This window comes from Geotalea uraniireducens, assembly GCF_027943965.1.
Lineage (GTDB): Bacteria > Desulfobacterota > Desulfuromonadia > Geobacterales > Geobacteraceae > Geobacter > Geobacter uraniireducens.
Window position 1 is genome coordinate 3,465,142 of sequence record NZ_AP027151.1, and the last position, 230,686, is coordinate 3,695,827.

Annotated in this window: 193 protein-coding genes, 5 tRNA genes, 1 pseudogene and 4 riboswitches (1 of these 203 cut by a window edge); of the genes and pseudogenes, 32 read left to right on the plus strand and 167 right to left on the minus strand. The window is 62.5% G+C overall.

Features of this window, described 5'->3' with window-relative positions; translation table 11 throughout:
- Positions 1-72: 72 nt before the first annotated feature.
- From rplL to QMN23_RS16485, 46 genes are all read right to left on the minus strand, one after another.
- A complete protein-coding gene (gene rplL, locus QMN23_RS16260; RefSeq protein ID WP_282000381.1) occupies positions 73-459 on the minus strand; it encodes a 50S ribosomal protein L7/L12 in 387 nt (128 codons plus the stop codon).
- A 51-nt stretch (positions 460-510) separates the two neighbouring features.
- A complete protein-coding gene (gene rplJ / locus QMN23_RS16265; RefSeq protein ID WP_282000382.1) occupies positions 511-1,032 on the minus strand; it encodes a 50S ribosomal protein L10 in 522 nt (173 codons plus the stop codon).
- A 181-nt stretch (positions 1,033-1,213) separates the two neighbouring features.
- A complete protein-coding gene (gene rplA, locus QMN23_RS16270) occupies positions 1,214-1,918 on the minus strand; it encodes a 50S ribosomal protein L1 (protein ID WP_282000383.1) in 705 nt (234 codons plus the stop codon).
- 16 nt (positions 1,919-1,934) lie between these two features.
- A complete protein-coding gene (rplK, locus tag QMN23_RS16275) occupies positions 1,935-2,360 on the minus strand; it encodes a 50S ribosomal protein L11 (protein WP_282000384.1) in 426 nt (141 codons plus the stop codon).
- A gap of 64 nt (positions 2,361-2,424) precedes the next feature.
- Entirely contained in the window at positions 2,425-2,952 is a 528-nt protein-coding gene (gene nusG, locus QMN23_RS16280) for a transcription termination/antitermination protein NusG (protein ID WP_282000385.1), read from the minus strand.
- A gap of 14 nt (positions 2,953-2,966) precedes the next feature.
- The gene (gene secE / locus QMN23_RS16285) at positions 2,967-3,152 is read right to left on the minus strand and encodes a preprotein translocase subunit SecE (protein ID WP_282000386.1); all 186 of its coding nucleotides are present in this window, start codon (positions 3,150-3,152) and stop codon (positions 2,967-2,969) included.
- A gap of 33 nt (positions 3,153-3,185) precedes the next feature.
- Positions 3,186-3,262: transfer RNA gene (locus QMN23_RS16290), tRNA-Trp, on the minus strand.
- Between the two features lie 47 nt (positions 3,263-3,309).
- Entirely contained in the window at positions 3,310-3,459 is a 150-nt protein-coding gene (rpmG, locus tag QMN23_RS16295; protein WP_282000387.1) for a 50S ribosomal protein L33, read from the minus strand.
- Positions 3,460-3,505: 46 nt separating this feature from the next.
- Entirely contained in the window at positions 3,506-4,696 is a 1,191-nt protein-coding gene (gene tuf / locus QMN23_RS16300) for an elongation factor Tu (RefSeq protein WP_282000375.1), read from the minus strand.
- Between the two features lie 61 nt (positions 4,697-4,757).
- Positions 4,758-4,833: transfer RNA gene (locus QMN23_RS16305), tRNA-Thr, on the minus strand.
- A gap of 11 nt (positions 4,834-4,844) precedes the next feature.
- Positions 4,845-4,921: transfer RNA gene (locus tag QMN23_RS16310), tRNA-Gly, on the minus strand.
- A gap of 109 nt (positions 4,922-5,030) precedes the next feature.
- A tRNA-Tyr gene (locus QMN23_RS16315) sits at positions 5,031-5,116 on the minus strand.
- Between the two features lie 22 nt (positions 5,117-5,138).
- Positions 5,139-5,214: transfer RNA gene (locus QMN23_RS16320), tRNA-Thr, on the minus strand.
- 151 nt (positions 5,215-5,365) lie between these two features.
- Positions 5,366-6,178 (minus strand): electron transfer flavoprotein subunit beta/FixA family protein, encoded by an 813-nt coding sequence (locus tag QMN23_RS16325; protein WP_282000388.1) that lies wholly within the window; start codon positions 6,176-6,178, stop codon positions 5,366-5,368.
- A 91-nt stretch (positions 6,179-6,269) separates the two neighbouring features.
- Entirely contained in the window at positions 6,270-8,069 is a 1,800-nt protein-coding gene (locus QMN23_RS16330; RefSeq protein ID WP_282000389.1) for a YgiQ family radical SAM protein, read from the minus strand.
- A gap of 27 nt (positions 8,070-8,096) precedes the next feature.
- Positions 8,097-9,137 carry an N-acetyl-gamma-glutamyl-phosphate reductase gene (gene argC / locus QMN23_RS16335; RefSeq protein ID WP_282000390.1) on the minus strand — a complete coding sequence of 347 codons (1,041 nt, stop codon included), beginning with the start codon at positions 9,135-9,137 and terminating at the stop codon, positions 8,097-8,099.
- 156 nt (positions 9,138-9,293) lie between these two features.
- Positions 9,294-9,686, minus strand: a complete 393-nt coding sequence (gene rpsI / locus QMN23_RS16340; RefSeq protein WP_282000391.1) for a 30S ribosomal protein S9 — start codon at positions 9,684-9,686, stop codon at positions 9,294-9,296.
- Positions 9,687-9,718: 32 nt separating this feature from the next.
- Entirely contained in the window at positions 9,719-10,150 is a 432-nt protein-coding gene (gene rplM, locus QMN23_RS16345) for a 50S ribosomal protein L13 (RefSeq protein ID WP_282000392.1), read from the minus strand.
- Between the two features lie 95 nt (positions 10,151-10,245).
- Positions 10,246-10,980: a tRNA pseudouridine(38-40) synthase TruA gene (truA, locus tag QMN23_RS16350; RefSeq protein ID WP_282000393.1), complete on the minus strand. Its 735-nt coding sequence runs from the start codon at positions 10,978-10,980 to the stop codon at positions 10,246-10,248.
- A 69-nt stretch (positions 10,981-11,049) separates the two neighbouring features.
- A complete protein-coding gene (asd, locus tag QMN23_RS16355) occupies positions 11,050-12,147 on the minus strand; it encodes an aspartate-semialdehyde dehydrogenase (RefSeq protein ID WP_282000394.1) in 1,098 nt (365 codons plus the stop codon).
- 119 nt (positions 12,148-12,266) lie between these two features.
- The gene (leuB, locus tag QMN23_RS16360; protein WP_282000395.1) at positions 12,267-13,355 is read right to left on the minus strand and encodes a 3-isopropylmalate dehydrogenase; all 1,089 of its coding nucleotides are present in this window, start codon (positions 13,353-13,355) and stop codon (positions 12,267-12,269) included.
- A gap of 155 nt (positions 13,356-13,510) precedes the next feature.
- Positions 13,511-14,587 carry a radical SAM protein gene (locus tag QMN23_RS16365; RefSeq protein WP_282000396.1) on the minus strand — a complete coding sequence of 359 codons (1,077 nt, stop codon included), beginning with the start codon at positions 14,585-14,587 and terminating at the stop codon, positions 13,511-13,513.
- Positions 14,568-15,395, minus strand: a complete 828-nt coding sequence (locus tag QMN23_RS16370; protein WP_282000397.1) for a cytochrome c biogenesis protein — start codon at positions 15,393-15,395, stop codon at positions 14,568-14,570. The genes QMN23_RS16365 and QMN23_RS16370 overlap by 20 nt, the downstream gene beginning before the upstream one ends.
- Before the next feature lie 150 nt (positions 15,396-15,545).
- Positions 15,546-18,737: a CxxxxCH/CxxCH domain c-type cytochrome gene (locus QMN23_RS16375; RefSeq protein WP_282000398.1), complete on the minus strand. Its 3,192-nt coding sequence runs from the start codon at positions 18,735-18,737 to the stop codon at positions 15,546-15,548.
- Positions 18,738-18,887: 150 nt separating this feature from the next.
- A complete protein-coding gene (locus QMN23_RS16380; RefSeq protein ID WP_282000399.1) occupies positions 18,888-21,590 on the minus strand; it encodes a CxxxxCH/CxxCH domain c-type cytochrome in 2,703 nt (900 codons plus the stop codon).
- A 50-nt stretch (positions 21,591-21,640) separates the two neighbouring features.
- A complete protein-coding gene (locus QMN23_RS16385; protein ID WP_282000400.1) occupies positions 21,641-24,709 on the minus strand; it encodes a cytochrome c3 family protein in 3,069 nt (1,022 codons plus the stop codon).
- 76 nt (positions 24,710-24,785) lie between these two features.
- Positions 24,786-27,443: a 6-bladed beta-propeller gene (locus tag QMN23_RS16390; protein WP_282000401.1), complete on the minus strand. Its 2,658-nt coding sequence runs from the start codon at positions 27,441-27,443 to the stop codon at positions 24,786-24,788.
- Positions 27,444-27,537: 94 nt separating this feature from the next.
- Positions 27,538-27,612: riboswitch (cyclic di-GMP riboswitch) on the minus strand.
- Positions 27,613-27,727: 115 nt separating this feature from the next.
- Positions 27,728-27,802: riboswitch (cyclic di-GMP riboswitch) on the minus strand.
- 231 nt (positions 27,803-28,033) lie between these two features.
- A complete protein-coding gene (locus QMN23_RS16395) occupies positions 28,034-29,542 on the minus strand; it encodes a B12-binding domain-containing radical SAM protein (protein ID WP_282000402.1) in 1,509 nt (502 codons plus the stop codon).
- 223 nt (positions 29,543-29,765) lie between these two features.
- On the minus strand, positions 29,766-34,121 hold the full coding sequence (locus tag QMN23_RS16400) for a CxxxxCH/CxxCH domain c-type cytochrome (RefSeq protein ID WP_282000403.1): 4,356 nt from the start codon (positions 34,119-34,121) through the stop codon (positions 29,766-29,768).
- A 191-nt stretch (positions 34,122-34,312) separates the two neighbouring features.
- Positions 34,313-34,654: a hypothetical protein gene (locus QMN23_RS16405; RefSeq protein ID WP_282000404.1), complete on the minus strand. Its 342-nt coding sequence runs from the start codon at positions 34,652-34,654 to the stop codon at positions 34,313-34,315.
- 246 nt (positions 34,655-34,900) lie between these two features.
- Entirely contained in the window at positions 34,901-35,254 is a 354-nt protein-coding gene (locus tag QMN23_RS16410; RefSeq protein ID WP_282000405.1) for a hypothetical protein, read from the minus strand.
- A gap of 40 nt (positions 35,255-35,294) precedes the next feature.
- Entirely contained in the window at positions 35,295-36,122 is an 828-nt protein-coding gene (locus QMN23_RS16415) for a cytochrome c biogenesis protein (protein ID WP_282000406.1), read from the minus strand.
- Positions 36,123-36,170: 48 nt separating this feature from the next.
- On the minus strand, positions 36,171-37,571 hold the full coding sequence (locus tag QMN23_RS16420; RefSeq protein ID WP_282000407.1) for a cytochrome c biogenesis protein ResB: 1,401 nt from the start codon (positions 37,569-37,571) through the stop codon (positions 36,171-36,173).
- A gap of 98 nt (positions 37,572-37,669) precedes the next feature.
- On the minus strand, positions 37,670-38,731 hold the full coding sequence (yedE, locus tag QMN23_RS16425; protein WP_282000408.1) for a YedE family putative selenium transporter: 1,062 nt from the start codon (positions 38,729-38,731) through the stop codon (positions 37,670-37,672).
- 1 nt (position 38,732) lies between these two features.
- Positions 38,733-39,272, minus strand: a complete 540-nt coding sequence (locus QMN23_RS16430; protein ID WP_282000409.1) for a tetratricopeptide repeat protein — start codon at positions 39,270-39,272, stop codon at positions 38,733-38,735.
- A 6-nt stretch (positions 39,273-39,278) separates the two neighbouring features.
- A complete protein-coding gene (locus tag QMN23_RS16435) occupies positions 39,279-40,184 on the minus strand; it encodes a phosphate/phosphite/phosphonate ABC transporter substrate-binding protein (RefSeq protein WP_282000410.1) in 906 nt (301 codons plus the stop codon).
- Between the two features lie 37 nt (positions 40,185-40,221).
- Entirely contained in the window at positions 40,222-41,088 is an 867-nt protein-coding gene (locus tag QMN23_RS16440) for a GeoRSP system SPASM domain protein (protein WP_282000411.1), read from the minus strand.
- A 3-nt stretch (positions 41,089-41,091) separates the two neighbouring features.
- Positions 41,092-42,126 carry a GeoRSP system radical SAM/SPASM protein gene (locus QMN23_RS16445; protein ID WP_282000412.1) on the minus strand — a complete coding sequence of 345 codons (1,035 nt, stop codon included), beginning with the start codon at positions 42,124-42,126 and terminating at the stop codon, positions 41,092-41,094.
- Positions 42,116-42,439, minus strand: coding sequence for a GeoRSP system PqqD family peptide chaperone (locus tag QMN23_RS16450; protein WP_282000413.1), 324 nt, complete (start codon positions 42,437-42,439; stop codon positions 42,116-42,118). The genes QMN23_RS16445 and QMN23_RS16450 overlap by 11 nt, the downstream gene beginning before the upstream one ends.
- 25 nt (positions 42,440-42,464) lie before the next feature.
- Entirely contained in the window at positions 42,465-42,785 is a 321-nt protein-coding gene (locus QMN23_RS16455) for a cupin domain-containing protein (RefSeq protein ID WP_282000414.1), read from the minus strand.
- Positions 42,786-42,826: 41 nt separating this feature from the next.
- The gene (locus QMN23_RS16460) at positions 42,827-44,740 is read right to left on the minus strand and encodes a permease (protein WP_282000415.1); all 1,914 of its coding nucleotides are present in this window, start codon (positions 44,738-44,740) and stop codon (positions 42,827-42,829) included.
- A 70-nt stretch (positions 44,741-44,810) separates the two neighbouring features.
- Positions 44,811-45,716 (minus strand): ResB-like family cytochrome C biogenesis protein, encoded by a 906-nt coding sequence (locus tag QMN23_RS16465; protein WP_282003932.1) that lies wholly within the window; start codon positions 45,714-45,716, stop codon positions 44,811-44,813.
- A gap of 26 nt (positions 45,717-45,742) precedes the next feature.
- Positions 45,743-46,291, minus strand: a complete 549-nt coding sequence (locus tag QMN23_RS16470; protein ID WP_282000416.1) for a glycine betaine ABC transporter substrate-binding protein — start codon at positions 46,289-46,291, stop codon at positions 45,743-45,745.
- Between the two features lie 65 nt (positions 46,292-46,356).
- On the minus strand, positions 46,357-47,049 hold the full coding sequence (locus QMN23_RS16475) for a carboxypeptidase-like regulatory domain-containing protein (RefSeq protein ID WP_282000417.1): 693 nt from the start codon (positions 47,047-47,049) through the stop codon (positions 46,357-46,359).
- The gene (locus QMN23_RS16480; protein WP_282000418.1) at positions 47,046-49,508 is read right to left on the minus strand and encodes a NosD domain-containing protein; all 2,463 of its coding nucleotides are present in this window, start codon (positions 49,506-49,508) and stop codon (positions 47,046-47,048) included. Before QMN23_RS16480 ends, QMN23_RS16475 begins: the two co-directional genes overlap by 4 nt.
- Before the next feature lie 71 nt (positions 49,509-49,579).
- Entirely contained in the window at positions 49,580-50,383 is an 804-nt protein-coding gene (locus QMN23_RS16485; protein ID WP_282000419.1) for a carboxypeptidase-like regulatory domain-containing protein, read from the minus strand.
- Between the two features lie 508 nt (positions 50,384-50,891).
- Here QMN23_RS16485 and QMN23_RS16490 point away from each other — a divergent pair.
- Both QMN23_RS16490 and QMN23_RS16495 read left to right on the plus strand, forming a co-directional pair.
- The gene (locus QMN23_RS16490; protein ID WP_282000420.1) at positions 50,892-52,085 is read left to right on the plus strand and encodes an NHL repeat-containing protein; all 1,194 of its coding nucleotides are present in this window, start codon (positions 50,892-50,894) and stop codon (positions 52,083-52,085) included.
- A gap of 88 nt (positions 52,086-52,173) precedes the next feature.
- A complete protein-coding gene (locus tag QMN23_RS16495; RefSeq protein ID WP_282000421.1) occupies positions 52,174-56,721 on the plus strand; it encodes a CxxxxCH/CxxCH domain c-type cytochrome in 4,548 nt (1,515 codons plus the stop codon).
- Here QMN23_RS16495 and QMN23_RS16500 read toward each other — a convergent pair.
- Positions 56,718-56,936, minus strand: a complete 219-nt coding sequence (locus tag QMN23_RS16500; protein ID WP_282000422.1) for a hypothetical protein — start codon at positions 56,934-56,936, stop codon at positions 56,718-56,720. The genes QMN23_RS16495 and QMN23_RS16500 overlap by 4 nt on opposite strands.
- A gap of 103 nt (positions 56,937-57,039) precedes the next feature.
- Between QMN23_RS16500 and QMN23_RS16505 the strand changes: the two genes are divergently transcribed.
- Positions 57,040-58,185 carry a carboxypeptidase regulatory-like domain-containing protein gene (locus tag QMN23_RS16505; RefSeq protein ID WP_282000423.1) on the plus strand — a complete coding sequence of 382 codons (1,146 nt, stop codon included), beginning with the start codon at positions 57,040-57,042 and terminating at the stop codon, positions 58,183-58,185.
- Positions 58,186-58,209: 24 nt separating this feature from the next.
- On the opposite strand, the gene QMN23_RS16510 is transcribed toward QMN23_RS16505, so the two are convergent.
- From QMN23_RS16510 to QMN23_RS16520, 3 genes are read right to left on the minus strand one after another with little or no spacing between them, the layout of a single operon-like run.
- The gene (locus QMN23_RS16510) at positions 58,210-59,682 is read right to left on the minus strand and encodes a tetratricopeptide repeat protein (protein WP_282000424.1); all 1,473 of its coding nucleotides are present in this window, start codon (positions 59,680-59,682) and stop codon (positions 58,210-58,212) included.
- Positions 59,683-59,733: 51 nt separating this feature from the next.
- On the minus strand, positions 59,734-60,417 hold the full coding sequence (locus tag QMN23_RS16515; protein WP_282000425.1) for a glycosyltransferase family 2 protein: 684 nt from the start codon (positions 60,415-60,417) through the stop codon (positions 59,734-59,736).
- Positions 60,418-60,470: 53 nt separating this feature from the next.
- Positions 60,471-61,766 carry a B12-binding domain-containing radical SAM protein gene (locus QMN23_RS16520; RefSeq protein WP_282000426.1) on the minus strand — a complete coding sequence of 432 codons (1,296 nt, stop codon included), beginning with the start codon at positions 61,764-61,766 and terminating at the stop codon, positions 60,471-60,473.
- A 170-nt stretch (positions 61,767-61,936) separates the two neighbouring features.
- Between QMN23_RS16520 and QMN23_RS16525 the strand changes: the two genes are divergently transcribed.
- Positions 61,937-63,823 (plus strand): tetratricopeptide repeat protein, encoded by a 1,887-nt coding sequence (locus QMN23_RS16525; RefSeq protein ID WP_282000427.1) that lies wholly within the window; start codon positions 61,937-61,939, stop codon positions 63,821-63,823.
- Between the two features lie 55 nt (positions 63,824-63,878).
- On the opposite strand, the gene QMN23_RS16530 is transcribed toward QMN23_RS16525, so the two are convergent.
- The 22 genes from QMN23_RS16530 to murI form a co-directional block, all read right to left on the minus strand.
- On the minus strand, positions 63,879-64,697 hold the full coding sequence (locus tag QMN23_RS16530; protein ID WP_282000428.1) for a substrate-binding domain-containing protein: 819 nt from the start codon (positions 64,695-64,697) through the stop codon (positions 63,879-63,881).
- Between the two features lie 41 nt (positions 64,698-64,738).
- The gene (locus QMN23_RS16535) at positions 64,739-66,400 is read right to left on the minus strand and encodes a tetratricopeptide repeat protein (protein ID WP_282000429.1); all 1,662 of its coding nucleotides are present in this window, start codon (positions 66,398-66,400) and stop codon (positions 64,739-64,741) included.
- Between the two features lie 335 nt (positions 66,401-66,735).
- Entirely contained in the window at positions 66,736-72,693 is a 5,958-nt protein-coding gene (locus tag QMN23_RS16540; RefSeq protein ID WP_282000430.1) for a CxxxxCH/CxxCH domain c-type cytochrome, read from the minus strand.
- Positions 72,694-72,759: 66 nt separating this feature from the next.
- Positions 72,760-75,690 (minus strand): CxxxxCH/CxxCH domain c-type cytochrome, encoded by a 2,931-nt coding sequence (locus QMN23_RS16545; RefSeq protein ID WP_282000431.1) that lies wholly within the window; start codon positions 75,688-75,690, stop codon positions 72,760-72,762.
- A gap of 878 nt (positions 75,691-76,568) precedes the next feature.
- A complete protein-coding gene (locus QMN23_RS16550; RefSeq protein ID WP_282000432.1) occupies positions 76,569-80,621 on the minus strand; it encodes a CxxxxCH/CxxCH domain c-type cytochrome in 4,053 nt (1,350 codons plus the stop codon).
- Between the two features lie 419 nt (positions 80,622-81,040).
- Complete coding sequence (locus tag QMN23_RS16555; RefSeq protein WP_282000433.1) at positions 81,041-82,483, minus strand: NAD(P)/FAD-dependent oxidoreductase; 1,443 nt, start codon at positions 82,481-82,483, stop codon at positions 81,041-81,043.
- A 1-nt stretch (position 82,484) separates the two neighbouring features.
- Complete coding sequence (locus QMN23_RS16560) at positions 82,485-83,774, minus strand: phospholipid carrier-dependent glycosyltransferase (RefSeq protein WP_282000434.1); 1,290 nt, start codon at positions 83,772-83,774, stop codon at positions 82,485-82,487.
- Positions 83,771-84,505, minus strand: a complete 735-nt coding sequence (locus QMN23_RS16565) for a hypothetical protein (protein ID WP_282000435.1) — start codon at positions 84,503-84,505, stop codon at positions 83,771-83,773. The genes QMN23_RS16560 and QMN23_RS16565 overlap by 4 nt, the downstream gene beginning before the upstream one ends.
- Positions 84,502-85,095 carry a hypothetical protein gene (locus tag QMN23_RS16570; protein WP_282000436.1) on the minus strand — a complete coding sequence of 198 codons (594 nt, stop codon included), beginning with the start codon at positions 85,093-85,095 and terminating at the stop codon, positions 84,502-84,504. The genes QMN23_RS16565 and QMN23_RS16570 overlap by 4 nt, the downstream gene beginning before the upstream one ends.
- A 193-nt stretch (positions 85,096-85,288) precedes the next feature.
- Complete coding sequence (locus tag QMN23_RS16575) at positions 85,289-86,575, minus strand: cytochrome c biogenesis protein ResB (RefSeq protein ID WP_282000437.1); 1,287 nt, start codon at positions 86,573-86,575, stop codon at positions 85,289-85,291.
- A gap of 270 nt (positions 86,576-86,845) precedes the next feature.
- Positions 86,846-89,923 carry a cytochrome c3 family protein gene (locus QMN23_RS16580; RefSeq protein WP_282000438.1) on the minus strand — a complete coding sequence of 1,026 codons (3,078 nt, stop codon included), beginning with the start codon at positions 89,921-89,923 and terminating at the stop codon, positions 86,846-86,848.
- A gap of 36 nt (positions 89,924-89,959) precedes the next feature.
- Positions 89,960-90,799: a cytochrome C gene (locus QMN23_RS16585; RefSeq protein WP_282000439.1), complete on the minus strand. Its 840-nt coding sequence runs from the start codon at positions 90,797-90,799 to the stop codon at positions 89,960-89,962.
- 68 nt (positions 90,800-90,867) lie between these two features.
- A complete protein-coding gene (locus tag QMN23_RS16590) occupies positions 90,868-93,564 on the minus strand; it encodes an Ig-like domain-containing protein (protein WP_282000440.1) in 2,697 nt (898 codons plus the stop codon).
- 361 nt (positions 93,565-93,925) lie between these two features.
- Complete coding sequence (locus tag QMN23_RS16595; RefSeq protein ID WP_282000441.1) at positions 93,926-95,299, minus strand: sigma-54-dependent transcriptional regulator; 1,374 nt, start codon at positions 95,297-95,299, stop codon at positions 93,926-93,928.
- A 73-nt stretch (positions 95,300-95,372) separates the two neighbouring features.
- Complete coding sequence (locus tag QMN23_RS16600; RefSeq protein ID WP_282000442.1) at positions 95,373-96,860, minus strand: two-component system sensor histidine kinase NtrB; 1,488 nt, start codon at positions 96,858-96,860, stop codon at positions 95,373-95,375.
- A gap of 71 nt (positions 96,861-96,931) precedes the next feature.
- The gene (locus QMN23_RS16605; RefSeq protein ID WP_282000443.1) at positions 96,932-97,540 is read right to left on the minus strand and encodes a type II secretion system protein; all 609 of its coding nucleotides are present in this window, start codon (positions 97,538-97,540) and stop codon (positions 96,932-96,934) included.
- A gap of 3 nt (positions 97,541-97,543) precedes the next feature.
- A complete protein-coding gene (locus QMN23_RS16610; protein ID WP_282000444.1) occupies positions 97,544-98,482 on the minus strand; it encodes a transketolase family protein in 939 nt (312 codons plus the stop codon).
- A 70-nt stretch (positions 98,483-98,552) separates the two neighbouring features.
- Entirely contained in the window at positions 98,553-99,410 is an 858-nt protein-coding gene (locus QMN23_RS16615; RefSeq protein WP_282000445.1) for a transketolase, read from the minus strand.
- 52 nt (positions 99,411-99,462) lie between these two features.
- Positions 99,463-99,891, minus strand: a complete 429-nt coding sequence (locus QMN23_RS16620; protein ID WP_282000446.1) for a hypothetical protein — start codon at positions 99,889-99,891, stop codon at positions 99,463-99,465.
- A gap of 99 nt (positions 99,892-99,990) precedes the next feature.
- The gene (locus tag QMN23_RS16625; protein WP_282000447.1) at positions 99,991-102,417 is read right to left on the minus strand and encodes a homocysteine S-methyltransferase family protein; all 2,427 of its coding nucleotides are present in this window, start codon (positions 102,415-102,417) and stop codon (positions 99,991-99,993) included.
- Between the two features lie 65 nt (positions 102,418-102,482).
- Complete coding sequence (locus QMN23_RS16630) at positions 102,483-103,103, minus strand: GerMN domain-containing protein (protein ID WP_282000448.1); 621 nt, start codon at positions 103,101-103,103, stop codon at positions 102,483-102,485.
- Positions 103,104-103,106: 3 nt separating this feature from the next.
- Positions 103,107-103,919, minus strand: coding sequence for a glutamate racemase (murI, locus tag QMN23_RS16635; RefSeq protein ID WP_282000449.1), 813 nt, complete (start codon positions 103,917-103,919; stop codon positions 103,107-103,109).
- Positions 103,920-104,161: 242 nt separating this feature from the next.
- Between murI and QMN23_RS16640 the strand changes: the two genes are divergently transcribed.
- From QMN23_RS16640 to QMN23_RS16665, 6 genes are all read left to right on the plus strand, one after another.
- Positions 104,162-104,503, plus strand: a complete 342-nt coding sequence (locus QMN23_RS16640; RefSeq protein ID WP_282000450.1) for a hypothetical protein — start codon at positions 104,162-104,164, stop codon at positions 104,501-104,503.
- A gap of 6 nt (positions 104,504-104,509) precedes the next feature.
- On the plus strand, positions 104,510-105,493 hold the full coding sequence (locus QMN23_RS16645; RefSeq protein WP_282000451.1) for a 2-hydroxyacyl-CoA dehydratase family protein: 984 nt from the start codon (positions 104,510-104,512) through the stop codon (positions 105,491-105,493).
- A complete protein-coding gene (locus QMN23_RS16650; RefSeq protein ID WP_282000452.1) occupies positions 105,490-106,257 on the plus strand; it encodes an acyl-CoA dehydratase activase in 768 nt (255 codons plus the stop codon). Before QMN23_RS16645 ends, QMN23_RS16650 begins: the two co-directional genes overlap by 4 nt.
- A 42-nt stretch (positions 106,258-106,299) precedes the next feature.
- Positions 106,300-106,596, plus strand: coding sequence for a cytochrome C (locus tag QMN23_RS16655; protein ID WP_282000453.1), 297 nt, complete (start codon positions 106,300-106,302; stop codon positions 106,594-106,596).
- 24 nt (positions 106,597-106,620) lie between these two features.
- Positions 106,621-107,205, plus strand: coding sequence for a putative metallopeptidase (locus tag QMN23_RS16660; protein ID WP_282000454.1), 585 nt, complete (start codon positions 106,621-106,623; stop codon positions 107,203-107,205).
- Positions 107,206-107,288: 83 nt separating this feature from the next.
- On the plus strand, positions 107,289-107,687 hold the full coding sequence (locus tag QMN23_RS16665; RefSeq protein WP_282000455.1) for a bacteriohemerythrin: 399 nt from the start codon (positions 107,289-107,291) through the stop codon (positions 107,685-107,687).
- A 45-nt stretch (positions 107,688-107,732) separates the two neighbouring features.
- Here the strand turns inward: QMN23_RS16665 and extS are convergent, their stop codons facing one another.
- The 10 genes from extS to extH all read right to left on the minus strand — a co-directional run bounded on the left by extS (position 107,733) and on the right by extH (position 117,849).
- On the minus strand, positions 107,733-108,542 hold the full coding sequence (gene extS, locus QMN23_RS16670) for a selenite/tellurite reduction operon c-type cytochrome lipoprotein ExtS (protein ID WP_282000456.1): 810 nt from the start codon (positions 108,540-108,542) through the stop codon (positions 107,733-107,735).
- Entirely contained in the window at positions 108,518-109,003 is a 486-nt protein-coding gene (gene extQ / locus QMN23_RS16675) for a selenite/tellurite reduction operon b-type cytochrome membrane protein ExtQ (RefSeq protein WP_282000457.1), read from the minus strand. Before extQ ends, extS begins: the two co-directional genes overlap by 25 nt.
- 14 nt (positions 109,004-109,017) lie before the next feature.
- Positions 109,018-109,638 (minus strand): cytochrome b N-terminal domain-containing protein, encoded by a 621-nt coding sequence (locus tag QMN23_RS16680; protein WP_282000458.1) that lies wholly within the window; start codon positions 109,636-109,638, stop codon positions 109,018-109,020.
- Between the two features lie 13 nt (positions 109,639-109,651).
- The gene (locus QMN23_RS16685) at positions 109,652-110,041 is read right to left on the minus strand and encodes a ubiquinol-cytochrome c reductase iron-sulfur subunit (protein ID WP_282000459.1); all 390 of its coding nucleotides are present in this window, start codon (positions 110,039-110,041) and stop codon (positions 109,652-109,654) included.
- Positions 109,996-111,249 (minus strand): selenite/tellurite reduction operon b-type cytochrome iron-sulfur cluster-binding subunit ExtO, encoded by a 1,254-nt coding sequence (gene extO, locus QMN23_RS16690; protein WP_282000460.1) that lies wholly within the window; start codon positions 111,247-111,249, stop codon positions 109,996-109,998. The genes QMN23_RS16685 and extO overlap by 46 nt, the downstream gene beginning before the upstream one ends.
- Positions 111,185-113,023 (minus strand): selenite/tellurite reduction operon c-type cytochrome ExtM, encoded by a 1,839-nt coding sequence (gene extM, locus QMN23_RS16695; RefSeq protein WP_282000461.1) that lies wholly within the window; start codon positions 113,021-113,023, stop codon positions 111,185-111,187. The genes extO and extM overlap by 65 nt, the downstream gene beginning before the upstream one ends.
- 290 nt (positions 113,024-113,313) lie before the next feature.
- Entirely contained in the window at positions 113,314-114,663 is a 1,350-nt protein-coding gene (extKL, locus tag QMN23_RS16700) for a multiheme c-type cytochrome (seleno)protein ExtKL (protein ID WP_432613082.1), read from the minus strand.
- A 102-nt stretch (positions 114,664-114,765) separates the two neighbouring features.
- Entirely contained in the window at positions 114,766-115,080 is a 315-nt protein-coding gene (gene extJ, locus QMN23_RS16705; protein WP_282000462.1) for a selenite/tellurite reduction operon protein ExtJ, read from the minus strand.
- A 105-nt stretch (positions 115,081-115,185) separates the two neighbouring features.
- A complete protein-coding gene (gene extI / locus QMN23_RS16710; RefSeq protein ID WP_282000463.1) occupies positions 115,186-116,409 on the minus strand; it encodes a selenite/tellurite reduction operon porin ExtI in 1,224 nt (407 codons plus the stop codon).
- Positions 116,410-116,472: 63 nt separating this feature from the next.
- Positions 116,473-117,849 (minus strand): selenite/tellurite reduction operon rhodanese-like protein ExtH, encoded by a 1,377-nt coding sequence (extH, locus tag QMN23_RS16715; RefSeq protein ID WP_282000464.1) that lies wholly within the window; start codon positions 117,847-117,849, stop codon positions 116,473-116,475.
- Between the two features lie 285 nt (positions 117,850-118,134).
- Between extH and QMN23_RS16720 the strand changes: the two genes are divergently transcribed.
- The 3 genes from QMN23_RS16720 (at position 118,135) to QMN23_RS16730 (ending at position 123,047) form a co-directional block, all read left to right on the plus strand.
- Entirely contained in the window at positions 118,135-119,082 is a 948-nt protein-coding gene (locus QMN23_RS16720) for a LysR family transcriptional regulator (RefSeq protein ID WP_282000465.1), read from the plus strand.
- Positions 119,083-119,246: 164 nt separating this feature from the next.
- Positions 119,247-120,881: a methyl-accepting chemotaxis protein gene (locus tag QMN23_RS16725; RefSeq protein WP_282000466.1), complete on the plus strand. Its 1,635-nt coding sequence runs from the start codon at positions 119,247-119,249 to the stop codon at positions 120,879-120,881.
- A gap of 255 nt (positions 120,882-121,136) precedes the next feature.
- Positions 121,137-123,047, plus strand: a complete 1,911-nt coding sequence (locus QMN23_RS16730) for an LTA synthase family protein (RefSeq protein ID WP_282000467.1) — start codon at positions 121,137-121,139, stop codon at positions 123,045-123,047.
- Positions 123,048-123,055: 8 nt separating this feature from the next.
- On the opposite strand, the gene modC is transcribed toward QMN23_RS16730, so the two are convergent.
- From modC to QMN23_RS16760, 6 genes are all read right to left on the minus strand, one after another.
- Positions 123,056-124,111, minus strand: coding sequence for a molybdenum ABC transporter ATP-binding protein (gene modC, locus QMN23_RS16735; RefSeq protein WP_282000468.1), 1,056 nt, complete (start codon positions 124,109-124,111; stop codon positions 123,056-123,058).
- Positions 124,112-124,795, minus strand: coding sequence for a molybdate ABC transporter permease subunit (gene modB, locus QMN23_RS16740; protein WP_282000469.1), 684 nt, complete (start codon positions 124,793-124,795; stop codon positions 124,112-124,114).
- Positions 124,796-124,798: 3 nt separating this feature from the next.
- Entirely contained in the window at positions 124,799-125,557 is a 759-nt protein-coding gene (gene modA / locus QMN23_RS16745) for a molybdate ABC transporter substrate-binding protein (protein WP_282000470.1), read from the minus strand.
- A gap of 46 nt (positions 125,558-125,603) precedes the next feature.
- A complete protein-coding gene (modD, locus tag QMN23_RS16750) occupies positions 125,604-126,458 on the minus strand; it encodes a ModD protein (protein WP_282000471.1) in 855 nt (284 codons plus the stop codon).
- 106 nt (positions 126,459-126,564) lie between these two features.
- Positions 126,565-127,374, minus strand: a complete 810-nt coding sequence (locus QMN23_RS16755; protein WP_282000472.1) for a TOBE domain-containing protein — start codon at positions 127,372-127,374, stop codon at positions 126,565-126,567.
- A 248-nt stretch (positions 127,375-127,622) separates the two neighbouring features.
- Positions 127,623-128,888, minus strand: a complete 1,266-nt coding sequence (locus tag QMN23_RS16760; protein ID WP_282000473.1) for an OprO/OprP family phosphate-selective porin — start codon at positions 128,886-128,888, stop codon at positions 127,623-127,625.
- A 367-nt stretch (positions 128,889-129,255) separates the two neighbouring features.
- Here QMN23_RS16760 and QMN23_RS16765 point away from each other — a divergent pair, with 367 nt between their 5' ends.
- The 4 genes from QMN23_RS16765 to QMN23_RS16780 all read left to right on the plus strand — a co-directional run bounded on the left by QMN23_RS16765 (position 129,256) and on the right by QMN23_RS16780 (position 130,866).
- Positions 129,256-129,747: a ferritin-like domain-containing protein gene (locus QMN23_RS16765; protein ID WP_282000474.1), complete on the plus strand. Its 492-nt coding sequence runs from the start codon at positions 129,256-129,258 to the stop codon at positions 129,745-129,747.
- A 47-nt stretch (positions 129,748-129,794) separates the two neighbouring features.
- Positions 129,795-130,055 carry a hypothetical protein gene (locus tag QMN23_RS16770; protein ID WP_282000475.1) on the plus strand — a complete coding sequence of 87 codons (261 nt, stop codon included), beginning with the start codon at positions 129,795-129,797 and terminating at the stop codon, positions 130,053-130,055.
- Positions 130,056-130,219: 164 nt separating this feature from the next.
- A complete protein-coding gene (locus QMN23_RS16775; RefSeq protein ID WP_282000476.1) occupies positions 130,220-130,480 on the plus strand; it encodes a hypothetical protein in 261 nt (86 codons plus the stop codon).
- 92 nt (positions 130,481-130,572) lie between these two features.
- Positions 130,573-130,866 carry a Dabb family protein gene (locus tag QMN23_RS16780; RefSeq protein WP_282000477.1) on the plus strand — a complete coding sequence of 98 codons (294 nt, stop codon included), beginning with the start codon at positions 130,573-130,575 and terminating at the stop codon, positions 130,864-130,866.
- Between the two features lie 41 nt (positions 130,867-130,907).
- Here QMN23_RS16780 and QMN23_RS16785 read toward each other — a convergent pair whose 3' ends face one another.
- The 5 genes from QMN23_RS16785 to QMN23_RS16805 form a co-directional block, all read right to left on the minus strand.
- Entirely contained in the window at positions 130,908-131,510 is a 603-nt protein-coding gene (locus QMN23_RS16785; RefSeq protein WP_282000478.1) for a flavodoxin family protein, read from the minus strand.
- A complete protein-coding gene (locus tag QMN23_RS16790) occupies positions 131,498-131,743 on the minus strand; it encodes a YtxH domain-containing protein (RefSeq protein WP_282000479.1) in 246 nt (81 codons plus the stop codon). Before QMN23_RS16790 ends, QMN23_RS16785 begins: the two co-directional genes overlap by 13 nt.
- Positions 131,744-131,885: 142 nt before the next feature.
- Positions 131,886-132,296 carry a hypothetical protein gene (locus QMN23_RS16795; RefSeq protein WP_282000480.1) on the minus strand — a complete coding sequence of 137 codons (411 nt, stop codon included), beginning with the start codon at positions 132,294-132,296 and terminating at the stop codon, positions 131,886-131,888.
- 50 nt (positions 132,297-132,346) lie between these two features.
- Entirely contained in the window at positions 132,347-134,161 is a 1,815-nt protein-coding gene (locus QMN23_RS16800; RefSeq protein ID WP_282000481.1) for a bifunctional homocysteine S-methyltransferase/methylenetetrahydrofolate reductase, read from the minus strand.
- 25 nt (positions 134,162-134,186) lie between these two features.
- Positions 134,187-135,836: a putative manganese-dependent inorganic diphosphatase gene (locus tag QMN23_RS16805; protein WP_282000482.1), complete on the minus strand. Its 1,650-nt coding sequence runs from the start codon at positions 135,834-135,836 to the stop codon at positions 134,187-134,189.
- An 86-nt stretch (positions 135,837-135,922) separates the two neighbouring features.
- Here QMN23_RS16805 and QMN23_RS16810 point away from each other — a divergent pair, with 86 nt between their 5' ends.
- Complete coding sequence (locus QMN23_RS16810) at positions 135,923-136,528, plus strand: DedA family protein (RefSeq protein WP_282000483.1); 606 nt, start codon at positions 135,923-135,925, stop codon at positions 136,526-136,528.
- Here QMN23_RS16810 and pepN read toward each other — a convergent pair.
- From pepN to QMN23_RS16855, 9 genes are all read right to left on the minus strand, one after another.
- On the minus strand, positions 136,525-139,167 hold the full coding sequence (gene pepN / locus QMN23_RS16815) for an aminopeptidase N (protein WP_282000484.1): 2,643 nt from the start codon (positions 139,165-139,167) through the stop codon (positions 136,525-136,527). The two genes, QMN23_RS16810 and pepN, sit on opposite strands and share 4 nt — an antisense overlap.
- A 155-nt stretch (positions 139,168-139,322) precedes the next feature.
- Complete coding sequence (gene fsa, locus QMN23_RS16820) at positions 139,323-139,967, minus strand: fructose-6-phosphate aldolase (protein ID WP_282000485.1); 645 nt, start codon at positions 139,965-139,967, stop codon at positions 139,323-139,325.
- A gap of 76 nt (positions 139,968-140,043) precedes the next feature.
- A complete protein-coding gene (locus QMN23_RS16825; RefSeq protein ID WP_282000486.1) occupies positions 140,044-140,289 on the minus strand; it encodes a transcriptional regulator in 246 nt (81 codons plus the stop codon).
- A 9-nt stretch (positions 140,290-140,298) separates the two neighbouring features.
- Positions 140,299-140,787: a 2-amino-4-hydroxy-6-hydroxymethyldihydropteridine diphosphokinase gene (folK, locus tag QMN23_RS16830; protein ID WP_282000487.1), complete on the minus strand. Its 489-nt coding sequence runs from the start codon at positions 140,785-140,787 to the stop codon at positions 140,299-140,301.
- A 54-nt stretch (positions 140,788-140,841) separates the two neighbouring features.
- Positions 140,842-141,261 (minus strand): nickel-responsive transcriptional regulator NikR, encoded by a 420-nt coding sequence (gene nikR / locus QMN23_RS16835; protein ID WP_282000488.1) that lies wholly within the window; start codon positions 141,259-141,261, stop codon positions 140,842-140,844.
- A 120-nt stretch (positions 141,262-141,381) separates the two neighbouring features.
- Positions 141,382-142,212, minus strand: coding sequence for a metal ABC transporter permease (locus QMN23_RS16840; protein ID WP_282000489.1), 831 nt, complete (start codon positions 142,210-142,212; stop codon positions 141,382-141,384).
- A gap of 47 nt (positions 142,213-142,259) precedes the next feature.
- On the minus strand, positions 142,260-143,012 hold the full coding sequence (locus tag QMN23_RS16845; RefSeq protein WP_282000490.1) for a metal ABC transporter ATP-binding protein: 753 nt from the start codon (positions 143,010-143,012) through the stop codon (positions 142,260-142,262).
- Entirely contained in the window at positions 143,003-143,947 is a 945-nt protein-coding gene (locus QMN23_RS16850; protein ID WP_282000491.1) for a metal ABC transporter substrate-binding protein, read from the minus strand. Before QMN23_RS16850 ends, QMN23_RS16845 begins: the two co-directional genes overlap by 10 nt.
- Positions 143,932-144,369: a Fur family transcriptional regulator gene (locus QMN23_RS16855; RefSeq protein WP_282000492.1), complete on the minus strand. Its 438-nt coding sequence runs from the start codon at positions 144,367-144,369 to the stop codon at positions 143,932-143,934. The genes QMN23_RS16850 and QMN23_RS16855 overlap by 16 nt, the downstream gene beginning before the upstream one ends.
- A 366-nt stretch (positions 144,370-144,735) precedes the next feature.
- Here QMN23_RS16855 and QMN23_RS16860 point away from each other — a divergent pair, with 366 nt between their 5' ends.
- Positions 144,736-146,061, plus strand: a complete 1,326-nt coding sequence (locus QMN23_RS16860) for a hypothetical protein (RefSeq protein WP_282000493.1) — start codon at positions 144,736-144,738, stop codon at positions 146,059-146,061.
- On the opposite strand, the gene cobD is transcribed toward QMN23_RS16860, so the two are convergent.
- The 24 genes and pseudogenes from cobD to yihA all read right to left on the minus strand — a co-directional run bounded on the left by cobD (position 146,058) and on the right by yihA (position 169,765).
- A complete protein-coding gene (gene cobD, locus QMN23_RS16865) occupies positions 146,058-147,146 on the minus strand; it encodes a threonine-phosphate decarboxylase CobD (RefSeq protein WP_282000494.1) in 1,089 nt (362 codons plus the stop codon). The two genes, QMN23_RS16860 and cobD, sit on opposite strands and share 4 nt — an antisense overlap.
- 34 nt (positions 147,147-147,180) lie before the next feature.
- Complete coding sequence (gene cbiB, locus QMN23_RS16870; protein ID WP_282000495.1) at positions 147,181-148,158, minus strand: adenosylcobinamide-phosphate synthase CbiB; 978 nt, start codon at positions 148,156-148,158, stop codon at positions 147,181-147,183.
- A complete protein-coding gene (locus QMN23_RS16875) occupies positions 148,155-150,176 on the minus strand; it encodes a sensor histidine kinase (RefSeq protein ID WP_282000496.1) in 2,022 nt (673 codons plus the stop codon). Before QMN23_RS16875 ends, cbiB begins: the two co-directional genes overlap by 4 nt.
- Position 150,177: 1 nt before the next feature.
- Entirely contained in the window at positions 150,178-152,502 is a 2,325-nt protein-coding gene (locus tag QMN23_RS16880; RefSeq protein ID WP_282000497.1) for a cobyric acid synthase, read from the minus strand.
- A 100-nt stretch (positions 152,503-152,602) separates the two neighbouring features.
- Positions 152,603-153,667 (minus strand): cobalt-precorrin 5A hydrolase, encoded by a 1,065-nt coding sequence (locus QMN23_RS16885; protein WP_282000498.1) that lies wholly within the window; start codon positions 153,665-153,667, stop codon positions 152,603-152,605.
- 34 nt (positions 153,668-153,701) lie between these two features.
- The gene (gene cobM / locus QMN23_RS16890; RefSeq protein ID WP_282000499.1) at positions 153,702-154,478 is read right to left on the minus strand and encodes a precorrin-4 C(11)-methyltransferase; all 777 of its coding nucleotides are present in this window, start codon (positions 154,476-154,478) and stop codon (positions 153,702-153,704) included.
- A gap of 59 nt (positions 154,479-154,537) precedes the next feature.
- The gene (gene cobI, locus QMN23_RS16895; protein WP_282000500.1) at positions 154,538-155,281 is read right to left on the minus strand and encodes a precorrin-2 C(20)-methyltransferase; all 744 of its coding nucleotides are present in this window, start codon (positions 155,279-155,281) and stop codon (positions 154,538-154,540) included.
- 111 nt (positions 155,282-155,392) lie between these two features.
- Complete coding sequence (cbiE, locus tag QMN23_RS16900; RefSeq protein WP_282000501.1) at positions 155,393-156,610, minus strand: precorrin-6y C5,15-methyltransferase (decarboxylating) subunit CbiE; 1,218 nt, start codon at positions 156,608-156,610, stop codon at positions 155,393-155,395.
- A 49-nt stretch (positions 156,611-156,659) separates the two neighbouring features.
- A complete protein-coding gene (locus QMN23_RS16905) occupies positions 156,660-157,748 on the minus strand; it encodes a cobalt-precorrin-5B (C(1))-methyltransferase (RefSeq protein WP_282000502.1) in 1,089 nt (362 codons plus the stop codon).
- 7 nt (positions 157,749-157,755) lie between these two features.
- Positions 157,756-158,298, minus strand: coding sequence for a pyridoxamine 5'-phosphate oxidase family protein (locus tag QMN23_RS16910; RefSeq protein WP_282000503.1), 543 nt, complete (start codon positions 158,296-158,298; stop codon positions 157,756-157,758).
- A gap of 4 nt (positions 158,299-158,302) precedes the next feature.
- On the minus strand, positions 158,303-158,962 hold the full coding sequence (locus QMN23_RS16915) for a precorrin-8X methylmutase (protein WP_282000504.1): 660 nt from the start codon (positions 158,960-158,962) through the stop codon (positions 158,303-158,305).
- A complete protein-coding gene (locus tag QMN23_RS16920; RefSeq protein WP_282000505.1) occupies positions 158,962-159,345 on the minus strand; it encodes a sirohydrochlorin chelatase in 384 nt (127 codons plus the stop codon). The genes QMN23_RS16915 and QMN23_RS16920 overlap by 1 nt, the downstream gene beginning before the upstream one ends.
- On the minus strand, positions 159,342-160,208 hold the full coding sequence (locus QMN23_RS16925; protein ID WP_282000506.1) for an energy-coupling factor ABC transporter ATP-binding protein: 867 nt from the start codon (positions 160,206-160,208) through the stop codon (positions 159,342-159,344). Before QMN23_RS16925 ends, QMN23_RS16920 begins: the two co-directional genes overlap by 4 nt.
- A gap of 34 nt (positions 160,209-160,242) precedes the next feature.
- Positions 160,243-160,998, minus strand: a complete 756-nt coding sequence (gene cbiQ, locus QMN23_RS16930; protein ID WP_282000507.1) for a cobalt ECF transporter T component CbiQ — start codon at positions 160,996-160,998, stop codon at positions 160,243-160,245.
- Positions 160,995-161,543 carry a hypothetical protein gene (locus QMN23_RS16935; protein ID WP_282000508.1) on the minus strand — a complete coding sequence of 183 codons (549 nt, stop codon included), beginning with the start codon at positions 161,541-161,543 and terminating at the stop codon, positions 160,995-160,997. The genes cbiQ and QMN23_RS16935 overlap by 4 nt, the downstream gene beginning before the upstream one ends.
- Before the next feature lie 39 nt (positions 161,544-161,582).
- A pseudogene (locus tag QMN23_RS16940) lies at positions 161,583-161,789 on the minus strand (energy-coupling factor ABC transporter permease); the annotation flags it as partial.
- A gap of 53 nt (positions 161,790-161,842) precedes the next feature.
- The gene (locus QMN23_RS16945; protein WP_282003935.1) at positions 161,843-162,592 is read right to left on the minus strand and encodes an energy-coupling factor ABC transporter permease; all 750 of its coding nucleotides are present in this window, start codon (positions 162,590-162,592) and stop codon (positions 161,843-161,845) included.
- A 152-nt stretch (positions 162,593-162,744) separates the two neighbouring features.
- Positions 162,745-162,912, minus strand: a riboswitch (cobalamin riboswitch).
- Positions 162,913-162,932: 20 nt separating this feature from the next.
- Positions 162,933-164,240 carry a phosphomethylpyrimidine synthase ThiC gene (thiC, locus tag QMN23_RS16950; RefSeq protein ID WP_282000510.1) on the minus strand — a complete coding sequence of 436 codons (1,308 nt, stop codon included), beginning with the start codon at positions 164,238-164,240 and terminating at the stop codon, positions 162,933-162,935.
- 11 nt (positions 164,241-164,251) lie between these two features.
- A complete protein-coding gene (locus QMN23_RS16955) occupies positions 164,252-165,643 on the minus strand; it encodes a cobyrinate a,c-diamide synthase (protein WP_282000511.1) in 1,392 nt (463 codons plus the stop codon).
- Positions 165,644-165,655: 12 nt separating this feature from the next.
- Complete coding sequence (gene cobC / locus QMN23_RS16960; RefSeq protein WP_282000512.1) at positions 165,656-166,264, minus strand: alpha-ribazole phosphatase; 609 nt, start codon at positions 166,262-166,264, stop codon at positions 165,656-165,658.
- 34 nt (positions 166,265-166,298) lie between these two features.
- Positions 166,299-167,039 (minus strand): adenosylcobinamide-GDP ribazoletransferase, encoded by a 741-nt coding sequence (gene cobS / locus QMN23_RS16965; RefSeq protein WP_282000513.1) that lies wholly within the window; start codon positions 167,037-167,039, stop codon positions 166,299-166,301.
- Between the two features lie 69 nt (positions 167,040-167,108).
- The gene (gene cobT / locus QMN23_RS16970) at positions 167,109-168,167 is read right to left on the minus strand and encodes a nicotinate-nucleotide--dimethylbenzimidazole phosphoribosyltransferase (RefSeq protein ID WP_282000514.1); all 1,059 of its coding nucleotides are present in this window, start codon (positions 168,165-168,167) and stop codon (positions 167,109-167,111) included.
- A 59-nt stretch (positions 168,168-168,226) separates the two neighbouring features.
- The gene (cobU, locus tag QMN23_RS16975; protein WP_282000515.1) at positions 168,227-168,745 is read right to left on the minus strand and encodes a bifunctional adenosylcobinamide kinase/adenosylcobinamide-phosphate guanylyltransferase; all 519 of its coding nucleotides are present in this window, start codon (positions 168,743-168,745) and stop codon (positions 168,227-168,229) included.
- Between the two features lie 147 nt (positions 168,746-168,892).
- A riboswitch (cobalamin riboswitch) is annotated at positions 168,893-169,094 on the minus strand.
- Positions 169,095-169,138: 44 nt separating this feature from the next.
- Positions 169,139-169,765, minus strand: coding sequence for a ribosome biogenesis GTP-binding protein YihA/YsxC (yihA, locus tag QMN23_RS16980; RefSeq protein ID WP_282000516.1), 627 nt, complete (start codon positions 169,763-169,765; stop codon positions 169,139-169,141).
- 195 nt (positions 169,766-169,960) lie between these two features.
- On the opposite strand from yihA, the gene QMN23_RS16985 reads away from it, so the two are divergent.
- Positions 169,961-170,815: an HDOD domain-containing protein gene (locus QMN23_RS16985; protein ID WP_282000517.1), complete on the plus strand. Its 855-nt coding sequence runs from the start codon at positions 169,961-169,963 to the stop codon at positions 170,813-170,815.
- A gap of 84 nt (positions 170,816-170,899) precedes the next feature.
- Here QMN23_RS16985 and QMN23_RS16990 read toward each other — a convergent pair whose 3' ends face one another.
- Both QMN23_RS16990 and QMN23_RS16995 read right to left on the minus strand, forming a co-directional pair.
- Positions 170,900-176,365 (minus strand): chitobiase/beta-hexosaminidase C-terminal domain-containing protein, encoded by a 5,466-nt coding sequence (locus QMN23_RS16990; protein WP_282000518.1) that lies wholly within the window; start codon positions 176,363-176,365, stop codon positions 170,900-170,902.
- Between the two features lie 451 nt (positions 176,366-176,816).
- The gene (locus QMN23_RS16995; protein WP_282000519.1) at positions 176,817-177,188 is read right to left on the minus strand and encodes a flagellar protein FlaG; all 372 of its coding nucleotides are present in this window, start codon (positions 177,186-177,188) and stop codon (positions 176,817-176,819) included.
- Positions 177,189-177,434: 246 nt separating this feature from the next.
- Here QMN23_RS16995 and QMN23_RS17000 point away from each other — a divergent pair, with 246 nt between their 5' ends.
- The 3 genes from QMN23_RS17000 to QMN23_RS17010 are packed head-to-tail and all read left to right on the plus strand — an operon-like array spanning position 177,435 to position 179,321.
- Positions 177,435-177,707 (plus strand): flagellar FlbD family protein, encoded by a 273-nt coding sequence (locus tag QMN23_RS17000; RefSeq protein WP_282000520.1) that lies wholly within the window; start codon positions 177,435-177,437, stop codon positions 177,705-177,707.
- Between the two features lie 54 nt (positions 177,708-177,761).
- Positions 177,762-178,517, plus strand: coding sequence for a flagellar motor protein (locus QMN23_RS17005; protein WP_282000521.1), 756 nt, complete (start codon positions 177,762-177,764; stop codon positions 178,515-178,517).
- Between the two features lie 12 nt (positions 178,518-178,529).
- Complete coding sequence (locus tag QMN23_RS17010) at positions 178,530-179,321, plus strand: flagellar motor protein MotB (RefSeq protein WP_282000522.1); 792 nt, start codon at positions 178,530-178,532, stop codon at positions 179,319-179,321.
- Between the two features lie 99 nt (positions 179,322-179,420).
- Here QMN23_RS17010 and QMN23_RS17015 read toward each other — a convergent pair whose 3' ends face one another.
- Positions 179,421-180,215 carry a PilZ-like domain-containing protein gene (locus QMN23_RS17015; protein WP_282000523.1) on the minus strand — a complete coding sequence of 265 codons (795 nt, stop codon included), beginning with the start codon at positions 180,213-180,215 and terminating at the stop codon, positions 179,421-179,423.
- 384 nt (positions 180,216-180,599) lie between these two features.
- Between QMN23_RS17015 and pseB the strand changes: the two genes are divergently transcribed.
- The 9 genes from pseB (at position 180,600) to QMN23_RS17060 (ending at position 191,345) form a co-directional block, all read left to right on the plus strand.
- Positions 180,600-181,628 (plus strand): UDP-N-acetylglucosamine 4,6-dehydratase (inverting), encoded by a 1,029-nt coding sequence (gene pseB, locus QMN23_RS17020; protein ID WP_282000524.1) that lies wholly within the window; start codon positions 180,600-180,602, stop codon positions 181,626-181,628.
- A complete protein-coding gene (pseC, locus tag QMN23_RS17025; RefSeq protein WP_282000525.1) occupies positions 181,625-182,794 on the plus strand; it encodes a UDP-4-amino-4,6-dideoxy-N-acetyl-beta-L-altrosamine transaminase in 1,170 nt (389 codons plus the stop codon). Before pseB ends, pseC begins: the two co-directional genes overlap by 4 nt.
- Positions 182,791-183,477 (plus strand): pseudaminic acid cytidylyltransferase, encoded by a 687-nt coding sequence (gene pseF / locus QMN23_RS17030; protein ID WP_281999566.1) that lies wholly within the window; start codon positions 182,791-182,793, stop codon positions 183,475-183,477. The genes pseC and pseF overlap by 4 nt, the downstream gene beginning before the upstream one ends.
- A 10-nt stretch (positions 183,478-183,487) precedes the next feature.
- On the plus strand, positions 183,488-184,585 hold the full coding sequence (pseG, locus tag QMN23_RS17035) for a UDP-2,4-diacetamido-2,4,6-trideoxy-beta-L-altropyranose hydrolase (RefSeq protein ID WP_281999564.1): 1,098 nt from the start codon (positions 183,488-183,490) through the stop codon (positions 184,583-184,585).
- Between the two features lie 10 nt (positions 184,586-184,595).
- Positions 184,596-185,156, plus strand: a complete 561-nt coding sequence (gene pseH / locus QMN23_RS17040; RefSeq protein ID WP_281999563.1) for a UDP-4-amino-4,6-dideoxy-N-acetyl-beta-L-altrosamine N-acetyltransferase — start codon at positions 184,596-184,598, stop codon at positions 185,154-185,156.
- On the plus strand, positions 185,153-186,214 hold the full coding sequence (gene pseI, locus QMN23_RS17045) for a pseudaminic acid synthase (protein ID WP_282000526.1): 1,062 nt from the start codon (positions 185,153-185,155) through the stop codon (positions 186,212-186,214). The genes pseH and pseI overlap by 4 nt, the downstream gene beginning before the upstream one ends.
- Positions 186,215-186,232: 18 nt before the next feature.
- Positions 186,233-188,746 (plus strand): 6-hydroxymethylpterin diphosphokinase MptE-like protein, encoded by a 2,514-nt coding sequence (locus QMN23_RS17050; protein WP_282000527.1) that lies wholly within the window; start codon positions 186,233-186,235, stop codon positions 188,744-188,746.
- Between the two features lie 187 nt (positions 188,747-188,933).
- Positions 188,934-189,989, plus strand: a complete 1,056-nt coding sequence (locus QMN23_RS17055) for an FkbM family methyltransferase (RefSeq protein WP_282000528.1) — start codon at positions 188,934-188,936, stop codon at positions 189,987-189,989.
- A 159-nt stretch (positions 189,990-190,148) separates the two neighbouring features.
- Entirely contained in the window at positions 190,149-191,345 is a 1,197-nt protein-coding gene (locus tag QMN23_RS17060) for a glycosyltransferase (RefSeq protein ID WP_282000529.1), read from the plus strand.
- Between the two features lie 80 nt (positions 191,346-191,425).
- Here QMN23_RS17060 and QMN23_RS17065 read toward each other — a convergent pair whose 3' ends face one another.
- From QMN23_RS17065 to rsmH, 38 genes are all read right to left on the minus strand, one after another.
- On the minus strand, positions 191,426-191,854 hold the full coding sequence (locus QMN23_RS17065) for a hypothetical protein (RefSeq protein ID WP_282000530.1): 429 nt from the start codon (positions 191,852-191,854) through the stop codon (positions 191,426-191,428).
- 4 nt (positions 191,855-191,858) lie between these two features.
- Entirely contained in the window at positions 191,859-192,281 is a 423-nt protein-coding gene (gene fliS / locus QMN23_RS17070; protein ID WP_282000531.1) for a flagellar export chaperone FliS, read from the minus strand.
- 13 nt (positions 192,282-192,294) lie between these two features.
- Positions 192,295-193,707: a flagellar filament capping protein FliD gene (fliD, locus tag QMN23_RS17075; protein ID WP_282000532.1), complete on the minus strand. Its 1,413-nt coding sequence runs from the start codon at positions 193,705-193,707 to the stop codon at positions 192,295-192,297.
- A gap of 187 nt (positions 193,708-193,894) precedes the next feature.
- Complete coding sequence (locus QMN23_RS17080) at positions 193,895-194,716, minus strand: flagellin (RefSeq protein WP_282000533.1); 822 nt, start codon at positions 194,714-194,716, stop codon at positions 193,895-193,897.
- Positions 194,717-195,008: 292 nt separating this feature from the next.
- Positions 195,009-195,464: a flagellar assembly protein FliW gene (locus QMN23_RS17085; protein WP_282000534.1), complete on the minus strand. Its 456-nt coding sequence runs from the start codon at positions 195,462-195,464 to the stop codon at positions 195,009-195,011.
- A 5-nt stretch (positions 195,465-195,469) separates the two neighbouring features.
- A complete protein-coding gene (gene csrA, locus QMN23_RS17090; RefSeq protein ID WP_282000535.1) occupies positions 195,470-195,709 on the minus strand; it encodes a carbon storage regulator CsrA in 240 nt (79 codons plus the stop codon).
- A gap of 33 nt (positions 195,710-195,742) precedes the next feature.
- The gene (flgL, locus tag QMN23_RS17095) at positions 195,743-196,639 is read right to left on the minus strand and encodes a flagellar hook-associated protein FlgL (protein ID WP_282000536.1); all 897 of its coding nucleotides are present in this window, start codon (positions 196,637-196,639) and stop codon (positions 195,743-195,745) included.
- A gap of 16 nt (positions 196,640-196,655) precedes the next feature.
- The gene (gene flgK / locus QMN23_RS17100) at positions 196,656-198,089 is read right to left on the minus strand and encodes a flagellar hook-associated protein FlgK (protein ID WP_282000537.1); all 1,434 of its coding nucleotides are present in this window, start codon (positions 198,087-198,089) and stop codon (positions 196,656-196,658) included.
- A gap of 1 nt (position 198,090) precedes the next feature.
- Positions 198,091-198,588 carry a flagellar protein FlgN gene (locus QMN23_RS17105; RefSeq protein ID WP_282000538.1) on the minus strand — a complete coding sequence of 166 codons (498 nt, stop codon included), beginning with the start codon at positions 198,586-198,588 and terminating at the stop codon, positions 198,091-198,093.
- A gap of 16 nt (positions 198,589-198,604) precedes the next feature.
- Positions 198,605-198,898, minus strand: a complete 294-nt coding sequence (gene flgM / locus QMN23_RS17110) for a flagellar biosynthesis anti-sigma factor FlgM (RefSeq protein WP_282000539.1) — start codon at positions 198,896-198,898, stop codon at positions 198,605-198,607.
- A gap of 9 nt (positions 198,899-198,907) precedes the next feature.
- Positions 198,908-199,291 (minus strand): rod-binding protein, encoded by a 384-nt coding sequence (locus QMN23_RS17115; RefSeq protein ID WP_282000540.1) that lies wholly within the window; start codon positions 199,289-199,291, stop codon positions 198,908-198,910.
- A gap of 193 nt (positions 199,292-199,484) precedes the next feature.
- Positions 199,485-200,594, minus strand: coding sequence for a flagellar basal body P-ring protein FlgI (locus tag QMN23_RS17120; RefSeq protein WP_282000541.1), 1,110 nt, complete (start codon positions 200,592-200,594; stop codon positions 199,485-199,487).
- Between the two features lie 131 nt (positions 200,595-200,725).
- Positions 200,726-201,400 carry a flagellar basal body L-ring protein FlgH gene (locus QMN23_RS17125; RefSeq protein WP_282003937.1) on the minus strand — a complete coding sequence of 225 codons (675 nt, stop codon included), beginning with the start codon at positions 201,398-201,400 and terminating at the stop codon, positions 200,726-200,728.
- A gap of 18 nt (positions 201,401-201,418) precedes the next feature.
- A complete protein-coding gene (gene flgA, locus QMN23_RS17130) occupies positions 201,419-202,135 on the minus strand; it encodes a flagellar basal body P-ring formation chaperone FlgA (protein ID WP_282000542.1) in 717 nt (238 codons plus the stop codon).
- 57 nt (positions 202,136-202,192) lie between these two features.
- Positions 202,193-202,981, minus strand: coding sequence for a flagellar basal-body rod protein FlgG (gene flgG, locus QMN23_RS17135; protein ID WP_282000543.1), 789 nt, complete (start codon positions 202,979-202,981; stop codon positions 202,193-202,195).
- A gap of 114 nt (positions 202,982-203,095) precedes the next feature.
- A complete protein-coding gene (flgF, locus tag QMN23_RS17140) occupies positions 203,096-203,827 on the minus strand; it encodes a flagellar basal-body rod protein FlgF (protein ID WP_282000544.1) in 732 nt (243 codons plus the stop codon).
- Between the two features lie 15 nt (positions 203,828-203,842).
- The gene (locus tag QMN23_RS17145; RefSeq protein WP_282000545.1) at positions 203,843-204,595 is read right to left on the minus strand and encodes a FliA/WhiG family RNA polymerase sigma factor; all 753 of its coding nucleotides are present in this window, start codon (positions 204,593-204,595) and stop codon (positions 203,843-203,845) included.
- Positions 204,592-205,518: a MinD/ParA family protein gene (locus QMN23_RS17150; RefSeq protein ID WP_282000546.1), complete on the minus strand. Its 927-nt coding sequence runs from the start codon at positions 205,516-205,518 to the stop codon at positions 204,592-204,594. The genes QMN23_RS17145 and QMN23_RS17150 overlap by 4 nt, the downstream gene beginning before the upstream one ends.
- Complete coding sequence (gene flhF / locus QMN23_RS17155) at positions 205,515-206,900, minus strand: flagellar biosynthesis protein FlhF (protein ID WP_282000547.1); 1,386 nt, start codon at positions 206,898-206,900, stop codon at positions 205,515-205,517. Before flhF ends, QMN23_RS17150 begins: the two co-directional genes overlap by 4 nt.
- Entirely contained in the window at positions 206,890-208,977 is a 2,088-nt protein-coding gene (flhA, locus tag QMN23_RS17160; RefSeq protein ID WP_282000548.1) for a flagellar biosynthesis protein FlhA, read from the minus strand. Before flhA ends, flhF begins: the two co-directional genes overlap by 11 nt.
- A gap of 325 nt (positions 208,978-209,302) precedes the next feature.
- Positions 209,303-210,715 carry an NADPH-dependent glutamate synthase gene (gene gltA / locus QMN23_RS17165; RefSeq protein WP_282000549.1) on the minus strand — a complete coding sequence of 471 codons (1,413 nt, stop codon included), beginning with the start codon at positions 210,713-210,715 and terminating at the stop codon, positions 209,303-209,305.
- Positions 210,712-211,548 (minus strand): sulfide/dihydroorotate dehydrogenase-like FAD/NAD-binding protein, encoded by an 837-nt coding sequence (locus QMN23_RS17170; protein ID WP_282000550.1) that lies wholly within the window; start codon positions 211,546-211,548, stop codon positions 210,712-210,714. The genes gltA and QMN23_RS17170 overlap by 4 nt, the downstream gene beginning before the upstream one ends.
- Before the next feature lie 163 nt (positions 211,549-211,711).
- Positions 211,712-213,394 carry a radical SAM protein gene (locus QMN23_RS17175; protein WP_282000551.1) on the minus strand — a complete coding sequence of 561 codons (1,683 nt, stop codon included), beginning with the start codon at positions 213,392-213,394 and terminating at the stop codon, positions 211,712-211,714.
- A 190-nt stretch (positions 213,395-213,584) separates the two neighbouring features.
- Positions 213,585-214,739 carry a cell division protein FtsZ gene (gene ftsZ / locus QMN23_RS17180; protein WP_282000552.1) on the minus strand — a complete coding sequence of 385 codons (1,155 nt, stop codon included), beginning with the start codon at positions 214,737-214,739 and terminating at the stop codon, positions 213,585-213,587.
- Positions 214,740-214,781: 42 nt separating this feature from the next.
- Entirely contained in the window at positions 214,782-216,017 is a 1,236-nt protein-coding gene (gene ftsA, locus QMN23_RS17185) for a cell division protein FtsA (RefSeq protein WP_282000553.1), read from the minus strand.
- Between the two features lie 14 nt (positions 216,018-216,031).
- A complete protein-coding gene (locus QMN23_RS17190; protein ID WP_282000554.1) occupies positions 216,032-216,862 on the minus strand; it encodes a cell division protein FtsQ/DivIB in 831 nt (276 codons plus the stop codon).
- 42 nt (positions 216,863-216,904) lie between these two features.
- Positions 216,905-217,831 carry a D-alanine--D-alanine ligase gene (locus tag QMN23_RS17195; protein ID WP_282000555.1) on the minus strand — a complete coding sequence of 309 codons (927 nt, stop codon included), beginning with the start codon at positions 217,829-217,831 and terminating at the stop codon, positions 216,905-216,907.
- A gap of 40 nt (positions 217,832-217,871) precedes the next feature.
- A complete protein-coding gene (gene murB / locus QMN23_RS17200; protein WP_282000556.1) occupies positions 217,872-218,774 on the minus strand; it encodes a UDP-N-acetylmuramate dehydrogenase in 903 nt (300 codons plus the stop codon).
- Positions 218,771-220,153 (minus strand): UDP-N-acetylmuramate--L-alanine ligase, encoded by a 1,383-nt coding sequence (murC, locus tag QMN23_RS17205; protein ID WP_282000557.1) that lies wholly within the window; start codon positions 220,151-220,153, stop codon positions 218,771-218,773. The genes murB and murC overlap by 4 nt, the downstream gene beginning before the upstream one ends.
- A gap of 72 nt (positions 220,154-220,225) precedes the next feature.
- Positions 220,226-221,314 carry an undecaprenyldiphospho-muramoylpentapeptide beta-N-acetylglucosaminyltransferase gene (gene murG / locus QMN23_RS17210; protein ID WP_282000558.1) on the minus strand — a complete coding sequence of 363 codons (1,089 nt, stop codon included), beginning with the start codon at positions 221,312-221,314 and terminating at the stop codon, positions 220,226-220,228.
- Positions 221,311-222,420: a putative lipid II flippase FtsW gene (gene ftsW, locus QMN23_RS17215; protein ID WP_282000559.1), complete on the minus strand. Its 1,110-nt coding sequence runs from the start codon at positions 222,418-222,420 to the stop codon at positions 221,311-221,313. Before ftsW ends, murG begins: the two co-directional genes overlap by 4 nt.
- Positions 222,417-223,775 (minus strand): UDP-N-acetylmuramoyl-L-alanine--D-glutamate ligase, encoded by a 1,359-nt coding sequence (gene murD, locus QMN23_RS17220; RefSeq protein WP_282000560.1) that lies wholly within the window; start codon positions 223,773-223,775, stop codon positions 222,417-222,419. Before murD ends, ftsW begins: the two co-directional genes overlap by 4 nt.
- Before the next feature lie 4 nt (positions 223,776-223,779).
- Positions 223,780-224,856 (minus strand): phospho-N-acetylmuramoyl-pentapeptide-transferase, encoded by a 1,077-nt coding sequence (gene mraY / locus QMN23_RS17225; protein WP_282000561.1) that lies wholly within the window; start codon positions 224,854-224,856, stop codon positions 223,780-223,782.
- Complete coding sequence (locus QMN23_RS17230) at positions 224,856-226,265, minus strand: UDP-N-acetylmuramoyl-tripeptide--D-alanyl-D-alanine ligase (RefSeq protein ID WP_282000562.1); 1,410 nt, start codon at positions 226,263-226,265, stop codon at positions 224,856-224,858. Before QMN23_RS17230 ends, mraY begins: the two co-directional genes overlap by 1 nt.
- A gap of 30 nt (positions 226,266-226,295) precedes the next feature.
- Positions 226,296-227,816, minus strand: a complete 1,521-nt coding sequence (locus tag QMN23_RS17235) for a UDP-N-acetylmuramoyl-L-alanyl-D-glutamate--2,6-diaminopimelate ligase (protein WP_282000563.1) — start codon at positions 227,814-227,816, stop codon at positions 226,296-226,298.
- A 50-nt stretch (positions 227,817-227,866) separates the two neighbouring features.
- Positions 227,867-229,846: a penicillin-binding protein gene (locus tag QMN23_RS17240; RefSeq protein WP_282000564.1), complete on the minus strand. Its 1,980-nt coding sequence runs from the start codon at positions 229,844-229,846 to the stop codon at positions 227,867-227,869.
- Entirely contained in the window at positions 229,843-230,178 is a 336-nt protein-coding gene (gene ftsL, locus QMN23_RS17245) for a cell division protein FtsL (protein WP_282000565.1), read from the minus strand. The genes QMN23_RS17240 and ftsL overlap by 4 nt, the downstream gene beginning before the upstream one ends.
- Positions 230,179-230,193: 15 nt before the next feature.
- Positions 230,194-230,686, minus strand: partial view of a 16S rRNA (cytosine(1402)-N(4))-methyltransferase RsmH gene (gene rsmH, locus QMN23_RS17250; RefSeq protein ID WP_282000566.1) — the 3' portion only. 446 nt of this gene lie beyond the right edge of the window; only the last 493 of its 939 coding nucleotides appear in the window; its start codon lies off the right edge, out of view; its stop codon occupies positions 230,194-230,196.

Consider the following 230,686-nt stretch of genomic DNA (forward strand, 5'->3'; position numbering starts at 1 on the left):
CACAACTAAAATAGAAGAGCCAAGGCCGCACGAGGCGACCTTGGCTGATATGCTGAACCAATAGTCTGCAGCTTACTTGATCTCGACTTCGGCGCCAGATTCGACAAGCTGTTTCTTGGCTTCTTCGGCCTCGTCTTTCGACACGCCAGTTTTGACCGGCTTCGGAGCGCCATCGACCAGGTCTTTAGCTTCTTTGAGGCCCAGGCCGGTCAGCGCACGAACAACTTTGATCACGGCGATCTTATTGGCCCCGGCACTCTTCAGGATCACGTCAAACTCGGTCTTCTCTTCAGCAGCCTCAGCACCGCCAGCAGCAGGGGCGGCCGCAGCAGCAACCGCAACCGGTGCAGCAGCGGAAACACCGAACTTCTCTTCGAGCTCTTTCACCAGCTCGGCGAGTTCAAGAACAGACATATTCTCGATGAAACTAATCACATCAGCTTTGGTAATTTCAGCCATCGTATATTCCTCCGTAACGTTGTGGTCGATAATTTCTAACGACAGGGTTTGTTAGTTTTCCTTGCTTGTCTGAATTGCAGCAAGCACCCGAACCAAGCTGCCCGGAACGGCAGCCAGCACGCCAACAAAATTGCTGACCGGGGCATTAAGGGTGCCAAGCAGTTTAGCGATCAGGACTTCTCTGCTCGGCAGGTCAGCAAGAGCCTGGATATCCGCAACAGTGATCGCTTTGCCGGTCAACACGCCAGCTTTGAGTTTGAACGCATTCGGCTTGTCTTTGGCAAACTTCGAAAGAACCTTGGCTGCCGCGACCGGATCGTCGTAGCTGATGGCAATCGCCGTCGGCCCGGCAAAATGAGGGGCCAGCGACTCCTTGTCGGTATCCTTCGACGCCAGTTCAAGCAGGGTGTTCTTTACGACTTTGTACTCGACAGCGGCTTTCCGCAATTCATTCCGCAGGTCCGTGGCAAGTTCCACGCTCATTCCCCGGAAATCCGCCAGAAACACGGCTTTTGCACGACTGAGCTTATCGTGCATCTCCGTAACGAGTTGCTGCTTGTTCTCTCTATTCAAGCGCCTTCCTCCTTTCTTTGAAATTGACGGGTCGTGGACCCTTAGCCAAAGTCGGGAAGCGCGGGAATAAACAACACATCCGTGCGACTACCACAAGTCTCGGCAGGCTCGCGCCAATTTAAGTCTGGAACCATTTCCAGACACCTGCTGTCTTTGACTTTGGCCCTCTATGAAAAAAGCTTTATACAAGCTTGGACTGGACGTCCGAAATGTCGAGATTGAGTCCGGGGCCCATTGTCGAGGAGACGCTGATTTTCTTGATATAGGTACCTTTGGCGGCCGAAGGCTTCGCTTTAACGAGCGCCTCTACCAAGGCCAGCAGGTTTTCCTTGATCTTATCAGCGGCAAAGGAAACTTTCCCGACCGGGGCGTGAACGATACCGGCTTTTTCCACACGGAACTCAACCTTACCGGCTTTCGATTCCTTTACTGCCCGGCCGATATCGAAGGTGACCGTACCCACTTTCGGGTTCGGCATCAGGCCGCGCGGTCCGAGCAGTTTACCGATTTTGCCGACAAGCCCCATCATGTCCGGGGTGGCGATGGCAGTGTCGAAATCAAACCAGCCCTCCTGGATCTTGGTCACGAGGTCTTCCGCGCCAACAAAGTCGGCACCCGCCTCACGGGCTTCTTTTTCCTTTTCGCCTTTGGCAAAGACCAGGACCCGGACATCCTTGCCGAGACCGTTCGGCAGGACAACCGCTCCACGAACCATCTGATCGGCATGGCGGGGGTCAACGCCCAGACGCACCGCGATTTCGACGGTCTCGTCAAACTTCGCATAGGCAGCAGCCTTGACGTTCTCTATACCTTCGACGAGGCCGTAAGTCCGGCTCCTGTCAATTTTGCTCAGGGCCTCTTTATGCTTTTTCGCAGTCTTCGGCATCTGTTCTACCCTTTCTCTATTGAACTATTTCAACACCCATGCTACGGGCGGTGCCTTCGACGGTTCTCATGGCTGCCTCAATCGAGGCCGCATTGAGGTCCGGCATCTTCTTCTCGGCAATCTCGCGGACCTGGTCCTTGGTAAGTTTGCCAACCTTGTTCTTGTTCGGTACACTGGAACCGCTTTCGATGCCAACGGCTTTCTTGATCAGCACCGGGACCGGCGGAGTTTTGGTAATGAAGCTGAACGAACGGTCAGCGTACACGGTGATCACGACGGGAATGATGGTCCCCTCATCCGCCTGGGTCTTGGCATTGAACGCCTTGCAGAACTCCATGATATTTACGCCATGCTGACCCAGCGCCGGGCCAATCGGCGGCGACGGATTCGCCTTGCCGGCCGGAATCTGCAGTTTAATGTAACCGGTGATTTTCTTGGCCATCGTTTAACTCCTTACGTCTCTTGACTGTGAACAGACACTATATGTCGGAGCAGCAAGAATTGCCTTACTGCTTTTCTACCTGCATAAATTCAAGCTCAACAGGCGTGGCCCGGCCGAAGATGCTGACCATGACGCGCAACTTGCCTTTGTCGGGCTTGACATCCTCAACAACCCCGGAAAAATTAAGAAACGGGCCATCAACCACCCGCACGGTCTCCCCGACTTCAAACTGGACCTTGGGACGTGGTTTCTCCGCTCCCTCCTCCATGCGCCGAGTGATCTTTGCCACTTCTTCATCGGGAATCGCAAAGGGGTTGTTGCCGCCGACAAAGCCAGTAACTTTCGACGTTTCCTTGACGACGTGCCAGGTATCGTCGTTCAGCTCCATATTGACCAGGATATAGCCGGGAAAGAACTTCCGCGACGAGGTCTTCTTTTCGCCCTTCTTGAGCTCGACAACTGTCTCCGAAGGAATGAGGACATCACCGAAGCACTCTTCCAGGCCGAGGTTCTTGATCCGCTCGAGGAGCGAGAGTCGAACTTTATTTTCAAATCCGGAGTACGTATGCACTCCGTACCACTTTTTAGTCATATTGCTTGTGTCCTTTAACCGAGAATCAAACGCATGACCTTGGCCAGCACCACATCACAGGCACCGAGATAGACCGCTATCAGGAGAACGATCGCCAACACAACCCAGGTTGTCGACACGGTCTCCTTGCGCGTAGGCCAGGTAACCTTGCCCAGTTCGATCTTTACTTCGGAGAGAAAGTCTTTGACTTTGCTGATCACGCCTTGGACCCCGCAATACTGTTATGAATAAAATGGCAGGCCAGGAGGGACTCGAACCCCCAACACCCGGTTTTGGAGACCGGTGCTCTAGCCATTAGAGCTACTGGCCTGCAGCCGGGGTGCCGCCATTCGACGACACCCCCAAACGTGACAACGTCTACTTGGTTTCCCGATGGATCGTGTGAGTACGGCAGAAGCGGCAGTATTTCTTGAACTCGAGCTTCTGGGGAGTGTTCTTCTTGTTCTTGGTGGTCGTATAGTTTCTCTGCTTGCACTCGGTGCAGCCGAGGGTGACTATGTCTCTCATATTCTTTCCTTTTCAGATACCCGAAGCGCCATGGCGCTCCCGACGATTATTCAATAATGGAGCTAACGACGCCGGCGCCAACGGTACGGCCACCTTCACGGATCGCGAACCGCAGACCTTCGTCCATCGCGATCGGCGTGATCAGGTTGATCGTCATCGCCACGTTGTCACCAGGCATTACCATCTCAGTCCCCGCTGGCAGGTCCACAACACCCGTCACGTCCGTCGTCCGGAAGTAGAACTGCGGACGATAGCCGTTGAAGAACGGCGTATGACGACCACCTTCTTCCTTGGTCAGGATGTATGCTTCCGCCTTGAACTTGGTGTGCGGAGTGATCGAACCCGGCTTGGCCAATACCTGCCCACGCTCGATGTCTTCACGCTTGATTCCGCGCAGCAGGGCGCCGATGTTGTCACCAGCGCGACCTTCGTCGAGCAGCTTCCGGAACATCTCGACCCCGGTTACCGTCGTCTTGCTCGTCGCACGCATCCCGACGATCTCGACTTCTTCACCGACCTTGACAATCCCGCGCTCAACGCGCCCCGTCGCCACGGTACCGCGACCCGAAATCGAGAATACGTCTTCCACCGGCATCAGGAACGGCTTGTCGATGGCCCGCTCCGGCTCCGGAATATAGCTGTCGACCGCTTCCATCAGCTTGAAGATCGCCTGCTCGCCCAGCTCGCCCTTGTCGCCTTCCAGCGCCTTCAGCGCCGAACCTTTGATGATCGGAATATCATCGCCAGGGAAGTCATAGGACGACAGCAGCTCGCGGATCTCCAGCTCGACCAGCTCCAGCAGCTCGGCATCGTCAACCACGTCCGCCTTGTTCAGGAACACGACGATGTACGGAACCCCAACCTGACGCGCAAGCAGGATGTGCTCACGGGTCTGCGGCATCGGCCCGTCGGCGGCCGAGACAACCAGAATGGCGCCGTCCATCTGCGCCGCACCGGTGATCATGTTCTTAACATAGTCGGCATGACCCGGGCAGTCTACGTGTGCATAGTGTCGCTTGTCCGTCTCGTATTCCACGTGGGCGGTCGCAATGGTGATACCACGCTCACGCTCTTCGGGAGCATTGTCAATCTGATCAAACGCACGAAACTCTGCCTTCCCCTGTTCCGCAAGAACCTTCGTGATCGCAGCGGTCAGCGTCGTCTTCCCGTGGTCTACGTGACCGATCGTGCCAATATTGACGTGCGGTTTTGTCCTCTCGAATTTAGCCTTTGCCATTTAGGATTCCTCCCAGATGCTCTTTTTTGAGAATTACTTCTCGCTTACACGTAAAAAAAGATGGAGCCCACATCCGGACTCGAACCGGAGACCTCTTCCTTACCAAGGAAGTGCTCTACCTCCTGAGCTATGTGGGCAAATTGAAGTTTGGAGCGGGAAACGGGACTCGAACCCGCGACCCTCAGCTTGGAAGGCTGATGCTCTAGCCAACTGAGCTACTCCCGCCAATCCTCTATGAAGCGTTTTGAAACCTCACCAGCCAACCAGACCCAGTACTTTCGGCGCGAGCGCCTCCTGGATGTTGATTTGCAGCTGCGGCTTCCGAAGGTTGTTATGGTGGAGGGAGGAGGATTCGAACCTCCGAAGTCATCCGACGACAGATTTACAGTCTGTTCCCTTTGGCCGCTCGGGAATCCCTCCAGATGCAGATATTCAGTTTTCTTGGAGCTGGCGACAGGACTTGAACCCGCAACCTGCTGATTACAAGTCAGCTGCTCTACCAGTTGAGCTACGCCAGCGCGAAAAAGTTCTATACCTCTTTTTACCGACGGGGTCAAGAGAGATTTTCACATAGCGAAGAAAACCCTTATAGTCGAGCGGCTCTTTTCTGTCAAGACAAATTTGCCAAAGCTGCACATCAAATGGCAGTCCGCATATCGGCGACCGAGCCTAGAACGGCAACAGATCCTTGTCCTGCAAGGTTTTTACGAGCAGGTGCGCCGTCCCCACCGGGTCAAGCTCCCCGTCCCCGAGAACCTGCCCCTTGGCCCGATCAGGGGAGAAGATCCTGTTTACCCACGTCGGTGAACCTTTCAGACCGACCGAGTCCCCATGCAGACCGAGCAGTCCGTTATCCCAGACGGTTATCGGCGCTTCCGCCGCCGCCAGCCGGTTCGGCACGGTCGGGTAACGGGGACGGTTGATTTCGCGCACCACCGTCACCAAGGCCGGCAGCGGCCCCTCGACGACCTCATAGCGCCCTTCGAGTTTGCGCCGCACCCGGAGCCGTTTTGCCGCAAAGTCACACTCCTCGATCCGATCGACCAGGGTGAGCTGGGTATAACCAAGCCGGGTTGCTATACCGGGGCCCACTTGGGCGGTATCGCCGTCGATCGTCTGCTTGCCGCAGATGACAAGCCCGATTTCATCATTTGCGCCGAGCCGGTCGATTGCCGCCGCCAGTACCCTGCTGGTTGCCAGGGTATCGGCACCGCCGAACGTCCGGTCCGAAAGGAGAATCGCCTCATCGACTCCAAGAGCCATCGCCTTGCGGATTGTGGCTTCAGCGTTGGGCGGCCCCATCGAGAGCGCAGCCACCCGCACCCCGTATCGTGCTTTCAGTCGCAGGCATTCCTCGAGGGCGTGGGTGTCGTAAGGATTCATGATGAACGGAATCCCTTCGCGCACCAGCGTATTGGTCACCGGGTCGATCTGTACCTGCGTCGTATCGGGAACCTGCTTGATACAGCAGACAACAAGCATAGGAAATCCTTCCCTCGGGAATCAGTGCCGGCCGGATCGGCCATTTCTGACCATTAAAATCCATCGGACGACGTCGGTCAAGGGCTTTGCGCTATTTCTTCCTTCCACGGGCCGGCCCGCTCGGCTTCCCGCCGGTGCCGGCAGCGAGCAGCTGGCGGGCGACATCTTCCCGGCCACAGGCCTTGAGCGCTTCGCGCACTGCCTTCGCCTCACCGGGAATGTGCCAGAGCAGCAGAGCTTTCTGCAAGCGCTTTTCCCGGTCGGTGCGCGGAACATGAACCGGGTTGCCGGTGCGCGGGTCAATCCCGGTATGGAACATACAGGTGGCCAGCGTACCCGGGGTCGGGGTGAAATCCTGGACCTGTTCAACACGCAAACCTTTTTCCTTGAGAAAAAGGGCCAGTTCTACCATATCGGCCAGCGTGCAGCCCGGATGCCCCGACATCAGATACGGGACCAGAGCCTGCCGCTTTCCCAGCCGCCGCGATTCCTGGCGGAACTGTTCGAGAAACCGCTCGAAGGCTTCTTTGCCCGGCTTGCGCATCAGCGCGGTAACCGCAGGAGACACATGTTCGGGAGCCACTTTGAGCAACCCGCCGACATGATCGGCGAGAAGGGCCGCAAAATAGTCGGGTTGCCGTTGCAACAGATCGAAACGGACGCCGGAGGAAACCGCCACATGGCGCACCCCGCGCAGAGCGCGAAGCTTCCGCAGCAGCGCCACCGCCCGCCCGGCAGCCGTGACCAGGTGGCCACAGGGCTGCGGAAACAGGCAGCTCTCCCGCCGGCAACGCTCCCCTTCCTCGGGACGGCCGCAGCGCAGACCATACATGTTGGCAGTCGGCCCGCCGACATCGCTGATACTGCCGCGAAACCACGGCTGACGTACCATCGTTGCGACTTCGGCAACAACCGACGCCTCGCTGCGGGACTGGATGAATTTCCCCTGATGATGGGTAATCGCACAGAACGAGCAACCGCCGAAGCAGCCGCGGTGAGTCGTGACCGACAGCCGGATCTGTTCGGCGGCAGGAATCGCTGCCGTATAGGAGGGATGGGGGAGCCGGGTGAATGGCAGGGCGTACACTGCGTCCAGCACGGTTTCGGTCAGCGGAAGCGCCGGCGGGTTGACGACAAGCAGGCGGTCGCCATAGCGTTGGACGAGCGGTTTCGCCCGGTACGGATTCAGCTCGGCCGAACCCAGGCGAAACGCCTCGGCGTACGCCACCCGATCCGCCGCTACACGCTCCCAGGAAGGAAGCTCGACAGCGCCTGCCGGCCCGGTCCCTTTCGCCACATAGGCGGTTCCCCGAAGATCCGTGATGCCGGCAAGCGGCTCGCCTTGCCGCATGCGCCGGGCAAGCTCCAGCAGGGGGCTCTCCCCCATGCCGTAGATCAGCAGGTCGGCTTTGGCATCGAGGATAATCGAGCGGCGGACCTTGTCTTCCCAGTAATCGTAGTGGGCGAAACGGCGAAGCGACGCCTCGATGCCGCCGATCACCACCGGAACGTCCCGGTAAGCTTCTTTCAGGCGCGAGGTATAGACGATCGTCGCCCGGTTGGGGCGGGCACCATGCCGGTTCCCCGGCGTATAGGCATCGTCGTGGCGGAGCTTGCGGGCAGGAGTGTAGTGGGCAACCATCGAATCCATGGCTCCGGCTGACACGGCAAAAAAGAGCCGCGGCCGGCCGAGGACCATGAAGGACTCCTTGGTTCGCCAGTCGGGCTGGGGGATGATTCCGACCCGAAAACCGCGGGACTCCAGCCAGCGGGCCAGGAGCGGGACCCCGAAGGAGGGATGGTCTACATAGGCATCACCGCTGACGAAAATGACGTCCAGTTCGTCCCAGCCCCGGCTCAAGGCTTCTGCGCGCGTTATCGGGATGTACATGGCCAACTCAGATCACTGCACTGGCGGCTAGGGAAAGAGAGCCAGACCATCCAGCCCCATCGTTTCAGGGAAGCCGCACATCAGGTTCATATTCTGAACCGCCTGTCCCGCTGCCCCCTTGACGAGATTGTCGATGGCGGAGACAACGATCACCCGGCCGGTCCTGGTGTCGACGGTGACGCCGATATCGCAGAAGTTGGCGCCACGCACATGGGCGGTGGAGGGGAAGCTCCCCTGCGGCAACACGCGGACGAACGGTTCACCGGCGTAAAACTCTCCGAACAGCCGAACGAGATCGGCGGGGGAGAGATCGGCCGCCAGCCGGGCATAGCTCGTCGCCAGAATGCCGCGATCCATCGGCACCAGGTGAGGGGTAAAGGAAATCATCACCTGTTCGCCGGCCAGCAGTGACAGCTCTTGCTCGATCTCCGGCAGGTGCCGATGCACCCCGCCGACGCCGTAAGGCTTGAATCCTTCGTTCACCTCGCAATAGAGGTTATCCACCTTGGCGCCGCGGCCGGCGCCGCTGACGCCCGATTTGGCATCGACAATAACGGTCGTCGGATCGATCACCCCCTGGCGCACCAGCGGCTGGAGTCCGAGAATGGTGCAGGTCGGATAACAGCCGGGATTACCGACCAGTTGTGCCGGAACGATCTCGGCACGGCGCACCTCCGGCAGGCCATAAACGGCCTGACCCAACAGCTCGGGATTGAGGTGGGGCTCGTACCACGACTCATAGACCGCCGCATCATTGAACCGGTAGTCGGCGGAGAGATCAACCACCCGTTTGCCCAGCTTGAGGAAGGTCGGCACCACTTCCATGGCCGCCTTGTGCGGCAGGGCCGTAAAAATCAGGTCGGCCTTCTCGGCAACCCGGACCGGCTCCAGGTTTTCCAGTTGCTGGGCATACCGGCCGCGAAGCGTCGGGAAAATCTCCGCGACCGGCCGGCCGGCATTCTGCTCCGAGGTAACACAGCTAACCGTCACCTCGGGATGACCGTGGAGAAGCCGCAGCAACTCGACTCCCGTATAACCGCTTGCACCGACAACCGCAACTTTCAGCATGGGCAGACTCCGTTCAACCGATGACCGACCGGGAAAGCGCCCCCCCCCGGGGCGCCCCCGCGCAGCACCAATGGCGCCCGATCCGGGGGCCGATACGCAAAAAGGGGAAAATCCATCCGGACTTTCCCCTCCTGCAGACCAACGATAAACGACCGATTAACGCTTGGAGAACTGGAAGCTCCGGCGGGCAGCAGCCTTGCCGTATTTCTTACGTTCCTTGATGCGCGAATCGCGGGTGATGAACCCGGCTTTCTTCAGGGTGCCCCGCAGCGCCACATCGGCCTCGAGCAGCGCCTTGGTGATGCCGTGCTTGATCGCCCCGGCCTGCCCGGAGTCGCCGCCACCGCGGACGTTGACAACGATGTCGAACTTGCCGGCGTTTTCGGTGAGCTCAAGAGGCTGCTTGACCACCATCTTCGAGGTTTCCCGGCCGAAATACTCATCGATCGACTTGTTGTTGATGGTGATGTTACCGCTCCCCGGCCGCAGCCAAACCCTGGCGACCGACGATTTCCTCTTGCCTGTTCCGTAATAGCTGATTCCTGCCATTCGTTATCTCCTGATCGATTTGTCGAACCTGATTAAATATCGAGAGCCTTGGGCTGCTGCGCCTTGTGCGGATGCTCGGCCCCGGCGTAAATTTTCAGCTTCTTCAGCATGTGCCGAGCAAGTTTGTTCTTCGGCAGCATCCCTTTGACCGCTTTGCGGATCAGTTCTTCCGGCTTTTTGTCGATAAGTTTGCCGGCAGTGATCGACTTGATCCCGCCGGGAAAACCGGAGTGGCTGTAATAGGTTTTGTCGGCAAGCTTGTTGCCGGTGAGGGCAATCTTCTCGGCATTGACAACGATGACGAAATCACCGGTATCGACGCTCGGCGTATAGATTGCCTTTTTCTTGCCCCGCAGGATATTGGCAATCTCGGTGGCCATCCGGCCGAGAACCTTGCTATCAGCATCAACCAGGTACCACTCCCTGGTTACTTCCGCGCATTTTGCAACCTTCGTCGTTTTCATCGAATCCTCGCAGCCTGTATGGAATAAACTCTATTATTACCGAAGGGGTGAATAGTAATTCCCTTGCGAATGGTTGTCAAGAAAAAATTGTCCGGTCAGTAATACACTTCCACAAGACAGAGCCCGTGGGAAGGTGCGGTAACCCCCTTTGCCGCCGGCACGGGGGTCTCGAAGAACCGCCGGACGTCATCGGGCGCCAACCGCCCCGTACCGACCTCCACCAGGGTGCCGACCATCATCCGCACCATCTGCTTGAGAAAGCCGTTGCCGCGCACATCGAGCTGCAGGAACTCGCCTGCCGCCGCAATATCGACCGCCTCGACGCGACGGACGGTGGTTTTTGCCGCACACCCCGCCCCCCGGAAGGCGGCGAAATCCTTTTCGCCGACAAAATGACCGGCAGCCCGCCGCATTGCCGCAACATCAAGGGAGCGCCGGCAGTGCCAGGCATAGAGGCGCTGCAAGGGAGAACGATAGCGCCCGGTAAAGATCGTGTACCGGTAATGCTTCCCCACCGCATCGAAACGGGGATGAAAGGTTGCCGGCATCTCCTCGGCCCCCCGGACGGCGATATCGCGGGGGAGAAGGGAGTTGAGGCCATCGGAAAACGCCCGCAGCGGCAGGTTTTTCTCGGTTTTAAAAGCCGCCACCATGCCCATGGCATGGACGCCGGCATCAGTCCGCCCCGAGGAATGGAGCCGGACCGGGCCGCCGAGCATTTGCGCCAGCGAGCGCTCCAGTGTCTCCTGAACCGTTACCCCGTTCGGCTGGACCTGCCAACCGGCATAGGCGGTACCGTCGTATTCGATTATCAGCTTGATGTTCCGCATCGGCCGGGAAAATACCGGGGCAGCCTTGCAAGGCCGTCCCGGCAGAGAGAAAAAGCGGGAAACCCGCCCCTAGCGCTCCAGCAGGATGCGCAGCATCCGCCGCAACGGCTCGGCCGCGCCCCATAGCAACTGGTCGCCGCAGGTGAAGGCCGAAAGGTACTGCGGCCCCATCTTCATCTTCCGCAACCGCCCGACCGGGACCGTCAGGGTGCCGGAAACCGCCGTCGGAGTCAGCTCGGCCAGGGTATCGGCCTTGGTGTTCGGAACAAACTTGACCCACTGGTTGTCGTTCTTGATCAGCTCTTCGATGTCGGCCAGCGGCAGATCGCGGTTCAGCTTGATGGTCAGGGCCTGGCTATGGCAGCGCATGGCGCCGACCCGGACGCAGATACCGTCCACGGGGATCGGCGTGGTGGTGCCGAGGATCTTGTTGGTTTCGGCATACCCTTTCCACTCCTCGCGGCTCTGGCCGTCCTCCACCTCGCGATCGATCCAGGGAAGAACGCTCCCGGCCAGCGGGAAACCGAATTCCTTCTTCGGCAGTTCATCGCCCCGCAAGGTGGCGGTCACCTTCCGGTCAATCTCCAGAATGGCCGACGACGGATTCTTGAGCAGCTCGGCCACCGAGCCGTGCAGCACCCCCATCTGGGCAAGCAGCTCGCGCATATTGGGCGCGCCGGCTCCGGACGCCGCCTGGTAGGTCATGGAGGTCAGCCATTCCACCAGACCGGCGCGGAACAGACCGCCCAGCCCCATCAGCATCAGGCTGACAGTGCAATTGCCGCCGATAAAGTCCTTCTGGCCATTGGCCAGGGCGGCATCGATCACGTTGCGGTTGACCGGATCGAGAATGATGACCGCCCCGGATTCCATCCGCAAAGTGCTGGCGGCATCGATCCAGTACCCCTGCCAGCCGCTCCGACGCAGCGCCGGATGGATCGCCTTGGTGTAGTCGCCCCCCTGACAGGTGATGATCACGTCGAGTTTCTGCAACTCCGCCAGATCTTCGGCATTTTTGAGGGTTCCGGCATTCATCGGCGCCGGCTGCCCCGCCTGGGAAGTAGAGAAGAATACCGGCTCAATGCCGGCGAAGTCGTTTTCCTCCTGCATCCGCTGCAGGAGAACCGAGCCTACCATGCCACGCCAACCGATCAGACCGACTTTCATAGATACGTTCCTTTTCCGGATATAAAGTTAAGGATCAGCCGTTGCCCCACCGGCGGAAGACAAAGCGGGCCGACAGTTGCAGTCCCGGGATCGGCGCCGCGCCGTTGCGGTGTGCGATCCTAGAGATTGCCGACGATCGCCGCCCCCATCTCCCGGGTATTGACCAGCTTCTCGCCGGCCTTCTCCTGGTAGATATCGCGGGTCCGGTACCCCTGATCGAGCACCTTGGCCACGGCGTTGTCGATGGCATCGGCCGCCTCGACCATCCCGAAGGAATAGCGGAGCATCATCCCGGCGGAGAGGATCTGGGCAATCGGGTTGGCGATCCCCTGGCCGGCGATATCCGGGGCGCTGCCGCCGGACGGCTCGTACATGCCGAAGCTCCCTTCGGCGAGGGACGCCGAGGGCAGCATCCCCAGCGAGCCGGTCAACATCGCCGCCTCGTCGGAGAGGATATCGCCGAACATGTTTTCGCAGAGGATGACGTCGAACTGCTTCGGCCAGCGCACCAGCTGCATGGCGGCATTGTCAACGTACATATGGGAAAGTTCCACGTCCGGATATTCCTTGGCGATACCGGTGACCACCTCGCGCCAGAGGACCGACGAGGAGAGGACGTTAGCCTTGTCGATGGAGCAGACCCGCTTACCGCGTTTCCTTGCCGCCTGGAAGGCAACGTGGGTGATTCGCTCGATCTCCGGCACGCTGTAGCGCATGGTATCGTAGCCGACCCGGTCGCGGCCGGCGCCGTCGATCCCCTTCGGCTGGGCGAAGTAGATGCCGCCGGTCAGTTCGCGGATCACCAGGACGTTGAAACCGCCGGCGATAACTTCCTCTTTCAGCGACGAGGCACCGGTCAGCGACGGGAAGATGATGGCCGGCCGGAGATTGGCGTAAAGGCCGAAGATCTTGCGCAGCGGCAACAGCGCCCCGCGCTCCGGCTGCTCGTCCGGCGGCAGCGATTCCCATTTGGGACCGCCGACGGAACCGAACAGGATGGCGTCGGCCGCCTTGCAGATCGCCACCGTCGTGTCGGGAAGCGCCTTTCCTTCGTTATCGATACCGGCGCCGCCGACATTGGCCGGGGTCCGCTCGAATTTCACGTCGTACTTTTGCTCCACCGCATCCAGCACCCGCAATGCCTCGGCCATCACCTCGGGACCGATGCCGTCGCCGGGAAGAACCGCCACCTTGAAGACCTTGCCCATCAAAATATCCTCCAATCGATAATATGCACAAGTTCTTAATCCTATTGTTGAATACGTGATCTTGTCAACAGAAAAGAGCCCCGCCGGCGCCGGCGCAAATTGCATCGCAGGCAGTGGATTCCGGCAACGCAAGGGCCTGTGGGTGGCAGAAGCGGTCAGCGGCGCCGGTAATGGCGCCGCCGCATCCGGAAGGTTTCCAGCAGGAAGGGGAGCTGGTGGCGGGCGGTCAGCGAGACGTTGGCGGTGCAGGTGTAACAGCAGGGGGTGTCGCCGGCGCAGCGATCAAGCCGCTCCCGTTGCCCGGCAAGCCGCGGCCAGGCGGCAGCGACGCTCTCCCGGCTAAGATCGGCAAAGGCCGGCTGATCGACGCAGGCCGCCAACTTGCCGTCCGCCCGCAGATCCAGGTAGAGCTGGCCGGCATCACAGGGAGCGTTCCCCCGGCCGAGGACGTAATCGGCAGCCAGGTCGTAAAAGCCGCTGTATTCCCAGAGCGGTTCGCCGGCGCGGCGCCGGCGGGCCAGCTCGCGGAAGAGCGCCGCCATCTCTTCCCGCTCGGCGGCCGTCGCTTCATAGAGGGGATCGGCGGCGCGATGAGCAAAACCGTCGCCGGTATTGACGGGAAAGGCCGACAGGTACCAGCCGCGCTCCCCGGCAAAGCGGAGCAGCGCCAGCGTCTCGCGGAAGTTGTGCCGGCTGACGGTCTGGTTGAGCTTCACCGGCCGGGGGAGCCGGGCCGCAGCCAGCGTGTCGAGATTGACCAGCACCTGCGGCAGCAGGTCCTTCCCCCGCAACCGGGCGTAGCATTGCCGGTCGAGGGAATCGAGGCTGACGGCCAGCTGCAGGAGCCCCCGCGCCTGCCGGAGCCCCTGCAGGATCTCCCCGGTGACGATAGTGCCGTTGGTCGTGGTGGTGTAGAGATAGCCGAGCCGGTCCAGCAGGGCAAAAATGGCGAAGATGTCGGGACGGAGAAACGGCTCGCCGCCGGACACCTCGACCACCAGCAGTCCGAACCGGCGGAGGTCGGCGAAGATCCGCTCCAGCTCCGGCAGCGGCAGCTCCGGGCCCGGCTCGCGCCAGACCGCGCACATCGGGCAGGCCTCGTTGCAGCGGTTGGCGACGTTAAAGCTGACAAAGGTCGGCACCTTCCGGCGCATCTGCCGGAACACCCGGAGCAGTTTCCAGAAGGGGACCGTCATCGCGGAGAACGCCGGCTCATTTGAAATACTCCGCATGGATCGACGACTCGAGCAGCGGCGTGAAATAGAGCGAGATCAGGGCGAGCAGGAAACAGCCGATGAACAGCCAGGCGGCCCGCTCGCCGTGCCAGTTGAAAAACCGCCGCAGGTGGAGATAGAGGCCGAACAGTACCCAGGTGATCAGCGACCAGGTCTGGACCGGGTCCCAGTTCCAGAAGACGTTCCACGACTGGTAAGCCCAGATCGAGCCGGCCAGCATGCCGATGGCCCAGAAGGCGAAGCCGAAGCCGGTAAACCGGTAGGCAATCAGGTCGATGGCCGGCAACTCCGGCAGGCGGGAGAGCTTTTGCAGCCGATTGCGCTGCTTCAGCAGGTAGAAGAAAGAAAAGGCGAAGGCGATCAGGAACGAGGCGAAGGAGATCTTGTAGAAGAGGATATGGAGGATCAGCCAAATACTGCGGAAAGTCGGCGGCAGCTTCTTGATCTCCGGACGGAAGAAGAGCCCGGCGGCAATCATCGAGAAAGCGGCCGGATAGACCACCATCCCGGCGTACTTCAGCCGGGGATAGAAGCGGCCGGCGATGAGCAGGGTGGCGACGGCGATCCAGGCGTTTGCCGACAGCACCTCGAACCGGTCCATGTACGGCCCGTGGCCCACGATCCGCCACCAGACGAGCAGCCCGGCGCCATGGATCAGCAGCCCGGGGACGGCAAACCGGGTAGCGAGCCGGTCCAGCCGGTCCTTTTTGAAGACCGTCCCGGCGATGGCACAGATGGCCGCCGCGACATAAAAGAGCACGCCTCCCCAGTGGAGGCCGGTTACCAGGGCAAAGGAGCGGTTCATGGCTGGGTCCTGTAGTTGAGCAGAATACCGGGAAGCATCAGGAACTCCCGGCGAGAACAAAGCCGGCAGTAACGCCGGCGCCGCGCCAGTTGCGCGAAGAAAAACGGCCGGGCATGGCGCCCGGCCGAAAGTCGACAGAACGGTGAGCGGCTACCAGGTTTCGGTGCCGCCGGAGTGCTCGCTGCAACCGACGGCTGAGAACGAGCCGCGACGGTTGGAGGTCTGGGTCCCTTTGGTGTACTTGCTCATCACCTGCTGAGTGCTCGTGCCGACCTCGCTGCCGTTGCCGTCCGGCGCATAGCGGCCGAGAACGGCGGCAGTGCCGAGCCGGAGCAGCCGGCTGGTCTTGGCACCATGCGGAATCCGGATGTGGCAGGAGATGCAGGCGCCGCGGGCGGTGCTCTTCCAGCTTGAATGCTGGCCGCTCTGCAGGGCGTCGTGGATGCCGTTGGTGGCGTTGACCACATGGCAGTTGAGACAGAACAGCTTGTTCGGCGCCGTACCGGTGGTAAGGTTGCCGAGCGACCAGGGGGTGCCGGAGGCGGTGCCGTTGCCGGCGGTGGTGGTAAACGGCCACGCTTGGTTGGTCCCGGTCAGCATCCAGCGGACGCTGGAGCCGTGGGGCCCCTTGGCCCCGGTGCCGGTGGCGCCGTGGCAGTCGGAACAGGTCATGGTCTGGGTACCGATGACAGTCCAGGGGGCGACCATGTCGGAGGCGAGAAGCGCCTTCGGCGTCGCGCTGCCGCCGTAGTTGTTCAGGCTGGCGACCACCGGGTGCCCGGACTTGTTGTTCGGGTTGAACTCGAGGCCGAGATCGGTCATCCGCAGGGCGCCGGCGGTGTAGCCGGTCGGGGCCGGAACGGTGCCGGCGTGACACTTGAAGCAGATTTCGTATTCGTTGGTCGCCGCCGGCTTGGTGGTATAGGTGACGGCCAGAGTGCCGGTGCCGGTCCAGGTGGTCGCCATCGCAGGACTGGTGGCCGGCCACCCCCCCTTGCCGGCAACGCCGTTCAGCACCGGAGCCATGGCCGCATTGGGGCCGGCCGTATGCACACCGGGCTGGGCGGTATGGGGATCGTGGCAGTCGGAGCACTTGGCGCTCTTGTGGCCAATGGAGGACGACAGGTTGACGGCGGCCTGGATCGAGGGGGAGGTGACGCCGTTGGCGATCGTCGTGCCGTGGCAATTGTAGCAGAAGTTGCCGGCAGTGGTCATGGTATCGGTGGCGCTGTACGCGTACTGGAGCATCTTGGCGGTGGCCGAACCGTGGGCGTTATACTTCGGATTGAGGGTGTTGCCTGCCACGCCGGCGGAATTGCCATGGCAGTTGAAACAGGCCATGTTCGCACTGTGAGCCATCGCCCCCGGCGCCCAGCCGATGTTGGGCGGCACGGTAGCGTCGCCGGAGTCGGCAAAGGGTTTCAGGGCATTGGCGCCGAGCCGGCTGGCGCCGTTGGCGTCGTGGCAGCTGCTGCAGGAGGTTTCCACGTTGCCGGCGGTCGCTGTCGTCCCGTCATAGGTAAGAGCCGCGCCGGTATCCTGGTTGAACATCCCGACCGCCACGTCGCCGGCCACCTTGTGGCCGAAGACGGTCTGCTCGTGGCAGACGGCACAGGATTTCTGGTCGATCGTCGTAGCGACGATATGGTGCGAAGCCAGCGTCGTGTCGGTGCCGACCACCTGGCGGGTACCGGTCCCTTGCTGGGTGCTGTGGCAGCTGACGCAGTCCCCTCCTTCGACGATACCGTCAATATGCAGCGCCGGGTTGGTGAAGCCGGTGCCGGTGGCATTGACGTGACTGTGGCAATTGATGCACTGGGTGGTCGTCACCCCGGCATGGGTGGTCGTTGCCGGCGGATCGCCGTGGCAGGTGCCGCAACCGCTGAGCGTCGTTCCCCAGACCGGCGACTTGGTGGTCCCGCCGCCGGCGAGCGTCGCGCCATGGCAATAGACGTTGGTACAGGTCTTGGTGGTGGCAGTCCAGGTAGCACCCGTCCCAACCTTCACGCTGGCGGTATCGAAAGTGATATCGATCGCGCCGTTGGTGTGAAGGGCGGAGCCGCTCTTGATCGCCGTACCGGTCACGGTGGTGCCAGCATGGCAGTAATCGCAGTCGGCGGCCGCAGCGACATGTTTGGCATGGCTGTTGGCCAGCGCCGTCCCCGCGCCGCCGTTGGCGTAATCGGGCGTACCGAGTGCGTTGGAGGTGCCGTGGCAGCCGTTGCAGCTGAGCGCTCCACCGGTCCAGGCCGGAGCTGCCGGCTGGGGGGCGGTGCTCTTGCCGGCGGAGTGACAGGTAGTCGCGGTACAGGTCTTGGTGCTGGCGTTGTAAGTGCCGCCGCCGAGGAAAGAAACCGTCTTGCTCCCCGCCACATGGTTCGTCAGGGTGGCGATCGCCCGGTCGTTGCCGGCGCTCACCGTGCCGCTGTGGCAGCGGGCACAGTCGTAGTTGGTGCCGATGACCGCCGCGGCATTGATGTGCTGGGCATGGACGCCGCTACTGATGGCACTGGCCGAAGCAGCATTGCCGCCGTGGCAGCCGGTGCAGTCCGTGGGAAGGGTGCCGCCCCAGGTCGGGGTGGTCCTGGCGGCGCCGCCGTTGCCGTCGCTGTGGCAGTACATGCTGGTGCAGGTGCCGTTGCGGTTGGCGGCCGGCGTTTGGCTGGGAAGATAGGCCGGATAGGCGAGATCGGCGGTTTTCGAGTAGGTTCCGCCCGTGTTGGGAGCAGCGGTGAACCGAAGGATGAGCCCCCGCTTGCTGGCACTGGACGCATGGGCGAAGGGGTTCGCCTCGACGGTATGGTCCACATGGCACTTGATGCAGGAGGTCGTGCCGGTGCCGTAGTAATCGCCATGCTTTTTGCCGGAACCGCTCAACGAGGGGTGGCTGCCGTCGGCAGGCGGATTGTCGTGGCAGGTACTGCAGCCGCCCGGAACCGCCAGCGGCCCGCTCGCCCAGACCGGGGTGGTCCGCTCGAAATGGCAGTTGACGTTGGAGCAGGTCCCCATTACCGGGTTGGAGGTCTGGTTGAAAAAGACCCCCTTGCTGTAGAGGGCGGCCACCGGCGAATTGTTCAGATTGCTCGACATGTCGACCCGGCCGTTCATATGGTCGGTGGCATAACTGGCGCTGCCGGTGTGGCAGCCGGCACAGGTGGCCGCCGTGGCTATCGCCGGCTGGTGGGTCTGGTGGCTTCCCTTGAACCCGCCGGTGGTAATGTTCCGGTAGGGGGCGTCGATCGGCGGCATGCCATGGCAGTCGCTACAGGTAGCCGCACCGGCGGGCGATGCCAGGGACAGCAGCGCCGCCGCCAGAAACCAAGGGGCGTATCTCGTCGTCATCCTTGTCATACCTGTTTCCCTTTCAGACGCTCCCCCGGGGGAAGACCGGCAGGATTCGCTCGTATGCCTCTAAGTTGACCAGAAATCGGCAAAAAATCAATTGAGCGGGCAAGCTGCCGGCCGAAGACTTCCCTCCGGCCGGCAACCGTGTTACCGGGTCGTGCTCCATCGTTTCGACGCCTTGAAGTGGCAGCTGACGTTGGAGCAGCTGCCGGTGGCGTTGGCGCCGTTGTCGAGCAGCTGGCCGCTGTACTGCTGCGGGCCAAGCGGCAGGGTTGAATTGAATTTATACCTGTCGTTGACGTCAATGGTGATCTTGCTCGGAGCCACCGGCAGCACCATGGTGTGGGTCGCCGGATTGAGCGAGCCGTTACCGTGGCAGGTGGTACAGTTGGCCCAGCCGTCGGCCGGGACCGCCCCCTGGAGCACATGTTTGGCGATCACGTGGGCACCGCCGCCGCCCGGGTAATCTTCGGGCTTGCCGGCCGCGTAATTCCCCGTGCCGTTGGCATAGCCGGCCGGGAGCGGCGGATAGCCGTGGCAGGAGTCACAGGCGGTCACCGGCTGGAAGGCGAAGGCGCCACCCTTGTGCCCGTGGCAGGAGAGACAGTTTTTGGTCGGGTGACCATCGGGTGCCTGACCGGACTTGTAGTGGGTGGTCTGGGTATGGCAGACCTGGCAGAGGCCGTTGTACGGCGCGACGGTCTTGACAAAGCCGGACGACAGGTTGGCGAAGGTGATCGCCGTACCATTGATCGTCGTCTTGATCATCGACAGGTTGGTGGTCCCGTGGGGATCGTGGCACGACTTGCAGTCGCTGGTAGCCGCACCGCCGAGGGTGGTGACGTGGGAGACCATGTTCTGCCTGGTCGCCGTCGGCACCTTGGTTGGATCGTTGTGGCACGAGGCGCACTGGGTGTTGTCGTCGGGCAGCAGCAGCCGCATGTTGTCGCCGAGGACGCCGGAGATATGGGCGCTGTTGGCGTCATGGCAGCTTTCGCAGGCCCGGCTGGCATTGTAGTTGGTAGCCGCCTGGCCATGACCGGTGGTGGCGATGTTCGCCTTGTAGGGGGCAGCAACGCCGTTCGGCAATACCGCTGGGGCAGCGGCGTGACACGAAGCACAGGCCAGCCGGGTGGTAGCGGTCCAGGTCGGCAGGGTGCCGGGGTGACAACTGACGCAGGCCGAACCGGCGCCGTTCAGCACCTCGACGACCCCGTCGGCATGTTTCGGGTTGGGCTGGACGCTGCTGTAATCGTGACAGGTCTGGCACGAGGAGACGGTGCTCCCCAGATAGCTGCCGGGGCCGTAGCTCTTGGTCAGGTGACCGGCATGGCCGTTGGTGGCGATCGGCGCGGCGCTGCTGCTGGTGCCGCCGTGACAGCCGGTGCAGTCGGTCGGCAAAGTGCCGCCCCAGACCGGTTTGCCGGTGCCGTGACAGGAGACGTTGGCGCAGGTCTTGGTCGCCGCGGTCCAGGTAGCGGTACTCCCTGCCTTGGCGGTATCGAAGGTAACATCGATCGTGCCGTTGGTGTGGAGGGTGGAACCGGCTTTGATCGCCGTACCGGTAGTAGTGGTATTGGCGTGGCACTTGTCGCAGTCGACAGCTACGCTGGCATGCTTGGCATGGCTGTTGGCGAGCGCCGCCGCCGCGCCGCCGTTGGCGTAGTCCGGCATGCCGAGCGCATTCGAGGTGCCGTGGCAGCCGTTGCAGCCGAGCGTCCCGCCGGTCCACGACGGGGCGGCCGGCTGGGGCGCCGCGCTCTTGCCGGCGGAATGACAGACGGTGGTGGAACAGGTCTTGGCCGTGGCATTGTAGGTACCGCCGCCAACGAAGGCGACGGTCTTGGTCCCGTCGACATGACTGGTCAGGGTGGTGATCGCCCGGTCGTTGCCTACGCTCACCGTGCTGTTGTGGCAGCGGGCGCAGTCGAAGTTCGTGCCGAGCAGCGCCGCCTGGTTGATATGCTTGGCATGAAGCCCAGTGGCGATAGAGCTCGCCGACGCGGCATTGCCGCCGTGGCAGCCGGTACAGTCGGTCGGCAGCGTCCCGCCCCAGGTCGGGGTCGTTTTTGCCGCACCGCCGGCGCCATCGCTGTGGCAGTACATGCTGGTGCAGGAACCGTCGCGGACCGGGTTCTGGCTCGGCAGATAGTTCGGATAATTGAGGTTGGCGGTCTTTGAGTAGCTGCCGCCGCTGTTGGGGGCGGCAGTGAAGCCGAGGGCCAGCGGACGCTTGCCGGCGCTCGAGGCGTGGGCAAACGGCGCCGCCTCGACGGTGTGGTCCGGATGGCACTTCACGCAGGAGGTGGCACCGGTGCCGTAGTAGTCGCCGTGCTTCTTGCCGGGGCCGGTAATCGATGGATGGTTGCCGTCGGAAGGGGGGAGGCTGTGGCAGGTGCTGCAGTTGGCGGGCGAGGTCAGCTTGGCGCTCGCCCAGAGGGGAGTGGTCTTCTCGAAGTGGCAGTTGACGTTGGAGCAGCTCCCCATTACCGGATTCGAGGTCTGGTTGAAAAAGACCCCCTTGCTGTAAACTGCAGTCAGTGGCGACGAATTGATGTTGGCGGAGAGCTGGATCACCCCATCCGAATGGCCGGAGACGTAACTGCCGCTGCCGGTATGGCAGACGGCGCAGTTCGACGCCACCGCCGACGCCGGCTGGTGGGTCTGGTGGCTTCCTTTGAAGCCGCCGCTGGTGATATTGCGATACGCCGCGTCGATCGGCGGCATCCCGTGACAGTCGCTACAGGTGGAAGCCGCCCTGGCCAGCCCGGATGCGACCACGACCAGCGCCAGGGCACCGAGCCCCGCCACGGCGGCGCGCACGGCACATGTTCTGCGTTTTCCTTTCATGACCTCTCCTTGCTGCGTTCCTTGCTACTCCAATATTGAACAACCAATCACTACCGGGTCGTGCTCCACCGCTTCGACGGCTTGTAATGACAGCTGACGTTCGAGCAGCTGCCGGTGGCATTGGCGCCGCCGTCAAGCAGCTTGCCGCTGTACTGCTGCGGGCCGAGCGGCAGGGTGGAATTGAACTTGTAGCGATCCTGCACGTCGATGGTGACCTTGCTCGGGGTGACCGGCAGCACCATGGTATGGGTCGCCGGATTGAGCGAACCGTTGCCGTGGCAGGGGGTGCAGTTGCTCCACCCCTGGGATGGCACCGCCGCTTTCGGCACATGCTTGCCGATCACGTGGGCGCCGCCGCCACCGGGATAATCCTCCGTCTTGGCAGCACCGTAATCGCCGGTAGTCGGAACGAAGCCGACCGGAGCCGGCGGATAGCCGTGGCACGAGTCGCACGCCCCGCCCCCCACCGGCTGGAAGGCAAAGGTCCCCTTGTGACTGTGGCAGGAGAGGCAGTACTTGGTCGGATGACCGTCCGGCGCCTGTCCCGCCTTGTAGTGGGCGGTTTGGGAATGGCAGACCTGGCAGAGGCCGTTGTATGGCGCAGCGGTCTTGACGAAGCCGCTGGAAAGGTTGGTGAAGGCGATGGCCACGCCATTGATGGTAGTCCGGACCATCGCCAGGTTGGTGGTACCGTGGGGATCGTGACACACCTTGCAGAGCATCGTCGACTGCCCCCCCTTGACGGTAACGTGGGAGGCGACATTCTGTTTGGCCGCCGTCGACACCTTGGTCGAATCGTTATGGCACGAGGCGCACTGGGTGTTGTCGTCGGGGAGAAGCAGTCGGGTGGCGTCGCCAAGCACGCCGGAGATGTGGGCGCTGTTCGCATCGTGGCAGCTCTCGCAGGCCCGGCTGGCATTGTAGGCACTTCCCGACTGGCCGTGGCCGCTGAGCGCGAAGCTGGCCTTGTAGGGGGCGGCAACGCCCTTGACCACCGAAGGCACCGCCGCGTGGCAACTGGTGCAGGCGAGACGCGTTGTCGACGTCCAGACCGCTCCCTGGGGATGACAGCCGTTGCAGGCGGCCGGAAGCAGATCGACCACCCCGTTGACGTGCTTGGCGGTCGAATAGTCGTGACAGGTCTGGCAGGCGGTGAGGGTGGTGCCGAGCTGGACGCCGTAAACCGTCGTCAGGTGGCTGGTATGGCGGCCGGTGGCGATGGTCTGGGTAGTGGTGGCGGCGATGGCCGGCGAGGTGGCGTGGCACGAACCGCAGGCACCGGTAGCCGGATTGGTCCAGACGGGGGTGGTATTCGGCGCGCCGGTGCTGCCGGCGACGCCGTTCGAATGGCAACGGCTGGCGCTGCAACTGGCGGTCGTCGCGTTCCAGAGAGTGCCGGCGGCCAGCGGATTGGTACTGCTGAACACCACCGTCTTCTGCCCGTCGGCATGCTTGCTCCGGTCGGCAATGGTCGTATTGTCGCTTACTGTATCGGCATGACAGACGACGCAGCCATACCCCTTGGCAAGGTGGGCGGTATGGGCGTTAGTGGCCGGCTGGGCGGCATGGCAGGCGGAGCAGCCGGTGATCGTCCCGGCGCCGTTGGGCCAGGCCGGAACCGTCTTGGTGGTCAGCACCGGCACCAGGGCGCTGTTCCGCGGCGCGCCGTCACTGTGGCAGTAGACATTGGCGCAGCTGCGGGTCGCGGCGTTATAGGTCGGGGTCGCGCCGGCGGTGGCCGCAATACTCCCGGCGGTCGACTTGAAGACGTCCTGGAAGGTACCGGTATTGTGACTGTTCCCTTTGTGGCACTGGTCGCAGGCGTAGTTGTAATCGCTGCCGCCGCCGGCGTGGCGCCGGTGCGGGGTGGTCGCCTCGCTTACTCCCGCCACGGCATAGCCGGCGGCCATGCCGTCGGGACCGCCGCTGGTGGCGGTGCGGGGCGGATAACCGTGGCAGGTGCTGCAGGCCGCCCCCGAGGCGGAGAAGGACCAGGTCGAGCTGACGTGCATGTGGCAGCCGGAACAGACCGCAGCGGTGCCGGTGGCCAGGGAGTGCTCGGCGGGGTAACTGCTGCCGGTCGGCACCACGTGGCAGGCCTGGCAGATACCGGTGCCGTCCGGATTCTTGTAGACCCGTTTCGCCGCCGCCGTATAGAGCATGAAGACCTGCTTGTTGCGCACGACGCCAAAACTCGACGAAGCATTGATGAAACGGTTGATCAGAAACACGTTCGGCGCGCTGCCGTCGCCGGCATCGACATGGCCGCCGTGGCAGTCGGCACACTGGATGTTCTGTCCTTTGCCGTTATGATAGGTTTTCTTGTGGCAGTTGTTGCAGATCGACAGGGCTGACGAGGTCGCCCCCCGCAGGTCGGTGCGCAGCAGGTACCCCGCCGAGGGCTTCAGGGTGGCATAGCTGGAGTGATTGTCGAAGGTGGCGCTGTTGGAGTCGGTATAGTGAACGCCGTGACAGGTGGAGCAGAGGACGGTTCCGCCGATCAACCGCATGGCCGAGGTCGGGTTGGCAGGATTGCTGTTCAGCGGCACGGCATTGTAGCCGGCCGGATTCCGTTTGACGGCGCTCGAATAGGCAATGTTGACCGGGTGGGTCCCCCGCCCCTGGTCGGTGGTATTGCGTGCCCGGTGGCAGTCGAGGCAAAGCTGGTCACGGTCGTTGGCCAGCCGGAGATAGGGGGGATAGGTATTGTTGTGGGGATCGTGGCAGCGGCTGCAGGCCAGCGTGCCGTCGGTGCTCAGTCCGTTGAGTACCGCATTCTGCGGCGGGGCGGCGCCGGCCCGCGGCACGTTGTCGGAGCCGGTCCAGGCATGGGAGGTCTGATAGGGGGTGCCGAGCCGGAGACCGGTATAGGTGCCGAAGGGGTTGGCCATGTCCGCCGGAGCGAAAGGAAGCGTCCCGCCGCGGGGGACCCCCGGGCGATGGCAGGTGAGGCAGATATTGTTATAGCCGACACTGCCAAGGGTAACGTGTGCCGTATGGCAGGTCGAGCAGGTGAACCCGCTCACCGACGCATGGGGCGGATCGATGGCCAAGGCTGGCGTGGCGAGCGCCAGGCCGAACAGCACCACTGCGACACAACACCGGATCCTGTTGCTCATGAAAGGCTCCTTGGGCAACTACGGTAATGACTGATGGTGAAAAGAGTATAACAGTACATTTTTTGGGAACAATCACCTACCAGGTCGCCACACCGACCACCTTGCGCAGGATCTCCACCGCATCCTGGATGTCGATCTTCCCGTCGGGCTGCACCTTGCCGTTGACCACTGGCGCGACATCGCCGTTGGTGTAATCGTCGGCCGTGGGACTGACCGCCCCGACGGCGATCCGCAATACCTGCAGCACGTCGCTGACCGTCACCTTGCCGTCACCGTTGACATCGCCGGTGGGGACCGGTGCCGCCAGGGTCCTGGCCAGCAGGTTGCCGGCGGCGTCGGCGGCCGTCACCCGGAGGGTGGCGGTGTCATAGGCCAGCCCGGAGAGCGTCAGGCTCCAGCTTCCGCCGGCCGGCGTCAGCACGGCCAGGGTGCCGTTCCGGTCTTCCACGGTCACCGTGGCGTCCGCATCCGCCGTCCCCAGGAGAATGGCGGGCGCCGGCACGGTCTGGCCGGTGAGCAGCAGCCGTGGCGGGGTCCGGTCGGCAACAACGTTGCGGAAGGCGGTCGCTTTCGCCCCGGTGGCATCGGTCGCCGTCACCGCCACCGCGTAAGTTCCTTCACCGGTCAGCGGCAACGAGATGCTGAACGAGCTGCCGCTCTTGGTTACCGGGACGGCACTGCCGTTAACGGTAGCGGCCAGGGTGACGCCATCCTCGGTGGTACCATAGAGCATGGCACTGCCGGCCGACAGGGCCGTATCATCCGGCGGCGTAGCGATCATCACTGCCGGCGCGTTATCATAGTAAACGGTCCGTTTCAGCGTTGCCGTACCACCGCTGCCGGTCGTCGCTGTCACCGCGATGGTATTCAGGCCGGGAGTCAGGGTCACCCGCTGGCTCCAACCGGTATTGCTGATCGTCGCCGGCTGGCCGTTGACGGTAACCGTGGCGCTAGCCGCGGCGCTCCCGGAGAGCTCCACCACCGAGGTCCGGGTCCGGATCACGTCGGCCGGCGCGGTGATCGCCAGGTCGGGCACCTGGGGATCGAAGACAAGGCTCCGGGTATCGGTCGCCGTATTGCCCACCTGGTCGACGGCAGTAACGGAGATAGCTGTCGAGCCGTTGACAAGGATCACCGGCGTGCTGGCAACGCCGTTGACCACCGGCACCGCCACGCCGTTCACCTTCAGCGACTGCAGGTGAGGTTCGTTGACCGCCACGGTGACGTTCTGTACCCGCTCGGCGGTATGGCTGCCGGTGGCCAGCGCGGAAACCGTCAGTTGCGGCGCCCGGGTATCGACGGTCACCGTAACGTTCTCGAAGGCACCGCCGGAGGCGACGGTAAGCTGGTTGCCCCCCTCGGCCAGGCCGGTGACGCTGGCCTGCCAGGTGCTAGCGGTCGGGTAGCTGACGGTGGCTACCGCTCCCGCGGTCGTCGAGGTAACCGTCAGGGTCACGCCACTGCCGCGGGTGCCGGTGATGGTGGTACCGGTCGACCCGATCAGCGCCGGAACCGGATTGATGGTAAAGGTCGTGGCCGGGATCACCAGCGCCACCGTGGCATTGAGCGTCGTCAGGTTGCCGGCGCCGTCGGCGGCGGTAACCGTAATCGCGTTGCTGCCGGCAGCCAGGCCAACCGACGCACTCCAGGCCGTGCCGCTTACCGTAGCGCCGACCGCTATGCCGCCGTTGACCGAAACCTTCACCGTGGCCCCCGCCTCCACCGTCCCGCTCAGGGCCAGATTCGCCGCGGACGTACTGGCCGGCGGCGCATTGAGGGTCAAGGCCGGCGGAGTCGTATCGACCGGCACGTAGCCGGTGCCGATCCCGAACAGCGCCACGCTGCCGGCACCATTGGCCACCACCAGCCGGCTGCCGACGGCGTCGTAAATGGCATCCAGCGGCGCAATCAACTGGCCGGGGCCGGCACCGTACTCGCCGATGTAGCTGAGGAACGTGCCGCTCCCCGTCGGATCGATGACCTGCACGGAACTCTGGAAGGAGTCGGCCACATACATCCGCGACAGTTTTGGTACGGCATCGGTGGTATATTCGAAGGAAACCCCCTGGGGGAGGGTCAGCTTGAGGGGGCCGGAACCAAAGGAAAAAAGGGTCTTCTGATAGACGCCGTTGGTATCGAAAAACTCGACCCGGCCATTCAGGGAATCGACCACGGCCAGTTGTCTGGCCTCTTTTTCGAAGGCGATACCGGTGGGGGTACTGAACTGGCCGAGGCCAATACCGGTGCTGCCGAACCGGCTCAGGTAGTCGCCCGCGGCGGAAAACACCTGAACGCAGTTGTCGACGCTGTCGGTTACGTAGATGCGGCCGGTATCGTCGAGCGCGATGCCGTTAGCCATCTGGAACTGCCCCGCGCCGGCGCCGAGCCGACGCAATTCCTTGCCGGTCTGGTCCAGCAAGGCGACATAGTCCCCCTGCCCCACCAGCAGCGAACCGGCTGACGTGACGACGACCCCCTGCGGTGGACGGGGCGTCGGGATCAGTTGGAGCAGCTTGCCGCTGCCGTTATATTTGAGAATGCCGCCGCGGGGATCGGTGACGAAGAAATTGCCCGTTGCGTCCTCCGCCAGCCGGACCGGTGTCTTCACTCCGTCGACGATCGACGGCAGGACCGTCACTTGCGGCGCGGTCGCCGCGCTGCCGCCGGTGGCCCAGCCGACCATCGCCACAACCGCCATCAGGATCGTCATCACACGGTGCTTCAACTCTCTCATTCCCAACGCCTCCCGCGACCGTTAGGCCGTTGCCCGGAAACTCCGCCGGCCGGCGGAGACAAAAAAAGCCGGGGCCGTTATATCCTCTGGATATTTCGGCATCCCGGCTGTCTCGGAGAGACCCTAGGCTTTCCGCCCCATCCTCGCGGATGGTTTAGTCTTGTCGTGTATCCCTGCAACAAGCTGTTACTTAACCGTTACACTAGTGCAATTAGTACGCCAAACCAGAGCAGCCGGGTAAAGAACAATAAAAAAGCCGGGAGCCATCATATCCGGTGGATATATTCGGCATCCCGGCCATCTCGGAGAGACCCTGGGCTTTCCGCCCCATCCTCGCGGATGGTTTAGTCTTGTCGTGTATCGCTGCTGCACCTATTTGGCTGTAGCATCCTTGATATCATACTGATAACATTTTAGCAACAGCCTTTTCATATTAAGCACAGCTAAGCTATCTGACCGGTTTTGTTACGGAAAACCACTGAATAGCCCGCCATAACGCGGCCATTTCCCCAGCGTAGAAGCTTAGCGACGGGAACCGTGCCGCCGGAACAGTTGACTCATGAACTGGCACGGGAAAGAGCAGGAGATGATCAGGGGATGGGCGCAAGGGGATGCGGCGCGGAATCGCTCCGGCGCCGGTTGAGGCGTTGCAGCAGCGCCTTCACTTCGGCGGGCATTTCTTTGCCCTCCTTGAGCATGGCGCGCATCTGGCCCGCAAGATAGGAGTGATTGACGAGCAAGTCGAGCACGGCGAGCATGAATTCCTGCTTCCATGCCGACAGTTTGTCCAGGTTCCGGAACTTGTGCAGGTAGAACTGCTGGGAGGCCTTGCCGAGTAGCCGCTCCAGCTCCTCGACGGACATCTGCTTCGGCTTGATCACCGGCTCGACCAGGTTGTACTTGCGGTAATCGGCGGTCGCCACATACGGTTCCAGCTCCGGATAGAGTTCGGCGTAGGGCCAGGGGGCGATGGCAAGGAAAAAGGCCATGTCGGGATTGTAGTGCTTGGCCAGCTCGACGGTCCGGGCAATCGACTCCGGCGTATCGTCCGGCATGCCGAGGACGAAGGAGGTTTCGGAGACGATATCGGCCCCGTTGATCAGGTCGATCGCCTGTTTGGACTGCTCGACCAGGGTCTCTTTCCTGAAGAGATCGAGGGTTTCCTGGGAACCGGCCTCGACGCCAACGTAAATGTGCTCCACTCCGGCCAGGCGATACTTGTCCAGCAGATCCGCATCGCGGAGGATATCGTCGACCCGGGTCTCCATCAAAAGCTTCACCCCGACCCGCCGCTCGATCAAAAGATCGAGAATCCTGTTCCACCGCTCGCGGTCAAAGGTGGGAATTTCGTCGGAGAGCATCGCCACTTCAACGCCGTAGGTCGCGTGCAGCAGCTCCAGCTCGGCGACGAAATTCTCGGCGCTGCGGGCCCGCCACGACTGGGACCAGAACAGTTGCTGGGAACAGAAGGAACACTGCTGTTTGCAGCCGCGCGACGACGAGACGATCGCCAGCCGGGCGTCGTGTTTGGCCCGGTAGGTGTAGATCGGCCAGTCGACCAGGTCCCACGCCGTCGGGAGGGCATCGAGATCGTGGATGTACGCTGCACGCGGGGTAACAACCACGCCGCCGCCCCGCCAGAAGGCCAGCCCCTCCACCTTGCGCGGGTCATCGCCGGCGTTGAGGCAGGTGAGCAGCTGCGGCATGGTCACTTCGCCTTCGCCCCGGACGATGTAATCGACGGCGGCATGGTCCGCCCGGAGGATTTCCTCGTAGCAGAAGGTCGCATGGACGTTGCCGAGGACGGTAATGGTGCGCGGAGCGATCTCCTTGGCAAAGGCGAGCAACCTGACTGCGTCGACGATCGAAGCGGTAAAGGCGGTGGTCGCCACCACGTCGGGGCGGAACGCCTCAAGCCGGCGCTTGATGTCGGGCCACTTGTGCCAGAGGGACATGGCATCGTAATAGTCCACCTCGTACCCCGCCGCCCGCAACGCCCCGGCAATATAGACGAAACCGACATTCAGCCATGTGCCGGCCGACTCGACGACGCCGGAATGATACGGAGGGGTAACGAGTGCAACTCGTTTAATGCTCATGCCCGATCCCTTGACACAGCTCACTGGCTGTGTGACTGCCGACAACTATTGTTTCCTGTTTTAATGATACCTTGAAACCACCGCGAATTCCTCCAAATAATTGAGGGCGATCATCGAACAGCCTGCGAGCGCCGTTCGGCACCGGCAGCGCCGAACCTTCGCCGCGCTTCCCCTGTGGCGGGAAGCGCCTGCCGGAAGGTATTTCCCGACCGGCCCCCGCCAACTACCAGTTTTCTCCCGAAACGGAAGTACTGTGGGTACCGCAGTTGGCACCGCAGTTCGCCTTGACGTAGCTCCCAGGCGAAGCAGCCTTGTTGAAGGCGTTGAGGCCACTGAACGAACCGCCGTTGCCGTCCGGTTTGTAGCGCGCCGGCAGGTTCGCCGAATCGCCGTCGGTGATCAATCGGGAAACCTTGCCACCGTGGGGGACCCGAATGTGACAGTAAACACAGGCGCCAACAGCGACGCTCCCCCGATGCTTGGCCCGGATATGGACCGCATTGGTATCGGTGCTCGAGGTCGAATTGAGGGTCGGATGGCAGTTGATGCAGAAGAGACCGGTAGTACTCCCACCAAGGTAGTAAAGTGTCCCCGTAGAAGTGCCGTTGTTGACGGCATCATTGTAGGGCCAGTTCTGGTTCGGGCCTTTGAGCATCCATTTGACCGCCGAGCCGTGGGGCCCCTTGGTGGTCGCCGAGTCCGAAGCATGGCAGTCACTGCAGGTCATGGTCTGGCCGTAGCCGGCGGTCCATTCGCCTCCCAGGTCGAGAGACAGCCCCACCGCCAGCGACTGGCCAACCGGATGCCGCGCCTTGTTGTTCGGGTTGAATTCGAGCATCAGGTCGGTCCAGGCGGCCGCCCCGCTCCCCCCCCAGCTGGTGACGTTGCTATTGGCCTTGGAGTGGCATTTGAAGCAGATCTGGTATTCGGCCGTCGTGGTTGAGACCAGGGTGGCGGTGGAATTGGTCCCCCAGTTGGTCGTCGACCAGCTGACACTGACCCCGGGGACATCCCGCAGCACGTTGGCGAGGGAAGTGCTTCCCTGGGCATGGAGCCCCTTCTTGGCGGCATGGGGATTGTGACAGTCGACGCATTCGACGTGCTTGTTGGCACTGATGTATGCCAGTGTTTCGTCGGCCGGCGACGGCCGGTGAATGCCGGCATAATGGGCGACGTTATGTCCGGTGCCGACCTGCCCCAAATCGGCATACGAGAAGGTGGCGGCTCCCGGCATGGTGAGATTGCTCGGTGCCCCGTTACCAAAGTAATAGGAAGCGGTCCTGGTCACCGAACCGTAGCTGCTCGTCTGCAGCGTCAGGTCGACGACCAGTTTCTCACCGGCGTTGAGGGTCACCGCGCCAAGGGTTACCGCAATCTGGCGAATGGTCCCGGGCGCCGAGGTGGTCGAAAGTTCCGTCGGGTAAGTGGTTCGATCGATCAGGGTGGTGCCGTAGCTGTCCGCCGCGGTCCAGGTGTAAACCTTGTAGCGGACCCGGGCGTTCTGGTAGTTGTGGCTCTCCCGGGCATACAGATTGATGACCCAGGATCCTGCCGGCACGGTCACCGTCGAAGCAACTGCCGGCGAAACGAATTTCACCATTTTCCAATAGACCAGGTCATCGAGCGAGGTATTCTGGCTCTTGGTCTCGTAGCCGGTCGTTGTCGCCCAGGGAGACATGGCCCGGATGATATAGCTGCCGCCGGTGAACGAATCGCCGAAATCGCCGTCGTTGGTCGGCGTATCCGGCTGGGGGGCCGCCGGCGTTTCGGCCGCCGCCGGCTTGAAGAAGAGACGGTTGCTGGTGCTGGTTGCCCCCGCCGGCCGGAAATCCCGGCTGGCGGCAAAGATCCCCTGCGAGGCGGCATCCATCGGCGCCACGCCGTAGAAATCCCGATCGGCCACCGTCTTGGCCGGTCCGCCACCGGGGTCGCTGTCGCTGACGGTGCTGTGACAGCGGTAGCAAATCTGCTCTTCGGCGGTTTCCCCGCCCGCCGCGTCGAGGGAGCCCTGGAGCCGGCGAATCCCGCTGTTGTGATTGCCGAACTGGAAGGTCGAGGTGGCATTGAGAAAGACCGACGTCTCCCCGGAAAGGGCGTTGTGGCATTTTGAGCAATTGCCGTAGACGACACTGCCGTCACTCATGAACCTGGCGGAGACGTTGTACTGGTGACCGGAGCTGGAGTAGTTCGCCAGGGGGATCTGCGGCGTCGTGGTGCCGTTGGGCTCGGTCCGGCGGCGCTTCGTATCCTTGACCTTGGCGCTGTTGTGGCAGCTGATGCAGATTCCGCCGCCGCTCTTCAGAAAATCGGTATTGGTGTAGCCTCCGGCGGTAGTGGGGACGGTACCGATGGCGGTCCGCAGGTTGGCCCCCCGACCGGCGCTATTGCCGTTATTGAGATCGCCGCTGAAGATATCGTGATCGACATGGCACATGGTGCAGCGGCGACTGACGGCATTAGCGCCGACGGAAACGCTGTCGTAATCGCCCGAGGGCGCGGCGGTCGGATAACCGGTCGAGTAGTTGCGCATCGCATGGTGGAAAGTATCGGTCTCCTCCATGTCGATATTGTGGCAGTCGACACACCGGTACGCCGTTCCCCAGGTCACCGAACTCGTGCTCCGGGTTTTCCCCACCCCCACCGGATGGCAGGAAACATTGGCGCAACTGCTGCCGGAGGCGGCATAGGCGTAAGCGACCGTCACCTTGGTGGAGTTCATGGTATTGTCGCCGTCCCGGTAGCTGCTGCTGAACAGGCCAAGGCGGACGGAGGCGACATCGTAGCCCTTGTTGACATGCCTGGCCGTGTCGGCAATGGTGGTACTGTCAGTGGTCGTGGTGGCATGACAATGAAAGCACTGCATGTATGTCCCGCCCAGAGAGCCAGTCCTGGTGTGCTTGTCGTGGGCATTGCCCTTTGGCGCGCCCGCGGCATAGAGCGGCGTCCCCCGGCGGAAATCGGCAGCATAGGTGGTATTGCCGTGGCAGGCGTTGCAGGCCAGCGCGCTTCCCCCCCAGGCTATGGCGGTCGAAGTCGGTACCGCACCGGTCGCCACGGCGGTACCGGCGGAATGACAGTAGATATTGGTGCATTCGCCATAGCCGTCCCCCGGCTTCGGCGTTCCGGAATAGGCGGCCGCAGCGCCGAAATAAGCCGGGATGATGATATCGACCTTCTGGTTGGCATGCTTGGTCGCCGCCCCCGTATGACACTGGGTGGCACATGACGGGTTGAACGCCTCGCCGGTCCAGTTGTGGCAGACCGTACAGCGCACCGCGCCCGAACTGGTTCCCAGCGCATAGGCAAGATGCCTGGCATGGCTGCCGGTGGCAATTTCCGCACCGCTGAAATTGTGCGAGGCGTTGACGTCATGACACGAACCGCAGCCACCCGAGGCAGCGCTCCCCCAGGAGGGAGTCCGGTAGGTCGGCGCGCCGACGCCGCCGTCCGGCTGGCCGTTGCTGTGGCAGTAAACGTTCTGGCAACTGCCGTAGGCGCTTCCCGGCGTTTTCGCGACCGGGGTTGCAGTGCCGGCGTAACGTCCTGCCGCGGCGGTTGTCGAGTTGTTGAAGGCGACATTCACCTGGCCGTTGACGTGGGTCGCGTAACTCTTGACAGTCATGTTGCAGTTAACGGTGGCCGCGTGGCATTTCACGCAGTCGATGTTGTTGATCCCGTAGACGTGGCGGTTGTGGCTGCCGGTGGCCATGACCGCCCCGGAGGCGGCATTGCTCCGGTGGCAGCCAGCGCAGTCGCTACCGAGCGAACCGCCCCAGGTCGCGCTCTTGTTCGGCGCATCGCAGCTGCTCGCCTTGGTGCCGGGACTATGGCAGTACAGGCCGCTACAGGAACCGAAGCTGTTGCCCTGGCTCGGCAGGTAGTCGTTCAGCGGTCCGGAATAACTGCCACTGCCGTCATTGGGGGCCGTCGTAAAGACCACGGCAAGATTGCGGGCCCCGGCACTGCTGGCATGGGCAAAAGGGGCCGCTTCGGCGGAATGGTCGGGGTGACAGCGGCGGCAGGAATCCTGATCCGTGCCATAGTAAAGGGCGTGCTTGCCGCCGGCAGTCGGGTGAGTGCCGGTGGCTGGTGCCATCCCGTGGCAGCGACTGCAATCGCCGGGAGCGGTGAAGGCGGTCGAACCCCAGGTCGGCGTAGCCGCTTCGAAATGGCAGTTGACGCCGGCACAGCTCCCCATCACCGGGAGCGAACGCTGGGAAAAGGCACTCGTCGTATTGTTATAGGTGGTCACCAGCGACGAGCCGTTCATCCGGGAGGAAATCTTGATGCTGCCGTCCCGGTGGGACGGAGTGTAGCCGAGGCAGCCGGGGTGACATTTGGCACAGACCGCCGCCGAAGTGACCGGTGACAGGTGAGTCCGGTGATTGCCGACGAACCCGCCGCTCGAAATATCGCGAAACGCCGCATCCCGGGGTCGATAATCGGGGGGGGAAGCACTGCCATGGCACTGGTAGCACTGGATCGCCGCCCCGGCATCCGCCTCTGCCAGCAGCAGTACCGCCATGGCCCAATAAAGCAGCCTTGGCACAAAACCAAAGGAGAGACGACAAGCCCCCATGGGAAACCTCCTTGAACCCGTCACATGCCCCACACCGGGTGATGCTGCCCCCCGGTCCGCGGCCAGCGGCATGCTGCTGTCAAAAAACGGTCAGCAGTAATTGCAGCGCCCGGACAGCTCACAACCAGTCAACTTATCGAAAGTTTTAACCAGTCTGGCGACACCGCGCGTCAATGAACCGTCACAGATTTTTAGAGCGGCAAGGTTGTCCCGGCTGGAGGAGGCCCGCGGGAAACCGCAGGTGCGGCGAAGAGGTCGGCGATTATGCCGACCGGCCGGACTGGCGACATGGCGAAGAGACAGGGCGCTGCCGGCAGATTCGGCGAAGGGCGTGGCAGGGCCACCGTAACCCCGGATTCCCGGTCGCGAGGCTTGTGCAACGAGGCGGTTACCGCCGGACGCGACAGCCGCTTGGCCTTGAACTGCAGTGCTCGTTGCAGCCCAAGCTGGCAACAGAACACCAGGCCGACTCCGGCAAGGCTCAACGCCAGCAGGGAAACCCCACTCTTTTTACTCAACAATGTCGTACACATAACTAAACAACTCCAGTGCGCTGCGCTATTAAATTAACAGCAAAAAATGGGCCAATTCTAATTTTTACCAAGCAGGAAGTAAGCGCACTTTAACCGACTACGGAAGGAGAATGACAGAAAAGATGGCGACAGGGACAGCTGGAGTGCCTGCAGGCATCCGGCTACCGCAAGGATCGACAGGCGGTATGCCACCTTGCCCGGAAAAGAGGAGAGCAGGAACGGCGGCCCCGGCGGGCCGTCGCGAACTCAATGGAAGAGGCGGGGGTAGACGAAGAGATACCCGGCAGCAAAAGCGGCAAAAAGGATCAGATGTTTGACGAGGAGCATCCGTCGGCGGACCCGCTCGGCGTCGGGCCCGTAATAATTTTCCACATAGGTGAAGGTCCGGCCGGCGCCGGTGGCCAGGATGACCACCATCGCCACGATACTCACCCAGAAGAAAACATGCTCCAGGTGATTGAGCACCGCCACCACTTCAGCCGGTTTCCCGAGATGCTGCCGATGGATGAACACAATGGCGGCAATGGCGGCCAGCCAGATGCCGGCGGCAAAGTCATGCATGAAGCCATTGAGAATGACGGCGGTTTTCTTCAGATTCATCGACGCTTCCCCTCCGTACCGGAAGTGTGCTCCGGCACGGCTAGTTGAAATATTCCGAATGGATCGACGAATTGAGCAGCGGGGTGAAATAGAGCGAGACCACCGACAGCAGGAAGCAGATCAGGTAGAAGTAAGCGGCCCGCGCCCCTTTCCAGCCGAAAAAGCGGCGCAGATGGAGGTACAGGCCGAAGGCGCCCCAGGTAATCAGCGACCAGGTTTCGATCGGATCCCACCCCCAGAACCGGCCCCACGACTGGTAGGCCCAGATGCTCCCCGCCAGCATGGCAATCGACCAGAAGGTGAAGCTGAAGCCGGCAAACCGGAACGCGAGCAGATCCATCGTTTCCGGGTCGGGAAGCCGCGTGAGCCAGCGACCGCCACCGCGCTCCCGAAGGAGGAAGAAGACCGAGAAGGCCAGCGCCACCAAGAGCGTGCAGACCGAGATCTTGTAGAAGGTAACGTGAAGGACCAGCCAGACGCTGCGGAGGGTCGGCGGCAGCATCCTGGCCTGCGGGGCAAAAAAGAGGCCGACAGCGATCATCAGGAAGGTGGCGGGATAGACAAGCAGACTGGCGACGGCGATCCGCGGCAGGAAGTGCCGGAAAACGAGAAAAAGAGCCAGCGCCAGCCAGGCCTGGGAGGAGAGGACCTCGAACCGGCCGATGTAGGGACCATGGCCGACGATCCGCCACCAGAAGAGCAGGCCGGCGCCGTGGATCGCCAGCCCCCCCAGCACCAGCCCGAAGCCGATCCTGATCGCCCGTTCCTTGCGGAAAAGAATCCCGGCCGTATTGCAGCCGGTGGCCAGGGCATAGATGGCCACGGCACTCCAGTGGATGATGGTGACCGTTACGAATGAATCGGGCATCGGCGACGGCTCCTTGCCGTATCCCGGTCAACGGGGATACCTGGTGGTTTACTGCCGGTGGTTTGCTGCCGGTGGTTCCGGCGGGGCGGCCGCAGCATCACCGGACGCCTCTCCGGCCGGGCAAACGGGGTTCCCTCCCGTGGCAGCGGCGGCACTGCCGGCGGCCTGGGCGAGCACCGCGGCGAACTCGTCGCGGTACATGGCGGCAAAGCGGCCGGCCCGCCAGCAGAGCCGACAGCCGGCACCGTCCCGCCGGAGCAGGATCTCCCGCGGCGGGAACCAGTAACTGAGCCCGCCACCCAGGCAAATGATGAAGAACCCGAAAAAGATCCCCGCCATCCCCCGCGAGCGGATGAAAATGATCCCCCCCCAGCGGGCCGTTCTCGTGAGCGAGACCGCATAGGGGCCGAGACGCCCCGTCCCGCCGACGGTCAGGGGCAGTTCGCTAACCACCCGCGCGCCGTCGACCAGCCGCAGCACCAGCAGGGGCTGGTCGCTCTCCGGTCCCCGCCGCGCCGCATCGGCATAATATTTCGCCTTCAGCCGGAACGGCGCCCAGCCGAGGAGAAAGGTGCCGTAGGACGCCTGCGCCCGGTTGGCCGGCTGATCGAGCTGCAGGATCTCACCGTGCCATTCGCCGCGGGCATCGCGAAACTCCACGTAAAACGCCCGGCCATAGCTTTTCCCCTGGAAGAGGCGCACGCCCCGGAACCAGGCCGGGCGGTTGATCCCCATCGAGACGGCCGTGACACCACCCTGGCCGATGAAGGAGAAGTCGGTGGTCAGCTGCCGGAGATCGTCATTGGGCCAATACGCGGCCGCGACCCGGTCGAGGCGGACCGCGGCGGGAAGGAGCAGCGTGCCGGCGAGCAGGCCGCGCTCCTCCTGGTACCAGGGAGCGCCGGGCGGCGCCGTCTCTCCCTCGACGAGATGAAGCACGCCACGCTGCTCGAAGAGGAGGATGACCAGGGCGGCGCCGATCGAGACGGCGATTCCCAGGTGGAGGAGAAACGGTCCCCAGTAGCCGCCGGGATGCTTGACGAAACGACTCCCGCCGGCAACGGTGCCGAGCCGCCGAAACCCCTTTGCGCGAAGGATGGCGGCCACCGCCTCTTCCCCCCGGGCAACGAAAACGGGATCGCCGGCAACGTCCCCCTTGAGGGTCTTTTGCAGTGCCCGCTGGAACTGCTCGACGGTGGAAACGGCCAGTACCGCCAGAAAACAGCCGAGCAGCAGGGCAAACCAGGGCGAGGTATAGACGTGATCGAGGGCGCCGAGCCGGGACAGTGCTGCCAGCTGCGGATGGGCGAGTTGCCACCGCGCCAGCTCGGCCGGGGTGACCAGGAATCGCTGGGGAAACAGATAGCCGACGACCACCGCGCCAAGCATCAGTGCAATCAGGGTCAGGACGGTGGTGCGCGAGAGGAGGAAACGCTTCAGCACATGCATGGGAACCCGGAATCCAAGGAGATACGCCTGCTGTTATGCGCCGTCTCCCGTTATAGGTGATCGTTCCGGATATTTCAACGAAAGTTTGTCCGAACGGCTCAGGCGCTCCGTTCCCGGGCGAGAAGCGAGCCGGCCAGCAGGAAAAGGAACCCCGCCAGCACCGCCACCTTGCCGGCCAGCGGCACTCCGGCGGCCGTGGCGGCAAGCCCCCACGACTGGGCAAGGGCGCCGCCGATGAACATCCCGACCACCACCAGGCCGGCATCGGCATCACCCTCGCCGGCCTTGATCAGCTGCCGGAAGGGGCAGCCGCCGATCAGGACGGACAGCCAGCCAACCAGCCCCATGCCGAGGAAGCTCCAGAGGAAATCGAGGTGGGCGCCGGGCTGGCCGTACAGACCGAGGTTGAAGCGGCCGGCGGCGCCGCTGGCGGCACCGGCGGTAAGCACAAAGGCGGCGAGCCCCCAGACGGCCGGGGTACGGAGCCCCATCAGGAAGGTATCGCGGATGCTGCCGGTGATGCAGAAGCGGCTCCGCTGGGCACAGGCGCCGAGCACGATACCCGCACCGAGGGCGATGAGTAGCGGGGCATGCTGGGCGGCGCTCCCCTGGCTGGAAAAGATGATGAAACCGGGGCGGACAAAGAGGAACGCCAACAGCAGCAGGAAAAATGCCGGCATCAGGTAACCGCCGCCGCGGCCGGTGATCGGCTTCGGGCCCAGCTCCACGCCGCTCGCCAGACTGCGCACGCCGGCCCAGACGCCGGCCACCAGGCCGGCAACGCCGGCAACGGCCGTCAGGTCGCCGGCCGTCAGGCGGAGGAACAGCTTGATCGGGCAGCCGATGAACACACTGCAGCCGACGATCAGGAAGATACCGGCAAAGAGCCGGGGAAGCGGCGCGCTCCCGCCGCGGGAGCGGAATTCGCCGAACAGCCCGGCGCTGGCGGCCGAACCGAGGACGAAGCCGATCAGCTCGGGACGGAGGTACTGCATCCGCTGGTTGTCGTGAAAGCCGAGGGCGCCGGCGCTGTTTTCGATGAAACAGGAGACGCAGATCCCCGAGTTCTGGGGATTGCCCAGGACCGCCAGCAGCACCCCGCACCCCCCTAGGAGGAGTCCGGTGCCGACTACTATCCAGAAATGTTTATCGCGCAGCATCTTATTCACACCCGCCGGCCAGCCGGCTCTTCAGGTAGTTGACCCGCTGCAGCGCCGCGGCCGCCGTCCGGTTGTCCGGATTGGCGGCAGCCCGCGCGCCGATACTTTTTGCGTCCTCGTCCACCAGGCGCTGGATCTCGTCCCGCCGGGAAAGCGGGCTGTTGGCATCGAGGTAGTCGCCGTTCAGCTTGACCCCCTGGACGAACGAGGCGAGCGCCTCGTCGGCGGTACCCATCTCCCGGAGGATCTCCCCCTGGAGAATATAGCCGTGGGCCTCGCCGGGATATTTGCGGATCAGTTCGTCGAGCTTGAGCAGGGCGGCGGAATTGTTGCCGCTCCGCCGCAGCGTCTCCACCGGGCCGTAGAGCTTGCCGATCAGTTCGACACGGGCACGATAGGCCATCTCGCGCTCCACCGCCTTGCCGAGGCCGGCCTGTTTCCCCCCCCCCGGGCCGCCCCCCACTACCAGCAGGAGGACAATGGCCGCAACGGCAAGCGCCAGGAGAAGCCAGAGCAGTTTATCGTAGGCATCGCTGAACATCGTCGCTCAGTACTTCTGGTACGGTGGCATGTTGACCCGCTTCGCCATCTGCCGGATCAGGTCGTAGTCGCTGTCGAGAAGCTCTTCATAACCGTCGATCGCCGCCGCTTTCAAGACCTTGAGCCGTTCGCCGTCCACCTCGGCGGTATCCCCCGGTTTGAGGGCCAACAGCGCTTCGCGGACCTTTTTCACCAGCTCGGGATCGGCATTCCTGGCCGCACCGAAGGTACAGTAGGGAGCCGGTTTGCTCTGGGCGAGGATAACGAAGTCGTCGGGCGAAATCTTCCCTTCCCGGGCCATCACCTCCAGATCGAGCATCGGCGCTGCCGCCACGTCGTACTTGCCATAGAGAACGCCGTAAATCAGCTTTTCATGCTTGTAGGAACCGGGGGGGATGGAATAGTAGGCCAGGTCGTGCTCCGGATTAATCCCCGCCGCCAGCATCAGGTCGTACTCGGCCAGATAGCCGGTCGGGGCGAGCATCGGGCCGAAGGCCATCCGTTTTCCCCGGATGTCGGCCAGTTTCTCGATGCCACTCCCCTTCCGGGCGATGATCGCCCCGGCGGAGCGGGAGCCGAACTGGCCACGTTTCTCGGAGGCGACCAGCTGCAGGCCGTGATTCTCCCGAAGAATGACGTAAAGGAGCGAGTTGGTATGGGTAAAGGCCAAGTCTCCCTGTTTGAAACGCTTCTCGAAGTCGTGGGTGTCGATGGGAACCATGACGAAATCGACCCCGCAGCGGTCGGAGAGATAGCGGGTCAGGGGGGCGAAACGGCTGAGGGTCTCTTCCTCGCTGTTGCAGATCATGTAGCCGATCTTCACGACCGGCCGCTTCCCTGCTGCCTTGCAGCCGGCCAGGGCCAACAGGGCGAGCAGAATCAGGGTGAGGCGGGTAAGGCTTGAGCGTATCATCGGTTATGTCCTGTCCTTTAGCGGCGCACCGGCAGTGCTAGCGACACGCCGGATCGATCTCGTCCAGAGAGCCTTGCATGACATATGCCCTGCCCCGGCAGCCGCCGCAACACTCTACCAGCTGGGGGCAGTCGCGGCAGGCAGCGGGAGTTTCCAGCAGCCGGCGACGGAATTCCTTTTTCGCCGGGGAGGCGACGATCTCCGCCAGCGAAGCGGTTTCCAGGGTGCCGAGGCGCACCGGCAGGGTCGGGCAGGGATAGACGCCGCCATCGGGAGCGATCGCCAGCATGGTGTTGGCCGCCTGGCAGCCGCCCTGAGGGAACGGCTCGCCGGGGTTGAAGGCCCGCCAGAGGAATGGATCGTGGATCGTCAGCTTCAGTCCGGTCACCCCGGTAGCGGCCAGCGCCGTCGCCAGCCCGCGCTGCTCGGCAATGGTAGGGCAGAAGGGCCGCTCGCCACCGTACAGGCGCTGCATCGGCAGGACAATCCGGCTGATTCCCTGCTGACGGCAACGGGCGATGATCGCCGGCAGTTCCCACCAGTTCCCGGCATTCACGGCGATCGAGACCCCGGTCGGGCAGGGAGCGGAACCGTCAAGGACGATGAGGTCGGCGGCATGCTCCAGTGCCACCAGGAATTCCTGCACCGGCTCTCTGACCAGCATCCGGCGGATCGCCGCCGTCGACAGCGTCAGCGGCACCGTCAGGGAAACGGCGGACGGCGCGCCGCGGAACAGCTCCACCAGTTCGGCCACCCCGGCAGCAGTACTGCCCGGCGGGGCGGTGAGCTGCACCATCAGCGGCCGGCAGGCGACGATGCCGGCGGCAATCCGGCCGGCAAGTTCCGGATCGGCACCGCGTGGCGGCAGGTCCCAGTAGATGGTGATCGGCGTTGCCAGTTCCATTGCTCAGGCCCAACAGTGGGGATCGGGGCTGTTGAGGTCACCGGTAAGGGCGAGCGCCCGGGCGGAACAACCGCCGAGACAATCCTCATACTTGCTGCAGCCGGCACATTTGCCGGTCGGCTGCTTGTTCCGCATCTTTTCAAGGATCGGCGCATCGCGCCAGACCTGGCGGAGATCGTCCCGGGTGATGTTACCGATCACCACCGGGACGAAGCCGCAGGGAGTCATATCGCCGTTGGCCTTGATATTGAGGGAAAGCTTGCCGCAGACGCTCCCCTTCACCAGGCTGCCGGCGTCGCGGGCGCCGAGCAGGGCGATGATCGGGTCGTCGAGAGAGACGTCGAGCTGCCGTTCCCGCTCCTTGACGACCAGCGCCTGGCGGTAGAACTCCCGCCACTCGGCGGGCGAGAGGTCGAGTTCGTCCTTGTGGGCAAGGCCGAGCCCCGAGCATTTGAAATTGTGGAAATTGAGCTGCCCCGCGCCATGGTCGAGGGCCAGGGTGACGAGCTCCTCGACGGTGGTATGGTTGATCCGGCAGATCACCGTCGACACCGAGGTAGCGATGCCGGCGGCGGCGAGGTGCCCGAGAGCGGCCACCGCCCGCTGGTGGCTGCCGGGAACGCCGCGGAACCGGTCGTGAACCTCGGCACGATGGCTGTCGATACTGATGCCGACCTTGGTGAAACCGGCCTCGCGAAGCGCCGTCGCCGTCTCCCGGTCGATGAACCAGCCGTTGCTGTTCATGGAGAGACGCAGGCCGAGGCCGGCGGCAAACCGGGCGATTTCCAACAGGTCGCGCCGCAGAAGCGGTTCGCCGCCGCCGAAGTTAATCGAAAAAACCCCGGCCTTAGCCACCTTCTCCAGGCTGGCGAAGAGAGTTTCCCGGTCCAGTTCGTCGTGGGTGTCGACCCGGCTGTAGCAGTGCCGGCAGGCGAAATTGCAGCTGTTGTTGATCGCCCAGTTGATGGTGAGGGGCGCTTCGAGTGTCAGCGCTTTCGTGCCGCCGGCCACCGCCCCGGAATTCGCATCACTCCGCATAACTGACAAATCCCTTGGCCGCCAGCTCGTCAAGGAAGGACTCGACGTCGGCGGCGAGCACCTCTTCCGCCACGTCGAACTCCTCCAGCAACTCGGCCACCAGCTCGCTGAGGCGGCGCCCGTCGCACCGCTTCCAGATCTCCGTCCCAAGATAATTGAGGGACAGCATGGACCCTCCGGAAAAAAGGATCGACGTCCCGCTCTCGCCGACATCGCCCCCCCGGTCGAGGGCCTCCCGGACCTCGCTCAACGCATCGACCTCCTCGCGCCACATCACCGCCGGGTTGCGCTGCACCTTCCGCGTCCTGCTCATCGCCCGCTCCTTACCCGCCAACGGCTTAATCGCCCTGGGCAGTAATCGATACGATCACCAGGTTGTCCGTCGAGGCGTTGCGAATGCCATGGTCCTCGAACGCCGGGACGACTACCACCTGACCGACGGAAATGGCCCTGGTCTCCTTGCCGGAACGGAGCTCGCCGACCCCTTCCATGACGGTCCAGATATGGCTGCCATGGTGGGTATGGGTAATGATCTCCTGCCCCGGTTTCATGCAGATCAGGCTGACCCGCGCCTGTTCGTCGGACCAGATGGTCTCCTGATACCGTTTCTGATCGTCGAATTTCTTCAGCTGCTGGATATCGAGCACTTGCGATTTCATGAATTCCTCCTGGAATGGATGGTCCTGCCACTCTGTTTCTTTCAGGCTTTTTTCACCAGCTTCAGCACGTGTCCGAGCAGTCCCGACGCCCGGTTGAAGAAGTTGGCGCCGACCGAGACATGCAGCTTCGGCTCGGTCTCCACGGGGCCGGAGAAGGTAACCCCGTAGCGGGAAGCCAGGCGATTCGCCTCCTGCAGGCTGTCATCGCCGGGGTGCGGTGTTGCCGGCACCACCAGGGCGGCCCCCCCCTTGGCGTTATACTCGGCTACCGCCTGCAGCTCCGCATCGCTCAACCGTCCCGCGCCGTCGGCGCCGAGGAACAGCCAGAGCTGGCCGTAATCGGCGAGGACCCGGTCGGTGAGCCGGGGAAGCTCGGCCCGGCCGGCCAGTCGAACGGCAAAGCCGCGCCGGGCAAGATCGGCCAAAACCGGGGTTCCCAGGAGGGACGCGGCGGCGCCACTGGCCGCAGCCGGGTTGTAGACGAGGATTTTCCGCGGCGCTGCCGACTGGGAGTTGTCACCGAGCCAGCGGGCGACGTTGCCGATGTAACGGGCGTCATCATACCGGTCGGCCGGACCGGCGGTAAACCGGCCGCGGGAACCGTCGAACACCACCCCGCCCAGGCCGTCGAGGTCGTTGGTGGCAGTGGCGACCTCCCCCCGGCCGTCGGTGTCCAACACCATCCGCACATTGGGATCGCGCTTGCAGATCACGGCGGTGGTCCCGCCCGTCAGGGCATCAACTCGCGCCAGGAGGGGATTGCCCAGGTCGACGCCGGGGACGAAGACGAGGAACTTGAAGGAATAGGCGATGATCAGGGTGCCGGTCAGGCAGACGAACAGGTAGAGGAAAAAGATTCGCTTCTTGAAGAAGGTCCAGAAGAGCACCATGGTCGGTACCGCGGTGACCGGGCCGCCAATCATGAACGCCAGGGCGGCCGCCCCGTCGAGGGTCCCGTCCAGCCCCCCCTTGACGTGGTAGATTATGCTGGAGGCGCTGATCTGGTGGAGAAAAATCGGCACCGAGGCAAGGGTTACCCAGACGATGCTGAGCGGCCCCTTCTCGCCGAAGAAGTGATAGAGCCACTCCTTCGGCATGTACCGTTCGACCACCGCCCCGACCACCACCCCGACGAGGATGTACTTGCCGACCACCCAGAGCATTTCGGCGGATTTCGCCAGAAAGATCAGAAACTTGTTTCCCGTCCGCACCGCCACCCGGTTGCCGAACTTGCGCCGGCAGTTGCAGCGGAGCCGTTCGTCGGGATAATCGTCGTCATGGAAGTCCCCCCGGACAATTGCCCCTTCGATAAAAATCTCGTTCTTGCGGAAGCCGGCGTAGCGGCTCATCAGGTGGGTGACCAGACCGGCAAAGATCCCCATGAACAGGGCGGAAGCGGTCCTGATCACCGTCCATTCGGGGCCCAGGTCGTTGAGGGTGAGCAGATAGGTCGACGGGCTCAACAGCGGCGAAGTCACCATCAGCGACATGACCGGCGCCAGGGGAATCCCCGCCAGGAGCAGGCTGATGGCGGTCGTCAACGTCCCGCAGGCGCAAAGCGGGGTGATGATTCCGACGAAGGAAGCGAGGAAGACGCTCAGCACCCCGTACTTCCGCAGTTTGGCCTGTAATTTGACCGCGATCTTGTAGGTACGGAGAAAGCCGCCGATGAACACCCCGGCAAGGAAATAGGGGAAAACCTCCCACAATTCGGCCCCTACCCCTTTACGGCCGAAGAAAAGGTCCCGGAGCTCATTGCCGAGTTCGAGGGGAAACGGCTGCCGCTCGGCCCCGGGAAGCGCCAGCGAGCCGCTGAGGCCATAGACCCAGACATGCCAGGCGACAAGCATGAACGACGCCAGGATCATCGCCGCCAGCATCATGTCGCCCGAACGGCTGGGCGCACCATGAATCTGGCACTCCTCCTTAGGCTTCGCAAACGGATTCAGCGCCATGATTGACCATCTCCGTAGCGACCGGCAGCAGGACAACCGGGCATCTTCTCGAACTTCCACACCATCACAACTATGTTCCTTTCCTGAAAAGACGCCGGACGAACGACAGTACCGCCCCTACCCCCATAATGGCAAAACCGGCGAAGACAGCGGGTCGACCGGGGTCTTTCACCACCTGGATGCCAGCAAAAGCCATGCCGGCCGGATCCACGTCCACCAGGGTGTTATAGAAATAGAGACCGTTCCAGATGAAAGGGGCATTGACCTCCGCGGTGCCGTTCGTCACGGCGCGGGAATCCCGGCTCAGGGCAAGATCAACCCACATCCGCTTCAGGACCGGGTTCTGGAACGCCACCAGTTTGAACGAATAGGGAAAGCCCGCCGGCAGGCTCCCCCCCCCGGCGGTATCGCAGCTGCCGAGCAGCCGCTCGCCCTCGAAGACGGAGAGCTTGAGGACCTCGGCGGGGAATTCGAGGGCATCAACCCGGACCCGGTAGGGCCCCAGCACAAAGCTGCCGCCGGTCCGGAGCGTCTGCAGCGAATCTTTCCGCTCTCCCTTGAGGACCCCGACCTTCACCGGAATCGGATAATATTCGCGGTTGATCCGTCGGATCGCCAACTCGGCACCGAGCGGCATCTCCCGTTGGAGATCCCAGCGGTAGACCCGGTCCACACTGGTCCCTTCGTAGACATTGACCGTTGCCACATAACCGAACGAGCGGGCCACCACGCCGCCGCAGACCACCAGCACGCCGAGATGCAGGATCAGCACCGGTAGCGAAATCGCCCGGAACCGCCGGACGGTGCAGAACACCAGGTTCAGTGCCAGGGCGCCGAGCAGGCCGAGGAAGAGCGGGTTGGCGTAAAAGGTTCTGTTTTCGGTAAGGGTCCCGGGAATCGCCAGAAGGGAAACCGCCAGGAACAGCAGCACCGCCAGTTCCGTCGACGACAGGAATCGGACCGTCCGTTTCAGCATCTCAATCAAGGAAATATCTCAGCTGCCTAGATTAGTTTTTTCGTCTTGAGAAAGTCTTTGGCGGCCTTTTTCGCGTCGGCCGACTTGAGCAGCCGGGCGTAGGCGTCGCTATTCAGCACGCCGGCCAGCTTCAACAAAAGCTTCGGCAAGGCGGGGTAATTTTCCAGCGTCTCCACCGTGACGACCGGCGCATACTCCTGGGACATCCCGAACGGTTCGAGCCAGGCGAGGTTCATCTTTTTCCGATACTCACTCTTGACCATATCATAGGCTTTCCGGCCGTTCGGCTCGGCTGGCCGGCCGAGCAGGGCCAGGGCCCGCTCCGGATTCTCGATGAGGATGTTAACCGCCCCGTGTCGCATCGCGTCGTAGACCGCCCGGTTATCCTTGTAGACCTGCACCTTGACCGCCGTGCCGGTCCGTTCGCTGACCATCGTCGAAACGATTTCCGCCAGCAGCCGGTCTCCCGCCGCCCCGGTGATGCCGATATAAAGCGTCCTGCCGACACATGCCTCGCTCACCTGCCCCCAGACCAACACCGCCATCACCAGCACCAACAAACCGACTTTTTTCATACCTGACCCTCTGCTTTCGCTAAAATCCGGAACGGCGCCACCCATCCCCGCCATTCGAGATTCAATTACTGTACCGTAAGTGTAACATCCAAGACAACTTCCGTTTTCCCCGCCGGCGGCACCACCTCGCGGAGCCCGCCGGGAGGGGCGGGCAGCGGGAATTGCCGGGCGGCACCGACGAAATAGCGCCCCCCCACCGGCAGATAGAGAGTATAGGCGCCGTCGGCGGCAGTCCAGGTGGAGAGAAAGTCGGGGAGCGTCCCCGCCGTTGCCGTCCGGCTGGCAAAAACATAGGCATCGGCCACCGGCGCACCGTCCCCGTCGACGATCCGCCCCCGCAACACGACCGACTCGGCGGCGACAGACTGCTTCTGCCGCCCGACATCCCGGATGTCGGCGATCACGAAGTCGGCGGCAAGCTTTTCGCCGGCTGCCGGTTCCAGGATGGTCGGTTCGCCGGAATGCTTGTCCCCCGGCATCAGCGGCCCGTAGCCGCCCCCCTTCTTGAGCCGGGCCACCGCCCAGTATCGCCCCGGCGGCAGCTGCAGCGCGGTCCGCCCCGCCCCATCCGAGGCCGGCGAGATAAAATCGGCCGGGCGACGGGTATCGACGCTGTCGTAAAGAAAAAGTTTGGCCCCGGCGACCGGCTTCCCCGCCACATCGCGGATCGTCGCGTTGACGGTTGCCTGATCGGCGCCGTACAGCGGCGACGCGGCAACCACAAGCAGCAACGTGAACAGCCAGGCCCGCCAACTCATGGTTTTCCCTCCCCGCCGGCGCCGACCGGCCGGGTCAGGACCGGCTCGTAGCGGACGATGCCGATCCCCGGCTCGGTGCGGCCATCGAAGATCGTGGCGGCGGGATCGGCCCCACCCCACCAGTTCTGCCGGGCATCCACATCCTCGTTGTTGAAATCGCCGACACGGATATTGTGGCCACTGTTGGCGGCGAAGTCGTTACCGGTGATGGTCAGTCCGCCCCCCTTTTCCCGGACGAAGATGCCGGTTTCGTTGCCGGTGATGCTGTTGCCGGTAATGACCGCGTTGCCGAGATAGGCCCGGATGCCAATGGTATTCCCGGTGAAGGTCGACCGTTCGATCCGCACCGGGCCGCTCCGAAAACGCATCCCGCCGTAGTTGTGGGAAAAGCGCGAATCGGCGACGAGAAGGTTGGTGAAATGGCTGTGAATTCCCCAGGTGGCATACTCGAAAACGCAATGGGCGATCTCGCTGCCGGTGGCATATTCGAGGAGGATTTCGTCCCACGCCGACGGCTCCCGCACCGCTGCCGAGGTGAAGACGATCTTCGCCACAGCAGTCCCCGTCGCCAGAAGTTTCCCCCTTACCGCCAGACCGGCCGCTGGGGCAAAGCGGACCGTCGTCCCCGGTTCGATCCGCAACGTCGCCCCGGGGAGGACCGTCAGCGGTTGCTCGACGGTGACGATCCCCCGCCAGACGACATCGGTCGGCAATGTCGCCAGCGGCCAGGCTACCGGGAACGGCACGCTGCTCGCTTCGTCATAATTCACCCGCCCCTTGGCCGGATCGTCCCGCCGGTCGAAGATCACCCGCTCGGGATCGTCGCCCCCCCACCAGTTACCCGGCGCCGCCAGGTCTTTCTTCCCGTCGAGGTCGATGGCGTAGCGGCCGTTGCCGGCAAAGTCGTTGCCGGTGATCGTCCCCGCAAACGTCAGAACGCCAATCCCCCGTTCGCCGTTGTCGGCAATCAGGTTGCCGGCAACGACCGCCCGGGCGTCCTGCAGGTTCAGGCCGTTGAAGCCGTTGCCGGCGATGACGTTGCCGGCCACCTCCAGGTTGTCGCAATTCCTGATCGAGAAACCGGTCTCCAGGTTGTTGAGGAGGCAGTTGCGGTCCAGTTCGCCGAAATAGGTATCGGCCACCAGCAGCCCGTAGCGGTTGCCGTCGACCAGATTCTCCCGCACCGTGGCGGTGCACTCGCGAAGCCGCACCCCTTCACGCCCGCTGCCGGTGATCCGGTTGCCGTGCATGGCGAGCTGGGTACGGAAGAAGTTGGCCCCCAGATAATTGCCGGCCAAAAGGTTGTCGGCGAAGAGCACCACCGAATCCCGTCCCTGGATGCCGCTCCGGTTATTGCTGATGGTGTTGCCGGTCAGGTCCACCACCGACTCCTGGAACTGTACCCCCCGGTAGTTGTTGCTCAGCTGCGAATGGTGGATCGCCACGTTGGAAAAATGGAAGTGGAAGCCACGGTAGGCATCCTCGACCCGGCAGTACTCGAAGAGGTTCTGGGCGCCGGCACTGTTCATGACGTTGATCGCGTCCCAGTCGCCAGCGGCGCGGTGGGGCTCGGCGGAGCGGAAGACGATCGGCTGGGCCGCCGTCCCCTTGGCAAGCAGCCGGCCCTGGACCAGCAGTCCGTTTTCGCCGATGCCGTCGCCGTTGGTATCTTTCCTGGTGAACTCGACAATGGTCCCCGGCATGATCACCAGCCGGCTCCCCTCCGGCACCCGAATCAGCCCGCCGACCACCACCCGACCCTCCCAGACCGTTTCGCCCCGCAGAACCTCGTCGCCATAACGCCGGGCGACCGGCAGCTCCGCCGCGGGGCGCAGGTCCTTTACCTGCCAGGTCTGCCGCGCTACGGCCCGATGGGTATCGTTCTTCCGATTGTCGGCCACCGTCGTGCCACTGGTGGTAACGCGGGCCCCGTTCAGGGTGAACAGCCCGTAGTCGTTGCCGGTGATCCGGCTGTCAGTGATTGCCGCCTCCGCCTTAGCCCCCTCGGCGGTCAGGCCATAGCGGTTCTCCCGCAAGGTCGCCCGGCGCAGCTGGAGCGTGCCGTCGATGACGGTAATCCCCGTCTCCGCGCCAGTCACCCGGCACTCCGCAATGGTCGCCGTCCCGTGGTCGACGATAATCCCTGCCCACTCTCCGGTCTTCCCCCCCGCCCCGGCAAACGCCACCGGCGCCGCGGCGGTCCCCTCGACGACCAACCGTCCCCGGACGGTGATCTCGGTCAGCGGCGACAGGTATTCGGGATCGGTCTTGGTGCTCTCGGCCGCTGCGACGGTAACGGTAGTGCCCGCCTTGACGGTCAGGGTCACCCCGGCCGGGACCAGCACGTCCTCATCGAGCCGCACCGTCCCCTGCCAGGCGGTATCCGCCGTCAGCACGGCACCGCCGGCAAGGACCGGGCAGAGCAGCATGAACAGCACCGGCAGCAGTAGGCCGATCATTGTCTGTCTTGTGGAAATAACCATGAAATATCACGCGGTCGGGAGGAGCCGCCCTCTTCCCCGTCCCGGAATTACTGGAGGTGCAGCCCAATCCCCCGGCCGGTGTAACGGTGTCCCTGGATATCGATGCCCCGTAACGCCGTGCCGGACTTCACCGTTACCGGCAGCGGCTTATCCTTGTCGCTGTAACTCCCCAACAGCTCGCCGGCCTTGGGGATGCCGCCGCCGTACGATTCCCGGATCTTCAGATAGAAGGTGCCGTCGCGATCGACCCGGAGCACGTACCGGCCGTCGGCGCCCGTCTTGTCCGAGGCGAAGAGCGGCGTACCGACCATGGCAGGGCTGGCGAAGGCAAACACCAGCACCCCCGCCGCCGGCTTCCCTTCCCCGTCGGTGACGGTCCCCTCGACGGCGGTCAGCCCCGCCGGGTTCCGGTTCGTCGCCGGCTGGAACGGCACGACTTCCGCCACCGAGCCGATGGCGGTAACCTCGCCGGGGCGAACCACATACTCCCGCGGTTGCCCCTCCCTGTTCCGGCTCGGCAAGTAGAAGTCCCCCTCCTGCGGCGGCCCCATGGTGCGGCCCGCTGCCCGCTTGATCGCCGTCAGGTAATAGGTCCCCTCGGGAAGCACCGCTTTGAAGTTCCCCGCCGCATCGGTATTGACCATCCCTTCCGGTACCCGCCAGTATTTGCCGTGGGCGGGAGGAGGGCCGGCGGCCGCATTGAAGAAAACAACCACCCCATTAGCCATCGCCCCTCCCCGGGCCATCATCATGGTCCCGGTAATGGTCCCCGTCTTCACTTCGGCGGCGCCGGCGCAGATCGCCAGACCGAAAAGCAGCATCACTGCCGGGAAAAAACAGCGTCTAACCATATCGATATCCTTTTCTCGCCGCCGTAAGTGGCCGCTGGCCGCCGGGTGGCCTGGTGATCGTCGTATCCCTGCTGACCCTTGCAATATCCAGGGCAGTTTTGCCGCAGGCGATGGCCGGCGCGACGGCAGCCGGCAGCGCAACGCCCGGCCAGCAAGGCGTACACCCGGCTACCGGGTTCGCCTTTGCTGGCAAGAATCCTGCCAACCCGACCCTGGATAGTTAAAAACAATTAAATAACCGCTTTAAAAAAATAACCATGTACACGTTCCGGCACGCGCCGGCCAGACTGCGGATTTCCTGTCGGGAATAACGTACCAATATTGCTGGCACCTTTTCAAGCACCTTCTCGCCGCTACCCGGCGGCCGGGCACTGTCGACGACAGAGGGCACCGTCCGGCAAGCCCCGCCGAGGCATCGAACTTGCTGTATATGAGAACCTTCTAAGCAGCCACCATCCCGGACACCCAACAAAAGATAAATAATTACTAATCGTTAGGAGACACTCATATGCCCACCAATTTATCGAGACACGCCGGGGCCTACGCCATTTGCCTGATTGCCACGGTTATTTCGCTGGGCGGTTCCGTCCATGGCGCTACCATGCCGGCAGTGACCATCCTGCGCCCGACGACGGAAAAACTTGCGACCCCCCTTCGGACGATCTTCGACGCGCAGGGGAACTGTTTCGTGGCCGATCCCCGCGCCGGCGGGATCGTAAAATTTAACGCCGGGGGAGAGGTGCTCGGGATACTCAAGACCAAGACCCCGCCGGCAGCCATTGCGCTCACCGCCGGCGGCAATCTTCTGGTGAGCCAGGGTGATCGGGTGGCGGTCCTCGATCGGAACGGTATCGAGGTTGGACGGCTGGGGAGTGGCGCCGGCCAGTTCAAGAAGGCGAGCGGCATCGCCGTCGACGCGGCCGGCTATATCTATGTCGCCGACAGCCGGGACAATACCGTCAAGGTGTTCACCGCCACGGGGCAGTACGTTCAGGCGATCGGCAACGCCGGCAGCGCCGCCGGCCAGTTCTCGATGCCGACCGGCATCGCCTACGAACGGTCGGCCAACCAGATTGCGGTGGCGGATACCATGAACGGCCGGGTGCAGTTTTTCAGCGCCGGCACCGACTACCGTTACGTGAAGAGCATCGGCAGCCCCCTCAGATCGCCCCTCGGGATAGCGTTCGAATATGACCAGGGCGGCGCACTGCAGCGACTCTACGTCGTCGATTCATTCCGGAACTGCATCGAAGTGCTCGACCCGGCCGGCAGCGGCACGCTGCTGGGCGAGATCGGTACCGGCGGTTACGCCGCCGGCCAGCTCGTCGCCCCGGTGGATGTGACCTTCGATCGGCTCAACCGGCGGCTCGTCGTCGCCAATGGCGCCGGCTACCTGACCATCTACGGCATCGACGGCGGCGCCAGCCCCAAGCCGCCCGCCGCGCCCCTCGACATCGACCCCGTCCCCCTCACCGTCAGAACGCCATCAGTCACCATCAGCGGGACGAGAGGGGCAAACCGCGCTGTCGGTGTCACGACCGATACGACCGCCGTCGCGGCCCCGGTCGTCTATCCGTCGGCCACCACCTGGCGCTGCACGATCAGCAACCTGGCGGCGGGGGCCAACTCCTTCACCGTCACGGCGAGCTCGCCATCCTGCCAGCCCGCCAGACAATCGGCCTATGTCAATTATGCGCCCTGACCGGACCGCAGTATCTCCGGCACCAGGCAACGGCGGCAATTCCCCCGGAATGCTTTCCCCATTCAACCATAGTAACAGGAGTGTCATCATGAAACGTTTCTCGCTCTCCGCCATCCAGGCGCTCATGCTGGCCCTGTGGGCGACCACGGCGGCACTGGCGGTGGATCCCCCCCATGACTACGGCTGCATGACCTGCCACAATAATCTCAGCGATGTCAGCGACCTGTCGAATGCCGCCGGGATTGTCAACGTCTGCCTCTCCTGCCACACCCCGGCGATCACCGTCAAGGCGTTCACCCCCCGGGACCTGGCGAACCCGTTCGGCAGCACCGCCTTGGGGGTCTACACCTCCGGCCGCAAACAGACCTCGCACAACTGGTACGCACCGGTCAACGTCCCGGCAGCCGGGGCGGCGGCGCCACAGCTTCTCTCTGGCCCGCTTTCGCTCAACGACACCGTCAACTGCGGCACCTGCCACGACCCGCACAGTAACGCCAACGGCACCTTCCTCCGGCTCGCCAACGACAAGGACCAACTCTGTCTCGACTGCCACCGGGCCCGCAACACCACGGACCAGACCAAGGGGACCCATCCCGTCGCCGTCGATTACGCCGCCGCAGTGACCGCCCGCCCGGCCGGTTTCTACGCCACGCCGCGCAACGCCAATCCCGCCAACCCGACTGCGGCGATGAAGCTCGGCGGCGGCCAGGTGCTTTGCACTACCTGTCACGGCGTCCATTTCACCGATTCCAACGCCCGGACATTCGACAACGCCTCCTCCGCCACCTTCGGGCTCCTCTCCTCGTCGGCGGGCTATCTGCTCCGCACCGACCTGCGCGGCGGGACCGCCAACGAGGTGAACATCTGCACCAACTGCCATGCCGGCAAACTGGCCCATAATAACAAGGGACAGAACATCCAGTGCGCCGACTGCCACGCCGGGCATGTCGACCCGGGGGACGGCAGCCGGCCCAACGTCTGGCTCGTCCGCCGCTACATGAACTACTCGGCCGGAATCAAGCTGACCTCGTACCGCCGGCCGGTCTTCAACCAGTACACCGGCGCCCAGAGCAACTTCGCCGGCGTCTACGGGGTCTGCCAGGCCTGTCACCCCGTTCCGCCGCCCGGCGGCAGCTATCCCACCGAGCATGCCAGCACCGACCCGAACGTCTGTCGGGGCTGCCACGCCCACGACAGCACCACCGGGTCGTTCTCGGCGAACTGCGCCGGCTGCCACGGCTTCCCGCCGCAGCAGAACAGCGCGGGCGGACCGCTCGGCTACGCCACGAGTTCGAGTTACAGCTATGCCACCTCGGGGGTCTTTAAGGACGAGTCCCGGACGCCGCACTTTGCCCACGCCGGCAAAGCCCCCTATGCCTTCGGCTGCTCCGAGTGTCATCTTGGCAACCGGCATGCAACGGGGAACTTCCAGCAGGTTTTCATCGCCACCACCGGCATCCTGGCCGCCAGCGGCGGTACGGTGCCGACCTACAACACCGCCGCGCCGGGAACCTGTGCGAACACCTATTGCCACAGCAACGGGGCGCCGGTCGGCGGCACGACGGTCTACCAGTCGCCCACCTGGGCCAACGCCAAAAACAGCATCATCGGCACGCCGAATGAGTGCAGCGCCTGCCATGACGCTTCCCCGCCGACCAATGCCCATCCGGGGCACCTCGACAACGGTTTTGCCTGCGCGGTCTGCCACGCGGCAACGGTAAGCGGCAGCACCACGATCATCGCTGCGAGCAAACACGTCAACGGCATGAAGGATGTGACATTCTCCGGCCAGGGCGCCATCGGCGGCAGCGGCGGCTACGACGCCGGCGGTCATCAGTGCGCCAACCTGTATTGCCACTCGAACGGCAAGAAGGGGGCGCTGATCTATGTCAATCCAGCCGCCTGGAACTCCGGCACCACTTACGGCTGCAACGGCTGCCACGGCACGAGCAGCCCGCTCGGTGCGCCCGATTACGCCAACGGCGGTGCCGGGACCGGCACGGCGAACAGCCATTACGCCCACACCATCGGCGCCGCCACCACCGCCGTCTGCGCCAACTGCCACTACCTGACGGCCGACACGGTCGGCGGCAAACTCGCCGCCAACTCCCTCCACCTGAACGGGACGATCAACGTCAACTTCAACCCGGCCGTCGCCGGCGCCAATGCCAGCTACGACCCGGCAACCGGCCAGTGCAGCAATATCGCCTGCCATGGTTACGGTGGCGCCCAGTGGGGGAGCAAGGCCGGCTGCCTTGCCTGCCATTCGCTGTCGATCGGCAGCCGGGCGGCCATCACGCCGCAGTTCACCGGCAACTCCCATCACGTCCAGGGGATATCGCTGTCGGGTGAGCAATGCTACCAGTGCCACTGGGAGGCGAACGCCGACGGCTCCATCAACCACGCCTATCACCACTCCGGCACCCCGGGCGCGCCGGTCGAGCTGGTAATCTACGGAGCGGGGAGCCGTCCGGCCGCCTACGTCTCCGGCACCACTGCCGTCCAGTACACCGCCAACGGCAGCCGGACCGAGCTGGCGAAGATCAATGGCCACTGCCTCGGCTGCCACAGCGACCGGAACAGTGCCAGCCAGCCGTTCGGCGACGGCAAGACCCCGACCGCCTACGCCTGGGACGGCACCAGTGTCGGTGCCAAGTACGGCGACACCGGCACCACGCCGTGGGGCAAGTACAGCGGCACCAACGTGACCCCGAAAAGCGGCCTCGCCAAGGCCTACTCCGCCCACGGCAACGCCATCGCCAACCAGGGGGGCTGGGACCTCAGCGAAACCTGGACCGACCGCGGCACCACCGCCAACGTCCTCTGCTTCGACTGCCACAACTCCCATGGCTCGACGGTGAGCGGCACCACCACCAGCTACGCCAGCGCCACGACCAACGGCGGCATCCTCAAGGACACCCTGGCCGGCAAGGGTGGCTATACCCTCACCTACCAGCCGCTTGCCGGCGGCTCGACCGCGGCACACAACCGCTACAACCCCGGCGCCGCACTCTGCTTCGACTGCCACCTGAACGGCACCGCCGCCAGCACGCCGTGGGGCTACACCTCGACCTACGGCGCCACCAAACAGATCATGGGGTACCTGGATTCGGCTTACTTCGGCAATGGCACCTTCGGCAACCAGCTCCGCTATCCCTACAAGGCTACCACCCCGAACATGGGGGGGCACTTCGGCGCCTCCTCGCCGCTCACCGCCACCCCGGCCCACCAGATCGGCGGGCTCTGCACCCCCTGCCACGATCCACACGGCGTCAGCCCGACCCTCGGCGCCAACAAGGTCTACGGGGTACCGCTCCTCAAGGGGACCTGGGTCACCTCCCCCTACAAGGAGGATGTCGCCACCGCCGACAACCAGACCTATATCGGCCTGGGCGCAATGGGGGAAGAGGCGCCCCGTCTCTCCTCTGCCGGTAAAGCGGCCTACCAGGCGGCGATCGCGACGTCGTACCACATCGACCAGAACACCTTCTCCGCCGCCTCTCCCGGCACCATGAACGCCACGGTCAACGGGGTTGCCCAGACCGACGCCCAGTTCGGCGGCCTCTGCCTCACCTGCCACGGCAAGCAGAGCCTGACCGACGGCACCACCCACACCTGGAAAGACAAGAACCGGATCCATGAATCGGTCAAGGGGTGGAAAACCGCCAACTCGACCATCCAGCACAACTACACCTGCTCCAAATGCCACGCCCCGCACAACGCCGACCTCCCGCGACTGATGGTCAGCAACTGCCTGGACTACCGGCACCGGGGGCGGGTGGCGAACAATCCGAGCCCGAAGATCTCCGCCAGTTATCGCGGCGACGAAGGAAGCGGCTCGGGGAGCATCCCCGGCAGCTATACCGCCCGCAACGGGGGCGGGGATGGCTGGAGCAGCAGCAGTTACAGCAGCTCCCGCACCAGTTTCACCTGCCATGAGAACAACGACGCCGGTCAGGCGTGGAACGTCAAGACGCCGTGGTACACCAGTCCGGGCCCGGCGGCGCCGGTGCCGATCGCCGAGCCGGACGCCACCACCGTGGGCGCCAGTCAGATCACCCTGCAGTGGAACGCCGCCACCAACCCGAGCGGCGCCGCGCTGCAGTATGCGGTCCAGGTAAGCGCCAGCGCCACCTTCGCCAGCATCGACTATACGTCGGGCTGGATTTCCGGAACCAGCTGGACGGTCACTCTCGGCCAGGGGACCTGGTACTGGCGAGTCCAGGCCCGGGATGCGGCAAGTACGTCGCTGGTTTCGGCATGGTCGGCGGTCGATACCTTCACCCTGTCGGCAACCTCGTCGGCCACCGCTCCGTCGACGCCGGTGCTGGTCAACGAGGGAAGCAACGCCTGCTCTTCCTCCTCGGGGTGCGCAATTGCCCTGCAATGGTACGCCGCCACCATTGCCGGCGGCGGGAGCAGTGAATATCTCGTTCAGGTGAGCAGCAGATCCACCTTCTCGTCGATAACCGCCAGTTCGGGATGGATTTCCGGCACCAGCTGGACGGCAACCCTCGGCAGTGGCACGTGGTACTGGCGGGTACAGGCGCGGAACGCGGCGAATCCGAGCCTTGTCTCGTCCTGGTCCGCGGTAGACAGCTTCTCCGTTTCGCAGTCTTCATGGTCACATCACTAGGCCGGTACCGGCGGCAGATGCCGCCGACCACAAGAGAGGAGGTGAAACCGATGAAGAAAACCCGATACGTCCCCCCCAAGATCGTGGGTCGCGCGGCGGTGCATCCCTGCTAGCGGCCCCTCTGCGACGAATAGTCCGGCAGCCACGGCTGTCCGGGCGGCCGCGCCGCCACCGGCAATCGGCGTCTCCGGCGAACCACCGTAGGGGCGAACCATGTTTCGCCCCTACACAACAATGCTCCCCGCCGCAAACGCTGTTCCTTTGCCGAAGCGGGAAAAAGCTGGCCGCGCACCACGGTGGAGGAGCGACTGCACGACGATGAAACCGTTACTCTTATCAATTTTCTGCTTATTGTGCTTTACCGTGCCCGGGCTCGCCTTCGCCGCGCCCGGCGCCGGCGCCCCCCAGGACAATCGGGGGCGGGAACATACCGGCATCAGCGGCACCGTTCTCGACGCTTACGGCAAACCGGTAGCCGGCGCGCTGGTTGTAGCCAGGAACGCCGCCACGGCGGACGGCCCGGTCTTCGTGGCGGATGGGCGGACCGGCAAGGATGGGCAGTACCGGCTCAGCCTTCCGGAAGGCGGCCGCTACCTGGTGCGGGTGAAAGGAAATCGGCTCCAGTTCGCCGCCGAGGTAAAGGCAGGAGCCGTAACGGAAGGGATCAACATCAATCCGAGCGGGATTCCCGGACCGCGGCGCGCCCCGGCGGAGGTAGGCAAAGAAATGGCCGGCGTCTGCGGCGACGAAGATTTCGCCACCACCGTTGCCGGCCGTTCCGGTTGTCTGGTGATGCGGGAATACGGCTTCTCGGGACCATCGTCACCCCGGACGCTGGTGGTCTGGCTGCATGGCGACTTGTCTGACGGCGGACCCGCCAACTATCATTTCCCGTTGGCCGAGCAGGCGGCAACGGAGTTTGCCGCCGAAAAGGTGCTGAGCATCGCCCTGGTGCGCCCCGGCTACCAGGACGGTGCGGGAAATTACTCCGCAGGCGACTGCTATCGGCGGCTCGACACCTATACCCGGGAAAACATTACCGAAATCGGGGCAGCTATCGAGCGACTCCGGCAACACTTCAAGCCGGAGCGGCTTTTCCTCGTCGGCGATTCCGGCGGCGCCGCCATTGCCGCCGTCCTGCTCGGGATGCAGCCGAAGCTGGCCGAGGGGGCGATCCTCGTCGGCTGCCCCTGCGATCTCGTCCGCTGGCGCGGCGACCGCCGGCCGTGGACTGCCAGCGAAAACCCGCTCAACTGGGCCGACAGGATCGATCCGGCGGCCAGCGTCATCGTGCTCACCGGCGCCGACGACAGCAACACCGTGCCGGTCATCGGCCTCTACTACGCCGACGTCCTCAAGACGCGCGGCGTCAGGGCGACCTTCCGGATGATCCCCGATACAACCCATGAAGAAGCCATTGCTTCCCCGGCGGTCACCGCCGCCCTCCGCTCGCTCCTTCGCTAGGAGGCCGGTTGCGCCTCCCTCCCCTCACGAGCCGTACTGCGGGAACCGGCGCATCATTTCGACCACGGCGGGATGACCGCGGAGCAGCGCGGCTTCCCCGGCAAGGCCACGGCGATCGCAGAAGTCGAGCAACGCGTAAAGGGCTTCGGCCTCCGTCCGGCTGACGAACTCGGCATACGGCTCGCGCTCCATACTTTCGATCGCCGCCGTCAAAGCACTCCCGGCCCCCCTGCTGTCGCCGGCCGCCAGACAGGTCTCGGCAATCAGAAAGCGCGTCGGGAACGAGCCGTTCAGCCTGGCGTCCCGCTCATACACATCGAGCGCTTCCTGCAGCCGGCCGAGCTTCCGCAGGCAGTGGCCGAACTGGAAGAGTCCCGTCCGCATCGCCGGATCGGCGACAAACCCCGCCCGGAAGAACTTCTCTGCCTCCCGGTAGAGGCCCTTCTCGTAGCAGATGATGCCGATATAGGGTAATGCCGGGCAGTACCGCTTGTCCTGGCGGCAACAGCTCTCGGCGGCGGCAAGGGCCGGCGGGAACTCATGCTCCAGAAGATGAGCGTAGGCCTTGTACAGCAAGAGTGGCGGCAACGGATAACGATCGAGGTATTGTTCCAGCAGCTGGAGCATCGCCGCCGCGTCCGTCGTCCGGTACGCCGTATCCAGCTGCTGCAGCAGGAGCAGCTGCTCGGGAGGGGACTGCCGCAACAGCTGGGGCCTGACGAGGATCATCGTCACCGCATCCGCCACCCAGCGGAGATGGGGCGGCAGGTAATAGTCGCCGTTGACCGACGAGCAGACGATCGCATCCCGGATCCGGTAGTCCCTGGCATCCAGGGCATCGAAGACGTTATGCAGGGCGGTAAGATACGACTCGCGATACTGTTGCGAATAGGTGGGGAAGAAATCCACGTCGAAACTCAACAAGAGCGGCCGGTCGATTGCCGGGAGAGACTCCAGGCCGCAGATGGTAACGGGGATGCCACGGAACGAGCCGACGAACTGCCGGTCGCGGAGGCGGAAGGTCTGGATGTCTTCCGCCTTGAACCGGCAGGCGGTCAACAGTTGTTGCAGCTGCGCTTCCGCGTCCTCCCGGGGGAAGTAGCGGAAGGGGATGACCCAGTATATTTCGCTGAAAATGCCAAGGCGGGCGCCGGCATAGATCCAGTTGCCGATGTGGTAGAGGCTCTCGTCGCCCAACGAATCCGCCGCCCTGAACCGGCGCCAGTCCCGCTGCCGGTAGAGCCCTTCCAGGGCCGCGATCTTCTCGTGGGGAATCCAGCGGAAATCATCGTGGGTATCGATGTTCATCAGCACGGCATCGCGCACCCCGCGTTCGGCCCAGTGCGCCAGCGCCTGGCTGTGGTCTTCCATGACGAACGGCTTGGCGAGGGGATTCCGGCCGAGGACCGGCGGGGCGGAACTACAGCCGGCAAGCTTGGCGGCCACCGCCAGCTGCAGGGAAAACACCATGAATTGACGACGGGTCATCGAGCGCATAACGGTGATTTCCTCATGCAAAAGATTGCCCACCGGAGAGTCCAACCGGCATCATCTGAAAAGATTGTACTTGAGGATGCACCGTAACGCCGACAAGCCATCCTTCCAGCCGATTTTCTTCCCCTCCCGGTAGGTCCTCCCCGAATAGGAAATCCCCATTTCGTAAATCCTGACCCCGAGCTTGGCGATCTTTGCCGTAATCTCCGGTTCGAATCCGAACCGGTTTTCCTCGATGGTAATTTTCTGGAGCACTTCCCGCCGGAAAACCTTGCAGCCGGTCTCCATATCGGAAAGATTCAGATTGGTCAGCATATTGGAGAGCAAAGTCAGGAACTTGTTCCCCACCATGTGCCAGAAGAACAATACCCGGTGGTAGTCGCCGGTGACGAACCGCGACCCGTAGACGACGTCCGCCTTCCCTTCGAGGATCGGCGCGATGAGCTTCGGATAGGAGCGCGGATCGTACTCCAGGTCCGCGTCTTGAATAATCACGATATCGCCGGTAGCCTGGCTAAAGCCGGTCCTCATGGCCGCCCCCTTCCCCTGGTTCCGCTCGTGCAGGAAAACGCGGGTCGTCCCGCCGGCCAGGGCGCAGACCAGCTCGCGCGTGCCGTCGGTAGAGCCGTCATCGACCAGGATGATCTCTTTATCGAGCTCGACCGCTGAAACCCGTCGGTAGATCTCGCCGACGGTCGCCTTCTCGTTGTAGACCGGCAGGACAACTGATACTTTCACCGTGTTCAATCCCTCGCCGGCCGGGCAACCGCCACCGGCCCGATTTCGCGGCATTAACGTGACCGACGCCACTTTCTGAACAGCCCCACCGCATTCCGGAGGAAAATGGCCAAGCGCTGCCGGGACCGCAGGGCAAGGAGCAAATAACGGGCCAGCTTTCGCGGCCGCAGGTAGAAGCCCTTTTCCACCGCGGCCCGTAACGCCGGCAGATTTGCAGGTACCGCCGGCGTTGCACGTCCCGCGCCATCGGCTGCCGGCGCTGGTCGGGCAGCCGCCATTCGGCTGCCGACGCGCGGTTCCAGGAGATTGACGGCCACGTAATCCGGATCGAGCCGCTGCAGGGTGGAAATGGTCCGCCGGACATCGTCGCCGGGGAAGCCCAGGATGATGCTGACCAGGACTTCCAGCCCCGCTTCCCGGGTAAGACTGACCGCCTCCTTGATCTGCGCCATGGTCAACGCCTTGCCGGTTTCCGCCAGGATGGCGTCGTCGCCGCTCTCGATCCCGTAGGAGATCAGATAGCACCCGGCGGCCTTCATCTTCCGGAGGAGCTCCCGGTCGACCGTATCCACCCTGGTCCAGCAACTCCAGGCCAGCCGGATGTTGTTCGCCTCGATCCGCTCGCAGAGCTCCGCCGTATCGGAAAGCGTAAAGGTAAAATCCCGGAAAACGACCTCCCGGATGCCGAGCCCCTGGATGTACTGCAATTCACGGACAATCTCCTCGACGGGCCTTTTCCTGAACGGCAAGCCGTTGGAGTTGCAGAAGGTGCAGTGAAACGGACAGCCGTAATTCGTCAGGACGGACGTGATGTTCCGGTACCGGGAGTAGGGCATGGCGTAACCGTAGCCGGTTATCAGCTCATGGGGCGGAAGTCCGGCCTGGAACGTGGTCCCACCGCCCGGCTCGACGGCCCCCTGCCCGGCCCCGCCGGCCACCAGGCGGCGGATCGCCTCGCCATTGGTCAGATCGCGCACCAGGACGTCGATTGCCGCGAATTGCCGATCGGTGAAAAAAACCACGTCACCGCTCGCCCAAACGCGGACTGCCGGCACCACCCGCTTCAGCTCGCCGAGATGCCGGAGGTCGCTCTCCAGGCTGAGTGACGAAATGATCGTGAAGACAATGTCCGGCCGCAGCGCCCCGATGCGGCCCAGGCACTCCGCCCAGGAGAACCTGCCCGCCAGACAGTCGAGATAGCTAAGCGCCGCGGTATCGCGAACCGCCCCCCCGAACAGCAGCAGGTCGACGGGCGGCCAGGAGTAAGCCGCCTTGATTTCGTGGGGGCAGCCGTAATCGCGCTGAATGAGCCGGCCAAAAGGCAGGTTGAGGAGTACTATCTTCGTCACGGGCACGGCGCCTTGAACAGGTAGGCCGCCTGTTTGCCGGAATTCTTGCCGGTTACGGGCGGGCGGAACGGCGGGCAGGCAGCTTGTGGTGGTAGCAAAGATGGCATAATTTTTGGTATGGTAACTTCTGCAATGATAATACCGTGACCGTCCGGGGAGCAAGATTGTTCATGGCAGAGACACCGCAGGGAGAAACCAACGAGACGAAGCCGCTGACAGGCGGCCGCGGTCAACCGCTCGACCTGGTCATCCTCGCCCTGCTCACCTTTGCCGTTTATGGCCGGACGCTGGGCCACGATTTCCAGCGCAACTGGGACGACAACTGGTACATCCTCTACAATGACGCCGTATGCGGCTTCACCTGGCCCCACATCAAGGCGGCCTTCACCAATTACTACATCGGCCACTACGCCCCGGTGCACATCCTCTCCTACATGCTGGACTACACCCTCTGGGGGCTGAAGGCCGGCGGCTTTCTTCTCACCAACATCGTCCTCCACGTCGCCAACGGGCTTCTCTTCTACCGGCTGCTCAATCGGTGGTATGGCGAGCGGCTGCTCGCCCTGACCGCCGCCGCCCTCTTTCTGCTGCATCCGGTGCAGGTCGAAACCGTCGCCTGGATAGCCGAGCGAAAATCGCTGCTCTCCCTGCTGTTTCTGCTGCTCGCCTGGGAGGGGTACGACCGGTACCGGAGAGCGGGGGAAAGAAAGGGCCGACTCGCCTACGCCGCGTCGTTGGCGGCGTTTGTGATCGCCCTGCTGGCCAAGTCCATGGCGGTGATTCTGCCGGTTGTCCTGGTTCTCTACGATCGGTGCTTTTTCCCCGGGGAACGGCGGCTGCGGTTGAAGGACAAAATCCCCTTCATCCTTGCCGCCGGGGCGGTCGCCGCCCTGACCATGTATGCTCAGCTACCGGGGGTCGGCCAAGGCGGGCGCGCCGCAACGTATCACGGTGGCAGCCCGTGGGCGACCTTCCTCACCATGTTGCCGGTCTTCTGTCGCTATCTCGGGATGATCGTCTGGCCGGCGCAGCTGAGCGCCCAATACGCCCCCCCCATTCACCGCGCCATCGATGGGACGGTGGCCGGCGCCGCGCTCCTCCTGGCCGGGGTGGTCATCGGCGGCATCCGGCTTTACCGGGCCGACCGCCGGCTCGGCTTCTGGGTGATCTTCTTCTGGCTCGGCCTCCTGCCGGTCTCGCAGATCGTGCCGATGATCTTCCTGATGTACGACCACTACCTCTACCTGCCGATGATGGCGGTCGGCGTTCTGGCCGGGGCTGGAGCGCTGCGGCTGCGGGCATGGCTCGGCACGCGGCGCCCGGCGTTGACGGCAGCCCTGATCGCCGGGCCGCTGGTGGCACTGGCGGTGGTCTCCTGCCAGCGGGCCGGCGTCTGGCGAAACGCGCTCACCCTCTGGGCCGACGCGGTCGCCAAGCAGCCGGCCAGCGACCGGGCCTGGGAGCTTTACGGCGAAGCGTTGTACCGTTTCACCGACGATATCCCGGCAGCCCGCCGGGCGTATGAGCGCGGGCTGGCGCTCAATCCGGCAAACAGCGAGATTCTCTACGGCCTGGGCGACCTCTACACCGAGACGGGTGAGCTGGATAAGGGATATGCGCTGCTCCGCCGCCTCCTGGCCAGCAAACCGGACTACCCGGTCGGCTGGATAGCCCTCGGCAACAACTATCGGCGGCGGAGTGAATACCGGCAGGCCGAGCGGGCCTACCAACGGGCCCAGACCCTCCAGCCCGATTTGCTCCAGGCGGTGATGGCTCTCGGCACGCTCGCCATCAGCGAAGGGCGTCTCGACAAGGCCAGGGCCGCCTTCCTTGCCGGCGAGTCACAGGGGTGGGACAATCCGGACATCGCCTACCAACTGATGTGCGTCGAAGCACTGGCCGGACACCGGGAAGAGGCACTGGCCTGGCTGGAAAAGGCGTTGCAGCGGGGTTTCCGCAATTACAACGCCCTGTTCACCAACCGGCAGCTGGCGTCGATCTGGGACGACCCACGCTACAACTATCTGCTCCAGCAATACTTTCCAGGATCGAACTAAGCAGCAGGGTCCTTATCGGCCGCGGCAGGCACCTCGCGGGCCGACGGCCGACCGGTCACCGGGCATAGGCGATGCCGAGATATTTCTTCCCGGCGCCGCGGGCAAAGTCGATGAGCTGCCGGACCGCCGGCGACGGGGCGCCCTTGGTGATCAGCGTGACGGTCTGGACTATTGCGGGCGTTTCGACGACCGTGACCGAGTCATCGACCAAGGCTGCCGGGAGAAGGGCAATCGAGTCGGGCACTTCGACAACGCGCTTCCGGACATCCTCCCAACTGAGCGCATCGATCATCCCCGAAGCGTAGTCGGCGCCGTCCATCACCTGATAGCGAAAGGCGCTGCTGATCGGTGCGCCCCACGGCTTGATGATGCGGACCGCCTCGTTCACTCCGCCGACCTCTTTCCAGTCCTGGATCGCACCGCTGAAAACCCCTTTCAGCTGGCCTTTGTCAAGCCGGCGCAGGGTATAGCCCCGCGCGACCACCACGGCAACCGGCACCGTCACGATGGTCGTCGCCTGAAACGCGCCCCCGTCGATGTCCGTCCCTTTCGCCTTCAAATCCCGCACCAGTTCTTCCAGCGGCAACGCCGATACCACCACATCAAGCGTCCCGTTATCGAGGTCCCGGAGGACGTCGTCCGTGTCGGCCTCCCGGAGAACGAGCGTATTGCCGGTGGCGCGTTCAAATGGCCCCTGGAGCGGTTTCAGGACCTCGTTCAACGAGATGGGCCCACCGGCCCCGCGGAGCTCCGCCGCCCGGCTTGCCGGCACCACAGCCAGCAACGCCGCCACCAGCGCCACAAGTGACAGGCACCGCGCCCCGCGCACTGCGCGCAAACCACCCGTCCGTTCCATCACCGTTCCCCACGCCATCAGTCACCTCCGTCAACTCTGGAGCACCGGCCCCAGGGATCTCAGTTGCCCGCCCCAACGGGCTTGTTCTGACCGCCGCTTTCACGGTCAAACCACTCGATCTGCCCCTTCGCCTTCCCCGCCCGCCGGAAATCCGCCGCGGCCTCGGCCAGCCGCCCCAGCTTCCGCAAGGCGACCCCCCGGTTGTAATAATAGAGCGGCTGCGCGGCGCTGGCGATGGCGGCGGAGAAGTCCCGCACCGCCTCATCATACTTTCCCCAGCGGAGGAACGCTTCGCCGCGGAAGGCATACAGATTGAACGCCTCGGGCAGCCCCTCGCGCAGCGCGATCTCCAGGCAGGCCGTGTAATCGTCGACGGCGGCGGAGTAGTCGCCGTTATCGACGCGAAACAGCGCCCGGTAGAAGTATGCCCGATCAAAGGGCTGAAAGGCAATAACCCGTGACCACATCGTGCCGGAATCGTGCCAGACGTCGATCAGGCGCACCGTCATCGCCCCGTAGAAGAAGAGGAGCGCCACGGCCAGGCCGGCAACCGGCAGGCGCTTCGCCCGGCCGGCGCCCCCTGCACACACCTTCCCCACGCCAGCCGCCGCCACGATGCTCGGCACCACCGCCGGCAGGTAGGTGAAGCGTGCCGCAAAGGCCTGGATGCCATTCTGGGTGAAGGCCATCACCGGCAGGAGCGGGATGACGAAGCAGAGCCCGGTCGCCAGGAGCCAGGGGCGCTTTATGCCGGCATAGACGCAGCAGCAGGCGGCGCCGGCGACGATCACCGTTTTTACCGTGTAGGCGACCGGAATCGGGTCCGGAATGAAGTAGAGGGGAATGATGCCGACCGGCCAGAGCGTCAGCCGACAGTACTCGAAGACGGCATTGCCGGACACGGCGATCCGCTGGCCAAGGGTCAGGTTGAGCAGGACGTTATCCTGCTCCGCCACGGCCAGGGTGAGCGTCGCCATTGCCGCCGCCAGCGCGAAGTAAGGGACTTTTTCGCGCACCAGGGCCAGCACGCCCCCCCGCCGCAGCCGTCCCAGGGGAGCCCAGTCGGCAACCAAAAAGAGTATCGGGATGACCACGCTCACCGGCTTGGCCATCAGCGAGCAGCCGAACAGCACGAGGGACGCCAGGTACGCATGAACGGCCGTTCGCCGCCTGCCTGGCACGTCGACCAGCTGCGCATAGTGCAGGTAGAAAATTGCCGCGCCGAGGGCAAACGCCCCGTTCAGGACATCTTTCCGCTCCGTGGCCCAGGCGACCGACTCTACCCGCAGCGGATGCAGGCCCCACACAAGCCCCGCCAGCAGAAGCAGTGCCGGATACCGCCAACGCGCCGGGGCCGGTCCCTGCTCCCCGCTCCCCGCCGCGCCCGCCAGCAGCCGATCTGCCAGAAGCACCACCAGCCCCCCGTTCACGGCATGCAGCAGGATATTGGTCAGGTGATAACCGAAGGGGTCCAGGCCCCAGAAATGATAATCGACGGCAAAGGAAAGCCAGGTGAGAGGCATCCACCAGCCGGTGGCGGTATCGGTAAAGGCCCAGACGAAGAACTTCCGGTCCAGGCCCCTGATGTCGACATTGTTCAGGATGTAGATCTGATCGTCCCAGTTGACGAATCCGCAGTCAAGCGCCCGCAGGTAGACCAGCAGGGAGATCAACGCAACGATCAGAGCAGTGGCGACGACGACCTTGCGGGATGACTTCATCGGTACTTCCTCGGAGAGGAAAGCAGGCAACGGACGATTGGCGGATGGTTCGGCACGCCTGGACAAGCTCTCGGCAATGTTGGCAAACGGCATGTTGCCGGGGTGCGCCGCCATTATCGGGGGACATCAGGAGAGCAGCGACAAAAAAGGGGTGGAGCCGGCATTCCCGGCCCCACCCGTGCCACGGTTTCGGATCAGCAGGGATGAACGTTCGCCGAGCCGACTATTCTGGGCTTTTGATAGGTCCGCTTTTTCATGAGCTCATCTCCTTTCCGCACCCGCAATGGCGCCACATCAGACTAGCTGTCCCGCTTTGACGGTTCGTTATCCGGACGTCAGTTCGTCCAGGGGGTCTTGGTGTTCCACAGCTGGTTCGCGTTGCTTGAGGTACCCGCACCGCCGGCATTCGTCACGTTGTGGCAGGTGGGAATATTGGCCGTCGTGCTCCGGGAGCCGCCCGTACCGAAGAACCACGGCCCGGCGTTCTTCTCACGGCTGCCGCTGCCGCCCCCCCCCATCGGCCCGCGTCCGCCGCCGGCACCACTGCTGCCGCTGGCCGAATCGTACCCGAAGGCGGCCCCCGACTGGACCTGGCCGCGGTGGGCGCCGTCGAGACAGTTGGTCACCATCAGGCGCGGCAGCCGGGTATTGTGCGGCGCGTGGCACTTGGAGCAGGCGAACGAGTGCATGGTATTGTTGTAGTTGCCGTCGCTTGCCGAGGCCGTGGTGGCCCACCCTTTTACCGTGCCGTGGATCCGGGAGACCGACTTCCAGGCATCGGGGGCGACGTTCAGCCCGGCCTTGGGTGCCAGCGCCGTCTGGGTGTGACAGCCGGTGCAAAGGCCGGCGAACTGGGTAACGACCTCGGTGACCCGGGTGGTGTTGGTCTTGCTCCAGCTCGGCGCATTGATACTCCCCGACCGGCCGTCGTTGTTGATGGTGGTCGGCCCGAAGGTGTTCTGGTCGAGGTGATACTGCGGGGTGCTACCGCTGTATTGAATTGAGACGCGACTGCCACCGCCACGTGCCTCGGTCGTCCCCGACGGGGCGGCATCTTCTTTCCACGGCGAGGTCATCCATGTTCCCTTGAGGAGCGGCACCCCGTAGGCCTCGTTGGCGCCGAGGCCCGGGCTGACGCCGTGAGGATCGTGGCACGGCGTGCAGAGGCCGTTGATCCCGGTCTTGATCTTCACCGCCGCATTGGGCAGCGTCGGTTTCGAGACCGTTGTCGTCAACGTCGACGAGGCGCCGAAGTGCCCGCCCATATTGGTGCCGTGCGTCCCGAACCCCTTGTAGGAGAAGCGCGTCACGGAGTTGAAGGTGCCGGCGCCGAAATACGGGGTATCCCAGTAGCCGTAGATGGCCTGGCTGTCGCCGAAGGTCCCGGTGTATCCCCACGGGAAGGAAGCGGAGGCAGTGGCGTTGTTGTGGCAGTTGAAGCAGAGGGCGCCACCAGGATTGTAGGCGTTTTTGCTCCCGGCTGCCGTGCTGCCGCCGGCGGTCGGCGTATAGGTAGCGGTATAGCCGCCTTTGCCGGCGGTAGTGCTCTTCAGGATCGCCCCCTTGTTCCAGCCGGTGGCGCTGGAATAGCTGGACATGATCCCCGACGCGGCGGTGCCGTGGGAGTTGTGGCAATCGAAGCAGAGGACACTCGTGGTGCCGCTCGTATTCGGCCAGGTTTCCGAGGTATTCCAGCCGCGCTGGTTCAGGTCGGCCCGACCATGGGCGGAGTAGGCTTTCGTCTGGGTGTTCTTCGGGTTGATGTCGTTCGAGGTAGTGTCGGTGTATTTGCCCCAAGGGGTAGTGCCGGCCTGCGAATAGCGTTCATCGACGCTGTAGCCGTCCCAGGAGTACTGTTCCGGGGTCTTGCCGTCGCCGAACGGCTGGTAGGCGGCATTGGTAGAGTTGTGGCACTTGATGCAGACCGTGTTGATCTTGGCAATCTGGGTCCGGCTGCTGTTCGACGCCCCGCCCGAGGTATAGACGGTAAACGCCCCGGCAGCGTAGGTGGCCGGCCGGGCCCCCGTTCCCTGGAGGACGAGGGTCACCCCTTTCCCGCTGCCAGTCGTCCCGGCATGGTAGGTGGTGTTGATGTAGCCGTTGCTGTCGGCCTCCCAGTGGCACTGGTAGCAGCGGACGTTCAGCTGGGTATTGGTGAAGTTCCCCTGAATGTGGTGGGACTGGGCGCTGAACTGCGAACCGACCGCCACCCGGTTCCCCTGGGAGACGGAGTGGCACTCGACGCAGTTGTTGTCGCCCCAGGTAGCGCTGGTAGTGCCATGACAGGAGATGCTGGTGCAGGTCATGGTCGCCGGATCGTAGGTAAAGGAAACCGTCCCGCCGATCGTGAACGTCCCGCCCGGGACGACATCGACGGTGCCGTTGATGTGACGCATCGGCGCGACGCCGCTCAGCTTGTTGGCGGTGCCGGAATCGACCGTATTGGCATGGCAGTAGTAGCAGCCGGTGGTACTGGTGATCCCGAGCCGCGCCACGTGGATGGCATGGCTGTTGGCCGTGGTGCTGCCGGCGCCGCCGTTGGTGTAGTCGGGAGCGCCGGTGGCGGCGTTGGAGGTTCCGTGGCAGCCGTTGCAGCCGTAAGTCGTCGCAGAGGTCCAGATGGCCGGGTTCACATAGACGATGTTCTTCCGGTTGCCGTTGGAGTGGCAGTAGAGGTTCTGGCACTGCTTGGTGCCGGTATCGTAGTTGTCGTTGGCGAAGGCACCGGAGTAGTCGATGAACTTGTTGACGTGGTTCGCCGTATTGCTGATGGTGGTGCTGTTGCTGACAGTCTTCGCATGGCACGCCTCACAGCCGAAACCGGTGTTGGTGCCGAAGACCGTGCTGTTGTTGACGTGGGACGCGTGCTTGCCGGAGAGGGCCGTTCCGGCACCGCCGACGGTGCTGTAATTGCCGTGGCAGCCGGTGCAGGTGAGGGTGGTTCCCCAGGTGGGGGACGCATACTGCAGGTTCGCCGCCTGGCCGTTGCTGTGGCAGTAGATGTTGGTGCACTGGCGATAGACGGCGCTCGGCGCCGGGGCACCGGTCGAGTAGTTGAGGAAGCCGTTGTAGCGGGCACCGGCACCGATCCGGGTGTCGGCCGAATTGAGCATGATCTTGACGCTGGCGTTCACGTGGCTGGTATCGGTCACCGACGGATGGCAGGTGGTGCAGGCGAAGCCGTAGTAAGAACTGCTGGCATGTTTGGTATGGCTCCCGCGGCTCGGAGGGTTGGCGGCGGTGGTACCGTGGCAGGCACCGCAAGCCGCCTGGCCGCTGCCGACCCAGGACGGACGGTAGATGCTGCCGCCGGAACCGCTCCAGTTGCCATGGCAGGCAACGCTACAGGTATTGGCGTAGGTCGACCCGGTGCTCACCGTAGTGCCGGCATTCCCCGCCTGGAAACCGTAGCCGTTCGACAACGGCGAGTGACCGCTGAAATTGCCCATGACGATCGACCCCTTGAAGCCGGGGGTGTTGACCGGATTGGCGTTGAAGCCGAGGGTGATCTTCATGTTCACGTCGGGCATCGGCGTGCCGTTGTGGCAGGTGTCGCAGGCGAAGTGGCGGGTCACGGCATGGGTAGCGTGGGCACCGGGGCTTGCCGGGCTCGTCGCGCCGGTGGGGACCGTCGGCGAGGTGGACGGGCCGGACCGCCAGACCAGGCCGGTATTGGTGCTGCCATCCGTTTTGTTGACGATCGGCGGCAGGCCGTGGCAGATGTCGCAGGACGCCTTGAAGCCGACATTGTGCGGATGGCAGACCACGCAGTCGGTATGGTTGTAATGGACCTTGGAGGTCTGGGCCGAAGCGTTGGCATTATGGAATTTGTTCTGACTGTGGCAAACCTCGCAGACCCGCACGGTGGAAGTATGGGCCGTGGAGTCGTCACCCATGCTGGTAACGTTCTGGAACGAGACGGAAGCGTCGGCCCCGCTCGGGTAGTAAACGGCGGTCACTGATGAGTTGGCCGGATTGAGCGTCGGCCGGAACGACTTGATGTTGGGTGCCCCCGGCTGATGACAGTTGATGCAGGTGATGTCACCGTACTGGCCGCCAACGACCCCCCACTTGCCGCCCCATTTGGTGGTACCGGGGAAACGGTCGCTGTTGTGGGTCAGCCCGATGCTCAGGGTCGGGGCCGTCTGAACGCCGGTAAAGGTCTGCACCGCCGGCGAGCCGCCGTTGATCCCGTCGGGATCCTGGAAGGTCACCCGAACGTCATAGGCCGTGTCGGGTTTCAGGCCCGAAATGGCGGTGGTATAGGGACTTGGCTCGTGGTTGCCGCCGGCGATCCAGGTCTTCCAGGTACTGTCGGTGGAGAGCTTGTATTCGACCTTGTAGGTGCTGTTGCCGTTCAGGTCGTTGGTGTAGGGAACATACACGTTAATGGTGGACGTTCCGAGGGCGTCGACCGCAACAGCCCCCGGCGCCACGGCATAAGCCGGCAGGGCGATGCTGTCGATTTCCACCGTATAGGTGCTGGGGAACCCTTCGACGTTGATGCTGTCGGGATCGTTGTAGATGCACTGGACATCGTAGAGGTTGGCGGAGTCGAGGCCGGTGATGGTGGTGGCATAGGGGCTGGCCGTATGGCTGCCGGTACCCCAGTTGGTCCACGAGCCGGCACCGCTGATCCGGTAGTTGATCGTGTAGGTGTTGTTGGCATTGGGGTCGCCGGTATAGGGCATCGTGATCATGATCGAGGTGGAATTGATCGCGATAGCCGACGGCACCCCCGGATTGGTCATATTGGGATTGACCGGCACATAGGGTCCGCTCGTCGCGCCGACCGCATAGTTGTTGAAGGCGTCGAAGGCGTAAATGGTGTAGTAATAACCGATGCCGTTGACCACCCCTGTGTCGGTGAAACTGGTACCGGTACCGACATAGACGACCTGGGCGGTGCCGATAACGTTGCCGACCGAATAGCTCCGGCCTTCGATCGGATTGTCGGCGGTAGGGATGGTGTTGCGCAGCACCACGACCCCGGCGAAATCGCTGCCCGGATTGGTCCAGCCGAGGGCGACCTGGGCATTGCCGGGGGTAATCCCTCCCCAGGTGGCGTCAGCCGGCGAACTGTTGTCGATGGTCAGGGTAGCGCTCCCGCTGTCGCTGATCGTCATGTTCCCCAACTGGGAATGGGTGGCGGCGGTAACGAGGGCGGTGACGGCGTAGGTCCCGCCCGGCGGCGCAGGTACGTCGGCATGGGATTTCGGGATGATCCGGACCTGGTAGTTGGTCAAGGTCGTGCTTGGCAGCAGTCCGGCAAGCTGGACGGTCCAGACGTCCCCCGAGCCGGGGGCCGCGGCGGAGCCATAGGTCGTTGAATTGTCGCTGTTGGTGATCAGGACCCGGGAAACGTACTGCGACATGCCCGTCGCCAGGGTAACGTTGACCGTGTCGAGGGTGTCGTAGATGGGGTTGGACAACTGCACCGAGAACGTATCGATCGGATAGGAGGTAGTCCCGTCGACCGAGGGCCCGATGGTAATCGAGGCCGGCTCGGCGGTGCCGTTGCCGATGGTGACATCGCCGATCACCGTCTCGGTGACGATCAGCCGCGAGGTCCCCGAGGGGGCGGAACTGGCGGCCTGGTTGACGAGGAGGATAGGATCGCAGTTAACGGCGCTCCCCAGGTAGCGGACCTCGAGTCGGTGGCCGGCAAGCAGTTTGTAGGCGGCGTTGCCGAAGTTCACCGCCGTGCCGGTACCGTTGACGAAGCGCTGCAGGGCCGTGGTATTGGTCGCCAGCGTCTTGGTAACCGTGCTGCCGATCTGCACCACTGCCCCGGTGGCCGGATTATAGTCGAAAAGCTGGACCTTGAAGCTGGCGCTCGCCCCGCCCCCGAAGGTCGTCCGGACGTAGCACTCGAACTCGGCCAGGGCGTTGGGATCGATCCGGGTATCGACGGCATAGGCCGGGGTATAGGCCCGGTAGTACTCCTGGTCGGTGTACGTAGTATAGGTCGAGGTGGAATCGTAGACCCGGATCCGGGTGGTCCCCGTCGGCGGGGTGGTGTTCATCTGCCCCCGCCAGACGTTGCTCGACCCGTTGGTGGGGATGTCATAGGTAGTGGTGGAGAGCGACGTCATGTTGGTGGTGCCGTCGACCCCGACGCTGGTGGCCGGCAGCGCATTCAGATAATAGGTGGTGGTGGCGGCCCCGGAGAGGAGCGGTTTCAGCCACCCCTGATACATGAAGATGGTAACGAGCAGCGTAACCGTGAGAGTAAGGGCGCTTTTGGCCCGAAAACTCATTCCTCGCACCTTCTTGACGATTATCCTTCCCATGACAGATTCCCCTCGTTCAGTTCACTCTGGTAAGAGATGTATATATTCATGAAACATGCCCGCCCGTTAGAGCGACGTGTGACAGCTCAGACAGGTGGTCTTGCCGCCGACATCGCCCCATTTGATCGTCTGCTGGAAGTGACAGGAGACGTTGGAGCAGGTTTTGGTCGCCGCCGAATAGGTGGCCTTCGCCAGACTGGTGGAGTACGTATCGAAGCTCCCCGCGGCCTTGTAGCTACCGGTCCGCACCCAGCCGGCTTCCGGCTTCCGGAGCTGGGCCTTGGCGATGACGTTGATGGAAGCGAACTTCACATCGACCTGGCCGTTGACGTGGGTCACGGCGCTGGCAATGGCGGCATTCCCCTTGAGCCGCGTGCCGGTATCGTGGCAGCCGGCTGTCGAACAGTTGACGCTCTGGTCGTTGGCCGAAGTGGTCACGGTGTCGTTATGGCAGAGGTTGCAGCTGATGGTGGTCGAGTTGCTGGCTAGGCCGTGGCTGCTGGTATCGGTATTGCCGGCGGTCCGCAGGCCGGTGGCGCCGTTATAGATGTTCTCGTAGTGGATGCCGACGATATGCCCGCCGGCGACGCCGCTGCCGAGCCAGTTGGTGGTATCGTAGTGGCCCGGAGAGCCGGCAATGGTGCTGTTGGGGTAGTTGCCGTGACAGTTGGCGCACTTGTCGCCGGTGAAGGTGCCGCCGTACCAGTCGGGGGTGGTGGCGTAGATCAGGTTGGTCGAGTAGCCGTTACTGTGGCAGTAGACCGCCGTGCACTTGATGGAAACGCCCGAGGTCCCGGTAATACCGCTCCCCGCCGCGTTGGGGCCGTTGTCGTTGGTGGCGCCGTTGCGGCTCCGCAGGTAGCCGATCCCCGCATCGTTCTTGCTCAGGGCCAGGTTTACCAAGCCATTGTTGTGGAAGGTGAGCTTGTCGAGGGGATGGCAGTTGGCGCAGCCGAACCGGTAGGTGGCCCCCACCGGATGGTTGCCGGTATAATTGTAGAAATTTGGGATCATCCCGCCGACATGGACGGCGTGGGCGCCGCTCAGGCCGGAGATCGGATGGCAGGAGTCACAGGTAAAGGGGGCGCCGCCCCAGCGGGGCGAGATGTAGACGGTCCCATTCTTCTGGCCGTTCGAATGGCAGTAGACGTTGCTGCAGCGGCGGCTCTGATCGTCATAGCTCGGATTGTTGTTGCCGGCCACCGCGGTATCGAAACTGATGTTCTTCTGGGTATTGGCGTGCAGCGTCGTTCCGGGAACCAGCGACGTGCCGGTCTGGGACGTGTTGTAGTGGCACTTCCGGCAGTCGCTGGCCGCCTCGACATGCTTGTAGTGGGAATTGTACCAGTTGCGGTCGCTGGAGCTGTAATTGTTGTAATTCGGCTCGCCGAATTGGCTGGCGACGTAACCGGCTGGCGGAGTGAGGCTGAGCGTCGCCGTGCCGTAAGCGCCGTGGCACCCTTTGCAGTCGAAGGTGGTGGCGGTGTCGCTCCAGGCGACCATCGACCGGAACGCCGGGGCGCGCTGGCCGGAGCTGTGGCAGTACACCGTATTGCAGGTCCCGCCGCTGATGTGCCCCGCCCGCAATCCCGAGTAGTCCTTGAAGCCGTTGACGTGGTTCAGCTTATTGATGATCGTCGTATTGTTCTGGACGGTCTTGGCATGGCACTCGACGCAGCCGAAGGCCGCCCCCAGTTTCGGGTTGTAAGCGGCATCGATATGCTTGCGATGGTTGTTGGTGGAAAGCACCCGGCTACTGCCGACCTGGCCGCCGTGGCACCCCGTGCAGTCCGTCGGCAGCGTCGAGCCCCAGATGGCCGTGTAGTTGTTGAAGGGCGGCGTGGTGGTAGTGCCGTTGGAGTGGCAGTAGATGTTCTGGCAGCGGCCATAGGCAGTGCCGACATCCTTGGCCATCGGGCTCGCCGAGCCGCTGTACAGCCCGTTCGTCCCGCCGATGGCCGGATCGAAGGAGATGTTGACCTTCTTGTTGACATGCATCGACATATCTTTGATGGTCCGGTTGTCGCTCACCGTGGCACCGTGGCACTTGACGCAGCCGATGATCGAGAGCGCGCCGTTGCCGATATGGATGCCGTGGGAGCCGGTGTTCATCGGCGAGCCCGACTCGGCATCGCCGAGATGGCAGCCGATGCAACTGGTCCCGAAGGGGCTGTTCCAGATCGGGGTACGGTTCGGCGAATCGTAGCTGGTCGCCTTGGTACCGGGGCTGTGACAGTAAAGGCCGCTACACGAACCGCTACGGTTGGTATTGTAGAGGTAGAGTGGGTAGCTCGCATCGCCGTTATAGGCGCCGGTGCCGCCATCGTTCGGAAAGGCGGAAAAATTGAAATCGAGCCCCCGCAGCCCGGCGCTGGTCGCATGGCCAAAGGGATTTGCCTCAACCGCGTGATCCGGGTGGCACTTCTTGCAGGAATTGGGTGAACCGCCAAAATAGGCGAGATGCTTCGTATGGTAATTGTCGCTGCCGACGGACGAGTTGTGGCAGGTATCGCAGGTCTGGGGCATATCCGCCGTCGCCCGGGAGAGGGCGGCATTACCCCGCTGGGGGGTCGTATTCTCGAAGTGGCAGTTGACGTTGACACAGGTATCGAAAACCGGCGTGGCGGTCTGGGGGAACGAGGTGACGTTTTTGTAGCGGGCGATCAGGCGTGAATTGTTGATATTAGCGACGAAGTCGATGTTACCGTTGCGGTGATTGAAGGTGGTCGGCATCTTGTGGCACTTGCCGCAGTTGAAGTCGCCGTTGCTCCGCTGCCAGGAATGGGTATTGTGACTGCCGACAAACTGGCCGGTAGAGATATTGCGGTACGCCGCATCGACCGGCGGCATGCCGTGGCAGCCCGAGCAACTGGTGATGGTGCCGGCCCGCGTCGCATCGACAGGGGCAAAGAGCACGGCGCCGCATGCCAGCATGAATACCAAGACACCTATCATCAACGAGCAGCCGTTGAACCCTGACTTTTCCGCCTTCCTCATGACCACCCTCCGCCTCTCTCCATCGGCCGGCCCCCGAATGTTCCCGACAGCCGGTCACCCAGGAATCCTGACCATATCATCACCGCTCCACGTATCCATGTTAACGGGCCACATTCCGTCAAATAACGGGGCCCACCACGGCAAATACAGATTAAGCGGCGCCAATCAAGAAACTAACCATTTTTTGTTAAGTGATTTCAAATTGTTGCAGCTGGTTACAATCTGCAAACATTTTGATTCCAGAGCAATTTTACCGCTCAACACTTAATGAGCAAAATCAGTACCATCTTGCAGCGAGCCGCTCTAAGTTCACTGAAGCACAGGCTGAAAAATCCTCCGGAGGTGCCAAGCGGCACGATATAACCCCACTCCCGGCAGACATTTTCCGTCAAATAACTGAATTTCCCCTTTTTTCTCGATTTTGGGATAAAAACAGGACCGCCCCCCCCAGCCCGCGAGCGGGGGAGCGGGACGGCGACAAGCAGTGACCATCAGGGAACGGAAGAGGAATAAATCACCAGCGAAATTGGCGGCGGGGGAACCGCCCGCACAGCATCGGGACGATGGACGACTGGCATCTGACCGTCCTGCCGGTCAGCGGTGAACGATCCCGGCAGCGCAGCAGACGGAGAATGGACTGGCAACCGAAGGCGGCCGGCCTCGCCGGCACATCCTCCTGGATGAAAGAACGCGGTTGCAAGGGGTAAAGCCAACCGGCAGCCCCCCCTCGGCAGGGGACTCAGCAGGGATGGACATTGGCCGCGCCGATCACCCGCGGCTGCTGATAACGTTTTTTCTTCATGCTTTCCTCTCCTTTCCGGACCGGCCAGTAACCGTCGTCAGTCGCTCGCCGGCGACACGATCGGCACGGTCGCCCGTCACCATGGTGTTACGGCATTCCAGAGCTGGTTGGCGTTGGCGGTGCCCGAGCCAGCCGCGTTGGGCACGTTGTGGCAAGTGGCGATATTCGCCGTCTGACTCTGACTTGGCGGATTGGCGCCGAAGAACCAGGGGTTGGGCCGATAGGGATCGAAGCCATCTCCGCCACCGCCGCCCGGCCCTTGCCCGCCACCGGCACCCGGGCCGGTATTATCGTATCCCCACCCACTACCGAAGGTCCCCCCCGAAGAAACCCGCCCGCGATGATTGGCATCGAGGCAGTTGGAAACCATCAACCGCGGCAGCCGCGAGTTGTGCGGGGTATGGCACTTCGAACAGGTGAACGAGTGCATGGCGTTGTTGGCGTTGCCGTCATAGGTGGCCGACGTCGTCGCCCACCCTTTCACCGCACCGTGGATCCGGGAAACCGACTTCCAGGCGTCGGGCTGCACACTCGTGCCCGCCTTCGGCGCCAGTGCCGCCTTGGTATGGCAGCCGAGACAGAGGCCGGCAAACTGGCTGTCGGTCTGGGTAACGCGGTTAGCATCCGCCTTGTTCCACGACGGCGCCCCCCCGGCACTGTTCGTCACGCCGAGACTGTTCTGATCGACGTGATAGCCCGGGGTACTCCCCGGCGTGCTATAGCCGCGGGGTTCGTTGGTCGCGGATGGTGCCGCATCCTCCTTCCAGAGCGAGGTGAGCCAGGTCCCCTTCAAGAGCGGCACCGCATACTGCTCATTGGTACCGAGGCTCGGGCTGACGCCGTGCGGATCGTGGCACGGGGTGCAGAGACCGTTGATCTGTTTCAGCGGCGTTGTCGCCATGGTGATGCCGGCCCCGCTCATCGCCATGGTGGAGTGGCCGAAATGCCCGCCCATGTTGGTCGCCCGGGTTGCCTTGAAGGTGTAGCGCTGGGTGGACGGGAAGGTGCCGCCGGCCTTGCCGAAATACGACGTATCCCAGTAGCCGAGGATCGCCTTGGTCGCGCCGTAGGTTCCGTAGCCCCAGGGAAGGGTACTGCTCGCCGCCGCGTTCTGGTGGCAGTCGAAACAGAGCCCGGCGCCGGCGTTGTAGACATCGTGATCGGTCGTCGTCCCGCCGGCTGCAGGTTTGTAGGTGGCGGTGTAGCCTCCCTTGCCGTTCACCGTATCCTTCAGGATGCCGCCGTTGGTGGTGGCGCTGGCGTAGCTGGTGGTAGTGCCGGCCACCGTCGAGCCGTGCGAGTTGTGGCAGTCGAAACAGAGTACGTTCGTGCCGCCGCTGGTGTTGGTGATCGCGCCATCGACGCCGTTGGTGGTATCCCAGCCGCGGGCGTTGTTGGCGGCATTGCCGTGGGCGGAGAAGGCCTTGGTGACACTCTTCGGGGCAACGGTAGCGGGGCTGGCATACTTGCCCCAGGTGGTGGTCCCGGTCTGAGAGTAGCGCTCGTCGATGCTCTTGCCGTCCCAGGCGTACTGTTGCGGCGTCTTGCCGTCGCCGAACGGCTGGTAGGTCGCGTTGGCCGCATCGTGGCAGCTCAGGCAGTGGCCGTTGATCTTTGCCAGTTGCGTCCGGGTGCCGTCGGCGGTGTACGCCACCCCGGTCACTCCTTCCGTATAGGTCGTCGGCCGCGCCAGCGTCCCCTGGATCACCAGGTTGACCGGCGCCCCGCTCGACAGCGACCCGCCATGGTAGGTCGGGTTGATCGTCCCGTCGGCATTCGCCTCCCAATGGCACTGGTAGCATTTGCTGTTGTCCAGCGTCCCCTGGATATGGTGCGAGTTGGCGCTGAACTGGGCGGTGATCGCCGCCCGGTTTCCCTGGCTCACCGAATGGCACTCGAGGCAGGCCGTCCCTCCCCACGTCGCACTGGTGCCACCGTGGCAGGAGATGCTGCTGCAGCTGCCGCCGCTGAAGGTGACGCTGACCGGCGCCAGGAAGTCGACGTCGACGGCCCGGTTCAGGTGCTGGGTCGAGTAGTTGCGGAACTTGCCGGCGGTATTCGCATCCGCGGTCCGCCGGTGACAGGTCGCACAGCCAACGGTAGTGGTAATCGCCAGCCCGCTCACATGGATCGGATGGCTGTTGGCGGTGGTAGTGCCGGCGCCGCCGTTCGTGTAGTCCGGCGCCCCGGTCGCATTGCCGGTGCCGTGGCAGCCGTTGCAGCCATAGGTGGTGGCCGAAGTCCAGGCCGCCGGGTTGGCATAAACCAGCGACCCGGGATTGCCGTTGGAGTGGCAATAGATGTTCGAGCACTGTTTGGTGCCGGTGTTGTACCTGGCCGCCCCGCCGGCCTTCACCCCGGTGTAGTCGACGAACTTGTTGACGTGATAGGTGGTGCCGGTGGTGGCGTTGAGCGTCGTGCTGTCGCTCACCGTCTTCCGGTGGCATTCGACGCACCCCAGGCTGTTGTTGGTACCGAAGACCGCCGCGTTGTTGACGTGGGCGGCATGCTTGCCCGACAGGGCGGTCCCGCCCGGTCCATTGGCGGTGGCGCTGCCGTGACAGCTGCTGCAGGTCAGCGCCCCGCTCCCCCAGGTGACCGCCGGCGCGTAGGTCGGGGTGGCCTGGCCGTCCGAATGGCAGTAGACGTTGGTGCAGGTGCTGTAGCCGCTCCCCGGCTGGGAAGAGCCGTTGTAAGTACCGCCGAAGAAACCGGCGATGATGACGTCGATGTTGTGGTCGGCATGCTTGTCCACAACCCCTTTGTGCTGGTGGCAGGACATGTCGTTGCAGCTGGCCCCGTTCGTGAAAGTGCCGCCGCCGATATTGTGGCAGATGGCGCAGCGGGCCGAGGCCGAAGCGGTATCCAGGGTATACGCCAGGTGCCGGGTGTGGCTCCCCGTTGCCATGGTGCCGGCCCCCATGTGGCTGCTGCCGTCCGCGTGACAGGTGCCGCAGTTGTTCCCCGGCGACGCCCCCCACGCGGTGGTGGTTTGGTAGACCGGAACGCCGACGCCGCCATCCGGCTGGACGGTCGAGTGGCAGTAGACGTTGGTGCAGCTGCCGTAGCCGCTGCCGGGCGCCTTGGTCAGCGGCGCGGCGACGCCGGCATAGGTGCCGCCGACCGCCGTAGTGCTGTTGTCGAAGGCGACGTTGACCAGCTTGTTGACGTGGTTGCCGACCGTGCCGATGGTCGTTGCCCCGGTGACAGTGGCGGCGTGACACTTGACGCATTTGTAGGCGCTGCGGTCGCCGCTGACGTGCGCCGTGTGGCTGCCGCTGGCCATCGGATCGCCGGTGCCGGCCAGGTCCCCCTTGTGGCAGCCATTGCAGCCGAGGCTTCCGCCCCAGGTGGCAGTCTGGTTCGGCGCAGCGAAACCGCTCGCCTTGGTCCCCGGACTGTGGCAGTAGAGACTGCTGCAGCTGCCGTAGCTGTTGCTCTGGCTCGGCAGATAATCGTTCAACGGCCCGGAATAGCTGCCGGTACCGTCGTTGGGCGCCGCAGCGAAGCTGAGCGCCAGATCTCGCTTGCCGGCGCTGGTGGCATGGGCGAAGGGAGCCGCTTCGACGGTATGGTCCGGATGGCATTTCAGGCAGGAGCCGGTGTCGGTGCCGTAGTAAGCGGCATGCTTGGCGCCGCTGATCGGGTGGCTGCCGGTAGCCGGTGCGACCCCGTGGCACTTGCTGCAGTCATTGGTCGTGCTGGTGGTATAGCTTAAGGGGGTGGCCCCCCAGGATGGGGTAAGGCTTTCGAAGTGGCAGTTGACGTTGCTGCAGGTACCCGGCGTCGGGCTGGCGCTCTGGGCAAAGGAAGTCCCCTTGCTGTAGGTGGCCCCGCCGGCCTTCGGCGAATTGTTGATATTGGCCGCCAGCTCGACCGCGCTGTTACGGTGACTGGTGGTATAGCCGGCCGCGGCATCGCCGTGACACGGCGTGCAGTTCCCCGGCAGGGCGGCGGCCGTCAGGTGGGTCCGGTGGCTACCGACGAAGCCGCCGGTCGAGAGGTTGCGGTAGGCCGCATCGCGTGGCCGGTAATCGGGGCCGATCCGGTCGCCATGGCAGTCGTAGCACTGGATTGCGGCGCCGGCCGAGGCCGTCGCCAGCAGCAGGACGGACACCAGGGATGCCATGCTCGTCCCGAAAATTTTCGCGCCCCCTCCAGCCATCCATCCCCCACAGCCAGCGCATTGCCGCATCATATATCGAGGCGAGCCGCCCGCCTCGCCCGTCAAATGGCCGGGCCGGTTCCGGCAATAGCTGCACTCCGGGCTGCCCCAACGGCAAACAACTCTGCGGCAACGCCGGCTCAACGCGCGACGGCACGCTCTTTACCCGGCAGAGCCGCTAGCAAAAACAATTCCCCGAAGGATCAGGGGGGAGCAAGATTGATACCATTTTGACACCGCAACGATCATCTGTACCGGCGGTCACCGAAACGGGACAAGGGTGGGAAAAGAACAGCGGTTCGGGGGATAATGCCAAAGCAGGAAAGAGCCCGGGATGGATCAGCGGGGGACGGGTTTCACCGGCAGCAGCCGGCCGGCCGCCGTCAGCCGATATCTTCTTCATGGTACTGCCCGTCGACATTCACCAGCCACGGATCATGATTCTCACCAAGGAGGTTGCGCGCTGCCAGGAGGCCGGTGAGCATCGAGTGGTCCATATTGTTGTAGCGGTGCATGCCGTTCCGGCCGATCACCTGGAGGTTCCGGAAACGGTCGAGATAGGCCCGGATCGTCGACACCGCCTCTTCGAACCCCTCGTCGTAGACCGGATAGGCCTTCGGCATCCGGACGACGGTGCCGTCGCTGACCTGGGCGGCCGTTGCCAGACCGAGCTGCACCAGCTCCTCCTTCGCCAGGGCGACGAGTTCGGCGTCTTCCATCTCCCACAGTTCGTCACCGGCGAAGCAGAAGTATTCCATGCCGAGAAAGCTCCGGCCACGGTCGGGAACCATCTCGACGCTCCAGTTGCGATAGTTCTGGATTCGCCCTACCCGGACCGTCTCGTCGTGGATGTAGAGCCAGTTGTCCGGGAAGAGGTCGGGAGCGTCGACCACCAGCGCCACGGTCAGGAAATCACGATAGCGAAGCCGGTCGGCGGCAGCAACGATTTCCGGCGGCGGTGGCGGAATCAACCGTCGGACAAGGGTCCGGAGCGGCATGGTGGCAATGACCCGGGACACCTCCCATTCGGCCCGCTTGCTTCCCCAGCCGCTCACCAGCCGGGTAAGGCGGTCCTCGTCGTGATGAATGGCAACCACCGGGCTCTCCAGGCAGACCATCCCGCCGGCGGCGGTGATCCGGGTCGCCAGAGCATCCCACATCATCCCCGGGCCGAGACGGGGGTAATAAAAGCGGTCGGTGAGCGTCCTGAGACGGCCGCCACGCCGCCAGGCCGGCAACAGCATGGCGAGGGCCGCCGTCCGCAGCGACAGCCCCCTGATCCGCTGGGCCGCCCACTGGGCCCGGATTTCATCGCAGGAGATTCCCCAAACTTTCTCGGTGTACGACTTGAAGAACAGCTCGAAGAGCCGCCGGCCGAAACGGTTGGTCACCCAGTCCGCCAGGCTCGCCTCGGGACGGATTGGCGAGAGACGCGCCTGGAGATAGCTGACCAGAATGCGGCAGCTTTCGGCAATGCCGAGATTGCGCAGGGTATTGAAGAGCCGGAGCGGATAGTTGAAGTAGCGCCCGCCGTAAAGAATCCGCGACTGGCGGGGGCGGACAAGCAGATCGTCGCCCAAGAGCGACTGCCAGAGGGTAAGGATCGTTTGCTGGCGGGTGAAGAAGCGGTGACCGCCGATATCGAAACGGAAGCCCCGGTACTCGACGGTCTTGGCCAGGCCGCCGATCTGCCGGTCCTGTTCGAGAACAACCACCGGCACGGCGTGGGCCGCCAGCTCGTTGGCCGCCGTCAGGCCGGCGGGTCCGGCGCCGATCACTGCCACCGGCGGCGTCGGCCGGTCTATCGGTTCAGGGGCGGTCGTCATGTCAGCGGGCGAGTTCCTCGTCGTGGGCATATTTGTTGAGCAGATAATCCCGGAAGTAGGGGAGCCGCAAGCCATCGCCGATCGCCATCAGGTACTGCGGCACGGCAATCACCGTCACCAGCGCCAGATAGGCGACGACCAGCCGGTTCCGGACGGCAAAACGCCCCAATCCCTCCCAGAGCAGCCGGGCAACCGCGAGCAGCCCGTAGGGGAGCACCACCAGGGCGGTGTTGACCCAGATCGGCCGGGCGGTGATTGCCAGCGGCAGGTACGAGAGATAGAACAGGCCCGTCAGGAAACAGAGCCCCTCGTCCCGCGCCCGGACGCCGCGGTATCCCGCCAGGAGCGTCGCCGGCAGGACCAGCAGCCAGACCAGCGGATCGGCAATGACGAACAGGATGGCGACATTTTCCTCGACGGACGGCTCTTGTCGCACCGCGCCCGCGTCCCCCCGGTAGAAGAAGATATCCCGGTAAGTCACCGGGCGGATGAACCACTGGTAGGCGAGATGGTCCCCCTCGATGTTCTTGTGGTAGCCGGTATGCAGCTTGGTTTCCCGGTACATGGCATGCTGGAGCGCCGGCCACTCGGCCAGGGAATAGCCGCGCCCGAACCAGGGGAAGAACGTCAGGAAATAGATCGTTGCCGGCAGGACGAGCAGTGTCGCGACCAGCAGCAGCACCCGTCCGCCCCGGCCCGCCTCGCCGGCCGTCCGCTGTTTCCATTCGGCCGTCAGGAGCAGCAGGCCGGTCGGCACGAGCTGGAAGAGTACGCTCCATTTCGACGCCAGGCCGAGACCGAACAGAATTCCCGCCGCCACCAGCCACCAGGGGTTGCGGCGCTCCCGGAAGACGAAGGCACACAAGATCGCCGCCAGCGGGAAGAAGGCCAGATAGATATCGTTGATTGCCTGCCGGGAAAAATCGATGGGCAACGGGTCGATCATCCAGAGGAAAGCGGCGATCAGCGCCACGGGCCCGCTGTGGAAGATCCGCCGGCCGACCATCGCCAGCAGTGGCACGGTGAGGGTGCCGAACAGGATGCTCCACCCCTTCACCCCCCACAGGCCGCTACCGAAGAGCTGCATCGACCAGTAGACGAGGATGTTGCGCAGGGCCGGGTGATTCCACATGGTCGGCCCGAGCTGACCGTTCTCCAGGTAGTTGATCGCCGTGATCGCCACCGAGTAGTCGTCCACCGAGGCCGGTTGCTCCGCCAGGTGGTAGATCCTGAGCGCGAACCCCGCCAGGGTCAGCAGCAGGGTGAGAAGGAGAAAGCGCCGGTTGCTCACGGCTTGGCCCCGGCGCCGAGCAGCTCGGCGAAGCGGGCCAGTTTCGCCCGCTCAGCCGGCGACACCGCGGGATCGCCATCCTGGAGGCAGAGGACGATGCAGTCGGTGGTCAGCCCCGACTGAAGCAGCCTTCGGTACAGTTCGTCAGGATCACGCTCCCGGAACGAAGCGGCACTCACGTAGAGCAGTACCGGTTCGGTGCCGGCTTGGAATCTTGACGCGGTGGTAAAGGTTCGGGGAAATCCCTGATGGCTCAGAAAGATGCCGTGGCGGCCGAATCGTACGTTCCGCGCGGCCCGCGCTTCGGCCGCCAGTTCCGCGAAGCCGTTCGGACTGAGGATGGCGGTAATTTCCCGGACGATCCCGTTCAAGGCAGCGATATAGAGGAAATTTTCCGCATCGAGATCTTCCCGGGTCTGTTTGGCGGCCAGGTTGTACAGTTTGAACGGATACCCCCGGTAAAGCGGCGCCTCGTTGTATTGCGAAGGGTCGAAGCGGGCCCAGCGGTCGCCGATGAAGACCAGCCGCCGTCCCCGGTACCCCCGCTCCTTCCAGAACAGGCATGCCTCCTGCGGCGAAGTCACCACCACCCTGGCAACGGCCGGGTCGTTCAGCCGGCCGGCCCGGTTGTAGACCCGGGCGCTGCGGCCGTAGCTATCCAGCGCCCAGCAGGAGAGGAACGCCAGCAACAGGATCGCCGCCGAAAAAAGATAGGGGGTACGCCGCTTCATCGTCCCCCCTTGCCGGGCAGCGAGGCCGGCGGCGCCCGGTCGCCCTGGAATTGGCGCGGGGCTGGCTGGGGCGCCGGCTTCTCCTCCGAACCGGCGGTAATATCGGTGATCAGCCAGCGGCCGCCACGGTTCTCCAGGACATAGGTCACCAGGTAGACGAAATTCTTCTCCTCTTCCCTCTTCACACCGGTCTTGATGTCGTTGTAGGCGAAGTCCCAGACCTCCCGGGTCTTGACGACGGCCGAGCCGGGCTTGGGAAACGAGACCGCGCCGAAACCGATCGTTTTCAGCTGCGAAGTCATCCGCACCCCTCCTTCACCGATGGCCGCCATGTGCGAGTAGGCCTTCTCCGCCTGCATGGCGGTCGTTACTTCCTGGAGAGGATTCATGTTCAGCGTTGCATAGCCGTAACTCAGCAGCTGGTTGTAGCGGACGATGACATTTTTCACCTGGTCGTCCGGCTCCCCCCCCTTGAACATCACTTGCGGCGCCGGGATACCCGCCGCCGGCAGAGCGCTCTCCGGCGCTTTTTCCTTGCAGGCGACGAGCAACAGGGAAAGCAGCAACATCACGACAGTTCGAGCGATCATCCGGACGTCTCCCAATGGGGGATACCTGCCTAGCCCCCCCTCCAAGCCGCTCCATTGCCAGGGAGGCTTAAGCTCCCCAGGTAAGGTGGAGTGAGAAGGGGTGAACTTTAGATGAGAACGATACGAGTTCCCATCCGAAAGCGGTTCGTGTTTCATCCGGGTTTGCCGGATGGACACTGCCTGACGCAGCCAATCAGTGCGCCGACTCGCCCCGGCAGCGGGCCAGCACCGCCGTCCGCTCCTCGTCGTAAAAATCGGCGAAACGGCTCGCCCGCCAGCTGACGGTGCAACCGGTCGCTGTCGGCCGGACCACCACTTCGCGGGGGACGGCGAAAAAGGCCAGCAGCCCGCCGGCCAAAAGCAGGGCAAAGCCGCTGAAGATCCCTGCCGTGCCACGGCTGCCGTCGAACAGCAGGTCGGTCCACCAGCGGACCTCCGCCAGCCGGATCGAATATGGCCCCAGCTGGCCGGACTTGCCGATGAGCAGCGCCGTTTCGGCTACCAGCCGCGGGCCGTCGTACAGGCGGAGCACCAGTTGCGGATTGACGGGGATGATGCCGGAGCGGTCGGCTGTAGCATAATATTTGGCCTTGAGCAGATACCGCCCGCCGGCCAACGGAAAATCGCCGTAGCCCGCCTTGTCGCGCCGGGCCGGCATCGGCAGGGGCAAAAGCTCATCGAAACCGTTCCCGGCGCCGGACGTGAACTCGACCAGAAAGGCATTGCCGAACGCGGGTTGCTGGTAGACGACCAGACCATGATAGCGCGTTTTGTCGCTCAGAGCCACCGTCAGTTCCCGCCGCTTGCCGGCATTGTCGAAAAAGACCAGTTCCGACGCCAGCGCCTTGAGCTGGTCCCCCTCCCAGAATTCCGGGGCCAACCGAACCAGGGTGAGTGCCGCCGGCAGCGGCAGCCGGCCGGCCAGGATGCCGCGCCGCTCGGCGTAGTCGCCCGGACGCAGCTGCAGATAGTCGCCCGACACCGCCCGGACGATGACCCGGTGTTCGGTTACCACATAGAACAGGGCAGATACGGCGGTCAACGTCATGCCAAGATGGAGGAGAAAACTACCCCAGTAACCGAACGGCGCCTTGACGTAACGAGTGCCGCCCGGGCCGGCCGTCAGCCGTCGGTAGCCGACAGCTCTCAACTCCGCGTCCAGTTGCGCCGCCGTTCGTGGCGACGGAATTGCCCCTTCTCCGGGAGGAGAAGGCAGCTGGAAGGTTCGCCCACGGCAACTCTTGAACTGGTCGACGGTTGAATAGAGGAGGGAAATGATGAACAGCAGCGCCAGCGTGATGAACCACCAGCTGGAAAAGACCCGGTTGAAGCCAAGCAGAGCGCCAAGCGATGGGGCACCGGCGACAGTCGTCCCGGCTTGGGGGACAATGACTGCAATGGCCAGACTCGCCGCCAGGAGAAGGATGAGCACCAGCACCGTAGTCCGGGCAGTGAAAAAACGTTTGACGCGCTTCAGCATCGGGGCGGCCACCACCGCTGCCGGTCACGCCGGGAAAGCAGATCCGAGAAATCCATGCCATTGATGCTATCACACGGCATGGCAGTTCGGCAATGGTCATCCCGGGACGGTTCCGGTTGCGCTGGCAGGAAGGAAGCAGGCCGAGGACGGCAACAGATGGACGATAATGGGGGGGTGGCAGGGGCGGTGTGGCAGTACAAAACACTCTGCCCGGCGGCATTCGCAGAGCCCAAACGACTGCGGGGGGCAGTGCCCCCCGCTTGACCTGCGCTATTTGTCGTCGCTCCAGCGCGGTGTCGGCTGGAAGTGGCAGCTGACGTTCCAGCAGCTGCCGGTATTGCCCGGGGTCTGCTGCTGGTACCACTGCCCCTTGGTGTCATTGAACTTCAGGTTCGGGTCGACCTTGATGGTAACGTTGGCTTTCTTGGCTGCTGTGCCGGTAGCCTGGAAGACCGTGTCGTCACCGATGTGTGCGGCCGGACCGTCATTGTGGCAGTTGAGGCACGGCGTGAAGCCCTGGCTCGGCCGGAGGTTCGACAGCAGGTGGCCCAGTTTCACATGGGCACCGCCCCCGCCGGAGTAGTTCTCCAGTTTTGCCGTCGAGTAGTTGTTCTGGGTTGCCACGAAACCTTTCGGCGCCGGCGGATAACCATGGCACTCATCGCAGGCCTTGGGCTTGAAGGCAAAGGTGTTGCGGTGCGAATGGCAGTTCAGGCAACCGCTGGTCGGGTGGTTGCTCCCCTCGTCGACATTGCGCCGATAGTGCGACGTCTGGGTATGGCACGTCTGGCAGACCCCGCGATAGGGAGGAGCCAACTGGACCAGATCGTTGGACGAGAGATAGGTGATCGTCGAGGTCAGGGTGCCGAAGGTGATCGTCGTCCGGATCATCATGCTGTTGCTGGTTCCGTGGACGTCGTGGCAAACCTTGCAGTCCATGTCGTAGACCCCCAGCGCCGTGGCATGGGTGGTCACGTTCTGCTTGCTGACCGTCGGCACCTTGGCCGGGTCGTTATGGCAACCGAAGCAGAGGTTGTTGGTGTTGTCGGCGATCCGTTTCGTGCCGACGGGGGCACCGATATGCTGGCTGTTGGCGTCGTGGCAGTTGGCGCAGTCGCGGCTGGCATTGTAGTTGACGGCTGCCTGACCATGGCCGGTGGTAGAGAAATTGGGCTTCTCCGGTGCCGTATTGCCGTTGATCACCGACAGCGGCACCGTGTGACAGCTGCTGCAGGCGACCCGACCGCCGGTCCAGACCACGCTCTGCTTGTGGCAGCTGGTGGTACAGTTGCTGGAGACAACCTCGATCGAGCCGTCAACGTGGGTGGCGGAAATCTCGCCGGTATAGGTATGGCAATTGGCGCAAGCCCCTTCGACCGCCCCGAAATTCGGCCCGTAGGTGGCAGTCAGATGCGCCGTGTGGCCATAGGTGTTGATGGCCGTCACGCCGGTGGCCCGGTGACAGGAGTTACACTGGCCGGTGGCCGGCGTCCCCCAGGACGGCGTCACGAAGGCGGGGCTCCCCTTGCCGTCGCTATGACAGTAGACGGTAGAACAGTCGGAACCGCTCAGCGTCTTGGCGCCGATCGCCCCGGAGAAGAGCAGGTCCTTGGTGCCATTGACATGCTTGGCCTTGTTGGCGATGACGCTGTTGCTGCTGACCGTTGCCGCGTGGCAGGTCACGCAGCCGTACCCTTTGGTGACGATGTGCCGCGAGTGGGCATTGGTCGCCGGCGCGGCAGCATGACAGGAGCTGCACTCACCGCCGGTACCGAAGATGGTCCCCTTTTGGCCGGCCCAGAGTGGCGATTTGTAGTTGCCGACGCCGTCGCTGTGGCAGTAGGTCGTCGTACAGGTTTCGTTGCCATTGCCAAGCGCCTTGTTGTAGGTCGGCGTACCGCCGTTGGCTGCACCGATGGTTCCGGTCGTATCGAGGAACAGATCCTGGAACGAGCCGGTGTTGTGGCTGTTCCCCTTGTGGCACTGATCGCAGGAATAGGAATAATAGCTGCCACCGCCGGCATGGGTGGCGTGAGGCGTGGCGCTTTCGTCCTTGAATATGCCAGAGGTGGAGTAATCGCGGACCCCATCTTTGGCATAGCCGTCGGGCCCGCTGGCGGTATTTGTCTTGGGCGGGAAGCCGTGGCAGCTGGTGCAGTTGGCCGAGAATCCCTGGCTATGGGTATGACACGACTTGCAGACGCTGGCGTCGTTGCTGCTGTGCTGGCCGATGGTGCTCGGCAGCGGTGAATGGCAGGCAAGACAGACGCCGTAAGCATCTTTGTTGTAATTCTCCGCAGTAGCCGAGGTGTACTGGAACAGCACCTTCTTGTTCCGGATCGCCCCGTACTGGGTCGAAACGTTCATGAAGCGGTTGATCAGGTAGACGTTGGGGGTCGTGCCGTCGGCCGCATCGACGTGGCCGCCATGGCAGTCGGCACACTGGATGTTCTGGTTCTTGTTGCCGTTATGGTTCTTCACCCGGGCGTTGGTATTAGCCGGGTCGTCGGCGGATTTGTGGCAGTTGGTGCAGATATTCGAATCCGACACCGTCGCCCCCCGCAGGTCGGTGCGGAGCAGCATCCCCCGGGAGGTGGAAAGCAGCCCCATCCGGGCGCTCGACGCATTATCGAAGGTTCGGCTGTTGGAGTCGGTAAAGTGAACGCCGTGGCAGGTGGTACAGACGACCGAACCGTTGGCCGAGAGCCGCATCGCCGATGTCGGGTTGGCCGGGTTGCTGTTCTGCGGCGTCGCGTAGAATTCGTCGGTCCGGGCTGCAGCTTTGGCAGCATAATTGACCCCCACCGGATGGGTCCCCTTGGTATGGTCGACGGTATTGCGCGGCCGGTGGCAATCGAGGCACATGGCGTCGTTGGTGTTGTTGGTCCGGAGAAACGGCGGCGAAATTTTCAGCGACGACGACGAATAAGGATTATGGACGCTATGGCAGCGGGCACAGACGATCGTCCCGGCAATGGCGGTCGTCGTCATCCGCGATTCCGTCGGGGGCAGTGCCCCCGCCTTTGGCACGGTGTCCTTGCCGACCCAGCTGTGCGAGGTCTGATAGAGCACCGCCGGCCGGGCACTGGTATAGGTATGGAACGGGTTGGCGAAGTCGGCGTCGGCAAAGGGTTTTTTCGTGCCATAGGGGTCACCCGCCTTGTGGCAGGTCTGGCAGATGTTGTTGAAGCCCGTCGAACCGAGCGTATTGTGGGTAGTATGACAGCTGTAGCAGGTATAGCCCTTCACGGAGCCCAGTTCATGCGGCGCATCGATCGCCCAGCTTGCAGCCGAAAAGCTGCAGGCCACCACCAGCATGACTAATATCCTAAATATCATTCCGTTCATGGCACGCTCCTGAACATGTACACCACATTGAAATTACTATTTATTATGACAGGCAAGGCAAAGTGCGCTGCCAGTATTGTCCCGGGCGAGAAACGGCCGCAAAGCGGTGTTGCCGCCGCTGCCGGTCGGATTGCCATTGTAGTCCATCCCGTAATCGACATGCGGATCGTGACAGGTCGAACACTCGATCTGATCGCGGTTGCCGCCGAAGAAGCGCAGGCCCTGACCCTTCGGCACCGAAATGGGATTGAGGACATTGAGCCCTTTGGCCACCTTCTCGTCGTAAGCCTGGGTATAGGAGAAGGAGATCGGATGGTCGTCGGTCAGGTTGGTCCCGGTATAGCGGGCATCGCCGCTATCGCCGGTCCGGCCGAGGTTTGCCCGGTAAGGAGCGCCGAACAGATCGATGTTCATCGGCACCCCGGTTACGCCGGCGGGAGCCATCGGATCGTCGTAGACACCACCGACCAGGAACTTCTTGTCCCCGCTGCCGGCATCGATCCCGAAACTGGCATTGTGCAACACGTTCAGGGCTGTCCGCCCGTCATGACAGCTCAGGCAGAGCAGCGATTCGGGGCCCGGGGTCGTTGCCGCCTTGGCAACGCTGGTCAGGGTCATCGACGAGGTATACATCTGGAACGCCTGGGTCGGCATCGCCTTGTTCCAGAGCGGTTGGGCCGGCTGGGCATTGTGGGGCGTATGACAGAAGATACAGATCTGAGTCGTCTCGGTACTGTAGAAATGGCGGACAAAGCCCGGACCGGTACTCGACAGGTTGTGTACCGTATTCCGGATGTTTCCCGGGCCGGCATGGGCAATGATGGCCGTTGCCGGCAAAAGCAGTGCGACTCCGATTGTCAGGAAAATGTTCTTCATCTATCTCAGCCTCATCGCGCGTAGTCCGTTACTTAAACTGCATCCTGCATACAACGGTGGTCGTTTCGTTACCAGCTCTGCATCCCGAGGGCCTTCCTCAGGATCAGCAACACGTCGACCAGATCAATTGCCCCGTTCGGGCGCGCCTTGCCGAGCATCAGCGGACCGATGTCGCCATGGGCCAGATTCGTTGCCGTGGGGGGCTGCTGCTTGGTGAAGATCCGCAGCGCCGTGAGCGCATCCTGGATGGTTACCGTGCCGTCACCGTCAACATCTCCGTCCGGCACCTGAACCACCAGACTCCGCGTCGTGCTGTTGCCTGCGGCGTCGGTAGCCCGAACCGCCAGCGTTGCCGAGTCGTACTGGCCGGGATTGAGCGTTGCCTGCCAGGCGGTACCGTTGAGGGTCACCGTACCGGCCGTGCCGTTCTTGTCCTCGACGGCCACCGCCGCCCCCGCCTCTACGCTACCGGACAGGGCCGACGGATAGGGAGTGTTCACCGCATTGAGCTCCAGCGCCGGCGGCGTGGTATCGTAGATGATCGTCCTGGTGACACTGCCGACATTGCCGGCCGCATCGGTCCCCTTGACGGTTACGGCATAGCTCCCCTGGTCGGTGAAGTTCACCGTCAGGACAAAGGTGTTATCCGTAACGGTAGCCGCGACCGGCGTACCGTTCACGTCCGCACTGACCGTAACCGGGCTCGAATCGGTGAAGCTGCCGACAAGACAGATCGTCCCCTGGTTCGTGGCGAAATCCTGGGCGGGAGTGGTAATCACCACCGCCGGTGCTTCGGTATCGTAGGTGATCGTCCGTTTGGCGGAACTGGTATTCCCCGCCAGATCGACCGCCGACACATCGATCGTATTCAGCCCCGGTACCAGGCTCACCTCGGCGCTCCAGGACGTGCCGCTCATCTGTGCCGGCTTACCGGCAACGGTAACCGTGGCGGTCTTGTCGACGCTGCCGCTGAACATCAGGTGATCGACCGAGACGAAGGCACCGTCGGCCGGAGCGGTGAAGCTGATCACCGGCCGGGTCACATCGTAGATGATGGTCCGGCTGTTGGTTGTCACGTTGCCGACCAGGTCAGTAGCCACGACCGTAATCGTGTTCGCCCCCTGGGCAAGGGTAATGGCCGTGCTGGCAGCGCCATCGACCACCGCCAGCGGCTGGCCGTTCACGGTCACCCCGGCGAGATTGGCATCGCTCACCTGGACCTTGACGTTCTGGATTTGCTCACTGGTGTAACTGCCGTCGGCGAGGGCGGAGACGACAAGGACCGGCATCGTGTTGTCCAGGGTAGTGGTCACCGACAGGGCCGCCGTCGCGCTCTGCGAACGCTCGGCAATTACCTTGATGGTGTTCGGACCGGCGGCAAGTGCAAGCCGCTGGCTCCAGGAGGTCCCGAACACCGTTGCCTGGACGCTCTGGTTGGTGGTCTGGTTGACGATGGTCACCGTACAACCGGCATCGACCGTACCGCTGAACTGCTGATAGCCGTCGCCGGTCAGGGCCGGCACCGGATCGAGGGTCAGTTGCGGCTGGGCCAGCAAGTACTGGGTCGTGGCCGTCTGGGTAGTTACGTTGTTCGCGCTGTCTTTGGCCGTAACGGTAAACAGGTTGCTGCCAAGCGTCAGCCCGGTCACCGTGACGCGCCAAGTGTCGGTGGTCGGATAGGTAACCGTCCCGACCGTCGCTGTCGCCGGGCCAGCCACCGCCACCGTTGCCCCGGCTTCGACCGCACCGGCAATGTCGACGCTGCCGGTGTAAACCACCGACGGCAACGGGTCGATCGCCAGAGTCGGCGGGGTCGTATCGAGCGGGAGGCTGCCACCGTCGATGCCATAGACGGTCACATTGCCGTAGCCGTTGACCACCATGAGCCGACCGTGGGCCTGGTCGAACTGCACGTCCGACGGGACCATCAGTTTGCCGTTACCATTGCCGTAGCTGCCGATGTACGACAGGAAGGCCGCCGGACTGACAGTCATATCGACAGCCTGGACCAGGCTCTGGAAGGTATCGACCACATACATCCGCTTCAGGACCGGCGTCGGATCGTTCGAATACTCGAAGCCCACCCCTTGAGGCGCGGTAAATTTGAGCGGGTTGGCGCCAAAACTGCCGACCGTCCGCCGGTAGACGCCGTCGGTCCCGAAGAACTGCACCCGGCCATTGCGGGTATCGACAACGGCCAGTTCATTGGCATTTTTCTCGTAGGCGATCCCCGTGGGGGTGGAAAACTGGCCGGCCGCGGCGCCAAAGGTACCGAAACGCTGCACGAACACCCCATTGGCATTGAACACCTGGACACAGTTATCCAAACTGTCGACTACATAGATATATCCCGCCGCATCCTCGGTAATGCCATTGGCCATCTTGAACTGTCCGGCGCCACTGCCGAGCCGGCCGAGTTCATGGCCGTCGGCGGCCAGCCGCACCACGAAATCACCCTCGCCAACGAGCATTGTCCCGTCGCTCTCGACGAAAATCCCCTGCGGCGAACCGGCGGTCTTGAACTGCTGGAGCAGATGGCCGAAGGCATCGTATTTGAGAACGGCATTGACGAGCGAATCTGTCACATAGAGGTTCCCGGCGGCATCAATGGCTATCCTGAGCGGAGAGCGAATCCCCTGGCTAACGGGATCTTGAACAACCACCGACGGAACCGTTGTCGCAAATGCCGACGTCACCAGTGAAATCACCAGAAACGCCAGCGAGAAGGCAACGGACATCAACCGTTTTGGTGATCTGCGTACCATGGTAATGCCTCCGGATTTATTGGAGATCGTCTGCCATGCCGGCCAGGGAGCCGGCCACGACGATAACTCTGCTATTTAGCGAGCAATTATAGTGCCAATCATTAAAATCGTTAGTTGGTTACCAATAATTAACTAATTCACGCTAAATAATAGCGGCTTATCTGGACATCGTCGGGGCCGTAACCCTTCCAAGCCACAACCAAAACGTTCATTGGTTCTTTGCTATTGACAGCGATATCGATTGGCAGTGAAAAAAAATGACAGCGGGAGCGGAATAAATTGACAGCGGGACGAACTATCCCGGCAGTCGGGTAAGACTGCCGGGATATCGCCATTTGACGGAATTATCGTGAGAGAATTCTTACTTGAGGAAGCCGAATTTCTTCATCCGGTAGCGAAAAGCGTCGATGCCGAGGCTCAGCTTCTTCGCCGCCTTCGACTGGTTCCAGTCGCTGTTCTCCAAAGCCTGACGAATCAGCTCCTTCTCCACCTCTTCGATATCGACCCCTTCTGCCGGCAGCTTGAAGGTGGTGAGCCCGGTCGACTGGGTCGAGGCCTTGGCAACGATCTCCAGCGGGAGATGTTCGAGGAGCAGTGTCTCCTCGTTGCCGAGGATAATCGCCCGCTCAATAACGTTTTTCAGTTCGCGGATGTTGCCGGGCCAATGATATTCCAGCAGCAGCTTTTCGGCCATTTTCGAAATGCCCGTCACATGCTTGTTGAACTCCCGGTTGAACTGCTCGATGAAATGATTGGCCAGATGAAGGATATCCTCGCGGCGTTCCCGTAATGGCGGCAGATAGATGGGGATTACCTGAAGGCGGTAGTAAAGGTCGTTGCGGAAGTTTTTCTCCTCGATCGCCTTCAGGAGATCCCGGTTGGTGGCGGAGATGATCCGAACGTCGACGGAGAACGACTTGGTGCCGCCGATCCGCCGGAAGGTCCGCTCCTCGAGAAAGCGAAGCAACTTGGCCTGCATCCCCATTTCCATATCACCGATTTCGTCAAGGAAGACCGTTCCGCCATCGGCCAGCTCGAAAAGCCCTTTTTTCATCGTCTTGGCGTCGGTAAACGCCCCCTTCTCATGGCCGAACAGCTCGCTTTCCAGCAAGGTGGCCGGAACCGCGGCGCAGTTGATGGCGACAAACGGCTTATCGGCCCGGGCCGACTGATAGTGAATCCACTTGGCAACCAGCTCCTTACCGGTGCCGGACTCGCCCTGGATCAGCACTGTCGAGGCATCGCTCTTGGCGACCTTCTCCATCATTTCCAGCACGTTTTTCATGTGGCGGCTGGAGCCGACGATATCGGGCGGGCCGAATTTTTTCGACTGTTCGCTGCGAAGTCGGGCAACTTCACGGCGCAAGTCCGAGGTTTCCAGGGCCTTGCGGATGACAATTGCCATCTCGTCCAGATTGAACGGCTTGTTGATATAATCGTAGGCACCGAGGCGCATCGCATGGACTGCCGTCTCCAGAGCGCCGTGGGCGGTGACCATGATAACGATGACTTCCTCGTCGTATTCTTTGATCTTTTCCAGTACCTCCAGACCGCTGATGCCGGGGAGCTGGATATCGAGCAGCACCAGATCCGGCTGCTCCTCGCGGACAATCCGGAGGGCATCTTCACCATTACCGGCAGAAACCACGTCATAGCCCTGCTTTTTCAGGTTCTGTTCCAGCGACCAGCGGATTAGATGCTCGTCGTCTACCACCAGAATCTTTGTTTTTCTCACGTCCGCTCCTTTACGTTTTGGATCGTAATCGCAGTGCAGTTGCGGCTCGCGGGCCGGGAGGCCCGAATGACGCCTATACGCTCTCTGCCGGCATGTCGTCCGGCACCGGCAGGTCAATGGTAAAGACCGTCCCCTCACCGGTTGAGCTGGCAACGGAAATCGTTCCCCCGTGTTGGGTGATGAGCTTCTGGCAGATGGCAAGCCCCAGTCCCGTTCCCTGGGCCTTGGTCGTGAAAAACGGGGTAAAGATCTTGCTGATGATCTGGTCGGGAATCCCCGGGCCGGTATCGGCAATCCTGGTCCTCACCCAACAAACTTCGCCCGCATCCACCAACTCGCTGCCGACCGTCAACACCCCCCCCTCCTTCATCGCCTGGATGGCATTCAGGATCAGGTTGAGAAAGACCTGCTGCACCTGTTTCGGATCAACAAAGACCAAGGGGAGCTCGGCCGCCAGCTCAAGCCGCCGTTCGATGTTCTTCCCACCCCGGTGTTGCAGGGCAAACAACAGGGTCTTCTGGAGGATCTCGTTGAGATCGGCAAAAGTCGGCTCCGGCAGGGTCGGCTTGCCGAAGAACAGCAGATCGTTGACCGTCTTGTCGAGCCGGCTCACCTGCTCGACGACTTCGCTGATGATCTCTTTGCGCGGGTCTTCGTCGAGAAAATCCTGGCGAATGATGCTCATCGCCGCCGCAATCCCCGCCAGCGGGTTCTTGATCTCGTGAGCGATGCCGGCGGCCATCTCACCGACCGAAGCGAGACGATCGGCCCGCTCCATCTGCTGGAAGTGGTACTGCTCCAGCTCCTGTTTCGCCCGGTCGAGCTTGTCGACCATCGAATCGAAGCTCTCCACCAGCCGGCCGATCTCATCCGGCCGCTCCGCTTGCATCCGTACCGACAGGTCACCCTGCTCGACCCGCGCCATGTTTTCGATGATGCAGTTCAGCGGTTGACGGACGCAACGGAACATGACCAACGAGATGGCCATGACGATAAAGAGCATGATGGCAATAGTGGAAACGACGAACAACCGGGTCGCTTCGACGATCCGCCGGTTGGTCTCCGCCAGGGAGTAATTGACATCGAGGATACCGATGATCCGTCGGTTGGGGCCATGGCAGATATGGCACGATTCGTCGTTGTAAATCGGCTTGATCATGCCGAAGACCTCGCCATGATCGCTCGTCTGGAAAATCCCCTCGATCCGGTTGTTGATGAACAGCTGGTAATCAGCGTCGGGGATCGGCAGACCGACTTCTTCCGGCCGCGATGACTTGAGAACCATCCCCTGGGGGTGGAAGATGCGCACCCGGGCGATCTTGCTGTGGCTCTGGCCGACCATCTCCAGGATGGTCTGCACGTCCTGGGTGTCGCCGATGCTCATCGATTTGAAGATACTGCGTTCGACGGTATTGAGAAGGAGATGGGTGTTTTCACGGGCGGCCGCAATGAGCTGGCTTTTCTCCCGCTTGAGATTGAGATAGGTAAAGGTGCCGATCCCCACGGACAAAAGGCCCACCAGGATAACGATGACTCTCGTTGTCAGACTCTTGATGATCAACCTTCCCCCACGACACCACGATGGCTGGGAAATACGCTCATGTCGGCCTTACCCGGCGGACGCCCCGCTGTTCACGGCGAGGTCGAGTACGGCGTGGTGCTCCCGCTCTGCTGCCCACTGTCCGTCGTACCGGCCGGCACCGATGTTGCCGATGTTGAACTCCCCGACGGCAGGGTAACCGTCGAACGGGAAGTTTTCTGCTGCTGGCCCATATTGATCGTGAAAACCCACTTCTTGTACTGGTCCTGCCCCTCGAAACTGGCCAGCTCCGACGGGAAGCCGCCGGTTTTCAGCGGCGCCTTCTCGCTCGGGCTCATCACCCCGATGATCCCCCGGGTTGCGTTGCGCAGGACCACAAAATCCTCACCGGTGATCGGATCTTTGTATAGTCGGCGGAGGTAGCGCCTCTTGCCGGCGGTCCGCGGGTCCTGCAACAGGTCCCGCAGGTCCTTGAGCGGGGTGGCAGGTGGCAGGCCGAGCTTGGGGTCGGGATTATGCCACCGCTCCAGTGCCTGCCGGTACTGCTCGCCGCGAAACAGGAGCTCTTCCTCCTGCTCCCGCACCATGATCGTGTGCCAGCTCTGGCCGATCGCCCCCAGCATGATCCCCATGATGGCGACGATCACCAGCAGGGCAATGAAGGTATAGCCGGCCGACGATCTGAGGAGCCGCACGCCCATGAGCTACTTCCTCGCCAGGATCTCCCGGGCCGCCTCGGCCAGATCTTCCGGCATCAGCGAGAAGTACTTGAGCAACTCTTCCGCTTTGCCGGAGGTACCGAAGCGGTCATAGATGCCGACCCGCTTGAGCGGCACCGGACAATGCTCGCCGAGGAATTCCGCCACCGCCCCACCGAGCCCGCCGACCACCGAATGCTCTTCGGCGGTAACGATGGCTCCGGTTTCCCGGGCCGCCCGAAGAAGGATCTCGCCGTCCAGCGGCTTGATCGTCGCCAAGTGGACCACCCGGGCGGACACCCCTTCGGCCTTGAGCCGCTCGGCGGCAACCAGCGCCTGGGCGGTCATCAGGCCGGTAGTAACGAAGGTCAGATCGCTCCCGCCGGCCAGTTCGGCCCCTTTTCCCACCGCGAAGGGGGCGTCGTCGGCAAAGACCGTCGGGACCTTGTTTCGGCCGAGCCGGATGTAGACCGGTCCTTTCATGGTGGCTGCGGCCCGGATCGCCTTGGCGGTCTCCGGCCCGTCGGCAGGAACGATGACCGTCATGTTCGGAATGGCGCGCATGATCGCAATATCCTCCACTGACTGGTGGGAACCGCCATCCTCGCCGACGGTAACCCCGCCGTGGGTGGCGACGATCTTGACGTTGGCCTTGGGATAGGCTACCGACTGGCGGATCTGTTCCCAGGCCCGACCGGAGGCAAACACGGCAAACGTGGAGACGAAGGGGATTTTACCGGCCGCCGCCAGGCCGGCGGCGGTGCCGACCATGTTGGCTTCGGCGATCCCCATATTGAAGAACCGTTCGGGGAATTTCTTGGCGAAAACCCCGGTCTTGGTGGAACCGGACAGGTCCGCGTCGAGGACGACGATGTCCCGATTTTCTTCGCCCAGCTCCCCGAGGGTCTGGCCGTAGGCATCGCGGGTGGCAATCATGGTGCTCATATGTCAATGTCCTTTCGAAATGGCATGGCGACGCGCAGTCGCGCGTCCGAAACGGGGCAGGTCCCCGCCGCTACAGGTTGCACTGTTCGCCGAGGCATTCGAGGGCTTTCGGCAGCTCCTCGTCGCTCGGAGCGACGCCATGGTAGGAGGCCTTGTTCTCGAAGAAGGAAACCCCTTTCCCCTTGACGGTCCGGGCAACGATGGCGGTCGGCTGCCCCTTGACGGTGGCGGCCTGTTCGAGGGCGGCCACAATGGCGGCCATGCTGTGACCATCCACATCGATGACGTTCCAGCCGAAGGCGCGGAACTTATCGGTGACCGGCTCGACGTTCATGACTTTCGCCACTTCGCCGTCGATCTGCAGGCGGTTGACATCGATCAGGGCACAGAGGTTGTCCAGCTTGTAGTGGCCGGCCGCCATGGCCGCCTCCCAGACCTGCCCTTCCTGGAGCTCGCCGTCGCCGAGCAGCGCATAGACCCGGCTGGCACTGCCGTCGAGCCGGAGCCCGAGCGCCATGCCGTTGGCCATCGAAAGCCCCTGGCCGAGGGAACCGGTGCAGACTTCGACCCCCGGCGTTACCTTGCTGTCCGGATGCCCCTGCAGGTGGCTGCCGAGCCGGCGCAGCGTCATCAGGTCTTCCTTCGGGAAATAACCGGCTTCCGCCAGAGCCACGTAGAGGGCAGGCGCCGCATGCCCCTTGCAGAGCACGAACCGGTCGCGGCCGGCCCAGGCCGGCTCGTCCGGCTTGTGCCGCATCGTATGAAAATAGAGGGCGGTAACCATGTCGATGGCCGAAAGCGAACCGCCGGTATGGCCCGACTGTGACTTGTGGAGGGTTTTCACGATAGCGACCCGCAGCTGGCGGGCCTTGTCTTCGAGAAGCCTGATCTTTTCGCTATCCACGCTGTTCCTTTCCGTTACTGTCATGATTGAATATGCCGAAATTCTTCATCAGCACCGTCCCCGGCGCTGATTCGACTTATTTATCCTTCTCATCTGCCATGAGAAAATCGAGGATCACCTCGTCGAGACTCGACGGCTTCTCCGCCGGCCTTGTCGGCGCCTTCGACGGCGACGCGGTCGGCGGGGCAACCTTGGCCGGCGGGACAACCGGGGGTGCCGGAGAAGCTGCGGGAGCACTCTTGGCCCCGAACGCCCGAGCGTCGAACTCACCGGCCTTGAGCCGCCGGAGCATATCCTTGTGCTGCTCCTTCATCAACTCCTCGACCACCCGTTCCAGATTGTCCGCTTTGATAATATCCGCGTAGCTGGTCTTGCGGGAAGAGATGATGGTCCCCCCCTGGTAGAGGAGGGTGATGATGTGGGGGTTCCGGATACCGCTGTCTTCCGTCTGAATATGGAAGATTTCCCCTTTGTACATCACGTTATGATTGAAACCGACGATCATGGCCGCTATCCGCCAAAAGACGTAATATATTGAAAATATCACGGAAATTAAGCGGTTGCAAGGAATAATTGGTCCGGCAAATCACGGACTTAGCGCCCATCACTCCGTCCCGCCGCTCCCTTTCAGCAGCGCCTTGATCCGGGCCACCGCCTCCATGGCATCCTTGGCGTAGAGATCGGCGCCGATCCGTTCGGCGTACTCCTGGGTCACCACCGCCCCGCCGACCATGGTGAAGGTCCTGATCCCCGCCTCTTTCAGCCTGGCAATGACCTGTTCCATCTCAGTCATGGTAGTGGTCATCAGTGCCGACAGGCCGACTGCGTCAACCGCCAGGCGCCGGGCCTCGGCAACAATCCGGTCGGCGGCGACGTTCTTCCCGAGATCGATAACTTCGAAACCGTGATTTTCCAGGAGGGTGCAGACGATGTTCTTGCCGATGTCGTGGATATCACCCTCGACGGTAGCCATCAGAATCTTGCCCAGGCTGGTCGCTGCTCCGGCCATTTCCCGTTTGAGGCGGGCAAAGGCGGCCTGCATGGTATCCGCCGACTGCATCACCTGGGGGAGGAAAACCTGGTTCTTCTCAAAACGCCGCCCGACTTCCTCCAGACCGGGAAGCAGTCCTTCGTTGCTCACCTGCAGCGGTTCCAGCCCGGCGGCCAGCGCCTCCTCGACCAGGGCGACGACACCGTCGCGCTCGCCGTTGATCACCGCCCGGCGGAGCCGTTCCCGGATGTCGGGCTCGCCGGCGGCTGCCGGTTCGACCGCGGCGGCGGCCGTGCCCTTGTAAGCTTCGATATAGGCAGCGGCCCGCAGGTCGCGGTTCAGGAGGACCATCGCGGACCGCCAGGCGGCCATCATCTCTTCTTCTTTCGGGTTGATGATCGCTGCATCGAGGCCGGCGGCCAGCGCCATGGCGAAAAAGGTCGAGGAAATCAGCGGCCGGCGGGGAAGACCGAAGGAAATATTGCTGACCCCGAGCACGGTATTGCAGCCGGTCTGCTCCTTGACCAGCGCCAGCGCCCGCAACGTCTCCACCGCCCGCTTCTGCTCGGCGCTGACCGTCAGGGTCAGGCAGTCGACAATCACCTCACCGGGCCGGATACCGGCAGCCATGGCCGCGGCAACGATCCGGCGCGCCACCGTCAGCCGCCCCTCGGCCGTTTCCGGAATCCCCTGTTCGTCGAGGGCCAGGCCGATGACTGCAGCGCCATATTTCTTCACCAGCGGCAGCACCCGCTGCAGACTTTTTTCTTCACCGTTAACCGAGTTGACCAGCACCTTGCCGTCCGCCGCCTTCAACCCCCGCTCCAGCGCTTCGGGACTGGACGAATCGAGCACCAGCGGCACGCCGGCGGTCGTGGCGGCACAGAACACCGCCCGCTCCATCGCCGCCGGTTCGTCGATGCCGGGGGTGCCGACGTTGACATCGAGCAGGTGCGCCCCCGCCGCCGTCTGCTCCAGCGCCTCACGACGGATATAGGCGACCTTTCCCTCGTGCAGTTCCTGGGCGAACCCCTTCTTGCCGGTCGGGTTGATCCGCTCGCCGATGATCGCCGCCGGCGCGCCGCCACCGATCGCGACCACCCCGGTCCGGCTCGACAGGAAGGTGACGTTCGCGGCGGGGCCGCACTTCTCTCGCCACCCTTGGTTGCGCCCGGCCAGTGCCGCCTTGATCGCCCGGATATGCGCCGGGGTGGTACCGCAGCAACCGCCGATGATCCGGACGTTCAGGTCGAGCAGCCGGTCGTGGAACGCAGTCATCTCCTCGGGAGAAGCGGGAAAGACCGTCGTTCCGTCCACCAGCTGCGGCAAACCGGCGTTGGCCTGGGAAATCAGCGGCAGCCGGGTCACCCGGCGCATCGCAGCCAGCACGTCGCAAATGCCGTCCGGGCCGAGGCCGCAATTCGAGCCGACAAGATCGGCCCCGGCAGCCTCCAGGGTGACGGCGGCCGCTTCCGGCGGCGTGCCGAGCACGCTCCGCCCCTGGTTGTCGAAGGTGAGCATGGCGATGACCGGCATGGTCGGCGAGAGGTCGCGGATGGCGATCACCGCCGCCCGGATTTCCTTGATATCGAGGAAGGTTTCCAGGGTGATCAGGTCGGCGCCGGCATCGATCAGGGCTGCCGCCTGCTCGCGGAAGGTGGTGAACATCTCGTCGAACGACAGCTCGCCGACCGGCTCCACGAACTGGCCGGTCGGACCGATCGAAGCGGCGACGTAGGCCCGGTCGCCACAGACCTCCCGGGCAATGGCCACCGCCCGTGCGTTGATCTCCGTCACCCGGTCGGCCAGCCCGAAATGGGCCAGCTTGGGACGGCTGCCGCCAAAGGTATTGGTAACGATGATATCGGCGCCGGCTTCCAGGTATTCGCGATGGACCCCTGCCACCACTTCGGGCATGGTCAGATTGAGTTCTTCCGGCGACTGGCCCGGCTTGAGCCCGCGGGCCTGGAGCATGGTTCCCATCGCTCCGTCGAGGACCAGGACGCGTTCGCCGATTGCCTGCAGAAACGGTTGCTTCACGGTGTTCACCACCCTTTCGTCGGCTTTACCGACCGGAATACAGAAAGTTGCCAGCGGGGTGCCACTCAGGAATGGGGCGGGGCGGGCGCGTCAGTCGGCGGGGAAGCCGGCGCGGGTGCCGCGGCACTCTCCAGTGAATAGTCGGGGCCGAGCGGTTGCCGCAGGTCCAGGTGACCGGCCAGGGTGTCGGTTTCCTTACCGTCGATCAGGAACTTCACCCGCTTCAACTGGGGAAAGTTGAAACAGACCGTGTCGACCACCGAGTAGACGGCCGTCATCTCCGAAGAGCTGCCGCCGGGGAGCCCCTCGACCAGTTCGTGGCCGAAGTCGATTACCGCCGTATCGCCGTCGATCCGCACCCCGTGGACAATGGTGCTGGGAGGGAGCGACGGCTGCAGGTCGCCAACCGGGCCGTTCACCAGCTCAGCAACCGCCTCGGCAACGCACTCGGCCAGATCGGCGCAGGGCCCCGTTACCCGTCCTTCCCGGGCCAGGCCGTCCCCTTCGGGGGCCGCAAAAAAGAGGGTCAGCTGGATGGTGCCGGTCGGCTTCGGTTCCGGCTTGGCAACCGGCAGTTGCCGGCTCTCCCGGTACTTGCCGAAAATGAGCAGGCCGAGGACCAGCGCGGCGGTCAGGAAAGCGGCCAACAGCAGGAAATTGCGCCGGCGGGACTTGGTGCGCTTCATGGGTTACCCCTTCTCGCCATCGATGCTTACCTGGTAGACATCACCAAGCCGGCCGCCGAGGAAACGGTTGCCGACCCGAATGAAGCCAGCCGGGATATCGGTGACGTAATAGTGATGATTGCCCTGTTCCGAAGAGGGGCGGGTCATCGCCTTCGCCCGGAGGATTTCGGCAACGGTGCGGGCCGTCTCTTCAGCCGAATCGACCAGCTTGACCCCGTCGCCGACGGTCTCGCCGATCACCTTTTTCAGGAGCGGATAGTGGGTGCAGCCGAGGACCAGGGTATCGACCCCCTCCTCCCGCAGCCCGTCGAGATACGCATGGGCGGTCAGCCGCGCCACCTCGTTGTCGGTCCACCCCTCTTCGGCCAGCGGCACGAAAAGCGGACAGGCGCGGGTAATCACTTCAACCTCGGGGTTAAGCCGCTTGATCGCCTTGGCGTAAGCACTGCTGCGGATGGTCCCCGCCGTGCCGATCACCCCGACCTTGCCACTACGGGTCACCGCCACCGCCCGGCGCGCCCCCGGCTCGATGACACCGATCACCGGGATCGGCAGCTTCTTTTGCAGCACGTCGAGAGAAGCGGCCGAAGCGGTATTGCAGGCCACCACCAGCAGCTTGATGTCGCGTTTGACGAGAAACGAAGCGATCTCCAGGCTGTACCGGGTGACGGTCTCGGGCGATTTGGTCCCGTAAGGAACCCGGGCAGTATCGCCGAAATAGATGGTATCTTCCTGGGGGAGGGCCTTGACGATCTCCTTGAGCACCGTCAGCCCACCAACTCCCGAATCGAAAATGCCGATAGCCTTCCAGGGCACGTATTTTCTCCGCTGCCGGATTCGTCTGCTCCGCCGTGGCCCCGCGCCGACGGCATAAATCCATTGATTCCGGCTGCTCGCTGTTGTTCCGCAAGACAAAGATGTATATACTATTTTAGCCATAAAACCTTGTCAAGGCATTTGCCCCGCCCGCCGCCAACGTAAACCGGCTTCATTTTGCAGGGGAAATCTGCTATTAATGAGGTTATTGCTGCAGAGCGACCACCCCGCCCGGAGGTCCCATGGACAAGCAGGCACTCGCCGACAAGGCCCGCGACATACTCAGCCCCCTGGAGACGCAGAACATCGTCAAGTTCGTCAAGGGGCTTACCCTGAAGAATGCCATGGAGAACCCGTGGGTGATCGGCATCATGTCGATCCTGATCTTTTACGCCGTGTTCAAACGTTCGAAGTTCGTCCTGGCCACCCTGTTCGCCATCATTTCGATCTCGCTGCTGATCCGTTTCACCCTTCCGTCGGGCGAAGGAAACGAGCTGACCCTCGGCTCAACCCTCCCCTTCGCCTTCGGTGGGCTGGTCATTGGCGCGTTTCTCATCTATTTCCTGTTCATCAAGTCGGAGTAAGATTCCTTGCATCGTGTCGGCTTTACCACAACCATTCCCCTCGAAGTCATTCTTGCCGCCGGGAAAACCCCCATCGACCTCAACAATGTCTTCATCACCAGTCCCCGCAGCCATCAGCTCATCGAAGAGGCAGAGGTGGACGGCTTCCCCCGGAGCATCTGCGGTTGGATCAAGGGGATCTACGCGGCGGTTCTGGAATCGGGGATCAAGGAACTCGTCGCCGTCACCGAGGGGGACTGCAGCAACACCCGGGCATTGATGGAAGTTCTCTCTCTCAAGGGGGTCGAGACAGTCCCCTTTGCCTACCCCCATGACCGTGACCCGGAAAGCCTCCGGTTCGAGATCGAAAAACTGATGCGCCATTTCAACGTCGGCTGGGACGCGGTGAATCTCTGCCGGGCCCGCCTCGGCCGCATCCGGCGCAAGATAGGGGAAATCGACCGCCTCACCTGGGAGGAGAACCGGGTAACCGGCCAGGAGAATCATTACTTCCAGGTCTGCACCTCGGACATGAACAGCGATCCGGACCGTTTCGAAGCCGAAGTCGACGCCTTCCTGGCCGAAGCGCGGCAGCGCCAGCCGCGCCGCGACCGGTTCCGCCTCGCTTACCTCGGTGTGCCGCCGATCATCGACGACCTCTACCCGTTCCTCGAAGAGCACGGGGCACGGGTAGTCTTCAACGAAACCCAGCGCCAGTTCGCCATGCCGTTCGCCACGGCAGACCTGGTCGAGCAGTACCGGGCCTACACCTACCCTTACGATATCTTCCACCGCCTCGCCGACGTTCTCGTCGAGCTGGAGCGGCGGCGCGTCGACGCGGTGATTCACTACGTCCAGTCGTTCTGCTTCCGCCAGATCGAGGACATGATCGTCCGCCAGAAGATCCCGCTGCCGGTCCTGACCCTGGAAGGGGACAAGCCGACCCCCCTCGACGCCCGGACCAAGATCAGGATCGAAGGGTTCCTGGAGATGCTGGAGGCGCGGGCGTGAGAATCGGTATCGACCTTGGCAGCCGGAAGGCCAAGTTTGCCCTCTGCGACGGCGACCGGCTCGTCCGCCTCGCCGACCACGACACGATTGCCTTTTACAAGCGGTTCGGCCGCCTGGAGGGGGAAGAACTGTTCCTCGACCTGGCCGGCAGCGCCCTGTTCACCGGCGCGGAACTGGCTGATGCCACGGTGGTCGTTACCGGCTACGGCCGGAATACGCTGAGCATGCACGGCGCGAAGGTCGTCTCGGAAATCCGCGCCCACGTGACCGGGGCGCTGTTCCAGACCGGCCGCCGCGACTTCACCCTGCTGGACATGGGGGGGCAGGATACCAAGGTGGCGCTGGTCCGCGGCGGCAAACTGGCCGACTTCGTCATGAACGACAAGTGCGCCGCCTCCAGCGGCCGCTACCTGGAAAATATGGCGGCAATCCTGGAGGTATCCCTCGACGAACTGTCGCGCCACTGGGAAGAGCCGGTCAAGCTCGACGCCACCTGCGGCATCTTCGGCGAATCGGAACTGATCGGCCAGATCCTGCGGGGCTATCCGGTATCGCGACTCTGCGCCGGCGTCAACCAGACCCTGGTGAAACGGGTAATGCCGATGCTCAAGCGCTTCCCTTCGCCGGCGGTGGTGCTGACCGGCGGCGTCGCCCACAACGGGGGATTGGTCAGGCTGCTCGAAGCAGAAACCGGCCTGGAGATCGTCGTCCCGGAGCATCCGCAACACAACGGCGCCATCGGCTGTTGCCGGCTCGCCGATTGACAACGGCCATCGCCGTAGCTTTACCATCCATCGGAGGAATTCATGAAAATAGCCAAGAAGGACTGGTTTTTCATCATCCTGATCGTCGCTGTTCTGGGGATCTTTTTCGCCATTTCCGGCGAGGTGACCACCAAGAAGGTGCCCAACGACGAGCAGCACAAGCGGTTTTACGCTATGGTGGCGGCAGGGGGGCTGGACGGGATGAAGGAGGCGGATAAGCACTGCCCCGAATGCCATAACGAAACCGGCGGTATCCCCTTCCCATCGAAACATCCGTTGAAACCGAAGGACGGGCCGATGAGCTGCCACCTCTGCCACAAGTACCAGGCGACCAAGTAACGCCGGCATGCGGGACGTCTGCCCATGTCGGTGCTGAATCTGACCGGTGAGCTGGAACGGCTCGTCGCGCACATCGTCGGCCAGGTGGCCGAATTGAGCCACATCGATCCTGGCCGGCTCTTGCTCTGCGTCTCGACGACCCGGAGCGGCGGTATCCGCGGCACCTACGCCAAGATTCACCCGCTCCGTTTTGCCGGTGGAGCGAAAAGCATCGAGCGACGCCGCGGCAGGACGGTCTACGTCAGCACCATGCCGACGGTGATTCGCCGGGAAGTGGAAATGCTCTACGTCATCTACTTCCTCGTCCCGCGCTTCCTCGACCTGCCGCTGCGGGAAAAGCTGATCACCGTCTTTCACGAGCTGTATCACATCTCACCGGCCTGCGATGGCGATATCCGCCGCTTCCCGGGAAAGAACTACGCCCACGGCAGCTCGACCAAGCGCTACAACGCCTACATGGGCACGCTGGTCGACGCCTATCTGGCAGGACACGACCGGCCGGAGCTCCTCGAATTCCTCGCGGGGAGCATGGACGAACTGCGCCGCCGGCACTGCTCGCTGGTCGCGCGGAGATTCCGGATTCCGCGAATCAGGACTGACCGCCGCTAGGCAGCCACAACACTGTTCCTTACCGTTTTTGACGGTGGGACATTTCGGACAGCACGAACACTAATTACAGGAAGGATGCGCACATGGCAATCGGATGGCGGGATGACTTGCTGACAGGCATTACGGAGATCGACAACCAGCACAAGGAACTGTTCAGGCGTTTCGGCGACCTCTTGACGGCCTGCAACGAAGGCCGGGGAGCGGCGGAAGTGAGCCGGCTCTACAGCTTCCTCGACGACTACGTGATCGATCACTTCAAGGCCGAGGAGCGGCTGATGCGCGAGAAAGGCTACCCCGACTACGCCCAGCACAAGGAGCAGCACGACTTCTTCCGCCGGAAACTGACGGAACTCAAGAAACAGGTCCGCGACGAGGGCGCCGGGGTCGCCGTGGTCATCTCCACCAATCAGATGATGATCGACTGGCTCACCCGGCACATCGAGATCAAGGACAAGGAATACGTCCCCTTCCTGCAGGCCTAGCCCGCCTGTCGCTCCCCTTCCCCGGCGTGGCCGCCCCGATTACGGTCAGGGGGCGTCGCCGGCCGACGGTGGTACCTGCAGCAGCTCCGCCAGGACCACCGCCTCGGCAGGAGTGACGGCCACCGGCTGCATCCGGGCCGCCGGCCGAACCACCCGGGGGTTGTCGAGCCAGCGGCGGAGCCGCTCGGCGTTCCATCGCTCGGCAGGTCGAAACTCACCCGGATAGAAACGGCTGAAAAGTCCTGCCAGATTCGGCGCCACATCCCCCGTCCCGAGTCCCCCTTCCCGGGCGGTCAGCGCCCGGTGACAGCCACCGCACTTCCTGACGAACAGATTCTCCCGCACCCCTTTTCCCGGGGTAAAATGGACAACCACCGGCACCTCGTTCGCCCCCCCCCGCCGTTCCGTCGCAGCAGCCATGATCGTGTTGACCAGTGCGGCGGCATCCGTGCCGGCAAAGCAGAAGTCGGGCATGGCCGTCGCCGGCTGCTTGATCGCGTCGAGCAGCCGCTGTGGATCTTCCCGGCCAAGCTGGTCGAGGTTGGTCGCCAGCCCGTTTCCGAGTCCGGCGAGCCGGTGGCAGCGCCGGCACCCGTAACGCTCCGCCAGTCGCTTCCCCAGCGCCACCTGCGGGCTCCCCGGCAGGGTGAAGCCGGCCAGCGCCGCAGGAATGAAGCGGTAATGGGCGATGTTCTTCCGGCTGGTGGCACCATTCCCCCGGTGGCAGGAGACGCAGTTCCCCCGCGCCCGGTAATGGACCGGATGGCAACCGAGGCATCCCTCCTGCGGCGTACCGGTAACGCAGCCGGCCAGGAAGCCGAACCCCAGGATCAGAACGGCGAGACGAGCGACCAATTCTCCCCCCGGAAAAACATCGCGACAACCGTCAGGACAATGATTGCGGCAAAGGCGGCCAGGACGCCCCAATTGGTCAGCCATCGTTCGCGACCGAACCAGACCGCCGCAACCGGCGCTTCCCGGCGGCCGCACCAGGGAAGTGAGAAGAACCAGACCGCCAGCGCAGTGATCAGCCAGGCCAGGGCGGTGCCGTGGCTGACCAACTCCTGGGTCCAGAGGAGAAACCAGGCCGACTTGGCGGGATTGGGGGGGCTCGCCGGATCGGCCGGGGTTAAAAGCGGCGCCGGCACCACCGCCGCCAGCAGGAGCAGCGAGGCGAGCAGCACGCCGCAAGCCCGCTTGATCAGCCGGAAAAAGTGGGGCGAGCTCGTAACGTACTCCCCCGCCCGCCGCGGCTGCCGCCGCAGTTCGGCTGCCGCCCCCCGCGTCTCGCCGCTATGCTGAACCGGTGTCTCCATGGTCGGGTTTCCTTTCACAGGTAAGGGAGCAGCCCCTTGCTCTTCCGGATCCGGTAGAAATGGAGGAACGACAGGGCGAGCAGCGTCAGAGGGATGATCACCACGTGCAGGGCATAAAAGCGCAAAAGCGATAGCGGCTCCCCCACGCCGTCGGGGACCAGGATGGCGCGTAGCGCCGGACCGCCGGGAAACGAGGCGAGCAGTTCCATGCCGGTCCGGGTCGCCCAGTAGGCCAGCTGATCCAGCGGCAGCAGGTAGCCGGTGTAGGCCTCGAACAGTGACAGACCGAGCAGGGCGACCCCGATCACCCAGGTCAGCTCCCGGGGGTGGCGGTAGGCGCCGGTCAGCACTACCCGCAGGGTGTGGAGGAAAAGCAGCACCAGCAGCAGGTGGGAAGCTAGCCGGTGCAGGGCCCGCAGGTACCGGCCAGGGAAGACCGCCGACTCCAGGAAAAGGATGGAGTTGAAGGCCCGGTCGGGCGTCGGCTGATAGTACAGAAGGAGCAGTGCCCCCGAAACCGCCAGCAGCAGCAGGGTGGTAAAGGCCAGCCCGCCGAGGCAGAAAGTATAGCTGATTTTCAGGTCATCCCCCCGAACTACCCGGGGGAAGAGATGTTTGGCAAAATCGCGGACCATCGCACGCTCCCCGTTACAGAAACACGATCACCCGGTCGCCGTCGTCCTCGACCCGGAAGCGGTCGAGCGGCCGGGCGGCCGGCCCTTTCAGCACGTTGCCCCGCCGGTCGAAGACGCTGCCGTGGCACGGGCAGGCCAGCCGGTCGGGGGTGACGGTGACCGCGCACCCCAAGTGGGTACAAGAGAGGCTGAGGGCGTAAATCTCCCCCCCCTCCCGGATCACCGCCAGCCGCCGTTCGCGGAAAACCAGCGCCCCCCGCGGCGGGATGGTCCGTTTCTCCACGGTCAGACGCTCCTCCGCCGGCCGGCGCTGTGGCACGAGAAAACGGCGCCCCAGCAGCAGGGCGGCAAAGGCGGCTAGTGCCGCGATGAACCGCCGGCGTCCCCGGTCAACAGTTTCCATTTGCGCAGATAACTCCTGGTAAAGGCGGGGGTACGCTCCGCCATCTTTCGTATCCGTTCCGGCGCGAGGAACGCCCCGTTGGCCACCCGCTGCCCCCGCCGGTCCCAGAAGGAGTCGAGCTGCAGGCCGTCGTCGCGCAGCCGGTAGAGCCGCTCCACCGCCGGCTCGAGCAGGAAGCGACGCGGGTTGTCGTGGCAGCCGTCGCAAAGGACCGTCCCCCGTTGCACCGTATGGGGGAAGTACGCTTTCCAGCGGGCGGCCAGCAGCCGGTTTTCCTGCCCGACCACCCGCTCGCTGCGGATGTCGGTCAGGTAGAGAATGAACTCGGGGCGGAGCGGACTGACCCGCCCGGCGGCGTTGAGGCCGAGCGGCGGAGCATCCTGCTTCTTCAGGTAGGCGCTCTTCAGGTAGTCATCCCGGTGGGGCACCGCCCCGAACTGCGCCTGCTTCCGCGGGCTGTCGGTGAAGCGAAGCCAGAAGGTGCCGTATTCCTGCGGCGCCCATGCAGCATGGCAGGCGTAGCACTCCAGCCGCTCCAGATGGGCGGGGATCGCATGCTCGATCACCCGCGGGTCGGGCCGATGACAGTCGGTGCACCGTTTGGCCGCCTTACTACCGGTGACCAGACTGGCCATCGAATGGCAATCGCCGCAGCTAAGCCCCGCCTCGGCATGGACATCGGGGAGCATCGGCAGGAACGTCTCGCCGTTGGCCTGAGGGCCCCGCTGGTAGCGGAAGGCGTCCTCCCGCGGGGCCTGGCCGTGGTAGTCGGCGCCAACAAAGTATCCCCGGTGGCAGGTAAGGCAGATGCCGTCCCGCGGGCGGCTGAGGGCATGGCCGCCACTATGGCAGTCGAGGCAGCCGCGGACGTGGCAGCCGTTGCATTGGGTGGCGAAAAAGCGCCCGTCGGTCCGGCCGATGGTCCCGGCGACGAACGCCTGCTCCGGCGCCCGGGTGGTCATCGCCTGGTCGAAGAGTCGATCGTACCCCCGGTGACAGGCAACACAGCGGGCGGCCCGGTCGGCGGCGGTGGCCGGATTGCGCACCGTCGTCCGGTCGTCGCCGTGGCAGGCGGAACAGCCGATAGCCCGGTGGGGGCCGGTCAGCTGCTCACGGTGGCAGACCCGGCAGTTTTCCGCACCGCTAGCGGGCGACAGGGGGATGACTGCCGTCAAGAAGACGGCGATGCAGAGCATCTTCCAGGGCACGATAATCGAGCTCCTTGCGGTAAATGGGGTCAGCCGCCTGGCGGTGGCAGACGATACAGAGATTGGCCGCCATCACCCGCTTCACCTCCCGCTCGTTGAGCGGCCGGGAATGTTCGCGGGTAACGGCCGAAAAAGCCTGTACCCGCCCCGCAGCCATGGTCTGGAAACCGTCGAGCGGTTTCTCCTCGTTCTTGGGACAGAGCAGCGTGCCGGTGATGCTCCGCCCCGCCACCACGTGCTGGCCGAAGCCGAGGAAAGCGGGATTGCCGTGGCACTCGCCGCAGCCGATCGCCCGGGCGCCGGTATTGTGGCCGTAGAACGGCGCGAAGCGGAGCTGCCGTTTCCCCTTGAAGGTGGTGACGTAGCCGCTCTTCGACACGGTGCCGTCCGCCTCCACCACGGTGACGAAGGTCTGGCAGCCGGGGGTGACCGGCGCCACTTTCCCCCGCTGGTTGAGCGCCAGCGGGAAGGGATAGAGCATCCGGTAATCCTCGGTCTCGCTGAAGGCACCGGGGGTATCCATCCCCTTGATGAAGTCGTGGCCGATGCGGCTCTTGTCGTAGGTTGTATGGCAGCCGTAGCACTGGACCACCGTCCGGGAATGGCAGGTATAACATTCAAGCCGGCCGTGACCGGCGATAGTATGGGCCGGGGTGCCAGTGATCACCTTGCAGGTAAAGAGCCGGCCGCTCCGCTTGCCGAGGAGGCGGACCTTGCCGTCACGATAGAAGACATTTGCATAGGGACGCCCCGAGGCAGTCACGATCATCTTCATCCCCGGGCGCATCTGCTGCCGGTACTGGCGCGACTCGCGCACCGGCTCCTCGTTCTCCCGGACGATCTCCCGCCAGCGGGGAAGCTCGGTGCCACTGCCATGACAGTCCTCGCAACGGATCTCCACCTGGTGATAGAGATTCTCATAGGCATAGCCGTCCCCCATGATATCACGGGACGTATGGCAATCGATACAGTCCATTCCCCGGGTATAATGAATGTCGGGGGGGATTCGGGTAACGTTGCGGCCGCCGCTGGTCATGAGCGGTCCGGGAAAGCCGTTGCGCGACGGCACCTGGCCGCTGTTGCCGTCGTAGAGCCCCAGGTAGGAGAGGGCGATCCGGCCGCTCCGGTTGTGGCAGCGGAAACAGGCATCGTTGCCGGGGAGGGGCTCCAGCCGGTGACTGTTGGCCGCCGGGGCACGCCATTTCATCGTCAGATCGTCCCCCCGGTACTCGCTCCGCTCGTTGCGCGGGTAATGGCAGGCGGCACAGCCGGCGCCGTGCCCCACGCCGTAGGCGACGTCGTTCTCGATCCCGATATGACAGAGTGAGCAGAATTTCCGATAGAGTTCCCCGGCCGTATTGTCCAGCTCCGCCACCCCGACGAGCCGCTGTGGCTTACCGGCCGGGTCGAAGACCTCCTCGCCCCCGGTGCCGTAGCGCCGGCCGTCGGTCCCTTCCCAGGTAAGCTGGATATTCTTGATCATCCCGGCATTGGTCTGCATCAGCGTTGAACGGACCCGACCGAGCTGGTAAGGATGGCAGGTGCCGCAGCTCTTCTCCCAGGCGCCGGGAGCGGAAGGGTTGCGGGGGGAGAACATCGTCCGGTGGGCAGCGTCCTTGCTCCGGGCCCGGCCATTGCCGCCGTGACAGCCGACACACGACGGATGGGCCGGCGAAGCATGTTCGATCCGGGCGTGACAGGCGCGGCAGGAGACGTTGTCGGGATCGTCGGCCGCACAGCCGACAAAGAGGCAGCACAGCAATGTCAGCAGCATCCCCGCCCCGGCCGGGCGAAGACGGCTGCCGGCCGATGTCCGGCCTCGCCCCCGCCAACGATCTTCTCGCCTCCTGATTAGCACAATCGTCATCCCCGCTGCCGTTTTACCTGATCTTCCGTCATTCCGACCCTTCCATCAAGGGGAAAGAAGGATTCCCGAGAAATTGTTTCCAGCCGAAAACCGAACAAGCCCTCCCCCGCCGGCATCCAGATGCCGTTGCAAAAAAAAGGCCGGTGCTCTCGCACCGGCCATCACATGAAGGAGGTGAAACGGGAAAGCCCGTACTGCTACTTTCCGGTGCTGCTGATGGTGACGGTTTTCTTCACGTCCTGCCAAAGGAACGGATCGGCATTCATCGTGCCGAAGGGGAGATACCAGAGCTTGACCTCAACCTCCAGTTCATGGGCCAGGATCTTCTTCACCCACTTGCCCCCTTCCTCGACATCGTCGGTCGGGAAGAAGATGTCGAACCGCTCGCGAACGGTTCTGCCCGGCGGCAGGCCGGTATCTTCCAGCAGGCCGCTTTTCTCGTAGGGGCCGCGCCCCATCCGGTCACCCCGCCCCAACTGCTGCGGAACCGGCATGTAAATTTTCTCCTGATTGAACACTTCCTCGCCATCCTTCGTTTTGGCTATGACCGACAGAACCAGTCGGTTGGGGGTCGGTCAGCCATCGGGAATGGAATGGCCGGCATGGTTGGTCATCTCGACCTTGACCACCGCCTTCGGCTTGATTACGCTGCCGTCGCGCCAGTACTCGCCCATCGAATCGACCTTGAACTCCACGGCCGCCTGGGCCATCCCCGGATCACGGTAGCTCTGGATGTTATGGCCGAGCTTGCTCTTCCGCATGTGGCATTCCTGGCACTGCTCCTGCCCACCGTCCGCTTTGTAGGCCCAGAGGTAGCTGCCGTAGAGAGTTGCACACTGGGTCGGATTATCCAGCTCCAGGTTGGGACCAAGACCGTGACATTGGCCGCACTGGATCGCTTCGCCCATGATCGGACTGACGGCCATTTTCGAGAACTGCTCGGCGGGATGATCGCCCGCCTTCGAGCCATACACGACTCCCGCCTGGGGATAGCCGTCGGTCCATTTGTGGGTGATGGCATTACGGTTATGGCAAACCAAGCAGTTAATGTTGACGCTCTTCAGTTTCTCTTCGAGCTTGCCGGCTTTTTCCCGATCCTTGTTTTTCATGGCATCCTGCCAGTCGTAGATCGTGGTGACCAGTTCCTGGGCCACCGAATCCTCCGCATCGGCCAACTGGGGAAGATGGCATTTGGCGCACCCCATCAGGTGCTCAACCTTGACGTCCTTGGGGCTTTTTACCCCCGAATAGGGCCACTCCATCAGCCCGTTGATGATGGTAGTCTTGATGGTCGCTGCTGTTCGTCCCGTGCCGTAGATCGACCGGGAATGGATCGACTTTGCCCACTGATCGTGGACGTCCTGGTGACATTCGATACAGGAGGAGGAATCGTACATTTTCGCCAGTTCGGCCAGCGTCTTTGCCTTTCCCTTGGTGGCGGCGATGGTCCCCTGCCGGCCGATTCCGACCTGCTCCGCACCTGCGGGGATCACAAGACCAACAACCAGCGCGGCTGTGATCATCCCCCATACATGGTGACGTTTCATCGGTGACTCCTTAATCGTTGGTGCCTGTAAAATACATAATTAGCATAAACAAATAATTGCATCCAAAAAAAGACGCCCCCCGACGGAGGAGGCGTCAAGTGATTAGCAGCCCTGGAGCTCTTCGCCGGCGGACTCGCTGATCGTCATGGCCGAATCGGCTTTGATCTTGGCAGCTTTGGCTTTGCCGAACTTCAGCGTCACTTCGTTTCCTTTTACCTCGACAACGCTTGGCATGCCGCCCAGCGCCTGGACTTTTCCACCTTTTTTGACCCAGGCGGGAACCTTGTCGGCTTTCACGGTAACTTTCTCGCCATCGACCTTGGCAACTTTACCGGAGAAGGAACCGGCGGCGCCGGCGACGGCGGCCAGGGAGAGGGTAACAAGCGCAGTGGCCAACATAGTGGTGAACTTTTTCATCGGATATCCTCCTGCTTAAAGTATTGTTTGCCCGGAATCCGGGCAAACGTGATGCGGTGGCTCCCCCTCCCGGCAATCCGGACCGGGAGGGGGAGCCGCCCCTGTTTAGAAGATCAACTGCAGCTGGGTAATAAAGGTATTGAAATCCTTGCTTTGCAGATTGGCGCCTTCGATACCGCTGTAGACCCCTTCCTGATCGAAATTGGTATGGCTGAATTCGAAGGTCAGCTTCAGGTTCTGGCCACGGAGGTAGTAGTTGGCCCCGGCAGCATACCAGTCAACCTTCTGGTCGAAGATGTTGTTAAGCTCGGCAAAGCGCCACTTCTCGTAGCGGCCGAAGAACTGCAGCGGCAGATTGGGAAGCATGTAACCGGCCTTTACGTACCAGCCGTTTTTCTGCCCGTTGAGCCCGACCGTCCCGCTGTCGAAATTGGTGCTGTACTTGTATGCGTCATCCAGATCGACATCCTCGTATGCGGCCGAGGCGGTGACGGTGCCGATCCCTTCAAATGGATACTCGAAGAAGCCGTCAATCGTCCAGGCTTTGTAATCCTTCTCGCCGGTCTGGGCCACCGTGTCGCCATAGGCAACCTTCGGTTCGAACTGATAGGCACCGCCGATGGTCAGGACTTTTTTCTGCCCCAGATAGGTCCCTTTGTAGCCGTAATCCTTCTCCGGATCAAGCAGGGTCACATGAGCACGGAACGAGTAGCGGAAATTGGAATCGGGGGCGGTATCGCCCGAGACCGCCTTGCGTCCTTCCATGGCGTCGATGCGATACTGGAAGATATCGTTGAACAGGTTGCCCCAGACCGCTACCCCGGTATCACGCGTCGTTACGTACGGTGCGCGAATGAACAGCGAACGGTCGAGGGTCAGCGGCATTTCGCACGCTTCCAGATTCTCGCGGGAGAGGTTGTACTTGAACTTGCCGACGTTCACATGGAACATGTCGTTCAACTTGAAACGCATTACCGCGTCGAGCAGCTGGAATTCGGTCCCCTGGTTAGTGCTGGCGACGCCAAGGGTCCCGACATTGGCATCCTCGGTGAATTCGGTCTGCACATAGAGGCTCAGCATATCGCCGTATTTGCCCATAAAGGCGAGCCGGTTACGGCGGAAGTTGAAGTTGGTGGTGGTGTCATCGTTATTGCTGCCCGAGCCGGTATCGCGGACCGTCATCTGGAACTGCCCCTTGTAATCGATCTGCAGGGCTCCCTGGTCCTCGGGGCCGAAGGTGATCCGCGGACCGGCAAAGGCCGTGCCGGCCATCAGGGTCAGACCGAGCGCCAGTGCCGAAACTTTTCCTGACCTGGATATTTTTATCATGCATTCACTCCTTATGGTTTTGGTAGGTCCCCACCCAACGGCAGGGTGACAATTCACGCCTTCCTAGCAGCCGCCGCCACCGGTCGAACCGCCGCCGGTCGTGCCGGTAACGGTGCTCCGGTATGCCTTGTCAGCAGTTTCGATCTGGTTGCCGTCCGCATAGCTCGGCTCCACGCCGAGGACGCGAGCGCTGTAGTCGACTATCGTTCTGCCGCGATCGACGTTCCAGGTCAGGTTGTCCATGAGCGAGGTGGTATCCCAGATGGAGCCGACGTGCAGTTTGCCACCGGCGTTGCTGCCGTTCAGGGCGAGATGGTCCGACGAGGCCATCAGGTTCCATTGGCCCAGCGAACCGTCGTACCATTTGACGTTGACGGTGGAATTGTAGTAGGCGATGCCGTCGAGGACGAAATAGGCCTGCGAGGCGTTATTGCCGGCCCGGCACATGGTAATGAAGGTTTTTGCCGCATCGCGATTGGCGTCGCCGATCGTCGTGACGGCGTCGCTCCCCACTGCGGCGCTGATCGCCGTCTTGATCTCGTCGGCAGTCTTGAAGGTCACCCCGGTGATGACGTTAGCGAGCGGGAAGCGATAGGAGCCTTTCACTGCCCCGTCAAACGGCGTGTATTGGGTCGTCACGATCAGGTCGGTCGTCGAGGAGATTTGCGTATCCGGACGGACGGTATCCAGAATGTAGGTTTTGCCGGTGTTGCCGGCGACGATCCCCTTGACATAGTCGATCATCTCGCTGAGCGACACCCGCATATCGGTGTTGACGTTGGTCGTCCCGTTCTGGGCCACCCCGTAGGTCGACCGCTGAATGGTCGGCACATTGGAGGTCAGCGCGTAACCGGCAGTAACCCAGGCGGCATTTCCCCCCTGGAGGACCTTGAGGCGGTTTTTCGGGATGCCCCAGTAACGGAAGGTCGCATAGGCACGGGTCAGGTTGAGGGCAGAAGTGCCATTGGTGGTCAGAACGATGGTCGTGTACTTGTCGATGCCGGCGTTCTGGATCACGGCATCGATGGTGGCCCCACTGCAGACCATGCTTCCCGTGACCTCCAGCGGACCCTCCGGCCGCGTCTCCTGGAAGGCGTTGGGTGCGCTCGCTCCGCCAATCAGCTGTGCGCCGGGGATATGGCCGACGGTATAGTAGGCGTTCGTCGTGTTATCGGTCGAGGTTGCCGACGGGTTACTGGAAATATCGAGAATTACCACCCGGTCGTATCCCCCCGCCTGATTGACCAGACCGGCATCCGCCCATTGCTTCAGGGTGGCCGGCTCGATGAGCGCCGTAGCCGTCTGGGTAGTCGACGCCGTTACCGATGGGCTGTCGTAACCACTTGTCCCGCACCCCCACATGACCAGCGAAACCAGCGCAACCGCGCTGAGCAGACTGGCCAACACAATCCGCCCTTTTCTCCAATTCGTTTTCGACATACAACCTCCTCGAAACTGTAATTACCTGCTGCCAGAACAATCAACGTACCGCCATGACATACCCGCGCCGCACTATGCGGCGGAGCGTAAAAACCCAGGTAAAATATGCATAAAAATCATGATTGAGGAAGCTGTCGGTGATACTCGCCTAAACCGTACGGATTTAGTCCGTTTACGATCGCGCTTTCCTCTTGAACTTTTACGGATATTCTGCGATAAACTCCAATGAAATATTTTCATACACCCCATGCCGAATACGCATAATCACAAAGGAGCGGTTAATCAATGGATTTTCAGCTTCTCAAAACGTTTCTCCACGTTGCAGCGCTCGGCAGTTGCTCCAAAGCCGCCACCGCCCTCTTCATCACCCAGTCCGCCGTTTCGCGCCGGATAAAGCAACTGGAAGACCATTACGGCAAGCCGCTATTGGAGCGCTCCGGCGTGGCACTGCGTCCGACCGCCGCAGGTCAGTTACTGGTTGAAAAGGCGCGCCAGATTCTGGAAATTGAAAAACAACTCCTCGAATCCCTCGATGGCAGCCAGCATAAGGAAAAAATCTCTTTCTGCTGCACGCCGTCTTTCGGCATCGGCCGGCTTCCGAGCGCCCTGACCGATTTCATGGCCGAACACGCCGAAACCGCCGATCTCAAGTTTGTCTTCGACATGCCCGAGGCCGCCCTCGAAGGGATCGACAGCGGCCGGTTCGACCTGGCGCTGATCGAACATTGCGACGACCTCGACCTGTTCGGCTTCATCACCCAGCCGCTACCCGACGACGAAATGATCTTCATCAGCAGTCCCGGCCGCGGCATCGGCACGACCGAAGCCGGCATCGAGCGCCTGGTCGGCGAACGGCTCTATCTCAAGAATGAAAACGGTTGCGCCAAGCGTTTTCTCGACAAGAACATGCGAACCATCGGCCGTGATAGCAGCGAATTCCGCAACACTGTCTATTTTGATGATCTGCCGTTCATCATCAGCGAAGTCATGGCCGGCAAGGGTATTTCTTTCGTCTCCGTCGGCCTGGTGGCGGCGAAACTGGAAACAGGCTCGCTCGTGGCACATCGCATTGCCGGCTTCAACCACCATCGCCCCCGCACCCTTGTTCTCAGCCGGGAGCTGAAACGCTCACCGGTCTTTGCTGCCTTCATCGGCTCACTGTTCGCCTCGTTCTCGGCAACCCCGCCGCCCCATCTGGTGAACCCGGGGCAGTCCCCCGTACCACAGCATTAATCAGTCCATATTTATTCCTGCTAAAGTTTTGCAGCAATCTCCCGATAGGGTGAATGAGAGCCTGTTAGGTTTCGGCACATCATTTTGCCGCCGGCACGGTTGCGGGCTTCTCGAACGGTCACTCGTGCCACACATGTTCTCGACGAAGAGAGGAGAGAGATGCAATGAAATGGTTAAATGACCTGCACCTTCGCAGCAAGCTGGTGGCCGGTTTCGTACTGGTGGCGCTGATTGCCGGCATCGTGGGGATTATCGGCATCTCCAGAATTGGCGTTATGGAACAGGCCGGTATCGACATGTACGAGCACAACACCGAACCGCTGGGAACCTTCGGCAATATCGCCATCGCCTTCCAGAAAGCCCGGGTGAACATCAGGGGGATGATTCTTGACGACAACCCCGCCCGCGCCCAGGCCAATGCCACCAGCATCGCCAAACTATACAAGGAGATCGACACCAACCTGGCGGTGTTTGGCAAAACTATCGAAACCGAGCAGGGGAAGAAAGAGCTGGAGGCGCTCAGAACGCTGCTCGCCAACTACCAGCCGGTTCGCGAGCAGATCATTAACGCTACCCTCGAAGGAGACCGGGAAACCGCTCTGACGGTGATGCGAAGCGAGGGACTGGGGTTCGAGAAGAATATCGACACTTCCATCAAGAAAATGTTCGATATGAAGATCGCCACGGGCAAGGCGCGGAGCGAGCAGAATTCGGCTGTTGCCCAGAGCGCCAAGATCCAGATGACGGTTTTCGCCGGCATCGGCTTCGTCCTGGCGGTACTGCTCGGCTTCTTCATCGCCCACCAACTGACCGCCCCGCTGAAACAGGTGGTCGGGCTGGCCAAGGCGATCGCCGACGGCGACCTGACCAGCCATCTCGACATGGAGCGCGGCGATGAAACCGGTCAGCTGGCGGCAGCGATGAACACGATGGCCGAGCGACTGAACCGGCTGATCGCCGGGGTTGCCGAGAACTCCACCCAAGTAGCGGCCGCCGCCGGGCAGCTCACCGCCAACGCGGAACAGATGGCCACCGGCGCCGAAGAGGTGGCCGCCCAGACCGGGACGGTTGCCACCGCCAGCGAGGAGATGGCCGCCACCTCAACCGAGATTGCCCTTAACTGCACCAGCGCCGCCCAAGAGGCGAAAAACGCCAGTGACACCGCCACCCAGGGATCGGCGGTTATTCGCGAGACAGTACACGAGATGAGCCTGATCGCCGAACGGGTCCGGGAGACCGCCAAGACGGTGGAAAGTCTCGGTGCCCGCAGCGACCAGATCGGTGAAATCATCGGCACCATCGAGGACATTGCCGACCAGACCAATCTCCTGGCACTCAACGCGGCCATTGAAGCGGCGCGGGCCGGCGAACAGGGACGGGGCTTCGCCGTTGTCGCCGACGAGGTGCGCGCCCTGGCCGAACGGACCACCAAGGCCACCAAGGAGATCGGCGCAATGATCAAGGCGATCCAGCAGGAAACCAAGGGGGCGGTCGTTTCCATGGAGCAGGGGGTCCGGGAGGTAGAACGCGGCACCGCCGAGGCGACCCAGTCGGGTGAAGCACTCCACGAGATTCTCGACAAGATCAGCTCGGTAACCCTGCAGGTAAACCAGATCGCCACCGCCGCCGAACAACAGACGGCCACGACCTCCGAAATCAGCAACAATATTCAGCAGATCACCACCGTGGTGCAGGATACCGCCCGGGGCGCCCAGGAAACGGCCGCCGCTTCCCGCCAGCTCTCGCAGCTTTCCGACGAACTGCAGCGGCTGATCGGGCAATTCCGGCTCGCTTCGTAAATTGCCGTAACATCTTTGCGGCGCCGCCATCACTGGCGGCGCCCGTCCCTGACCGCTTCCCGCCAACGTTAACGGTCTCTCAGCAGATACAACTTGCATCGAGGGAACGGCCAACGGTAAGATGCTGCAACTTCCTGATGCCCGGTTGACAACGTGGACCGTCGAGCCTTCTTTCGGTTCACTCTGCCCGGCAATCCTTCCGATTTTCCCATCTTGATCGGGATCGCCCCAGGCGCTCCCCCCTGGAGTAACCAGATGCGCATTGTCTCGCGATACCGCTTCGGTGTCGTCTCCCTCTTTGCCGTGCTTTTTCTTCTGATTTCCCTGGCGACCAGGACCGTTCTTCTGCTGATGACCCCGGCGGACGCCGGGCTGACGCCCTTTCTGATCGCCAAGGCGTACGCCATGGGACTCGTTTACGACGCTGCCACCCTCGGCTATTTCCTGATTCCGGCGATCATCTACCTGTTACTGGCACCGCAGCGACTGGTACAGCACCCGCTGCACCGTTGGGTGGTTCGCGGCGCCTTCTTCCTGATTCTCTATGCTCTGCTGTTCGACGGCGTGGCGGAATATTTCTTTTTCGAAGAATTTGGCACCCGCTTTAATTTCATCGCCGTCGATTATCTCATCTACACCCACGAAGTATGGGGCAATATCCGGGAATCGTACCCGTTGCCAGCGCTTTTGGGCGGCATATTCGCCGTCGACCTGCTGACGGTCGTGCTGTTGCGCCGGCTCATCGACCGCGCAGCGGCGACCACCTTCGCGGGGCAGCGCCGCCGTCTCGCCTTGGCGCTCGCGGCAGCTCCCCTAGCCGCACTGCTTCTACTGAATATTTCAGCCACCGCCATCTCCGGCAATGCCTACGCCAATGAACTGGCAGGAAACGGCATCTACGGCCTGGTGGCCGCCTTCCGCAATAACGAACTGGATTTTCGGCAGTTTTACCTGAGCCGGGACGACCGGCAGGTAATGGCCCGGCTCCATGACCTGGTGCAGGAGCGGAACAACCGGTTCGCCGCCCCCAGCCAGGCGGGAGTGACCCGGTTCATCACCGGCGAGGGGAAGGAACAGCGGCTCAACGTCATCGTCGTGGTTGAGGAAAGCCTCAGTGCCAAGTTCCTCGGCACCTTCGGCAGCACCGAAGGGCTGACCCCTAACCTGGACCGGCTTGCCAAGGAATCGCTGCTCTTCACCCACCTCTACGCCACCGGTACCCGAACGGTGCGGGGACTGGAAGCGATCAACCTTTCCCTCCCCCCGCTGCCGGGAGTCTCGATGGTCAAACGCCCGGGCAACGAGGACTTCTTCTCCTGGGGCTCGGTAATGCGGAGCAAAGGCTACGACACCCGTTTCATCTACGCCGGCTTCGGCTATTTCGACAACATGAACTACTTCTTCGCCAACAATGGCTTCGATGTTGTCGATCGAACGAACTTTGCCAAGGACGAAATCACCTTTGCCAACGTCTGGGGGGTCTGCGACGAGGACCTGTACCACAAGGTCATCAAGGAGGCGGGAAAATCCTACGCGAAGGGCCGGCCGTTTTTCAGCATGGTGATGACGACCTCCAACCATCGGCCGTTCACCTATCCGGCAGGGCGGATCGACATCCCGCCCAAGAGCGGCCGGGAAGGCGGGGTCAAGTACGCCGATTACGCCATCGGCCGTTTCATCGCCGAGGTGCGCAAGGAGCCGTGGTTCAAGGACACCATCTTCGTTTTCGTTGCCGACCACTGCGATGGCAGCGCCGGTAAAACCGAACTGCCGGTCAAGAAATACGAGATTCCCCTGCTCGTGTACTCACCGGACCACATCAAACCGGGTCGGGTCGACCGGCTGGCAAGTCAGATCGATATCGCCCCGACCATTCTCGGCCTGCTCAACTTCAGCTATCGGACCGACTTCCTCGGCCGCGACCTGCTGAAAGCGGACGACCGGGTGGCCAGGGCCTTCATCTCCACCTATCAGAAGCTCGGTTACATCGAAGACGACCGGCTCGTCGTCCTCGGACCGCAGAAGCAGGCGGCCATGTACCGCTTCGACCGGGCCAGCGGCGAAGCCCGGCCGGCACCCATGGAAGAGCGCTATCTCATGGATATGCTTGCCTATTACCAGGGGGCGAATTATCTCTACAAGCACCGGCTGAACCGGCTCCGCTGACTGAACGGTTAGCCCAGCGGCCGGAATGCCGAGGCCTTGATAGCGGCAAAGACCTTGCTGCCGATGGCGATTTCCATTTCCCGCGCCGTGTCGCCGGCTATTTCGGCTACCAGCACCCCGCCGGCCGAGGTCAGTTCCAGGCCGACCTTGTTGCCGGAAGTGAACAGGGAGCTGACCGTGCATTCGAGGAGATTGCGGGCGCTGATCGCCTCGGGATGCTTCTTGAACAGGATCAGATCCTTGGAAGAGAGTTCGAACATCGACTCGCCCGCGCCGCCGGGAGCGGTGAGCAGCAGCCGGAGATCGCCCCAGCGGTAGGCGTACAGGCTGTTTTGCGGCACCGGCTCCCGGAGCCGCAGCAGATTGATATAACCGACCGGGCTGGTGCCGATCCGCCCCCGCGCCAGCTCCTCTGCCTCCGTCTCCTCTACCTGCCGCCCCCGCTCGAAGACGATCACCCGCTCGGCCATCAACCGCATCTCCACCAGCGAGTGGGAAATGAACAGGTAAGGGATGCCGAAGTTCTCGCAGACATTCTTGAGGTAAGGAATGATCTGGAAACGAAGGCTGTCGTCCAGGGCGGAAAGCGGCTCGTCCATCAGCAGCAGCCGGGGGTTCGAGAGAACCGCCCGCCCGATGGCGACCCGCTGTTTCTCGCCGCCGGAAAGATTGGTCACCCCCCGGTCGAGCAGATGGCCGATTTTCAACACCTCCACCAGCGCCGCGAAATCAACCCGCCGATATTCCGGGGCGCACCGTTTGAAGCCGTAAAGCAAGTTACTCCGGACGCTTAGATGGGGGAAAAGATGGGGGTGCTGGAACACCATGCCGATCCGCCGTCGTTCAGGGGGGATATTGAGTCGTTGCCGGCTGCTGAACAGCGGTTCGCCGTTGAAGACGATTTCGCCGCGATCGGGAGTGACCAGGCCGGTCAGCATACCGACCAGCGTCGACTTGCCACTGCCGGAGTCGCCGAAGATGCCGAACCGTTCGCCGGCGACGGCAAAATCCGCCTCTAGACTGAAGTCATCGTAGCGCTTGCTCACCTGCACCTGCAATTCCATCTAATCCCTCCTGCTCAGCCGCCGCCCGAGATACTCGTGGAAAAACAGCACCACGACGGAAAGCGATACCGACACCAGACAAAGCGCCAGGGCCATCCGCTCGCCGCCGGGCGAACTGGCATATTCGTAGATCGCCAGCGGGATGGTCTGGGTAACGCCGGGAATGTTGCCGGCGACGATGATCGTCGCCCCGAACTCGCCGAGGCTGCGGGCGAACATCAGCGATGAGCCGGCGATCAGCCCGCGAAACGACAGCGGAACGATAATGGTGAACAGGGTGTCGTACCAGCAGGCACCGAGGGTGCGGGAAGCCTGGATCAGCCGCTCGTCGATCGACTCCATGCCGATCCGGATCGATCTGACGAGCAGCGGGAAACCGACCACCGACGAGGCAATCACCGCCGCCTTCCAGGTAAAAATTATCCGAATCCCGAGCAGCTCCATCAGCGGGGCCACGGGCCCGTTCCGCCCGAGCAGGAGCAGCAGGATGTAGCCGACCACCACCGGCGGCAGGGTCAAGGGGAGGTTGATGAAAACCTCCACGAGCGCCTTCCCCCGAAAGGAGCAGTAGGAGATCAGGTAGGCGGCGGCGAACCCGAACGGAAGCGCGAAGAGCGTCGCCGCCACGGCGACCTTGACCGAGAGCCGGATTGCATCGATATCGGCTGGGGTAAACGACAGCATCGGCTATTTCAGGGCAAAACCGTATTTCGCCAACACCCCCTTTGCCCCCGCCGAACGAAGATATTCGAGGAAGGCCCGGGCATCGGCATTGCGCGCCCCGGCAGCGGTCAGCGCCAGCGGATAGGTCACCCGCTCATACAACGTCTGGGGAACGCTGAAGAGAATTCTCGCCTGTTTGCCCAGCAGTTGGGCATCGGTCCGGTAGACAAAGGCGCCATCGACCTCGCCCCGCTCGGCGTAGAGCATCGCTTCCCGCACATCCCTGGCCATTACCAGCTTGCTCTGGAGCTGCGCCGCGACGCCGGCCCGGCGCATCGCCTCCATGGCGTACTGACCGGCGGGAACGCTTTTCGGACTGCCGATGGCAATCCGTTCGAGCTTGACCAGATCTTCCATCCCGCTGGCCTTGCGCGCTCCGGTCCCGGCAAACACCAGGGTATTGTAGGCAAAGGTACCGATGCTCTGGTCGTCCAGCAGATGCCGCTTTTTCAGGTACTCCATCCACTCTTCGTTGGCCGAGATGAAAATATCCGCCGGTGCCCCGTTTTCAATCTGCTTCGCCAGGGCTCCCGAACCGCCGAAATTACGCAGGATCGTCACCCCCGGATGCTGCCGGGCAAAACTGTCCGCCAGTTCGACGACCACCTCGCGGAGGCTCGCCGCCACCGACAACTTGATTTCTCCGGCCAGTGCCACCGACGCCCCCAGCAGGGTAATCAGCATTGCCAGCGCCAGCTGCATCGTCTTCCGTCGTATCGTCATTCGCTCTTCCTCCGTTGATGTAATTGGTGTACCAGTGCCGAGAAAATCACTCGCCAACCGGCAGAATCCTGGCGCCGATATCGGCCGGCTTGCCGAAATAGACCGACGACAGGACGATGATATCAATCCCGGTGGCCGCATAGGCCGCCACATTGTCCTCGTTAATGCCGCCGGCGGCCGAAATCTTCACCGTCGGCGCCACCCGGCGCAGCTCCCGGACCAGCGGCGCCAGCGCCGCCGGTTCGAGCTTGTCCAACTGGACGACATCGGCCCCGCCCCGGGCCGCCGCCAAGGCATCGGCGGCATCTTCCGCCTCGACGAGCAGCGTCGTTTCCGGCGCCCGGCGCCGCAGATCGTCGATCGCCGGCAGGAAACCGGCCAAGCCGCCAAGGAATCCCGTATGCTGCCGAAAGACCAGCACCGTCTCCGACAGACCGAGCCGGTGCGGCAGGGCGCCGCCGGCCAGGATCGCCTTGATCGCCACCTTTTTCGTCCCGGGGAACGACTTGCGGGTCGTGACCACGGCAACCGCCGGATTGGCCGCCCGGGCGGCAGCGATGATCCGTGCCGTCCGGCTGGCAATCCCCGAGGCATACTCCACCAGGTTGAGCGCCACCTTCCACCCGCCGTGCAGCGCCCGGGCGTTTCCCTCGGCCACCAGGAACTCCTCTCCCGCCGCCCTCCGGCTACCGCTCGGTTCGACCCGCAGGACGGTGGCGCCACATTTTTCCAGTACCCGCCCCGCCTCCTCGGTGCAGCACAGAACCGTTTCATGGCGGCAGGAAAATACGATCCTTCCCGGCCGGTCACCGATTCCGAGGAGATGGGTGGTCAGATCGCCATAGGGAAGATCTTCATCGATGAAACGTTCTATCTCGCTGTCGGAAAGCAGATACGGCATGAGTGAGATCCTTTCGCGGCTCCGTTATAGTCAGTTAACCATAACGACAATCAAAAAAAGGGGGGAAGATGCTTGCCGTGCTGACCGATCTTCCCCCCCTCCCCGGCTAACTGACGCCGAGAATGACGCTCGATGCCTTAAATAAGGCGCAGGCATGCCCCCCTTCTTTCAGGCCGAGCGACCGGGCGCTTTCATGGGTGATGACGGCGCTGATCGTGTTGCCGGCGCCGATTTCCACATCGATTTCGGCGTTGACTGGTCCTTCGATGATCTTGGTGATCGTCCCGCACATGATGTTGCGGGCACTGACCTTGGCATCATGGAGGTCGGTGCCGATAATCACCGCACTGGCCTTGATGATGGCATAGGCTTCCTTGCCGACCGCCAACCCCAGGCTGTCGACGCTGTTATTAGTAACGGTGGCAACCACCGGGGTCCCCCCTTTAAGGCCCAAGGTGACCTCGGCGTTGACCGCCCCTTTGATAATGCCGGTAATGGTCCCGAGAAAAACATTTCGCGCACTGACTTTCATTGAGATCCTCCTTAGGAACAGGTAAAGACTGTCGGCATCGCCAAGCCTTTCCGTGAGATTGTCCAGAAACTTCCGGTGCTCCTCCTGGATGATCCTGAACTTGTTGATAACCTCTTTTCCATCGGCAGTCAGCCGGGTGCCGCCGCCCCCCTTCCCTCCGGTGGTCCGTTCCACCAGTGGCCGGTCGGCCAAGTTGTTCATCAGGTTGACGACGTCCCAGGCGGTCTTGTAACTGATTCCCACCGCCTTGGCCGCCTTGGTGATGGACCCGAACTGATCGATCTTGTCGAGCAGGGTGATCCGGTCGGCGCCGAGAAATTTCCGGTCCGCCTTGTGGAACCACAAGTTCCCGGCCAGCTCAACCGCCCGCTTTTCGCACTCCATTGTTCTGCACTCCTTCGTGCGGATTTATTAGTTTAGTATCCATATACGGCAAAATCCACCGTTGTAAAGGATTATTCCGTCGATGGAGCCAGTTGCACCTTCCGTACCGGCCAAAGCATCTTTCGTTCCAATGAGTACTGCATCGGCTGCCGATCCGCGCCAATGCTCCCGTTGACGAAATCGACCACACCGCCGTTCTCCCCGCAGCTGCTTAAAGGGGAGGCAACCGGGCCGGCGACAGCTGCCTGCTAAAACGTCACCTGGGCCTGGAGACGATAGATCATATCGTCGGTACTTGTCTTGGTGCCGTTCTGTTTGTGGCTGTTGGTCACGTCCCCCTGCAGCTTCAGGTTGTGCTTGTTGATGTACCATGACAGAGCCCCCTGGGTATCGCTCTGCAGGTCGTTGCTCTTATCCCGGTTCGGATCGACATAAGAGTAACGGAGAGCCACTTCCACCGTCCCGGGGATCAGACAGTAGCCGGCCTGGGCGTAAAACCCGTGGGCCCGCAGGGTGGCATTGCTGTCCTGGCCGTCGGCCTGGCCGACCAGGTATTCAGCCTGGGCCGATGCGCCGAGCCACTTGATGGCGGCATCGAGGCCGAAGGTGTTGACATCGATCTTTTCCGAGGCAGTGAAGGTGCTGAGCCCTTTGCCCAACCAGCCGCTGCTGCCGGCAAAAGTGAGGTTATTCGTTTCCAGGGCGGTAGATGACGTCGCCGGGGTGTAGGTCGCTTTCAGGGTATCGCGGAAATAGTTGGCCCCCACGGAAAGCTTCGGCTTGGCGCTACGGTCGAGGTCTCCTTCCGAATAGGCCATCTTGCCGAAGGGGTTCACCGTTACCCGGGCCGCGATGGCATTGTCGTTGGATGTCCGGACAACGCTCTGACCCGCGCCGCCGTACAGGCCGAATTCGTACGTCGCAAATCCCCTGGCGATATCGCCATGCAGCTTGACCCCCGCGTCGTAGCCAGGGCGGAAGGCGTCGGAGGCGGTGGAACGGTCGACGAATTGCTGTGCGCCGGAGGAGTTCAGCCACTGCCTGCCGAACGGGATCTTGGTCTGCCCCGCCAAGAGTTGCACCTCATCCAGCAGCCGGTAATTGAGATAGGCATGTTCGAGCAATTTCGAAGAACTGCCGTTGACGAAATCCACCTGCAGCAGATAGGTAAGGTCTTTGCTGTAAGCGTAGCCGTTCAGCCACATTTTCATCCGCCGGACCTCCCATTTGCTCGAATCACCCGTGGTGCCGTTATTGTCCAGGTCGGTGAAGGTATAGCGCACCTGGAGGCGCCCACCCAGGCTAAGCTGAAACTTTTCATCCGGCGCCGTAAAGGTGAAGCCTTTGCCTGGCTTATAATAAATCGGTTTGCTCTTGGTAACTTCCTTGTAGTCCGCCTCGGTGATCACCCCCTTCTCCTTGAGGACATCTTCAAGCGTCTTGGCTTCCGCCACCCCGCCACCGAGAGTGGTAATCAGCGAAAGCGCCACCCCTGCCCGTACTGCTCTTTTCATGTTTCCCCTCCATTTCTGAACTGGTTTGGCCCCCCCCGTTGCCACCGGCTGGGTGACCGCGAAAGCAGTGTGCCTGCCCTCGGCTTTATATACTCAATTACATAACGCATGCCACACTGTCCTCCCAGGCTACAGTATCGATATCATCATGAAATTATTTGGTTTGTAATTCCCACACCGGCCAGCGTTATATCCATAAAACTACAACGGTTGCCATTTTGCCGGGCAGGTGCTGCAAAATCAGGCACTACCAGACCGGGGAAAACGAAAGAATAAAAAAAATATACATATTGTAAACACAATTCACGGTGCTATCATGGGATACCGTTAAAGAAGTTTAATTTCCACTGGCACGGGGGAGGGTCCAATGAAAGTTCTCGATTTCGCGCTGCAGATGGAAGAACTAGGGAAGAACTACTACGAACGACTGGCCGCCGAAACCTCGCTCAACGGGATCAGGGCGGTCTTCAGCATGCTCGCCGAAGAGCAGCAGGAACTGTATGACACCTTTCAGGCCATGAAGCGGGGAGCTTCCGCCCATTGCAACGCCGACTCCCTGGCGCTCGATCGGGCCTGGCGCAATTTCGGCAAGATCTTCGCCGCCGGGAGCGGCACGATCGACCTGCTCAAAAACGACCTCGATGCCTACCGCCACGCCATCCAGGTCGAAGCGGATATCGTCAGGTTCTTCGAAGAGTTGGCCAGCAGTGAAAACAATGCGGAAGCCCGGGCACTGATCAATGAAATCGCCGCCATGGAACGCAAAGCGTACCGGCGGGTCGAGAATATTCACGATTTCGTTGCTGCCCCCAAATGGCAGCTGAGCTGGGGCGAATTCAGCAATTTGAACGAGTTCTAGGCGCGGCTCCGGCCGGCGCCATCTACTTCGTTGTAAAGGAGGCAGTTATGAAAGTGGTTGGAATTGGCTTCATCGTCATGCTGATCGCCCTCCTGGTCCTCCTGAGTCTGGCCGCCCACGCCGCCGCAGCGGGGATGCCCGATCCGGACGATTATGGGCTCCTGGCCGGTGCCTTCCTCAGCTTTGCCTCGGCAATCGTGGCGCTGAAGCTGATCCCCGGCATCATCCGCTTCGCCTCCATCATCAAAGAGGAGGCTGAGTCCCCTGCCGTGGAAACCCCGCCAGTAACCGGCAAGAGCCCTGCCTAGCTCCTCCGGGAGCACCCCTCCTCGCCAGGAGGGGTGCTCTCACCCGCCATCCCCCCTGTCATCCCACCTCCGCATGACTGCCCGTTGCCGCACTGCCGGCAGTGGCAATCGCGGCGATCTTGTGCTAGACTTCGACGGCCCTGAAACAACGCCCCGGCATTTTCATGCATGTCGATCCGCTGGGCCGGCAACTCTGCAACTGCAGTTGCCCCATCGAACAATCCAACTTCGCCTGCGCCGACACGATGATCGGTGTCACCGTTTCCGTCGGCGGCACCCTCGCCCGACGAGACGACACGGTGGACAGCCTGGTCCACCGGACCGGCCGGCTAATGTATCTGAGTAAAGGGAGTGGTCGAAACGAGGTCACACTTGAGGCGGATATCGATCAAGCGCCATCATTTCCCGCTCCAGGCGTTGTCTAGCCGTTGCCGATGAGGATACATGCGGGGATAACCGTTATCCGACAGGAAACAGGAATGGAAGTACCATATCGCGACAAAGGAGAGGAGTACTGATGATTACTCACATCGTTTTTTTCAAACTTGCCGAACCGACGGCGGACAACATCGGCCGGACCAAGGAGCTGCTGGAGAGTATGGCCGGCAAGATCCCGCAACTGCAGTATCTTGAGGTAGGTGCCGACATCATCCGTTCGGAACGCTCATACGATCTGGCATTGACAACCAAGTTCGCCTCGATGGACGATCTGCAGGCCTACCAGGTGCATCCCTATCATGCCGGGACGATCATTCCCCACATGAAGGCGGTATCCTCGTCGGTCGTCGCCGTCGACTACCAATCGGCCTAAGATCTCACTCCGCCGGCATCACGGCGGGGAAATCCCGTCCCCTATTCCAGCAGCCGGCGCGCGGCCTCTTCGGCCCGCGCCAGCACCTCCTCACTCACGGCAGTGGCGCCGTCGCGCCCGACACCACAAGCCCGGACAAGGTGGCATTCGGCAAAGCCGGACCATCGCAAAAACGATTCGTAACGGGGAAAGATATCGGCATACTGCCGCTCGTCGGGAAAACCCTGGGTCTGGATAAAGACCAGCGTTTTCCCGGGCGGGAGACGGCTGGGGGTGCTGCTGGTGAGAAAGTCGGGAACCAGGTAGGAAAAGGTCCGATCGATGAAGCCCTTCAGCTGGGCAGTTACGTCACCGTAATAGACGGGTGAGGCCAGCACCGTCATGTCCGCCTCCTTGACGGCTTCCAGCACCGCCGTCAGGTCATCGCGTAACGTACAGCGCTCAACCCGCCCCTTGCAGGCGTAACAGCCCTGGCACCCTCGATAGGCCAGGGCATTGAGATGGAAAGTTCTCGTAACAGCGCCGAGCGAGGCGGCCGTATCGAGAAAACGGCGGGCGATCGTAGCGCTGGTGCCGTTCGGCCGGGGGCTCCCCAGAAGACAGACGATATTCTTCGTATCGGCCGGCGCCATCAGATCCAGCAACCGCCGCCTTCGTACTTGTCCTGCTCTTCTTTCGTCGAGCAGCTAGCCTTGAACTTGGCTTCCCGAACAGCCGACTTGATTTTGCTGACCGCATCATCGGTCACATCGCCGAGTTTTTCCCGAACCTCCCGGCCGGTCTTGGGGGTCAGGAGCATCGCGGCACCGGCGGCCAGGGCGGCGCCGGCAAAAAAGGCGATGATCGCTGCGGTATCCGAACTTCTGCTGTCTGACATGCGGAGTGCTCCTTTTATCGTAAGCATGAATTAATAGCTTCTTCTATTCTTAGCACAGAATGACCCGCAAGAAAACCTCTTGTTGCAGCCGGCCGGCCGAACTAACCGCCGGCAAAACCGCACCCCGCCCAACATCAGGGGATCACTTGAATTCGGGCGGCAGGGAGACGAGCCGCCAGCGCTCCCGCCCCTCCTCATCATCGTAACGCCACTTTTGGACATCCTCGACGGTTTTCACCTGGGTTGACGGCAGAATATAGTAGTCGATCTCTACCCGGACCGTTGCCGTCCCTTTCTCCAGATCAAGGTCGGTACTCTTGACCCGGTAGTCGGCAACCGACACCCCCTCCGCCGCCCGCGCCCGTTGCAGGCACTCCTCGCGGATATCCTCCGCAGCGAAATTGATGCACGCCTGCTCCTGCTCCTGCCAGCGCCACTGCCGGTTATACTCCTGGCTAAACTTGCCGAACTGTTCCGCCATGCCGTAGGTGGTACGGCATCCGGCCAGGGCAACCACTACCACGAGCAGAGCTACAGTCTCATAAATACGCATGGATTTCCCTTTCCCGACCGGTAGCGGCGCCCCGATCCGGGGGCGCCCGGTCAGCGCTGCTTGATGTACCGCACCAGTTCGACGGCGATTTCGTACTTGCCGAAGGGGGGAATCAGATAAAAACCGCCGACCCGCTCGCGGGCCGCCGCAATAAACTCCCGGGCGATGGCCAGCCCTTCCCTGATCCCCGACTCCTTATCCTTGCCCCGCATCCGTTGGCGGATTTCTTCAGGGATGACGATCCCCGGCACCTCGTTGTGAAGGAATTCGCAGTTCCGCTCACTGACCAGCGGCAGGATTCCGGGGAGAATCGGCACCCCCAGCGAAGCGGTCCGCGCCAGCATCTCGTCGAGCCGGGCGATATCGTAGAGCGGCTGGGTCTGGACGAACCGGGCGCCGTTGGCCACTTTTTTCTCCAGACGCGCCACCTGGACTTCGAGGCGCTGGCCGTTGGGATTGAAGGCGCACCCGATGGAGAAGCCCGCCCCACGGCCAAGCGGATTGCCGAGGGCGTTCACCCCGGCATTCAGGTCGGCGAGGAGCTTGATCAGGGTGAAGGAGTTGAGGTCGTAGACCGAGGTCGCTCCCGCCTGTTCACCGATCCTGGCCGGGTCACCGGTCACCGCCAGGATGTGCCGGATGCCGAGCAGGCTCGCCCCCATCAGGTCGGACTGGAGGCCGAGCAGGTTCCGGTCCCGGCAGGTGATGTGGACGATCACCTCGATCCCCGCCTCCTCCTGGATCAGCCGGCCGAGGGCAATGTTCCCCATCCTGATCCGGGCCAGCGGATTCTCCGCCAGATTGATCGCATCGGCCCCCGCCGCCTTGAGTGCCCGGCTGCCGGCCACCACCTTGTCGCAGTCGAAGCCCCGCGGCGGATCGAGCTCGACCGTCACCACCGGCTCCTCGCCCCAGCGGGCGAGGAAACCGACCCGGTCGCCCGTCGCCGGCCGCGGCGCTTCCGCCGGAAACTCCGGCACCGTGACTTGGCGGCTGACCGGTCGGGCTCCCGCCAGGCGGGCCGCCAGCTGCCGGACATGCTCCGGGGTCGTGCCGCAGCAGCCGCCGACCAGCGACGCACCAGCCGCCACCATTTCCAGGGCACGGTCGGCAAAGTAATCGGGGGTGGTCCGGTACACGTAGCGGCCGTTATGATATTCGGGAAAGCCGCTGTTCGGATAGGCAGCCAACGGCAACGGGACGACCCGCGCCATCCGGTCGATGGTGCCAAGAATCTCCAACGGTCCCGCTCCGCAGTTGGCGCCGACCACATCGGCACCCGCCGCCGCCAGCTCCAGGGCGACCCGCTCGACGGAAAAGCCGCCGGCGATCCGGCCGTTTTCCAGGAAGGCCATGTTCGCCACCACCGGCAAGCTCGTCTGGCGCGCCGCGGCCACGGCCCGCTTGAGCTGGTCGAGGTCGGTAAAGGTCTCCAGGAGGAGCAGGTCGACCCCCCCTTCGGCTAGCGCCCCGATCTGGCGCCGAAAGATCTCCTCGGCCTCCGCCGCGGTCAGCTCCCGCTCGTCGCCCCGCAGCCGCACCAGGGGGCCGACCGAGCCAGCCACGAAGGCATCGCTCCCCGCCGCCTCCCGTGCCAGCTGCGCCCCGCGAAGGTTGATCTCGCGCTCTCGCTTCTCCAGACCGATCGCCGCCAGCTTGGTATAGTTGGCACCGAAGGTGTTGGTTTCGATCACCCGGGAACCGGCGGCCAGGTATTCCCGGTGCAGTTCCGTGACCAGCGCCGGCCGGACCAGGTTCAGGTGCTCGACATTGGCTTCCAGGCTGACCCCTTTGGCAAAAAACATGGTGCCGATGGCGCCGTCGCCGACCAGGACTTCGTTGTGCAGTCTATCGAGGAAATTCAAGCGCAGTGCTCCTGGAAAGAAGGGTTCACAGTTTGCCGAGGACCTTGAGCAGATGGGGGACCAGCTGCTTTTTGCGCGACATGACCCCTTTCAGTTCGTAGAGGTGGGGTTCCAGCTGGGGATAGCCCATGACGTGGGCCAGCTCCTTTTTCCCCTCGGCCAGGAAAAGGGTGGTTTCGGTATGGATATCGGTAACCATCAGCCCCGCCAACTGGAGCCGGTCTTCGGCCAACACCTTCTTCAGCGCCTCGCGAAGCGTCTCCTTGAGTTCATGAAACTCGTCGAAGCCGACCACCTCCACCTGGCCGACGCCGAACAGGGTATCACCGGCGGTAAAGTGCTTGAAATCGGCCCGGATCGCCTGCTGCGGCGTCCCGTGAGCGGCGAAGCCGCTGCAGGAGGAGAACATCTCCTTGCCGAAGGAGAGGTGATCGAGACCGGCGCACTCTTCCAGCCAGCCGACCATCTCCCGGTCCCGGCCGGTAGTGGTCGGCGATTTGAGGATCACCGTATCGGAAAGAATTCCGGCTAGGAGCAGCGCCGCGATCTTCGCCGCCGGCGTCAGCCCCCGTTCGCGGAACAGCGAGGCGACCACCGTGCAGGTGCTCCCCACCGGCGCCACCATGAAAATGATCGGCTGGTTGGTCGGCGGATTGCCGAGCTTGTGGTGATCGATCACCTCGGCGATCTCCACCGATTCGGCGCCGGGCACCGCCTGGCCCAGTTCGTTGTGATCGACCAGGATCAGGGCATAGGGGAGCGGCGCCAACAGCGAGGACTTGGTGGCGATCCCGGCGATCGTCCCGTCCTCCTCCACCGCTACGACCGCCGGCTCGCCGGAATGGAGAAGCTTGAGCCGCAGATGGTCGAGCGGTTCGCCGACGCCGATCTTCTCGAAGCGCGGTTCGACGAAGCAGGCAAGGGGGGTGGCGAGCCGGGCCAGCCAGGCGGCGGTCGAGGTGTCGTGGGGGGTGGAAATGATCGTCACCCCCTGTTCCCGGGCCCGGGCGACGATTGCGTCGGCCACCGGCAGCCCCCCGGTGACCACCAAAAGCCGCACCCCCCGCTCGACGGCCGCCTCCTGGATCCCCTGCCGGTCGCCGGTCATAATCAGCAGGGTTGCCGCATCGTAGCCGGCGATCCGCGAACTGAAGGATTCCTCCCGCATCGCGCCGATGAAGAGATGGAGATGCTCCAGTTCATCCCCCGCCGGGCTGCCGACCAGGACGGTACCGTCAAGACAGGAGACCAGCGAGCGGAGCGAGGCATCGATGCCGCGCTTGCGGTCGGTACCGGCCACCAGGTACTTCTCGGAGAGTTTGAGCAGGGAGACGACACCAAGGGGAACATTGTCGCCGTCAACCACCGGCAGGACCCGGATGGTATAGCGATGGAACAGCTCCAGCGCCTCCTTGAGCGGGATTGCCGCCGCTGCGGTCACCGGTCGCCGGTTCAGCACGTCCCGTACCTTCGGATGCACATCGGCCAGGTAGAGCGGCGGCGCAATGTCAAGCCGGTCGAGCACATAGCGGGTCTGCGGGTTCGGCTCACCGGCCATCGCCGCTTCGACGTCAGGCTGGCCGAGCACTTTTTTCAGCTCGGCATAGCCGATAGCCGCCGCGATCGAATCGGTATCGGGGTTGCGATGACCGATCACGTAGATTTTCTTTGCCATTCCAACTCCTAGCGGTTTTGCTGGAAATTACGGGAAGTCCGTGTTATAGAGGGACTTTCATCCCCTGCCTGAGAAGGACGGAAATCATGCAAGAAGCGATAACGTGGTTGGTAATGACCATCGGTGCCATGGGATACCCGGGAATCTTTCTCCTCATGGCCATGGAGAGCTCGGTGATCCCGATTCCGAGCGAACTGGTCATGCCGCCGGCCGGCTACCTTGCCCAGCAGGGCGACATGAACGCCGTTCTGGCCGTCCTCTGCGGCACCGCCGGCAGCCTGGTCGGCGCCTACGCCAACTATTTCGCCGCCCACTATCTCGGCCGGCCGCTCATTCTCAAATACGGCAAATACGTCTGGATAACCGAGGAAAAATTCGCCACGGTCGAGACATTTTTTCACAAACATGGCGAGATTTCAACCTTCATCGCCCGGCTGCTGCCGGTGATCCGCCACCTGATTTCGCTCCCCGCGGGCCTGGCCGGCATGCATCACTGGAAATTCTCCCTCTACACGGTCCTCGGCGCCGGCCTCTGGTGCACCATCCTGACCATGATCGGCTACGTGATCGGCCGCAACCAGCAGCTGATCCTGCAGTATTCCCACCATGCCCTGATCGGGGTCGTCATCTTCAGCGCCATCCTGATCGCCGTCTACGTCCGCCATCACCGGCGCAAGAGCGCCCGCGATTAGGCCGGCATCGCCAGACTCTTTTCCACCACTTCATAGACATCCCGCGGCAGGCCGGGCAGCGCGCGCAGCCGTTCCAGCTCGGCCCGCATCAACGCCTGGCGAGCCGGATCGAAACGCCGCCAGCGGGTCAGCGGCGCCGCCATCCGGGCCGAGACCTGGGGATTGAGCGGAATCAGCCGGCAGAGCTGGTCGCCGAGCAACCGGTAACCGCTGCCGTCGGCGGCATGGAAGCGGACCGGGTTTGCCATCGCGAAGGCCCCGACCAGCGCCCGGAAACGGTTCGGGTTGGTCAGCTCGAAGGCGGGATGTTCGAGCAGCGCCCGTACTTCGGCAATGGTACCGGGGAGCGAGGACGTCGCCTGGAGGGTGAACCACTTGTCCACCACCTGCCGGTCGTCGCGCCAGCGTTCGTAAAAGACGGCCAGCGCCTCGTCGCGCTCCGGGCAGTCGCAGGAGGCAAGCGGCGACAGCGCCCCCATCACGTCGGTCATATTGTCCGCCTCCCGGAACTGGGTCATGCAGAGGTCGATGACCGACGGCTCACCCAGGGTCATCAGGTAGGCAAGGCAGAGGTTGGCAAGCCGCCGCTGGCCGGCCCGGCCATCGGCAACGCCGTAGGGAAGCCGGCTCAGGCATTCGGCACGCACTGCCAGGAATTCGTTCTGCAGGGAAAGCGCCAAGGTCCGGCGGACAAACTGGCGCGCGACATGGAGCGCCTCGGGATCGACCACCGCCTGCTGCTCCGCCAGGTAGGCCTCCGACGGCAGGGTAAGGAGTTCGGCCAGAAAGGCGCAATCGGCGCAGCCGCCGGTCAACAGCGACTCGAAGGCGGCGATAAAGCCCGTGTCGAGGTGCAGTTCCCGCCCGGCCCGCTGGTCGGCCGCCAGCCCGAGCAGGATGCCGCCGGCCAGCTGTTGGCCCGCCTCCCAGCGACAGAAGGGGTCGGACTCGTGGGTCAGCAGCCGGACAAATTCGTCGTGCTCGTAGGGGTAGGAGAGCTTCACCGGCGCCGAGAAGCCCCGCAGCAGGGCCGGCACCGGCTTGGCGGCCAGCCCGCTGAAGGTGAAGCGTTCTTCGGCCTGCCGCAGGGTCAGCAGCCGGGTCTTCGGACCGGCAACGGCTTCGCCGGCCAGGGTGCAGGGGAGCTCGCTGCCGTCCTGACCGAGCAGCCCCATGGCCAGTGGGATGAGCAACGGCTCCTTCTCCGGCTGTCCCGGCGTCGGCGGACACGATTGCCGAATGGTCAGGGTGAACGTGCCGCTTGCCGCATCGAAGTTCCCCGCCGCGGCCAAGAGCGGCGTGCCGGCCTGGCTGTACCAGCGGCGGAACTGCGTCAGGTCGACCTTCCCGGCATCGGCCATCGCCTGCACGAACTCCTCGATGGTCACCGCCTGACCGTCATGGCGGGCGAAATAGAGGTCCATCCCCCGCCGGAATGCCGCGGCACCGAGCAGGGTATGGAGCATCCGGATCACTTCCGCCCCTTTCTGGTAGACGGTGGTAGTATAGAAGTTGTTGATTTCCAGGTAGGAGTCGGGTCGGACCGGATGGGCCATCGGGCCGGCATCCTCGGCGAACTGGCTGGTCCGGAGATAGCGCACGTCGGTGATCCGTTTCACCCCCCGGGACGTCATGTCGGCCGAGAATTCCTGATCGCGGTAGATGGTCAGCCCTTCCTTGAGGGAAAGCTGGAACCAGTCGCGGCAGGTGATCCGGTTACCGGTCCAGTTGTGGAAATACTCGTGGCCGATCACCTCTTCGATCGCCTGAAAATCTTCGTCGGTGGCGGTTTCCGGGCTTGCCAGGACGTAGCGGGAATTGAAGACGTTGAGGCCTTTGTTCTCCATCGCCCCCATATTGAAATCGTCCACCGCCACGATCATGTAGATATCGAGATCATACTCCCGGCCGAAAGTCTCTTCGTCCCAGCGCATCGCCCGCTGCAGTGAGCGGAGCGCATGGTCGCACTTGTGACGGTTCTTTTCCTGGACATAGATTCGGAGCGCCACCTCCCGGCCGGAAGCGATGGTGAAACGATCCTCGACACACGCCAGGTCGCCGGCCACCAGGGCAAAAAGATAGCACGGCTTGCGGAACGGGTCGTGCCAGCGGGCAAAGTGCCGGCCGTCAGGCAACTCGCCGGCGTCGACCCGGTTGCCGTTGGCGAGCAGTACCGGATAGTGGTGACGGTCGGCGACGATGGTGGTGGTATAGACCGCCAGCACGTCGGGGCGATCAGGAAAGTAGGTAATCGAACGGAAACCCTGGGCCTCGCACTGGGTACAGAACATCCCCGCCGAGCGGTAGAGCCCCTCCAGGGCGGTGTTGTCCTGGGGCCGAAGTTCGGTCACGACTTCGAGAGTGAAGGCCGGCGGCACCGTGGCAATGACGAGTCGTTCCGGCTCGACGACATAGCGGTCGGCCGGCAGCAACTCCCCGTCGAGGCGAAGTGCGCGCAGCACGAAGCGGTGGCCGTCGAGGACCAGCGGTGACTGTTCGCCGGCGGCCCGCATCGCCAGCCGGGAGGTAACCAGCGTGGTCTCCTCGCCCAGCTCGAAGCGGAGCTCGACGCTGTCGACGAGGTAAGGGGGGGACGTATAGTCCTGGCGGTGGATAGTGGGATGAGCGGCTTCGGTCATGGCGGCCTCGCGAAGGGTTGATGGGAGCGCGGCGCGGCGCTCGGGGAAAAGTGTACCAGCAAACCGGCTCCCGGCCAAGAACAACGAAAAAACCCCGGCGCGAGCGCGCCGGGGCAGGTTGAGTCATCGGCACTGATTACCAGCGGCCGGAAGGTTTACTTCGGCACCTTCTCCCAATCCTTCAGGAAGCGCTCGATGCCGGCGTCGGTCAGCGGGTGCTTGCAGAGCTGGAGCATAACCGAGTAGGGGATGGTGGCGATATCGGCGCCGATCAAGGCGGCGTTCAGGACGTGAACAGGGTTGCGGACGCTGGCAACGATGATCTCCGCCTGGTAGCCGTAGTTGTCGAAGATGGTCTTGATCTCGTCGACGATCCCCATGCCGTCCTGGGAGATGTCGTCGAGGCGGCCGACGAAGGGGGAGACGTAGGTGGCGCCGGCCTTGGCGGCGAGCAGCGCCTGCATCGGGGTGAAGATCAGGGTGACGTTGGTCTTGATCCCTTCCTTGGTCAGGGTGGCGCAGGCCTTGAGCCCTTCCGGAGTCATCGGCAGCTTAATGACGATGTTCTTGTGGATCTTGGCCAGCACTTCCGCTTCGCGGATCATCCCTTCGTGATCGAGGGAAACCACTTCGGCGGAGATGGGACCGTCGACGATCCCGGTGATCTCCTTGATGACGTCTTCGAATTTCCGGCCGGATTTGGCGATCAACGAGGGGTTGGTGGTCACCCCGTCGACCAGTCCCAGGTCGTGGGCTTCGCGGATTTCGTTAACGTCCGCCGTGTCGATGAAAAATTTCATGTTCATTTCCTCCATTGATATGTGCTTGTCAGCCGTTGACGTACATTGTCCCCCTCCGGGAATTCCGGATGAGGAACTACTTCTGTTCGAGGCCGGCGCGATATTTCTCCAGGCAGGCCATCGAACAGAAATAAACCCGCTCGCCGTCGACCCGGCCGATGACGGCATCGTCCTCGCTCACGTAGACGCCACAGACGGGGTCCTGGAAGGTTTCTTCCTTGGTCGGCCCGGTCGGGGCCGCCGGCTCTTTCTCCTGGCGGCCGATTCCCTTGAAGATCTTGATGCCGACATAGATGAGGACCAGCCAGATCAACAGTCGCACGGGCAACTCCTAGATTTTCGTCACCTGCTCGCCCGGCGGCAGCGCGCGGAGCAGTTCGTCAACCCGCTTGCCGAGCAGCGGATGAACCAGCTCGCCGGCGATGGCAGCCAGCGGTTCGAGAACGAAACGCCGCTGATGCAGCCGAGGATGGGGAATGACCAGGTCGGGCTCGTCCACTACCAGATCACCATAGAACAGTATGTCCAGATCCATAGCGCGGGGGCCGCCGGCAACCTCCCGCGTTCGCCGGAAGACGCCGGTTTCGATCCGCTGCAGCGCTTCGAGCAGCTGCCGGGGCGCCAATTCCGTCTCCAGGCGCAGGACCGCGTTGAGGAAGTTGTCCTGCCGGACCGTGCTGACCGGTTCGGTGTCGTAGAAGGGCGAGAGAGCGGTAATCCTGGTGCCGGGCAGCTTGCCGATCTCCGCAATCCCCCGGAGGAGATTCAGCTCCCGGTCTCCCAGGTTGCTGCCAAGGGCGATAAAAACCTTTGATTCCACGAGGCAATTACACCATATTTCGGTAATTTTTGCAAACCGGGCGCCAGCCGCCGGTCAATGAAGCTCTTCGCCGGTGGTGGTCATCACCAGCTTGCCGTGTTTCACCCCTTTGACGCCGATCAGTTCGTCGGCGATCTTCTTCACGTCCCGCGCCTTCCCCCGCACCACCAGCACCTCCAGGCAGTTATGGGCATCGAGATGGACATGAAGGGCCGAGATGACCTTGTCGTGATGGGCGTGCTGTTGTTCGGTCAGCTTGTCGGAGAGGTCGCGGACGTGGTGATCGTAGACGAGCGTGACGGTGCCGACCGTCTCCTCCTCGCCGCCTTCCCACTTGAGCTCCACCAGGGCGCCCCGGATCAGGTCCCGGATCGCCTCCGAGCGATTCATGTACCCTTTCTGCTCGATGAGCTGGTCGAAATTGTCGAGCAGTTTATCGTCGATCGAGATGCCGAACCTGACGGTCTCCCCCATGCTCCCTCTCCCCCTGGCGGCAACGGATATCGCAAAACGGCTGCGATAATAAATTACTTTCTCCGAGAGTTAAACAAAAAAGTGCCTTTTCCCGGCGACGCAGCGACGAACGCCCCCCCCTCAGGCACCGGCAAGGTAGCGGAGGTGACGGAGAGCGAACGCCGCGGCAAAGAAGGTGAAATTGACTAGGATGATCGTCGCCCCGGTCGGCAGGTTGCCGAGGAAAGAAATGACGATCCCGGCAACGACGGAGAGGACCCCGAGCAGGACCGCCAGGACCATGGCTACCCGGAAGCCGCGCGCGAACTGCAGCGAGGTGACTGCCGGCAGGATGAGCAGGGCCGAGATGAGCATGATCCCGACCACCTTCATGGCCAGGACAACGGTCAGCGCGGTGAGCAGCACCAGCACCGTGTTGATCCGGTCGGCCCGGATCCCCGACGTGCGCGCCAGCTCCTCGTCGAAGGTGATTGCCAGCAGATCGTGATAGAAGAGGATCACCGTCGCCACGACGACAACGAAGAGGATCACCGTCTGAGACAGCTCGAAACGGCTGATCGAGAGGATATTGCCGAACAGGTAGCTGAACAGGTCGATATTGAAACCGCCGGCCAGGCTCGCCAGCATGATGCCGACGGCAATCCCGACCGACGAGACGATGCCGATCGCCGCATCGCCGTAAATCCGCGCCCGCTCCGCCAGCTTGAGGATGCCGAAGGCCGCCAGGAGAACGGCTGGGATGGCACCGAGGGTGGCGTAGGCCGACCGGAAACCGAGGAAGAGCGCCAGCGCCACGCTACCGAAGGTGACGTGGGCCAGACCATCGCCGATCAGCGACAGCCGGCGCAGCACCAGGAAGACGCCGAGGATCGCGCAGAGCGCGGCAACCAGCGAACCGGCGATTAGTGCCCGCACCAGAAAACCATACTGGAAAATCTCGGAAAAGGTCATAACGAATCCCGGTGACGGAGGGAGACTCCCGCCGGTCGTGCCGCCGCTCAGTGACGATGGCAGATCAGGTGTTGCGAATGGATGCCGAAGAAGTCCGACATTTCCGCCGAACCGCAGAAATCGTCGAACCCGCCGTAAAAGACGACCCGCTTGTCGAGGTAAAGGAGCCGCGAGGCGTACTGACCGATGGTGCCGCTATCGTGGGTCACCAGGATGACCGTCGTCCGCCGCTCCCGGTTCAGCTGCCGGAGAATGTGGTAAAAGCTCTCGCGGGTCTCCGGATCGAGGGCGGTGGTCGGCTCGTCGAGCACCAGCAGCTCGGGTTCGCTGACCAGCGCCCGCGCCAGGAGCGTCCGCTGCCGCAACCCGCCGGAAAGGTCGCCGATCAGCCGGTCCCGGATCGGGCCGATCCCCATCAGCTCCAGCGCCCGGTCGATGGCCCCCCGGTCGTCGCGGCTCACCCGCCGGGGAAAGCGTTTTCCCGCCAACAGGCCAAGGCCGACCACCTCGGCGACCGTCGCCGGAAAGTGGGGATTGAAGTACTGGAGCCCCTGGGGAAGATAGCCGATCCGGTGCCACTGGTCGAAGGCGGCAAGGGGAGAGCCGAACAGTTCGATGGCCCCGCGGTCGGGCCGGGCCAAGCCGAGCAGGCAGCGGATCAGCGTGCTCTTGCCGGAGCCGTTCGGACCGACGATCCCGACGTAATCCCCTTCGGCCACGGCAAAGGAGACCTCGCGGAGCGCCTCGGCGCCATGGTACTGCAACGACACGTCCCGGACGTCAACCACGGTCAACGACACTGGAGTCCCTCCCGCAGGCTGGCGAGATTCCGCTCCATCAACGACAGGAACGTCACCCCGCGGGCCAGGTCGTCCCGGCTGACCGTATGGGCGGCATTCAGCCTGAGCACCTTCGCCCCGGTCTCCCGGGCAATGGTTTCGGCCGTCCGGGGATCGATCATCTCTTCGGTATAGATGTAGTGCAGCCCGTCCCGGCGGATAAGGGTTATCAGTTCTGCCAGTTTGGCCGGGGTCGGCTCTGCATCGGCGCTGACCGCATAGGCCGCTTCATAATGAAGCCCGTAGCGATGGGCGAGATAACCGAAGGCGAAATGGCCGCCGGCAATGAACGTCCGTTTGGCACAGTTGGCGAGGCCACGCCGGTACTGTTGGTCGAGTTCGGCCAGCTTGCCCTTGTAGGCTGCCGCATTGGCCAGATAATAGCCGCGATTGGCGGGGTCTTTCGTCGCCAGCGCCGTGGCGATGTTGTCGACCATCACCTGGGCATTGGCAAAATCGAGCCAGACATGGGGGTCCATGCTCGCCTCGTCGTAGCGATGGGAATCGCCCCCCCCCTCCCCGGCCGGCACCGGCAGCAGCTGCGTCCCCCGGCTGGCATCGACGACGATCAGCCGGCTCCGGTCCGCCCCTCTGACCAGGTCGTCGGCCCACGGTTCCAGGGCCCGGTTGGTGTAGACGAAGACGTCCGCCTTGTTGATCCGGACGATGTCGTCGGGACGGGGCTCGAAGCCATGCGGCTCCACCCCCGGCGGCAGCAGCATCGTCACCTCGGCCTTCCCGCCAGCAACCGCCCGGGCAAAATCGTAAAGCGGGAAGATCGTCGTGACGACCGAAATCCCGTGCGCCCCCCCCGACCGGGGTCCTTCCCGACGACAGCCGGCCAGGACGGCCAACAGTGCCGCCAGCGCCACCACAGCAATCAACCAACGTCGCATAGCGAATCCTCCCTGTTCTGCGAACACTCCCGACAATAGCCGTTGGCCTGGAAGACGTGGGAAACGATCCGCCCCGCGACCGCCTTTTCCAGTTCGGCAAGGGCGCAAAAGGCCACATCCTCGACCCGCCGGCAGGAAAGGCAGACGAAATGATGGTGATGCTCCCGGTTGCCGCAGTAATAGTAGTACAGCTGCCGGTTCGGGTGGATGATCTTGCTGATCGCCCCTCCGGTCGCCAACTCTTCCAGGTTCCGGTAGACGGTCGGCAGCCCAACCCGGTCGAAGCGGAGCTTCAGCTGGTGCCAGACCTCTTCGGGGCTGGCATACCCCCCCTCGCCGGCGAGGATTTCGAGGATTGCCCGGCGTTTCGGCGTGATCTTCAGCTTCAGGCCGCGGAGTATGGCATCGAACTGCTGGGACATTGTCACATCCAGTCAAACAGAAATCATTTCCATTTAAAATACCCCGATTGGCCGGGAAGTCAAGCGACAAGAGGCCAGCGCGCCGGTCCAGCCATTTAGCGGCATTCACCCGAACCGGCACCGGCAGTCGGCCGCCCACCGCCTCGCCGGGAGGAGAGCCGCGGCAAGGCGCCGGCAGCGGCGGACAAATCCCTTCGTTGACTCGTACCGGGAGATAGGCTACAGTGGACGGGCTCGGCCATTTGCCGCACGAGCGTTTGTCCTGACGGTTGAAACCCGGCAGCAATCCAGCACGCACCCACCGCCGGCCGCCGTCACCCAGACCGCACCAGCCAGACTTCTTACCGACAGACGGTTCAGGTTTCCATGAAAGCAGGCGCCAAGCGATCCCCCAGCCAGGATGAACTCGAACTCGAACGGAAACGCCGCGAGTTCCATACCCTCGAGCATCGCCTCGTCCGGCTCGAGCACGACCTGGAGGACCTGCGCGAAGAGGTCCGGGAGTTCGAGAAGCTCTACGCAGAGAAAATGGCCGAGCGGATCGCCGAGCTGGACCAGCTGAAACGGGAGCTGGCCGAAACGGCGCCGGCCGGCGAAGGGACCGAACCAGAGGAAGCGGCGGAAGGGGGCCGGCAACGGTACGGTTTCCGCGAGGAACCGCCGGAGCAGGAAGAGATCCCCCGGATCAGGCCGACGGTCGGCAGCGGCGACGGCGAAGGGATCAAGGAAATCTATCGCCGAGTGGCCAAGGCAATCCACCCGGATCTGGCGGCGAACGAAGACGAGCGCAAACGCCGGCAGAAGCTGATGGCCGAGGCCAACCGCGCTTACGCCGAAGAAGACCGGGTAACGCTCCGGGCAATCATGGAAGAGTGGGAGACCGACCCCGAAACGGCCGTGGCAATCGGCACCGCCGGCGAGCTGGCGCTGGTCATCCGCCGGATCAACCGGCTCGGGGAACGGATTCGGGCGGTGGAACTGGAAATCGCCCGTCTGCGGAATTCGGAACTCTATCGGCTGATCCAGCGGGTCGAAGAGGCGCGGTGGCGAGGGCGGGATATGATTGCCGAGATGGGGGCGCGGCTCGATGCGGAAATCCTTGCCGCCTGCCGCATCCTCAACGAGCGGGGGCGCGCGGCCCGTGAACAGGCGGAGGAGTCCCGCGCCACCTTCCGGGTCGTCCATTTCCCCGGCGACCGACCACTCGGCACGCTGTTCGTCCGCGAACGGAACTCGGGCAGCTTCCTCGACTGGAAACGGCTCGGCGAGGCGCTCGGCAACGTGGCGGTGCCGGCCGGCAAGGCCCTCCGGCTCGATGTCCAGGACGAGGCAACGGCCGACCTGGCCCGCCTCGACTCACTCGGTCCTTACGACCTGCAGGCCTGCTTCATCTATGGCGGTCGCGATGCCGACCTCGCCCCGCTGCTCCGCTTCAAGGGGATCGAAGAGCTGTACCTCTCGGGCGACGGCATCACCAGCGACGGTATCACCCGCCTCCAGGAACTGCGGAGCCTGGAACGGCTCTACCTCTACGATACGGCAGTGGGCGACGCCGGCATCGTTTCCCTCCGTCAACTCCCCCGTCTCCGCTCGCTCACCCTCTGCAACACCCCGGTCAGCGAAGCGGGCCTGGACCGGCTCAAGCTGGCCGCCCCCGCCTGCCGGGTGGTCCGGCTGCGGAGCGGCCGCTAGCGCTCGCCACCACCGATAAAGAGCCCGCCCAGGGCTGCCACCAGCCGTTCGTTCTCCTCCCGATTGCGGACCGCCACCCGGAAAAAGCGGTCGTCAAGCCCCCGGAACGACGCGCAGTCGCGGATCAGCATCCGCTCCCCGAGCAGTCGCCGCGCCACCTCCCTTGCCGGCGGACCGGCAACGATCTCCACCAGCAGATAGTTGGCCGCCGCCGGATAGGGGCGCAGCCCCGGCAACGCCGCCAGCGCCGCCGCCAGCCAGTGCCGTTCGCCGGCGATCAGCGCCCGGCTCCGCCGGCGATAGTCGGCATCGCCCAGAGAAGCCAGCCCGGCCACCTGGGCAAGGGTATTGACCGACCATGGTTCGCGGAGCGCTGCCAGTCGGGCGATCAGCGCCGGCGCGCCGAGGGCGTAGCCGAGCCGCAGGCCGGGGATGGCGAAGAACTTCGTCAGCGAACGGAGCACCACTCCCCCGCCCCGCTCTACCAGCAGGCCTTTGACCGATTCCTCCTCGCAGAAATCCATGAAGGCTTCGTCGATTACCAGAAAGGTCCCGTGCCGCCGGCAGCATTCGGCGATGGCGGCCATTTCTGCCCGGGAGAGAAGGGTCCCGGTCGGGTTCCCCGGATTGCCGACGAACAGCAGGTCGTACCCCGCCGGCAGCCGCTCGTCCAGCTGCGCCGCCGTCAACCGGAACCCGTCGGCGGCCGGCAGATCGAGATAGTCGACCGTCCAGCCGGCCCGCTGCAGGCTCTTGCCGTACTCGGAGAACGGCGGCGCCACCACCAGCCCCCGCCGGCCACTGACCAGGAGCGGCAAGAGATAGATCAGTTCGGTGGAACCGTTAGCGACGCAGACCGTGGCCGGCTCCAGGCCGTGATAGTCGGCCAGCGCCGCCGCCAGCGCGGTCGCCGCGCTGTCCGGATAATGAACTGCCCGATCGAAGGCGCCAGCCACCGCCTCCCGCACCCCCGGCACCGGCCCGAGCGGGTTGATGCTGGCGGAAAAGTCGAGCAGCTCTTCCGGCGGCACGCCGAGCTGCCGGGCAACGGCAAAGACGGTCCCGCCGTGATCGAATATGGTCATCGACACAGTACCCTTTCCATAGAGGAGCTGGCCATCAGGTCCCTCCGCCCCCGGCGGCCAGAAGTGCCAGGCAGACCGCCAGCCAGCCGGCGACCAGCAGCAGTTCCGCCCCGTACATCAGCCGGACCGCCCCGCGCCAGGCCACGCCGTCGAGCGGCCGGTCCGGCTCGCCGATGGCCGGCTTGGCGACCGGCCGGCCAAAATAGCTGTTAGTGCCGCCGAGCCGGACGCCGAGCGCCCCGGCGGCAGCCGCCTCGGGAAGCCCGGCGTTGGGTGAGGCGTGATTGCGCCCGTCGCGACGAAGAATCCGCCAGGCACGCGCCCCCGACAGCCCGACCAGCGGCGCGGCGAGACAGATCAGCCCACCGCTCAGCCGGGCCGGCAGCCAGTTGGCCAGATCGTCGCAACGGGCGGAGGCCCAGCCGAACTGCCGGTAGCGATCGTTTTTGTAGCCGACCATCGAATCGAGGGTGTTGACCGCCTTGTAGGCGAGGGCCAGCGCCGGGCCGCCGAGCATCAGAAACAAGAGCGGGGCGATCACCCCGTCCGAGGTATTCTCCGCCACCGTCTCCACTGTGCCGCGCCAGATCTCCGGCTCGGCCAACTCCGCCGTATCCCGGCCGACGATATACGACAGGAACTGCCGGGCTGCCGGCAGATCGCCCCGAGCGAGCGCCTCGGCCACCCGTTGCGACTCGCCGTGGAGCGAACGGGCCGCCAGGCAACTCCAGCCGAGCAGGGAGGAGACGAAGAGGCCGACCGCCGGATGGAGGAGAAACGCCCCGGCCAAAAGCAGCCGGGCCGCCCCATAGGCGACGCCGACCGTCAGCACCAGCAGCAGGACCCCACTCCCCCGCTCGGGGAGCGGCAGCCGCCGGAGAAGTTTCTCCAGGGCGGCGATCAGCCGGCCGATGCCGACCACCGGATGAGGGAGCCAGCGGGGATCGCCGAACAGCCAGTCGAGGACGAGCGCCGCCGGCACAATAACCAGCGCCTGATCCGCCGTCATCATTCCTCCGCCGCCGGTCGGGGCGCGCCGATGGTGAAGCTGAAGGTTGCCCCCGCCCCTGGGGACCCCTCCGCCCAGATGGCGCCGCCGTGGCGGGCGATGATCCGGGCAACGCTCGCCAGCCCGATGCCGGTGCCGCTGAACCCCGCCCGCTCGTGCAGCCGGCTGAACGGCTTGAACAGCTTGTCGGCTTCTTCCGGGGCAAAGCCGATACCGTTGTCCCGGACAAAGAAGACCCGCCGGTCACCGCTGCCGGTCGCCCCGACCACTATGGCCGGCGCCGGCTGCCGGGCGGTATATTTCCAGGCATTGCCGAGCAGGTTCTCCAGCACCGATTCGAGCAGCCGGGCATCGCCGCGGACCGCCAGCCCCGGCATGACGTCCCAGGCGACCGTCCGGTCGGGATCCTGCCGCCGTAATTCGTCGATCACCTTTGCCGCCAGGGCCGTCAGGTCGACTTCCGTCTCGACCAGCTCGCTGGCGCTGATGCAGGCCAGGGCTAACTGGGCCTCGATCAGCGCGTCCATCCGGTGCGAGGCGTGGAGGCATTTCCAGAACATCTCCCGACTGTTTTCGTCGAGCGCCTCGTAGCCGTCGTCGAGGATCAGCTGGAGATAGCCGTTGATTTCGGTGACCGGGCTGCGCAGGTCGTGGCTGAGGATCGAACAGAACTGGCGAAGGTCGCTGTTGGCCGCCTCCAGCAACCGGGTCCGTTCGTTCACCCGGCGCTCCAGATCGCGGTTGAGCGTGGCCAGCGCCGCCCGGGAGGCGGCCAGCCGTTCGGCCATGCCGTTGAACGACCGGGCGAGGCGGCCGAACTCATCCGCCGACAGCAGCTCGATCCGATAGGAGAGATCGCCGGCCGACAGCGCCTCGGTCCCGGCATGCAGGCGGTCGAGGGCGCGGCAGACCCGCCGGTGGAAGCGGCCGAGCGCCGCAGTGAAGAGGATGCTCACGAGCAACGCGCCGGTCACCGCCCCCCAGCGCAGGTTGGTGGCGATGGCCAGCACGTCGCGACTGCCGTCGTCCAGCCCTTTGGTGATTCCGGGGATGAAGGTGTCGTCGAAGAGCGGCTCGACCACCTCCTCGGTAATGCGGTAGAGCGTTTGCCGGTCGGCGCTCCGCCGGTGGGCGACGATCCAGTGGGCCGAGGCGGTGAACTGGCGGTATTTGCGTTGCAACGCCGCCATGCCGGCCTCGTCGGCCGTCCGCCGGTCGAGGGTCGCCCGCCGCTGCTCCGCCGTCCGGAGCAACACCAGCGCCTGCTCCCCGTCATCGATATACCGGTCGAGCAGCCGCTCGTCGTACCCCTGGCGGTTGAGCAGCGCCTCACACAGGACTTCGATCTGCCGGTCGACCGCCGCATTCAGCTGGTTCATCGCCAGGAAGTGATCGACGATCGCCTGCATCGCCTGGACCCGCCGTCCCCCCTCTTCGGCAAAGAGCGGCAGCCGGCCGGTGGTCATGATCAACGCATGGAAGGCGCTGTTTACCTCATCGATGCCGTCTGAGCGGGACTCCTCGAGAAGCGGCGTCAAGCGCTCCTCGAACAGCCGGTTACCGTCCGCCAGAAAGAGTCGCCGCGCCGCCGCTGCCCGCCCGGTCGCCTTGAGGGTGAACAGATGATCGGTGGCGACTTTCCAGCGCCGGTAATCGCTGGCAAAAGCCTCGTACCGCGCCAGGTCCTCCTCCTCACCCGGCACGCCGTTCTCGTCCTGCCGAGTGATCGCCCCTTTCCAGGTGGCCATCGCCCCCTCGGCCATCATCCCGAAGCGGAGGTATTCGTTGCGCCCTTCGGGATCGTCGACGGTCAGGCTGTCGCCGATCTCCTTCAGCTGCCGGTGCAGGCAGGCCCGGGTGACGACAATCCCCTGCAGGTAATCGACGGCTGCGACGAACTGGCCGCAGCGCTCCTTGATCGTTACCGAACAGCTCACCAGGTAGAGCGCCACGCTCCAGACCAGGCCGAGGACGGCAACCAGTAGGATCGTCAGCTCCCGCTTGAAGCGGCCTGCCATCATCCTAACCGGCTCCCGGCGCCGGTGCGGCGGTAAGGCCGCAGATCGCCAACAACCGGGCAATGTCGAGATGCTCTTCCAGATGCGCCGCCAGGAGTTCGAACGGATCCTGCGGGCACTCGTCGATGGTCCGCTCGGCCAGCCCCTTGCTGCGGCGGAGCCGGTTGAGGAAGGCGGTCCGGAAACAGTGGTTATCGAAGATGCCGTGCAGGTAGGTGCCGAAGATCCGGCCGTCGCAGCTTACCGCGCCGTCCAGCACCTCCACCGGCTGGCCGGAACGGCTGACGATCCGGGCAAAGGGTCGGGCGCCGGGACCGAGGATCGTTTCCCCCATGTGGATTTCGTAGCCATTCACCACCCCCCGGCAGCGGGGCGCCACCTGGAAACCGGCGGGGAACAGCTCCGCCGTCGCCTGGTGGGTCGTTTTCCGTTCCAGCATCACCGTCACCACGTCGAGGAGCCCGAGCCCCTCCGCCTCCCGAATCCCCGATTCGACGGTATGCGGATCGGCAACCCGCTTGCCGAGCATCTGGTAGCCGCCGCAAATGCCGACAATCGGGCCGCGGAAAGCGCGGATCGCTTCGAACAGCCCCCGCTCCATGAGAAAGAAAAGGTCGGTGGTGGTCGCCTTGCTGCCGGGGAGGATCAGCAGGTCGAGATTGCGCAGCTGCTCTTCCCCATCGACATAGACAAGCTGGACGTCGGCCTCGTTCTCCAGCGGGTCGAAATCGGTGTAATTGGAAATCCGCGACAGTTTCACCACCCCGATGGTCAGCGTTTCGTCCTGCGGCCGGAGGCTCAGGCCGGTATTCTTGCGGGACAGCGCCACGCTATCCTCCTCCGGGAGCCGGAAGCCGCCGAACATCGGCACGACGCCGAGCACCGGCACCCCGGTCCGCTGTTCGACGAAGTCGATTCCCGGCTTGAGCAGCGAAGGGTCACCGCGGAACTTGTTGATGACGATCCCCTTGATCCGTTCCCGTTCCGCCGGTTCGAGCAGTGCCAATGTGCCGACGATCTGGGCGAAGACCCCGCCCCGGTCGATGTCCGCCACCAGGATCGCCGGGCAGCCGACCATTTCCGCCACCCGCAGGTTGGCGATGTCATGGGCTTTCAGGTTGATCTCGGCAATGCTCCCCGCCCCCTCGATCACCACGAACTCGTGGGCCGCCGCCAGCCGCTCGTAGCTCTCCCGAACCTTGGCGAAGGCCCGCGGCTTGTAAGCGTTGTACTCCCGGACCGACATCGTCCCGACCGCCGTCCCCTGGACGATCACCTGGCTGCCGGTGTCCGACGACGGTTTGAGGAGGATCGGATTCATGTCGACGTGGGGCGGGATGCCACAGGCCGCCGCCTGGGTCGCCTGGGCGCGACCGATCTCCCCCCCTTCGGGGGTGACCGCCGAGTTGAGCGCCATGTTCTGGGATTTGAACGGCGCCACCGTCAGCCCGCGCTGTTTGAGAATCCGGCAGAGACCGGCCGTGATCACCGACTTGCCGACGTCCGAGGCGGTACCGACGACCATCAGGGCGTTGCCCCCGCAAGTGAGGGGTAAGGCGTGAGCGGTGAGAGGACGGTGTTCTTTCTCCTCACCCCGCGTAGCGTAGCCGCGCGGCGTCACCATCCGCCCCGCATCGTCGACGAAGGTCGCGGAATTACCGACGATCACCAGCGAAAACATGTCAACGGGGTGGTCGAGCAGTCCCGCCAGGGTGGTGACGATCCGCTCTTCCCCGGCCCGGCAGGCGTTGCGGACGATCCCCACCGGGGTGGTGGACGGCCGGACCGCCAGCAGGATGGCGCGCGCTTCTTCGAGCTGGGTCACCCGCCCCTTGCTGCGCGGGTTGTAGAGCGCGACGACAAAATCGGCAGCGGCCGCCGCCACCAGCCGGCGCTCGATCTGGTCCCAGGGAGTGAGGAGATCGGAGAGGGAAATTACCGCGAAGTCGTGCATCAGCGGCGCGCCAAGGACCGCCGCCGCCGCCTGGACCGCCGACACGCCCGGGACAATGACGATCTCCGGCGGCTCGGCCATTTCATTGGCCAGTTCCAGCACCAGCCCGGCCATCCCGTAGACGCCGGCATCGCCGCCGGAGACGAGCGCCACCGTCTTTCCCGCGGCGGCCAGCTCGAGGGCCTGCCGGCAACGCTCAACCTCTTTCATCATCCCGGAGGAGACCACCTCTTTGCCGAGCAAAAGCGGTTCGATCAACTCCAAGTAGGTCTTGTAGCCGACCACCGTTTCGGCATATTCGATGGCCTCGCTCGCCTCGAATGTCATATGGTCGAGGTCGCCGGGACCGATGCCGACGACATACAGTTTTGCCATGTTCACCCTCTTTTCAGCGTGGCAGAGTCAGGGGAAACAGCCGCCGCCGGCGGCCATAATGAGAGATCATAAATCTTGACGCACCCGGCCGCAACCAAATTCACGGGCCGGCGCCCAATTCGGCGATCGCCAGGGTGACGTTGCCGCTCTTGATCTTTTTCAAAAGCAGCCGGCCGCCGTCGGCCGCCAGCACCGCCGCCGGTTCGGCAACGCCGGCGGCGCCAATCGCTTCGAGGGCATGCCGGGACGGCGGCGACGGCACCGCCACCCCATTCAGTTCGTCGCTGGCAAAAAAACGGAGCGGAATACCGTGGCGGGCGGCAAAGGCCAGGAGCCCCTCCTCCTCCTGCTTGGCGGTGGCCGAGCCGATACAGCCGACGCTTTTCAGCGAGAGGAACAGCCGCTTGAGTTGCATGGTGACCACCTCTTCCAGCTCCTCCGGGGTGGTGCCGCTGTTGCAGCCGATGCCGAGCGCCAGGTTGCGGGGCCGCAGCACCAGCAGGTTGTCGGCGCGGGACTGGGGCGGCAAATGCCGGTTGGTGACGAAGACGAAGCCGGCGGCGCCGCTCTGCAGCGCCTCGACAAAGGTATCGTGGAATGAGAGCCGCCCCCGGCCGTGGCAATAGGAGCGGAGCCGGTCGGTCGGGTCGACCACGGCGATCGGCTGGTCGTCCAGGAGGAGGGCATTGAGAACCTTCACCTTGCTCAGGTCGTCGATCGCCCACCCCTCACCCTTGGCCAGCAGGTCGAAGGCCGGGAGATCGTTGGCGTCGGTGGCGGTGGTGATCACCTCCCGGGCGCCAGTAAGGAAAGCGCAGCGGCAGGCAAGCTCGTTGGCCCCTCCCAGGTGCCCTGCCAAGAGCGAAATGGCGAACCGGCCGGCGTCGTCCATCACCACCACCGCCGGGTCCCGGTCCTTTGCCGCCAGGTGCGGCGCCACCATGCGGACGACGATCCCGGTGGCCATGATGAAGACGAAGCCGGCATACTCCGGCCAGAGCCGGGTCACCAGCCCGGCCAGCTCGCCGCTGAACAGCTCCGCATCCTGCCCCGCCTGGCCGGCGTATTTCTGCAGGACGAACAGCCGGGCCTCGGGCAGCCCGTCGCGAAGCCGCGTCCCGAGCCGGGCGCCGTTACGGGTTATGGCAATGATGGCGATGCGCATGCTCGAACCTCCGCCCCGGCCAATTTCGCCGCGGTCAGGTAACGATCCCCCGCCGACAGCCGTGACTGAACTCCTTGTCGTAGAGGAGCGACTTCGCCTTCAGCCCCTCGCGGCGGGCGCGGAGCACGTCACCGACCAGGATCACCGCCTGTTTGTCGATCGCCGCCGCCCGGACCGCCGCGGCGATGTCGGCCAGGGTTCCCTCCACCAGCTGTTCGTCAGGCCAGGACGCCCGGGCCACCACCGCCACCGGGGTATCCGGCGCATAGGCGCCGCGGAGGAGTTCCGCCACCACCGCCTCGATCATCGCCACCGACAGGTAGATGACCAGGGTAGCGCCGATGCCGGCGATGGCGGCCAGCTGTTCCCGCTCCGGCACCGGGGTCTTCCCCGCCAGCCGGGTGATGATCACCGTCTGGGAGACCTCCGGCAGGGTCAGCTCCTGCTTCAGGGCCGCCGCCGCGGCGAAGGCGCTGGTCACCCCCGGGACCACCCGGTAACCGATGCCGAGCCGGTCCAGCTCGGCCATCTGCTCCTGGATGGCACCGTAGATCGCCGGATCGCCGGTATGGAGGCGCACCACCGACCGGCCGTCGGCCACCGCCTGGGCCAGCACCGCCGTAGTCTCTTCCAGGGTCATCCCGGCCGAATCGTAGACCTCGGCCGCCGGCGCGTAGGTCCGCACCAGTTCCCGATCCACCAGGCTGCCGGCGAAGACCACCACCTCGGCCGCGGCGAGCAGCCGCGCCCCCTTGACGGTGATCAGTTCGGCATCGCCGGGGCCGGCGCCGATGAAATGAACGATAGACATACGTTACCTCGCTTCCTGCAGCCCGCCACCACGGCAGGCCGGCAACACCGCCAGTGAAGTCAGGCCCCTGTCCCCTCACCCTGCCGGACGATCAGCATCGACAGGTAGTCGAGTTCCCGCCCGACCAGCGAGGCGAGGTCAAAGACCACCTCTTCCTGCGCCGAGCCGACCCGGCGGACGAAGGCGGCCCGCTTTTCCAGCCCCAGTTCGACCAGCAGGGCGTAGAGCCGGTCGAACACCCGGCTGACCTTCATCAGCACCACGGTATCGAAGGCGGCGAAGGTCCGGCGCAGTTCGTCGTCCTCGTAGGTGGCGGGCAGGATGGCGATTCGCTCGCCGGCGATACCGAGCGGCAGCCCGGCCGCGGCCGCGGCGGCATTGATGCTGGAGATGCCGGGAACGATCTCGATCGGAATCTCCGGCCGTCGCGCACGGATGATCCGGTACAGGTAGAGAAAGGTGGAGTAGAGGCACGGGTCGCCGATGGTGATGAAGACCACGTCGCGGCCGGCATCGATCCGCGCCAGCACCTGGGCGGCGGCCTCTTCCCAGTACGCCTCCAGGGCCGCCCGCCCCTTCATCATCGGGAAGACCTGGACGAGGACTTCCTGGCGGGAACGGTCGAGCAGTTCCTCGACGATGGAAAGGGCATAACTGGCGGCATCGGCGGCGCCGGTAGGGGCGCAGACGACCGGTGCCCGGCGGATCAGCCGTTCGGCCTTGCGGGTCAACAGCTCCGGATCGCCGGGGCCGACGCCGACGGCATAAATGGTGGCAGGTTGAGAGGTCGGTTGCTGCGGCACGACGGAAGCTCCGGAATACAGGCGCGAACGGCCTGGAGAAAGCGGCGTGCCCGGCGGGCACGCCACGGTGACGGTGATTTCGGCAACGGCGGGGGACAGCCGGTGAAGCGGCTACTCTTCGCCCTTGCGGGCCGAGATGACGTAGACCGGGTTGAGCGATTCGAACATCTTGTACTCGGTCAGCCCGCGGGTCTTGGCGACGTTGATGCAGCTCACCTCGACGGTGTAGCCATGATCTTCGAGGAACTCCACCGCCTTGGTCAGGGTGTCGAGGGTGACGGCATTGAGGACGATCGCCCCTTCGGGTTTGAGCCGTTTATCGACCGCCTCGATGATCTCTTCGAGCATGCCGCCGGAGCCGCCGATGAAGACCCGGTCCGGGTCGGGGAGCTCCTCCAGCCCCTCGGGGGCGTAAGCCTCCACCAGCAGAACGTTGCGGGCGGCGAACTTCTTCAGGTTGTCGCGGATGAAGGTCAGGTACTGGGGATTCTTCTCCAGGGCGAAGATCCGGCCGTTGGGCATCAGGTTGCTCGCCTCGATGGAGACCGAGCCACTGCCGGCGCCGATATCCCACATCACCAGGTCGTCCTGGAGCTGCAGCTTGGCCAGGGTGACCGCCCGCACCTCCTGCTTGGTGATCAGTTTCTTCACCGAGGCGAACTCCTCGTCGTCGATGCCGATCACCGGGTACTGTTCCAAGGTCGGCTCCCAGGCCTTGATCAGGATCAGGATGTTGAGGGAAGACGCCTCGATCTCCAGCAGCCCCTTGACGTCGGTCTTGGTGAATTTCTCGTCGGCCATGCCGAGGTTCTCGCAGAGCCAGGCTTCGTACCCTTCGGCACCCCGCTCGATCAACTCCCGGGCGATGGCCGCCGGGCTGTTTTTCGCGTCGGTGAGGATCGCCACCTTCTCGGCGGCGACGATCCGGTCGACCGCCGCCTTCAGCCCCCGACCGTGAACCGAGACGAAAATGGCGTCGTCCCACGGCTCCTTGATCCGGGCGAAGGCGTACTGGACGCTGGTGACGTTGGGAAAGATCTCGATCCGCTCCTTGGGGAGGTTACGCAAGAGGAAGCGGGCGACGCCGAAGAAGTTGGGATCGCCGGAGCCAAGCACCACCGTCGCCTTGTCGGTCCCCTTGAGGAATTCGAGCATGATCGACAGGTCGCCGAGCTCCCGTTTCTCCCCCTTGAAGGCGGGGAAGATGTCCAGGTGGCGCTGGTGGCCGATCAGCACCTCCGCCTCGTTGATCACCTCCAGCGCCTTGGCGCCGAACCCTTCCCAGCCTTCGATCCCGGCGCCGACCAGGTAGATTTTCTGTTGTGGCATGGTCGCTCCTTGAGCAGTCTGTTGACGCAATCGCCCGACGTGGTGAATTTCAGCCGAAATATAGCATCGTTGAGTCGTAGTCCGCCAGCAAAACCTTGAGTTCGCCCCCCGGAGCCAACCGCTCCGCCGCCCGCCGTGCCCGCTCGCAGACGAGGGTGATCAGCTGCCGGTCCCGGCCCGACTCCTCGAGCAGCTGGCGGGCGGTGTTGGCCCGCTCGGCAAGCGCCACCAGCGCGGCCGCGCCGGTGGCGGCAAGCCAGCTGGCCAGTTCGCGCAGGTCGAGTTCGGCGGAAGAGACGTGGGTCTGCTCGTGGCCGCAGGCGATCTTCAGCAGCTTGGCGAACTGGCCGGCAAGGACGACCCGCGGCACCCCCTTGCCGAGGCAGGCCCGCAGAGCGTAGCCGACATGGTCCCCCATCATCACGAACGCCTCTTCGGGGAGCGGCGCCGTCCGCTCGAAAAATGCCTGCGCCGCCAGCTCGCTGGTCCGGCCGGTGGAGAGCACGACCGTCGAAGTCCCGCCGGCCAGGGCGACGTCGACGGCGCTGTCGATGGTGTCGGTCCAGGCCTGGGCGGAGATCGGCCGGACAATGCCGGTGGTGCCAAGGATCGACAGCCCGCCGAGAATCCCGAGCCGGGCGTTGAGGGTCTTTTGCGCCAGCTCCTCGCCGTTGGGGATGCTCACCGTCACATAGAGGACCTCCGGCAGGCAGACCACCGCGAACTCCTCCTTCACCGCCTCGGTGATCAGCCGCCGCGGCACCGGGTTGATCGCCGGCTCGCCAACCGGCACCGCCAGCCCCGGCTTGGTCACCCGGCCGACCCCCCGGCCGCCGAGGAGGAAGATCAGCGTCTTCCCGCCCGGTGGTCGCCGGGCCTCCCGCCGGACGGTAACGTGGATTTCGGCGCCGTTGGTAACGTCCGGATCGTCGCCGGCGTCCTTGACCACATGGCAGGACGCGCTCAGCCCGTCAAAGGTCTGGCCGGCCAGGGGAAAGGTCACTCGCTCGCCGCCGGGGAGGACGATCTCCGCCGCCTCCTGCCGCTGCTGGGTCCGAAGCATCCGCGCCGCCCCCCGGGCCGCGGCGGCGGCACAGGCGCCGGTGGTGTAGCCGTGGCGTAACGGCCGCTCGGTCATGGCAGCGCTACTCCAGCACCACCGGCAGCGGCGTCCCGGCGGCGAGGGCGGCCAGGGCCCGCTCCCGCAGTTCCCCTTTACCGAGTTCTTCCTTGCCGACGATCTCTTCGACCTCGAGCCGGACGACACCGGTGATCGCCAGCTTTTCCGGCGCATAGCTACCGTACCCCCCTTCGGGCTGGTACTTGCGCATCAGGCAGTCGAGCGCGAGGGCCTTTTCCCGCTCGGCCTCCACCAGCTGCGCCCGCCCCCGGAGAATGACGCTCCGGTAGAGGTACTCGGCCCGGCAGGGGTTGTCCGGTCCCCCTTTGACGTAGGCGATCGGCAGATCTACCTCGAAGCAGGCCCGGTCGTCATGACGGATGTCGTCGAGCTTCTCTCCCTCCAGGGCACAGTGAAAATAGATCCGCCCTTCGTGCCAGACGAAGTTGAGCGGTTTGACGTTCGGCCAGCCGTCCCGGCCGACCGTTCCCAGCCGCCCCACCGGGCAGCGGTTGAGCAGATCGAGGATCAAGGCGAAATCGGTGATCCGTTTGTGGGCTTTGCGCATGGGATCAGTCCCTCACGTTGGTTGTAGTTTCCGCCGCCAGGATCAGCAGCGCGTTGATCACCGCGGCGGCAACGGTGGAGCCCCCCTTGCGGCCACGGTTGGTGATGAAGGGGATTTCCGGCCGTTCCCGCTCCAGGGTGAGGAGCGCCTCCTTGCTCTCGGCGGCGCCGACGAAGCCGACCGGCAGGCCGACGATCAACCCCGGCCGGATCCCTTCCTTGCGGATCAGCCGGAGCAGTTCGAAAAGGGCAGTCGGGGCGTTGCCGATGACGAAGATACCGTTGGCCGAGTCCGCCGCCCCGGCGCGCATCGCCAGGATCGAGCGGGTCACCCCCGCCTCCCGGGCGGCGCGGGCCACCGCCGGATCGGCGACGAAGCAGGACGTCCGGATGCCGAACTGGGCCAGCCGCGGCTTGGCGATCCCGGCCAGGGCCATCGTCGTATCGGTGACGATCCCCCGCCCGGCCCGCAGCGCCGCCACCCCGCCGGCCACCGCCCCGGCCGAGAAGACCATCGACCGGGCATAATCGAAATCGGCGCTGGTATGGATCGCCCGGCGCACTACCGCCCACTCGGCCGGCGGCCAGGGGTGCGGCCCCACCTCGGCATCGATGAGCCGGAACGATTCGGCCTCGATCTCTTCGGGGCGCAGGTGGACCGACATCAATGCCACCCCGTGGCCGTCAAGGCCTCGGCGATCCGGTCGACCGCCACCTCGGCCAGCTTGCGGTGCACTCCCAGATGCCCCCCCATGGCGAACGCCACCTGCGGATAGCGCCGCCGTGCCTCGGCCATCTCCTCGGGCAGGTCTTCCTGGACGTGGGCGCCGACAAAGAGGAAATAGGGCATCAGCAGCACCCGTTCCGCCCCCTGGGCGACACAGGCGTCGATCCCCTGCTGAATGTTCGGCAGATGCTGCTCGCGGAACGACACCTCGACGATCTCGTAGCCGGTGATCTCCCGGACCATGGCGGCAATCTCCCGCACGGCGTCGTTCGCCGCGGCAATGCGGCTGCCGTGGGCCATCAACAGTATTGCGGTTTTCATGTATTCTCCTTTGTATGCGGGGCTCCCGCCAGCCCGACCAGTTCGACGATCTCCCGCCGCGCCTCGCCAATGGTCAGCGGCAGACGCGGGAACGGCAACCGGTCCTGGTGCTTGAGCCGGTAGATCAGTTCGGCGATATGGGGGAGACGCAGCTTGACGTTCTCCAGTTCGGCCGGGGCGGTGAAGACCTCCTCCGGCGGGCCGCTCCGAACGACCCGACCGCGACTCAGAATATGGAGCCGGTCGAGAAAGAGCGGCACCAGGTCGACGCTGTGGGTGGCCATAACGATGGTCACGCCGTTCTCCCGATTGAGCCGCAACAGCAGCTCCATCATCCGGTATTCCCCCATCGGGTCGAGACCGGCGGTCGGTTCGTCGAGCAGCAGGGTGCCATGCCCCATCGCCAGCAGCCCGGCGATGCAGGCCCGCTTTTTCTGCCCGTAGCTGAGGTGGTGGATGTTCTTCCCCCCCAACGACTCCAGTTCGACCGCCGCCAGCGCCGCCGCCACCCGGGCCGCCACCTCGTCTTCGGCCATCCCCATGTTCCGCGGGCCGAAGGCGACATCCTCGGCCACGGTGCTGGCGAAGAGCTGGTCGTCGGGATTCTGGAAAACCAGTCCGACCTTGCGGTATATCTCCCGGGGATGGAGCCGGCGCACGTCCTGGCCGTCGAGGAGCACCTGGCCGGTATACTCCTTGATCAGACCGTCGACGATCTTCAGCAGGGTCGTCTTCCCCGAGCCGTTGGCACCGAGGATGCCGCAGAACTCCCCTTCCCGGACGTCGAAGCGGATCTCCGCCAGGGCGGGCGTACCGTCGGGATAGTTGAAGGCGTCGACCTGCACGGCGAGGCGGGCGGTCATCGGCGCCCCCCCACCGGCAGCACCCGGTATGGACCTACAAAGTGTGCCATAAAACTCCCAACATCGCGACAACCAGGGAAGCCGCCGCGACCTCGCCGGCCCGGAACGGCCGGTGGCGCAATAGCGGCAGGGTGCCGTCGTAGCCCCGCTGAACCATGGCGGTAGTGACAGTCTGGCTGTTATCGAAGGCCTTGATGACTAGCGCGCCGGCCAGGGTCCCGAAGGAGCGGAGGCCGCGCCGGAAGCCGGTATAGCCGAGCCGGTTCTTCTGGGCGGCATAGACCACCTGGGCATCGTCGAACAGCACGAACAGGTAGCGCCAGGCGAACAGGGCGACATCGATGAAGCCCCGCGGCACCCGCAGCCAGGCCAGGGCCGCCATCAGCTCGGTGAAGGGGGTTGCCGAACCGACCGCCGTCACCACCGACACCGCGCCGGCAATCCGGCTGGCAATCAGCAGTCCCGCCTGCAGGCCGTCCCGGTGGCCAATCAGTTCCAGTCCGCCGAGCCGGAGGGCAAAGAGCGGCTCATGGCCGGCAAAGAATAGCTTGAGCAGCACCACCATCGCGGCGATGAAGCCCGGTTCGGCAAAACGGAGCGCCAGCCGCCGCCAGGAGACCCCCAGAACGCGGCAGACGCCGAGCGAAATGACCGCTGCCAGCAGCGGAAAGGCACCCCCCGTGCAGCTGACGACCATCAGGAGCAGCGCCAGCCCCGCCAGCAGTTTGACCCGCGGGTCGAGGCGGACCAGCAGATGGTCGGCATAGGTGTCGTTGAGGGTATGTCTCATCGCTCAGGCGCGCTCCCCGGGGTCGGCGCCGCCACCCCGGCCATGCCGTTGTCGGCCATGTAGGCGCAGAGGCGCGCCGCATGGTCCCGGTCGTCCTTGTTGAGGAGCTGGAAGACCTTCAGTGCCTGGGAATTGGCAACGCTCGCCATCGCCCGCTGGAAATGGACTTCCCCGGCCGCTTCCTCCAGTTCGATCGCCAGCAGGAACGCCTGCCGGCGGGAAGGAGGCGCCTGCTCGAAGATGACGAGCAGGCGCTCCAGTTCGCGGTTTTTTTCGACCAACGGTTCGAGCGAATCGGGCAACAGTTCCCGGGGGAAGATCCCCTGGGGGAGGAAATGGCGCCGGCCGTTTTTCAGCAGCGCGGCATGGTTTTCTTCTTCGATGGAGAGGGTCTGCCAGAGCAGGGCATCTTCCGGAAACAACTCCTGGAACAGGGCGTAAAGCCGCGAGGCGTTCAGCTCCAGGGCTATCGCCTCATTGACCAGCCGCCGCAGTTCCTCGTTTGCCAGCTCGTCGCCGCCGCTCCAATATAAGCCATCCGCCATCGTTGTCCTCCCCGGTGAGATTCGGCCCCCGGGCGACTCCTACCGCTCTTTCCGTTCGGCCACCAGCATCCGCCAGTAATAGCCGCCGGCAAAGCCGGCGACCGCCCCGGCCAGCAGGAAGGCAAAGAGCAGCAGGTCGCCCTGGTCGGTATCGATGAGCGGCGGCCGGGAAGCATGGCCATGCTCGCTGGCCACCTTCTCCACCACCGCCTCATCCACCCCCGGCCATTTTTCGCTGGCAAAAGATGCAGAATTCAGGCCGAAAATCCCGATCAGGGCGGCCAGCAGCAGAATCGTTCTCATGCCACCACCTCCTCCGGGCGCACCACCCGCATTTTGACCAGCAGGTCAGGCCGCTTGCGCTGCAGCAGCACCACCATCCCGGCGGTCATCGCCCCTTCGAGGAGGCCGAGGGGAAGCTGGGTCGGGATGAAGGCGACGAGAATCTTGACGAAAAGCGGCAGGAACGGCTCGCTGCCGCGAATCCCGCTCGCCAGCTCCACCGAGGTGGTCAGGTACGTGGCCCAATCGGCCAGCACGCCGGCAACGAACCCCGCCACCGCCAGGTTTGCGCCGAGCCGGCGCAGCCCGCGAAAGACGAACCAGCCGGCAAACGAGCCGACCACCCCCATGGAGACGATATTCGCCCCCCAGGTGGTGAGACCGCCGTGGGCCAGGAACAACGCCTGGATGAGCAGGGCCACCGAGGCGATCAATACGCTGACGAACGGACCGACCAGGATGGCCGAGATCCCGGTCCCGCAGGGGTGGGAACAGGTGCCGGCACTCGGCACCGGGATCGGCATGCAGGAGATGATGAAGACCACTGCGGCCATCAGCCCGACCAGCGGCTTCATCGCCAGGTCTTCCCGGGCCAGGGTATTGAGCCGCTTCAGGCCAAGCGCCACGAACGGGGCCGCCACGACAAACCAGAGGGCCGCCCAGCCGACCGGCAGGATCCCCTCGGAAATATGCATCGCATAAGCGGGGGCGGCGGCCGCCAGTACGGCGACGGTACCGCAGCCACCCAGGACTATTTTCTGTTTCATGTTCATTGATAGTGCTCCTCGACAGGCAACTTCCGGCGAACGACCGGAAGCCGGTTGATTCCGGGTTACGTTCGGGGCCAGAGGAGTGCCGTTCATAGGCGCAAGGGATAGACCCGTGGTTGCATAAAACCTCCTTTCCCCTCGGTTGGAGTGTTTTGCCAGCTCTTCCGGCCAGGTCTCCTGGCTTGGGGATCAACCCGCCTGCCGCGCCTTCCCGTCATAGCGACAGTGGCATCGTGCGGCAGCGGTCCCCCCTCACAGTTGCGGGGCAGCACCGGTCTTGCACCGGTTTCCCTTGTTCCGGAAGGTCGTCTACGCTTGTCTCGTCAGGTGGTAACGGTTACCGTTTGTCCCCCTTCAGGTCGGCGGCGAACAGCTTTCCCGCGCCGCGGGAAGCGCAGAAGTCACCGCACATGGTACAGGTGGTTTCGTCCTCGGGAATCCGGCTGGCCCGGATCGCCCGGGCATCCTCGGGATAGAGGGCCAGCTGGAACTGCTTCTCCCAGTCGAGGTCGCGGCGGGCCTTGGACATCTCCCGGTCCCGCTCCCGCCCCCGCTCCGGGTACTTGTTCATGTCGCCGATGTAGGCCGCCACCCGGGCCGCTTTCACCCCCTGCCGAACGTCCTCCTCGTTGGGAAGCGCCAAGTGCTCGGCGGGAGTGATGTAGCAGATCAGGTCGGCGCCGTAACGGCTCGACTGGGCGGCACCGATGGCGGCAGTGATATGGTCGAAGCCGGGGGCGATGTCGGTCGGGATCGGCCCGAGCATGTAGTAGGGGGCGTCGCCGCTCATCCGCTTCTGCAGCCGGATGTTCCCCTCGACCTCGTCCAGCGGCACATGGCCGGGCCCTTCCACCAGCATCTGGCACCCCATCTCCCGGCCAAGTTCCGCCAGTTCGCAGTTGATCAGCAGTTCCTGGATCTGTGCCCGGTCGCTCGAATCGTGGATCGCCCCTGCCCGCAGCCCGTTGCCGAGGGAAAGGACCGTATCGTATTTCTTGAGGATGCCGACCACCCGGTCGAACTGTTCGTAAAGCGGGTTTTCCCGGTTGTTGGCGAGCATCCAGGCGACCATCCCCACCCCTCCCTTGGAGACGAGCCCGCCGTAGCGGTACCCCTGCCGCTTCAACCGTTCGACGGTATAGAGGTTGATCCCGCAATGGACCGCCATGAAGGCCATGCCGTCGGCGCACTGCCGCTCGATCAGCTCGAAGAGCAGGTCCTCGTCCAGCCGGTTCGGGTCGCCGTAACGGCGCGCCGCCTCGCAAAACGCCTGGTAGAGCGGCACGTTCCCCACCGGCAGATCGACCGCCCCGATCACCTCCCGCCGGACCCGGTCCAGATCGCCGCCGACCGACAGCTCCATCAGGGTATCGGCCCCCGACTCCTGGGCGGCCCGGGCCTTGCGGATTTCGGCGGCATAATCGACGATGTCGGACGAAGTGCCGATCGAGGCGTTCACCTTGGTGCGCAGCCCCTTGCCGATGCCGACCGCCCGCGGTTGCCGGTGATGGTTCCAGGGAATGACAATGGTCCCCGCCGCCACCTGCTGCCGGATGTACTCGGCGTCCAGCCGCTCCTCGGCGGCGACGGCAGCCATCTGCGGGGTCACGACCCCCGCGCGGGCGAATTCAAGCTGGGTTTTCACAACGGACTCCTTTACGCTGAGTTGCTTTTGAATTTCCGGCAGTTGGCGACGAACGCCGCCGCGATCCCGGGATTGCTGCCGAAATGGAGGTGCACGTACGAAGCGAGACAGTTCCGGTAGTGGACCCCCTCCACCCCCAACTCCGTGCCGCCGCGGCTCACCCGGTAGGCCCGTTCGACCTCCGACGGCAGCTCGTCCATCTCCGAATAGTGGAATTCGTGCCCCCGCGCCACCGTCCCCGCCGGGCCGATGACGGTGTCGGCCAGCAGTTCCACCTCCCGGTAGCCGAGCGCCTTGCGGCGGGGAAGCATCCGGGTGTTGACCGGGAAAATGCCGGCGAACTCGTGGAACGATGCCGGATCATTACGCGGGTCGCTCACCCCCCGGGTCAGGTAGATGAAGCCGCCGCACTCGGCATAGGCCGGCATCCCCGCCTCGATCGCCTCCCGCACTGCCCGGCGCATGGCGCCGTTGGCCGCCAGGGCGTCGGCGAACAACTCGGGATAGCCACCGGGGAGGTAGAGCCCGGCAGCACCGGCCGGGAGATGCTCGGCACGGAGCGGCGAAAACTCGACCAGTTCGGCGCCGGCCCGCCGCAGCAGACAGAGATTATCGTCGTAGACAAAGCAGAAGGCCTCATCGCGGGCCACGGCAATGGTGACCGCCCCCCCGGCATCCGCCGCCGGAGCACAGTCACCGGTCGCGGGACCGCCGCCGGCATGGCCGGCCAGCTCCCAGACCAGCCCCAGGTCGAGATGCTCGCGCATCGTCTCGACGAGGTGGTCGAGAAATTCCGGCGACAGCGGGTTCTCCTCGGCGGTCAGCAGGCCGAGATGGCGGGAGGGAATCTGCAGCCGCTCGTCCCGGGGGAGACAGCCGACCACCCGGACCGCCGGCAGGGCGCTTTCCATGACCTCACGCAGCAGCCGGGCATGGCTGTCGCTCGCCACGCCATTGAAGATCACCCCGGCCACCGACACTTCCGGGTCGAACTCGACAAACCCCTTGACCAGCGCGGCGACGCTGCGGGCCATCCCCTTGGCCTCGACCACCAGCAACACCGGCGCCCGGAGGAACTTGGCCACCTGGGCGGTGCTCCCCTCCTCGCCAGCGGCGCCGAGCCCGTCGAACAGTCCCATCACCCCTTCGACGACCGCGATGTCCGCTCCGGCGCTGTGCCGGCAGAAGCTCCCCCGGACGAAATCGGCGCCGCACATCCAGCCGTCGAGGTTGGCGGAGGGGCCACCGCAGACCAGCCGGTGGTAACCAGGGTCGATGAAGTCGGGGCCAACCTTGAACGGCGCCACCCGCAGCCCCCGCCGGCGCAGGCACGCCATAATGCCGAGGGTGACGGTCGTCTTGCCGGAGCCGCTGTGGGGGGCGGCGATCACGATCGATTTCATAGGAAAAACCCTTTAGCCGTTCACCAGCTTCACCACGGCATTGCCGTCGGCGTAGTAATCGATGATGTTCAGGCAGGCGTAATGCTGGTCGATGGCAAACAGGCTGGAGAGCGGCGCCCCGAGAGCTTCGAGAAGGATAAGCCGGTTGACGCCGCCATGGGCGACCACCAGCACCTCTTCGTCCCGGTGACGGGCGACGATACCGTCGATCACCGGCATCACCCGGCGACGGACGTCGAGCAGGTTCTCGCCACCGGGGACCCGATAGTTGACCAGATCGGCCAGCCGTGCCTGCCACTCCGCCGGATAGCACTCCTGCAGCTCCTGCCAGCTCCGCGCTTCCCACTCTCCCATGCAGAGTTCGCGCAGTTCCGGATGCCGCACCGGCACGACGTTCAGGTGGGCGCCGAGGGTCTCGGCCCCCCAGACGCAACGGGAGAGATCGCTGGTGTAGCAGGCGGTGATCCGGGCGGCGGCGAACCGTTCGCGCAGCGCCAGGTACTGGGCCTTACCATGGTCGGTGAGCGGAACGTCGGTGTGGCCGTTGTAGCGGCGAACGCCTGTCCCCCCCCCGGCCACTTCGCCGTGGCGGATAAGATAAATGCGTGTTTTGCTCGTCATGTCACGTTCCCGTAATAGGGCACCGCGCAGCGCCCTAGGTGTGTTGCAGGGCCACCAACAGCAGCAGGCAACCGATCTCGTTCAGCTCGCTGACGCAGCCGATGATGTCGCCGGTAACCCCGCCGAGCCGGCGGTGGAACCAGGCGCGGGCAGCCCAGGTAAAGAGGTAGAGGGCCAGAAGGCAGAAAACTCCCCGGCTGCCGAGACACCACCAGGCGGCGGCGGCGGTAAGGGCGAGGGCCGTGCCGAACTGCCACCAGCCGGCGCCGGCAATGCAGGCGGCACCGAGGCCGTCCTGCCGGGCCCGCCGGGAGCCGACCGTCATCTGCACCTGACTGAAGCGGGCCGCCGCCGGAAAGAAGAGCAGCGTCGGCCACTTCACTGCCGGATCGAGTTGGGCGAGCCCCTGGTACTTGAGGAGAATCCCCAGCACCAGCCCAACCACGCCGACGGCGCCGACCCGCGAGTCTTTCATCACCGCCAGGAACCGCTCCCGAGACCCCCGCGCCGCCAGGCCGTCACAGACGTCGGCCAGCCCGTCGTGGTGCAGCGCCCCGGTCACCACCGCCAAGAGCGCCACCAGGAGCAGATCGGTCAGCGGCCGGGGGAAAACCTGCCCGCCGAGGTAGTCGACCCCGACCAACAGGGCACCGAGCGTCAGCCCGACCAGGGGGAAAAAGGCCATCGACCGCCCCAGGTCTCGCTCCTCCCAGCGGAGGGAGAACGGCAGCGGGATGATGGTCAGAAACTGGAAGGCGATGAAGTAGAGGCGCATGGGTCTATCGAGACGCGGTTTGACGCGTCGGTCTCCGATCGGGGCGCGGCGAACCGCGCCCGGTATTCATTAATGCTCGCCTTCCGCCACGCCGGCCTCTTCGAAGGTGGCCATCTCCTTGAGAATCTTGACCCCCGCCTCGATAAGCCCCATCGCCAGGGCGGCACCGGTCCCCTCGCCGAGCCGCAGCTGCAGGTCGAGGATCGGCGCGGCGCCAAGCCGGTCGAGCATGAAACGATGACCGATCTCCACCGACTGGTGGGCGGCAAAGAGATACTCCTTGACGAGCGGATTGAACTCGGCGGCGATCAGCGCCCCGGCGGTGGAGATGAAACCGTCCACCACCACCGGAATGCGGTTGGCGGCACAGCCGAGGATCAGGCCGGCGATGCCGGCGATCTCCAGCCCGCCCACCTTGGCCAGGACGTCGAGCGGGTCGTGCGGGTCGGGACGGTTCACCGCCAGCCCCTCCTCGATCACCCGGATCTTGTTGGCCAGGGACTGATCGTTGATCCCGGTCCCCCGGTGGGTCACCTCAGCCACCGGCCGGCCGGAAAGGGCAGCAATGATCGCCGCGGAAGGAGTGGTATTGCCGATCCCCATCTCACCGGTGCCGACCATCGCCACGCCGTCGGCCCGGCAGCCGTTGGCCAGCTCGATCCCGACCTCCAGGGCAGCCACCGCCTCCTCCCGGGTCATCGCCGGACCCTTGGCGAAGTTTCGGGTCCCGCGGGCAACCTTCTTGGCGATGAGACCGGGGGTATCGCCGAAGTCATGATCGACGCCGACATCGACCACCAGCACCTCGGCCCGGACGTGATTGGCGAGGACGTTGACCCCGGCCCCCCCCTGGAGGAAGTTGTAGACCATCTGGACCGTCACTTCCTTGGGAAAGGCCGACACTCCTTCGGCAACCACCCCGTGATCGGCGGCAAAGGTGAAGATCACCTTTTTCCAAGTGCTTGGCTCCAGGCTATTGCTGATCGCCGCATAGCGGCGGGCGAACTCTTCGAGCCGGCCGAGGGCGCCGAGCGGCTTGGTCTTGTTGTCCAGTTTCTGCTGAGCCTTGGCGAGCAGGTCCGGGTCGAGCGGCTGGATCTTTGACAGGGTTTCGTTAAGCAGGGACATGGCATTACCTCGTTTTCAGGATTCGTCGCCGGGACGCAGCACACCGGGTCCCGGCCGGTTCATTTCAGACGCAACGGCAGACCGCTGAAGGTGACGTAGACTTCGTCGGCCGCGGCAGCAAGCAGTTCGTTCGCCTCACCGGCAAGATCGCGGAACCGGCGGGCCAGTTGGTTGTCGGGGACGATCCCCATCCCCACTTCGTTGGAGACGAGGATCACCGGCGTCGTCAGCTGCGGCAGCAATGCCGCCAGTTCCTTAACCTCGGCCAGAGCTCCCGCCCCATCGTCGCTGCCCAGCAGGAGGTTGGTCAGCCAGAGGGTCACGCAGTCGACGAGCAGCACCCGGAAGCGGCCGTCGTGCTCCCGGAGCGCCGCCGCCAGAGCCAGCGGCTCCTCGACGGTCTGCCACTCGCTGCCGCGTCGCGCCCGGTGCCGCTCGATCCGCTCGGCCATCTCGGCATCGCCGGCACCGCCGGTGGCAAGATAGCCACGCGGCGCGCCGAACTCCGCCGCCAGCCGCTCGGCCAGCCGGCTCTTGCCGCTCCGGGCGCCGCCGCTGATGAAGATCACCTTGGCCATTTCTGCTCCTTTATCGCTGCAACCCGCCGGACCGGCAACAAAAAACCCCCGCTCCGGAGGAGGCGGGGGCATAATTCGTCGCATGACGACATGTTCGGCGCCTCTCCCTCGGAGGTCCGGATTCCGGGCCGCAGCAATTGACGGCGGGCCGGCCGGGTCGACATGGCAGGTTTCCTGACTCACGGATCGCTTTACTCACCGCGCCTTCCCGATAAATTCAGTGGCATCGTTGCGGTTTTCATCACCGTTCACAGTTGCGGGGCAGTGGGGGAATCGCACCCCCTTCCCTATTATCTCCGGCAATCCAACCAGGCGAATCGCCGCGAGCACCATCTCGAAAACGTATGCAATTGTGCTCAAATAACTAACAGAGTGGTCAGGCAAAGTCAACGGCTAATGCCCAAGGTCGCCCCCACCGGAAAGCGGTTCCCCGTCACCGGCGGCCAGGAAATGCTCGATCCGTCCCCAGAGCAAATCCTTCCCTTCTCGGGAAAGTGCCGAAAAAAAGACCATCTCCTCGCGGGACAGGCCGAGGGTGCGGGAAATCGTCGCCGCCTGCCTGGCCCGTTCGTTTTTCGACAGCTTGTCGCATTTTGTCACCACGACAACCGCCGGGATGGCATAGGCTCGCAACCACTGCAGCATCAACACATCCTCGTCGGACGGTACCCGGCGGATGTCGAGGATCAGGACCACACATCCCAGACAGCTGCGGGTCGACAGATACGTTTCGACCATCGGCCCCCACTGCTTCCGCACTTCGGCGGGGACCCGGGCAAAACCGTAGCCCGGCAGATCCACCAGCATCAGGTCGTTATTCACCTGGAAAAAATTGATCAACTGGGTCCGGCCCGGGGTAGAGCTGGTCCGCACCAGCCCTTTCCGGTTGACCAGCACGTTGATCAGTGACGATTTTCCGACATTGGAGCGGCCGGCAAAGGCAATTTCCGGCACCTCGGCCGGGGGATAATGCTCCGGCCGGGTAGCACTCTTGACGAACTCGGCAGACTTGACGTGCATAGTGGACTCCATTTCTGTTTTCTATTCAAGGGGTTATTATTACCATCTGCTGCATCGCAATGCAATGGGGTATGGTTCAGCACCCCACAGCCCCCCCGCCGGATGTAACTTTTTTTCACGGCGGGGAATTTGCATAATTCAATCGATGAAGGACAATGATAAAGGGCCGTTAGCCACATTAGCAAGGATGTGACGATGAGCAAAGATCTCGAAACCCTCATCATGTCGGCCGTCGACCTGCCGACGATCCCCCTGGTGGCCACCAAAGTCATCGAGATGATCGAGCAGGAAGACGTCACCATCGAGAAGCTGGCCCAGACCGTTTCCACCGATCCCGCCGTCGCCGCCCGGATCCTCAAGCTTTCCAATTCCGCCTACTATGGCTGCCAGCGTCAGATCAACACCCTCTCGGCCGCCATCATGCTCCTCGGCTTTAAGACGCTGAAAAGCCTGGTGGTTGCCGTATCGCTGAAACAGATTTCCAAGCGGTTCGGCCTGACGGAAAAGATGCTCTGGGAACACTCCGTCGGCGCGGCCCTGGCTGCCCGGCTGATCGCTTCCCGCACCAAATTCATCAATGAGGAGACCGGTTTTCTCGCCGGCCTGTTCCACGACATCGGCAAGACCATCATGAACGACAAGGACCCGCAGAAATTCCAGTCGGTGATCGTCCGCTGCTATAACGACGGCCTCCCCTTCGAAGAGGTAGAGCGGAGCGTCTACCCGTTCTCCCATGCCGAGGTCGGAGCGCTGGTAATCAAGAAGTGGAACTTCCCCGACTCGCTCTCCACGGCAATCATGTACCATCACCAGTTTTCGACGGCCCAATTGCCTGATCAGTACGAGCTGTTCCTTACCGCCACCACCAGCCTGGCCGACAAGTTCTGCAAACGGCTCGGCATCGGCAGCCGCCAACCGGAAGCGGAGCTGGATCTGGCCAACCAGCCGGAGGCCAAATTGCTTGGCTACACCCCGGAATCGGTCGCCGGCGATCTGGAGACGTTCATCGAAATATTCGAGGAAAACAAAGGGGTGTTTCTCAACGAATGACTTCGAACGACCCGACGCGCCACCCGCAAAAACGGAGAGGGGAGCCAATGGCTCCCCTCTCCGTTTTTTATGGCAGAATGCCCATTACTGGATAGTCCAGACGGCAGTGGTCGGCGACACCTGCCAGGTCCCACCGGCATTTTTCCCCACCACGGCAAGAGAATGGGTACCGCTTTCAAGTCCGACAAAGCTCCGCGCCTGGGTTACGGAAACTTCTGCCGACCAGGAGCCGCCATCGAACTGGTACTTGTAGGCGACAACATACTGGCCGCCGATGGTGAAACCAGCCGAGGTATCCGTCGTCGTGCCGCTCGGGACACCGTTGATCTCCGCCACTGGCGGTACCTGGTAACTCTGGCTCTTCGCCACCTCCAAATTCCCTGCCGTATCCACGGCAAGATACTTGAGGGTCATGGTCGTGCCGATCACCAGCGGCCCGCTGTAAACCATCGACTTGACGGTCGGCACAGTACCGTTGGTGGTATAGTAGATGGTCGCCGGCTCATTGGCGGTCAGGGTGACGCTCTGGGCCGTCGCATAGCTACCGCCGGCCAGCGATGCGGTAGTGACCGGCGCAGTAGTATCGACCGTCCAGTTGACGGTGGTGGCAATTGTCTGCCAGGTACCGACAACGTTCTTGCCTACCACGGCAACCGTATGAGCACCCGGGACAAGTCCCGTCAGGGCAATCTTGGTCGCGCGGGCCGTTTCGGCGGACCATGAACCGCCGTCGAGCTGATATTTGTATGTAACAACACTGGTCCCACTGACGATGAGCGAGGCCGTGGTCAATTTGGTCATGGCCGGCGGGGTGCCGCTGATGGTCGCCACCGGGGATGGCGCGTAGATCTGGCTCTGGACTGCCGCCGGATTCCCTGCCGTATCGACGGCAAGATATTTCAGGGTCTGCCCCGGGTTGACGGTAATCGGCGCAGTGTATTTCGTCGACGTGGTGCCCGGTGTCGCGCCGTTGGTGGTGTAGTAGATCGTTGCCGGTTCGTTCGCCGAAAGCGTGACCTGCTGGGGAGTATCATAGGTCCCACCAGCCGGCGACGCAGTTGCCACCGGCGCGGTGGCGTCGACGGTCCAGGAGGCCGTATTCGGCACGACCTGCCAGACGCCGGCCGAGCTCTTGCCAAGCACGTCGACCGAATGAGAACCGGAAGCGAGGCCGGTAAGCGTGATCTTGGTGGCAACCGGGGTTTCGGCCGAATAGCTGCCGCCGTCAAGCCGGTATTTATAGGCCGTCACCCCACCACCAACCGTCAACGTTGCCGAAACAAGCTTGGTAATCCCCGCTGGAACGCCAGTCAGGGTGGTAATGACATAGCTTTCCGTTTTCACCCCTTCCGAATTCCCTGCCACATCGACAACGAGGTATTTGAGCGTGGTCGTTTTGCTGATCGCAAGTGGTGCCGTATATTTCGGCGAAGAGGTCGACGGGATGGTACCGGTGACCGTGTAATAGACCGTAACCGCCTCACCGGCCGAAATGGTAACGGTCTGAGAGGCGTTGTAAACTCCGCCGGCCGGAGAGACCGACGACACCGGCGCAACAAGGTCAATTGTCCAGGAAGCCGCCGTGGCCACTGCCGTATTCTGCCAGGCCCCCGCTGCACTCTTGCCGACCACTGCCACAGTATGGGAACCGGCAGCCAATCCGCTCACGGTACTCTTGGTCGCCACCGGAATCTCGGCGGACCACAGGCCGCCGTCGAGCTGATACTTGTAGCTGACAATTCCTGTCCCGCCGATTGTCAGGGTAACCGAGGTGAGGTTACCGGAACCGGCGGGGATGCCATTGATTACCGCCACCGGCGGCAACGAATAAATCTCGCTCTTCATCTTCTCGGCATTCCCCGCCTGGTCGATCGCAAAGAACTTCAGCGTGCCGGTGGCCGGCAGGGAGATCGGGCCGGCATAAACGGCCGACTTGGTGCTCGGCGTGGCTCCGTTGGTGGTGTAGTAGATGGTCGCCGGCTCATCAGCAGTCAGCGTGACAGTCTGCGGGCCACTGTATGTCCCGCCCGCCGGCGACGCCACCGTGGTTGGAGCAACGATATCGACCGTCCAGGAGGCGGTCGTGGGCAACTGACTATCCTGCCAGCCGCCAGCGGCATTTTTCCCGATGACCGCCACCGTATGCGGGCCCACGGCAAGACCGGTCAGACTGATTTTGGTCGCCACGGGGAACTCCGCCGACCAACTGCCGCCATCGAGCTGATATTTGTACGCGACGACTCCGGAGCCACTGATAGCGAGGCTCGCAGTGGTAAGTTTGCTCTTGACCACCGGCGCACCGCCAATCGCGGCCGTCACCGGCAACGCATAGGCTTCAGTCTTGACCGCCTCGGCATTCCCCGCCGGATCGACGGCATAAAATTTGAGCGTCGTAGTGGGGGTGATGGCCAGCGGCGCGGTATACTTCGCCGACTTGGTTGTCGGCAGCGCCCCGTTAAGGGTGTAATAGATCGTGGCCGTTTCGCTGGTCGTCAGCGTCACCGTCTGGGGAGTCGTGTAGGTGCCGCCGGCAGGAGAGGCGGTAGTAACCGGCGCCGTCTGCTCAACGGACCAGGAAGCGACTGTCGGGCTGCTCTGCCACGCCCCGGCGGCATCTTTACCGAGAACCGAAACCGTATGACTGCCGGCACTCAAAGAAGAAAGGACAATCGTGGTGGCCACCGGCGTTTCCGCCGAGTAGGCACCACCGTCAAGACTGTATTTATATGCCGAAACACCAGTACCAACCACTTTCAACGACGCGGACGCCAGCTTGGTCGTCGCCGCCGGCACGCCACTGAGCTTGGTGATGGTGTAGACATTGGTCTGAGCCGGTTCCACGTTGCCGGCATCATCCACCGTGGCAAACTTGAGGGTAGTGGAGGTATTGATAGTGATTGGCCCGACATACTTGGGCGATTTGGCGGAGGGAACCGTCCTGTTGGTAGTATAGTAAATCGTCCCCGGCTCGCTGGCAGTCAGGGTCACCGTCTGCCCGGGGTTATAGATACCTTGCGGCAGCGAGGCGGTGGTTACCGGCACCGTGGTATCCACGGTCCAGGTGACGCTGGTCGGCGTCGTCTGCCAACCGCCGCTGGCATTCTTGCCAAGAACCGCCAGGGTGTGGGACCCAGCCGTCAAACCAGTGAGAAGCAGCTTGGTCGCGATCGGGGTTTCGGCCGAATAGGAACCACTGTCGAGCTTGTACTTGTACGCCACCACCGAGGTGCCTTTCACGGTGAGGGTCAGGGAGGTCAGCTTGCTCTTGGCCCCCGGAGCACCACCGATAACCGCCACCGGCACGGCATAGTAAATCTGGGTCTTCACCGCCTCCGCGTTGCCTGCCAGATCGACGGCAAAATACTTGAGCGTAGCCGGCGGAGTGATGGTTAAAGGAGCAGTGTACTGGAGCGATCCGGTCGTCGGTATGGTTCCGTTGGTGGTATAGAAGACGGTGGCCGCTTCACTGGTGGCCAGGGTTACGGTTTGGGCGGAGCCGTAGGTGCCGCCGGCCGGCGTAGCGGTAGTTACCGGCGCCCCGGTATCGACGGTCCAACTCAAGGTGGTCGGAGTAGCGGCCGACTGCCAGTTGCCGGCCGCATCCTTGGCGATGACCGCTAGGGTATGGGTGCCGCTCGACACTTTTGTGATGTTCATGGTTACGGTAGCCGGAATTACGACCGACCAGCTCCCACCATCGATCTGGTATTTGTAGCTAACGACTCCGTCGCCGCCAACGGAAAACGGGAAGGTCGTTGATTTGGTCGGCACAGACAGGTCGTAGTTGGCCACCACTGTTGCCACCGGCGCCACCGTATCAAGGGTGATGGTAGCCGGAATGCTGTCCGATTCGATCCCCAGTTTGTCGTTGAACTGGACATAGACAGTCTTCTCCCCGTCACCGGCCGGTATCGTCCACGATTTGGTGGTCAGGTAGGTTTCCCAGGCACTCCAGGAAGCATTGTCATTGCTGAAGCGCATCTGGTAAATAGGGTTGCTGCCGGCGACCGCCGCCAGGCTCAGGGTAACGGAAGTTGATTGCGTCGCCGTAGCCCCGCCATTGATCTTCATCGTTCCTGACGGTGGCGAAGCGCCGATGCTGAAGGTGGCGGCCATCTGAGAGCCGGCCCGGCTGATGCTGGCCACATTAACGCCGGTATTCAGTCCACTGTAGCTCTTGCTCGACGGAAGTGTATTGAGACCGAACAGTTTGCCGGGAACGTAGAAATCACCGGCATCCGCGGAATACCCCTTCTGGATGTCTTCGAGGCCGTCTGCCTCCATCAGGCGGAGCAGCTTGTGGACCGTCGTCGAGTTATCGTACAGATAGTTGGTGCCGGAACTGTTCAGGGTGGCATCCACATGCCAGATCAACAGGCCATCGGTGGGAATCTGGGTGTCGTTGCCGGTGCGGTAGCGATTCTGTACCAGGTAATATTCATCGAAAAGATCGCCGTTGGTGATGTTCGGCATGATCAACACTGCATCCTTGGCCGTTGCGGAAGGATTGAGGGTCAAGCTCTGGCTGCCGCTCGCCACCACCGTCGGGGTAAGCCAGTTGAGAACCCATTTGCTGAAGCAGTTGTGGTCTCCCCAGTTGTGATCCATCATGTCGAGGCCGCCGAGGCCGCCGCCCGGCCCGACGCCGGTGTTGTAATCGTAGTAGTCGGGAAGGCCGAGAGCGTGACCGGTCTCATGGATGGTCACCAGCGGTTTGAACGGCTGCCCATAGGGATTCCCCTCCCATTGCCAGGAATACTTGCCGAGTTGCTTGCCGCTGACCGTGTAGCTCGAATCGCTGAACGAGGTCTGGTAGCCCCACCAGAAATTTGCCCAGCCGTTGTCCGGGCCGGTCCAGATCACCAGGAAGTAGTCGATCTTCCCGTCGCCATTGTTGTCGAACTGGGAAAAGTTGACCCCCTGGCCGACGAAATAGTTGAGCGCCTCCTTGATGAGCGCTTCGCGGCCGGCAGTGGTCATGGAAATCGTGCTGCGATTGTAAGCCGGACGATACCAGCCGAGAGTCGTTCCGCCGGAAAAGTCGAGCAGACCATAGGATGAACGATTGTAGAAACCGGCCAGGCTTTCATAGGGATAATTCACATCCGCAGCGTTGGCCGGGCCGAACAGCATGGTATTGATCTGGGATTGGCTGGTGACGGAAGGATAATCAGGAAAGTCGATCAGTAGGGCAAAGAGTTTTACCGAACCGGTGGTCGGCATGCCGGACCAGGCTGCCGGCGGCGAATAGGCGGTCAGCTGACTAATGGCAGCGGGGAGATATCCCTGCTGCAGCAACGCCTTGCGCTTGGCTTTGCTGATAGCCATTTTCAATCGCTCGGCATCGATCTTGTTGTTGCCGATCGCCTCGGCAAACCGCTTCCGGCCCTCAAACTCGCCGGTCTGCTTAAGCTGGGCAATCTCACCCGGTCGCGGCAACTCCATGGATCCTGCCGGATTGCCCGACAGCAGCAACGCCAAGAAAATCGCCCCCCCGGCCAGACCTGACAACACATTGAACAGCAGCCGCTGCCCCCGAACCATCCCCATGACAAGTCCCTCCGTTTGACTGAAAGCACCCGTCCATGGGATCGCCCAACACATTGCAGGTAAACGGGGAAGAAATTTACTCCCCATACTGTAACGGTTCGGTAAACCGGGGTAAAACTTGATGACTATTTTATTAGTTTACACCTCATTAAAGCGTAGCGCACCACAAACAACACGGTGCGACCGCCGACGCTCCAGACGCGGCAAGCACAGATATTGACGCAATGAAGTCACGATTTTGACTTGTCGCGCCCCCCACGCGTTCGCCTGTGCAGTCCGGCCACTGGCCCGCCAACCCAATCACGACACTCCGGCGAGCCGAGACAAGAGTTCCCGGGCAGTGCGAACCGACAACAGCGCCAGGAGCCTGCAGCACGGTTAGCCCGTATGGTCCTTTAGCGGTGGGCACAGGAATCGGCAATGTGGTCGACGTTGACCAACAGACCATCCGCTATGCCTTTTCCTGAATAATAAGTCCCTTCAGCGAATCCAGGGCCTTTGCCAGTTTCAGGGTTTCTTCAGACGGAATCTGCCTGATTACCTCGCCTGTTTTGTGGCTGATCACCTTCACAACCACCCTGTCGGTATCCTTGTCAATCGTGAACCGGAGATCAGTGGTGATTGAAGCGATAAAATCATTGATCTTTTCCGCGGCTTCCTTGAGACGCTCTTCGTTATTCTGACTACTCTTCTGTGCCTGGGTCGACACCGATTCCGAACTCTCCGCTTTTCCCTTTGCAGTCTCAGTTGCCACCGGTTTGAGAACCGTCGACGGGACGACCGCCTGCGGCGATCCGATTCCACTGTTTAATTCGACATTCATGGCTTTCTCTCCCTGAAAAGATAATTCCCCTCTACTTGGAATTATCGGCGTTCACCAGCAAAACTTTAAAAAAAGAGGAATTATTTACCGCTCCCCACTGCTTCATCGAAAGACTGCCGGCAGCAGATTCATCCTTCCCTATTTATTCCGCCCCGGCCGGATTTGTATCATCCGGTGGCACGACTGTTGCTGTCTCCACAGAGAGCCACCGGCTTACCAGCACTATCAAATCAGGACAGGGGCGCCATGATCAAATTGACACGTCTCGACGGCAGCGAATTTTTCCTCAACCCCGATCTCATTGAAAGTATCGAAGAAACCCCCGACACCCGCATCAGGCTCTCCAACGAAGATCGATTTCTGGTCCTGGAAAAAGCGGCGACGATCATTGAAAAGATCATCGCCTACAAGGCGACCGTGCTGCGCCGCGCCGCTTCAGCGCCGACCAGAAGATATCTCAAAGGGATTCGCCGACGGGAGTATCCGCTCACCTGCGCCCTGGAAGAAAAGGACGCATAGCCGGCTGAGCAGCTGAACCGGTGAATACACTCCACAACCGAGGCTGAACTTTCTATGGATATCGCAACAATTATTGGCTGGGTATTGGGATTCGGCGCCATTCTTGGCGGTGCGGCACTGGAAGGCCTGCACATGAAGGCAATCCTTCAACCGACCGCTGCCATCATCGTGCTCGGAGGGACTTTCGGCGCCGCATTCGGCAGCTTTCCACTACCGTCGATCCTCAAGGCTGCCAAGGATGCCAAGAAAGCCCTTTTCCCCTCGCAACAGAATCCGGAGGGGACTATCAAGGATTTGATCGGTTACGCCGCAAAAGCCCGCCGAAACGGTTTGATCTCCCTGGAGCAGGAAGCCCAAAACGTCAAAGACCCCTTCACCAAGAAGGGGATCTCGCTGGTCGTCGACGGCATCGATCCCCAGAAGCTGCGCGAGACGCTGGAGATTGAGGTGCACCACTACGAGGAGCACGAAAAGGTAAGTGCCGAATTTTTTGAAGCGGCCGGCGGTTACGCACCGACCATCGGGATCATCGGCGCGGTGCTCGGCCTGATCCACGTCATGCAGAACCTCTCCGACGCTTCCAAGCTGGGCGAAGGGATCGCTGTCGCCTTCGTCGCCACCATCTACGGCCTGGTTACCGCCAACATTGTCTGTCTCCCGCTCGGCACCAAACTGAAGCAGCGCCTGAAGACGGAGCTGCTGCAAAAAGAGATGGTCATCGAAGGGCTGATCGCCATCCAGAACGGCGAGAACCCCCACTTCATCGAACAGAAACTGCGGGCCTTCGTACAAGAAAGCGGCAAGAAGTAGGACGGACAGGTAATGGCCAAGAAGCATAAAAAGCACGAAAAAGAGCCGAACCACGAACGATGGCTTGTTTCGTACGCCGACTTCATCACCCTGCTGTTCGCCGTCTTCGTCACCCTGTACGCCATGGGCCAGGCCGACAAGAAGAAGGTGGAAGAAGTGATGAAATCGCTACGGGAATCGTTCGGCTTTACCGCAGCTGCCACCTCATCGCCAAAACCCGCCGTGATCACCAGCACCGACATGAGAATCATCCCTTCCATCAGTCCCGACATGGCCAACAAAGGGCGAGACGTGGGAAAAAGCAACGCCAAGGTGAAAATCCACGCGGAAGAGAAGGATTTCCGGGCGATCAAGGCCGCTATCGAGGCATACTTAATCAAGACCGGCGCCCAGGATAAAGTGAGTGTCGGCATTACCCGCCGCGGCCTGGTGGTCAGCTTGAAAGAAGCCGGCTTTTTCGACTCCGGTAGCGCCGTGGTCCGGGAAAGCGCCTATCCGCTGCTGGCGAAGGTCGCTGAATCGCTGTCCGGTTACACCAACCCGATCCGGGTAGAGGGACACACCGACAACATACCGATCCACTCGCCACTGTTCCCCTCCAACTGGGAACTCTCCACCGGCCGGGCCACCAACATCGTCCACTATCTCCTCACCTCCTACGACTTCGATCCGGCGAAAATCTCCGCCGCCGGGTTCGGCGAATTCCGGCCGATTGCCGACAACGCGACGACGGAAGGACGTGCACAGAATCGCCGAGTAGATATCGTGCTTCTCTCCGGGGAAGGAGAGAAGGCGGAGCCGTGAAATACTCTGAATACAGTTGGTGAGATTTATTACGGATGAAAAAGAACAGGCCGGGAAGGTTGCTTCCCGGCCTGTTCTTTTTCGCGGATGTTCAGCCAGTTATCGCCCGCCAGCGAAAGAGATCCGCTGTTTTTTCATCATTAGTTCCCGACGTTGCTCCGCAAAGAGATAGGTAATGATTGCCTCGCGATCCTTCTCACCGACAATGACAAATTTAAGCGAGAGCTGATAATGGGTTCCCGGATCGAAAGTGAGGCTGATCTCCTGGCAACGAAGCGCCTCGGCAACACAGAGGACGATCCGCGGTTGAGGAAAGGGCAAAAACAGTGTCATCTCCAGCAGCGAACCAGCTTCCACCCACTCGGACACCTTGAAACGAACCCCGCCTCCGCTCAGGTTCGCCCTCTGAGGGGATACATCGTTACCATTCCAACCGACAACCTTGAAGCTGTCCCCGGCAGGGACCACTTCCGGCAGGGATTGGCACTCGGAACGAGCGGTCAACCAGTGAGCCTCGGCGTCTTCCCGACTCATTGCGGGAATAACTGACCAGATGAATGGGAACTCAACATCCAGACGGAAGTACTCCCGGCGCTGCAGTTCCCGCACCGCACCCGTGAAACGCAGCACAAACTGACGATCATCGCGCACACCCTCTACAGAGGCATCGCAACGGCACAGTGCCCCGGCGGTCCAGACGGAGAGGGAAGCATCGGCACCCGAACACACGCCCCCCTGCGGAGGTTGTTCGTTTCCGTACAGTTCAAGCCAGACGAGATCACCCTTGAGAGCAGTTATGGCTGCAGTCCCATCGAAGGAGCCGCCCCCATCAAGACGAATCGCAAGGTTGATTTTCTGGAGTACTTCAAAGTAAGTACCGTAATCAGACGACATCTGTTTGCATTCCTCAAGCTAAGGGTAACCCCGGCAATCCGCCCCGGATACATATCCTGATGTATTTCATCGGCATCATGCAGCATTTCTTTAGTTCCATACTTGCCCGGCATACAAAAACCACACGTATCGCTGAATCCTCACCTGCCATCGTGATGGTCAAAATACGGACACACCGGTACCTTCTCAATGGTATACCTCATCCGGACACAGAGCGTCTCCAATCCAGACATATTGCCAGCATCACCCCCGCCAATCTACATTTTTTTGACACCTAAGCACCGGCATTTTACTTGCATCGTGCCATTCGGTACCCAATAAATCACGTACGCCACACAGCTTCTGCACACCAGCCGCAAGACTACAAAAACCTACGGAGCAACCATGCTTACAGGAAAATCAATTCTCGTTACCGGCGGCACCGGTTCATTCGGCAAGAAGTTTATCGAAACAGTTCTCACCTGCTATCCCGGAGTAAAGCGGGTGGTGGTCTTTTCCCGCGACGAGCTGAAACAGTTCGAGATGTCGCAACAGTTTCCACCGCAGCAGTTCCCGCAGATTCGCTACTTCATCGGCGATGTACGGGACAAAGACCGGCTCAACCGGGCTTTCGAGGGGATCAACATCGTCATTCACGCGGCAGCACTCAAGCAGGTACCGGCATGTGAATACAACCCCTTCGAGGCGATCAAAACCAATATCCTCGGCGCCCAGAACGTCATCGAGACGGCCTTGGAGCGGGGGGTCGAAAAAGTGGTGGCGCTCAGCACCGACAAGGCTGCGGCGCCGATCAACCTCTACGGGGCGACCAAGCTCTGCTCCGACAAGCTGTTCGTCGCCGCCAACAACTTCAAGGGGAAACGGGAGATCAAGTTCTCGGTGGTCCGTTACGGCAACGTTATGGGGAGCCGGGGAAGCGTCATCCCCTTCTTCCTCAAGAAGCGTCGCGAAGGGGTGCTGCCGGTGACCGACGAGCGGATGACCCGCTTCAACATTACCCTCGAAGATGGCGTCAAGCTGGTACTCAAGGCCCTCGACATCATGTGGGGCGGAGAAATCTTCGTGCCGAAAATCCCCAGCTACCGGATCACCGATGTCGCCAAGGCCGTTGACTCCGATTGCCGGATTGAGATCGTCGGCATCCGGCCGGGTGAAAAACTCCACGAGGAGATGATTACCACCACCGATGCCATCAATTCCATTGAATTCGGCGACTACTTCGTCATCCTGCCGTCAATGCAGCTTTGGGATCCAGACCAGTTCATGAAGGAGTTCGGTGGCCGGCGCTGTCCCGACAGTTTTGCCTATAACAGCGGGACCAATACCGACTGGCTGAGCGTAGAACAGCTACGACTGTTGATCCACGAACACCTCAATCCCGAGTTCAATCGCCGCAAGGACGACTTGGCATGACTGCATCCCCCATCCCCTACGGCCGGCAGGAGATCAGCGCCGCCGACATCGAAGCGGTGGTGGAAGTGCTTCGTTCCGACTGGCTGACCCAGGGGCCGACGGTAGAACGCTTCGAGCAGGCGGTGGCCGGCTACTGCGGTGCCGCCCACGCGGTGGCGGTCAACAGTGCCACCTCGGCCCTGCACATCGCCTGTCTCGCGGCGGGACTCGGTCCCGGCGATCTTCTCTGGACCACACCCAACACCTTTGTCGCCTCGGCTAACTGCGGCCGTTATTGCGGCGCCGCCGTCGACTTCGTCGACATCGATCCGCGCACCTACAACATGAGCGTCTCCCGGCTGGCGGAGAAGCTCGCGCAGGCCGCCCGGGACGGTCGATTGCCGAAGGTGGTGATCCCGGTCCACTTTGCCGGCCAGCCGTGCGAGTTGGCGGAGATTGCCCGGCTGGCGGAGCGGTACGGCTTCACGATCATCGAGGACGCCTCCCACGCGGTGGGGGGGAGCTACCGGCAGGAGAAGATCGGCAACTGCCGCTACTCCGCCATGACGGTCTTCAGTTTTCATCCGGTCAAGATCATCACCACCGGCGAAGGGGGAATGGTCCTTACCAACAGCCCCGAGCTGCACGCCCGGCTGAGCCGGCTCCGCAGCCACGGCATCACCCGCGACCCGGCGCTGATGACCGGCGAGGCCGACGGCCCGTGGTATTATCAGCAGATCGAACTCGGCTTCAACTACCGGATCACCGACATCCAGGCGGCCCTCGGGCTGAGCCAGCTGACGCGGCTCGACGAATTCGTCGCCCGGCGGCACCGATTGGCGGCCCGCTACGACGAAACGCTCCGCGACCTGCCGCTCGACCTCCCCTGGCAGCATCCGGATGGCCATTCCGCCTTCCACCTCTACGTCATCCGCCTCCGGCTCGAACGACTGGCCGCCAGCCGGCGGGAAATCTTCGAGGAACTGCGCCGGCGGGGGATACTGGTCAACCTGCACTACATCCCGGTCCATACTCAGCCCTATTACCGGGCGCTCGGCTTCCGCGACGGCGACTTTCCCGCAGCGGAGCGCTACTACCGCGAAGCGATCACCCTGCCGCTTTATGCCGGCCTCGCCGAGGCGGACCAGGAGCGGGTCATTGCTGCGCTGCGGGAGTGTTGCCGATGAACGTGGCGATTATCCCGGCCCGGGGGGGGAGCAAGCGGATCCCGCGCAAGAACATCAAGCCGTTCGCCGGCAAGCCGATGATCGCCTATTCCATCGAGGCGGCCCTCGAATCCGGTCTGTTCGAGCGGGTCATCGTCTCAACCGACGACCGGGAGATTGCCGACGTGGCCCGCGGTCACGGCGCCGAAGTGCCGTTTATCCGCCCCGCCGAGCTAGCCGACGACTTCGCCGGCACCGACGCCGTCCTGCTTCACGGGCTGCAGTGGTTGGAGGAGCATGCTCGCCGGCCCGATTACTGCTGCTGCATCTATGCCACCGCCCCCTTCGTCCGGAGCGAATATCTCCGCCAGGGGTTCGAACTGCTCTGCCACCACCAAGCCACCTCGGCATTCTCCGTCGCCACCTTTCCCGCGTGCATCTTCCGGGCGCTCAAGCTCAACGACCTTGGCCGGCTGGAGATGATCTGGCCCGAAAACCGGGAGAAGCGCTCCCAGGACCTCGGCGAAGCGTACCACGACGCCGGCCAGTTCTACTGGGTCGACACCGGCAAGTACCTGGCGGAGCGCCGGCTGTTCTCCGCCGATGCCGTGCCGGTACAAATCCCGCGCCACCTGGTCCAGGACATCGATACCCCCGAGGACTGGGAAACCGCCGAACGGATGTACCGGGCCCTCTGCGGCTAAGGGGAGCGTAATGAGCAGTAACGGCAGGCCATCGGTCGTCATACGCTGCGACGCCTCGCTCAGGATCGGCAGCGGTCATGTCATGCGCTGTCTGACCCTGGCCAACCAGTTGGCCCGGCAGGGAGCAACGATCTCTTTCCTCTGCCGGGAGCTGTCGGGGCAACTCGGCGAAGTGATCGCCCAGCACGGCTATCGGGCGATCATGCTCCCGCCGCCGGAGGCAACGCCGGGCTCCGCCGGGGCACCGGAATCCTGGCTCGGCGTCCCCCCTGGTCGCGACGCCGGGGAAACGGCGGCACATCTGCGGGAGCTCCGTCCCGACTGGCTGATCGTCGATCACTACGGGCTCGACGAGGACTGGGAAACACAGCTCCGGCCCCTGGTCGGACGGATCATGGTCATCGACGACCTGGCCGACCGGCGCCACGACTGCGACCTCCTCCTGGACCAGAATTACTACCGCGACGGCGCCAACCGCTACGCCGGGCTGGTTCCCGCACAGTGTCGGCTGTTCCTCGGTCCCCGCTTCGCCCTGCTCCGCGAGGAATTTTATACTGCCCGCCAAGCGCTGGCCGAACGGGACGGCACCATCCGGCGGCTGTTCATCTTTTTCGGCGGTGCCGACGATACCGGTGAAACCGCCAAGGCGCTCGCCGCCCTGGCCGACCGCACAGCAGGGGAAATCCGGGCCGACGTCGTCGTTGGCGCGGCCAACCGGCAACGGCAGGAGATCGAAGAGCGCTGCGCCCGCCTGCCGGGAGTCACCTACCATTGCCAGACTCCCGACATCGCCCGGCTGATGGCCGCAGCCGACTTCGCCTTCGGCGCCGGCGGCACAGCCACCTGGGAACGTTGCTTCCTCGGCCTGCCCGCCGCCGCCACCATCCTCGCCCGGAATCAGCTGGCGGTAGTCGAGGCGGTGGCCGCATACGGCGCCCTCCACAACCTGGGCTGGCATAACGAGGTAACCGGCGACCGACTGGCGACGGAGCTGGCCTGGGCCGTCCGCAATCCTGCCGCGGTCCGCGAGATGGGCCGCCGGGCCCTGGCGCTGATGGGCGACGCCGCCCGGCGGGACAACCCGCTGGTAGCGGCCCTCTGCAAGTAAGGAGAGAACCATGCTGGAACGTAACCGCTGCACCCTGCGGCCCGTTACCGAAGATGATCTGGCGAGACTCCTCGAATGGCGCAACTCCGAACGGATTCGCCTCAACATGTACAGCGACCACCTGATCAGCTGGGAGGAGCATCGGGCTTGGTTTGCCCGGTTGCAGGAATCCGACACGGCCCGGACCCTGCTCTTCGCCGTCGACGGCCGGCCGCTCGGGGTTGTCAACGCTGTCCGAATCGACCGGCGCAACGGCACCTGCTACTGGGGATTCTACCTCGGCGAAACCGATGCCCCCCGCGGCAGCGGCACCGCCATGGGCTACCTCGGCCTCGACTACATCTTCAGCGAACTCGGCCTGCGCAAGGTGATCGGCGAAGCGTTCGCCTTCAACGAGGCGAGCATCGCCTTCCACCGCCGGCTCGGCTTCGTCCAGGAGGGATGTTTCGTTCGCCAGGTGCTGAAAGACGGCGAGTATCACGACATCATCTCCTTCTCCCTGTTCAACGACCAGTGGGAAGCGCACAAACGACACTTCACCCCCTTCGCCCCGGAAGAAGGTACCCCATGAAGCAACAAACCGTCATCGGCAACCGGATCATCGGCGCCGACCAGCCACCATTCGTCATCGCCGAGATGTCAGGCAACCACAACCAGTCCCTCGACCGGGCCCTGGCGATTGTCGATGCGGCCGCCGCGGCAGGTGCCCATGCGCTGAAACTGCAGACCTACACCGCCGACACCATGACCATCGACCTTGACGAAGGGGCATTCCACATCGGCGATCCGAACAGCCTCTGGCAGGGGACCTCGCTCTACAAACTCTACCAGGAAGCCCACACCCCCTGGGAATGGCACGCGCCGATCTTCGCCCGCTGCCGGGAGCGGGGACTCATCTGCTTCAGTACCCCCTTCGACGAAACGGCAGTCGAGTTCCTCGAAACGCTCGATGTGCCGTGCTACAAGATCGCCTCCTTCGAGAACACCGATCTGCCGCTGATCCGCAAGGTGGCGGCCACCGGCAAGCCGATGATCATCTCGACCGGCATGGCGACGGTGGCCGAACTGGACGAAACGGTCCGCGTCGCCCGGGAAGCCGGCTGCCCGGGGCTTATTCTGCTCAAGTGCACCAGCACCTACCCGGCAACGCCGGCCAACACCAATATTCGTACCATCCCCCACCTGCGCGAGCTGTTCGTCTGCGAAGCCGGGCTCTCCGACCACACCATGGGAACGGGAGTGGCGGTCGCCGCCGTCGCCCTGGGGGCCACGGTAATCGAGAAGCACTTCACCCTCTGCCGGGCCGACGGGGGGGTGGATTCGGCATTCTCGCTGGAGCCGGAAGAGCTGCAGTCGCTGGTGGTAGAGACGGAGCGGGCCTGGCAGGCGCTGGGGGGGATCAGCTACGGACCGACCGAGGGGGAGAAACCGTCACTCAAGTTCCGTCGCTCCCTCTATATCGTCAGAGACATTCGCCAAGGGGAGACGCTGACGGCAGAGAATCTGCGGGCGATCCGCCCCGGCCTGGGATTGGCACCGAAATATCTGGATTTTTTCCTCGGCAGAAAAGTAGCGCAGGATGTCAAAAAAGGGACTCCCCTCGACTGGAGCCTGCTTTTCACCGAATAGCATTTGAAAAGGATTGATATGGAATCGACAGAAAACAGCCTGGGCACTTTTTTAACCAACGATTTCGGCGATCGTTACCTCTACAGCGTCAACCGTAACGCCTTCAACCGAATCGGCTCCGATGCCCTCTATCGCTCGCATTTCGGCGAGCAGCTCTTTCAGGAGTATCAGCTCAACGTCATCATCGGGACCGATTCCGGCATTCTCCCCACCTTCATCGCCAAAAACGGCGTTCCGATCGGCGCGCGTTACCTATTCGTCGAACTCCCGGAAGTGATCAGCGTACTCTCCGGAGAGGGGATGCTGGAGAATCTGCCCAGTGAAATCTGCGTCGTCCCGCCGGAATCGCTCCAGGAGCAGTGCCGCGCGTACAATATCGCCGACTACGTCTTTCTCGACGCGGTCCACGTCCACGAGTCGATTGCCGCAAGCGACGCCAACGTCCCCGATTACCGGACTCTTTCCTGGACCGTCAACAACGATATCAGAACGATCATTCGCGCCACGTGGACGTCATCCAACGCGTCGCACTTCATCCTCCGCCAGCTGGAAAACCTCACCGAGAACCAGGTCTGCTTCAGCGAGGTGCTCAAAGACGCTTTCGCCGGTCGGACCGCGGTAATCCTGGCCGGGGGCCCGTCATTGAAGAACGCTCTGCCCTGGGTGAAGGCAAACCGCGACCGGCTTGTAGTGATCGCCGTTTCGCGCATCAGCCGTATCCTCCTCGACGAGGGTGTTGTCCCCCACATTATTGCCTCCGTTGACCCGCAGAAGATCAGCTTCGAGGTGAGCCGCGAGATGCTGCAGTTCCCCCGGCAAAGCGACGAGGTGCCCCTTTTTATCTACAGTAACCACGCCTCCCCCCCTCTGGTCGGGCAATGGGATGGAAGAAGCGTGTACACCGGCCCCCGCTTCCCCTGGCGGACGCCGCTCAACGTCGATTCCCTCGCCTATTCCGGCCCCACGGTCAGCAACTATGCCGTCTCCGTAGCGGTCCACATGGGATGCCATACCATCGTGCTTGCCGGGGTCGACCTCTGTTTTTCGGCCGACGGCCAGACCCACGCCGCGGGAAGCAACGAGAACAAAGTCGGGCCCGACCTGGGCCAGATGGGCCTGCGCGTCGAAACGTACGGCGAAGGGAAAGCGGATACCAACCAGGGCTACGCCGAATCGCTCACCATGCTCGGATTGCAGGCCACGGCAGCAGCCGAGAAAGGCTGCCGGCTATACAACTGTTCGCTCAACGCGGCCAAGGTTCCCGGCATCGGCTATCAAGCGGTAGAAGAAATCGAACTGCCCACGGACGAGTTCTTCCCTGCCGAGGTCATTGCCCGCCTGGCCCCCGAATCGACCACCGCCTCGCGGCTCGCCCATTATAAAAAGATCCGGAAAGAACTCGACCGGGCGCGGTCGAAATTCCAGCAGATCCTCACCCTCTGCCACGAGGCGATCGAATGCGCCGACGGACTTTTCGGCAGGAACGGCAGAAAGCGCGACTTCTGCCACAAGATCAGGTTGGACAAGATCGAGCGGAAGCTCGACCGAAGCTTCACGGACTTCTCCGGGCTCGTGCATCAGTTCGGCCTCAAGAAATTCCGCGCGAGCCTCAAACCGACGATGGACGAGATGACCGACGAGCAGGTTGAGACCGCGACCTATGAGTACTACGAGGCGTACCTCGAGGGAACCGATTACGTGATCAAGGTGGTGGAGAGCGTCCAGGCACGGATCGACGCCCGGATCGAGGAGCAGAAGGAGTCCCCGGATTTTGTCAAACTCGTGACCCAATGGGCAAGGGACGAGCAGTCCGGTCGCCTCTTTATCTGGCAGCACCGCAATCCGGAGGGGGCTCGCCAGCTCTCCCCCACGGAGCAGGAACTGGTCAAGGGGCTGGAAGCGGAGTTCACGCGCGTGATGACCGTGGAGCGGACCTCCCAGATCGAGCTCCTCGAAAGACTCCACGACGTCAAGCACACCCGGAGCAAAGCACTCCTTCTCTACCGGCGGGGAGAAACCGAGGAGTTGGAGGCAATGGCGCGCGGACTGGCCGGGCACCCCGACCAGGAAAAGGCCCTTCCCTATCACCACTTCGTCAATGGGCTCCTTGCCGAGATGCGGGATGAGCCGGCCAAAGCCGTAGACTGCTACCAGAACCTCCTCACCGAACCGCTTCACGCCCTCGCCGAGGATGCGCTGTTGCAGATTGCCAACCTCTCCATCGCGGCTAACGATATCGACAACGCCCTTCTCGCCGTCGAATGCCTGGTCGGGATATCCCCATCCTACCTCCCGCCGTACGGCGAGCTGCTGAACGTGCTAGGTCGCTACGACGAAGCGTTCAATGCCTTCAATCGCTACTTGGCCATTGCTCCCGACGATGTCGGGAACATGATCTCGCTCGGCATCTTGTGTAAGGAGGCAGGGCTTGTCGATACGGCACGCGGGCTTTTCGGCAGAGTTCTGGAAAAGGATCCCATGAATAAGGCCGCGCTGTCATTGCTCGATGACCCTGTTGCAGTCCAAAGTTAGAAATGCAACTGGCCATAGCCGCATTGGAATTCCCGACTGAATCGGAAAAGGCGCAAAGGAGCCGTCAGGGTCATTCCCTTGGGGCATTCTTTATTTGGCTTTAAGTGCCATGCGCTCGTCGGCCCTAAATCATTGTAACCGGCTTATGTCGCAAGAAATGCCATTTTATCATTGAAGGAACCCCGCTATGTCCACAACCCAATTTTGCATTTTTGAACGAGACTATTACGCCTTAAAAAAGCAACATCTCGACGCGCATTATGAAATAGCGTACCTCGTCTCGCTTCACAAAGAACTTGTTGGCCTCAATATTGAGGGTAAGCCAATCATCAGTATTGAAGACTTTGTCGCAAATACTTCTGAAAAAACTGTTATTCTAGCGATACCGATTTCAGCTTTGTATTGTCAAGCTATCAACTTACTGTTTAAACTTGGAATTGGACCACAAAATATAGTTACGCTTTTGAACGTTCCTAACTACTACGGAAACGAGAATATAGCTTTGCTTGCCAAAAATGTTTGTTACGACATCTATCCGACTGGAGAGGTTGTATGTAATGTTGATGGGCATAAATTTGTTATAGAGACCAACAATGATCTTTATATTGTAAAAGAAATATTCGGACAAAAAGTGTACGACTTCTATTTGCCCGATGAGCATGTTACCATTGTCGACATCGGAATGAATATCGGGGTTGCTTCAATATTTTTCAGAAATATGCCAAACGTAGTTAACGTCTATGGGTTCGAACCATTCAAGAAGACCTATGAATGCGCACTAAAGAACTTCGCATTGAATAACATCCATGACAGATTGCACCCTCGTCAGGTAGGTTTAGGTGACTCTGACAAGACCATTGAAGTACAGTATAACGAAAGTTTAAAAGGCCTTATGAGTACATCGCGCAGTAACGCGGAGTATCTGGGCGCCGCAGCTGAAACTGTTGTAGTTGAGACTGTAGATGCTACAGTTGTATTAACGTCTGTAATAGAAGAAAATCCAGGAAATGCGATTGTAGCCAAGATTGATTGTGAAGGGGCTGAATACGAAATACTTTCACGACTCGATGCCACCAACATGATCAATAAAATTAAACTTTTCATAATGGAATGGCATAATTACGAGGGTAAGAACATTTTGTTATTAGAAGACATATTTAAGCGGAATGGCTTTATTTATTATATTATCGGTGCAAGGTGTAATGAAGTTGGGATGATGATTGCTGTAAACACCGGCATCTAGTTATTTAAAGAGCGGATGCTGGTTTGGTTGAAATCCCACCCATTGGCGAGCCACATCCACTTCTTTTCTGCCCCACTAGTTCAACGAACCTACTTCGCCGACAGGCTTGATTTGACATAACAAGTTAAAACAGCTTAGCATTAAAGAGGAGATTTTTTGATGCCGATCGAACTTCTAGCTCCGACGAATTATCAAGATACCATTGTTATGTTCAAAGGAGAATCTCAATACAATTTACTGCCTGAATTCCTGACAGAGTTATCATCGGCATTCACCGACCTTGGTTACAAGGTGGCGACAATAGACATGTTCGATACAGATTGGCCTAACAGGCTGTTTAAAATTATCAAAACAAAGCGCATCAAATTTTTTATGTCAATGAACGGCAATGGCAACGACATAATGTTAAATGGCAAGCGCTTGGATGGACATACCGATGCTCCCATGTTTAACTTTTTTGTCGATCACCCATGCGGCCTTATAGATAGAATCGATTGTAGTTTAAATAACTTGATTGTTTCTTGCGTTGACAAAACACACGTCCATTTTTTAGAAATTTATGCGCAGACAAGAAAGCCCATCCAAAAATATTTTGTCGCCCATGGCGGGGGTGCAAGTCGCAATAAGGCAAAAGAGAGGACTATTGGAGAGCGAAGTATTGATGTACTGTTTTCCGGCTCATACACGGATCCGGAAAGCATACGAAAATCCTGGTTATCGAGCAGCATAGGCTCTTTGTTAGACATTATTGCCGAAGCTGCTTTGTACGAATCAGAGAAGTCCCTCGTGCAGGTATTCATCGAGGCATTTGAATCCAGGGGCCTTAATCCTGCGATATTGAAGGATCGGGGAAGTTGGTGTTTACTCCGGGCGGTTGGCAGCTATGTCAGGCAAGCGCGAAGAAAATTAATTGTCGAGTCATTACGCGATTGCAATATGCACATTTATGGCAACGGCTGGGAGGAGTTACCGGCACTGGCCAACAGCAATATACGTGTCTGCGGACAAATAAATTACTCTGAAATTTATGACAAAATGGCAGATACAAAGATTGTATTGAACATACTACCGTATTTTACCGATGGCAGCCACGAGAGAATTTTCAATTCTATGCTTGCCGGTGCCGTATGTTTGTCTGATGAAAATATATATTTGAAGGACAACTTCTGTTGCGGTAAAAATATTGTCCTGTACAACCTGAAAAATAATAATGCCGCAGAAAAAATAGAACGGCTTCTGGGTAACACGAATATGATGGATGAAATAGCTAGAAACGGTAAAGAGTTAGCACTTACAGACCATACTTGGCGTAATAGAGCGGAGGAAATACTACAAATTGTGGTTGGCAGGCAATAATAATAATCAGGCAATCCCGGGGCTATTCAGCGAGAATGCAATTAAGAGGAGAATGGGGAGAAGAAGATATACGCTTCAACTCATGCGATGTCATCAAAATGACGACGTGGGATACGGCCACTCCGTTCGTAGCAGCCATAAGCGACCTTCCCGCGGCTCAGGGCCGCGAGTTGGCCTCTAAGGGAATCCATGCGCGTCCCGGCAAGAGCAATTACCAGGGCGTCAAGTTCGAGTATTCTTTTTGTTGCAGCCTCCTGCAGCCTCCGGTACCCGGCCACGGCCTCCCGGGACTCCGCATCAAGCTCAACCTGAGCGTGATCTACATCTGACAGATAGTCGTCAACATCCTGAATCGTCTGAATGCATTCCTGACGTCTGGCGATTCTTGCTTCACAAACGCCATTTCCGCAGGCGTCGAAATCGGCCAGAAGGGCCTCGGCCTCGGCCTGCAGGCATCGATACTGCTCTTGGCCGCGCTTGATGACTTCAAGGAGTTCTTCACAGCTCATCGGCCTACCCCGCAGCCCGCACGAAACTCTCCGCCTGATGTCCAACCTCTCGCTCTTTCCTGGCGACCTCGATTGCTTCGGTCCAGGCACTCCTTAAGATGGAAAGGATGTTGATGGCATTCTCCAGGGATTGCGTAGAGTTGCTTACGTTCGCTTCGGTGAATTCTCCGATCAGATAGACATAAAGCTGTTCGAGATTGCGGGAGATATCTCCCCCGACCTCGTGATTCAGGGTGCTCATCAATTCTGACACGATAGCAAGGGCCTTGCTGATGTAAACCCCCTTCCCCGCCATATCCTTCTTGTCCATCATATCCAGGGCAATCCTGGAAAACCTGATTGCACCGTCGTAGAGCATGACGAGGATTTTTTCGGGAGTGGCAGAGATCACTTGTGTGTTCTGATACTGGGTATACGCGTTGAGCATTGCCTCACCTCATTTAGCTGCTTGTTTTACTGGTGGAACTGAGCGATGCGCTCAGACTGTTGAGCAGCATATTCCCTTGAGACTGCAGATTGCTGACCAGAAGCTCCATTGCGTTGAACTGGTTCTCCAGGGCAGTCTGCTTTTGGGCGATAAGGTCTTCCATATCGCTGATGCGCTTATCCATGTCGGCATTGGCATTGGTGAGCGATCGTTTGGCAATCTCAATACTGCCGTTGCTTGCCATTCCGTCGGCAACGTACGGATGCACCATGCTGTCGATCACCATATTGAATTGCTGCGCAATGCCGTACTGGTTCTGGGCAAGGGTGACCACGGAATCGCCGTTGTGGCTGAAGTAGTCCACCACATCATTGTAGTGATTGGAGAGCGCGTCCGAAAGCTTGGCAGAATCAACCGACAGGGTCCCAGTCTTGGAGTCGGAGTTGATTCCAAGAGCCGCCAGGCTGGTGATGGAGCCGCTGGCGCCAGATACCGTGGTGGTCAGCAGTGACCGAAGTTGCTGCTGGATGGTCCGCACCGTCGAGTTCCCCGACAGGACACCGGCGGTTTTGCTCGAGGCGTCATAGGCCGACTCCGAGTTCACCAGGGTGACCACCTTGTTGTACGCAGTAACGAAATTGTTAATTTTTTGGGTGATTGCGTCGGTATCGTTAGTCACCGCTACGGTGGTGGTCGCTCCTTCTTTCAGCAGGTTGAGCGTCACCCCCTGGATGGCGTCCGTCACCGTGTTGGACTGTTTGGTCATCGCGACCCCATCCACCACGAGCTGGGCCGGAGCGGCATCCTGATAGGCCGCCACATAGGTGGGATCGGTTACGTCGATCACCTTTTGGCCAGTTTCAATGCCGCTGAAGTCGAAGACGTGATTCTGGGCGTCGGTGCCATTGATAACCATCCGGTAGCTGGTCCCGTCGTTGATGATCGACGCACTTACCTTGGCACCGGAAGAGTTGATGGCGGCGACGATCCCCTGCAGGGAGTTCTGACCGCTCCCGATAGTGACGGTTTGGCCATCAATGGTAAAGCTTCCGGTGCTGAATGTATCAGTCGCCGTGTCGCTGGCCACCCCGGTAGAGACCTGTCGCTGATTCTTGGCCAGCGCGACCACCTGCACCGAATGAGTGCCGGGAATGGCACTGCTGGTGGCAGTTGCGCCCAGGACGGAGCTGTCGCCGACCGACGATTGCACCGCCTTGAAGGTCAACGGGGTATTGAATCCCTGTACGATATCCTGCAAGCTGGACAGGGCGTCTTCGATCTTTTGGAATTCAGAGATTTTTTTGCTGTTCGTCTGCTGTTGCGCTTGCAGGAGCTGCTCAGGAGCCCGCTCCAGGCTAATAAGCTGCGAAATGATCGACTTGGTATCAATCCCCGTAGCTAGCCCGCCAAAAGATATCGATGACATAATTGCCGCCTCCCGATTGTACTTGATGCAACAAGAGTACCATTTCCAGAATCAGCCTGAACTCACCATGCCGGCATGCGCCCGTCACTACACATATCGGCATTATCCCGAATAACTTGAACCAATTTAAAAAAAAGAGGAGGAGCACAAAGCCCCTCCTCTCGCAATCAAACCGTAACAGATCAAATTATTGCAGCAGTTTCAATGCGGCCTGCGGCGCCTGGTTGGCCTGGGCCAGAATGGCCGTACCCGCCTGAACCAGGATGTTCGCCCGCGTCATATTGGCGGTTTCGGCAGCGATGTCCGCATCGGCGATGCGGGACTGGGCGGCCGAGGTGTTCTCGACGGCAACCTGCAGGTTGTTGATGACCGACTGGAAGCGGTTCTGGGCGGCGCCAAGGTTGGCGCGCTGGCCGGAAACCTTGGTGATCGCGGCGTCGATCGTGCTCTGCATGGCCTTCGCAAGCGCAGAGGTATTGATGACGGTGCCAACAGCCAGCGTAGTGGCGTCCATGGCAGTAAGGGAAAGAGTGATCGTATTGAAGGCACTCGTCCCGGTACCGACCTGGATGTCAAGGGTCGTAGTAGCGCCGTTCAGGAGGTGGAGACCGTTGAAGGCGGTGGCGGAAGCGATCCGGGTGATTTCCGAAGCCAGTCGGCCGAATTCGCTGTTGATGTAGGAGCGCTGCGATGCAGCAACGGTACCGGTAGCGGCCTGGGTGGCCAGTTCGCGCATACGGCCGAGGATGTTGCTCACTTCGTTGAGGGCGCCTTCAGCAACCTGCACCAGCGACACGCCGTCGTTGGCATTGCGGATATCCTGGTTCATGGAGCGGATCTGCGCCTTCATCCCTTCGGAGATGGCGAGGCCGGCGGCGTCATCGGCAGCGCTATTGATCCGGAGGCCGGAGGAGAGGCGTTGCAGCGACTGGTTGAGGGACAGTTGGGTTTTAGCGAGGTTGCGTTGAGCGTTAAGCGATGCGATGTTGGTGTTGACTGTGAGTGCCATGGTTACTTCCTCCTTGAGTTGGATAATGGGGTTTCCTTACCCCGTTTGCGTGCTCGCGGTTCTACCTAGCGCGCCATCCGCCCGGGCCCGACGGCGTGAGCGGCAGGTGTGGCCGTTTGCTTGCGTCTTTAATGTACTTATCGGAGAGGGGTAAATAAACTTTAGGGAAAAAATGGTGCCGTGAGATTTTTGTTGCTGAGGGGGAAAAAGAAAGGGCAGGAAAAAGAGAAAGGCAGGTCTGGGACCTGCCCCTACGACCTGCCCTTATGATTGAACGCTGTGAGCCGTATCATCACCCGCCGTTGGCGGCTGGCGCAGGCTCCTGCTGAGAGGCAAAAAGTGGCTGGCGGGCTGAGAATTTCCCCCCCTCCAGTACCACCTGCTTGGCAATCAGCCGGGCGGGATTGAGCACCACCGGCCCCTGGAGATTGGCCGTTATTTTCGTCGGGTCCTGGGAGAGGGTTACTACGAGCAGGACGATGATTTCCCCCTGCCGATCGAGTGCCAACCGCTCGGACTCTTCCGCGGTCAACGCAACCTGATAATCGGAAAACGCCCGCCGGGCATCGATAACCACGAACGACAGCGCCGGGGTTTCTACCGACTGCAGCCAACAGAACGGTGCATGTTTCTCGGGATTGAGCATCACGAAGCGTTTGTCGGCAAAACCAAGCATGCCGTCGGGCATGGCAATGATCTTGTTGTCGTCGACTTCAATCTCACCGAATCGGGTCGTCGCAATCTTCACGATTTCTACTCCTTCGTCACGCCGCCCATGAAATTGACGGCATTTTCCAGATCACCGAGGGCCCAATCGGCAGCCAGCTGATTCTCGCGCTGCACCTTGAGATAAATCTCCTCACGATAGATCCGCATGTCACCCGGGGCCTCGATCCCCAGCCGCACCTGGTTCCCTTTCATCTCCACCACTTTGATCCGGATTGAATCGCCGATGGTGACCACTTCGCCCATTTTCCGTGTCAATACCAACATACGTTACGCCCTCCTGGCGCGTTGCCCGTCTAGCTACTTCAGGTAGTCAAGCAGCGACATCTGGGAAACCTTTGCCGACGCTGCCATTGCGGCCTGATAAGCGGTCTGCTGCTTGGTAAGATCGCTGATCACCTGCGCGAAGTCGACGTCCTGCTTGTCCGATATGACCTTCGTCAGACTCAGCTTGCGGTCGTCAATAATATTGCCCGCCGCCGTCAGGTGATTCAGCCGGGCGCCGAGATCGGTACGCGTGGCAAGCACCTGTCCCATCGCGTTGTCAAGATTCCCCAGTTCGGTGCGAACCCCGGCGGTATTGCCAGCACCAAGGGCGGTAATCATGTTGTTGATGGTCCCGATGATGTCGGTCCCCGAGCTCCCCGGCGGCGTCCCGCCCCGAATGAGCTGGCCGCCGGAATAGTTGATCTGCACCTGGGTTCCCCGATCGACCTCGATGTTGATTGCGTCGTCGGTGCCGGTGTAGTTTCCCGCAGGATCAAAGGGGGCCGTATCGTTCTTGAAACCGCCGAAGATGTACTTGCCGTTCAGCTGGGTATTCCCGAGTTGAATCAGCTCGTCCCGCAATTGAGTCAATTCTTTGACTGCTGCAGACTGGGAATCGGGGTTGTTAATGTCGCTGGACATGGCCACCCCGAGCTCCTTGGCCCGGCTGATAACGTTACCCAGTTCGGACATCGCGGACTCGCTCATCGACAGCCAGGCAGTGCCATTGCTGATGTTGCGGGAATACTGGTCGCCGGCAGAGATCAGCGCCTTCAGGTGGAGGACCTGCTGGGCGGTTACCGGGTCGTCGCCCGGAGCGCTGACCTTGACGCCGGTCGAGGCCTGCTGCTCTAACTCCTCGGTCCGTTGCCGGATGATCTGCAGGTTGTTCAGGACAAGGTTTGCCGTGGTGTTCTGGGTTACGCGCATCGTAATTTCTCCCTGTCTATCTGATCAGACCGAGGATGGTATCGAGCATGTCGCTGCTGACGGTGATCATCTTGGCCGCCCCTTGATAGGCGGTCTGATACTTCACCAGATTCGCCAGTTCTTCGTCCAGCGACACCCCGGAGTTCGATTCACGCAGGTTGTCGAGCTGCTTGATGGTGCTGTCGCTGGTAGCCTGGGTTCTGGTCGCATCCTGCACCGCCACCCCGACCTTGCCGACCAGGGAGTTATAGAAGCTGCCCAGTGTCAGCTGACCGCCGGAAGTGGTCAGGACTTTGTCATAGATGCTGGCGATGGTCTGGGCATTAACATTGTTGCCGGTACCACCGGTAGCCGGGTCAGTGCTGGCGGCGGCAACATCCGCCGTCTGGGTAATATTGACCGCAATGCCGCCCGAGCCGCTGTAGCCAGCCATGGTGGCCGGTGGGGTGAAAAAGCTCAGGCCGGTGGAGCTGTTGAGGCCAAAACCGGTCGTATGGACGTTGTTGACCTCGGTTGCCAAAGTATAGGCCAGCTCGTCGAGGTCCGACAGGAAGCCGTTGACCATGGTATCGCGGACCTGCAGCGCCCCGCCCATCTCCCCCTGGCGGTTATCGATACCACCGGCGATGGAGGTGATGTCAGTGGTGGTATTCCCGCCCGGGGACGTGGCCAGCACCTTGTAATAGCTCGAATTGGCGGGGTCCGGCTGCAGCGACAGGGTCGCCGCCTGTTTGCCGATCACCAGCGGCTGGCCGAGCGACAGGCTGACGTTGAGGGTACCGTCGGTCTGTTCGATATAGGTAATGCCCACCTTGCCGGAAAGTTCCCGCACCAATTGGTCACGCTGGTCACGTAGTTCGTTGGCCCGTCCCCCCTGGATTTCGATCAGTTTGATCTGGTCGTTCAGCGAGGCGATCTGGCTCGTATAGTTGTTGACATCGGAAACGATCCCTTCGAGCGACTGGTTGGCCTCGCTCTTGAGATCGTGGAGCGAGCCGTTGATCCGCTGGAACTGGTCGACGAGCTGCTGGGCACTGGCTAGGACCGCCTGCCGTTCCGGCTGCCCCTGGGGGTTGGACGTCAGATCCTGCCAGGCTGAGAAGAAATCCTGCAGCGATTTGCCGAGACCGTCGGTAGTCAGGTCGTTGAACAGCTGCTGGGCTTGGTTCATCGAGGCGAGGACCGTACTGGAAAAGCCCTCCGTCGCGCTCTGGCCTGTCAACTGCTGCTGCAGGAAATCGTTATAGGCGCGCTGGATCTCGGCCACCTGCACCCCGCTCCCGAGCGGGAAACCGCGCTCCAGAGTGGTGGGAGCGGTCTGGAAGATCGTGGTCTGCTTGGAATAGCCGGGGGTATTGACGTTGGTGATGTTTTCGCTCGTCACTTCCAGCGCCAGCCGCTGGGCAGTCAGCCCCGATTTGGCGATATCGAGAATACTCGAAATACTCATGTCATATCTCCTTACGGAGGAAACTTGAATTCATCGGCCGCTCCACCATGTGGCCGCTGCCGCCGTAGGTTTCGGCCACCGTCAGCCGGCTCCGGAAAAAAGTCAGCGACCGGCCAACGGTCGACAGCGAGCTGTCGAGCAGTCGCTTGTTTTCATCAAGCAACCGCCGGACTTCCAGCGAAAGCGAAGACAATCGCTGTTGTAGGTCTTTGAGTTCGCTGGCAGCAGGTTCTGCACTCTGAGCTATCAGGGGAGAGAGCGAGACGGTTCCCCGCAGGCTGAGTTTCTCTCCCTCACCGGCCAGCAGCTTGCGGCAGGCGCGGTCCAGGGTCTCCATCTGCTCCGCCAGTTGCACCTTGGAGTCGGTGGTAACTTGCAGCCGTTCCATATCGCAGCTGACGATATTCTGCCGTTCTTCGCCAAGAAGCCGAAGCAGCTCCTTCATGCTCGCCTCGCGGGCATTCAGGATCTCCATCAGTTTTGTCGTCTCTTCCCGCATACTCCCTCCATCATCTCTAACGGAGCCAATCAGCCAATTTGCCGGCTACGTCTCCGGCGGCAACCCGATAGGAACCATCCGCTATCTGTTGTCTCAGAGCCGCCACTTTATCACTCCGGAAAGCCGGTTCGCTGTCGGCAGCCTGCTTTAACCTATCAAGCTGGTTTTTGCCGATCGACAACTCCACACGATCAGCAGCCGATGTCGCTGCAGCAGCTGCAGGTGCCTTTCCCCCGGCAGCCTTCTCCGGGGTGGCCGCACGTAGCGCATTTACGCTGGAAAGCGTTACGATGTCACTGTCAAGCCTCATCAAAGATCCTTACTTCCCGTCTGTAGACGCCGTCACCGGCGCGAGCGCCGGCGGCGCGTTTTTTGCCTTCACCCCGCCATCGCGCAACATCTGCTGCTCAATGAGCGGCGCAAGGCCGAGACCACCAGATTTGGCAATATTATTGGCATACTCCTGATCGAGCAGCGATCGATAGACCTCTTCGCCATGACCGCCACCGGTCAGCGGATCTTTGCCAACCGTTTCCCGCATTGATTTGAGCATCATCCCGATAAAAATCGATTCGAACTCCTGGGCAACCTTTTTGACAGCCTGGCGATTCTTGGCCGTATTGTCCTTGGTCGTGGCCAGTTGCCGGGCCCGGGAAGTCTCGTTGTCCTGAAGCAGGATATCGTTGGAAAGAGTTGTCTGCATGGAGTACCTATCGGCACAATTCGCCAAAACTTTAAATGACGGGTAACTTCCCGAATAAAAAACAGCACAATACGTGCCAAGCCGCCCAAAGAGCGTCACAAAGGCTCTTTCCGGACGGCTTGTGCAGATACCCCCGGAGGCCCATGGAATAGAGCGCCCGGCCGAATGAGAAATGTCCGTTACCCGATGGCAACTAGATGACTGACAACTCTGCCTGCATCGCTCCGGCAGCCTTGATGGCCTGGAGGATGCCAATCAAGTCGCGGGGTGTTACCCCAAGAGCATTCAGTGCGCGAACGACCTCGCCAATACTGGCCCCTTCCTTGACTACCGCCAGGCCACCGCCACCTTCGGTAACCTTGACGCTGGTCCGCGGAACGACAACCGTCTCGCCGGTTTTGCTCAACGGAGCCGGCTGTGATACCTGCGGCGTTTCCTTAACAAAGAGGGTCAGGTTGCCGTGAGAGACCGCAACCGTCGAAATCCGGACATTGTCGCCGATCACAATGGTGCCGGTCCGCTCGTTCAGCACCACTTTGGCCGGAGAATCAGGTCGGACTTCGAGGCGCTCCATATCCGCGACGAACTCGACGACCCGCCCCCGGTAGGCATCGGGCACAGTCATCAGCACCGCCCCCGGGTCGCTGCAGCTCGCTACGGGGGCATTGAATTTTTCGTTAACCGCCCGGGCAATGCGCGTGGCGGTGGTGAAATCCGGCTGATGGAGGTTGAGTCGCAACTGTCCCTGCCCGGTGAGCACATTGGGAAGTTCCCGCTCCACCAAGGCACCGTTCGGAACCCGGCCGGCGGTCGGATGGTTTTTCTGGACGCTGGCAGCCTGGCCGCCGTACGAAAAGGAGTTGGTCAGCACGGCACCTTGGGCAACGGCATAAACCTGGCCGTCGGCGCCTTTGAGCGGCGCCATCAACAAAGTACCGCCGGCCAGACTTTTGGCATCCCCGGCGGAGGAAACGAGGACGTCGATCTGGGTCCCCTGCTTGACGAACGGAGGCAGGTCGGCCGTGACCATGACTGCGGCCACGTTCTTCACCTTGATGTCGCTGCGGTTGATGGTGATCCCCATCCGTTCCAGCATATTGGTCAAAGACTGGACCGGAAACTTGGTCTGATCGCTGTCGCCGGTGCCGTTAAGTCCCACCACCAGGCCATAGCCGATTAACTGGTTATCCCGAACGCCATTGAAGCTGGCGATATCCTTGATCCGGATTGCCAGGGCAAGTTGGGGAACCGCCAGAAGAAGAAAGATGACCGCTGTGAGGATTCGCTTCATAGGTTTTTCCATTTCCTAACCGTTGCCAGGGCAAGAATGCAATCGTCGCACAAGGCCAAGGCAAGCGGACATTCCCGGCAGTACGCCGGCCGAGCAAATGCCACAGCGCAACGGCAGGATTGCGCCGAAAGCACGCTCCCTTCTCAGAAGGGCCAGATATAATCCAGGAAGTTCATCAGCCACCCCGGCCGCTGGCGATCGCTGATCACCCCTTTGCCGGTATAGGTAATCCGGGCATCGGCAATCAAGCTCGAACTTACCGTGTTGTCCTGGGAGATATCCCGGGGCCGTACCGTCCCTTCGAGGATGATGATCTGGTCCTCGTTGTTGACCTTGACATTGCGCCGCCCCTCGATCAGGAAGTTGCCGTTGGGCAGGACGTCAACCACCTTGGCGCTCATGGTGGCGGTGAGATTTTCCTTCCTGGTGGTCGCGCCGCTGCCGTTATAGGTTGAAGCAGTGCTGGCATTCAGCAGATTGCTCAAGTCCATCCAGTTCTTGATGCCGGTCATGTTGGTTTCCAACCCGAGAAGATTCGGCACCCCGGCAGAGACACTGGCTTTCCGCTCGGTATCGGTCGTCGCTTCCTTGCTGGCGCTTGCCTGCTCGACGATGACCACAGTCAGGATGTCTCCTTTGCGGCGGGCTTTGTTGTCCTCGGTGTAACCCGCCGAAGAAGCCTGCCAGATGGAGCCGTTGGCATAACTCGGCTGCGGTGCCGGTAGCTGCTCGTCGAAGGAAGGAGTTTTGACTTCCGCCTTCTCAATGGCACAGCCCGCCAGGGCAAGACAGAATATTGACACCACCAATCGTTTCACTGACGTTTTCCCCATGGCCTAAAAATCCACCTGAACCGTGCCGGTATCAACGACCCGTGCCGGGAACTCCTTGTGGGAGCCAAGATTCTGGACCATCACGATGTCTCCCTCACCGCCGTTGCCCCGGGCCCGACCGGTGGCAGTGAGCCGGATGAACTGGTTTTCGGCGATGATGGTCACCAGTTGCCCGGTTTTGACCAAGGGCACCTTCTCCAGATACTCGCTCCGCAACGGCGTGTTGGCGCGAATCGGCGTACGTGCCCGCAGCCCCAGCACCTCGGTGACATTCGCATAGAATTTGCCGCTGGTGGCCGACACCTCACGTTTCTGCAACACCACGTCGCCCGCGCCGATGACGTCGCCCCGGTCGAGGGCTCGCAGCGAAACCACCATCGCACCATAGGCATCGACATCCACATTGACCGGGATGTTCTTTTCCACCTGATCATTAACCCGCACGATCAGCGCCAGGTTCGCCCGCCCCCATCCCTCCCACTGATCGGGAGCGAGCACATCGTACGTGACCGTCCCCGCCGGGAGTTTGAGGTCGTTATTCAGGCTGATCCGTTTGATACTGGTCTCCAGCCCGAGGCTGGCGGTTTTCTGGTGGACGAAATCGGTGATCACCTGTTGCAGCTTTGCCCGAGGAATCACCTGGGACGCCTGTTCGGCAAAGGCGGCACCAGCCGCGAACAACAGCGTCATGACCATAACGAGCGCGATGTGACGTTTCATCACCTTCTCCATCGGAAGCTCACACCTCCGTCTCCAACCTGTTTTGCCTGTGAACCGTTACCGCTTGAGGTTGTTGGCCTGCTGCAGCATTTCGTCGGCGGCCTGAACAGCCTTGGAATTGATCTCGTAGGCCCGCTGCCCGACGATCATATTCACCATCTCTTCCATCACGCTGACGTTACTCATTTCAAGAAAGCCCTGGGAGAGCGTGCCGATGCCGTTCTGGCCGGGAGTACCGGTAGTCGCGTTGCCCGAAGAGGCAGATTCCTGGTAGAGATTGCGACCCATGGCGCTCAGGCCGGACGGATTGGAAAAGGTGGCCAGCTGGATGTTCCCGATATTGGTCGGCGTCGTCTGGCCGGCCTGCATCACCGCCACGGTACCGTCGTTGCCGATACTGATCGAAGTAGCGTTGCTCGGCACGACGATTTCCGGAATCAGCGGATAGCCGTCGGAGGTTACCACCCGCCCCTGGTCGTCACGTTTGAAGGCCCCGGCCCGGGAATACGCTGTAGAACCGTCGGGCATCTGGATTTGGAAAAAACCGTCCCCCTCGATGGCCATATCGAGCTCGTTGCCAGTCTGAGTGATATTCCCTTCGGTGAAAATCTTGGTCACCGCCGCCGCCTTGGCACCCAAACCGATCTGGATACCGCTTGGCACCTGGGTAGTGTTGGTCGACGGCGCGCCGGTGGTCTTCATGTTCTGGTACATGAGATCCTGAAAATCCGCCCGACTCTTCTTGAACCCCGCGGTGTTGACGTTGGCCAGGTTGTTCGAGACAACATCAATGTTGAGCTGCTGAGCCTGCATCCCTGAGGCCGCTGTCCACAGTGCGCGAATCATCCTTTTGTTCCTCCTTTGTCGGGCTCTTTGGCCCGTGGGGGCGGCTTGCAATACCGCCCGTCTTCCTCATGTCGTTAGCGGGCAGGCTGTCAGTTCGCCGGACCGCGATTGTTGCTACAGTTTGCCGATCTGGTTGTTCGCCTTGTCGGCCATGCTGTCATAGGTATTCACCACTTTGGAGCAAAACTCGAAATAACGGTTCGTTTCGATTAGTTGCACCATTTCCTCGACGGCATTGACGTTGGATTCCTCCAGATAGCCCTGGCGAACTCGGTCACCCTGAACCGGCTGCGGAGTGGTCTGGGGATTGGTCGGTACGAACAAGGCGCTCCCCATCTTTTGCATGGCGTACGGTTTGGGAAAATCGACGACGTCGAGTTTACCGACCTGGCTGCCGTCGACAAATATTTCACCGGTCCCCTTGACCTCGACCTGACCACCGGCAATGGTGATCGGGCCCCCGCCGAGTACTTCGTAGCCATCGGCAGTAACCAGCTTGCCGGTCGAATCGAGGTGGAAGTTTCCCTGGCGGGTATAGGCCCGCCCTTGGGGGGTATTGATGACAAAAAACCCGTCGCCGTCGATGGCCAGGTCGAAGGTATTGCCGCTCTGTTTGACCGGGCCGGTTGAATAATCGGTATAAAAGCTGGTTTCGGCGTATACCGGCGCATCGCTTTGCACTCCTGCCGGCGGCTGGCCGCCCGCCGCCTGGAGGATGCTCTCGAAGGTCAGCCGGTCCTTCTTGAAGCCGGCAGTATTGGCGTTGGCAAGGTTGTTGGTCAGCACGTCAAGCCGCTTCATTGCGGCGATATTGCCGGAAAGTGCCGAATAGATGCCACTGTTCATGGTCGCTCCTGTCGTCTAGCGCATGTTTTTCATCTTCGCCCGCAACCGGACGATTGCCTGACTGTGCAACTGGGAGATCCGCGATTCGCTCAGTTCGAGCACCGCCCCGATCTCCTTGAGGTTGAGCTCTTCGTAGTAATAGAGGGTGATTACCAGCCGCTCCTTTTCCGGGAGCGTTTCGATCGACTCGGCGAGCGATTCGAGCATCTGCCGCGCCATCAGCTGGCTCTGGGGGTTCTCGATTCCCGTATCCTCGAGGATGTCCAGCAAACCGAAGGGGCTGCCGTCTTCATCCTCCCATGAGTCGTCAAGACTGACGAAGGAGAGAATGTGGATCTCCTCCAGCATCTGGAAATATTCGTCGACGCTGATCTTCAATGCCGCCGCAACTTCCTCGCTGGTCGGATTCCTGCCGAGCCGGTGCTCAAGCAGGGAGAACTCCTTCTCAAGCTTTTTGAACTTCTCCCGTAACGACCGGGTAAGCCAGTCTTGCGAGCGAAGCTCGTCAATGATCGTCCCCCTGATCCGCTGCTCGGCAAAGGTCTTAAACTGAACCCCCCGCGACGGATCGAAACGCTCGGCCGCGGTAATCAGGCCGATCACCGCGGCGCTCATCAGGTCCTCCTGATCGAGGTGCGGCGGCAGTTGCGAGGCGATCCGGGTGACGAGAAACTTGACGAGCGGAAGATGGGAGACTATCAATTCGTCCCGGGTCTGGGCAGCGGATCTTTGAGCTTCCTGCTCATACGCCTTCACTAGACAGTTCATACATTCTCCGTTCCAACGCCGAGGAATCGCCGAAAGAAGAATTGGACGTTCCCCTTGAGCTTGCGGTCGCCGCTGTTTTCCAGAATCCGCCGGGCCAGGGTATTGAAGCAGGAGGAGGCCGGCGCCTCCGGATACAGCTCAAGGACCGGCTTCTGAATCTTTACCGCCTCGACGACGCTGTCGTCTTTCAACACACAGCCGAGGTAGTCAAGAGAGATGTCAAGAAACCGGCTTGTCACGTTCGACAGTTTGGCAAAAACCTGGAGCGCATCGTCCGTATCCCGCGCCATATTGACGAGCACCTTGAAATATCGTTCGGCATAGCGCGTCGCCAGGAGCTTGATCAAGGCGTAGACGTCGGTGATGGAGGTTGGCTCGGGGGTAACCACGACGACTATTTCCTGGGAAGCGGTGTTGAAGTAAGTGACATTTTCCGAGATACCGGCTTCGGTATCGACGATCAACAGATCGAACTCCTCTTCCAGAGCATCGAGTTCATCCATGATCTTTACCCGCTCCTGCAGCCCGAGGGTGGTAAATTCCGGCATCCCCGAACCGGCGGGAATGATCTTGATCCCGTCCGGCCCTTCGACGACAATCTCGTCGAGCCGCCGCTTTCCAGCAAAGACGTCGTTGAGATTGTAGTCGGGCGTTATCCCCAGGAGCACGTCGATATTGCCGAGCCCCAGGTCGGCGTCGATGACCAGGACCTTTTGCCCCCGCTGAGCGAGAGCGAGGGCAAGATTGACAACAACGTTGCTCTTGCCGACTCCGCCCTTGCCGCTGGTCACGGAAATCACCCTGATCCCCTTGGCTTCTTTTCCATCCGTGGCAAGTACCGTGGCCTTGCGCTGCTTTTTCACGGTGGTAGCCAGCTGACGAAGGCTGTCAGCCTGGTCCCCGGTCGTCGTCATGACGCTCATTGCTTGCTGTCCCCCAGAACGAGTCCGGCCAGCCGGCCGGATGTTGCGATTTCCAGATCTTCGGGCACCCGCTGGCCCGTGGTGAAATATGAGAGCGGGAATTTGGTCCGCAGATGGGCATTGACAATACAGCCGTAGCTTTCGCTTTCGTCGAGCTTGGTGAAGATGACCCGGCTGATCGGCAGGATACCGAAACGCTCGACGATTTCCTGAAGCTCACGGTCCCGCGTCGTCGCCGCCAGGCAGAGATGGATCTCGATGGCGAATTTCGATTCCAGGAACGATTTCAGCTCCTCGATCTTCTCCATATCCTTCGGACTCCGGCCGGCAGTATCGATGAGGATCAGTTCCTTGTCGCCGTGCAGTTCGATGGCCGCCTCCAGTTCCGCCGGCGTTGCCGCCACTTCAATCGGTACCCCCATGATGCGCGAGTAGGTTTTGAGCTGTTCGACGGCACCGACCCTGAAATTATCGATCGTGATCAGGGCGGCCCGATGCCCTTCACGCAGAGCATAGAGCGCTGCCAGCTTGGCAACGGTAGTGGTTTTTCCGACTCCGGTGGGACCCACCAGGGCAATGATCCGCGGGCCGTTTTTCTTCAGCGCCAACGGTCCGCCACACTTGATGACACTCTTGAAGGCCTGGGGAAGAAATGACCGGATCGACTCAATCGTCCCCTCTTTTTTTGTTTCCGGCTTCAGCTGCTCGATGACGGCGCGGATGGCGCTCCGCTCCAGACCTTTGCGATGCAGCTCGTTCACCACCGAGCGAAGAGCCTTTTTGACCCCGTTAAGCACCTTGGTGCCCTCATTTTCAACAGAGGCCTCCACCGGGGCAGTCTCTTTTCGTTCGACGCTGGCAGCCTCAGGGGGAGCTGACTCCGCCGTCTCGCTTCCTTCCTTGGCCGCCAGGGTCTTGAAGAGCAATTTTTTCATCTCTTCAAGATCTTGGCGCTGGATCGTCTTCGGCGCAAAATCCCGCGGCTGATCCTTGGCCACCGGCGGCATGGCGGCAACCGGTTCCGGCCGGCTCTGTTCCTGAATCTGAGCCTTAGCCTGGGCCGCCTCTTTACGGGACATCTGCTCGACCCGATCCCGGAGATCTTTCAATTCCCGGGCGAGCGGTGCCAACATCGAGCTTTCCAGCATCTCCTTGGCGGAAAGCTGCTGTTCCTGGGCCTCCCGGTAGGGGTTGGGCGTCGGCTGCCGCGGTTTGACCTCAAGAGCCGCCGTCACCTGAATGACTGGTTTGCCGAAGAAACCGAAGAAACCTCCCCGCCGCTCCTTGCGCGAAGAGATAATCATGGCATCGGGACCAAGTTCCGCCTTGATCTGTTTCAGGGCTTCCGACATATCCACCGCTTCGAACGTTTTAACCAACATTGAGCGTTACCACCCCTAACGATTGGATTTTGATGTTGGACGGAATCTCGTTGTGCGACAAAACCGCCAGATTGGGGACGAACCGTTCGGCAAGCTTCTTCACATGGCGTCGGATCGAGGGGGAGGCAAGCAGCACCGGGTGGGTCCCGTACTGGTTGAATTTCTCCATCTCCTGGCGGATACCGGTCAGGATCAACTGGGCGGTGTTCGGCTCAATCGCCAGATAGCTCCCCTGATCCGATGGCTGGACTGCTTCGGCAATGACTTCCTCCACCCGGCGATCGAGACTGATCATGCAGAGCGTGTCGTCATCGCGTTTGTACTGGTCGACGATATAGCGGCCAAGCGACTGACGGACAAACTCGGTCAACATGTCGGGGTCCTTGGTCAGCCCCCCGTAATCGGCCAGTGTTTCCATGATCGTCCGCAGGTCACGGATCGAAACCCCCTCGCGAAGGAGGTTCTTGATCACCCGCAGCACGGTACCGAGGTTGAGCAGGTTCGGCACCAGTTCCTCAACCACCTTCGGGAAGCTGGAAGCCAGGTTGTCGAGCAGCTGCTGCAGCTCCTGCCGACCAACCATCTCATGGGAATGCTTCTTGATCAGCTCGCTGATGTGAGTGGCGATGATGGTAGTGCTGTCGACCACTGTATAGCCGTACAGCTGGGCCTGTTCCTTCATCTCGGGTCTGATCCACAACGCCGGCAGGCCAAAGACCGGTTCGGTGGTCCGGACGCCGTCAACGCTGCCGCTGACCGCCCCGGAATCCATCGCCAGGTACTGGCCGGCAAGCTCCCCGCCACCGACCTTGGCGCCGCGGATCAGGATGTTGTATTCATTGGGTTTGAGCTGCAGGTTGTCGTGGATATGGATCGGCGGCACCACGAAGCCCATCTTCTGGGCGAACTGGCGCCGGATCGATCTGATCCGCTCCAAGAGTTCCCCCTCCTGGGCCGCATCCACCATCGGCACCAGTCCGTAGCCGACTTCCAGTTCGAGCATGTCGAGGGGACGGATCGCCGCCGCCTGATCACCGGCCTCGCCGGCTTCCTGAGGCGCCGGCAACGCCAACTCTTCGTCCATCACCTGGGCATTTTCCCTGGCCATTCGTCCCCCCATGTAGGCAGCGCCGGAGAGGAGGAAGAAGGCAAAGTGGGGCAGGCCGGGAATCAGGCCGAAAGCGAACAGCACCCCGGCCGAAACATAGAAGGCCTTCGGGTAATTGAGGAACTGGCCGGTTATTTCGTGACCGAAGTTCTTCTCATCGGCCGAGCGGGTGACGATGATGCCGGCCGCGGTAGAGATGATGATTGCCGGAATCTGGGCCACCAGCCCTTCGCCGATGGTCAGCAGCGTATAGTTGGAAAGCGCCGTTTCCAGCGGCATACCATTCTGCCAGACGCCGATGATGAAGCCGCCGATGATGTTGACCAGCATGATCAGGATGCCGGCAATGGCATCGCCGCGGACGAACTTGCTGGCACCGTCCATGGAGCCGTAGAAATCGGCTTCCCGGGAAACCCGCGACCGGCGGCGGCGGGCCTCCTTCTCGTTGATCAGTCCCGAGGAAAGGTCGGCGTCGATCGCCATCTGTTTCCCCGGCATGGCGTCGAGGGTGAAGCGGGCGGCGACTTCGGCAACCCGGCCAGCACCCTTGGTGATAACCACGAAGTTAATGATCACCAGGATCAGAAAGATGACCGCCCCAACCACATAATTGCCGCCGACGACAAACTGGCCGAATGCCCGGATGACGTGCCCAGCGGCATCGGTCCCTTCGTTGCCGTGGAGCAGGATCAGCCGGGTCGAGGCGATGTTCAGTGCCAGGCGATAGAGGGTGGTAACCAGGAGCACCGACGGAAACACCGAAAAGTCAAGCGGCTGCTGGGTGTAGAGGGCGACAAGCAGAATCGCCAGTGCGACGGTAATGTTGCCGGCCAGGAAGACATCGAGCAGCACCGCTGGCAACGGCACGATCATCAGTGCCAGGACGCCGATCAGCGCCACGGCCATATAGATATCGGCATTGCTCTTTTGGGGTTGCAGCTCGATCGCTTCCACCGCCGGGTTCGACATCAGGCAAATCTCCTCAATAATTCGACTACTTCCATCACGCACAGCTATTTGTGCAACCGGTGTGCCAGCCTGGAATGGTTCGGCATGCGGAGTAGCGGGCAAACGCTGCAGCATTTTCTTGAAAAAGGGGCTAAAGATTTTCTCCCCCTTACCGAAAAGAGCTAATAAGCTAACGCGAAGACGGCATTTTGAAACCTATTGGTCAATGTTTTGACTTCGCTGTCAGCCCTTTGCAATCATCTTGAAACCGGCTTCCCGCATAAAAAAAGCCGCCCTCCACATGGAGCGCGGCTTTTTTTATCGACGAATGAGCCTTCCGCCCAAGCTAAGGGGAGGCCAGGTAATCGTCAATGGCGGCGGCAGCACGCTTGCCGTCCCCCATGGCCAGGATCACCGTCGCCCCGCCCCGCACGATATCACCACCGGCATACACCCCAGTCAGGTTCGTTGCCCCCTGTTCATCGCTAAGGATATTGCCCCACCGGGTGAGTCCCAGCTCCGGGGCGCTGGCGGTCAATAGCGGGTTGGCCCGGGTACCGATAGCATTGATCACCACGTCGACCGGCAGGTCAAAGAAGGCCCCAGCAACCGCCACCGGGCGGCAGCGCCCTGAAGCGTCGGGGGCACCCAACTCCATCCGCTGGCAGCGAAGCGACGCTACCCACCCTTTGCCGTCTTCGCCGATGGCCAGCGGGGCGGTCAGCATCAGGAATTCCACCCCCTCTTCCTTGGCGTGCTTGATCTCTTCAAGCCGAGCCGGCATCTCCGCCTCGCTCCGCCGATAAATAATCATCGCCCGCTCGGCGCCAAGCCGGCGCGCTGTCCGGACGCAATCCATGGCGGTATTGCCGCCGCCGATCACCGCCACGTGCCGGCCGATGACAATCGGTGTCGTTGCGGCGCTATCACGGCCAGCCCCCATCAGATTCACCCGGGTTAGATACTCGTTGGCCGAATACACCCCCTTGAAATTTTCGCCAGGGATATCGAGCATCATCGGCAGGCCGGCGCCATTGGCAACGAACACCGCATCATATTCGGCCCGCAACTGCTCGAGGGTCAGAGTCTTGCCGACGATCACATTGCATTCAATCCTGACGCCCAAGGCCTGAAGTTCGGCCACTTCGGCATCGATGATCGTCTTCGGCAGCCGGAATTCCGGGATGCCGTAGCGCAGCACCCCACCGGTATCGTGCAGCGCCTCGAAAATGGTCACCTGGTGGCCTTTACGGGCAAGTTCGCCGGCAGCGGTCAAGCCGGCGGGACCGCATCCCACCACCGCCACTGCCCGCCCGGCGGACGACGAATTGGCATCGACCGGCGACCGTTCTCCATGCTCCAGCGCCCAGTCGGCAACAAAGCGCTCAAGATAGCCGATAGCAACCGCTTCCCCCTTGATACCCCGGACACACTGTGCCTCGCACTGGGACTCCTGCGGGCAGACCCGGCCGCAGACAGCCGGCAAAGCGTTATCCCGTCGGAGAATAGCAGCAGCGCCCGGCAAATCATTCTCGGCCAGTGCACCGATGAACTCGGGAATCGCCACCTCCACTGGACATCCCTGCACGCACGGCCGGCTCTTGCACTGAATGCAGCGCTGGGCTTCGCGTAACGCCTCCTCCAGGCGTAACCCCCGGTTCACTTCAGCAAAACCGGCCCGGCGCAGTTCTGGGTCAAGCTCCGCCATTTTCACCCGCGGAATGGCCAACTGCTCTTTGACACTCAAGGGAGCGGTCATGCGGCCTCCTTTCCCGCCAACCGGCAGCGGTGGGCCGCTTCCATCTCCCGGTAGGTGGCCAGCCGGTCGCTCAGGGTGTCAAAATCCACCCGATGTCCGTCAAACTCCGGACCATCGACACAGGCGAACTTCGCTTCACCGTCGACTACCACCCGGCAGCCGCCACACATGCCAGTGCCGTCGATCATGACCGGGTTGAGGCTGACTACCGTTTCGATCCCGGCGGGTCGGGTCAACGCCGCCACCGCCTTCATCATCGGCACCGGACCGACCGCAAAAACCGCCCCCGGCCGGCGGGCCGGATCGGCAATCATTTCCGCCAGAGGCGCAGTGACAAACCCCTGCCGGCCCAGCGAGCCATCTTCGGTGGTGATTACCAGTTCCTGGGAGAAGACTGCCAGTTCGTCCCGCAGAATGATATAGGGCGCCGCCCGCCCGCCGATGAGCGTGACCACTTCGTTGCCAGCCGCGGCTAGGGCCTTGGCCAGGGGGTAGAGTACCGCCGTCCCGACACCACCGCCGACACAGGCAACCCGACCCCATTGGCCGATATGGGTCGGCACCCCGAGGGGCCCGGCCACGTCGCGCAGCGCCCCTCCGGCCGGAATCGCCACGATCCGGCCGGTCGAGTAACCGACCGCCTGCACGAACAGGGTGATCGTCCCGGCGACCGGATCGGCATCGCCAATGGTCAGCGGAATCCGTTCTTCCCCCGCTGCCGCCCTGACGATGACGAACTGGCCGGCCTGCCGTGCCGCCGCCACCCGAGGCGCTCGCACCACCAGCCGATGCAGCTGGGGGGCGAGAATTTCATTTTCCAGGATTTCAAACATACTGCACACCTTCCTTTCGGAGAATTCACGGAGAAAGCTCCATTGATCTCTCCACGGAGGCATCGTAACAAAGGGGGGAAAGACGGCGCAAGCTTGTATACCAGAAGGCGGCGACGCGCACGGGGACGGTTCAATGGTGACGACAGTTCGGGAATGTGGCTATTCAGGCAGGGGACGACGGGTCGGGAAAGGCCTTCCGGTATTCCCTGACGAGACGGTCGTGGTCAACGCCGGCAATGAAGTCCCAGGGGAGCGGCTCGTCGAGGGGGATGGTCCGTTCAACGAAGCCGTTGAGATCCAGCGGGAATTCCCGGGCCGCCCGTTTCCAGCTGCCGAGTTCTGCCGCCCGGCAGAGGAAGTCGGCCAGGCGGCGATCCCCCCTGGAGAGGAGCGCCTGGAGCCAGGCGTCCTTCGGGCTCTCCGCCAGCAGTCGGACGTTGGAGAGTTTGCCCGTCGCCTGGTGGAGATATTTGAGCTTCCGCTCCAGAGACGGGACCGGCTCCATGCCGCACCACTGGAACGGGGTGAAGGGTTTGGGAACGAACGGATTGACCGAGAGCACGATCTCGCCGAGCCGCTTGTTCTTCCGTGCCGCCTCGATCACCCGATGACGGATCTTTGCCACTAGCCCGGCCAGTTCCTCGAGATCGGCCATCGCTTCGCCCGGGAGGCCGATAATGAAGTAGAGCTTCAAATTGAGGATATCGTGACCGATCAAGAGATCGCAGGCGGCCAGGATCTGCTCTTCGGTCAGGTTCTTGTTGATCAGGTCGCGCAGCCGCTGGCTCCCCCCCTCCGGTGCCAGTGCGACGGTCTTGTGGCCGCTCGCCTTGAGCATCTCGATCATCTCGCCGTCGAGCCGATCGACCCGGAGTGAAGAAACCGACACCTTCCCCCCCTCGGCAAGGATTCGCCGGCAGAGGGCACCGATCTCCCGGTAATCGGAAACCGCCGCCCCGACGAGACCGATCTTCTGCCGGTGCTGCAGACCAGCCGTCGCCGCCTCCTCGAGCGCCGCGAGAGACCGCTGCCGGTAGGGAAGATAGATGAAGCCGGCGGCGCAGAAGCGGCAACCGCGCGGGCAACCCCGGGAAACCTCGACCAGGTACATGTCGGAAAATTCCGTATCGGGGGTAAGGACTTCCGACACCGTCGGCCGCCGATCCGGCTCTGCCAGGAAACAGCGGTCGACCTCGACCGGGCAGCCGTCGCGCCGGCTGCGGTCGGCGAGCCGAAAACCATCGTAGCTGATGTTATAGGCCGCCGGGATATAGCAGCCGGGTAGCCGCCCGGCTGCGGTCAGCAGCTCGTGGCGGTCCATTCCCTGCTGCCGCAGCAGTTCGAAGAGCGGCGGGAAGATCGTCTCGGCTTCGCCCAGGCAGATCAGATCGAGGAAGTCGGCCACCGGTTCCGGATTGAGAAACAGCGCCGCCCCCCCGGCGATGACCAGCGGCTGGCTGGCGCCCCGCTCGCTGCTCCGTGCCGGGATGCCGGCCAGGGAGAAGATCAGCGGCAGGTGGAGATAGTCGCTTTCAAAGGAGACGGAAAAGGCGATCAGATCGAAGGAGGAGAGCGGCTGCTGCGACTCGAGGGAGAGGAGCGGCGTCCCTCCCTTCCGGTATTCCCGCAATTCGTCGGCATCGGGAAGAAAGGCCCGCTCGCAGAGGATGTCGGGCTCGGCATTGAACAGCGCGTAAACCGTCTGGAAGCCGAGATTGCTCATCGCCACCGGGTAGCGGTTCGGGTAGACGAGACAGACGGTCAGTTTACCGCCGCGGCGTTTCGGGACCGCCCCCTGCTCCCGGGCGAGCAGCTGCCGGTATTTTTCGACGATTTTCCACGACATGGGGAAAACGTATCATGATCGGGCTGTTTCAGGGAAGGGAAAAGGCAACCGGACCGGCGGCACGGAACGAGGTTCACGGCCGGGGTGAGGAAAAAAAGACCCGGCCCCCCGGGAGGGGGTAAGAGGGAGGCCGGGCAATGAAAGCATGCACAGGGGGTCCGGTCCGCGGAGAACCGGACGGGTCGTTTCGTTAGTCGACAGACTTCCGCAGGAAGGTCGGGATATCGTACTGATCCTCTTCATCGGCAAAGAACGCCTTCTGTCGCGACACCCCTGTTTCCCGCTGCTGCCGCTCGCGGATAAAGGTCGGTACTTCCAGCTTCGGCTCCTGGCGGGCGGCAATGGCGGTCACGCTTTTCATCTCCTGCCGGCCTTTTTCGAGGTCGAACCGGTCGCCGAAGCCGGTGGCGATGGCGGTAATCTTGATGTTGTCGCCGAGGGATTCGTCAATCACCAGACCGACGATGATATTGGCATCCTCGTGGACCTTCTCGTGAATGATCCGGCTGGCGGCATCAAATTCATCCATGGTCATCGAGGACGAACCGGAGATATTGACCAGCACCCCTTTGGCGCCGGAGATATCGATCTCTTCGAGGAGCGGGCTCGAAATGGCCTTGGTCGCCGCCTCAACGGCCCGGTTGTCGCCGTTGGCCATGCCGATCCCCATCATCGCCATGCCGCGTTCGCTCATGATCGCCTTGACATCGGCGAAGTCGACGTTGATGAGGCCGCTGGTGGTGATCAGGTCGGAAATCCCCTGTACCGCCTGGCGCAGCACATCGTCGGACGGCTTGAACGCATCGAGGATCGACATGCTCTTGCCGGCCAGCCCGAGCAGCCGGTCGTTCGGAATGACGATCAGCGAATCGACATGCTTCTTCAGCTCGCGAATCCCCTCTTCGGCCTTGGCGAGGCGCTGTTTCCCTTCGCGGCTGAACGGCTTAGTCACCACGCCGACCGTCAGGGCGCCCACTTCCTTGGCCGCTTCGGCGATCACCGGCGCGGCGCCGGTACCAGTACCGCCCCCCATACCGGCGGCAATGAAGATCATGTCCGCACCCTTGAGCATTTCGGTCAACTGCTCCCGGTCTTCGAGGGCTGCCTCACGGCCGCGGTTCGGGTCGGCGCCGGCCCCCAGCCCCTTGGTCAGCTGCCGGCCGATCTGGAGCTTGGTCGGCGACTGGGAGTTCCGCAGCGCCTGGACGTCGGTGTTGGCGACGATGAAATCGACGCCGTGAATCTGGCAGTCGATCATGGTGTTGACCGCGTTGCCGCCGCTCCCCCCAACCCCGATGACCTTGATCTTGGCAACCTGCTCAATGCTTTCGTCAAATTCGAACATACCCTACCCCCTTTTGGTTATCTGCAGCCGATGCATTGTAAGTTAGAAAAATTCGCCGAACCATTCCTTCATCCGCCGCGTCACCCGACGGAACATGTTCTCGTCGGTCTGCGCCGTCGGAAACTCGCGGATGCCGATATTCTTGCTCCCGTAGACCACCAACCCCACCCCGGTGGCATAGACGGGGGAATTGACCACGTCGACGATCCCGCCGATCTGCTGCGGCAGCCCACGCCGCACCGGCAGGTTGAAGACCTGCTCGGCCAGTTCCGGCATCCCTTCGAGGATGGTGGTACCGCCGGTGATCACCACCCCGGAGGCAATCAGATCCTCGAAACCGGACTTGACGATCTCCCGGTTAACCAGGGTGAAGATCTCCTCGACCCGCGGCTCGAGAATCTCGGCCAGCAGCTGGCGGGAAAGGACCCGCGGCTTGCGGCCGCCGACGCTCGGCACCTCGATCGTTTCGTCCTTGCCGACGATGGAGGTCAGACAGCAGCCATATTTCTGCTTGATCTTCTCCGCCTCGGCCATCGGCGTCCGCAAGCCGACGGCAATATCGTTGGTCAGGTGATTGCCGCCGAGGGAAAGCACCGCCGTATGCTTGATGGCGCCATCGACAAAGATGGCGATGTCGGTGGTCCCGCCGCCGATATCGACCAGCGCCACCCCCAGCTCTTTCTCGTCGGCCGAGAGGACCGATTCGGAGGAAGCCAGCTGTTCGAGAACGATGTCGGCGACGTCGAGCCCGGCTCGATTGCAGGCTTTGACAATGTTCTGGGCACTGGCCACAGCGCCGGTGACGATGTGCACCTTCGCTTCGAGCCGCACCCCGCTCATGCCGAGCGGCTCGCGGATGCCGTCCTGATCGTCGATGATGAATTCCTGGGGGAGGATGTGAATCACTTCGCGATCCATCGGGATGGCAATCGCCTTGGCGGCATCGATCACCCGCTTTACGTCGTCGGAGGTCACCTCCCGGTTCTTGATGGCGATCACCCCCTGGGAGTTGAACCCCTTGATGTGCCCGCCGGCAATCCCGGCGTAGACCGAGCGAATCTCGCAGCCGGCCATCAGTTCCGCCTCTTCGATCGCCTTCTTGATGGAGGCTACGGTGCTCTCGATATTGATCACCACCCCCTTGCGCATGCCGCGCGACGGGCTGGTGCCGATCCCGACGATGTCGATGCCGTCCTCGGTGACATTGCCGACGATTGCACAAATCTTGGTGGTGCCGATGTCGAGCCCTACGATTAGATTGTCTCTTCTTGCGGACATGCTCCCCCCTCCGTTTATCCCTTTTTCACAATGATCTTGTCATGGTAGTCGAGGTCGATATATTCCACCGCCGCCAAGGCTCCCTGGAGATCGCCGTAGATCTTGGCAAAACGGGCCAGTTTCTCTTCGAAGCCGTCATTTCCCAGCCGGACCGGCACGCCACCGGCAGCGGTGAAGAGCGTGAACCCGAACCCCTTGTCGGTATGAATCTCCGATACATCCGCCAAATTGAACGCCTTGCCGTTCCTGAGCAGATCCATCAATGCTGCCGCCGCGGTAAGGGTCTGCTTCGTGCCGGCCGGATCCCGGGCCAGATCGTCCTCGCTGACACCGGTAATGACCGGAAAGTTGAGGCTGTCCCCCTGCGTCAGCGGTTTGAACACTTCCCCTTGGGCGTCCATGTAATAGAGCAGCCCCAGGTTGACGATCGCTACCGGCTGGCGCTCCACCACCTCGATGGCCAGCGTGTGGGGGAAATAGCGCCGGACATTGACCTGTTTGACCCAGGGATTCTTTGCCAGCTGCTCGCCGATCCGGCGCAGCTGCAGCCCGAGCATCGGATCGCCGGCCCGGACCCCGGCCTCGGTGATGACTTCGTTCCGGCTCAGACGATGGAGCGGCGACACCTCGACGGTCTCCAGTTTCAGGAAGGTAGTCCGGGAAACGAGGCGGTATGCCTCGTAGCCGATGCCACCGACGGCCGCCACCCCCAGCACGCCACAGACTGCCCGACTGGCCCAGGTGACGAATGGCCGCCAGTTGATCGGCTTCCGTTCCTGCTTGACCCGGTTCTTGTTCCGGGATGGTGCTGGTGCCAGCCGTGTTTTGACGTGGAGATCGCGCATTGTTTCCATAAGGGCGCCGAGGACGCCCGGTTTTGAATTGCCCTAGCTGTTAATTTTCAGCGCCGCCGACAGCAGAATCCGTTCCACCAGTTCCTCGAAGCCGATTCCTGCCCCCTGAGCGATCTCGGGAAGCAGGCTGAGCGCCGTCATCCCCGGCAGGGTATTGACTTCCAGGACATAACACTCGCCCGCAGCGGTAACCAGCAGATCGACCCGGCTGTATCCGGCGCACCCCAGCGCCCGGTGGGCGATCAGGCCGGTTTCGAGAGCATGGCGATAGACGTCAGCCGGTAGCCGCGCCGGCAGAATATGTTCGGCCATTCCGGCCGTATACTTGGCCTCGAAATCGTAAAATTCATTCTTGGGTACGATCTCGATGGCGCCAAGCGCCTCTTCGCCGAGGATGCCGACCTGAACCTCCTGCCCCTTGATGAACTGTTCCACCAGGATCTCGGCGTCGTAGCGGAAGGCCAATTCCAGGGCGGCGGCCAGCCCGTCGGCAGCCCGCACTATACTGATCCCGACCGACGATCCTTCCTGGGACGGCTTCACCACCAGCGGGAAGTCGAACCCGAGCGGACCGATCTCATCCCCGCGCCGCAGCACCCGGTAGGGGGCCACGGTCAGCCCGCTCGCGACGAATGCCTGTTTAGCAAAAATTTTGTTCATTGCCAGGGCGCTGGCGAGAATCCCCGACCCGGTGTAGGGAATTCCCATCATCTCCAGCACTCCCTGGACCGAGCCATCCTCGCCATAGCGGCCGTGCAGGGCGACGAAGACGACCTCCACCCCTTCCCGGGCCAGTACCTGCGGCAGATCGCGGTTCACATCGATGGCAATCGCGTCATATCCCCGAGCCAGCAGGGCCTTGTGCACCGCGGCACCGCTGGCCAGCGACACTTCGCGCTCCGCCGACAGCCCGCCGTAAAGGACTCCAATTTTCTTCGTTTTTATCGCTTCGCCGATCATTGCCACTCCGAAGGCACGTCTTTGCGGGCCAATTGCCGGCTCACTCCTCGCCGACGACTTGCACCTCTGGTTCAAGAGCTATGCCCATTTTTAGCAATACTTCATCTTTTATCCGGGTCATCAACTGCAGGAAATCGGTGGCCGTCGCCCCGCCGCGATTCACCAGGAAATTGGCATGAACTTCCGACACCTGCGCTCCGCCGATGCTAAGGCCCCGCAATCCGGCACCATCGATCAACCGCCAAGCCGCTTCGCCCGGCGGGTTCTTAAAAAACGACCCGGCATTGGGGAAGCCCACTTTCTGGCTCGCTTCCCGTTGCGCCCGGCAGGTGGCAATGCGCGCGCCGATCTCAGCGGCAACACCGTGTTCCAGCTGAAACTGCGCTTCGACGACAATTTCTCCCGCCGCTAGCCCCAGGGACCGGTAGCCGTAGGCCAGCTCGTCACGCCCCCGCACGGTGCGGACACCAGCCCGGATGGTGGTCAGCTCGGCCACCCGCTCCAAGGTTGCCCCGCCATGGGCACCGGCATTCATCCTGAGCGCACCGCCGACGGTACCGGGAATGCCGGATAGGAATTCGAGCCCCGTCAGTTCGTGGTCGGCGGCGAATTTACTCAACCGGGCCGTGGTCACCCCAGCGGCGACCCTGATTCGTCCAGCCCCGGCAAGCGCCAGTTCCTGCAGGCGGGCCAGCGAGATGACTACCCCGCGGATGCCGCCGTCCCGGACCAGCAGATTGAACCCGCCGCCTACGACCAAGTACGGGATGCCATTGGCGGCGAGCACGGAGAGTAACGTCTCCAGGTCGGTCAGGTCGGCAGGAACCGCGAAGGCGTCGGCCGGCCCGCCAACCTGCAGCGAGGTATGACGCGCCATCGGCTCGGCGGCAAGCAGCGTACCGCGCAGCACCTGCCGGAGTTCCTCCAGCTGTTCGGTTTTCAATGAGCGTCCTGCAGCTTTTGTAACAGGCTTTCGCCAACCTGCCAGATATTACCGGCACCAAGAGTCAGGACGATATCGCCCGGCTGCACCACCTGCAGCAGGTGGTCTGCCAGGGTTTCCCGATCGGCAACGTAGCTGACTTCCTTCTGCCCGTGTTTACGAATCTCTTCGGCCAGCAGTTCGGCGGAAACGCCGGGAATCGGCTCCTCGCCGGCCGGGTAGATATCGGTCAACAGCAGCAGATCGGCGTCGTAGAAACATTTGACGAAATCGCCAAACAGTTCCTTGGTCCGGCTGAAGCGATGGGGCTGAAACGCCACCACCAGCCGCCGCTCCGGCCAGCCGTTCTTGCCGGCTGCCAGCGTAGCGCGAATCTCGGCCGGGTGGTGACCGTAATCGTCCACCACCATGATGTCGTTCACCTCGCCCTTGACCTGGAATCGCCGGCCGACGCCGCCGAAGCGGGCAAATCCTTCCTGAATGGTGGCAAAGGGGATGTCCAGTTCCATGGCGACGGCAATGCAGGCCAGGGCATTGAGGACGTTGTGGGCGCCGGGCATCCGGAATTCGATCTCCCCCATCCGGTATCCCTTGTAATGGGCGACGAACGACGTCGTCCCGCCGGCCAGGCGAATATGGGTCGCCCGAATATCCGCCTGGGAGGAGAGGCCATAGGTGACGAACCGTTTCTTTACCCGCGGGATGATATCGGCAATGTTGCGGTCTTCGAGACAGAGCACCGCCAGGCCGTAGAAGGGGATCTTGTTGATGAAATCGACGAAGGTGCTCTTGATCTCTTCGATCCCTCCCCGGTAGAAGTCGAGGTGATCGGCATCGATATTGGTGACCACCGCAATGGTCGGCGACAGCTTGAGGAACGAGCCGTCGGACTCGTCCGCTTCGGCAACGAGGAATTGCCCCTGGCCAAGCTTGGCGTTAGTACCGAGGGTATTCAGCTTGCCGCCAACGACGATGGTCGGGTCGATCCCCCCGTGGGTAAGGACGGTGGCAACCATCGACGTGGTAGTAGTTTTGCCATGGGTACCGGCAATGGCGATCCCGTACTTCATCCGCATCAGCTCCGCCAGCATTTCGGCCCGCGGAATCACCGGAATCATCCGCCGCTTGGCCTCGACCACCTCCGGATTGTCGTCGTGAACAGCGGTCGAGGTGACCACCACGTCGACGTCCGACAGGTTTTCCCGAGCGTGGCCGTAGCGGATATCCCCGCCGAGGGCGGTCAGCCGCTCGGTAATATCGGATTTCCGCAGGTCGGAGCCGGACACCTTGTAGCCGAGATTGAGCAGCACCTCGGCGATGCCGCTCATGCCGATACCGCCGATACCGACAAAATGAATTCGTTCGATTTTTCCGTACATGATACCTTCTCTTCACGGGGCCGACTCAGGCCCCTGATTCGCTCAACGAGCAATGGACGGTCAGCTGTCCTTTTATGGTTGCGCCACTTTCAGCATCTCATCGACGATCAACTGTGCCGCATCCAGCCGGGCAAGATTCCGGGCGGCCGCGCCGACCGCTTCGAGGCGGATCGGGTCATCCATCAAGCCGATGATCACCTGTGCCAGTCTAGCTGCAGTCAGTTCATGCTCGGTCAACATGTAACCGGCTCCACCCTTCAACAGGGCCTCCGCATTCCGTCGCTGGTGATCGTCCACCGCGTGGGGAAACGGAATGAAGATGCATGCCTTGCCGCAGGCGGTCACTTCGGCGATCGTCGTCGCGCCTGCCCGGCAGACGATCAGGTCAGCCCAGCGGTAGGCATCGGCCATCGAATCGATGAACGGCACCACTTCTGCGACAAAACCCTGCTGCTCGTAAGCCCGGCGCGTCACTTCGAGATCATTCTCCCCAGTCTGGTGAACGATCTTCAGTCGATCCCTGAACGGCGCGAGTGTTTCGAGCGTCTCGGCCATCGTTACGTTGATCCGGTGCGCCCCGGAGCTTCCGCCGAAGACCAGCAGATGAAACCGATCGTTTTCACGGTGAGGGATGCCGTTTTCGATCACCTGGTCGAGAATCTGCCGCCGGAGCGGGTTGCCGGTGAGAAGGGTCTTCTCCGCCGGGAAGAAGCTCCGCGACTCCTCGAGGGAAATGAAGATCCGTTCCGCCACCTTGCCGAGCATCCGGTTGGTGAAACCGGGGATGGCATTCTGCTCGTGGATGAACCGCGGCAGCTGCATCCCCCGGGCGGCCAGCAAAGCCGGCGCCGAGGCATAGCCACCGACCCCGAGCACCAGGTCCGGCTGGAACTCCCGGAGAATCTTCCGCGATTGGGCATAGCCGTAGAGGAGCATCGCCACCCCTTTGGCCCGTGCAATGTTCCCTTTGCCGCGGATGCCGGCCGAGGTGATGCATTCGAGGCGATAGCCGAGCTTGGGCAGGATCTTCGCTTCGATCCCTCGCCAGGTGCCGATGAAGAGGACCTCGTTCCCCCGCTGCCGGCCCAGGAATTCCTCGGCCACGGCAATCCCGGGGAAGAGATGGCCTCCCGTGCCACCGCCGGCAATCAATAATTTCATGGCGTACCCCGCATCCGGCTCGAAATATTCAATAGTACCCCCACGGCGAACAGCGTCACGATCAGCGAACTCCCGCCGTAACTGATAAATGGAAGCGCCAGCCCTTTAGTTGGCAGCAGCCCGGTGACGACCCCCATGTTGACGAAGGCCTGGATTCCCAGCAGAGTGGCGATTCCCAAGGCGAGAAAGCGGCCGAAGGTATCATCCGCCATCTGGGCGACTCGGATGCTGCGCAGGATCAGCAGCAAGAACATCGCGGCGATGACCGTAACCCCGATCAGCCCCAGCTCTTCGCCGACCACCGACAGGATAAAGTCGGTATGCGCCTCCGGCAGATAGAACAATTTCTGTTTCCCCTCGCCGAGCCCCTGGCCGAGGACGCCACCGTTGCCGAAAGCGAGCCACGACTGGATGATCTGGAAGCCGCTGTCGGTCGGGTCCTGCCACGGGTCGAGAAATGCCTTGATCCGTCGCATCCTGTACGATTCGGTCATGACGGTATAACAGATGAACGGCACCGCCAGCACACCCATGCCGAGGATGTAACGCGGCCGAGTGCCGGCGACGAACAGCATGATCAGTGCCACCACTCCCATCGTCAGCGCCGCCCCCAGGTCGTGCTGTTTGAGCAGCAGCGCCAGCAGGATCGCCAAGAGAACCATGTACGGCGCAAAGCCGGTGGAAAAGAATTTGACCTTTTCCTGCTTCTTGTCGAGAGAGTAGGCCATATAGATGATCAGCGCGATTTTGGCCAGCTCAGACGGCTGGAAGTTGAACCCCGGCAGCCGGATCCAGCGGGAGGCTCCCTTGGCAGCGCCGCCGATGCCGGGAATGAAGACCAGCACCAGCATCACCAGGCAGCACAGGAGAAGCGGCACTGCACACTTGCGCCACTTCCGGTAGTCGATCCGCATCGCCGCCACCATCACCCCGAAACCGAGCAGGGCATACACGCCCTGCCGCTTGAGGAAATAAAACCCGTCGTGAAATTTTTTGGTTGCCATCACCGAGGAGGCCGAATAGACCATCACCACTCCGAAGCAGGTGAGGGCCACCGCCATCAGCAGGATCACCAGGTCGTAGCGTTCGATCTCCTTGACGTTCATCGTCCCGACCTCCCGACTAAGGCGCGGACGGCGGCCTTGAACCGCTCGGCCCGCTCGGCATAGTCACGAAACATGTCGAAACTGGAGCAGGCCGGGGAGAACAGGACCACCCCGCCCGGCGCGGCGAGTTGCGCCGCCAGCGTCACCGCTTCTTCCAGAGTGGTGCACTGGCGGGTATCGGTGAGCTGGCCCAGTTCACGAGCCATCCGTTCCTTCGCCTCGCCGATCAGGATCAGGTGCTCCACCCGCTCCCGCACGAGCGGTTCGAGCGGAGCATAGGAGCCCCCTTTGTCCTTGCCGCCGGCAATGAGGGTGATCGCCGTGAAACTGGCCAGCGCCTTCTCCACACTGCCGACATTGGTCGCTTTGCTGTCCTCGTAGTAACGGACTCCATCCAACTCCCGGACGAATTCCATCCGGTGGGGAAGCCCGACAAACCCTTCTACCGCCGCCAGGGCCCGTTGGGCATCGCAGCCGAGCAGCAGCGCCGTGGCCAACGCTGCCATGATGTTGTCGAGATTATGCACACCCGGCAGCTTGAAGCTAGCCGTCGGGAAACGCTCTTCCCGGCCGGCGTGACGGAAAACGATAGTGCCGTCCCGGTGGAAGATTCCTGCGGCAAACTCCCGCTGCTGGCTCATCGGGAAAACGGCAGCCTTGAGCCCGCCGGCCAGGGAAGCGACCAGCGGGTCGTCGAGGTTGAGGATGGCATAGTCGCCGGCGTCCTGGTTCTCGAAGATCCGCATCTTGGCGGCAATGTACTCGTCAAAGGTGGCATAGCGGTCGAGGTGGTCTTCGGTGAGATTGAGTAGCACCGCCACCCGGGGATGGAACTCTCTGATCCACTCCAGCTGGAACGAGCTGATCTCCACCACTACCCGCTCCGCCGCTTCGCCGCTCTCCACCAGCTCGATGAGCGGGTTGCCGATATTGCCGCCGACAAAGGTCCGGAAGCCGCAGCCACGGAAGATCTCGCCGGTGAGCGTGGTAGTTGTCGTCTTGCCGTTGGTGCCGGTGATCGCCGCCAACGGCGCCACAATGAAGCGGGCGGCCAATTCGATCTCGGTGATTACCTCGCGCCCGGCGCGGCGGGCGGCCAAGAGATACGGGCTGTCCTGCGGCACCCCCGGGCTGACCACCACCAGCTCGGCAGCAGCGAAATCTGCCTCGTCGTGCCGGCCCAGGACATAGTCGACGGCTAGGCCGGCCAGTTCGTCGAGGGCAGCAGCCAGTGTCTCCGCCGACCGCAGGTCGGTAACCGTCACCCGGGCGCCGCTGCGCGCCAGAAAGCGGGTGACCGCGATACCGGTCCGGGCCAGGCCAACTACCAGGATATGTTTGTCGACAAGCTTCATAGGGTTACCGCAGCTTCAGGGTTGAAATCGCCACCAGCGCCAGGATGATCGTGATGATCCAGAACCGGACGATGATTTTCGGCTCCGCGACCCCTTTCAGTTCGAAATGATGGTGAATAGGCGCCATGCGGAAAATCCGTTTCCCCCGGTACTTGTAGGAACCGACCTGAAAAATGACCGACAGCGCCTCAATGACAAAAATCCCGCCGACAATGACGAGGAGAATCTCCTGTTTGGTAATCACCGCCAGGATGCCGAGTCCGCCGCCCAGCGACAGCGAGCCCACATCCCCCATGAATACTTCGGCGGGGTAGGCGTTGTACCAGAGGAAACCGATGCCCGCCCCGACCATTGCCCCGCAGAGAACCGCCAGTTCCCCGGCTCCCGGTACGTAGGGAATCTGCAGGTAGCCGGACAGCCGGGCATTGCCGGCAATGTAGGCGAACAGCAGGTAAGTGGCGGCATTGATCGCCACCGGCCCGATCGCCAGGCCGTCCAGGCCGTCGGTCAGATTCACGGCATTGCTGGCACCGACGATCACCAGTACGGCAAAGGGGATATACAGATAAGAAAGATCGGGATGCAGCTTTTTGAAAAACGGAAAGTAGATCTCCGTCGAGATCCCCGAGCTGAACACCAGGAAAACCACCGCCGCACCGGCGATCAGCAGCTGCCAGAACATCTTCTGCCGGGGAGAGAGTCCTTTCGGATTTTTCTCCACGACTTTCTTATAGTCGTCGGTGAAACCGATCAGCCCGTAGCCAACAATGATGAACAGGGTCGTCCAGATGTAGCGGTTAGTCAGATCGGCCCAGAGGAGAGTCGGGATGACGATGGCGGAGAGGATCAGCACCCCGCCCATGGTCGGCGTCCCCGACTTTTTCAGGTGCGATTCCGGTCCGTCGGTACGGATCACCTGCCGCGCCTGAAGCGCTTCCAGTTTCCTGATCATCCAGGGGCCGAGGATAAACGAGACGACCAGCGCGGTGATCACCGCGTAGATCGCCCGGAACGTCAGGTACTTGAAGACGTTGAACAGCCGGATGTCGCCGGCCAGCGGATAGAGCAGATGGTAGAGCATTAAACGGCGCCCTCCTTCCCGGTGGCGGCAGTCCCCATCTTCCGAATCCCTTCGGCTATCCGCTCCATCACCATCCCCCGGGAACCTTTCACGAGAATGAAATCTCCGGTGGCAACGGTCCGCCGGAGATCGGCCAGAATTTCATCATGATTTGCGGCAACGATGACCGCCTGCTCCTCCAGCCCTCCTTCGAGAGCCCCGGCCGCGACGATCTTCGCCATCCCCCCCAGCACATAGAGGCGATTGACGCAGGTTGCCGCCAGACGGCCGAGTTGGCGGTGCGCTTCTTCGGTCCCTTCGCCGAGTTCCAGCATATCGCCGAGCACCGCCACGGCACTCCGCTTGTCGTGCAGTTCGCGTACCGTCGTCAGCGCTGCCGCCATCGAGGCCGGGTTGGCATTGTAGCTGTCGTCGATCAGCACGAGTCCGCCGACTTCTTCCAGGTTGAAGCGCCGGGCATAGGGGGTAAAGTCCTCGAGTCCCCGAGCGATCTCTTCCGGGTGGATATCGAGCAGATAGGCGGCCGCAGCTGCCGCCAGGGCATTGGCGACATTGTGCCGGCCGAACGCCCGCAGCTTCACCGGGACCGTCGCCGTCGGCAACCGGAGCAGGAAACGTTGTCCGTCCCGGCCCAGGCTTTCGATCTCGGCCGCCGTCACATCGGCGTTATGAAGACCGAACGAAAAGCGTCTGACCCCGTCCGGAGAGGGGCACGCGACAATGAGCGGATCGTCGGCATTGAAAATGGCGCAGCCGCCGACCGGCAGCCGGAGAAAGAGTTCCCCTTTCGCCCGGGCGACCCCTTCGACGCTGCCGAGCGTCTCCAGATGGGCCGGATAGGCGTTGGTGATGATCCCGAGTTCGGGCTGGGCAATCTCTGCCAGCCGATCGATTTCGCCGAATGCGCTCATGCCCATTTCCAGAACCGCCCAGCGATGGTCGGCGTTCAGCTGCAGGAGCATCTGCGGCAGCCCAATCAGATTGTTGAGATTGCCGCTGGTCTTCAATCCCGCGCCGGTCCGCGACAGGATGGCCGCCAGCATCTCCTTGGTCGTCGTCTTGCCGTTGCTGCCGGTAACGGCAACGACCGGGATACGAAAACGACGGCGATGGAAGGATGCCAGATCACCAAGCGCCCGGAGGGTATCGGGAACAGCGACCACCGCCACGCCCGCCGGCGGCTGGTTGGCGGCCAGCCACTGCTGCTCCACCAGGACGGTCTGCACGCCGCGAGCAGCCGCGGCGGCAAGGTAGTCGTGACCGTCAAAACGTTCACCGCGCAGCGGGACAAAAAGTTCGCCGGCCGCAACCGTCCGCGAATCGGTGGAAACCCCGCTGACCGTGCCCGCGGCCTCGCCGAGCAGCGTGCCGCCGGTGGCCGCGGCTATGTCACTCCGGGTAAACAGCACAAAACCTCGCTTCCCTGCCGGCGCGCCGGCCTATCCCCGCTCCCGAAAGGCGGCGGCAGCTTCCTCGCGATCGTCGAAATGATGTTTTTCACGGCCGACGATCTGGTAATCCTCGTGGCCTTTGCCGGCCAACAGCAGAATATCGCCCGGCTTGGCCAGCCGGGCCGCCAGCCGGATTGCCTCGTGCCGGTCTGCAACGGCCACGTACCCCTTTTCGTCAAAACCGTCGGCCAAGTCGGCGACGTGGTACTCTCGAAGCCCGAGGGTGCCGATCCCGCCGAGAATTTCGGCAATGATCGCTACCGGTTCTTCGGTGCGCGGATTGTCCGAGGTCACCACAGTCAGATCGCTGTAGCGCCCGCCGATCGACCCCATCACCGGCCGCTTCCCCCGATCACGATCGCCGCCGCAGCCAAAGACGGTGATGATGCGACCGGTTGCCAGCTCGGTAACGGTCTTCAGGACATTTTCCAGCGCATCGCCGGTATGGGCATAGTCGACCAGCACGGTTACCCCGCGGTCGTTATCGACCCGTTCGAGCCGCCCCGGCACCCGGACGCCACTACCGATCCCTCCAGCAATCGCCGCGAGCGGCAGGCCGAGGGCCACTCCCGCACCAACCGCCGCCAGAATATTGTACAGGTTGAAGCGGCCGAGCAGCTGTGAGTGAAAAGCAAACGAGCCAGCCGGCGTAACCATGGTACCGGCAATCCCGCTCACCGAGAAACTGACCGATTCCGCCCTAACCTGGGCCGCCACCGTCAATCCGTAGGTAATGACCGGCGCCGCAGCCGCCGCAGCCAGCCGGGCACCGTACGGATCATCGATATTGATGACTGCGTGGCGGCGCGGCTTGACCGGATCGGCACCGAGCAGCGCGGTAAATAGCCGACTCTTGCTGGCGAAATACGACTCCATATCCCGGTGGTAATCGAGATGGTCGCGGGTCAGATTGGTGAAAACAGCGACGTCGAAACGGCAGCCATCCACCCGATACTGTTCCAGGGCATGGGAAGATACTTCCATCACCACGGCGCCGGCACCGCTGTCGAGCAACTCGCGGAGGGTCCGCTGCAACTCCACCGATTCGGGGGTGGTATTCGGAGCCGGTATCATCCGGTCACCGAACCGGTAGCTGATGGTGCCGAGCACCGCGGCGGCCAACCCGGCCTGGGCCATGATCGACTCGACGAGGTAGGTGATGGTGGTCTTGCCGTTGGTACCGGTAATCCCCACCGTCGGCACGGTATCGGTCGGATAGCCGTAGAAAGCGGCAGCGGTGCGCGACATGGCGAGACGACCATTCTCGACCCGGAGCCAGGTCATTCCGGCCGGCGCCCGGGAAGGATCCTCCAGGACCACCGCCACGGCACCAGCCGCGCAAGCGGCGGCGATGTGATCATGGCCATCGGCCGCCACCCCCCTTAACGCGAAAAAGAGACCACCGGGCTGCACCTGCCGCGAATCGAAGTAGAGCCCCTTGATCTCTTGTGCCATGTCCCCGGCTGTCTCCACAGGACCCACAAGTTGTACAATTTTTTCAAGTCGCATCGCTATCCGCCATGATCTGTCGCTGGTAACTGCTGCTCCCCGCCGGGCCGTTACGCCGAGGGAACGAACCGCACCCACACCTGGTCGGCCGGCCCGATCCGCCGCCCCGGAAGCGGATTTTGCTCAACGGCCCGGCCGCTGCCGAGCAGCCGGACATTGAGTCCCTCTTCTTCCATCGTCTTCAGCACCTGCCGCATACTTTTGCCCCGGAAATTCGGCATCACCACACCGTTGCCCCCATCGACGATCGCCCCCTCTGACGCCACTTCGTCGCTCTCCTCGGTCGCTGGCGCGTGGTTCTTTACCTCCAGCGGCTTCGGCTTGCTCCGGACGACCTCGTCGGGAGGAACTTTCAGGTAGCAGAGCGATTGCAGCGCAATCGAGCTGAATGCCGGGGCCGCGACCACGCCACCGTAGGGGCTGGTCTTCGGCTCATCGACCACCACCATGATCGTCAGCCGCGGGTGGTTGGCCGGAACAAAGCCGATGAACGAGGCGGTCCGCTTGTTGAGCGAGTAGCTGTGAGTGACCGGATCGACCTTCTGAGCTGTCCCCGTCTTGCCGGCAACCAAGTAGCCGTCGACCGCGGCGTTCGTGCCGGTCCCTCCCTCGGCCGCCACCCCCTCCATCATCCTGGTGACAATTTTCGCCGTTTCGGCCGAGACGACCTGTCGGCGTTGCTGCGGCTCGAAACTCTTGACCAGATTGCCGTCGTTGTCGGTAATTTTTTCAACGACATACGGCCTCATCAGTACGCCGCCATTGGCAATGGCCGAAACGGCCGACGTCAGTTGGATTGCCGAGGCAGTCACCCCCTGGCCGAAGGAGATCGTCGCCAGATCGACGCCATACCATTGGCTCCACGGCCGCAGGCTCCCCGACGCTTCGCCGGGAAGATCGATCCCAGTCCGCTCGCCGATGCCGAAGTTTCGCAGATAACTGTACAACCGCGACGGACCCAGCCGGGCTCCGATCTTGGCTGCCCCGATGTTGCTGGAATATTTGAGAATGTCGGCAATGCTCAATCGCCCGTATTTATGGGTATCGTGGATCGTCCGACCGCCAATGCTGTAACTTCCCCCCTCGCAGTTGAACGAGTCGCCCGGCCTGATCGTCTTTTCCTCCAGGGCGGAGGCAATCAACAGGACCTTGAACGTCGAACCCGGTTCGAAGCTGTCGGCCACCGCCCGGTTACGCCACACCTGGGGGGAATACGAACCATGGGAGTTCAGATTGAAGGTCGGATAATTTGCCATTGCCAGCACTTTACCGGTCCGCGGGTCCATCACGATGGCAGTGCCGCCTTTGGCGCCGCTCCCCACCACCGCTTTGGCCAGTTCCTTCTCGGTAATGTACTGGATGTTCTTGTCCAGCGTCAGCGTGAGATTGTGCCCTTCGCTGCCATTCTGGACAACGGTCCCTTTCAGGGCAATCTCCCGGCCGAGGGCGTCCCGTTCGGTCACCAGATAGCCAGTGCCACCGAGAATCGTCGAATCGTATTTGAGTTCGACCCCTTCCAGCCCGTCCGGGTCTACGCCGGTGAAGCCGATGACATGGGCGGCAACTTCCGAGTTGGGATAGAAACGCTTCGTCTCTTTAACGAAGCCGATTCCCTCGATGTTCAGATCCCGGATCTTTTTGGCATCGTCCGGAGTCATCCGCCGCTGCAGCCAGACGAAATTCCTGTTCCCCTGGAATTTCTTCAGCACCGCCTCCTTGGTCATCCCGAGCAAGGGTGCCAAACGGGCCGCGGCGTCAGCCGGGGCCTCCAGGGAGCGTGGCTGGGCAAAACATGAATCCATCTCTACCGAAACGGCCAGAGCCGCGCCGTTCGCATCGTAGATGGTGCCCCGCACCGGTGTCAGCGGAACGATTTTCTGGTGCTGCCGATCGGCAAGCTTCAGCAGGTAATCCCGTTTGACTACTTGGAGATAAAATGCCCGAGAAACGGCGCAGGCGAAAAAAACAATGAATATCCCTGCCACCATGCGGGTGCGCAGAGCCATCCATTTCTCGGCATCATACCTCATTTCACCACGACCAGCTGTTGGTCAGTCGGCAACGCCATGCCGAGATCGCCCTTGGCAAGAGCTTCGATCCGCGCCGGCGTTTTCAACGACGCTACCTCGAGCTTCAGCCGATTCTGCTCCTCTTGGGCATCCTTGAGCAGCTTGCTGGTTGCAGCGATCTCCAGATTGAGATCGATCACCCGTACCCGTGACCAGACATGGAACACGGACACCAGGGTTAGCAGCACCAAGACGACCAGAAGATACGGGAAAAGTTGCCCCCGCTGGGTAGAGACGGCTTCAAGACTTTTCGGTGCGGCCACCTTGCTGAATGCTGTTTTGGCCTGTGCCATTTCCCCCTCCTGCTGCTACAGCTTTTCAACCGCCCGCAGCCGGGCGCTGCGAGCCCTTGGATTGCTGCTGACTTCATCATCCGCCGGGACTACCGGTTTCCCCGTCAAAATACGCAGTTGCGGCGTATTCCCACAGACACATTGCGGAAGCCCCTTCGGGCAGGTACATCCCTGCGCACCGCGACGGAAAACATTCTTGACGATCCGGTCTTCCAGCGAATGGAACGAAATCACCACCCCTCGCCCACCGGGAGCAAGCAGGCCCAACCCGGCGGCAAGACCCCGTTCGAGACTGCCCAACTCATCGTTGACCGCGATGCGCAGCGCCTGGAATGTGCGGGTCGCCGGATGGAGGCGCTCTTCCCATTTGGCCCGGGGAATCGCTCCCTTGATGATGTCAACGAGCTGTAACGTCGTTTCGATCGCACTGACCTGGCGAGCCTTGACGATAAAGGCGGCAATTCTCTTTGCCCAGCGTTCCTCGCCGTACGCCCAGATCAGCCGTGAC

Bases quoted from the DNA above. Each gene is read 5' to 3' on its own strand.
- rplL (WP_282000381.1), bottom strand. From the start codon at position 459: ATGGCTGAAATTACCAAAGCTGATGTGATTAGTTTCATCGAGAATATG.
- rplA (WP_282000383.1), bottom strand. From the start codon at position 1,918: ATGCCGAAGACTGCGAAAAAGCATAAAGAGGCCCTGAGCAAAATTGAC.
- rplK (WP_282000384.1), bottom strand. From the start codon at position 2,360: ATGGCCAAGAAAATCACCGGTTACATTAAACTGCAGATTCCGGCCGGC.
- nusG (WP_282000385.1), bottom strand. From the start codon at position 2,952: ATGACTAAAAAGTGGTACGGAGTGCATACGTACTCCGGATTTGAAAAT.
- rpmG (WP_282000387.1), bottom strand. From the start codon at position 3,459: ATGAGAGACATAGTCACCCTCGGCTGCACCGAGTGCAAGCAGAGAAAC.
- tuf (WP_282000375.1), bottom strand. From the start codon at position 4,696: ATGGCAAAGGCTAAATTCGAGAGGACAAAACCGCACGTCAATATTGGC.
- QMN23_RS16325 (WP_282000388.1), bottom strand. From the start codon at position 6,178: ATGCTTGTTGTCTGCTGTATCAAGCAGGTTCCCGATACGACGCAGGTA.
- QMN23_RS16330 (WP_282000389.1), bottom strand. From the start codon at position 8,069: ATGTACATCCCGATAACGCGCGCAGAAGCCTTGAGCCGGGGCTGGGAC.
- argC (WP_282000390.1), bottom strand. From the start codon at position 9,137: ATGCTGAAAGTTGCGGTTGTCGGTGCAAGCGGTTATACGGGAGTCGAG.
- rpsI (WP_282000391.1), bottom strand. From the start codon at position 9,686: ATGGCAGGAATCAGCTATTACGGAACAGGCAAGAGGAAATCGTCGGTC.
- rplM (WP_282000392.1), bottom strand. From the start codon at position 10,150: ATGAAAACGACGAAGGTTGCAAAATGCGCGGAAGTAACCAGGGAGTGG.
- truA (WP_282000393.1), bottom strand. From the start codon at position 10,980: ATGCGGAACATCAAGCTGATAATCGAATACGACGGTACCGCCTATGCC.
- asd (WP_282000394.1), bottom strand. From the start codon at position 12,147: ATGAAAGTCGGTCTGATCGGTTGGCGTGGCATGGTAGGCTCGGTTCTC.
- leuB (WP_282000395.1), bottom strand. From the start codon at position 13,355: ATGGGCAAGGTCTTCAAGGTGGCGGTTCTTCCCGGCGACGGCATCGGT.
- QMN23_RS16365 (WP_282000396.1), bottom strand. From the start codon at position 14,587: ATGCGGAGTATTTCAAATGAGCCGGCGTTCTCCGCGATGACGGTCCCC.
- QMN23_RS16370 (WP_282000397.1), bottom strand. From the start codon at position 15,395: ATGAACCGCTCCTTTGCCCTGGTAACCGGCCTCCACTGGGGAGGCGTG.
- QMN23_RS16375 (WP_282000398.1), bottom strand. From the start codon at position 18,737: ATGACGACGAGATACGCCCCTTGGTTTCTGGCGGCGGCGCTGCTGTCC.
- QMN23_RS16380 (WP_282000399.1), bottom strand. From the start codon at position 21,590: ATGAAAGGAAAACGCAGAACATGTGCCGTGCGCGCCGCCGTGGCGGGG.
- QMN23_RS16385 (WP_282000400.1), bottom strand. From the start codon at position 24,709: ATGAGCAACAGGATCCGGTGTTGTGTCGCAGTGGTGCTGTTCGGCCTG.
- QMN23_RS16390 (WP_282000401.1), bottom strand. From the start codon at position 27,443: ATGAGAGAGTTGAAGCACCGTGTGATGACGATCCTGATGGCGGTTGTG.
- QMN23_RS16395 (WP_282000402.1), bottom strand. From the start codon at position 29,542: ATGAGCATTAAACGAGTTGCACTCGTTACCCCTCCGTATCATTCCGGC.
- QMN23_RS16400 (WP_282000403.1), bottom strand. From the start codon at position 34,121: ATGGGGGCTTGTCGTCTCTCCTTTGGTTTTGTGCCAAGGCTGCTTTAT.
- QMN23_RS16405 (WP_282000404.1), bottom strand. From the start codon at position 34,654: ATGTGTACGACATTGTTGAGTAAAAAGAGTGGGGTTTCCCTGCTGGCG.
- QMN23_RS16410 (WP_282000405.1), bottom strand. From the start codon at position 35,254: ATGAATCTGAAGAAAACCGCCGTCATTCTCAATGGCTTCATGCATGAC.
- QMN23_RS16415 (WP_282000406.1), bottom strand. From the start codon at position 36,122: ATGCCCGATTCATTCGTAACGGTCACCATCATCCACTGGAGTGCCGTG.
- QMN23_RS16420 (WP_282000407.1), bottom strand. From the start codon at position 37,571: ATGCATGTGCTGAAGCGTTTCCTCCTCTCGCGCACCACCGTCCTGACC.
- yedE (WP_282000408.1), bottom strand. From the start codon at position 38,731: ATGCTGCGCGATAAACATTTCTGGATAGTAGTCGGCACCGGACTCCTC.
- QMN23_RS16430 (WP_282000409.1), bottom strand. From the start codon at position 39,272: ATGTTCAGCGATGCCTACGATAAACTGCTCTGGCTTCTCCTGGCGCTT.
- QMN23_RS16435 (WP_282000410.1), bottom strand. From the start codon at position 40,184: ATGATACGCTCAAGCCTTACCCGCCTCACCCTGATTCTGCTCGCCCTG.
- QMN23_RS16440 (WP_282000411.1), bottom strand. From the start codon at position 41,088: ATGGAACTGGCAACGCCGATCACCATCTACTGGGACCTGCCGCCACGC.
- QMN23_RS16445 (WP_282000412.1), bottom strand. From the start codon at position 42,126: ATGCGGAGTGATGCGAATTCCGGGGCGGTGGCCGGCGGCACGAAAGCG.
- QMN23_RS16450 (WP_282000413.1), bottom strand. From the start codon at position 42,439: ATGAGCAGGACGCGGAAGGTGCAGCGCAACCCGGCGGTGATGTGGCGC.
- QMN23_RS16455 (WP_282000414.1), bottom strand. From the start codon at position 42,785: ATGAAATCGCAAGTGCTCGATATCCAGCAGCTGAAGAAATTCGACGAT.
- QMN23_RS16460 (WP_282000415.1), bottom strand. From the start codon at position 44,740: ATGGCGCTGAATCCGTTTGCGAAGCCTAAGGAGGAGTGCCAGATTCAT.
- QMN23_RS16465 (WP_282003932.1), bottom strand. From the start codon at position 45,716: ATGCTGAAACGGACGGTCCGATTCCTGTCGTCGACGGAACTGGCGGTG.
- QMN23_RS16470 (WP_282000416.1), bottom strand. From the start codon at position 46,291: ATGAAAAAAGTCGGTTTGTTGGTGCTGGTGATGGCGGTGTTGGTCTGG.
- QMN23_RS16475 (WP_282000417.1), bottom strand. From the start codon at position 47,049: ATGAGTTGGCGGGCCTGGCTGTTCACGTTGCTGCTTGTGGTTGCCGCG.
- QMN23_RS16480 (WP_282000418.1), bottom strand. From the start codon at position 49,508: ATGATCGGCCTACTGCTGCCGGTGCTGTTCATGCTGCTCTGCCCGGTC.
- QMN23_RS16485 (WP_282000419.1), bottom strand. From the start codon at position 50,383: ATGGTTAGACGCTGTTTTTTCCCGGCAGTGATGCTGCTTTTCGGTCTG.
- QMN23_RS16490 (WP_282000420.1), top strand. From the start codon at position 50,892: ATGCCCACCAATTTATCGAGACACGCCGGGGCCTACGCCATTTGCCTG.
- QMN23_RS16495 (WP_282000421.1), top strand. From the start codon at position 52,174: ATGAAACGTTTCTCGCTCTCCGCCATCCAGGCGCTCATGCTGGCCCTG.
- QMN23_RS16500 (WP_282000422.1), bottom strand. From the start codon at position 56,936: ATGGTTCGCCCCTACGGTGGTTCGCCGGAGACGCCGATTGCCGGTGGC.
- QMN23_RS16505 (WP_282000423.1), top strand. From the start codon at position 57,040: ATGAAACCGTTACTCTTATCAATTTTCTGCTTATTGTGCTTTACCGTG.
- QMN23_RS16510 (WP_282000424.1), bottom strand. From the start codon at position 59,682: ATGCGCTCGATGACCCGTCGTCAATTCATGGTGTTTTCCCTGCAGCTG.
- QMN23_RS16525 (WP_282000427.1), top strand. From the start codon at position 61,937: ATGGCAGAGACACCGCAGGGAGAAACCAACGAGACGAAGCCGCTGACA.
- QMN23_RS16530 (WP_282000428.1), bottom strand. From the start codon at position 64,697: ATGGCGTGGGGAACGGTGATGGAACGGACGGGTGGTTTGCGCGCAGTG.
- QMN23_RS16535 (WP_282000429.1), bottom strand. From the start codon at position 66,400: ATGAAGTCATCCCGCAAGGTCGTCGTCGCCACTGCTCTGATCGTTGCG.
- QMN23_RS16540 (WP_282000430.1), bottom strand. From the start codon at position 72,693: ATGGGAAGGATAATCGTCAAGAAGGTGCGAGGAATGAGTTTTCGGGCC.
- QMN23_RS16545 (WP_282000431.1), bottom strand. From the start codon at position 75,690: ATGAGGAAGGCGGAAAAGTCAGGGTTCAACGGCTGCTCGTTGATGATA.
- QMN23_RS16550 (WP_282000432.1), bottom strand. From the start codon at position 80,621: ATGGCATCCCTGGTGTCCGTCCTGCTGCTGGCGACGGCCTCGGCCGGC.
- QMN23_RS16555 (WP_282000433.1), bottom strand. From the start codon at position 82,483: ATGACGACCGCCCCTGAACCGATAGACCGGCCGACGCCGCCGGTGGCA.
- QMN23_RS16565 (WP_282000435.1), bottom strand. From the start codon at position 84,505: ATGAAGCGGCGTACCCCCTATCTTTTTTCGGCGGCGATCCTGTTGCTG.
- QMN23_RS16570 (WP_282000436.1), bottom strand. From the start codon at position 85,095: ATGATCGCTCGAACTGTCGTGATGTTGCTGCTTTCCCTGTTGCTCGTC.
- QMN23_RS16575 (WP_282000437.1), bottom strand. From the start codon at position 86,575: ATGCTGAAGCGCGTCAAACGTTTTTTCACTGCCCGGACTACGGTGCTG.
- QMN23_RS16580 (WP_282000438.1), bottom strand. From the start codon at position 89,923: ATGAACGGAATGATATTTAGGATATTAGTCATGCTGGTGGTGGCCTGC.
- QMN23_RS16585 (WP_282000439.1), bottom strand. From the start codon at position 90,799: ATGAAGAACATTTTCCTGACAATCGGAGTCGCACTGCTTTTGCCGGCA.
- QMN23_RS16590 (WP_282000440.1), bottom strand. From the start codon at position 93,564: ATGGTACGCAGATCACCAAAACGGTTGATGTCCGTTGCCTTCTCGCTG.
- QMN23_RS16605 (WP_282000443.1), bottom strand. From the start codon at position 97,540: ATGGGCGTGCGGCTCCTCAGATCGTCGGCCGGCTATACCTTCATTGCC.
- QMN23_RS16610 (WP_282000444.1), bottom strand. From the start codon at position 98,482: ATGAGCACCATGATTGCCACCCGCGATGCCTACGGCCAGACCCTCGGG.
- QMN23_RS16615 (WP_282000445.1), bottom strand. From the start codon at position 99,410: ATGACAGTAACGGAAAGGAACAGCGTGGATAGCGAAAAGATCAGGCTT.
- QMN23_RS16620 (WP_282000446.1), bottom strand. From the start codon at position 99,891: ATGATCGTCGGTTTCAATCATAACGTGATGTACAAAGGGGAAATCTTC.
- QMN23_RS16630 (WP_282000448.1), bottom strand. From the start codon at position 103,103: ATGAAGCGCACCAAGTCCCGCCGGCGCAATTTCCTGCTGTTGGCCGCT.
- QMN23_RS16640 (WP_282000450.1), top strand. From the start codon at position 104,162: ATGGACAAGCAGGCACTCGCCGACAAGGCCCGCGACATACTCAGCCCC.
- QMN23_RS16655 (WP_282000453.1), top strand. From the start codon at position 106,300: ATGAAAATAGCCAAGAAGGACTGGTTTTTCATCATCCTGATCGTCGCT.
- QMN23_RS16660 (WP_282000454.1), top strand. From the start codon at position 106,621: ATGTCGGTGCTGAATCTGACCGGTGAGCTGGAACGGCTCGTCGCGCAC.
- QMN23_RS16665 (WP_282000455.1), top strand. From the start codon at position 107,289: ATGGCAATCGGATGGCGGGATGACTTGCTGACAGGCATTACGGAGATC.
- extQ (WP_282000457.1), bottom strand. From the start codon at position 109,003: ATGGAGACACCGGTTCAGCATAGCGGCGAGACGCGGGGGGCGGCAGCC.
- QMN23_RS16680 (WP_282000458.1), bottom strand. From the start codon at position 109,638: ATGGTCCGCGATTTTGCCAAACATCTCTTCCCCCGGGTAGTTCGGGGG.
- QMN23_RS16685 (WP_282000459.1), bottom strand. From the start codon at position 110,041: ATGGAAACTGTTGACCGGGGACGCCGGCGGTTCATCGCGGCACTAGCC.
- extM (WP_282000461.1), bottom strand. From the start codon at position 113,023: ATGCTGCTGACATTGCTGTGCTGCCTCTTTGTCGGCTGTGCGGCCGAC.
- extJ (WP_282000462.1), bottom strand. From the start codon at position 115,080: ATGAAAAAGTTCACCACTATGTTGGCCACTGCGCTTGTTACCCTCTCC.
- extI (WP_282000463.1), bottom strand. From the start codon at position 116,409: ATGATAAAAATATCCAGGTCAGGAAAAGTTTCGGCACTGGCGCTCGGT.
- extH (WP_282000464.1), bottom strand. From the start codon at position 117,849: ATGTCGAAAACGAATTGGAGAAAAGGGCGGATTGTGTTGGCCAGTCTG.
- QMN23_RS16720 (WP_282000465.1), top strand. From the start codon at position 118,135: ATGGATTTTCAGCTTCTCAAAACGTTTCTCCACGTTGCAGCGCTCGGC.
- QMN23_RS16725 (WP_282000466.1), top strand. From the start codon at position 119,247: ATGAAATGGTTAAATGACCTGCACCTTCGCAGCAAGCTGGTGGCCGGT.
- QMN23_RS16730 (WP_282000467.1), top strand. From the start codon at position 121,137: ATGCGCATTGTCTCGCGATACCGCTTCGGTGTCGTCTCCCTCTTTGCC.
- modC (WP_282000468.1), bottom strand. From the start codon at position 124,111: ATGGAATTGCAGGTGCAGGTGAGCAAGCGCTACGATGACTTCAGTCTA.
- modB (WP_282000469.1), bottom strand. From the start codon at position 124,795: ATGCTGTCGTTTACCCCAGCCGATATCGATGCAATCCGGCTCTCGGTC.
- modA (WP_282000470.1), bottom strand. From the start codon at position 125,557: ATGACGATACGACGGAAGACGATGCAGCTGGCGCTGGCAATGCTGATT.
- modD (WP_282000471.1), bottom strand. From the start codon at position 126,458: ATGCCGTATCTGCTTTCCGACAGCGAGATAGAACGTTTCATCGATGAA.
- QMN23_RS16755 (WP_282000472.1), bottom strand. From the start codon at position 127,374: ATGGAGTGCGAAAAGCGGGCGGTTGAGCTGGCCGGGAACTTGTGGTTC.
- QMN23_RS16760 (WP_282000473.1), bottom strand. From the start codon at position 128,888: ATGAAAAGAGCAGTACGGGCAGGGGTGGCGCTTTCGCTGATTACCACT.
- QMN23_RS16765 (WP_282000474.1), top strand. From the start codon at position 129,256: ATGAAAGTTCTCGATTTCGCGCTGCAGATGGAAGAACTAGGGAAGAAC.
- QMN23_RS16770 (WP_282000475.1), top strand. From the start codon at position 129,795: ATGAAAGTGGTTGGAATTGGCTTCATCGTCATGCTGATCGCCCTCCTG.
- QMN23_RS16775 (WP_282000476.1), top strand. From the start codon at position 130,220: ATGCATGTCGATCCGCTGGGCCGGCAACTCTGCAACTGCAGTTGCCCC.
- QMN23_RS16780 (WP_282000477.1), top strand. From the start codon at position 130,573: ATGATTACTCACATCGTTTTTTTCAAACTTGCCGAACCGACGGCGGAC.
- QMN23_RS16790 (WP_282000479.1), bottom strand. From the start codon at position 131,743: ATGTCAGACAGCAGAAGTTCGGATACCGCAGCGATCATCGCCTTTTTT.
- QMN23_RS16795 (WP_282000480.1), bottom strand. From the start codon at position 132,296: ATGCGTATTTATGAGACTGTAGCTCTGCTCGTGGTAGTGGTTGCCCTG.
- QMN23_RS16805 (WP_282000482.1), bottom strand. From the start codon at position 135,836: ATGGCAAAGAAAATCTACGTGATCGGTCATCGCAACCCCGATACCGAT.
- QMN23_RS16810 (WP_282000483.1), top strand. From the start codon at position 135,923: ATGCAAGAAGCGATAACGTGGTTGGTAATGACCATCGGTGCCATGGGA.
- pepN (WP_282000484.1), bottom strand. From the start codon at position 139,167: ATGACCGAAGCCGCTCATCCCACTATCCACCGCCAGGACTATACGTCC.
- fsa (WP_282000485.1), bottom strand. From the start codon at position 139,967: ATGAAATTTTTCATCGACACGGCGGACGTTAACGAAATCCGCGAAGCC.
- nikR (WP_282000488.1), bottom strand. From the start codon at position 141,261: ATGGGGGAGACCGTCAGGTTCGGCATCTCGATCGACGATAAACTGCTC.
- QMN23_RS16840 (WP_282000489.1), bottom strand. From the start codon at position 142,212: ATGACCTTTTCCGAGATTTTCCAGTATGGTTTTCTGGTGCGGGCACTA.
- QMN23_RS16850 (WP_282000491.1), bottom strand. From the start codon at position 143,947: ATGCGACGTTGGTTGATTGCTGTGGTGGCGCTGGCGGCACTGTTGGCC.
- QMN23_RS16855 (WP_282000492.1), bottom strand. From the start codon at position 144,369: ATGTCCCAGCAGTTCGATGCCATACTCCGCGGCCTGAAGCTGAAGATC.
- QMN23_RS16860 (WP_282000493.1), top strand. From the start codon at position 144,736: ATGAAAGCAGGCGCCAAGCGATCCCCCAGCCAGGATGAACTCGAACTC.
- cobD (WP_282000494.1), bottom strand. From the start codon at position 147,146: ATGACCATATTCGATCACGGCGGGACCGTCTTTGCCGTTGCCCGGCAG.
- cbiB (WP_282000495.1), bottom strand. From the start codon at position 148,158: ATGATGACGGCGGATCAGGCGCTGGTTATTGTGCCGGCGGCGCTCGTC.
- QMN23_RS16875 (WP_282000496.1), bottom strand. From the start codon at position 150,176: ATGATGGCAGGCCGCTTCAAGCGGGAGCTGACGATCCTACTGGTTGCC.
- QMN23_RS16880 (WP_282000497.1), bottom strand. From the start codon at position 152,502: ATGGCAAAACTGTATGTCGTCGGCATCGGTCCCGGCGACCTCGACCAT.
- QMN23_RS16885 (WP_282000498.1), bottom strand. From the start codon at position 153,667: ATGCGCATCGCCATCATTGCCATAACCCGTAACGGCGCCCGGCTCGGG.
- cobM (WP_282000499.1), bottom strand. From the start codon at position 154,478: ATGTCTATCGTTCATTTCATCGGCGCCGGCCCCGGCGATGCCGAACTG.
- cbiE (WP_282000501.1), bottom strand. From the start codon at position 156,610: ATGCCACAACAGAAAATCTACCTGGTCGGCGCCGGGATCGAAGGCTGG.
- QMN23_RS16905 (WP_282000502.1), bottom strand. From the start codon at position 157,748: ATGACCGAGCGGCCGTTACGCCACGGCTACACCACCGGCGCCTGTGCC.
- QMN23_RS16910 (WP_282000503.1), bottom strand. From the start codon at position 158,298: ATGCGCAAAGCCCACAAACGGATCACCGATTTCGCCTTGATCCTCGAT.
- QMN23_RS16915 (WP_282000504.1), bottom strand. From the start codon at position 158,962: ATGTCGGTCCACCTGCGCCCCGAAGAGATCGAGGCCGAATCGTTCCGG.
- QMN23_RS16920 (WP_282000505.1), bottom strand. From the start codon at position 159,345: ATGAAAACCGCAATACTGTTGATGGCCCACGGCAGCCGCATTGCCGCG.
- QMN23_RS16925 (WP_282000506.1), bottom strand. From the start codon at position 160,208: ATGACCGCCCGCCTCGCCGTGCAGGTCGACGCCTTCAACTATCCCGAC.
- cbiQ (WP_282000507.1), bottom strand. From the start codon at position 160,998: ATGAGACATACCCTCAACGACACCTATGCCGACCATCTGCTGGTCCGC.
- QMN23_RS16935 (WP_282000508.1), bottom strand. From the start codon at position 161,543: ATGGCGGATGGCTTATATTGGAGCGGCGGCGACGAGCTGGCAAACGAG.
- QMN23_RS16945 (WP_282003935.1), bottom strand. From the start codon at position 162,592: ATGAAACAGAAAATAGTCCTGGGTGGCTGCGGTACCGTCGCCGTACTG.
- QMN23_RS16955 (WP_282000511.1), bottom strand. From the start codon at position 165,643: ATGAAATCGATCGTGATCGCCGCCCCCCACAGCGGCTCCGGCAAGACG.
- cobC (WP_282000512.1), bottom strand. From the start codon at position 166,264: ATGACGAGCAAAACACGCATTTATCTTATCCGCCACGGCGAAGTGGCC.
- cobS (WP_282000513.1), bottom strand. From the start codon at position 167,039: ATGCGCCTCTACTTCATCGCCTTCCAGTTTCTGACCATCATCCCGCTG.
- cobT (WP_282000514.1), bottom strand. From the start codon at position 168,167: ATGTCCCTGCTTAACGAAACCCTGTCAAAGATCCAGCCGCTCGACCCG.
- cobU (WP_282000515.1), bottom strand. From the start codon at position 168,745: ATGGCCAAGGTGATCTTCATCAGCGGCGGCGCCCGGAGCGGCAAGAGC.
- yihA (WP_282000516.1), bottom strand. From the start codon at position 169,765: ATGCACGTCAAGTCTGCCGAGTTCGTCAAGAGTGCTACCCGGCCGGAG.
- QMN23_RS16985 (WP_282000517.1), top strand. From the start codon at position 169,961: ATGAGCAAAGATCTCGAAACCCTCATCATGTCGGCCGTCGACCTGCCG.
- QMN23_RS16990 (WP_282000518.1), bottom strand. From the start codon at position 176,365: ATGGGGATGGTTCGGGGGCAGCGGCTGCTGTTCAATGTGTTGTCAGGT.
- QMN23_RS16995 (WP_282000519.1), bottom strand. From the start codon at position 177,188: ATGAATGTCGAATTAAACAGTGGAATCGGATCGCCGCAGGCGGTCGTC.
- QMN23_RS17000 (WP_282000520.1), top strand. From the start codon at position 177,435: ATGATCAAATTGACACGTCTCGACGGCAGCGAATTTTTCCTCAACCCC.
- QMN23_RS17005 (WP_282000521.1), top strand. From the start codon at position 177,762: ATGGATATCGCAACAATTATTGGCTGGGTATTGGGATTCGGCGCCATT.
- QMN23_RS17010 (WP_282000522.1), top strand. From the start codon at position 178,530: ATGGCCAAGAAGCATAAAAAGCACGAAAAAGAGCCGAACCACGAACGA.
- QMN23_RS17015 (WP_282000523.1), bottom strand. From the start codon at position 180,215: ATGTCGTCTGATTACGGTACTTACTTTGAAGTACTCCAGAAAATCAAC.
- pseB (WP_282000524.1), top strand. From the start codon at position 180,600: ATGCTTACAGGAAAATCAATTCTCGTTACCGGCGGCACCGGTTCATTC.
- pseC (WP_282000525.1), top strand. From the start codon at position 181,625: ATGACTGCATCCCCCATCCCCTACGGCCGGCAGGAGATCAGCGCCGCC.
- pseF (WP_281999566.1), top strand. From the start codon at position 182,791: ATGAACGTGGCGATTATCCCGGCCCGGGGGGGGAGCAAGCGGATCCCG.
- pseG (WP_281999564.1), top strand. From the start codon at position 183,488: ATGAGCAGTAACGGCAGGCCATCGGTCGTCATACGCTGCGACGCCTCG.
- pseH (WP_281999563.1), top strand. From the start codon at position 184,596: ATGCTGGAACGTAACCGCTGCACCCTGCGGCCCGTTACCGAAGATGAT.
- pseI (WP_282000526.1), top strand. From the start codon at position 185,153: ATGAAGCAACAAACCGTCATCGGCAACCGGATCATCGGCGCCGACCAG.
- QMN23_RS17050 (WP_282000527.1), top strand. From the start codon at position 186,233: ATGGAATCGACAGAAAACAGCCTGGGCACTTTTTTAACCAACGATTTC.
- QMN23_RS17055 (WP_282000528.1), top strand. From the start codon at position 188,934: ATGTCCACAACCCAATTTTGCATTTTTGAACGAGACTATTACGCCTTA.
- QMN23_RS17060 (WP_282000529.1), top strand. From the start codon at position 190,149: ATGCCGATCGAACTTCTAGCTCCGACGAATTATCAAGATACCATTGTT.
- QMN23_RS17065 (WP_282000530.1), bottom strand. From the start codon at position 191,854: ATGAGCTGTGAAGAACTCCTTGAAGTCATCAAGCGCGGCCAAGAGCAG.
- fliS (WP_282000531.1), bottom strand. From the start codon at position 192,281: ATGCTCAACGCGTATACCCAGTATCAGAACACACAAGTGATCTCTGCC.
- fliD (WP_282000532.1), bottom strand. From the start codon at position 193,707: ATGTCATCGATATCTTTTGGCGGGCTAGCTACGGGGATTGATACCAAG.
- QMN23_RS17080 (WP_282000533.1), bottom strand. From the start codon at position 194,716: ATGGCACTCACAGTCAACACCAACATCGCATCGCTTAACGCTCAACGC.
- csrA (WP_282000535.1), bottom strand. From the start codon at position 195,709: ATGTTGGTATTGACACGGAAAATGGGCGAAGTGGTCACCATCGGCGAT.
- flgL (WP_282000536.1), bottom strand. From the start codon at position 196,639: ATGCGCGTAACCCAGAACACCACGGCAAACCTTGTCCTGAACAACCTG.
- flgK (WP_282000537.1), bottom strand. From the start codon at position 198,089: ATGAGTATTTCGAGTATTCTCGATATCGCCAAATCGGGGCTGACTGCC.
- QMN23_RS17105 (WP_282000538.1), bottom strand. From the start codon at position 198,588: ATGCGGGAAGAGACGACAAAACTGATGGAGATCCTGAATGCCCGCGAG.
- flgM (WP_282000539.1), bottom strand. From the start codon at position 198,898: ATGAGGCTTGACAGTGACATCGTAACGCTTTCCAGCGTAAATGCGCTA.
- QMN23_RS17115 (WP_282000540.1), bottom strand. From the start codon at position 199,291: ATGCAGACAACTCTTTCCAACGATATCCTGCTTCAGGACAACGAGACT.
- QMN23_RS17120 (WP_282000541.1), bottom strand. From the start codon at position 200,594: ATGGAAAAACCTATGAAGCGAATCCTCACAGCGGTCATCTTTCTTCTT.
- flgA (WP_282000542.1), bottom strand. From the start codon at position 202,135: ATGAAACGTCACATCGCGCTCGTTATGGTCATGACGCTGTTGTTCGCG.
- flgG (WP_282000543.1), bottom strand. From the start codon at position 202,981: ATGATTCGCGCACTGTGGACAGCGGCCTCAGGGATGCAGGCTCAGCAG.
- flgF (WP_282000544.1), bottom strand. From the start codon at position 203,827: ATGAACAGTGGCATCTATTCGGCACTTTCCGGCAATATCGCCGCAATG.
- QMN23_RS17145 (WP_282000545.1), bottom strand. From the start codon at position 204,595: ATGAACTGTCTAGTGAAGGCGTATGAGCAGGAAGCTCAAAGATCCGCT.
- QMN23_RS17150 (WP_282000546.1), bottom strand. From the start codon at position 205,518: ATGAGCGTCATGACGACGACCGGGGACCAGGCTGACAGCCTTCGTCAG.
- flhF (WP_282000547.1), bottom strand. From the start codon at position 206,900: ATGTTGGTTAAAACGTTCGAAGCGGTGGATATGTCGGAAGCCCTGAAA.
- flhA (WP_282000548.1), bottom strand. From the start codon at position 208,977: ATGTCGAACCCGGCGGTGGAAGCGATCGAGCTGCAACCCCAAAAGAGC.
- gltA (WP_282000549.1), bottom strand. From the start codon at position 210,715: ATGACCGCTCCCTTGAGTGTCAAAGAGCAGTTGGCCATTCCGCGGGTG.
- QMN23_RS17170 (WP_282000550.1), bottom strand. From the start codon at position 211,548: ATGTTTGAAATCCTGGAAAATGAAATTCTCGCCCCCCAGCTGCATCGG.
- QMN23_RS17175 (WP_282000551.1), bottom strand. From the start codon at position 213,394: ATGTCGTGGAAAATCGTCGAAAAATACCGGCAGCTGCTCGCCCGGGAG.
- ftsZ (WP_282000552.1), bottom strand. From the start codon at position 214,739: ATGTTCGAATTTGACGAAAGCATTGAGCAGGTTGCCAAGATCAAGGTC.
- ftsA (WP_282000553.1), bottom strand. From the start codon at position 216,017: ATGTCCGCAAGAAGAGACAATCTAATCGTAGGGCTCGACATCGGCACC.
- QMN23_RS17190 (WP_282000554.1), bottom strand. From the start codon at position 216,862: ATGCGCGATCTCCACGTCAAAACACGGCTGGCACCAGCACCATCCCGG.
- QMN23_RS17195 (WP_282000555.1), bottom strand. From the start codon at position 217,831: ATGATCGGCGAAGCGATAAAAACGAAGAAAATTGGAGTCCTTTACGGC.
- murC (WP_282000557.1), bottom strand. From the start codon at position 220,153: ATGTACGGAAAAATCGAACGAATTCATTTTGTCGGTATCGGCGGTATC.
- murG (WP_282000558.1), bottom strand. From the start codon at position 221,314: ATGAAATTATTGATTGCCGGCGGTGGCACGGGAGGCCATCTCTTCCCC.
- ftsW (WP_282000559.1), bottom strand. From the start codon at position 222,420: ATGAACGTCAAGGAGATCGAACGCTACGACCTGGTGATCCTGCTGATG.
- murD (WP_282000560.1), bottom strand. From the start codon at position 223,775: ATGAAGCTTGTCGACAAACATATCCTGGTAGTTGGCCTGGCCCGGACC.
- mraY (WP_282000561.1), bottom strand. From the start codon at position 224,856: ATGCTCTACCATCTGCTCTATCCGCTGGCCGGCGACATCCGGCTGTTC.
- QMN23_RS17235 (WP_282000563.1), bottom strand. From the start codon at position 227,816: ATGCGACTTGAAAAAATTGTACAACTTGTGGGTCCTGTGGAGACAGCC.
- QMN23_RS17240 (WP_282000564.1), bottom strand. From the start codon at position 229,846: ATGAGGTATGATGCCGAGAAATGGATGGCTCTGCGCACCCGCATGGTG.
- ftsL (WP_282000565.1), bottom strand. From the start codon at position 230,178: ATGGCACAGGCCAAAACAGCATTCAGCAAGGTGGCCGCACCGAAAAGT.